The organism is Catenulispora sp. MAP12-49, assembly GCF_041262705.1.
GTDB lineage: Bacteria > Actinomycetota > Actinomycetes > Streptomycetales > Catenulisporaceae > Catenulispora.
The window spans coordinates 57,672-283,792 of the sequence record NZ_JBGCCP010000004.1; the positions used below are offsets into that span (position 1 = coordinate 57,672).

Below are 226,121 nucleotides of genomic sequence, written 5' to 3' on the forward strand. Positions count from 1 at the left end.
GTTGCTGCCCTGGCCGACGTGCTCCGCACCGCCGCCGCCCTGGAACCGGAGATCGACGAGCTCTGGCGCCAGGGCAACGACCAGCGCTACGCCGTCCAGCTCGCCGCCGCGCAAGCCCTGACCGCCAAGCCCGGCGCGCGCCCGGACGTCAGCGCCGACCAGGCTGCCGACGTGTTGTACGCGATGCTCAGCCCGGACCTGTATCTGCTGGTGGTGCGCGACCGGGGCTGGTCCACAGAGCGCTTCGTCGACTTGGCTCGAACCTCGCTTCGCGCACAGCTCGTCCTGCCCGACGTGTGATCGAGCGGCCGATCGACTGGCCGATCGAGCAGCCGGCCGGATTTGGCAACAGGAAACCGCGCCCTTCCGCAAGATCCTGGCTGAATTGCCGTTGCCCGCCCCCGCGGAACCCCGCTGTACTTGCCATGAGCAGGCCGTGGGCCGCTTATCAGTACAGGAATGCAGGGGGCCTCACCATGACCGAGATGACCAACGAGCCGCAGTTCGGGGCCGGGGAGGCCCCCGCGCAGTACCAGGCCGCCGCGCCACCGACGATCCCGCCGCCGCCGATCCTGCCGCCCCCGTACGTCCCGCCCCACAGCCTCGGCATGCTCCCGCCGCCCCCCGCGCCGCCGCCGACCGTGCCGCTACAGCCGGGCTCGCCGGACGGCCGGATCGCCTTCGCGCCGGCTCCTCCGGAACCGGCGCCGAAGGACTGGTGGCGCGCCGCGGCGGTCGCGCTGATGAACCTCAGCGGCCTGGCCCTCGGCTACGCCCTCATGCGGCGCTGGAAAGCAGCCGTCTGGAGCTGGATCGCCACCGCGCTGTTGCTGCTGATCGTCCTGCCCGCCACGGCGGGCGGCGTCCCGATCGCCATTACGGTCATCTACCTGGCGTTCCTCGCCACCATCGCCGTCCACGGCGGCGCACGTGCTCTGCGTACTCCGCTGACCTGGCCGCCGCGTTCGCAGCTCGCGTTCGGTCTGGCCGTCGTGCTTCTCGTGGTGCCGGTGGGCGGCACGGTGCTCTACGACAACGCCCACCAAGAGGCCATTCAGCAGATGCTGCTCAAGCGCCTGACCACGGCCGACGCCAGCCTCACCACCGCCGAGGCCGAGCCCATCGCCACCGGCGAGACGGACTTCGCGCCGGGGCTGGCCACGTACCGGGACCTCCTGGAGCACCACGGCACCTCGCGCGCCGGCAAGCTCGTGCCCGAACGCCTCACCGTGTTCTACCAGAACGTCAGCGCCCCCTACACCAATCGCGACTACTGCAACGCGATCGAGCCCCTGACGTACCTGCGCGGCCTCCCTTCGGGGACGTTCAGCACCCAGGAACTCGGGACGCTGGCGACCTTCCCCGATGACCCGCTGGCCACCTCGCTCCTGCAATGCGGCACAGGCGACTTCAGCGCCGGCGGCGCCACCCTGAGCAACGGCACCCAGAACCTCAACACGCTGCTGGCCACGTTCCCCAACTCCGCCCAGGCGGCCCAGGTCGAACCCGCCGTCGCCAAAGCCCTCGGCGTGGCCGCCGGCGGCATCACCGGGACCGACCCCTGCACCGCCACCGACAGCCTCACCCAGCTCGACACCCAGATCAAAGCCCTGACCAGCCCGGTCGCCGGCATCTCCACCGCGCTGCAGAAGGACGGCACCACGGGGCTCACCGACGTCGAATCCGGCAGCTACGACTGCGCCGTGTCCAAGTACAAGGGCGGCAACTTCACCGACGCCCAGTCGGCGTTCGACTCCTTCGTCACCGCCTACCCGAACGACCCCAACAAGGCCCTGGCCCAGAAGTACAGCATCGCCGCGCAGGTCGCCCAGGAAGACGCCGACGCCGGCAAGGTCACCCCCACCCTCACCGCCGGCGGAAGCGTCAGCATCACCGTCTCCAACGACAGCCCCGACCCGATGCAGATCCTCTACACCGGCCCGGCCACCGGCACCATCAACATCGCCGCCTGCTCCAGCTGCAAGACCTACGCCAGCGCCACCGACGGTCAGCAGAACGCCTGCAGCGACAGCAGCATCGACTACCCCAAGACCTCGTTCACGCTGCCGCCCGGCACGACGTACTTCCTCCAGAAGAGCACCGGCACGAACGTCCAGTCCTACTCCCACAACGAGAGCTACGACGCCGGCAGCGAATACGACGTCTGCGCCTACGAGACGAGCCTGTTCAGCCTTCCGCCCGGCACGATCTCGCCGATCGTCCCCATCGTCCCGGTGGTTCCCATCGTCCCCAAGACCTGAGCCTCACGGCTCGCCGCCGTCAGCCGGGCACCGTGTAGGTGTAGCGATCGGCCGTGGTGGTCGCGCTGGTGTCGACGTCGGTGGAGACCCGGACGTCGACGGTGAACGCCAGGTTCGGCCGGATCGCCGCCGCCGTGCTTCGCGCCGCCGTGCTTCCTGCTGACGTGCTTCCCGCCGCTGTCATGTACGAGCTCACCGGTGGTGTGATCGCGGTGATCTGCGTCGGGGAGTCCAGCGTGTACGACGCCGCCACGTCAGCTCCAGGCCGAGTTCCAGCGTGATCCCGCCCAGGGTGAAGTGCACGCCGCCGTCGCCCTCGGCCGCGACCCGCCGCTGCGCCTCGGCCACCTGCCTGCGCAGAAGCGTGATCGCGTCGGCCAGATCGAGCCAGTCCTCCCCGCCGCCGTCGCCCACGGACCCTCCCAAGATCGTCCCACCGGCCGCCCCGCGACCTGTCGCAGCATCCTGCTAAGGCGGGTCAGACGGCCCGCTTTATCCACGGGGCCAGCCACTGCTTCATCCACGACGGTGCGCGCATGTGGTCGTGGGCGCATTGCTCGGCCCACAGCGCGGCGTGCTCGGGGTCCAGGGTCAGGACGATGCCGTCGGCGGCCAGCAGGACGTCGGCGACGCGGATCGCGGTCGTGGTGTTCGAGGTCGCGAAGGTGCGGTACCGGATCAGGTCGATGACCAGGTGCACGGCGCGGTCCAGCGGATCGGGGTACTCCAGTTCCCAGGCGCGCGTCCGGGGCGACCACACCACGCCGTAGGCGACGGACAGCGCGACCGGCAGTATCGCGGGATCGCGCGGTATCCCGTCCCCGCCGCAGATCTGGTTCACACGGCAGATCTGCTCGGGCGTGAGCCGGAAGGTCACGGCGTCACGACCAGGTCGCCTCGGCCTCGGCGATCGCCTGGTACGCCTCGCCATTGCGCTCACCGGAGTCGGCCAGCAGGTCCTCGAACAGCGCGTCGGGCATCGGCTCGGCGCCCAGGAGCGGATCCGGGTCGGGCAGACGGCGCACAGCAGCTTCGGCCATGACGACCACGGTAGCGAAGCGGGGGGCGGCTGTCCCGGGATCGGGGGTGGATGTTTGGGAGGCGGTGCATCTCGACTCGCGTCGGCGGGCCGATGGTGTGGGTGGGTGGTCGGGTCTACTGCGATGGTCAAAGGCGACAGTGAAGGCGACAGTCAACCCGGAATTCACAAGTATTCCTCGCGGCGGCGCGCCCGCAATTATCCACTAGAGGAAACCCTTCAAGCCCCGCGCTCGGAAATCCCGCGAACCAGATTCGGGAATCCGTCCCGGCCGATAGGGTGTCAGCTCGGACTGCGGGCCCCGGGTCAAGCGTCGGGCCGGCACTGGGGGAGGGATTGTTCAATGCCTCATTCTCACATATTGATGGATGTCATCGGGGAGATGGTCATCGGGAAGCCGGCGACGGTCGAGCTGGCCGTGGTCTGTCTGCTCTCCGAGGGCCATCTGCTCATCGAGGACGTTCCGGGGACCGGGAAGACGACGTTGGCGCGGGCCATGGCCGCGGCGATCGACACCGAGTGGCGGCGCATCCAGTTCACGCCGGACCTGCTGCCGGCGGACATCACGGGGACGTCGGTGCTGGATCCCCGGACCGGGGAGTTCGAGTTCCGGCCCGGGCCGGTGTTCGCCGAGGTCGTCATCGCCGACGAGATCAACCGGGCCTCGCCCAAGACGCAGTCGGCGCTGCTGGAGGTCATGGAGGAGCGCCAGGTCACCGTCGACGGCACGACCCATCCGGCGCGCCGGCCGTTCCTGGTCGTGGCCACCCAGAACCCGGTGGACATGGAGGGCACCTACGCGCTGCCCGAGGCGCAGCTCGACAGGTTCCTGATGCGGCTGCGGCTCGGCCACCTGGAGGCCGAGGAGGAACTGGCCGTCATCCGCAGCCACCAGCAGGGCCACACCGTGCAGAACCTGCGGCCGGTGATGAACCGCGACTCGGTGCTGCGCGCGATCGGCGAGACCAGGCAGATCACCGTGGCCGAGACGCTGGCCCGGTACGTCGTCGACCTCGCGCGCGCCACGCGCGACCACCCCCACGTGCGGCACGGCGCCAGTACGCGCGCGACGCTGGCGCTGGTGCGCAGCGCACAGTCGCTGGCATACGTGCGGGGACGGCCGTACGCCACCTCCGACGACGTGCGCCTGCTCGCGGCCCCCGTGCTGGCGCACCGCCTGGTGCTCTCGCCGCAGGCCGAGCTCGACGGCGTGCAGGCCGAGGACGTCGTGCGCGACGTCCTCGCCCACGTCCGCACCCCGGACACGGCGGGCAGCATGCGATGACGGCGCAGGGCGAACTCCTGGGCGTCACCCCGTTCCACAAAGCCCTGACCGCGCGCGGCTGGCTGCTGCTCGCGGGATCCGCGGCCGTCGTGGGCGCCGCGCTGGCGCTCGGGTATCCCGAACTCGCGGGCGTGGGATCGGCCGGCGTCGCCGCGGTGCTGGTGGCGATGGTCACCGTCGCGCGCACCCCGGCGCTCGCGGTCGACCGGTACACGCACCCGCCGCAGGTCACCCGGGGCACGCCGGACGTCACGGCCCGGCTGGACGTGCACAACACCTCGCGCTGGTCCCTGCCCTCGGCGCGCACGCGGCTGATCGCGGGCGCGGCGAACCTGCCGGTCAAGCTCCCGGCCGTGGCCGGCGGCGCGACGGCCCGGGTCCAGTCCCCGACGCTGCCGACGGCCCGCCGCGGCGTCGTGCGGGTCGGTCCGCTGCTGGTGACCCGCGCGGACCCCTTCGGACTGGCCCGCCGGGTCCTGGACACCGGGACCTTCTCCGAGCTCTACGTCCGCCCCCGGCCGGTGCGGCTCCCCGACGTCGCCCGGAGCCTGGCGCGCTCGGTCGACGGCTCGCAGGCCGAGACGAAGATGGACGGGACGCTGGCCTTCCACCGGCTGCGCGAATACGTGCCCGGCGACGAGCGCCGGCACATCCACTGGCTGGCGACCGCGCATGCCGGCCGGGTGTTGGTGAAACAGCACGTGGACACTGCCCACGCGGCCGTGGCGGTGCTGGTCGACGTGGTCCCCGGCGGTCGGGAGGGCGCCTTCGGCGGGGCTTTCGAGGCGGCTTTCGAGGTGGCCGTCGACTGTGCGGCCAGCGCTGCGGTGTGCGCGACGGAGCGCGGCGATCCGCTGGTCCTGCTCGACACCTTCGGCCGATCGCTGCTGGACCAGGGTGTGCGGGGTGCGAGGGCCCGTCGGTCCGCGTCGACCGAAGGGGTGCTCAATGCCCTGACACGGGTCGTCGCCGAGCCGCCGGAAGCGCAGGAGGCGGCGTCTGTGGCGTCTATGGGATCGTCCACGGCGAACGGCAAGAAGAACGGCGCCGGGTCCGGGCGCGGTGGCGGCACCCTGGGCGTCGGCATCCGGTGCCTGGTCGAGAGCGGCCGGGGCAGCCTGGCGATCGTGGTGAGCACCCGGTCGCTGACACCGTGGGCGACCGATCTCAAGGCCCTGACCTCATCCTACGCCCGGGTCATCGCCGTGCACGCGACCGACGCGCCGGGTCCGGCGACGACCACCCGGATCGGACGGGTCCTGTGGACCGAGGTGCGCAGTGCCGATGAGCTGCCGGCGGCGCTGCACCGGGCGAGGGCTGCGGCATGAGCGCGACCTTCCAGCCGCAGCCGCAGCCGCAGCCGCAGCCGCAGGCGTCATGGCCATGGCCAGCGCCAGCGTCGCCGCCGCAGCAGCAAAAGCAACAGCAGCAACAACAGCAACAGCAGCAGCACCGGCCGTCCGAGCCCCTCCCGACGCCGACCCGCCGGGCCGCGACCGTCGCCGTCGGCGCCCTGCTGACCGGTGCGGCCCTGCTCCCGCTGGTCAAGGTCCTGAGTACCGCCCCGGCCCTGCGCCTGATCGCGCTGTCCGTCCCGGTTGCGACGGTCGTGGCGCTCGGAGCGCGGTGGCTGGTCGCGGGTCGGCAGAACCCTGATCGGCCGGGTCCGCTCGGCCCGCTCGCGGTGGCCGTCGGCTTGGTCGTGGGGGTCGTGGCCGGGGTCCTGCCGGGCATGGTTCTGGCCGCCCCGGACCCCTACGCCCCGTCGGGCTTCGGACCGCGGGTGGCCGGCGCGGTCGTGGACGGCGTGCCACGGTTGTTGTCGGTTCCGACGCCGGCGCCGGACAGCCGCGGCTTCACCGACCTGCCGCTGCTGGTCGGGGCCCTGCTCGCGGCGGTCGTGGCGCTGGCGGCCCGCAGTCGCAGGCCGGTCGGCGCGCTGGCGCCGGCCACGCTGGTCTTCGGCGGTCTGCTGACGCTCGGCGTCCACGGGCCCGGCTCGGCGGTGGTCTACGCGGCCTGCTACGCCGTCGCGGCTCTGGGCTATCTCGCCGCGACGGCGTCGAATGCCCTGCGCGACTGCGGTCTGGCCGTGTTCACGACCGTCGCCGTCGGCGCGGCCGCGTTCGTCGGCGTCACGGCGATCCCGCTGCACAGGGCCTTCGACCCCCGCAGCGTGCAGCAACTCCCGGTCCAGTCGCAGATCGCCGTCGACCCGCTCGCCGCGGTGTCGGGTGAGCTGCTGACCCCGGACCAGCCGGTCCTGACCGCGACGCTGTCCGGGGCGCTCCAGGCCCATCCCCGCAACTGGGTCTGGCTGGTCTACGACTCCTACGACGGCGCCGCCTGGCAGGCCTCGGCCGACGCCAGGCCGACCGGGATCGGCACCGTGCCGGTGACCGGGGACACCGGGGCGGCGGAGGTGACGCTGGCGTCGCCCGCCACGCTCTTGCCCCACCCCGGCAACGTGTCGTCGAACCAGCCCGGCACGGTCGAGTACGACGGCGGTCACGAGCTCCTGGCCTCCGCCGGGGCGCTCGGCACGTTCTCGGTCACCGCCTCGGTGGTGAATCCGGGGGCTGAGGCGCTCACCGGCGCCGCCATCCCGCCGGACGCGCCGGCGGCGCTGACGGCCGTCCCGTCCTGCCTGCCGCCGGAGCTGCGCAGCCTGGCCGACCAGGCACGGGAGCAGGCGAGCCTGCCCGACGAGGAGGCGGTCTGGCTGCAGGAGCATCTGGATTCGGCGCCCTACGTCTACGACAAGAAGGCCCCGCCGGGAGAGAGCTGCGGGAACATCAGCCGCTTTGTGCAGACCCACCGCGGCACCAGCGCGCAGTTCGCGACCGCGTTCGTGATGGCGGCACGGCAGCTGGGCCTGCCGGCCCGGATGGCCGTCGGCTACCTGCCCGGGCACACGGCCGGCGCCACCGACGTCGTCACCGACGGCGACGCCTACGCCTGGCCCCAGGTCATGTTCGCCGGGCTCGGCTGGGTCGACTTCGACCCGACGCCGCGTTCGGACCAGAGCGCCGCCGCGCCGCCCCGCGAGGAGCAGTCCGGCGTCTCGCAGGTCTCGCAGGCCGTCGACCAGGGCCACCGGACGAAGGACACGACGACGGCCACCGATCCGGTGAAGCCGCGCCACTCCGGCGTGTCCGTGATCCTGTTCGTAGTGCTCGGGGCGCTGGGGCTGCTGATCGGTATCGCGGCCTGGCCGGCGACGGTACGGATCAGGCTCCTGACGCGCCGGCGGCGCCTGCGCCGGGCCCCGGAAGCCGCGGCGCGGGTCGTCGGCGCATGGGACGAGCTCCTGCATCCGCTGGAGCGCGCCGGACTCACGGTGCGGGCGCGCAGCTCGCACGACGTCGCGGCGGCGGCCGTCGGTGTGGTGCCGGAGCCGGTACCGGTCCGGCGGCTGGCCGTGTTGGTGGAGCGGGCGTTGTACGACCAGGTGAGCATGGCCGACGCCGAGGTCGCGTGGCAGCTCAGCGACAGCGCGCGCAAGTCCGTGGCGACGACGATGAGCGCGCCGCAGCGGGTGCGGGACGCGTTCCGGGTACCGGCCGGTCGACGCTGACAGAGACAGAATAGACAGTGCGAACAGACAGACTGCGCCCCGGGGATGCTCCGGGGGCGCAGTCTGTTGTCGCTGTCTCTGGTGCTACTGCTGCTACTGCGAAGAAGCCTGACCGCCGCGGACGCACTCCGGTGTCGAATAAGCGGCGTGGCCGTCGAGGGAGTAGACGTAGCCGACCGCGACACAGTACGGCTTGGCCGGGTCGAGCCCGGTGAGCACCGCCGGGCTGCCGCCGGTCACCGGGGTCGGCGCGTGGCCGGAGCCCAGGGTGATGACCACCGGGAAGTGCTGCGGATTCCCTTCGGGATCGTGCCAGGACACCTTCAGCTCGGTACCCGAGGCGACGACGGTGACGCCGTCGGGCGGGATCGGTGTCGATGCGGCGGGGGAGCTGGGGGATGCCGTGGTGGCGGAGGCGGAGGCGGCCGCGGGTGACGACGGGGGAGTGGTCGCCGACGCGGGTTCGTTCGACACAGGCGCGTTCGAGGTGGCGGCCGCCGGCGCCGTGGTGCCGTTCTGGTCCTGGAGCACCGCATAGCCGCCGCCGAGGACACCGAGCATCAGCACGCTCCCGCCGGCGACCAACATCGGGCGCCGCCGACTCGAACCGGCCGGGGCGGGCGCTTCCGGCTCCGGCGGAGCCTCCCAGCGGATGACAGAGGTCTGCATCCCCTGGCCGTCCGACGGCCGCCCGACCCGGGGCCGGTCGGGATCGCGCGGATCGCCACCCGGGATCGGCACACCGATGTGAACCCCGTCCTGCGGCTTGGGAGGCGCGGGGACCGGCGCGCCGTAGTCGGTCATCCCGTGCACCGTCGCCCAGGGCAGTCCCGGGACGCCCGCTCGACCGGCGACCTCGCCTGCCGGTGGACCTTCGACCGGCGCGCGCGGCTGCGCCAGCAATTGTTCTGCCGGTGCCGGTGCTGGAGCCAGAGCAGGAGCTGGTTCCGGAGCTGGTTCCGGAGCAGGAGCTGGTGCCGCTGCTGGTGCTGGAACCGGTGCCAGAGCCGAGCGCAGCGGCTGTCGCGCTCCTGTCTGCCGGCCCGGACCGTCGTCCCACGGCGTCGCGGCCAGCCCGAGGCCGCGTTCCACCTCGGTGAGGGCCCGGGCGAACTCCTCGGCCGAGCCGGTCCGCTGAGTCGGTTCCCCGATCAGGGCACTGCGAAGACAGGCGTACAGCTGCTCCGGGATGTCCTGCCGGCGGTCGATGGCCGGCAGCGGGCCGTGGACCGCCCGCTCCCGCAGGACGTCGGGGCCGGCCGGCTCCCCCGGGAGATGGAAGGGCGGGCGGCCGGCGAGCGCCGCGTAGACCGTCGCGGCCAGCGACCAGACGTCGGCCGGGGTCCACCCGCCGCCGTTGCGGATGACCTCGGGGGCGGCGTAGACGGGGGTCATGGCGTAGCGGTGCGCCGCCGACGGGGTGTCGCGGTCGACGGCGATCCCGAAGTCGGACAGCAGCGGCTCGTCGTTGTAGTCGAGCAGGATGTTGGCCGGTTTCACGTCGCGGTGCAGGATGCCCTGGTCGTGGGCGAACTGCAGGGCCCCGGCGACGCGCACGCCGAGGCTGAGGGCGTCGCCGACGGGCAGCACGCCGCGCAGTTCGAGGCGCTGCTGGAGGCTGCCGTGGGCGTAGTACTTCATGAGGATGTAGGGGTAGCCGCGGTGGAAGCCGCCGTCGTACACGTCCGCCACGGACGTGTGCGTGGACAGCCGGCCGGCGGCCTCGCACTCGGCCTGGAAGGTCCGGCGCGTCTCGGCGTCGTCCATCCGGGTCATCAGGACCTTGACCGCCACGTCGCGGTTCATCGCGGTCTGGCGGGCCCGGTAGACCGCGGCGCTGCCGCCGACGCCGAGCGGGGTCAGGTCGGTGAGCCCCGGGATCTCCGGGGGCTCGTTCTCGTCGAGGCGGGCGGTTTTGCGCCGCGGCCGGGGCATGTCAGCAGCCTGGGAGGTTGGCGGTCGCGGAGTTCGGGTCCAGCATCCAGAAGTTCGACATGTAGCCGTTCGCGGGGCTGGAGACCCTGATCCAGATGGTCGACGAGGCATTGTTGGGGCCGGTGTCAGGCGGGTTCGCGTTCATCCAGCAGAGGGCTTGAACAGTCGTGCCCTGCTTTACGAGAACGACTTCGTTGTTGGCGTTCCAGCCCGGTGCGGACAACACATGGCTGTCGCCTCCGCAGTACTTGGGCGGATTCTTCGTCGGGCAGGTCCCGAAGATCGCGGTCGCGTCCGCCGTGATGGCCTTCGTCCCGGTCATCACCGTGGTCTGCCCGGTGGCCTGTCCGGCGGCGTTCTGGGCGTAGTAGTGCACGGTGTAGGTCTGGTTGTACGTCGACACGCCCACGCTGATCGTGCCGCAGGCCGTGGAGTGGCTGTTGATGGACGTCCCGTCGACCGTCACCCAGCAGTCGGTCGCCAGGCCGCCGCGTCCGACGTTCGCGCTCACCGAGAGCGTCAGGCCGCCGGCGCCGGCCGACACCCCGCTGACCGTCGGCGGTCCGGTGGTCGTCAGCGACGTGGTCCTGGTCGGACCGGTCGCCTGCGCGGCGTCGGTGACGCCGACGGTGAGCGTGTAGGAGGTGTTCGCGGTCAGGCCCGAGAGCGGAACCGTGACCGGCGAGCCGTCGGCGGCGGCGTCCACGCTGATCGGGCCGGTGGCGGCGAGGGACAGGGCCACGCGGTACTTCGAGGGCGCGCTGCCCTGCTGGCACGTCGCGTCGCAGGACACGGTGATGTGCGCCGAGGTGCCGTCGGTGGCGATCGATGCGACGGCGACCTTGGGCGCGGTCGGCGGCAGGTAGGGCGTGACCGGCGTGGTCGGCGCCGACTTGTCGCCCTCGGCGGCGCCGACGGTCCCGGTCGCGCTCACCTGGAACTGGACCGGGGTCCCCACGGCCAGGCCCTGCTGGGCGCCGAGGGTCACCGATGTGCCGGGGACGCCGCTCATCAGCGGGACCGTCGAGCCGGCGGCCCAGATGGTGTAGGCGGCCACGTGGTAGTTGTGGTCCGGCGCGGTCCAGGACAGGGCCACGGTGCCGTCCGGTGTGGGCGTGGCGGCGGTGACGCCGGTCGGCGCGTCGGGGACGTTGCCGGAGGGGGTCACGGGGTTGCTCGTGGCCGCGGGGCCGCGGCCGACGGCGTTCTGCGCCGCGATGGTGAACGTGTACTGGACGCCGTTGGTCAGGCCGGGGACCGTCGTGCCCAGTGCGGTGCCGGGCACGTCGAGCGTTCCGGTCGAGGCGTCGGAGCCGGTCCAGGCGAGGTGGTAGAGCGTCACGGCGCTGCCGTTCGGCGCCGCGGCCCGCCAGCCCAGGGAGGCCGAGGCGTTGCCGGCGGTCGCGGTGGGCGCTCCGGGAGCGCCGGGCGGCCCGGCCTTGTGCGGCGGCGGGCTGCTCGGTCGGCTACCGCCGGGCCGGTTCCCGGTCGGCGAGGTACCGGTCGGCCCGGGCGGCCCGGTCGGGTGTGACTCGGTCGGGGCGGGGGGCGCGGAGCTCGGCGCGGGCTTCGACACCGACGGCGCGGGCTTGGGATCCGGCAGGTACTTCGAGACCGGCACGACGGTGCCGTCGCCGTCGATGACGGCCGCCGAAGAGTCCTGACTGTCGTTCACGAACACCAGGCGGTCCTGGACGGTCAGCGTGTCCGGGTCCTGCACGCCCGGCACCCGCAACGGCGTCGGCAGCCGGCCCGAGGCCGGGTCGACCATGAGGACCTGGTGCGTGAGGCTGTCGATGATCACCACCGAGGAGCCGCGCATCACGGCCTGGACCGGCGCGATGGCCGAGGCCAGCGGGGTCGTGGTGACGGCGCCGGTCGCGGCGTCGACCGTGTCGACCGCGTCGGCGCCGACCACCGCGAGCAGCCCGTCCACGGTGTCCGAACCGGTGACCTGCACGGCCTTGTGGCCCGCCGGCAGGCTGGCGATCCGCACGGCGGCGGGCCCGGAGGCGACCCGCGAGACGGTCCCGAGGGTCAGGTCCACGGCCACCGGCGTGCGCCCGGCGATGACGACGGCCAGCTGGTCGGTCGGCTGCCCCACCCCGCTGACCACGGCGACGGCGCCCCCGGCCACGTGGATCACCGAACCGTTCGCCGGCACCGCCGCGTACAGGCTGCCGTCCGGCGCCACGACCGGCGAGGTGATCGAGGCACCGGCGTGCAACCGGGGCCCGATCGGCGCCAGCCCGGCCCCGGAGGGATCGAGCTGCTGGATGTCGCCGGAGGCCTGATCGACGGCGTAGAGCGTGTCCCGCCCGGCCGCGGCGGTCGTGACATGACCGCCGAACAGCGTGATGGTGCCGCTGGTGTGGAAGTCGTCATTGGCGACCTTGACCAGGCGGCCGCGGTCGTCGGTGACGACGGCGCCGTCCGGCGCGTCGACCACCTGCAACGGATGGCCGAGCCCTGATACGCCCACCTGGGCGCCGACCTGGCCGGAATAGCCGTCGACCAGCGAGACGCTGCCGTTCCCGTTGTTGGACAGCCACGCCTTGCCCTGCAACGTGTGGACGCTCTGCGCGCTCAGCCCGTGGCCGCCCAGGCCCAGAAGCCCGGCGACCAGAGTCGTCGCCACGCCCGCGCCCCAATATCCGCCGTGCCGTGGAAAACTCACGGTCTCCCCCCAAACGACAAAGCCTTGTTATCGCCGGAATGCGGGAAAGGGAAAATGAGGTGACGCTTTCCCGCGCCGATCCCTTAAGGGGTCCAGCCCGAACCCCGGGCGAAAAACCTAGCACGGGATGTGGGGGGTGGACGAGGTTATCGCAAAGTGCTGGGAAGTGAGATGGCCGGCCCGGGATGGGGGTTTCCTACGTTTCCTGAGAAGTGCGGGATATTCTCGGATCAGTCGAGCGGGTCAGGCCACTCATTGGCGGGCAGCAACTCGCGCAGCGTCGCCGTCAGCTGGCGTCCCAACACCACCTCGGTGTCGATGTTCGCCCAGTCGACCTGGCGGATGAACTCCCGGCAGCGGCCGCAGGGCGGCAGGACGTACCAGAGGCCGGCTTCGTCGCGCCAGACGGCGACGATGCGGGCGATGCGGTACTCGCGGGCCGTGACCATGGCGCCGATGGCGGCGTGCTCGGCGCAGAAGCCGGTGCCGGACCCGGTGTCGACGCACACGCCCACGTAGGTGTTGCCGGACTCGGTGAGCAAGGCGGCGCCGACGTCGCCGAGCAGGCGGTCGCCCACCTTGTGCGGATGCACGACGGCCTGGGCCGCGGCGATGAGTTCGTCGTTCGGCGATAACGTTGTCTGCCCGTCCTCTGACATCATTCTGTAACAATACAGAGGGTTGACCTGGCTCCGCAAAGCCTTAACGTGGCCTGTGAAGATAACGTTATCTCGCCTCCCTCGAAGGTTCACCACCAGTGCCCTGCCCAGTCCCGCAGGGCACTGCCACCCGAAAGGTCACCCCGCAGTGACAAGTCATCCACGCTCCCGCCGGCGTCTCGCCGGCTTGCTCGCCGCCGTGCTCACGGCTGCCGGTCTCGTCGCGATCCCGAGCGCGGCAACGGCCCAGGCGCATACCTCGGCCGCCGACCCGACCGCGGCGCAGGACCTCGGCACCGTCGCGCGCTTCCAGGGCGTCTGGAACTCCCCGCCCTCCTCCCTCACCACCGGCGAGACCGTCGACGCCCCGCTGCTGGGCAACGGCGACGTCGGTGTCGCGGTCGGCGGTTCGATCGACGATCAGACCTTTTACCTGGGTAAGAACGACTTCTTCTCCACCGCGACCAACGGCATCGAGCCGCTGGGCCGGATCGTGCTGGCGGTACCCGGGATGGCCGGGTCGAGCTACCACGTCGTCCAGAACATCGCGCAGGCCCAGATCGAGGGCACCTACACGCTCGGCGGGAGCTCGCTGGCGTCCACCAGCTGGATCTCGGCCCAGGACAACCTCTTCGTCACCACGCTTCGCCTGACCGGAACCAGCGCGCAGGCCGCGACCGTCACGCTGCAGGACGGCCAGGGCGGAATGCCGGCCGGTTCCAGCCACGGCGCCGTGCTCGACGCCGACGTCCAGGCCGGCACCACGCCGGCGCCCGGCAACCCGCGGGCGCGGGTCGCGACCACGGTCCTGGGTGGAGGTCGGGCCGGTATATCGGGCAACCAGATCAGCCTGACACTGAAGCCGGGCGTGACCTACACCCTGGCCGCGGCGATCCAGAGCAGCCACGACACCGCCGCCTATCAGGCCGCTGCCGACGCCATGGCCTCCCGGCTGACGCCCGGCTCGCTGGCGAAGACCCGCGCGGCCAGTCAGGCCTGGTGGCGGACGTACTGGTCGCAGTCGTTCGTCCAGATCCCCGACCAGGCGGTGGAGAAGAGCTGGTATGGCTCGCTCTACCTGCTCGGCTCCGTCTCCCGGGCCGGCAAGTACGCGCCGGGCCTGTGGGGGAACTGGATCACCGGCGAGATGAACTGGAACGGCGACTACCACGCCAACTACAACTACGAGGCGGCGTTCTACTCGGCGCTGTCCACGAACCACATCGCCCAGATGGGGTCCTACGACGCCCCCGTGCTGGCCTGGATGCCCAACGGCGAGGCCAAGGCGGCCGCGAACGGCTTCAAGGGCGTGCTCTACCCGGTGGGCATATCGCCCAACGGCACGAGCGCCGTGGACGACCTCTACAACCAGAAGTCCGACGCAGTGAACCTGGCCAGTGACATGGTCATGGAGTACGAGTACTCGCACAGCGCCGCCTACGCGCAGAAGGTCCTGCCCTACCTGGAGCAGGTCGGCCTGTTCTGGCAGAACTACCTCACCTGGGACCCGGCAACCGGGACCTACCAGATCGAGAACGACGCCCCGCAGGAGGGCGACGCCTATCCCCAGACCAACAGCGTCCTGTCCCTGGGGCTGGTCCACTTGCTGTTCCAGGGCCTGATCGACATGAGCCGGTCCCTGAAGGTGAACACCTCGCTCATCCCCGCCTGGCAGAACATCGACAGCAAGCTCGCTCCGCTGCCGACCATGTCCAGGAACGGACAGACCGTGTTCAGCGAGGCCTCGCAGGGCGCGGGCTGGGTCAGCGACGGCAACGACATCGCGATCCAGGCGGTCTACCCGGGCATGCAGGTGGGCCTGGACAGCTCGGCCGATCTGCTGCAGACCGCGCAGAACACCGTTACCCAGCTGAACAACTGGAACAGCGACAACTCCCCGGCGACGCTCTACGCCGCCGCGGCCATGGTCGGCTACAACCCCAGCACCCTGATGGACGAGCTGCACGACGAGGCGACGAACCAGTCGTACCCGAACATGTCCGTGCACCACTACGGCGGCGGCGTCGAGAACCTCAACGTCACCACCTCCGGGCTCGACGAGATGCTGCTCCAGTCGTTCCAGAAGGACGTCAAGGTCTTCCCGGACTGGCCGGCCGGGTCGAACGCGAAGTTCGGCGACCTGCTGGCCTACGGCGACTTCCTGGTCTCCAGCAGCATCAAGGACGATGCCGTCCAGTACCTCCAGACCACCAGCCAGGCAGGTGGGGACTTCACCTTCACCAACCCCTGGGCCGGGCACGCCATCGCCTACTACGCGGACGGCGTCTACCGGGGCACGCTGTCCGGAACCAAGATCACGCTGAACACCGCGGCCGGCGAGACGATCGACCTCGCCCCGGCCGGCACCGCGCTCGCCACGATCCGCACCGAGCTGGCGCAGCCGGCTCAGGGTTCGGCCACCGCTTCGTTCAGCACCGGTTTCGAGGCCGGACAGCCTCAGCCGACTTGGACCGACACCGTCGACACCGTGGACGCCAAGGGCGGTGGCGACGCCAACGTGACCGGCGTGTGCTGCGGCCTGGCCGGTCCGCAGGCGGCGGTGCGCACCGGTGAGCAGGCACACGGCGGTACCGCTGCGCTGATGTACTCCGGCTTCGCGAACGGCGGCTCGTACGACCACGCCTACCTGCAGGTGTACGCGTTCAACGGATCGCCGCTGACGGTGGGGAAGAACACGACCCTGAGCTACTGGATCTTCCCGCAGTCCAACGCGACCACGCCCTGGGTGGCCGCGGGCTCGGAGGACAGCTCGTGCGTCGCGGCGGACCTGATCTTCACCGACGGCAGCGACCTGAGGGACGCGGGTGCCACCGATCAGTCCGGCGACGGCATCCATCCGGCCGACCAGTGCGGCCACCTGACGCCCGACACCTGGAACCACGTCACGGTGAACCTCGGCACGGTCAAGGCGGGAGCGGCGGTCAACAAGATCCTGCTCGGCTACGACCAGCCGGGGGCGAGCGGCGGATATCGGGGGTACGTCGACGATCTCAGCATCGGCTGAGGCGGGTCGCGAACGAACGGCCCGGCAGCCTGGGCGACAGGGCTGCCGGGCTATCGGGCTATCGGGCTATCGGGCTATCGGGCTATCGGGCTGCCGGGGCCGGCAGGCTCATTCCGGTCCCGGCCGCGCGAAATCGACCTTCAACGCCTAGCGCTGGTCGATCTCGATCGGATCCGAATTGAAGCTGTACGGGCGGCTGCAGGAAAGAGTGCCGGTGGCGGTGCACGTGAGCCGGTCCCGGTCTGTGGTGATCGTCACCCGTCCGTCGTCGTTCGAGGTCCGGTAGACCGCCGAGGTCGGGATGCGGTCCAGCGCGACGTTGTAGTTCGGGCCGAGGAACGGGGGGTACGGGAAGAAGTCGCCGACGTCGCCGGACTGGGACACCCGGATCAGATCGCCCTGGATGAACCTCGTCTGGATCACGAACCGGTCGACGGGGGCCGGGAGGCCGACGCCGGGCGGCTCGGTGCCGTCCGTGCCGCCTCCGGTGCCGGAGCCGCCCCAGATGATCACACAGTGGTAGCAGTTGATCGTCACCGGGCCGGGGGCCGTGTCGGCGGACGCGGCCACCGGCCCGGCGGCGAGGGCGGCGGCGAGCGTCACGGAGAACGCTGCGCGCCTGAAGAATCGGGCCGTAGGGGTTCCTTCCTGGTGCCGGGCGGTTTCGGCCCGACGTCAAGAGCCGAGGCCCTGTGGGCGCCGGACCGTCACCCCGTGCGGTCGTGTCGCTGGTCCGAACGGCGCAGCGGCGGTACGCGAGGGCTCACTAAGGCCCCCGCACCGGCCCTCATCCCGCTGGTATCGGCAGTTCGCGGAAGGCGGCTACAGCCCGCCCTCCGACGGCGCGCGCCCTCCGCCGGTCACCGGCCAGGCGAGCAGGGGGTTCCGCAGCGACGCGGCATGCCTGGCGATCACGTCGGCGTCGGGCTCGGCGAGGGTCAGCAGGCCGTAGCGAAGCCTGACCGGCCCGTTCTGCACGTGCGGGAAGTTGGTGTCCCAGTAGTTGTTCGCGATCCAGCTCAGCAGCAGCGGGTCCCGGTCGCGGGGGACGGCGTCCGGCGGCGGGCCGAAGTGGAAGCCGCCGAACTGGAGCAGCGGGGCGTCGGGGGTGAGCAGTGCGACGGCGCTGCGGCCGTCCCACATAGCGGCCGAGGACTGCGCCGTCACCCAGCCGCGCGAGGCGCCGGGCAGTTGCTCCTCGTCGAGCAGGACACTCTGGCCGGCCGTGTCGAAGGCGGCGTGCCATCCCGGGTCCAGGGCCAGGGGGAGCGCGAGATAGATCCCGGTGGGGGAGGTGTCGCCGGCGAGGTCGACGGCGATGTCGATGTGGACGACCGGGTCGGTGGCGTCGAAGCCGATGCGCTGGATCAGGCTCCTGGTTCCCGGAGCGGCGAAGCGGCGGATGAGGGTCACCCGGCCCGGCCGTTCCTCGACCGAGCAGTCCACCACCCGCTCCGCGGGCGTGTGGCGCGGCGTCCACGCCTGCCAGCACGACTCGTCGAGCATCTCGCGGTCCAGGTTCCGCTGGTAGAACGCGCGCCGACCGCTCTCGACGAGCTCGTCGGGCTGTTCGCGGACGAACGACAGCAGGTCCATGCCGGGCCTCGGGCGCAGCACCTCGCGGCCCGTCGCGCGGTCGACCAGGGAGGTGATCCGGCCCGAGGCGGGGTCGTAGGTCAGGTGGTGGAACGGGGACTCGATGTGCCCGGTGGCCGCGACGCGGTCGACGGCGGTGGCGAAGTTGAGCTCGCGGGCCGCTTTCCCGTGCCGCACGACCGCATGCGTGGGCTGATGGGCGAAGACCGGCTCGGGCAGGTCTTCGAGCCCGACGACCCGCCAGCTGCGCGGCGCCAGATCGACCCTTCCGAAGCGGCGCCGCGCCTCGTCCGGCCCCGGCGTCCGCCACGGCCGGTGCTCGAACGCCATCCGGCTGGCCCGGTACGTCCGCTCGGTGGCGGGCGTCGTCGCGGTGAACCACGGCTCGGGCAGGTCGAGGTGCGCGGTGCGCGGGTGATCGGTGGGGTTGACCAGCAGCATGCCCCTGATTCCCTTGTCCGCGACCGGGTTCCCGGCCAGCCGTTCCAGGGAGTCCATCACCGCGAACGCCGCCAGCTCGTGCCCTTCGTGCGCACCGGCGAGCTTCATCGCCTCGATGGCCTGGGCCTGCGGATTGGCCGGATCGCTGTTCCAGTGGCTCCAGGTGTGCTCGTCGAACAGATCGACGCGTTCGGCCGCCTCGGCAAGCAGAACCGGGTCGGCGCCCAATGCCTCGGCGGCGGCGAGCAGCGGCTTGGACTGCTGGTTCACCGCGGTGGCGGCCGGGGAGCTGCCTACACCGAAGCTCCAGTAGTCGGTCCAGTCGCCGCGCAGCGTCGGGACGTCTTCGGCGGGGACGCGCGAAACTCGTTCTCTGAGATCGTCGAAGGTCGCGTAGCGGATGCGCGGCCCGTGCCCGCCTTCGTTCCACCGGCGTATCAGGTCCGGTAGGAACGGGTTCGGCGGTGCGTTGTCCCACATGACGGGGGAGCAGGTCGACGTCAGATACACGAACGGCAGCCGGTAACCGTCGCGAACGAGCCGATCCTGGAAGGCGGCCCAGCCCTGGGCCATCCGCTCCACCGAGTCGTCCCATGCGTTCAGGAGCTGGTCGAACATCGTGTAGTGGCTGCCGTTGAACACCCGCAGCGTCCGTCCCGACGGCGCCTCCCACGCGAACAGCCCGGGCCGGGGCGTCACCGGCGCGCCGAGGTGCCGGTTGACCGCCGTGACGAACAGGTCGACGCCGGCGTCCAGCAACTCGTCGGCGATCGGCCACGGTACGCCGTTCACGTCGTGCTGGCAGGCGACCCGCACGGGCCGCCCGACCGCGTCCTCCAACTCCCGCTTGCCGGCCAGCAGCCGGCGCAGGCCCGGCCGGTCGATCGTGGCGCTGACGTGCCAGCGCAGCGCGGACAGCCCGATCCGGCCCTGGTCGCACAGGTCCTTGAACCGGACGAGCTGATCGTCCGGCGCGTCGGCCAGCCAGCGGCGCACCGGCTCGGTGGCCTCGCACGTCCACTTCGGCCGGTGGTCCTCCGGCAGGTCGGCGGTCTGTTCCAGCCAGTCCATGGCCTGCGTGAGGTATTCGGACTGCAAGCGCCACAGGATCGGCTGGGAGTGCGTGTATCCGACGTCGAGGTGGCTGTGGTGCAGGACGAGGATCTCCTCGATGCCGGACTCGCTGCCGGGTACGGGGTCGGTCACTTGGTGGCTCCTGTGGTGAGACCGGCGATGAACTGCTTCTGCAGGGCGAGGTAGCCGGCGACGGGGATGATCGCGGCCAGGAACATCACGCCGAACAGCTGCGCGTAGTTGGTGGAGTACTGGCCCAGCGACAGATACAGGCCGGTGGTGATGGTCTGGCCCCGCAGCGGGCCGAGGATGAACTGCGGGTTCATGAAGTCGTTCCAGATCCACAGGGACAGGAAGATCGCGACGGTCGCGGTGGCCGGGCGCATCAGGGGCATGATGATCCGCCACCAGATCCGCAGCATCCCGGCGCCGTCCAGGGCGGCCGCCTCGACGATCTCGCCCGGGACGGCCCGCAGGAACCCGGAGTAGACGAACACCGCGAACGACAGGTACCCGCCGCCGACGTTGGACAGGATCAGGCCCGGATAGGTGTGGTCCAGGTGCAGGATCGTCAGGATCCTGATCGTGGGCAGGAGCACCACGGCCGGCGGGATCATCAGCCCGCCGGCGAACGCGGCCAGCACGACGCGGCGGAACACCGCCGAGCGCCGGGTCAGCCAGAAGCTGAACGCCGAGCCGAGCGGGACGACCAGCAGCACCGAGGCCAGGACCGTGACCGCCGAGTTGGTCAGCCCGATCTGGATGATCTTGTCGGAGCGGCCCAGCGCGTCGGTGATGTTGTGCAGCGTCGGCGGCGCGGGCGGCGCCGACGGGTTGCGCACGATCTGGGCCTGGGACTTGAAGGCATTGATGATCGTCAGGTACAGGGGGCTGACGAAGGCCAGCGTGAGCAGCCCGGCCGCGGTCAGGTGGCCCCGCGAGGCCCAGGCCCGGCGGCGGGCCGGCGCCGGGCGCCGCCCGGATGCCGGTCGCGGAGCCGGTGTGCCCGGCCCGCCGGTTCGCGGCGCGGGCGTGGACCCGGTCGCCAGACCGGATGTCGGCTGCGACGTCGGCTGTGACGTCGGCTGCGGTGCCGGCTTCGATGCCGGAGTCATGGCGGTCACAGGTCCACCTCTCGGCGTCGGAGCAGCCCGGTCACCGTCAGCGCGATGGCCGCCGACACCACCAGCAGCAGCATCGCCACCGCCGAGGCGTAGCCGAACCGGTCGTCGGTGAAGGCCAGGTTGATGATGTACAGCGCGGTGGACTGCGTGGAGTTCGCGGGGCCTCCGGAGGTCAGGGCCGCGATGATGTCGTACAGCTTCAGCGTCGTGATCAGCGAGATGGTCACGCTGATCGTGGTCCCCGGGGCGACCATCGGCAGGGTGATCCGCCGGAAGCGGGCCCAGCGGCCGGCACCGTCGACGGTGGCGGCCTGGTACAGCTCGACCGGCACCGACTGCAGGGCGGCCAGGTGCACGACCGTGGTGAACCCGGTCAGCACCCAGGCGGCGACCAGCCCGACCGAGAACATCGCCAGATGCGGGCTGCCCAGCCAGGTGACCGGTTTGCCGATGAGCCCGGCGCTGAGCAGCAGGTGGTTCAGGACGCCGTCCTGGGCCAGGATGTAGCGCCAGACGAAGCCGACGATGACGCCGGAGAGCACCTGCGGCAGGAAGGCGACGGTGCGCATCACCCGGTAGCTCAGCGAGGTCTTGTTCAGCAGCAGCGCGAACCCGATGCCGGCGGCGTTGGCCACGGCGGTCACCGCCAGGGCGGTGAGCAGGGTGAAGGTGAGGCTGGACTTCAGGGCGTCGTCGTGCAGCATGTCCGTGTAGTTGGACACCCCGACGAACCGCGCGTGCGCCAGCAGCGGGTTCTCGTCGGTCAGGCTCTTCCAGGCGCTCATGATCACCGGTGTGACGATGAACAGCGCGTACAGGGCGAGGGCCAGCACGGCGATCGCGCCCAGGGCGCTCTCGCCGCGCTGACGGCGTGCTCGGCCGGTCACGGAGCTCACTTGGTCGCCGTGTTCCAGGCGGAGTCGAGCTTGGCCATCTGGCCGGCGACGTCGTCGGAGGCGAACAGGGCCTGGCTGGCCGCGTAGTAGGCGTCGTTCAGGCCCGAGGGCATGGCGTCGTCGTTGGACGCCCACCCGATGGAGGACACCTTCGTGTTCTGGTTCGTCACGTAGGCGTAGGAGTCCTTGAACACCTGGGAGACGTTCACGTTGTAGTCGGCCAGGGTCTTGCCCTTGAGCATCGGGAACGCGCCGTCGCCCTCGATCAGGGCCTTGTAGTTGGCCGGGTCCAGCGACCAGGCCTCGGCGAAGGCGGTCGCCTTGTCCGGCGCCGGGGTCTTCGCGCTGATCGCCATCGAGCCGCCGACCGCGAACGGCACGACCAGCGAGCCGTCGTCGGTGGGCGTCATGAACGCGCCGAAGTCGTCGGCGTGGTCCTTCGGGACCGAGCCCAGGAACCAGCTGCCCATCATGTACATCGCGGCCTTGCCGGAGGTGAAGTTCGTGATCGAGTCGGCGTACTTCACCCCGAGCGCGCCGTCCTCGAAGTACCCGTTCTTCGCCATCGTCCGGTACTTGGCGACCGCGGTCTCGACGTTGGCGTCGGTGAACTTGACCTTGCCGGCGTAGCGCTCCTGCAGCCAGTTCGGGTCCTTGCCCAGCACGTCGGCCGACAGGATCCCGGTCAGCGGCATCGAGGCGGAGAACGGGTCGCCGCCGCCGAGCTCGATCGGGGTGATGCCGGCCTTCTTCAGCGCGGCGCAGTCGGCCATGAAGTCCGCCCAGGTCTTCGGCGGCTGGGAGAGCCCGGCCTTGGCGAACAGCGTCTTGTTGTAGAAGACCATCGGAATGATCTGCGAGTTCGTCGGCGGGATGTAGACCTTGCCCTTGTAGGCGTTGCCCATCGGCAGCAGGAAGTTGGCGTCCACCCAGCTCTGGTCGTACGGCTTGAGCAGCCCGGCCTGGACGAACGTCGAGGGCGTGATCGACTGCAGCAGGTCCGGGAACTGCCCGGAGGCCTGGAGCTGCTTGGCGTAGGCGTCCCGGTCGGTGCTCGGCGCGACCAGCTTCTTGATGGTCAGGCCCGGGACGGCTTTCTCGCCGTCTGCGATCGAGGTGTTCCAGAACGACGTGGTCAGGCTGGGGGTCTCGAACGTCAGGTAGGACAGCGTGGTCGAGCCGCCGCCCTTCGAGCCGCCCGAGCCGCCCGAGCCGCCCGAGCCGCCGGAGGAGGTCGCCGCCGAACACCCGGCGAGAAGGAGTCCCGCGGCCAGGCCCGCCGCGAGCAGCCGGGTCGATCTTGCCGGGGGAAGCTGGTGCCGCATGAGAGTCTCCAGGGGATGCCGGGGGATGCCAGAGGATGGATAGGCCGATCGAGGCGGCGGGCGTGTCTCGACGCCGGGCCGTCTTCGAGATAACGTTATCCGGGAGGATGGCCTCCGGCGCTGAGGCGTGTCAAGGGTTCGACCGGATATCGGCGCTGTTACATGATGGGCACGCACAGGATGAGGAGTCGCCGATGAGCCCTGCACGGGGCGGGAACGAGGCCGGGGGGCGGGCCAAGCGGCCGACCATGGTCGACGTCGCACGCGAGGCCGGAGTGGCCCTGCGCACGGTGTCGCGCGTGGTCAACGACGACCCGACGGTCGGGCCGGAGTACGTCGCCAAGGTCCAGGCGGCCATCGCCGCGCTGAACTTCCGCCCCGACGAGCGGGCCCGGCAGCTGCGCACCGGCGTCACCGGCACGATCGGCGCCGCGGTCCGCCGGATCGCCGAGGTCAACCCGGCCCTGGCGGCCATCGAGCAGACGGCGCGCGCCTCGCGCCTGACCCTGATGGCCTCCTCCACGGACTTCGACGCCTCCCGCGAGCGCGACATCCTGGTCTCCATGTGCCGCCAGCGCCTGGACGGCATCATCGTCGAGCCGTTCGCCGAGAACCACGCCTACCTGCAGCCCGAGATCGAGGCCGGGATGCCGATGGTGGCCATGGACCGGCCGATGAGCGGCGTGGCGGTGGACTGCGTCATGTCCGACAACGCCTCGGGCATCGGCATGGCCTTCCACCACCTGCACCGGCACGGGCACCGCCGCATCGCCTACATCGGCGACAGCGAGCAGGTCTTCTCCGGCCGCGAGCGCGCCGCGGCCTTCCGCGCCTCGCTGGTGGCGCACGGCCAGCCGGTGGCCGATCTGGTGCACCCCGGCGAGATCGCCGCCGACCGGGTCGCCGCGGCCCTGGACGCCGCCCTGGGCGGCCCGGATCCGGCGACCGCGCTGGTCACCGGCAACATGGACAGCACCATCGCGGTCCTGCGGCGGCTCGGTCCGCAGGCCGCCTCGCGGCTGGCGATCGTCGGGTTCGACGAGGTCCCGCTGTCCGACCTGCTGCAGCCGGCGCTCACCGTCATCGCGCAGGACACCGCCGACATCGGGCGCACCGCCGTGGAACTGCTGCGGGCCCGCATCGCCGATCCCTCGCGGCCGGTGCAGAACGTCGTGGTCCCGGTCTCGCTGACGGTGCGCGGCTCCGGTGAGGTTCCGGGCCCGGCTGTTTCGGCGTCGTAACCGCCCTTTGACAGCCCTCTTGACAGACCCCCGCGGTCGCTCCACTCTTTCGAGATAACGTTATACGGCGGCGCCCCGCAGACGCAGTCCCGCCGTGTCTTCCGCGCGGGCCGGAATCACGGCCCGGCGTCTCCCGTGAAGCGAGTGGTCGATTCATGAAACTCAGCCCGCGGTCCAGAAGGACCGTCGCCGCGGGGGCTGTCGCAGCCCTCGCGGGTACCATGCTCACCACCGTCTCGACCGGTCCGGCCCGGGCGGACGGCGTCACCGCCAACCAGGCCTGGCGCATCGCCCAGCAGTACACCGGCGTCTGGACGAGTCCTCCCACGAACCTGACCGGCGGCGAGACCGTCGACGCGCCGCTGCTGGGCAACGGCGACATCGGCGTGGCGATCGGCGGGTCGATCGCGGATCAGACGATGTACATCGGCAAGAACGACTTCTTCTCCGGCTCCAGCCACGCGATCAAGCCGCTGGGGCGGATCGTGGTCACCGCGGCCGGGTTGAGCGGCTCGTCCTACAACGTGGTGCAGGACATCGCGCACGCCGAGGTGCGCGGCACCTACACCCTGGGCGGCCAGACCCTGACCACCACGAGCTGGGTCGACGCGAACTCCGGTACCTACGTCACCTCCTTCGCGCTCAGCGGCGGCAGTGCGCAGAGCATCGGCATCAGTGTGCAGAACGGATCCGGCGGCACGCCGACCGTGAGCACCAGCGGCAACGACCTGGACGCCGACGTGGCCGCCGACACCGGGACCGGCAGCGACCCGCACGCCCGGATCGCCGCGCGCACGATCGGCCAGACCCAGTCGGTCTCCGGCAACACCATCACCCTGACCATGCAGCCGGGAACCACTTCCACGCTGGTCGCGGGCATCGTCTCCAGCATCGACAGCAGCTCCTGGCAGAACAGCGCCGACGCGTTGGTCAGCACCCTGACGCAGTCCGACGTCGACACCCACAAGGCCGCGCACCGCAGCTGGTGGCAGGGTTACTGGTCGCAGTCCTACGTCGAGATCCCCGACAAGGCCGTGGAGAAGAGCTGGTACGGCTCGCTGTACCTGCTGGCCTGCGTCTCCCGCTCCGGGAAATACGCCCCCGGGCTGTGGGGCAACTGGATCACCGGCGCGATGAACTGGAACGGCGACTACCACACCAACTACAACTACGAGGCGCCGTTCTACGCCGCCTTGTCCACCAACCACATCGCGCAGATGGACGCCTACGACCAGCCGGTCCTGGACTGGCAGTCCGCCGGCCAGGCCCTGGCCTCGCAGAACGGCTACACCGGGGTCCTCTACCCGGTCGGCCTGTCGCCGAAGGGCACGAGCGCCGACACGAACCTGCACAACCAGAAGTCCGACGCCGCCAACCTCGCCAGCGACATGGTGATGCGCTTCGAGTACACCGGCGACACGTCCTACGCCACCAAGGTCTACCCCTGGCTCAAGCAGGTCGGGCTGTTCTGGCAGAACTACCTGACGTGGGACGCCGCAAACAACCGGTACGTCATCACCAACGACGCGCCACACGAGGACCAGTCCTACCCGCAGACCAACAGCGGCCTGTCGCTCGGCCTGGTCCACCTGCTCTTCCAGGGCCTGGTCGACATGAGCACCGCGCTGAACCAGGATGCTTCCACCCGCGCCACGTGGCAGACCATCGAGTCCCACCTCAGCGCCCTGCCGACGATGGCGTTGAACGGCCAGACCATCCTGCGCGAGACCGAGGTCGGCAGCGACTTCGTCAACGACGGCAACGACATCGACGCCCAGGCGATCTACCCCGGCAGCCTCGTCGGCCTGGACAGCGACCCGACCTCGCAGCAGACCGCCCGCAACACCATCGGCGCGCTCACCAACGCCTGGGGCGGCGGCAACGCCCCGGCCACGTTCTACGCCGCGGCGGCTCGGGTCGGCTACGCCCCGAGCACGATCCTGGGCAACCTCGATGACGAGGCGACCACCCAGAGCTATCCGAACATGGCGATCCACCACAACGGCGGCGGGATCGAGAACATCAACGTCACCACCTCCGGACTGGACGAGATGCTGCTGCAGTCGTTCCAGGACGACATCAAGGTCTTCGCCGACTGGCCGGCGGCCACCAGCGCGAAGTTCGGCGACCTGCTCGCCTACGGCGACTTCCTGATCTCCGCCGGCAAGTCCGGCAACGCCGTCCAGTACATCCGGGCCGTGAGCCAGAACGGCGGCCCGCTGACCGTCAGCAACCCCTGGTCGGGCGGCGTCGAGGTGTACCGCGACGGCACTGACACCGGCGCGGTGTCCGGGGCGAAGCTCACCATCGCCACCTCCGCCGGCGACACGATCGACCTCGCCCCGGCCGGCACATCGCTGGCGACCATCCAGGCCGAGCTGACGCAGCCGTTGCAGACCGGCTCCAGCAGCTCGTTCTCCTCCGGCTTCGAATCGACCGACCCGGCTTTGACCTGGAGCGACACCGTCGACTCCAGCGGCGGCGGCAGCACCGGCGTCACCGGGATCTGCTGCGGCGTGTCCGGCCCGGAGGCCGGGATCCGTACCGGCGAGACGTCGCACACCGGAAGCGGTGCGCTGATGTACTCCGGGTCGGCGCAAGGCGGCAGCAACGACTACGCGTATCTGAAGTTCTACGACCTCGGCTCGGCTCCACTGGCCATCGGGACCGGCAAGACCCTGAGTTACTGGATCTACCCCCAAAGCAACGCCACCAGCAGCTGGGTGCCTGCCGGCTCGACCAACAGCAGCTGCGTCGCCGTCGACCTGGTCTTCACCGACGGCACCACGCTGCGCGACTCCGGCGCCGTGGACCAGAACGGCGACCGCGCTCACCCCGCCTACCAATGCGGTCACCTGACGCTCGACACGTGGAACCACGTCACCGTCAACCTGGCGGCGAACAACTCGAACAAACAGGTCAGCCGCATCCTGGTCGGCTACGACCATCCCGGCTCCACCGGCGGCTATCGCGGCTACATCGACGATCTGACCATCGGCTGACATGCGGATCGAATCAGGGCTCGAGGTGCCGATGCGTGACGGCACGGTCTTGCGCGCCGACGCCTACCGCCCGGTGGGCGCCGGGCCGTGGCCGGTCCTGCTCGCTCGGACGCCGTACGGCAAGCAGAACGAAGGGGTTCTGGAGCGCCTCGACCCATGGGGCGCTGCCCGACGCGGCTACTTGGTCGTCATCCAGGACTGCCGTGGCCGCTTCGCCTCCGACGGGGTGTGGGAGCCGTTGCTCCACGAAGGCGCCGACGGCTACGACACGATCGCGTGGGCCGCGAGCCTGCCGGATTCCACCGGCCGGGTCGGGATGTATGGGCCCAGCTACCTCGGCCACACGCAGCGGGCTGCGATGGCCACGTCGCCGCCCGGGTTGGCCGCCGCCGTCCCGGCGTTCACATGGTCGGACGTGGACGACGGGCTCCTGCGGCGCGGCGGCGCGTACGAGCTGGGGTTGGTGACGCGGTGGACGTTGAACCTCGGCTTCGATGTTCTGGCACGCCGGTACGCCGAAGACCAAGGAGAGTCGGAATCCGAGCTCGCGGTGCTGACCAGTGCGCTGGACGAGTTCGCGGCACGGACGGTGTGGGAGCTTCCTGCTGATGACATGCCCACTCTTCGGCGGCTCGGCCTGTCCATACCGAAGCCGTGCGCCGCAGCGCTTCAACGTACTGATGTGCCGACCCTGGCCGTCGGCGGCTGGTTCGACTGCTTCCTGCAAGGCACGCTCGACATGGAATCGTCGGCGCTGATCGTCGGCCCCTGGACGCACGACAACCAGACTCGGCATGTCGGCGAGGTCGATTTCGGACCCGCCGCCGACGCTGCGCCGTGGCCGGCCCGACGAGAACTCGACTTCCTCGACACGTTCCTCAAACCGGACCATAGCGAGCACGGCGATGGCTTTACTGCGCTGGTGTTCGTCATGGGAGTCGATGAGTGGCGCAGTTTTCCCTCCTGGCCGCCACAGAGTGCTGACACTGCCTGGTATCTGCATCCTGATTCCTGCTTAGCGCCATGCCCGGCACCGGAATCAGCGCCGGACACCTTCGACCACGACGCCGACGACCCCGTTCCCACCCTCGGAGGCGCACTCCTCATCGGGCCTGACTTCCCAGCCGGTCCCCATGACCAGGCGCGGATCGAGAAGCGTGACGACGTGCTCGTCTACACCAGCGAGACTCTCTACTCCCCGCTGGAGGTCATCGGCCGGGTCCGCGTCCACCTGTTCGCCGAGTCCACAGCGGCCGGCGCCGACTGGGTCGCAAGGCTCTGCGACGTCGATCCCGACGGCGTGTCCCGCAACGTCACCGACGGCGTCCTGCGGACCGCTCAGAGCGCCGACCAGCCGGAAGAGCACGTGATCGACCTGTGGTCCACGGCCCACGTGTTCCGGCCCGGCCACCGCATCCGGGTCCAGATCGCCTCCAGCTGTTTCCCCCGCTGGGATCGCCATCCCGCATCGTCTCGGGCCCGGCACACCGTGCACCACGACCCCGCGAAGCCTTCGCGGATCGTCCTTCCGATCGTCCTTCCCGTTGCATGAGCGCAGAAAGGCCAGCACCACCATGTCCTCAGCCAGAGGCTACGAAGCCGAGCCCTGTCATGTCATCACCGGGCGCGTCGAGGCCGGCTACCGGTCGGCCGTCGCCGGGCTCACGCCGGGAACCGTCCTGGCCGTCGACGGTCCGGCCGCCGTCGACTGGGAAGCCGTCGCGGCCGGGATCGGCCGGGCGCTGGCTGCCCGGCGGATCCCGGTCAAGCAGGTCGACATGCGTGAGCATCTGGCCGCGTGGCCCGAGATCCTCCGGCGCACCGCGTCCGCCGTACTGCACGACGACCCGGACTTCGCCCCGCTGTCCCAGGCCGGGCTGGTCGACTTCTTCGCCGCCGTCCCGGAGCCGGACTCCGCCGACGAGGCGGTGACCGTCGTGCTCGGGCCGGGAGCGGCGCTGGCCGCGCACGACGTGCTCTGGTACGCGGAACTGCCGAAACGCCATGCCGAGGCCGCGATCACCGGCGGGAGCGGCCGCAACCTGGGCCAGCCGGCGGGAACCGGGTCGGGGACGACGCGCCGCCTGTTCTACATCGACTGGCCGGTCTTGGACCGGCACCGTGACTCCGTCATCGGCGACGTCGACCTGTGGCTGGACACCCAGGACACCGAATCGCCGGCCTGGCTGGACGGCTCGGTCCTGCACACGGTCCTGGCCGAGCTGGCGGCGCGGCCGTTCCGGACCCGGCCGACCTTCAACACGACGTCCTGGGGCGGGCACTGGGGCCAGGAGCAGCTCGGCTTAAACCGCGACGCGCCGAACACCGCCCTGGGCTACGAGCTCATCGCGCCGGAGAGCGGGATCCTGGTCGGCGGTCCGGACGGTGCGCGGGTCGAGATCCCGTTGCAGGCACTCGTGGCCCGGCACCCCGAGCAGGTCCTCGGCACCGCCGGGCACGCGACGTTCGGCACCTCGTTCCCGATCCGGTTCGACTACCTGGACACGGTCGGCGGCGGCAACCTGTCCGTCCACTGCCACCCGCAGCCGGACTACATGAGCCGGGTGTTCGGCTGGCCCTACACCCAGCACGAGACCTACTACATGATGCTCGGCGGGCCCGACCGCAAGGTCTTCCTGGGCCTGCGCCAGGATGCCGACGTCGAGGCCTTCCAGCGTGACGCCGACCGCGCGGTGCACGACGGGGAGCCGTTCGACGTCGAGCGCTACGTCCAGACCTTCCCGGCCGAGCAGCACCAGCTGTTCCTGATCCCGGCGGGCACGCCGCACGGCAGCGGCGAGGGCAACGTGGTGCTGGAGATCAGCGCGACGCCGTACCTCTACAGCCTCCGGTTCTACGACTGGCTCCGGAAGGACGCCGCGGGTAACCCGCGGCCGGTCCATGTCGGGCACGCCTTCGAGAACCTCAACCGCCGACGGACCGGCGAGGCCGTCGCCCGCGATCTGGTCCAGCAGCCCCGGACTTCGCGCGCGGGGCAGGGGTGGAGCGAGGACGTCATCGGCCGGTTGCCGGAGATGTTCTTCGAGGTACGGCGGATCGAGGTGGGTTCCGGTGCGGTCGTCGAGGACTCGGCGAGCCCGGGATTCCACGTGCTCAACGTCGTCGAGGGCGAGGGGATCGCGGTGGAGACCGCCGGCGGACACCGGTACGAGCTCGCCTACGCCGAGACCCTGACCGTTCCCGCAGCGGCCGGTGACTACCGGGTGAGCGCGTTGGGCTCCGGTGCGGTCAGGTATGTCAAAGCCCTTGTTCCGTGAGCGGCGGCTACCCGACCGGTATGGCGGTCATGGACGTCGGCGGTACGCATGTCACAGCTGCGAAGGTCGACCTGGGGTCGCGTTCGGTCGTCGCCGGGCAGTCGTTCCGCGAGCCGCTGAACGCTGGCGGCAGTGCGGAGGAGATCCTCTCGGCGCTCATCCGCTGCGCCTCACGCTTGGCCACGGCGCCCGGAACGCACTGGGCCATCGCCGTACCCGGGCCGTTCGACTACGAAAGCGGCACAGCCCGGCATTCGGCGGTCGGCAAGTTCGACGCTCTGTACGGGGTCGATGTCCGTGCCGCGTTGTCGCCGCGGCTGCCGGGTTCCGCAGGCGTCACTTTCCACAATGACGCGCAGGCTTTTCTCGCCGGGGAATGGTGGGCCGGTGCGGCTCAGGGTCACGACCGCGCGGTCGGGGTCACGTTGGGGACCGGTGTCGGCTCGAGTTTCCTGATCGGCGGCCGAACTCTGTCCGACGGACCAGGGGTGCCGCCGGAGGGCCGGGTCGATCTGTTGCGCTACGCGGGCCTGCCGCTGGAGGAGACCGTTTCGCGGCGGGCGATCCTGCGGGCCTACGAACATGCGGCCGACGGGGATCCCGGCATCGACGTGCGGCAGATCGCCGAGCGTGCCCGCGGCGGCGACCGGGTCGCGGCAGAGGTCTTCAGCCATACGTTCCGCGCCCTGGGCATGGTCCTCGGACCGTGGATCGCCGCTTTCGAACCGACGATCCTCGTGGTCGGCGGTTCGATCGCAGCCTCCTGGGATCTGGTCTCCGGGCCGCTTCAAGAGGGTCTCGCCGAGACTGGATCTTGGGCGGCTTCGGCGGGCAAGCTGGAGCGCGCGCAGCACTTGGCCGACGCGCCTCTTCTCGGTGCCGCACACCTGGCGGCGGAAAGCAGGACGGCATCATGACCATCACGGTCGTCGAGGCGGCCGCGTGGCTGACCGACCTGGAAGTGGAGACCGTGCGGACCGATGCGGTCCAGGCGTTCCTGAAACACTTGGCCGGGTGCGCCGCAACCGCAGCCGCAACCGCAGGCGCGCTGAGCGGTGGCCGAGCGCACCGACCCCCGCGTCGCCCGCACGACCGAGGCCCTGACCGGCGCGATCGTCGAGCTCGCCGGGCAGCGTCCGGTCTCCCGCATCACCGTCGCCGAGCTGGCCGAGCACGCCGGGATCACGCGGGCGACCTTCTACAACCGCTACGCCGGCCCGCTGGATCTGCTCGTCCAGGTACTCGCCGCGGACCTGGAACGAGGCCACCGCCGCGAGGAGGAACTCCGGAACCGGGGCGGACACGCCGGCGCGCAGCTCCTGCGTCTGGCCACCGCCGAGGTCGTCGACCACGTCGAGCGCTTCGAGGCCGTATACCGCCAGGCCATGCGCGACCCAGCGGACCGCGGCGTGTACGAGGCCCTCGTCCGCCACTTCGCCGACTACGCGCTCGCGCACATCACGCGATCGGCGCACCCGGCCACCCCGCGGACGAACCACAAGGTCATCGCCTCGTTCCTGGCGCACGGGTTCGCCGGAGCCATCGAGGCCTGGCTCGCCGACGGCGCCGGGAGCAAGGAAGACCTCATCGACGCCGCGGTGGCGTGCGCTCCGGTGTGGTGGGGGTGAGACCTCATTCGCGATGAATCCGCGCGATCGCACAGCGTCCAGGCTGATCTGGAGTTGGCGCACCGGCTGGCGGACCGCGCCGACGCCATCGCCGCGCGCCATTTCCGGGCCGGCGGCATCGTGGGGCGGGCCAAGGCCGACGGCAGCCCGGTCACCGCGGTCGATCTCGACATCGAGCACACCGTCCGTGCCCTGATCAACGACGCCCGGCCCGGTGACGCGTTCCTCGGCGAGGAGTTCGGCGGCTTCGGGCAGGGCCGCCGCCGCTGGATCGTCGACGCCATCGACGGGACCGCGAGTTTCCTGGCCGGGGAACCGGAGTGGGGCACGCTGATCGGGTTGGCCGACGGTGATGATGTCGGGCTCGGCATGGTCACCGCCCCGGCGTGCGGCCAACGGTGGTGGGCTGTGCGTGAATCCGGGGCCTGGGCCGCCGCTCTGCCGCGTGCGCCGGCCGTACCACCCACGAGGCTCGCCGTCACCGCGGCGACCGAACTGCGCGACGCCACCATCGGCATCTGGCCCCCGCCTGCGCGCCTGACCCCGCGCGACCGGCGCCTGGCCGCCGGCCTGGCCGCCCGGGCCCGGGCCACCGTCCCCGCGGTGGACTGGCATGACACGACCTCATCGGCGGCCGTCCGCAAGCCGTCCACCGGATCCGGGACCTGCCACGGCGCGCTGCTCGTGGCCACCGGCCAGATCGATGCGTTCTTGCTGCTGGGCGCCGGCCCTTGGGACATCGCCGCGCTCATTCCGATCGTCGAGGAAGCCGGCGGCGCGTACAGCGATCTGTCAGGTCATCGGAGCGACGGTGCCCGGAGCGCGCTGTTTTCGGCCTTCGCGCTCCATCAGCGGATTCTGGACGTCATCGCTGTCGGCTCGGGGCGGGGTCCGGGCTGAACGGAACCGGGCCCTGCCGTTCGGGATTCGGCCAGTTCAGGATAATCTTCCGCGGTCATATCCACAGTGCGGCGGTGGGCGCCGTGCTCGACGAGGGTGGGGAAGGCCGTCAGTGGCCAGGAACAAAGACAAGAGTTCGGGCGGGTCCGGGGAGGGGTCGAGCCTGTCCGATGAGGAGTGGGCCGAGTTCGAGCGGTCGTTCACCAAGGACTCGACCAAGAGTGCGGCTTACAAGGAGCCGTCGGCGCGGCAGCGTGAGCTGACCGAGAAGTGGAAGAAGGATCAGCCGAAGGACACCGGTTGGCGCACTGATGGGGCGCGGGCAGACCTGAGTCCGAAGCCCGGTGGTGGCTCGGGCGGGTCCGGCGGTTCCGGCGCGTCCGGGGCCTCGACCGGCAGGCGCCGCCGGCCCTGGATCCGGAACCTGGCCTGGGCGCTGGTCGCGCTGGTGGTCACGGTCGTGGCCATCGGTGGGCCGAAGATGTTCTCCTCGTCGAAGAGCTCTGATGCCGCCACGTCGAGTACTCCGGGCAGCACCTCTCCCATCGGCAGCACGCCTCCGGCCGGGACCTCAAGCTCCAGCGGGTCCGCGCCGGCCAGCCCGACGTACACGAACCCCGACGACCGGTACTTCGACGGCTCCAAGTCGATGGACTGGCAGAACGGCGAGGCGGGCATCGTGGTGCCGGCCGCGGCCCGGATCGGCGACTATTCCGCGAAGGCGGTCGGCGACGCGTACGGCGCGTTGCGTCAGATGCTGATCACCGCGGACCTGGACCCGGCGGTGCTCGGCGGTGCCGAGCCGACCGCGGAGTTCAAGGTGCTGGATCCCAGCGAGGGCATCCAGAAGGACTACGAGAAGCGGATCGCCAAGCCGGGGCGCGACGGTGCCACCAACGACCCGAAGGCGTTCGCCACCCGCTTCAACCCGAAGACCACCGCGGTGCTGGGCAAGACGGTCAAGGTGCACGGCTCGATGTCCGCCGCCCTGGACAAGGACGGGAACCTGATCGTCACCGGCGACTACTCCTTCGTCTACGCGCTCGCCCCGGCCGGCAGCCAAGGGCAAGAGGTGGACCGCAGCCTGGTGCGTCGCGTGTGGAACCTGGAGGTCCAGCCGACGACCGCCGCGCGCGCCAGCGGCTACTGGCTCTCCGGATGGTGGTACGACATCGCCAACGACCGGTGCAACGTCGCCGACGGGTTCATCAACCCGTCGTTCGGCACGGACGGCGGAGTGAACACCGGCAAGACCGTCGACCCGTACGCGACCACGCCGCCGCCGTCGGCGCCGGACAGTGAGCCGTCGTCGTCGGCATCGGCATCGGCATCGTCATCCTCGTCGACCAACGAATGCGACGCGGTGAAGCCGGTCTGAGCGAGCAGTTCCGAGACAACAGGAAAACGCCGCGGCCCATCATCCCGACACCCCTGTCGGGATGATGGGCTAGGCTGGCCGCGTTCCCGACACACCTGTCGGGAACGCCGTCCAGCGCCGGGAGCTGCCCACCCATGTATCTAGCCCTCTGGTCCTGGGTCGCGGCCAGACGGCGGTCACGGTGTTGGACGACGTCGATTTGACGGTCGCGCCCGGCGAAGCGGTCGCGATCGTCGGACCGAGTGGCTCGGGCAAGTCCAGCCTGCTGGCCGTTTCGGGCGGCTTGCGGCTGCCGACGCGGGGCTCGGTCGCGATCGGCGGTCGGGACACGGCTGAGCTGTCCGGCGCCGGCCTTACCCGGCTGCGGCGTGAGCGGGTCGGCTATGTCTTCCAGCAGGCGAATCTGTTCGCCGCGTTGACGGTTCGCGAGCAGCTGTTGCTGCGTGGCCACATCGGCAGCCGGATCACCGCCGACGATCGAGCCCGGGCCGACGAGCTGCTGGCGGCGGTCGGTCTGGAGCACCGGGCCGGGCACCGGCCGCACGAGCTCTCCGGCGGGGAGCGGCAGCGGGCGGGGCTGGCCCGGGCGCTGCTGGCAAGGCCGGAGGTGCTGTTGGTCGACGAGCCGACGTCGGCGCTGGACCGGGCCGGGTCGGCGCGGATCGCGGAGCTGATCGCGGACCAGACGCGGCGTACGGGGTGTGCGACGCTGATCGTGACGCACGATCACGACATACTGGGGTACGCCGATCGTGTTCACGAGCTGCGCGACGGCCGGTTGGCCTGACCGGTTCGGCCGCCGAAGCCCGAAGCCCGAAGCCCGAAGCCCGAAGCACAAGGCCCGAAGCCCGACCGCCGCAGCCCACCGCCCGGAGACCGCCACATGCCCAAGATCGCCGCCGCGACCCTCGCCGAGCACCAGGAGGCCCAGCGCCGGGCGCTGGTCGGCGCGGCGATGGACACGCTGCTGGCCGACGGTGCCGCGGCGATCACCCCGGCCGCCGTGGGCCGCCGGGCGGGGCTGGCGCGCTCCAGCGTCTACCAGTACTTCCCGTCCACGGCGGCCCTGCTCGCGGCGGTGATCGAGGAGGCGTTCCCGGCGTGGGACGCCGCCCTCGAGGCCGCCCTGGCCGGGGTCGAGGTGCCGGCCGCGCGTCTGGCCGCCTACATCGACACCACCCTGCTGCTCACCGCGCAGGGGCGGCACCGTGCGGCCGGCGCGCTGCTGAACGCCGACCTCCCGCCCGAGGCCCGCCGGCGGCTGGCCGAGCTGCATCGCCGCACCACCGAACCGCTCGTCGCGGCGGTCCGCGATCTGGGCGTTCCCGAGCCCGAGCTCACCGCGCGCCTGCTCGGCGGGCTGCTCTCGGCCGCGATGGCCGCCGTCGAGTCCGGTGCGGATCCCCAGCAAACCGGGGCGCGGGTCAAGGCCCTGATCAGCGGCGAGTTGGCGGCGGGCGGGACGTTCTGAGGCGGGGCGTCAACGGGCCGGGCCGGAAAGCCGCTGGCGGACCGGGGGCGAGGATGCGAGGGTTCCCGCCATGGCGATCTTCCTGGTGACCGGCATCCAAGCGGCGGGCAAGTCAACCGTCGCGCAGGCGCTCGCCGAGCGGCTGGAGAAGTCCGTGCACGTGCGCGGCGACCTGTTCCGGCGGATGGTCGTCAACGGCCGGGTGGAGATGGGACCGGCCGATCCGCCGGCTGAGGCGCTTCGCCAGCTTCGCCTTCGCTACGCGCTCGCGGCCCAGGTCGCCGACGGATACGCCGACGCCGGTTTCACCGTGGTGCTGCAGGACGTCGTGCTCGGCGCGCACCTCGCCGACATGGTCGCGGCGATCCGTACCCGGCCGCTCCACGTCGTGGTCCTCGTGCCCGGGGCCGAGGTGGTGCGGCGGCGCGACCGGGCCCGCCGGGCGGCGCGGGGGAAGGTCGCCTACAAGCCCGGTGACGAGGGCGTGGACGATCTGGACGGGTACCTCCGTCGGGAGACGCCGCGCATCGGCCTGTGGCTGGACACCTCGGACCAGACGGTCGAGCAGAGCGTCGAGGAGATCCTTGCCCGGGCCCCGGGGGAAGCCGCGGTTTGAGGCGTCTCTAACGCCCCGCACCCGAGTGTGTGCGGACAGTATAGCGCGAATAAGTGCCCTGATCCATGTCTGATTCCGGACAATACCCCCTGACCTGCACCTGGTGGCAGGAACCCGTCACATCGGCGCGAATATAAGAATCCTGAGATAGGCTGTTCACTGCACCGGTTTGACGTGCGGCGCAGATCCTCACAGCGGAGGACCCCGCGCCCGACGGGCGAACATGGGGGATGAGGATGGTTGACGACTTCTTCCCGACCGACGACGCTCCGGTCCGGCACCTCGCCGCCGGAGTCCCGATCGGACCGAACAAACAGACCGGACCGACCGCACCGATCGCATCGGCCAGACCGATCGCACCGACCGGACCACCGCGGGTGCGCGCCAGGGTGAACGTCCCCCTGGAGGTCTCCCCGGGCGTGATCGCCGCCGGCGAGGTCATCACGTTCGACGGCCTCAGCGACGGCGGCGAGCACCTGATGGTCGTCTTCGGCGACGCTCTGTCCCAGCGAAGGCCCCTGGTCCGGCTCCATTCGGAGTGCCTGACCGGGGACGTGCTGGGGTCGCGGCGCTGCGACTGCGGGCCGCAGCTGCGCGAGGCGATGCTGCTCATGCAGGACAAGGGAGGCCTGCTGCTGTACCTGCGCCAGGAAGGGCGCGGGATCGGCCTGTACAACAAGATCGACGCCTACGTCCTCCAGGACACCGGCATGGACACCTTCGAGGCCAACCGCGCCCTGAACTTCGGCGACGACCAGCGCACCTATGCCGTGGCGGCGCAGATGCTCATCGCCCTGGAGCTGCGGGAGGTGGACGTGCTGTCGAACAATCCCGAGAAGGTCAGGCAGCTGCGGGCCGCCGGGGTGCGCGTCCACCGGCAGCGCCTCACCGAGGTCCACATCACCGAGGCCAACCGCCGCTATCTCACCGCCAAGGTCGAGTACGCCGGACACGCGATCAGCATCGACCGGGCAGGAGGGTGAAACGTGATCAGTCACAAGAGCCCCATCAGCGGCATCGCCGCGTATCAGGACAAGTACGTCGCCACCGCCGGCTATGACAACCAGGTGATCCTGTGGGATCAGGCCACTGAGCGGCCCGTGACCCGCGTCCTGCACGACCACCTGGCCAACCAGTGCGCGTTCAGCCCCGACGGCACCCTGCTGGTGACCTCCTCCAGCGACTACACCGCCCGGCTCTGGTCGGTCCCGGACCTGCGGCTGCGCGCGGTGCTCAACGACCAGACCGACGACGTCGAGATGTCGGCCTTCCACCCGAACCTGGAACTGGTCGCCACCGCCTCGCGGGACCACGGGCTGCGGGTCTACGACTTCGCCGGGAACCTGGTGCACCGGTGCGCCGGCCACACCGCGGACGTCATCTCCGTGGACTGGTCGCGTGACGGCAAGGAGGTCGTCACCTCCAGCGACGACGGGACCGTCAAGCGCTGGTCCTCGGCCACCGGCGAGCTCATCGAGGACATCGACCTCGGCGGCGTGGAGACCGACACCGTCGTGATCGGCCCCGACGGCACCATCTACGCCGGAAACGACGAGGGCCGGATCATCGCGATCAGCGGGCAGCGGCGCACGGTGGTCCCGGGCCACGACGCCGGGATCAAGCGCCTGGTGCTCGACGCCGACCGGAACCTGCTGGTCAGCCTGAGCTACGACCGGAAGCTGATCCTCTGGGACACCGCGGGCGACCAGCCGCGCCGCGTCGGGCAGTCCGACATCCCCGACGACGTCTGGCCCCGCTCCTGCGCGTTCGCCGCCGGATCCACCCTGGTCTTCGGGACGTTCGGGGCGACCTACCGGACCTACGACTACGAGAGGGACGCCTGGAAGGCCGGCGAGGTCCCGCCGACTCCCGGCGTCAACGCGGTCTGCGCCCACGACGGCAGCGTCCTGACCGTCGGCGACGCCGGCATCGTGCTGCGGGACGGCGTCGCGCAGGCGTCGATGGGCAGCCTGTGCAACTTCCTCACCCCGCTCAGCTCGCTGGTCGTCACCGGCGGCCAGCTCGGCCGGCTCATGGACGCCGGCACCGGACGGCTGCTGCACCAGCACCGCTCGCCGCTGAACTGCGGCGTCACCTTCTCGGCGGACGGCGTCGAGCACCTGCTTGTCGGCGCCTACACCGGCGAGGGCCTGGTGTTCCGGCTCGACCCGGACGGCGAGCTGCGGCACGTCGTGGACCTGCCGCTGCACGCGAACGCGGTCAAGGGCGTGGCCGTCTCCGGCGACCTGCTCTTCTCGGTGTGCGCCGACACCTCAGTGGCCTGGCACGACACCCGGACCCTGGAGCCGGTGCACCGGATCGAGGAGGCGCACGACCGGATCGCCAACGGCTGCGTCGGCCTGGGCCGCGGCCGGTTCGCCAGTGTCGGCCGCGACCTGCGGCTGCGCATCTGGGAGCCGGACTTCACCGCGGCCGTCGTGGCCACGGCGCACCCGAACTCGATCAAGTGCGTCACCGCCGACGACACCGGCCGCCTGGTGGCCACCGGTTCCTACCACGGACACGTCAAGGTGTACGACCGCCGGAGCGGGACCTGGACCGTCCAGGAGCGGCCGACGACCTCCGGCATCTCCTCCCTGGCCCACGACCCCGTCCGGCGGCTGTTCCTGGCCGGCTCCTACGACGGCGCGGTCTACGAGATCGCTGAGATCGCCGGGACCTCCGGGACCGCCGAGATCGCCGGGGAGGCGACGTGACGACCACTTCCCCACCGGCCCTGACGGTGAAGGACCCGAACAAGCTGGACGACCGCGCGGCCATGGGCCTTCCCGCCTCGCTCGTGGAGCGGCTGCCCCATGACCTCTTCTCCCAGCACCTGGACTTGTTCCAGCTCCCGGCCGAGCACCTCGCGATCGTGTGCGCGAGCCGGACGCAGGAGTTCGACCGGCGCTGCGCCGCCGGCTCGATCCTGGCCCTCGTCGGCGATCCGCGGATCCGCCCCGACGATCCCGAGCTGGTCGCCGTCCCGGCCGCCCGCGTGCCGATCGGCCTGCCGCCGGACGAGGTGCGAACGGTCGTGGACCGGTGGTCCGGCGTCGGGGTCGTGGACGCCTGGATCCAGAAGGAGTGCCCACGCCACGAGGTCCAGGTCGACGCCTTCCGGATCATGCGCTACCCGGTGACGAACCTGGAGTACCGGGCCTTCCTGCAGGACACCGGCCTGGACGTCCTGCCCACCTCGTGGGAACTCGGCTGCTACCCCGCACACCGTGCGAACCACCCGGTCTGGACGGTGCGGCCCGAGGACGCCGACGCCTACGCCGCGTGGCTCGCCGCGCGCACCGGCCGCCGCTTCCGGCTGCCCACCGAACCCGAGTGGGAGTATGCGGCGAGCGGCGGCGAGCCAGAGCACGAGTACCCGTGGGGCGCGCAGTTCCGGCCGGACTGTGCGAACACCGTCGAATCCGGTCCGCTGACGACCACTCCGGTCGGGATCTATCCGGCCGGCCGCAGCCCGTTCGGCGCGGACGACATGGCCGGCAACGTCGAAGAGTTCGTCGCCGACGACTACCGGCCCTACCCCGGCGGCGTGTCCGTCGCCGACGACCTGCTGGCCACGGCCGACGCCTACCGGGTGGCCCGCGGCGGCAGCTTCACCCGCTTCGGGGACCTGGCCCGCTGTACAAGACGCCACGGCTGGTTCGACCGGCGCATCTACGCCATCGGATTCCGCCTGGCCGAGGAGGTGGACTCGTGACCGCACAGACCGGCCCGGGGCTCGTCGACGAGTCCGCCCCGGCAGGGGACCAGCTCCAGCAACCGTTCTCCGCGGCCGACCCGGCCGCCGTCCTGGACTTCACCGAGGTCCACCGCCGCTACCCGGTGCTCGCGGACTTCCGGGCCCGGCTCGGCGCCACCCCGCTGAAGGAGGTGCCCTCCGTCGAGGGCGGCGCGCGGATCCTGGCCAAATGCGAGTGGGAGAACCCGATCGGCTCGATCAAGGACCGGATCGCCTACGCCCTGATGGCCGACGCGCTGCGGACCCACGGCGACGGCGACCCGCGGGACCTGCGCCTGGTCGCGTACTCCGGCGGCGACCTGGCCGAGGCCATGTCGTTCCTGGGGATGCGGACCGGGGTGCAGACCAGGTTCGTCCTCGGATCCTTCGTCCCGAAAAGCCTGATCGACACGCTGGAGGGCCGCGGCTCCCTGGTCGACCTCGTCCCCAAGGAACTGGGGTTCCTGCGGGTCATTCGGAGGTCGCAGCGGATAGCCGTCGAGGAGCCCGGCTGGACCCTGGTCTTCCAGCACAGCAACCCGGTCAACGTCGCGATGCACGAGCAGACCACCGGGGCCGAGATCCTCACCCAGCTCGGCGAGCGCAGACCGGATCTGTGGATCGCCTCCATCGGCAGCGGAGGCACCCTGGTCGGCGTGCTGCGGGCGTTGCGCAAGCGGTTCCCGGACGTCCGGGCCGTCGGCGTCACGCCGGAGGAGGCGCCGTACGGCAATCCCGAGGCACCCGGCGGCAAACCGACCTATGAAGGATCCGGCGGCCACGGCTTCGGGATCCGGCAGCCGTTCGTCAAAGCGCACGACGAGTGGATCCACGAGCAGCGCCACGTGCCGACCCGGCGCGCGCTCGATGCCATGGGAGAGTTCTTCGACGCCACCGGGATGCGCATCGGGAGTTCGGCCGCGGCCAATTGGCTGATCGCCAAGGACTACGCGGCGCGGATGCCGCCGTCGGCGGTCGTCGTCACCGTCTTCCCCTGCTCGGGCACGCCCGAGCAGTGGGTGGAGCTCGGCCGGTGAAGGCGCTGCGCAAGGCCGTGATGCAGGCGCGCGAATGCGTGGAGCGCATGCGCGAGGACGTGGCCGTGGTGGTCGAGCGCGACCCCTCGGTGCACACCACCGCCGAGGCGTTGCTGTCCCCGCACCTGGTGGCCCTGTGGACCTACCGCGTCGCGCACGAGGTCCACGGATCCGGGCGGCCGGTACTGGCGCGGGTGATCTCGGTGGTCGGCCGGGGACTGTCCGGCGGGATCGAGATCCATCCCGGCGCGCGGATCGGCCGCCGGCTGTTCATCGACCACGGCTGCGGCACGGTGATCGGGGAGACGTCCGTCATCGGGGACGACGTGACGCTCTACCACCAGGTGACCCTCGGCGCCCTGGGCTGGCGGCGGGACAACCGCCGGCCCCCGGGCGAGCGCCGGCATCCCGCGCTCGGCTCCGATGTCGTGGTCGGTGCCAACTCCGTGATCCTCGGCCCGGTCGACATCGGCGACGGCGTGCGGATCGGAGCGAAGGCGTACGTGGTCGACGACGTCCCGGCCGGCGCGCTGGTCTCCGCGGTCCGCAGCGAGATCGGGCAGCGAGCGGGGCACGTCGCGCGGGCCAACGGCCGGGCGACATCCTCCAGGGAGGGCACCGCATGACCGACACCACCGACAGCACCACCGACAGCACCGCCGCCGCCACCGCCACGCCGACCCTGCTGATCATGACGTCGCTCAAGATGCTGATCCGCCACCTCCGGCTGGTCACCTACGCGCGCGAGCTGGGGGTGGCCCCGGTGATGGTCGCCACCGACGGCGCGGACACCGGGCGTCTGCGAGCCCTGATGAAGGACAGCGGGCACCCGTTGTCCGATCTAGAAGACCTGCGGCTCGTCGCCGACGCCTCCGTGGAGTCGGTCCTGGCCGAGGTGGGTGAACTGGCCGGCCGCCGCTCCGTGCGAGGCGTGATCTCCTGCGGGGAGTACTTCGTCGAACCCGCGGCCGCGACCGCGCACCTGCTCGGCCTGCCCGGCTCCGGCTGGAGCGCCGCGACGATCAGCCGGAACAAGCTCTACCAGCGCCTCCTGTTGCCCGAGTTCGCACCGAGGTGGCGTGCGGTCGCGCCGGCCGCGCGTTCGGACATCGCCGGCGCGGACCTGGACTGGGGCGGTCCGCTGATCGTGAAGCCGACGTCCCGGATGAGCAGTTCCGGCGTGCGGGAGGTCGCCTCGGCGGCCGAACTGGCCGACCTGCCGGCTCTGCTCGCCGGCTATCCGGCCACTGAGACCCTGCTGATCGAGGAGCGCGTCGCCGGCCCGGAGTTCTCGGTGGAGGCGCTCGTCGCCGACGGCGAGGTGCTGTGGTCGGGGATCACGGCCAAGGAGACGAACGAGGGCGGCGGCCGGTTCGTCGAGACCGCTCACACCCTCCCGGCGCCCGGCCTGTCGCCGGAAGACGCTGCGGAGCTCGAACGGGTGAACACCGAAGTGCTGCGGCGACTGGGATTCCACAGCGGCGTAGCCCACGCCGAATTCCGGCTGTCGCCCCGCGGCGTGGTCCTGATGGAGGTGGCCCTGCGGATCCCCGGCGGGGGAATCAGCATCCTGTGGGGCCTGGCGACCGGCAGCTCCCTGGAAGAGCGCATCGTCGACATCGCGCTGGGCCGCCCGGTCGAGTACCCGCGGCCGATCCGGCGGGCCCGGCACGTCTTCGTCGAGCACCCGCCCGGCCGGCTGGTCGACGTCCTCAGCAAGGACGCGCCGGTCAGCTGGACGGTGCGCGACGCGCGCTGGCCGCTGCTGGAGCCCTCGCCGCCCGCTGCGCCCGCGCGCTGCCGAGCCGTCCTGGTCAGCAAGGTGCCCGGAGACGAACTCGCGGCCTTCGTCGACGGCGACGCGCGGGCGGTGTCTGTGATGGCCGACGCGCCGCTGGACGCGGACAGCACGGGCATCACGGGGATCACAGATATCGCGGACATCGCGGGGGAGGCCGACCGTGTCCGAGCTGGGATCGAGGTCGTGGTCGACTGAGCCGGCGGCGAACGTGGCGGTCATCTACCACTCGCGCAAGGGCACGCAGCACGCCCTGGCCCTGGCCGCCGCGGCCGGGGCCAGGGACGCGGGCGCGACCGTGCGCCTGCTGCGGATACCGGCCATCGACGCGGACTCCCAGGTCCTGTTCGACGACGACGGCCGGCGGCCTCCCGCGCCCACCCACGACGACCTGCTCTGGGCCGACGGGATCGTCTGGGGCACCCCGACCCACTACGGGAACGTCTCAGCCTCCTTCAAACGCTTCATCGACTCCACGAGCGACCTGTGGTCCCGGGGGCTGCTCGCCGACTGCGCGGTCACGGGCATGACCAGCTCGACCAGCCCCAACGGCGGCCAGGAGGCCACGTTGTCGGCGCTGTACCGCAGCATGTACCACTGGGGCGCGCTGGTGATGTCGGCCGATCCCGCCGCCCCCGGATGGCAGGCCACCGGAGCCAACCCCTTCGGCCTGTCCGTGTGCGCCAGCTACGGCAAGATCCTCGACGTCGAGGAGAACGCGGCGCACGAGACCGGCCGCCGCGTCGCCCGGCTCGCCGGTCGCGTCCGTGCACTGCGGGACCACCGGATACGCGGACAGACGATGAGAGGTCTGCGACAGGGCCGCACAACCCGGGTCGCCGTCCTGTTCCAAGACGGGGACGCGGCGCTGGCGCAGCTGGCCGAGGCGCTCGCCGCCGGGGTGCGGGACGCGGGCGGTGACGTGCGGATGCGGCGGATCCCCTGTCTGGCCGGCGGCGACGGGCCGGATCACGGTGCCACGGCCACGACCCCGGCCATACCGTTGGCCGATCCCCACGACGTGGCCTGGGCGGACGCCCTGGCCTGGGGCGCGCACCCGGCCGCCGGATCGGCGCCGCCGGAACTCATGCGCTTCCTGCAGGCGACCGAGGCAGCCCTGCCTGCGGAGAGGTATTCGAACAAGGCGGTAACGGCCTTCGGCACGACGCTCGACGTGCACGCCGGCGGCGAATCGATGCTGCTGTCCGTCTACACGGCGATGCACACCTGGTCGGCGCTGATCGTCGCCCCCGGCTACACCGATCCGGTGGTGACCGTCGCCGGCGGCAATCCCTACGGCACGCTCCACGTCGCGCGCGACGGACTCCGGAAGGACGACGTCCTGGCGGCGGCCCGGCACCAGGGCTTCCGGCTGGCGGCGGTGACCCAGCGGATCGGCCCGGCCGGTCCGCCCGACTGAACGGGGGACGAATGCGACTGTATCGGCCGAAGAGCTGGGACGAGGCGCTGGCCGTGCGCTCCGAGCACGCCGATGCCGTCCCGATCGCCGGCGGCACCGACGTGATGGTCGCCTTGAGCCGGGACCACTTCCACCCTCCCGCGCTGCTCGACCTCAGCCTGATCCCGGGGATCGCGGACTGGCAGGAGGACGGGGACCGGATACACCTCGGCTGCGGAACCACCTACACCGGCATCGGCGAGCGGCACGCGCTCCGGCTGCCGGGCCTGGCCATGGCCGCGCGCGAGGTCGGCTCCCGCCAGGTGCGCAACCGGGGCACGATCGGCGGAGCCCTGGGCACCGCCTCGCCGACCGGGGACCTGCATCCGATGATGCTGGCCGCCGACGCGGAGGTCGGACTGTGCTCGGTCCGTGGTGCCCGCTGGGTTCCGGCGTGGCAGTTCTATCTGGCCTCTGGTTCAGAGCGCACAGCCCTCGCGCGGGACGAGCTGATCGTCGGCGTGCGCGTTCCCAAGCCGACCGGACCGCAGCACTTCGTCAAGATCGGGCAGCGCCGGGGCGTGGTGAAGGCGGTGTGTTCCGTCGCCGTCGAGCTGGACGTCCGGCGCCGCCGGGCCCGGATCGGGATCGGGGCCGTCGGGGACATGCCGTGCCGGGCGTTCGTCGCGGAGGACTTCCTGGCCGCCGGACTGGACGAGCAGGCCTGGGACGCCGACGAGCCGCCGGCCGACGACCTCCTGCGGCGGTGCGGCGACCTGGCGGCCGGCGGCTTGGACGCCCGGACCGACTTCAGAGCCGGCGCCGCGTACCGCGCGCACGCGACCGCGGTGCTCGTACGACGGAGCCTGCGCAAAGTCTGGGACGACCGGCGAGGCGAGGAGGTCTCATGCGGATCAGCGTGACCGTGGACGGCAAGACGCACAGCGCCGAGGACGTCTGGGCCGGCGAGAGCCTGCTGCGCCTGCTGAGGGATCGCTGGGGCCTGACAGGCGTCAAGAACGCGTGCGAACAGGGGGAATGCGGATCCTGCTCGGTCCGGCTCGACGGCGTTCTGGTGAACGCCTGCCTGGTCCCGGCTGTGCAGGCCGACGACCGGGAGGTGAGCACAGTGGCCGGGCTCGGCGCGGTCGGAGACGGACCGGGCCTGCATCCGGTGCAGCGCGCGTTCCTCGAGGCCGGCGCCGTGCAGTGCGGCTTCTGCTCGCCGGGCATGGTGATGGCCGCCGACGACCTGCTGCGCCGGATCCCGGACCCGACCGAGGCCGAGGTCCGGGCCGAGATGGCCGGCAATCTGTGCCGCTGCACCGGTTATCAGGCGATCGTGGACGCGGTCCTCTCGGCGGCCGGCGGTGAACGCGCAGGCGAACGCGCAGGGGAGGGACGGCTTTCGTGAACGACGTCATCGGCGGCAGCCCGCGGCGTGCGGACGGCGCCGCGAAGATCTCAGGGGTCTTCGAATACTCCTCCGACCTGGTCGGCGACGGCATGGTGTGGGCCGCGACCCTGCGCAGTCCGCATGCCCACGCGCGGATCCTGGCCATCGACACCGAACCGGCCCGGAAGCTGCCCGGCGTGCGGGACGTGATCACCCACGAGGACATCCCCGGCCGGCGGCTCTACGGCCAGATGATGGTCGACCAGCCGGTGCTGGCCGGTGACGTGGTGCGCTATCACGGCGAGCCGGTCGCGGTCGTGGCGGCCGACGACCCGGAGACCGCGCGCCTGGCGGCCGAGCTGATCCGCGTCGAGTACGAGGTGCTCACGCCGGTCACCGATCCTGTCGCGGCCGCCGAACCGGATTCCCCCGAAGTGCACCCGGGCGGGAATGTGGTGGCCCGCAAGGTGATCCGCAGCGGCTCGGCGCAGTCTGGGGAGTTCCCGGCGGCCGCGGTCGTCGTGCGAGGCGAGTACACGGTCGGCATGCAGGACCACGTGTTCCTGGGGACCGAGTCGGGGCTGGCTATCCCCGACGGTGAGGGCGGCGTGCGGCTGCAGGTGGCTACGCAGTGGCCGCACGTGGACCAGGAACAGATCGCCGCCTCGCTCGCTCTGGACTCCGACCAGGTCGTGGTGAGCATGGCCGGGGTCGGCGGGGCGTTCGGCGGACGCGAGGACCTGTCGGTGCACATCCCGGCCTGTCTCATCGCCCTGCGTCTGGGGCGCCCGGTGAAGATGGTCTACTCCCGGACCGAGTCGTTCTTCGGCCACGTGCACCGCCATCCGGCGGTCCTGCGCTACGAGCACGGCGCCGATCCCGACGGCCGGCTGGTCTACGTCAAAGCCGAGATCTTCCTGGACGGCGGCGCCTACGCCTCCAGCTCGCCGGCCATCGCCGGGAACGCGGCCACGCACGCCGTCGGGCCCTACGCCGTGCCCCACGTGCACGCCGAGGCCGTGGCGGTCTACACGAACAACCCGCCGTGCGGCGCGATGCGGGGGTTCGGCACCGTCCAGCCGTGCTTCGGCTTCGAGAGCCAGATGGACCGGCTCGCCGAGGCGGTCGGCGTCGACCCGGTGGAGATCAGGCTTCGCAATGCCCTGAGCGAGGGCGGCAGCCTGCCGACCGGGCAGGTGCTGGACAGCGCCGCCCCGGTGGCCGAACTGCTGACCCGGCTGCGCGCGCTGCCGGTCCCGGAGCGGACCTCGCAGGATCCGGCGATCGTCCGGGGCGTGGGCTACGCGAGCTGCCTGAAGAACGCGATGTTCTCCGAGGGCTTCGACGACCACTCCACAGCCAACGTCCGGTTGCGCGTGGTCGGCGGAGCGCCGGTCGCGACGGTGACGAGCGCGGCGGCCGAGGTGGGGCAGGGCGTCCTCGGGGTGAAGCGCCAGATCGTCCGGACCGAGCTCGGGGTCGGCGACGTCGAGGTGGTCGGCGCGGACACGCGGTTCCCGTCCGCCGGGCCGGCGTCGGCGTCGCGGCAGACGTACATGGTCGGCGGCGCGGTCCGCGCGGCGTGCCTGGAGGTCCGCGAGGAGGTGTTCACGCTGGCCAGAGCGCGGCTTGGCGAGGCTCGTGCCGAGCACGGGGACCCGGCTGAGCACTGGGACCCGGCAGAGCACTGGGACCCGGCAGAGCACTGGGACCTGGCCGAGGACTCGGTCGTCGACGCGGCCGGCGAGCCGCTGATCGGCCTCGCGGAGTTGCTGGGGGAGAACGTCATCGACCGGACCAGCCGGTTCCACCACCGGACCACGGAGCCGCTGGATCCGGTCAACGGACAGGGCGATTCCGCGGTGACGTTCGGCTTCGCCGCGCACCGCGCGGTCGTGGACGTGGATGTGGAGTTGGGGCTGGTCCGGGTCGTCGAGCTGGCCATCGCCCAGGACGTCGGGCGGGCGGTCAACCCGCTGGCGCTGCGGGGCCAGCTGAGCGGCGGGACCGTGCAGGGGGTCGGGCTGGCCTTGATGGAGGAGCTCCAGGTGGCCGACGGGCAGGTGCTCAACGCGTCTCTGTCCGGATACCTGATCCCCACGATGGCCGATGTGCCGTCGGTGAACGTGGACCTTCTGGAACTGGCTGATCCGCATGCGCCCTATGGCGTCCGGGGGATTGGGGAGTTGCCGGCCATCTCCTCCACGGCGGCCGTGGCCGCAGCCGTGCGCGCGGCGACCGGGCGCCCGGTGAGCAGGGTGCCGATCCGGCCGGAGGACCTGGTGGATCTCAGCTGAAGGCGTCCCAGAGTTCGGAGTCCAGCGCCCGGTCGATGAGCGGAGAGGATGCGCTGAGTTTCGCCACGAAGCCCGCGTTGTGGGCCCGGATCTCGGCGTCCAGGCCGGTCAGGACGCTGCGCTCGCTGAGGTCCAGCAGCCACAGCGGGCGCAGTACCGCGCCCCGCGCGGCCTTGACCTCCTGGGAGGAGATGCCGGCGTGCAGCCACCGCACTCCAGGACGCTGAATGGGCAGGTAGTAGGCGAGGTTGAAGTACTCGCCGGCCCCGTCCAGTCGGTCGTAGTCGAAGCCGACCGCACGCAGGTAGACGGTGTCGTCCCGGCGGTAGAACAGGCAGAAGGCGACGGGCGGTTGTCCCTCCTTGGAACACAGCAGGACCCTGCCATGCTCGCCGGCGACCTCGCCCTGCGTGCGGAAGGACCGGATGAGCGCCTCGACGTCGGGGGAGCGGCCATAGCGCAGTTCGGTGCGGGCGAGCAGGCGTGCCACGTGCTCGTGGGCCTCACCCAGGCTCATTTCCTCGACCTGATAGCCGGCCTCCTCGAACCTGCGCATCTCCCGGCGGACGCTGTTGCGGCGTCCGGCCGAGAGCGTGCTCAGCCAGTCCTCGAAGCCGCCCTCCGGAATCGCGATCCAGGCGTCGGAGTTCAGGGCGACCGGGAGGGTGTCCACGCCGCAGGCGCGCAGCAGGAGCACGTCCTCGGTGGTCAGGTACATCGCGACCTGAGCAGGCGGGACGTCGGCGCGCGGAGCTGGCAGGGAACGCAAGGCCTTGAGGAGATACTCCGCGGCCACCTTGCGATCCGCGCCGGGGGTCGTCATCACGTGGCTGAGATAGCCGCGGCGCGCGCCGACGAGGATGCCCTCGGGCGCCGGGCTCGGCAGTCCCCGGGCGGTCAGGAGGTCCTGCCAGCGTGAGTTCGGATTCGGTTCGCGCTGGACCGAGGCGATCGGCAGCGCGGCCCGGCCGCCGCCGGGCAGGTCGACGTGCAGGCCGCCGGAGGTGCTTCCGGCGGGGAGTCCGCACAGGCGCAGCCACAGCGCGGTGGAGTAGAAGCGCTCGCCGGCGATCTCGTCCCAGACCGTGTCCGGCAGTCCGCCGAGGGCATCGGCGAAGTAGTCGGTCTGGCCACTGGTCATCGGGATGTCTCCTTCTCCGAGGCGGCTTCTGCTGGGGCTTCTGCTGGGGCTCCTTCTCCAGCTTCTTCCGCGGGTTCTTCCTCCGAGAGGGCGGCCGAGGGGGCGGCTTCCTCAGGCGGCTTGGGCCGCAGGGCTTCGGCGGGCAGGCTCCGTTCGAGCAGCAGCAGGGCGGGGATCGCGCAGGCCGTCAGGATCGCCAGCACGAGCCAGGGCAGGCCGGGGCTGACCACGAACAGCTGGGTGAAAAGGACCGGCGCGATGATCTTCGCGACCTGGTAGCCGTACTGGTAGACGGCCATGTAGCGGCCGCGCAGCTCGCTGACGCTGGCCGCGGCGGCCAGCGCGGTCGAGGTCGGCGACTGCATCATCTCCGCGACCGTGAACACCAGCATGCCGACGAGCAGGAACGGGATCAGGGCGGCGTGCGGGACATGCGGGGCGGCGGCCATGGCCAGGGACCACAGGACCCACAGGACACCGGCCGCCGCCAGCACTCTGGTGCGCCGGCGCGTCGCGACGGTCCTGGTGACCAGGGCCTGCGTGAGGACCAGCAGGGCGGTGTTGACGGTGAACAGGGTCCCGGCCAGCCAGCCGGGCCCGGCCAGGCCCTTGACCACGTAGACCGGCAGGGCGACGACCACGATCGTCAGGCACAGGGAGTAGGCGAGGTTGGTGGCGGTGAAGGCGAGGAACGGGCGGTCTCGCAGGACCGTGCGATAGCCGCCGTGCGCGGCCTTGGCGGGCTTGTCGGCCTTGTCGGCCTTCCCTGTCTTGCCTGCCTTCCCGGCCCGACCGGCGTTGTCGTCCGCGGTCCGGTCGTCGGTGACCATCGAGGCCAGCAGGATCGCCGCCACCCCGAAGCTCACGGCGTTGGCGATGATCGCGACCTGGTACAGCCAGTGCCGCCCCGACCCGACCACGAGACCGGCGAGCAGCGCGCCGGACCCGGTCCCCAGGCTCCGGGTCACCGAGATGCGGGCGTACCAGGCGTCGAGCTGCCGGCCGGCCGACGTCTCGGCGACGAAGGTGAAGACGGTGGTCCAGTACGACCGCTCTCCGATCCCGACCAGCAGGGCCGCGAAGAGCAGGGCGACGACGCCGTGGACGAACAGGTAACCGCAGAACCCCACGCCTTGCAGCACCTGCGCGGTCACGACGATGCGGCGCGCGCCGAACCGGTCGGCGCAGGCCCCGGCGAGCAGCGGTATCGGGAGCGTCAGGGCCGTCGCGGCGCTCAGCGCCAGCCCGACTTCCCGCAGGGGCAGCCCCACCACCAGAGTGAAGTAGAGCAGCGACAACGGCAGATACAGACCGCTGCCCAGCGCGTCGATGCCGAGCGCGACGAGCATCGCCGTCCGGGTCGGACGCCGCTCCCGGGTGACCGCGGCGTGTGGACCTTCCCCGCTCATAAGCTCCTCATCGGTCGGACCGGCGACTGGCGCCGGTCTACTATCAGAGCTTTTAGATAGTAGAACCCCTATATAGGCACCGTCAAATATATGCAGGTGATCGGCATGTCGCCGCGCGATAGGATGACCTGGTGCCCTCCTCCGACGACCCGTTGGCCATGCTGCGAGCGATCGCCCATCCGACGCGCCTGGGTATGCTGCGCCGGCTCGCGGCCACGCCCGAGACCTGCGCCTGCGACTTCACCGACCTGTTCGCCGTCCGCCAGCCGACCATCTCCCAGCATCTGAAGGTGCTGCGGGAGGCGGGCCTGGTCCGCACCCGGCGTGAGGGTACGAAGATCTGCTATTCGGTCCGGCCGGAAGCGATCGCGCGACTGGCGGAGGTCGTCTCCTCCCTCCAGCCGCCGGCGGACGCGCCGCTGCCCGCGCAGCACTCGGTGACGGTCGGCGTGTGATCCGGAATAAACGGCCGCGCCCCGTGTGCGGCAGAGCCCGATACTTCTCTGCCGTACACGGGGCGGTGGGTGGCTTTTCTTCCGGTCAGCGGCGGCGGCGGGCCGTCCACGTGGTGCCGACGCCGAGCAGGTGCAGGGCCAGGGCGACCAGGCCCAGGAGCATCAGGCTCGTGGGGTCGAACCAGATGTTGGTCGAGGTGCCGCTGCCATGGATGAAGTAGGCGATGCCGAACAGTACCGCCGCGATCAAACCCATTGTGGTGCCGCCTCTCGGTCAGTGGTTTTCAGGAGGCCCCCGCGTACCCAAGCGTCGGAGGTTCAACCGCTCGGATGTTCGTATTGCCGCGCCGGCGGTGGCTCGGCGGCGGCCAGGCGGTCCCGGTCGGAGAGGATTTCCAGCGTGCGGATCCGGCGTGCCTGTTCCCAGCGTGCGCGCTCCTGCTCGGCGAACTGCCGGAGCGCGGCGTGCTGCTCGGGGAGCAGATCCGGGGCCGTCGCGGCCTGCTCTTCGCTGTCGTCCAGCGTGGTCATCCAGGCCGTGCCGACGACCGTCTCGGCGGCCCAGACGACGTCGTGCTCTGATATCTGGTCGAGCACCCGCGAATACGTAGCCTGCCTCTTTCGGGACTTCCACGGCATCATGGCTGCTCCTGCTCGTCGTTCGGGAGGGCACCGGGTACCCAGCCGGACGGCGGCCTAACAAACGATCTTCGCCGCGCGGAAGTCCGGTCAGTCCCGGGCCTCGTCGCCGAACCAGTCCAGACACACCACGACCGCGTCGTCGTCGGCGTCGGCCGACCTGTGCTCCGACACCTCGCGCAGGATCGCGATGGGCACCTCGGCCGGCGGCAGCAGGGCCGAGTCGTTGATGCCCCGGTGCAGGGCCTTCTCGACGTAGGCCTCGCCCAGCGGCGAGCTGGCGGTGTGCACGCCGTCGCTGACGATCACCAGCCGGTCGCCGCGTCGCACCTGGAAGCTCTGCGGCTTGTAGGCCGTCTCCTCGAACATGCCCAGCGGCAGCTGGGGTTCGACGGTGACCTGCTCGATGGAGCGTCCGCGGCGCCGCCAGATCTGCGGCGAGCCGGCGTCCACGACCGTCACCTCGCCGGTGTCGTAGGCGAAGGACATCAGCAGGGCCGCGACATACAGGTCCCCGCGATGCTGCGCGAACACGGCCTGGTCGGCCAGCGCCGCCTGGTCGGCCAGGGTCAGGCCCGCGCGGCGGGCGTTGCGCAGGGCGTTCACGGCCAGGGACGTCAGCAGCGCCGCCGTGATGCCCTCTCCCATGCCGTTGACGACGGTGAGAATCAGGCTGGTGTCGTCGGCGGCCCAGTCGTAGCCGTCGCCGCGGATCGCGTAGGCCGGCTCCAGTTGGGCGCCCAGGGCGTATTCGCGGCGCCGGCTGGAGCGGCCGGGCAGCAGCTCCCACTGGGTCTCCGCGGCCAGGGTGAGCCGGGCGGCGCGGCGGGCCCGCTGGTAGCGGTCGGTGTCCCGGTCGGCGACGACGATCTCGTGTCCGAGCAGGCGGGCGACGGCCTCCAGCGCCTCCACCTCGGCGCTGCCGGCGTCGTCGGAGGGCAGGCGCGCGGTCAGGGTTCCGTGCCGGTCGCCGCGCACGGTCATCGGCACGGTCACGACGGTGGTGCCGTCGTCCGGCCGATGGACGAGCGGCTGCTGCCCGGCGAACACCCGGCCCTCAACGCTGTCCCGGACGGGCAGCGGGACCGAGTCCGGCGGGCCGGCGACCGGGATGAGCACCCGCAGTCCGTAGTCGACCAGGTGCACCTGCGCGTCGCTGACACCCATGGTGAGCAGGACGGCCCGCAGCGTCTCCGGCAGCGCCTCGGGGGCGGCCGAGTGCAGCGCCCGCTGCACTGCTGGGTAGTCGATCACTTCGGTTCCTGATTCTGTGTCGGTCGTCGGGCCGTCGTGGCGGGTCTCGTCGGGCGGGTGCGGGTGGTTGCCTCGGCTTCGCAGTGGCACAGTGGTGGGGTGCCCCAGGATCCGCCGCTGTTCGAGACGGTCGCTGGGACGGCGGCCGCCGTCGTGGAACTGCTGGACGCCTTGCAGGGGCGGGGCCTGGAGTCGCTGCCCGGGGGTCCGGTTCCACCCTCTCAGTTGCGGGCCCTGCGCGCCATCGAGCGCTCCGAGGGCATCAACCTGCGCGCCCTGGCGGATGTGCTGGGAACCCGGCCCCCGGCCGCCAGCCGGCTGTGCGACCGCATGGAGGCCGACGGCCTCATCCAGCGCACCCCGAGCAGCAACAGCCGCCGCGAGGTCGAACTGCGGCTGAGCCCGCGGACCCGCCGGGTGCTCGCCGACGTCCGCTCCGCCCGGCTGCGGGAGCTGCAGGAGGTCGTCCAGACGCTGCCGCCGGATTCGCTGGCGGGGCTGTCGATCCATCTTGACCTGCTGCGGGCGGCGATCGAGGAGCGCCTTCGGGCCCCGGGACCGGACGGCGATCACGAGAGCGGTGTGGCGTGACGGTGCGGCGGTACTGGCGATGGTCTTGACCGCGATGACGCCGCGCGGTGGCGGACGGCGGCGCTTCGGGGACCGGCGGAATGTTGCTACATGTAAACGATTGAATCTAGAGTCGACTCGGGCGGCACCCGCCGCCCGGGTCGACCGCGCCGCCGCAAGGCGGACCGCGTCCGTCCGACGCCGACCAGGGGTCCCCGTGCCCCCCGCACGCAGGATCGTGACATGAACAGTTTCCTCCATACCGTCACCGACCACGGTGACCACGCGCTCGTGACCCTTGCCGGCGATCTGGACTTCGCGGCCCACGCCGACCTGGAGGCCCAGGTCGTCGCGCTGGTCGGGGCCGGACGCCCGGTCGTCGTCGACTGCGCGGGGATCACGTTCATGGACTCCATGGGCCTGCGCGCCCTGGTCGCGGGTCTGCTCGCGGCCGAGGACGCGGGCCTGGGCTTCGCGTTGGCCGCGCCCTCGGCGCCGGTACTGCGCGTGCTGGAGCTGTCCGGCACCCTCGAGCGCTTCTCGGTGCGGGAGCCGGATCCGGAGCAGCTGTAGGGGGAGAGCGCGGTGCGCATCGTATCGGTGACGGACAGTCCTGACTCGCTCCTCGCGGCCGGCTCGGTGCAGGACCCCGGCGGCACCGCCTTCCTGGTGGAGGCGTCGAACCAGCTGATGTCCTCCCTCAACGTCGAGCGGTCCCTGGAGATCACGGCGACCCTGGCGGCCCGGCACCTGGCCGAGGTCGCCGTGGTCGTCGCGCCGCCGTCCCGGCGCCGCATCTCGATCACCCGCGCCACCCGGGGCGGCGCCGTCGAGCGTCAGGTGCTGCGGGTCGACCCGGCCGAGGTGCCCGGATTGTCCGAGGCGCTGCAGGGCTTCCCGCCGGTGCCCTCGCGCTGGATCGACCCGGCCACCGCCCCGGACTGGCTGGTGCCCCACGGCCTGGAGGAACCGGGTTCGCTGATCGTGACCCCGCTGCCGGGCAACGGGATCCCGGCCGGCGCGCTCATCCTGCTGCGCGGCCGGGGCCAGGAGCGGTTCACCGAAGCCGAGGAGGCGCTGGCCCGGGTGTTCGCCGCGCGCGCCGGCGCCGCGATCAGCGCGGCGCTGCTGTTCACGCGGCAGTCCGCGCTGGCGCGCACACTCGCCGAGGACCTCATGCCGCCGCGCCTGACCCGCATGCAGGGTGTGGAGCTGGCCGGCGGATACCGGCCGGCCGGCGACGAGCAGCGGCTCGGCGGCGACTTCTACGACGTCCACGGACCTGTGCCCGGCGATCCCAACGATCCCGGTGATCCCGGTGATCCCGGCGTCCTGGTGGTCTTCGGCGACGTCTGCGGCAACGGCGTGGCGGCCGCGATGCTCGCCGGGAAGATCCGGACCAGCATCGCCGCGCTGCGGACGGTGGAGAGCGATCACGAACGCATGCTGCAGCTGCTCAACCGCGCGCTGCTCAGCTCCCGGCACACCCGCTTCGCCACGCTGGTGCTGGCCTCGGCCCGGCGCGTCGCCGACGGCGTGGCGGTCCGGGTGACCTGCGGCGGCCACCCGCCGCCGCTGGTGGTGCGCAACGACGGGACCGTGGAGCGCACCACGACCCGCGGCACGCTCATCGGGGCGGTGGAACCGGTGCGGGCCACCAGCAGCGAGATCCTGCTGGCCCCGGGGGAGACCTGCCTGCTGTACTCCGACGGCATCACCGAGGCCGTCGGCGGTCTCACGGGGACCGAGTTCTACGGCTCCGACCGGCTCGAGCAGGCGCTGGCCGGCTGCGCGGGACTGCCCGCCGAGGCCGTCGTCGAGCGCGTCCAGATGCTGGCCGAACAGTGGCTGGCCTCGAACCGGCGCGACGACATGGCCGTCGTGGCCATCACCGCGCCCATGACGCCGATCACAGTTCCGGTTTCGAATGCCGCGGTCGGGGATATCCGGGCAGCCCGTAACGGTGATCACAGCTAAAAGTGGAGAGAACGCGAGTGGGTGAGTACTCCGACTGGTTCAGCGGAGCGGACACGGGCAGGGAGGCTGCCGACGGTGTTCCCACCGCTGTGAGCGCGCAAGCAGTCAGCGACTATTGGAACGCCCTGATGGTCCGAGACGAGTCGGCCGCGCTGGCCGCGGCCTGGACCGCCTTGGACCAGGGCGTCCCGCCGGAGAGCGTGGTGCTCGACCTGGTCGGCGCCGCGCAGTCCCGGGTGGGCGCCGAATGGGCCGCCAACCGGCTCGGCGTCGCCCAGGAACACGCCGCCACCGCACTCGGCGACCGCGTCCTGGCCGCCCTGGGCGGACATCCCGCCTATCGGCGCTCCGCCTCCGAGTCGCGCGGCCGGGTCACGGTGGCCTGCGTGGACGGCGAGTGGCACGCGATGCCGGCCCGGCTGCTGGCCGAGGTGCTCTCGCTCGGCGGCTGGCGGGTGGACTTCCTCGGCGCCCACGTCCCCGGCCCGCACCTGATCTCGCACCTTCACGAAAGCGGGCCGGACGTCGTGGCCCTGTCGGCGAGTCTGGCCCTGCGGCTGCCCGATGCGCACGCCGCGATCACCGCGTGCCAGGCGGCTTCCGTCCCGGTGCTGGCCGGCGGCGCGGCCTTCGGCCCGAACGGCGAGTACGCGCGTCTGCTCGGCGCGGACGCCTGGGCCCGCGACGCGCGTTCGGCGCTGGCCGTGCTCGACCGGCCGATGCCGCGCCCGCGTCCTCCGCATCAGGCCGTGGACGACCTCCCGCATCTGGCCGACCAGGAGTACACATACGTCGCGGCCAACCGGACGCGGATCGTCGCGGCGATCGTGGCGGCGCTTCAGGAACGCGTCCCGGCGATGCGCGAGTACAGCCCGCAGCAGATGCAGTACACGATCGAGGACATCGATCATGTCGTACGCTTTCTGGCCTGCGCGCTGTACGTCGACGACGCTTCCCTGTTCGCGGCGTTCATCGCCTGGACGCGGGCGATCCTCACCGACCGCGGCGTCCCGGCGCATGCCTTGACCAGCGCGCTGGATCTGCTCGGCACGCAGCTGCGGGACTTCCCCCGGGCTGTGAGGTTGAACTCGGCCGGGCACGCGGCGATGGAGGCACAGGCGGCATGACCGAGCTCGCGGTGGAACCGATTCTCGGCGACGACGGTTGCGGTGGCGACGGCGCGGTGCTGGGCTTGCGCGTGCGCGGAGTCCTCGACCAAGACAACGCCGAGGAATTCTTGGAAGCCTTTCGCGCGGCCCTGCCAAACCTGCGTGCCGCGGGCAGCGATATCCGCATCGACTGCGCGGACGTGCGCTCCTGCGACTATGCCGGGTTGTCGGCGCTGTTGATGGCGCGGCGCGAAGCGGCGGAGATCGGCGCGCAGCTGGTCCTGGAGCGGCAGAGCCCGCAGCTGGCGGCGCTGCTCTCGGTCGGCGGCGTCAGTGACCTGTTGTCGCAGGACCCTGACGACGAACGGCCCGAGGTGGCGGTGGCCTGGGCCGGCCCGGTCCCGGTGATCACCCTGTCCGGACAGGTCGACCTGGACAGCGTCGAAGACATCACCGCCGCGTTCGCCGAGGCCCGCGAGGGCGCGCGGGAGGGACGGATCGTCGTGGACCTGTCCCGCCTGGAGTTCGCGGACTCGACCACGCTCCACGTCCTGCTGCGCGCCCGGGCGTCGGGCGAGCTGGTGCTGGCCGGCCCGCTGCGTCCCCCGGTGCGCCTGCTGTTCCAGATCACGGACCTGCTCGAGGTGTTCCGCATCGCCGACGGCCTCGACGAGGCGATCGGCGCCCAGGACGTGGCCCCTTGACGAGCGAGCAAGAGCGCCAGACCCCGGAGCACGGCGCCCCCGAGGACAGCAGGCTGGTCATCACCTCCGACCAGGCCGACCTGGCCGGCGCGCGCCAGATCACGGCCGACCACCTGGGCGACTGCTGCGACTGGGTCGACCGCGACGCGGTCCTGCTCGTCGTCTCGGAGCTGCTCAGCAACGCGGTCCTCCACGGCGGCGGCTGGTGGCGGCTGCTCGTGACCGCCTCGCCGGGACAGCTGCGCATCGAGGTCGAGGACAAGGAAAGCCACGTCCCCACCATCCGGCACCTCGACATGAAGGGCACCCCCGGCGGCCTGGGCATGCACATCATCAGCAAACTGGTCACCAGCTACGAGGCGGCGGTACATCCCGCCGGCACCGGGAAGACCATCCGCGCCCTGTGGAGCAGGCCCGCGCTGCCCAGTTAGTGAGTTCTCGGCGGTCTCTCTAGCGCGGGTGCAGACGATGAAAGACGGACTCGGGGAACATGGCTTCGGCCAACGCCTCCCGGGAGTGGCCGAAGCGGGCGGGCAGCTTGTAGACGCTCAGTTCCACGCCCGCTTTGCGGGCCACGTCGGTGATCGCCGATTCGGTGAAGCCGCGGACGTCGAATGTCCCCAGGTGCCGTGAGCGGCTGTCGAGAAGCACCAGCAGCTCGATCGGCTGCGGTCCCGGCTTCAGCAGGGCGATGCCGGCGACGACGGGGGCGGCGGGCGGTGCTGTCGGGACGCCCTTGCCGCTGCCCATCGCCGGCGGAAGGAAATCGGACTCGACGCCGCCGGCGGAGACGGAGCGGCGGTGGCGGCGGCCCCGGCCGTCGAAGATGATCAGGGTCTCGCCGGTCCAGCGGATCTCTGAACAAGCACGCTGATACACGGTGTCCGCGCGCGCCGAGGCACGGTCGGGACTGGCCTTGCCCGGGGCGAGGTAGTCGATCCGGCGGGGATGGGCCGAGTCGTGTCGGAAGATCTCTGCCGAGCGGGCCGCTGCTTTCCGGTCGATCGCGACCTGCCGTCCGGATACCGGTTTGTCGCCGCCGGGTGGCCGCAGGGCCAGCTCGAGCAGAAAGCCGACGGGCAGGACGACCACCATCAGGACAACGCACGTGACGAAGCCCAGACCATGGCGTCCGATCGCGAGCAAGCAGCTGGTGAACGTCCCCAGGGCCAGACCGGCGCGGTTGAACTTGCGGAACCAGCGGTATGCACGGAGCTCGCCGGCCGGCGTCGCTCGACCCCACAAAGTCGCCTTGTCGCGGGTCATCGCCAGCACCGACTGAGTGCGCCTGTCCTGCGGCATGGCGGCAGCGTACGGGCCGGAACCGTTGCAGGACAACGGATTCCGGCCGGATCCGGTCGCGCGACCCGTTTCTCGCACATCAGTATGTCCGATCTCGTTTGCCTCCCCGGGTCAGGGGCATGCGGAGCCGACGCCGGCGGGCTGCGTCGAAATCCGCGTCGAAGTCCGCGCCGGCTGCTGAGGAAAGGGAACCGGGATGAGTACACGCGCCGTATCGCGGACCCGTCGGCCGGGTTCGTGGACCCGGCACCGGGGCTCGCCGTCCGCGGTGTCACACAACAAGGTCCTGGACGGCCTCGGCCGCGCCGGCTTCGTCGCCCGCGGCGTCGTCTACCTGCTGATCGGCTGGATCACGCTGCTGATCGCGCTGGACCACCGCTCCGGTGAGGCCGACCGTACCGGCGCCCTGGAGCTCATCGCCGGCAAGCCGTTCGGCTTCGTGGTGCTCTGGTTCCTGGTCGTCGGCTTCGCCGGGATGGCGGCGTGGCGCGCGATGCTGGCGGTGCGCCCGCATCGGGCCGACAAGGACAAAACAAGCTCCCGGCTGACCTCGGCGGGCAAGGCGGTGCTGTACATCGTCGCCGCGTACACCACGGCCCGGTTCGCGGCCACCGGCCACGCGGGCGGTTCCTCGAACCAGCAGTCCACCGACTTCACCACCGACCTGATGCGGCACAGCGGCGGCCGGTGGCTCGTCGGCGCGGTCGGTGCCGGGCTGGTGGTCGGCGGCCTGTTCATGATCAAGGGGGCGCTGCAGAAGAAGTTCGCGAAGGAACTGCGGACCGACTCGCTGTCCGGCCCCGCGCGGCGCAGGGTGCTGATCCTCGGCACCGTCGGCAAGACCGCGCGCGGCGCGATCGTCGTGGGCGCGGGCGGCTTCCTGATCGACGCGGCCGTCAGGTTCGATCCTTCGCGCGCCCGCGGTGTGGACGGCACCCTGCGGGCCCTCGCCGCCGCTCCGCTCGGCACGGTCGCGCTGATCGTGATGGCCCTGGGCCTGGCCGCGTTCGGTGCCTACTCCTTCTGCGAGGCACGGTGGCGGCGCTTGTGACGGCGGGCCGAGCGTCCGCCGGGAGGAGCCGGGTGAGCGTCGATCGCCGGTGCCGAACGCTGGCCCAGATCGCCGTGGTCTGTCTGCTCGCGACCGTGGCCGCGCTGGTGGTCACCGTCATCTTCTACCACGGCCTGATCATGGTCGCGGCGGTGCTGTCCACGGTGCTGCTGACCGGGGTCGGCGCGTGGTGGTTCATCGCGCGCCGCGGAGTCCTGAGATGGCTGGGAGCGGCGGTGGCGGCGGCCGCGCCGGCGGTGCTGATCGTGCTGTCCGCCGTGGCCGGCTTCTGGCTCGACGGCGTCGCGGTCGCGGTGCTGGGCGGCGCCGGGCTGCTGTGCGCGCGGGCGGCGGTGCGCGGGCTGGACCGGCCGCCGGAGTTCGCGCGGCCGCGCTACCGGCGTACCGCCCGGCCCCGCCGGCCGGTGCTGATCATGAACCCGGCCTCCGGGGGCGGCAAGGTCGGCGAGTTCGGTCTGGTGGACAAGGCCGAGGTCCTCGGCGCACGGGTGCTCCTGCTGGACCCCGACGCCGACCAGGACGTCGCCGCGATGGCGCGCCGGGCCGTGGCCGAGGGCGCGGACCTGCTCGGCGTGGCCGGCGGCGACGGGACGCAGGCGCTGGTGGCGGCGGTCGCGGCCGAGCACGGCCTGCCGTTCCTGGTGCTCTCCGCCGGCACCCGCAACCACTTCGCGATGGACCTGGGCCTGGACCGCGACGACCCGGCCGCGGGCCTGGACGCCCTGCGCGACGGGGTGGAGCTGCGCGTGGACCTCGGGAGCGTGGCGGGGCGGCCGTTCGTCAACACGGCGTCGTTCGGAGCCTATGCCGAGGTCGTCCAGAACCCGCGGTATCGGGACTCGAAGGCCGGAACGACGCTGGACAGCCTGCCCGACCTGCTCCCCGCCGACGAGGCGGCGATCACCGTGGACGCGGACGGCGACCGGCTGCCGCCGCCGCAGGTGCTGCTGGTCAGCAACAACCCTTATCTGGAGTCCGGCACGCTCGGCGGCGGGCGCCGTCCCCGCCTGGACCGCGGAGTCCTGGGCGTGGTGGCGGTCCGGGTGGAGGGCGCGCTCAGCGCGGCGCAGACGGCGCTGCTGGGGGCCGGGTCCGCGGCGGTGACCGTGCGCGACGCCCGCGAGGTGCGGGTCGACGGGGCCGGGACGACGATACCGGTCGCCGTGGACGGCGAGGCTCTGAACCTGGAGACGCCGGTGATCTGCACGATCCGCCCCGGTGCGCTGCGCGTCCGGGTGCCGCGCAACCGGCCCCGGACCGCACCGCACCGGCCGCTGCGGACCGAGTGGCGCACCGTGCTGGGCTTGGCGCTCGGCCGTTTCGGGACCGATCTGCATGCCGGGACCAACCCGCACACCGGCGGTGAGCAGTGAGCGCCCCGTCGTTGGTGCGCAGGCTCGGGGACCTCGACGCGCAGGCGTACGCCGCCGTGGCCCGCACGCCTACTTCCGACGCGGTCGACGTGGCGCTGCGCAAGCTCTCGCGGGCCGCGAACCATTCGAAGATCTCGTTCACCGTCGCCGCGGTGCTGGCCTGCCGGCCCGGAGCGCCGCGGCTGGCCGCCGCGACCGGGGTGGGCGCGGTCGCCGTCGCCTCGGTGACCGCGAACCTGCTCGCCAAGCGGCTGGCCCGCCGGCATCGTCCGGCGCGCGCCGAGCCGGGACTGTTTCCGAGGCGGTATGTCGGGATGCCGCGCTCGGCGTCGTTCCCGTCCGGACACACGGCCTCCGCGGTCGCGTTCGCCGTCGCCGTCGGGAAGGTGGTGCCGGCCGCGGCGGCCCCGTTGGGGGCGTTGGCGGCGGTCGTCGGATACTCGCGGGTCCACACCGGCGTGCACTATCCCGGTGACGTGGCCGGGGGAGCGGTGCTCGGTGTGGGCAGTGCCGCACTGGTACTCGTTGCGGGGCGGAGGATTCGGGAGGGGATGTGAGTGCTGATTCGGTGTCCGGCGCAGACCGGGCGAACGGTACGACCGTCGACGGAGCGGTGGTCACCCCGCCGCGCAACGTCCCGCACTGGACCGGGTGGCTGCTGCTCGCTCTGGGCGTGTTCACGCTGCCCTGGACGGCGAACCTGGCGATCGACCTGCCGGACAAGTCCGAGGCGGCGCACTACAACGCCTCATGGGTCGGATTCGACCTGCTGCTGTGCGCGCTGCTGATACGCACCGGCTGGTCGCTGCTCCGCCGCCGGGCCTACGTGGAGGTCACGGCGGCGATGACGGCGGTCATGCTGTTCATCGACGCCTGGTTCGACGTGCTGTCGGCGCCCACGGCGAAGGAGTTCGCGGTGGCCCTGGCCTTGGCCCTGTGCGTCGAGCTGCCCCTGGGATTCTTCTGCCTCTGGGTCTCGGTCCGGGCCGAGTATGAGCGCCGCCGCCGCGAGGAACTGATGAGCACCGTGGTCCAGCGCCTGCTGGAGCTCAACCGTCGAAGGCCCGCCCGGAGAAGGCGTCGGCTGCCCTAGCTGAACGGCCCGAGGACATCCGGGCTGAAAAGCATGCGGGCGTTGCCGACCAGTTCCTTCGCGGCGATCTCGTCCGGGGTGAGGAACAGCATCGCCTGCCCCTCGCCCAGGACGACGTCGTCCTGGCAGGCGTCGGTACGGCCGGTGAACACGTGGAAGCGGACCCCGGCACCGTCGACGTCGAGCTGTTCCACGACCCGGTCGAACTCGAGGACGGCGGTCAGCCCGGTCTCCTCAAGGAGTTCGCGGTGTGCGGCGGTCGCCGCGTCCTCGCCGGGTTCCAGCCGTCCGCCCGGAGGAGTCCACCGGTCCGGTTCCGGGTGCGCGTCGTGACCGCGATGTTGCATCAATACCCGGCCGGCCCGGTCGGTGAGAACGACGACCGCGACCTCGGTGAGGATCTCCATGCGGCCGACGCTAGACGAGACCTCGGACACGTTCGCCGGACACGTTCGGCTGCCACACGACCATCGCCGGCGATGTGACGCGCGTAACGCTCGGCACCACCGTTTGGTTCGCATCGCCTTGGGTACAGCGGCTCCTCGCCCACCGGGTGAACCGGCAGCGGCCCGCACAATCAGACACCGCCGGAGAGCAGACATGGATCCTGAGACACAGTCCGAGGGGACATCCCGCGTGGCCGAGGCCGACGCCGAATCGGTGCTGATCGTGGTCCCCGCCGACGCCGACTACCTGCCGGTCATCCGCTCGGCCAGCGCGCACGTGGCGACCCGGGCCGGGTGCACCCTTCCGGAGGTCGCCGACCTGCGCCTGGCCGTCGACGAGGCCTGTGGGCTGCTGCTGCGGCACACGGTGCGCGACGAGCGGGCCGGGCTGTCCGGGCTCGGCGACCTGTCGTGCCGCTTCGTCCTCGACGCTTCGGCGCTGCGCGTGGTCCTCAGCCGGGACGCGCGCAACGCCGCCCGGCCGCAGGACGACGAGTTCGGCTGGACCATCCTCAGCGCGCTGGTGGATGACATCCAGTGGCGGGTGGACGGTCCCACGGTGCACGTGGAGATCCTGAAGCGCCGCACGGCAGGAGAGTGACCGTGAACGCGCCCGCCAAGCAAGAGGACTATGCCCGGGAACGGGCCGCGGCCCGGGCCGCACTGGTCCGGCTGCGAAAGATGCCGCCCGATGATCCGGAGTACGGCAGCCTGCGCGAGTTCGTCATCGGCGAGTACATGTCCTATGCCCGGTACATAGCGGGCAAGTTCCGCCAGCGCGGCGAGGCCCAGTCGGACCTGGAGCAGGTGGCCTACCTCGGCCTGGTCAAGGCCGTCGACAACTTCGACCCCGACTACGGCGCCGCGTTCCTGACCTACGCCACGCCGATGATCGCCGGCGAGGTCCGGCGGCACTTCCGGGACACCACCTGGGACGTGCACGTCCCGCGCCGGGTGCAGGAGAACGCCCTGGCGGTGCGCGCCGCCGAGCGTGAGCTCTCCCAGCAGCTCGGCCACCCGCCGACGGCCGCCGACATCGCCGAGCGCCTGGAGCTCTCGGCCGACGAGGTGGCCGAGGCCTACGAGGCCAGCGCCGCGCACCACGCCGCCTCGCTGGACGTCCCGGTGTCCATGACGGACGGCGACGGCGCCAGCATGGGCGAACTGATGGGCGACGTCGACCCCGGCTTCGACCTGGTCGTCGACCGCGAGGCGCTCAAGCCGCTGCTGGCCGAGCTGAGCACCCGGGACAAGAAGATCCTGCTGATGAAGTTCTTCCGCAACATGTCCCAGGCCCAGATCGGCGCCGAACTCGGCGTCTCGCAGATGCAGGTGTCGCGGCTGCTGTCGCAGATCCTGGGACGGCTGCGGGAGAAGGTCGAGGCCGGATAGGCCGGATGGTTCGCGCGTCGCGACATGGCACATATGTTTGATCCGCCGCGAACCAGCCATACGGATCCGCACGTCGAGAGCCACTTCAGGAAGGAACGGAAAACGATGGGCATCATCGCCTGGATAGTGCTGGGACTGGTCGTCGGCCTGCTCGCCGAGAAGATCGTCAACGGTGGCGACTCGCACGGGCTCATCATCACGACCCTGATCGGGATCGCCGGCGCGGTCGTCGGCGGCTGGCTGGCGACCAAGCTGTTCCACGTCGACGACATCAAGGGCTTCTTCAACATCTCGACCTGGCTGACCGCCCTGGCCGGCGCGGTCGTGCTGCTGGTGGTCTACCACGCCCTGACCGGCCGGCGCGCTCGGCGGTAGGCAGCGGTGGCGACGGCGATCAGGGCCCGGCAGCCGGCTTCAGCAGGCTGACCGCCTCGGCGACCGTGGGCACGAAGGTGAGGATCTGATCCAGACCCGCGATGTGGAAGACCCGCGTCAGCCCGCTGTTCAGCCCGGCGACCACCAGCCCGCTGTTCTCCGCCTTGGCCCGCTGGTACGCGGCGACCAGGACGGTTATGCCGGTGGAGTCGCAGTAGGCAAGCTCGGTCAGGTCCACGACCGTCGGGGCGTCCGCGGTGCAGGGGACGCCGCGCAGGACCGTCCTCAGTTCCGGAGCCGTGTGGTGATCGAGCTCGCCGCTCACGGCCACCACGGCGGCTCCGGAGACGTCATCGTGGCGGAGAACGGTCAGAGTACTGTCGGTCACCTGTGCTCCTGGGCGGCTGAGGGGTACCTTTACACGTTCCCCAAGAATAGAAGGCCATGGCGCCGAGCGCTGTCGAGGAGCTTCGGTGGACGAAGGGTTTCCAGTGGTGCCTCACGATGACGGCTGGGCCGAGGTCTTCGCCGCCGACCCGAAAGTCGGCGCCGACCTGGCCCGCGTGGACTGGGCGGCGACGCCGCTGGGCCGGCCGGACGGCTGGCCGGTCAGCCTGCAGACGGCCGTGAGCATCCTGCTGGCCTCCAGGTTCCCCATGTGGATGGCCTGGGGCCCGGAGCTGACCTTCTTCTGCAACGACGCCTACCGGCGGGACACCCTGGGCCAGAAATACCCGTGGGCGCTGGGCAGGCCGTCCAGCCGGGTGTGGGAGGAGATCTGGGACGCCATCGGCCCCCGGATCCAGACGGTGCTAGCCACCGGCCAGGCGACCTGGGACGAGGCGCTGCTGCTGTTCCTGGAACGGTCCGGCTACCCCGAGGAGAGCTACCACACCTTCTCCTACAGCCCGCTGCGTGACGACGACGGCGCGATCGTGGGCATGCTCTGCGTGGTCAGCGAGGACACCGAGCGGGTCATCGGCGAGCGCCGGATGGCCACCCTGCGCGATCTCGGCTCGGACCTCAGCGTGGTGCGCACGGAGCGGGAGATGCTCGACTTCGCGGTCGCTCAGCTCGACCGCAATCCGTACGACCTGCCGTTCACGCTGACGTACCTGTTCCAGGAAGACGGCACGGCGCACCTGATCGCCGCCACCGGCATCGCCGACAGCCACCCGGCCGCCGCCGAACTGCTGGCCGCCGAACCGATCGACGCCGAACTGCCGACCTCCGAACCTCTGGCCGCCGAACCACTGGCCGCCGAACCTCTGACCGCCCAAGCGCCGACCGCCGGATCCGCCGCCATCTGGCCGGTGGCGGCGGCCGCCCGCGGCGAGTCGGTCGTGATGCCGCTGGACGGCCCGGCCTTCGCCGACCTGCCGACCGGCGCCGGGGAACTGCCGCCGCTCCAGGCGATGGTGGTGCCGCTGCGCCAGCAGGGCGGGCAGCCCTACGGGTTCCTGGCGGCGGCGCTGAACCGCTACCGCGTCCTGGACGAGGGCTACAGCGCCTTCGTGGAACTGGTCGCCGGCCACATGGCCACCGGCATCGGCAGCGCCCGCAGCTACCGCGACCAGCAGCGCCGCGCCGAGGAACTGGCCGAGCTGGACCGGGCCAAGACCACGTTCTTCTCCAACATCAGCCACGAGTTCCGCACGCCGCTCACCCTGATCATGGGCCCGGTCCAGGAGCTGCAGAGCAAGCTGGCCGACGCCGACCCGCAGATCCGCGAGGAGCTGGAAGTCGTCCGCCGCAACGGCATGCGCCTGGGCAAGCTGGTCAACACCCTGTTGGACTTCTCCCGCATCGAGGCGGGCCGGATGCGGGCCGTCTACGAACGCGTCGACCTCGCGGCCGTGACCCGGGAGCTGACCAGCGTCTTCCGCTCCGCGGTCGTCAAGGCCGGCCTGGACTTCGAGGTCGACTGCCCGACCCTGCCCGAGCCGGTCTACATCGACCGCGACATGTGGGAGAAGGTCGTCCTCAACCTTCTGAGCAACGCGCTGAAGTTCACCTTCGAGGGCTCGATCCGGGTGACGGTGCGCGCCGTCGACGGCCAGGCGCGGGTCGAGGTGGCCGACACCGGGATCGGCGTGGCCCCCGAGGAGATGCCCCGGCTGTTCGAGCGCTTCCACCGCATCGAGAGCGCACGCTCCCGGTCCACCGAGGGCAGCGGTATCGGGCTGGCGCTCGCCAAGGAGCTCATCGCCCTGCACGGCGGCTCCATCTCCGCGGCGTCGGTCGTGGGCCAGGGCACCAGCCTCACCGTCCGCCTGCCGTTCGGCTCGGCGCATCTGCCCGCCGACGCCGTCTTCTCCGAGCCGGGGGAGGACGCGGCGCGCGCCGGTGCCGATCCGTTCGTGCAGGAGGCGCTGCGCTGGTTGCCTGCCGACGGCGGCGAGCAGGCCGTGGAGACCGTGACCGAGCTGGGGCCGGCGCGGGCCTCGGAGTCCGGCCGGGTACTGATCGCCGACGACAACGCCGACATGCGTGAGTACCTCGCCCGGCTCCTGCACGGCGCGGGCTACGACGTCACCGTGGTCCCGGACGGCCGCGCGGCCCTGCGAGCCGTCGGCGGCGACCTGCCCGATCTGGTCATCAGCGACGTGATGATGCCGCACCTGGACGGCCTGGCCCTGGTCGCGGCGCTGCGCGGCGACCCGCGGACCGCCTCGATCCCGGTGCTGCTGCTGTCGGCCAGAGCCGGCCAGGAAGCGTCCATCGAAGGACTTCAGGCCGGTGCCGACGACTACCTGGTGAAACCGTTCGCGGCGGCCGAACTCCTGGCCCGGGTCCGGGCGAACATCGAACTGGCGCGGCTGCGCAGCCACCACATCCGGTGGCGCAACGTGCTGGTCGACTCGCTGCAGGAGGCGTTCTTCGTCGGCGAGCAGGACGGCACGGTCATCGAGGCGAACGCGGCCTTCGAGGGCATCCTCGGCTACGGTCCCGAAGGTCTGCCTTACCGACCGGCCCATCCATGGTGGCCGGACGCCGCCACCGAGCCGGAGGCCCACCGGCGTGCCGCCGAGGCCTTCACCGCGCTGCCCGGCCGGGACCGGGGCGCGCAGACCGTCGCCGTCACCCATCGCGACGGGCGCCGGCTGTGGATCAGCGTGGCCGGCAACCAGGTCCGCGATCCCGATTCGGACCGCACCGTGATCGTCGGGACCTTCCGCGACGTGACCGCCGACCACTACGCGGTCCAGCGGGAAAGCGCGCTGGCGGCTCTGGCCGGATGCCTGGCGCGAGCCACCAGCCTGCGCGAAGCGGTGGACGGCGCGCTGGAGGAACTCAAGAGTCTGTGGCATGCCCGCTGTGTCGTGGCCGCCGTCTTCGGACCCGGGGGTGAGTCAGGCGAGGAGCCCGCGCTCACCTCCACCGATGCTGTATTGGCCTGGCAGCATCTGCCCGCCGAGCGCCGCCGGGTGCTCACCGAGCTGCGCGATCAGCCCGCATTGACCACCGTCGCGGACGACAGCGGCGCCAGCGTCGCGCTGGAGCATCCGGAAGGCCCGCTGGTCCTGTGGATCGACCTGGGCGAGCAGCGGCCCTTCTCGGTCGAGGATCTGCTCCTGCTGTCCCTGCTGGGCAGCCACTTGGCTCAGGGGTTGGCGCGGGCGCACCAGATCGACCAGCAGCGCCAGACCGCCATAGCCCTGCAACGCGCGATCCTCGGCCCTTCTTTGCTTCCCGAGGGGTTCGCGGTCCGCTACGAGCCGGCCACCCGGCCGCTGGAGGTCGGCGGCGACTGGTACGACACCATCCCCTTGGCGGACGGGCGGATCGGCATCGTCGTCGGCGACTGTGTGGGACGCGGGCTCAGCGCCGCCAGCGTCATGGGCCAGCTGCGCAGCGCCTGCCGTGCGCTGCTCCTTCAGGAGGCGAGCCCGTCCCGGGTGCTGAAGGCCCTGGACGACTTCGCCGTGGGCGTGCCCGGAGCGGTGTGCACCACAGTGTTCTGCGGTGTGCTGGACCCCGGGACCGGCACCCTGACGTACTCCAGCGCCGGACATCCGCCCGGCATCCTGGTCCACGCCGACGGCAGCACCCACCTGCTGGAGCAGGGCCGTTCGCTGCCGCTGGCGGTCAAATCGGACCTGGCCCGGGCCGAAGGGGTCTGTGCCATCCCGGCGCGCTCCACACTGCTGCTGTACACCGACGGCCTGGTCGAGCGTCGCCGCCGCTCGATCAGCGCGGGCATCGACGCGGCCGGCGCGGTGGTCCGGGCCGGCCGCGACGCCGCCGTCGACGACCTCGCCACCGATCTCATGACCAGCCTGGCCCCGGCCGGCGGCTACGACGACGACGTCGCGCTGCTGCTGTACCGGCACCCGGCCCCGCTGCGGATCTCCTTCGCCGCCGAGTCCTCGCAGCTCGCGCCGGTCCGCAAGGCGCTGCGCGGCTGGCTCAGCCAGTGCGACCTGCCGCCGGGGACCGCGCAGAACATCCTGGTGGCCGTCGGCGAGGCCTGCGCCAACGCGGTCGAGCACGGCCACCGCGACGCGCTCGGAGACATGGTCTTCTTCCGCGCCGAGGCGCACGTCGACAGCCTGTACCTGACCATCGTCGACACCGGCAGCTGGAAGCCGCCGCAGGAACAGGGCAGCACCGACCGGGGCCGCGGTCTGAAGTTGATGCGTGCCCTGATGAACCATGTCGTCGTCACACCGGGACCTACCGGGACCACCGTTCGCATGCATATGAGGATCGACTCATGACCACACCTCTTGCTCTGACTTCCAGCCGGCGCCCGGACGGCGTGACCGTGTTGACGGCGGTCGGCGAGATCGACATGAGTAACACCGGGGTCCTGGCCACGGCCCTGGAACAGGAGTCCGGGACGGTCGTCGTGGACCTCACGGGGATCGAGTATCTGGACAGCGCGGGATTGAGTGTCCTGTTCACCCACGCCGACCGCATCGAGCTGATCGCCACCGAATTGCTGGAGCCGGTGCTGACCATCTCCGGGCTCGCCGATCTGGCTCCTGTGCACCGCGGGTGAGTGGGGGACTGCTCCTCGTCTGCTTCTCGACTACTCCGCCTCCGGCCAGTTGCGCAGCGCCACGTCCAACGCGTCCACCGTCCGAGCCCATGACTTCGCGACGGACCGCGCGTGGTGCTCGAAGCCGCCTGCCGCCTCCATCCGTACGAAGCCGTGCAGGGTGGCGTGCAGCATCCGCACGGCGTCGGTCTCGTCCGGTTCCCGCAGCGCGTAGCCGCGCAGCAGGGCCCGGGTGAGCTCCGAGTGCCGCCGGTTCACGCCGACGACCGCCGTCTCAGCCTCCAGCATCAGCCAGGACGCGGCGTAGCGGCCGGGATGCTTCCTGGCGTAGGTGCGGTAGGCGTCGGCGTACGCCCGCAGCGCCTCCTTGCCGGAGCGGCCGGCCAGTGCCTCGCCGGCCCGGTCGGCGAGCTCGGTCAGGGCCAGTGCGGCTACCCCGGAGCGGAGTTCCTGGGCGTTCTTGACGTGCGAGTACAGGCTCGCGTCCTTCACCCCGAAGCGCCGGGCCAGCGCGGAGACCGTCACCTTCTCGAACCCGACCTCGTCGGCCATGTCCGCGGCCGCGCGCACCAGGCGCTCCGCGGTCAGTCCCGCCCGTGCCATGCGCAGCCCTCCGCCGGTTGAGACCCCTTAACCAATTGCCTAGAGGCTCTAGGAAAGTTACGGTCCCCTCTATGAAACCACTCACCGAGCGCCAGATCCGGGGATCCTTCATCAACCTCTCGAAGGGCGAGTCCCAGCGCCTGAGCATGCCCCGGGACTTCGACGAACGCCCCTGGGACGACCTGGACTTCCTGGGCTGGCGCGAACCGGGCGCCCTGGACCGCGCCTACCTGGTCGCCGAGCGCGACGGCGGCCTGGTCGGCGTCGCCCTGCGCGTCGCGGGCTCGGGCACCTCGCGCGGCTTCACCGCGACCGGCATCTGCTCCCTGTGCCAGACCGCGCGCACCGGCGGCGACGTCGCGCTGATGACCGCACGGCGCACCGGCGAGGCCGGACGCCAGGGGAACTCGGTCGGCCAGCACATGTGCGTGGACCTGGCGTGCTCGCTGTTCCTGCGCGGCGCCAAGGTGGCCGCCACCGATCCGGACTACTACGAGACGCTGACGCTGGAGGACAAGATCGAGCGGATGAACGCCAGTATCGATGCCTTCCTGGCGCGCGTCAGGAAGTGACGCCGACGCTGATACCGACACCGACACCGACACCGGGCGCCGCTATGGCAGAGCGATCGGCGGACGCGGCTGCGTGCGCCGCTGGCCGGGCGGCAGCAACAGCACCTCCAACGCGGTCGCGCACGCCGCGGCCTGCTCGGCGAACCAGCCGAGCCGGGCGCTCGCCATCGCTTCGGGCGAGGAGCGCAGGGCCAGCGCGAAGCGTGCGCGGTTCTCGTGGTCCAGGACCGGGACGGCGACGGTGCGCACGCCCGCCGTGGACTCGCCTTCGTTGAGGGCGAAGCCCGCGGTGCGCACGCGCGCCAACTCGTCCCGCAGCTCCTGCGGATCGGTGATGGTGCGCTGGGTCAGCTGCTCCAGCGGCAGCGCGGCCAGGTCCGCGTCCTCGCCCCAGGCCAGCAGGACCTTGCCCAGCGCGGTGGAGTGCAGGGGGCGGCGCAGGGCCCGGGCGCCGTCGCGGTCCAGCGAGCCGCCGACCAGGATCACGGCGTGCTCCCCGACCCGGGCGGCCAGGTCCGCGGTCGCGCCGGTGCGGGTCGCCAGGTCGGCCAGTTCCGGTTCGGCGCGGTGCAGGCCGCGCCGGTGGTAGGCCAGGCGGCCGAGTTCGGCCAGCACCGGGCCGAGGCGGTAGCGGGACGTCGCGGGGTCCTGCTCCAGCAGCGCCTCGTTCGTCAGGACTTTCAGAAGGCGGTGCGCCGTCGACAGGGCCAGGCCGGTGCGCCGCGCCAGGTCGGACGCGGACAGGTCCTGCGGGCTGTCGGAGAAGCACTGCAGCAGCGCCAGCGTCCGGTGCACCGCCTGCGCGCCCTCGCGGGGCGGGGTCGGCGCGAAATCTCGGTCCATGCGCTGGAGTATTCCATAGTGTGGAAGCTCTGAGTGCTGTCAACGTCTCTGGCACCGAACTAATCCCGCAGTGTGGACGATTCTCGTGCGGCGATTGTCTTCGCTCGTCTCCTCCCGGATAGTGGAAGCCAGGCGCCCGGTCGGCGCCACACCGGGATGGGGAGCTGAGGGGAGGACCGCGATGTACGGATACGTAACCGGCCCTCTGCGTCCGCGGCCTGCCTGCCCGCCGGTCCGGCTCGTTCTGACCGTGCGACGCCATGTCGATCTGGTGCGCGTCTCCAGCGCGATCTGTCCGGTCTGATCTCATCGGCGGGCTCTGCGTCTGTCTCTGACAGGCTCTGCGTCTGTCTCTGACAGGCTCTGCGTCTGTCTTTGACAGGCTCTGTGCCACGCACCGATCTCTTCGTCACACCCGCGCTCCTGTCGCGTTTCTTCTTCTTCGCCTTCCGGCGCCGCCCTGCGTTCTTCAGTGCTGCGCCGGTGCGTCCACCGCGTCCACCTGTGAGGACACCGCCATGCCCGCATCCGCCACCTCGCTCGACACCCTGTGGTTCACCCGCTGCCCGGTCCCGACCGCCACCGGCATCGCCGCCGACCGGGGCTGGCTGGCCGCCGAATTCGCCGCCGACGGCCTGGTGGTCCGCTCGCTCCAGGACGCCGGCGGCGACGTACCGCGCGAGCGGCACTTCACCCACGCGCTGACCGGACTGTTCCGGGAGGGCGGGAACGTCCCGGCGCTGTGGGCGCGGGCGGCGGGGGAGCCGACGCGGCTGATCGGGCTGACCTGGATCGAGGAGCGGCAGGCGATCCTGGTGCGCGCCGAGGACCGTGGGCGCGTCGCCGAACCGGCCGATCTGGCCGGGCTCCGGATCGCGGTCCCGCGCCGCGAGATCGCGATCGACTTCTGGCGCGCGATGGCGCTGGCCGGGTTCCACGGCGCGCTGGCCGCCGCCGGGCTCGGCCTGGCCGATGTCACACCGGTGGAGGTCGTCGCGGCGCCGTCGGCGGGACAGTGGATCGCCGAGCTCGAAGCGCTGCGCGACGGCCGGGTCGACGCCGTGTACGTCAAGGGCGCGCTGGCGGTGGAGGCCGCGGCGGCGCACGGCGCGGTCATCGGCATCGACCTGGACACCTTCGAGGACCCGGCGGTGCGGGTCAACAACGGGACGCCGCGTCCCGTGACGGTGCACCAGGACCTGTTGGACCGGCATCCCGACCTGGTCGTGCGCTTCCTGCGGGTGCTGGTCGAGGCCGCCGACTGGGCCGGATCGCACCCGCGGGACCTGGCCCGGATCCTGGCCGCCGAGACCGGCGCCGGGCCCGAGGGCGTGGCCGGCGCCTATCGCGGCGCGGGGTCCTCCGACCTGCATCTGGACCTGTCCGACCACCGCCTGGAGCTGCTGGCGCGGCAGGAGCGCTTCCTGCGCGGCCAGGGCTTCCTGGCCGGCCCGGTGGACGTCGCGGCCTGGGCCGCGCCCGAGGCGCTGGCCGCCGCCCGGTCGCTGGCGGCAGCACGCTGATCCGCCTCCCGCGCCGCCTTTCCATTTCCCATCCTGACAAGGAACCCCTGATGAATGCTTCGATCCGCCGGATTTCCGCCGTCCTCACCGCGGCTCTCTTCGCCACTTCCGCAGCCGCCTGCTCCTCCTCGAAGTCCGCCTCCTCGCAGGATCCGCACACCGGCGCCGCCGCGCTCGCCGGCTCGGGCAGCGTCACGATCCGCATCCCGGACCCCGGCAACTCCGGCGCGCTCGCGCTGGGCAAGAAGGACGGCAGCCTGGCCGCCGCGCTGGCCAAGGTCGGCGCCAAGGTCGCCTGGACCGGCAGCGCCGGCGCCTTCGCCCCCGCGGCGCAGGAACTGGACGGGGACCAGTTGGACGTCGCCGAGGGCTCCATCACCTCCGCCGTCGCCGCGCTCGCCCAGAAACCCGGCTTCAAGCTGTTCGCCGCCGTCGCCCCGGACAAGGTCGGCGAGGGCATCCTGGTGAAGGACAACTCCGGCATCAACAGCGTCGCGGACCTGGCCGGCAAGAAGGTCGTGGTCTGGCACGGCGGCTCCAGCGAGTACCTGTTGCTCAAGGCCCTGGCACAGAACCACATCCCGGACTCCTCGGTCCAGCGGGTGTACCTGCAGCCGAACCAGAGCGCGGCGGTCCTGCACTCCGGCCAGGTCGACGCCTGGGCCACCTGGGCCACCTTCTCGATCTCCGAACGCGCCAACGCCGGCGAGCACTTCCTGGTCACCGGCGGCGACATCGGCTCGCAGAACTACGCGGTCTGGGCCGTGCGCAACGAGTTCGCGACCGCGTACCCCGCAGTGGTGAAGGCGCTCTATGACTACCTGCACGATGCCGAGACCAAGCAGGCGCAGAACCCTGAGGCCTACATCAACGTGTTCCACACCTCCGGCCCGGACGCCGTGTCCGGCAAGGAGAAGGACCTGACGATCGCCGACTACAAGGCAGGCAGCCCAACCTCCCCGATCACCGCAGCGGACCAGGCGAACTTCAAGGAGGTCGCCCAGTTCTTCGCCGACGAGAAGGTGACGCCCGGCGTGGTCGACCTCGCCCCGAACGTGCTCGACGTGACGACCCTGGCGGGGGGGTCGTGATGACGGCGCTGGATACCAAGGCCGGTGAACCGATCTCGCCTGCCGAGCCGATCGATTCAGCCGCACCCCTCGACCTCGTCACCCCGCACGTCCGCCGCACCCGCCGCCGCCCCCGCGGCCTGGCCTTCGTGCTGCGCGCGCTGGGTCCGCTGGTCATCCTGGCCGGCTGGTGGACCGCCTCGGCGACCGGTGTCCTGACCAAGGACCTGCTCGCCTCGCCGCCGGACGTGCTGCGGCAGGCGGTCGACCTGTGGCGCAGCGGCCAGTTGTCCCAGGCACTCACCGTCTCCCTGGCCCGCGCCGGGACGGGCTTGCTGCTGGGCGTCACGGCCGGGCTCGTGCTCGGTGTCGCGGCGGGCTTCTCGCGCGTCGGCGACGACCTGCTCGACTCGGCCATGCAGACCCTGCGGGCCCTGCCGTTCCTGTCCCTGGTGCCGCTGTTCATGGTGTGGTTCGGCATCGGCGAGGCCGCCCGGATCATCCTGATCGCGGTGGCCACGACCTTCCCGATGTACGTGTCGACCTCCGGTGCGGTGCGCAGTGCCGATCCCAAGCTGGTGGAGGCGGCACGCGCCTTCGGGCTGGGCCGGCTGGCCACGGTCCGGCGGATCGTGCTGCCCGGCGCGCTGCCCGCGATCCTGTCGGGCCTGCGGTTGTCCACCACGCTGAGCGTCATCGCCCTGATCGCCGCCGAGGAGATCAACTCCACCGCCGGCCTGGGCTACCTGATGGCGCAGGCGCAGGACTTCTCCCGGACCGACATCCTGACCGTCTGCATCCTCATCTACGGTCTGCTCGGCCTGGCCGCCGACGTCCTCATCAGGGCCCTGGAACGCGTCCTGATGCCCTGGCGCAACGCGGTGGGAGGCACCCGATGAGCACGGCTGTGCAGATCAAGGGCGTCCGGCGCGAGTTCGGCGGACGGACCGTGCTCGACGGCGTGGATCTGGAGATCCGGCGCGGGGAGTTCGTGGCGCTGCTCGGCGCCAGCGGTTCGGGCAAGACCACGCTGCTGCGGCTGCTGGCCGGGCTGGACCGGCCCGACGGCGGCGAGGTCCTGGTGCCCCGGCAGCGGACCGTGGTCTTCCAGGAGCCGCGCCTGATCCCGTCGCAGCGGGTGCTGGGCAACGTCGCGCTCGGCCTGCCGCGCGGGGCCGCCACCCGGGCCACCGCCCTGGCGGCGCTGGCCGAGGTGGGCCTGGCCGGCCACGCCCGCGCCTGGCCCGCGACCCTGTCCGGCGGGGAGGCCCAGCGCGTGGCGCTGGCCCGGGCCCTGGTGCGCGAACCCGGGCTGCTGCTGCTCGACGAGCCGTTCGCGGCGCTGGACGCGCTGACCCGCCTGAAGATGCAGGACCTGGTGGCCGACCTGGTCGCGCGGCACCGCCCGGCGGTGCTGCTGGTGACCCACGACGTCGAGGAGGCGATCCGGCTCGCGGACCGCGTCGTGGTGCTCGGCGGGGGAGGGCGGCTGGTCCTCGACGAGCCCGTCGGCCTGAGCCGGCCCCGTGACGACGCCGATCCGGCCTTCCCCGTGCTGCGTCGCCGGCTGCTCGCCGAACTCGGCGTGACGTCGGTCGGCACAAAGAGCGCCGCATGACAGTCCTCGACGACGCCCGGCAGCTGCACCCGGACCTGACCCGCCTGCGCCGGGATCTGCACGCGGACCCCGAGATCGGTCTGCACCTGCCGCGTACCCAGGAGAAAATCCTGGCCGCGCTTGACGGTCTCGGTCTGGAGGTCACACTTGGCGAAGCTCTGACCTCGGTCACCGCGGTGGTGCGCGCCTCAAAACCGGCGCCAACCTCCACACCGGCTGCTCCCATCCTGCTGCGGGCCGACCTCGACGCGCTCCCGCTGACCGAAGCCACCGGCCTGGACTTCGCCTCCCGAACCCCCGGCGCGGCCCATGCCTGCGGCCACGACCTGCACGCGGCGATGCTCGTCGGCGCGGCCAGGCTCCTTGCCGCCCGCCGCGACCGGCTGCCCGGGGACGTGATCCTGATGTTCCAGCCCGGCGAGGAAGGACACGACGGCGCGCGGTTGATGCTGGAGGAAGGGCTGCTCGACGCCGCCGGAACCCGGCCCGCGGCCGCCTACGCGCTGCACGCGTCATCCTCCTCTCCGCTCGGCCGCTTCGGTACCCGCTCCGGTCCGGCCCTGGCCGCGTCCGGAACCGTCGAGGTGGTGTTCCGCGGCAGCGGCGGGCACGGCGCCTGGCCGCACGCCGCCCGCGACCCGATCCCGGCCCTCGGCGCGGCGATCGGGGCGTTGCAGACCATGGTCACCCGGCGCTTCGACGCCCTGGAACCGGTGCTGGTCTCGGTCGGCCGGGTGTCGGCGGGCACCGCGCCGAACATCGTGCCGGACACCGCGTACCTGGCAGCCACCCTGCGGGCCTTCAGCGACGACGCCCACCGGCGCCTGGCCGCCGAGATCGAGCGCGTCGTCCACGGCATCGCCGCCGCGCACGGTGTCGAAGCCGAGGTCGTGCACAGCCAGGGCTACCCGGTGACGGTGAACGCCCCGGACGCCGCGGACTTCGTCGCCGACACCTGCGCCGAGGTGTTCGGCGCCGAACGCCACGCCGCCGCCGAACGGCCGGCGCTGGTCTCCGACGACATCGGACGCGTGCTGGCCGAGGTGCCCGGCGCGATGGTGTCGCTCGGCGCCCGTCCGCAGGACCTGGACGCCGAACGTGCCGCGCCCAACCACTCGCCGCTGGCCGTCTTCGACGACGCCGTCCTGGCCGACGGAGCCGCGCTGCTCGCCGAACTCGCGTTGCGATCGCCCCGCAAGAACTCTGAAGGAAGACCCCTGATATGAGCCGCATCCACATAGTGCTGCCTCCGGCGGCCGAGGCCCCGCCGCCGGTCACGCTCCCGGACTTCATCACCGACCTGCGCCCCGCCGCGTCCGATCCGTTCCTGGCTCTGGCCAAGGCCGCCGATCTCGCCGGGCTGGCCGGCGTCGTCGTGCCCTACGATCCCGAAGGTCCCGAACCCCTGGTCACCGCTGCGGGATTGCTGCGGGCGACTCGGCACATCACCGTCTTCGCCGGCATCCAGCCGTGGATCGCCACCCCGCAGTACGCGGCGAAACTGTCGGCCACGTTGCAACGCTTCTCCGGCGGACGCCTCGGCTGGTACCTGGACGACGACGCCGAATCCGCGGCGTTCGTCGAGACCGCGCGCGACTTCTGGCAGCGTCCCGACGGCCTGCCCGAAGTGCTGTCCGAGCACGCGTTTCCGCGTATCGCCTTCGCAGGGAACGAAGAGTCCTTCTTCGCCGTGAGCCACGACCCAGGCGAGGTCTACCGGATCGGTGAAGGGGAGCCGGCCCATGTCGGTTGACATCTATTGGCGCATCGCGATGGAGGGCGACCAGAAGTCGCTGTACGAGCCGGGCAGCACCCGGGGCGGATTCGCCCCGCATCTGTCCGGCGGGCTGGCTCCCGGCCGCAACCGCGACCACGGTGCGGACGACGGCTTCACCCACGCCGATTACATGGCCGAAGTGGTCCGAGCTTCGGAGGAATCAGGCTTCGTCGGCGGCCTGCTGCCCTCCTTCCCGCACACCGACGACCCCTGGGCCGCCGCCGCGACCCTGGCCGCCGAGTCGCGGAACTACCGGTTCATGGTCGCCTTCCAGCCCGGGTTCCTGCATCCGGTGCAGGCCGCACGGATGTCGGCGACGCTGCAGAAGGCCACCGGGGGACGCCTGGTCTACAACATCATCTCCGGCGGCGGCGGACCGGCGCAGCTGTGGTGGGGCGACACCACCGGGCACGACGACCGCTACGCGCGCACCTCGGAGTTCCTCGACGTCCTCAAGGGTGTGTGGACCGGCGACGGCCTGTTCCAGCACGACGGGCGCTTCTACCAGGTCACCGACGGCGGGCTGCCCCCGACGCTGGCCGGGCAGCCGTTCCCGGAGATCTTCTTCTCCGGCTCGTCCCCGGCGGCGATCGAGGCCGCCGGGCGTCATGCGGACTACTACCTGTCGTGGCTGGAGCCGTTCGAGGCGCTGGCCGCGAAGTTCGCGGCGGTGCGCGAGCGCAGTCCGAAGCCGCCGAAGTTCGCCGTCCGGATCGACATCCTGGCGCGCGAGACCGAGGAAGAGGCCTGGGACGTCATCCGGCGCGGCTGGGCCGGGCTGCCCGAGGAGGGTGCTGAGGGCTCGGCGGCCGAGCGCGAGGGCGGAGCGTCCGGGGACTCGGTCGGCTGGCGGCGCAGCCAGGACTTCACCGCCGGCGCCGACGGCTCCCACCGCGCGCTGGAAGTGGCGCCGAACGTCTGGGGCGGCTTCCACCGGCTGCGCCCGGGACCCGCCTTCGGCCTGGTCGGCGACTACCGCCAGGTCGCCGACCGGCTCAACGAACTGATCGCGCTCGGCGTGGACGCCTTCATCCTCGCCGGAGTCCCGCACCTGGAAGAGGCGCGCCGGGTAGGCCGCCACGTCCTGCCCCTGTTGAAAGGAAACCCGCAATGACCGTCCGCGTCGGCTACTTCCCGCAGAACAACTCGCTGTTCGTGCTGCGCCACCTCGGCATCCTGGAGCAGCGGCTCCCCGGCGTCGAGTGGGTCGACCTGCGCAGCCTGGAGCACGGCCCCCGCGTGGACCCGACCCGTGCACTGCCCTCGGCCCACGGCGACCACCTGTTCGACGGCGGCTACGACTTCATCGGCACCGGCTCCACCCCGCCGGTCACCGCGCAGGCCAAGGGGCACGACATCGTCTACGTCGCGGTCTCCGGCCCCCGCGTGGAGAACGGCCGCCTGGTCGTGCACGCCGACTCCGACATCGCCGACCCCGGGGGCCTGAAGGGCAGGCGCGTCGCCCTCGGCCACGGATCCTGGCAGACCACGCTGCTGCTCCTGGCGCTGGAGAAGGCGGGCCTGGGCTGGTCCGACATCACGCCGGTCGACGTCTACGGCGACGCCGCCGAGCGCTTCCTGGCCCGCGAGGTCGACGCCTGGGTCGGCTCCTACCCGTACCTGACGAAGGTCGAGGAGCAGACGCAGATCAGGGAACTGATCCCCACTGACGGCCTGTTCAGCCACCGCTCACTGTGGTTCACCAGCCGCGCCTTCGCGACCGACCGCCGCGACGACCTCGCCGCGATCATCGCGGCCCTCCAGGAGGCCGACGCCTGGACCGCCGCCCACCCGGCCGAGGCGGCGGAGTTCTTCGCCGCCGACGACGGCCGCCCGGCCGCCGAATGGGAGCACGCGCTGCGCACCCGCCCCTGGGGCCTGCTCCCGCTGGACGCCGATTTCGTCGCCGAGCAGCAGCACGCCGCGGACCTGTTCTTCGCCAACGGCCTGATCGAGCGGTCGGTGACGGTGGCCGACGCCGTGTCGGAGGAGATCGGGGAGATCGTGCGGGGGACGGCGGGCTGATGGATGCCCGCTGATTCCCGCTGATGCGCGGCGGGAGGGGATGGCATTGCAGAGCTCCATTCCCTCCCGCCTGCCCCGTTTGTGCGCTGACGACTTGGACACCAGGCACTCAGCCGAGCGTGTGGCGGCCGTCGTCGGGGCGACCGGGATCGATGGGGTGATGTGCCAATGCTGTGGTTCCTCATGCATGGGCGTCCGACGAGGGCGCAGAAGCGGCTGGCGGCCCTGGCCGAGCTGCACGCACGCGCATCGGTGCGCCAGGCCGAGGAGATCGTGGCCATCGCCTGGGCCGATCAACTGGTCTACGCGGTCCAGGCCCACCCGGGCAACCAGCAGCCGCTGGAGTACCAGCAGCTGCGCCTGATCCGGGCCGCCCGCAAGCGCGCGCGGGCCGCTGAGCGGGACCGCCGCAAGCTCCTGGAGCTCGGCGCGGACCCTTGCGACGCGGCGGAGATGCTGTCCTCGGTTCGCGATCGGCGGGCAGACGGTCCCTCCGACGTCGGCTGAGCCTGCCCGCGGGCAGGCTCAGCGCCCCACCCCGACACCCAGCAGCGCGCGCTTCTCGGCGATCAGAGCCCGCACACCCTCGAACGCCTCCGCCCCGCGCCGCACGGCCTCCGCCTCCAGCAGCCCCGCGATCACCAGTGGGCTGATCCCGGCCTTGACCAGCGCCGCGAGGGTCCGCCGCGCCGCCGGTATCTGCGCGTCGGCCATCGGCCGGGCATGGCCGCCGGCCAGGAAGGCGTCAGCCGTGTAAGGGCTCAGCAACGCGACGCTCCCGCGCGTGATCAGCGACTCCACGTACCGCGATTCCGGCTGCCGGGCGTCCGGCACAGTGAGCCCGGACCACAGACAGCGCTGCGGGGTGGCCCCGAGCGCGGCCAGCGGTTCCCAGGCCTCCCCGGTGAAGAACGCCAGGTACTCGGCGCGTATCAACGCCGCCGTGGCCACCCCGAAGGTGCCGGCCAGGTCGGGACGCCGGCCCATCGCGCGCAGCCGCAGGTCCGCCTTCTCGTCCAGCGCCGCGATCGGGACCGAGGCGACCGAGGTCACCGCGCCCGGATCGCCGCCGGCGGCCACCAGTCTGGCCAGGCCGCGCCGATAGGCGATCGCGGTCTGGCGGTAGCGCCCGGGGGAGTGGACGCCGGTGGCCATGACCGACAGCCCGCGCGCGGTGGCCTCCTGGATCGCGGTCAGCCCGCCGCCGGCGGCCGGGATGCCGATGAGCAGGTTCGGGCGGCCGATCGCCTCGGCCAGCCACTGCGCCTGGTCCACGGCCGCCGCCGCGTCGGCGGTGCGGCGCGGATCGATGTCCACCGCGACCCAGCCGTCCATCGGCTTGTCCGCGACCACCGTCTCCAGCAACAGGTCGCAGGCCTGCTGGGCGTCGGCGCGCACCAGCTGGCGGCGGACCCGCTCGCTGTCGTCCATGAGCGGCGACAGGGTCCTGATCTGGTCGTCGTAGGCGGTCGTGTGCGCCAGCGCGGCGGCCAGCGACGCCGGATCGGCGACCACGCCGGTGATCCCGCAGCGGATCAGGCGCCGCAGGCCGTGGCGGTCGTCGTGGATCCAGTCGCGGGACAGGTGGTGGATCCAGGGCGTCTGGCCGAGGGCGGCGAGCTGCTGAAGCGTGGTGCGCATCGGAAGCCCCCTCACCGGTCGGTGACGGCGCTCGACGGTGATCCTGGTCGTGCTGGGCAGGTGGTCGGTACGGAGTGCACGGCAGTGTTCGTCGTCATCGCTTCGGGCTCCAGCTTCTCGCGGGGCTGTGGCGTTGTCGCCGCGCTTCATGTCCCGATTGCCGAAGTTCATGCGTGCCGCGCGGCGGCGGGGCTCAGTCCCAAGTCCTGTTGACCCCCGGTTCCTCAAGCAGACTGGCCCGCACAGCCCGCCCGAGCCCCAGCGTCTCGCGCCGATTGAACAACGCGCCGAACGCGGCACCGGCCAGCAGCGGCGCCAGGGAGAACGCGCTTCGCCCGGCGCGCGCGGCCACCCTGCGCGACAGCTTGCGCTGGAGCCGGGAACCGGCCGTGAGGACGAGCCCGGCCGGCGCCAACACCGCACTGCGCCGTTCTCCCCACGCCACGGTGTACGCGGTCATCCGCCGCGGCGCCGGGCCCGGAACGGCCAGACCGTAGACCTCGTGCAACTCGGCGACGAGCTTGATCTCTATGGCCACCGCGGCCACGGTCTCGGCGGCGAGCTCCAGGGGGAACGCGGGCACGACCGGCAGCACGGCCCACGCCCCGACGGCCGCACCGGCCCCCGAGGAGGCGCGCGCCGCCGTGCTGATCAGCCGTTCGGCGACCTGGTCCGGCGACAGGTCCGGATAGTGCGCGCGCAGCGTCGCGCGGTCGCGGACCGGCAGCTTGCGGGCGCGGGCCAGGACCTGGTCCAGGAGCGCGTCCGCGGATATCCCGACCCGGCTGCGCAGGCTGCGGTCGTCGTTCCCTGACGTCTCGAGCGCCTTCGATTCCGCCACGCGGACCCCCCTCTTCCAGTGCTTGGCACTGTTACCCCGGATTGTCTGGACGACGCGATCACCTCAGTGCCCTCAGTGCGAGGGCGGTTCCTCGGCCGTCTCCACAGCGGCCGGGGAGTCGGGGAGTATCTGGTCGTGCAGGGTCGCCTTCGCCCGCGCCACGTCCCGCCGGGCGGAGTCCATCACCTCGGCGGTCTCCTCCGTCATCTCCTCAAGGTGTTCCTTAAGGTGTTCCTCGGACGGCGGAGGTGTCTTCGGGCGGTCGGTGCGCTCGGTGCGGTCGTCGCGGTCGTCGCGTTCGCTCGTCTCCGGTCGGGAATTCATCGCCGGCTCCCTTCGTGGTGGGCGGCCCCGGTCCCGCTCCTGGTGACCCCGATCCGGGGCGGCAAACCCGGTGGCCCCGGCGGACCCGATCGGGCAGGTCGGAGTGCCGGACGGCGGGTGTGATGTCAATCTCAGAATTGTCACCCGTTTGTGTCATCGGCCGGTGCGCTCGCCGGGTCGACGATATATACATGATCTGTGATAACTCAGCGCGCCGAGGATTCAGTCCCTGCTGACGGCGAGCCGCACCCCGCGCTTGGCGGCGGGACGGCCGGGTCCCGACGGTGACGCTCCCGGGCAGCAGTGAGGCCGGCCGGGCCGCCGTGGTCATCGTCGGAGGCCACGAGGGCGGCGCCACCGTGGAGGTGGAGCCGCTGGCCGAGCGCGGGCCGCTGTTCCGCTCGGCGTCGGCGCGCCAGCCGCTCGACGAGGTCGTGCGTCAGGCCCTTGACAGGACCGATCTGCCGGTGTGCGTGGTGCCGATGACGCTGGGCCGCGACCCGCAGCTGGTGGCCGACGCCGCCCGCACGCTGATGGTGGTGGCCGACGGCGCCGCCGCGGGCCGGGTGTTCCTGGCCGAGCCGTTCGGGACCGCGACCCTGCTGACCGGCTGGCTCCGGGTCGCGGTGGCCCAGGTCGCCGACCCGGTCCAGGCCAAGGACCTGGCGGTCGTGCTGACCGCCAAGGCCGCCAACAAGTTCGACGACGCCGAGCTCTTCCGGATCGCCCACCTGGTCCGGGTGCAGGCCGAGGTCCCGTGGGTGGAGGTCGCGCTGCGCGGCGGCGACCCGAGCCTGGCCGAGGTGCTGGAGCGCTGCGAGCAGCTCGGCGCGGCGCGCGTCGCGGTCATCCCCGCCGACTTCGGACCCGGCAGCGGCGTCCCCAGGCCCCGGGTCATCGACGGCGGGCCGCTGCTGAACCCCTCGATGATCTCCGGCATGCTGGCCACCCGCGTCGGCGAGGCGCTGGCCAAGCTCAGCCGGGGCGACGACGGGATCGCCGCCGGCCTGGACGCCGACCACGACCACGGACACGGCGGGACCGCCTGGCACGAGTCGGATTCCGACGCCTGACCGGCGCCGCTGGAACTTCGGAGCCTAAGAACCACAGAACTTCAGAACCTCAGCCGGTCAGCCCGCCGGACGCCGCAGCCGCTCCATCCGCGCGAACCGCTTGAGCCCGGCCAGCCGCTCCTTCCTCGCGTGCCGCGCCGCCGCGGCCCGGTCCAGCTCCTCCATCAGGCGCTGCGAGCGGTGCTCCAGGTCCATCTCGTCGAGCATCCGGTCGATCTCGGCCAGCAGCGACCCGTACAGCTGCCAGGCGTAAGGGTGCTGCTGGACGGCTCGCAGCAGCAGCTGCGCGACCGGCTCCCGGCGGTCCCAGGCGGCCGACAGCTCGGCGGCCAGCCGGTCCTCCGCCACCTCGGCGTTCTCACTGACCGGCGTCGTCACCAGCACCGCGTAGCTGACCAGGGCCGCGCCCACGTCGGCCAGCAGCTCCTGGAGCGCCTGCGCGGTGTCGGCGGGGAACAGCGGCTCGCCCTGCTCGCGCCGCTTGGCCAGGTCGGTCATCGACCGGGCCAGGACCCGCACCACGACCACGCAGATCTCCAGCGTGTCCAGCCCCGTGCGCAGCACGATGCGGGCCAGCAGGCCCTCGCTGATCCTGGGGTTCAGCCGCAGGCTGTCCTCGGCCTGGCGCAGCGCGGCGTCCACGTCGGTGACGGCCTGGTCGAGCCGGCGTGCCTCGTGCAGCCGGTCGGCGGCCTGGTGGACCGGGACCGGGTTGTCCAGCTCCTCGCCGATGCTCAGGAGCAGGTTCCGGGTACGGCGCGCCAGCCCGACGATCGACTCGGCGGCCGGATCGACCCAGACCGGCGGGGCGAGCAGCACGTTGAACAGCAGCCCGACCCCCGCGCCGATCAGCGTCTCCAGCACCCGGTCCCACGCCTGGGACGCCAGCTGCGTCACGCCCAGCACCAGCATCGCGCTGATCGCGACCTCGTTGACGAAGTCGCCGACCCGGATCATCTCGCCGACGGTGAGCGAGGCCAGGATGATCAGGCCCAGACTCCACCAGGACAGGCCCACCACGATGCTGAAGCCGACGGCGATCAGCACGCCGGCCACGACGGCGATCACCCGTTCGACCCCGGTGGTGAGCGTCGAGTACAGCGTCACCTGGACAACGAGCAGCGCCGTCAGCGGCGCGGTCAGCGGGGCCGAGGAAGAACTCAGCTGGAGCGCGACGGCGTAGGCGATGACCGCCGCCGCGGTGGCGCGCAGCGTCCACATGACCACCGGGTCGTGGCGGTATCGCGCCAAGGAAGCCACCCGGGCCGGGATCCGCGGCATCCGCTACAGCCTTCTCGTCCGCCGGTCCGGCTACGCGCTCGCCGCGGAAGCGGCACCGCTGCTCGTGCCCCGGGCCGAGATCGGCGGCGCGACGTTCTCCAGGGACTGGCGTTCGGCGTTCACCCCGAGGAACCAGCCGACGGCGCCGCCGATCATCATGATGACCGCGCCGATGACGTAGCCCCAGAACAGCGGCACGCGGTCCGGATGCGGGTTGTTCTGGCCGCCGATGAGGTGGCCGAACAAGAACGGTGCGACCACGCCGCCCGCGCCCTGGGAGATGGCGAAGAAGAAGGAGATCGCCTGGGCACGCAGCTCCAGCGGGAAGATCTCGCTGACCGTGAGGTAGGCCGAGGACGCGCCGGCCGAGGCGAAGAAGAACGTCACACACCAGAACGCCGTCTGCGTCGTGGCGTTCAGCACACCGGCGCGGAAGAAGAACGCTGACACCAGCAGCAGCACCCCGGAGAGCCCGTAGCTCAGCAGGATCATCTTGCGCCGCCCGACGCTGTCGAACAGTTTCCCCAGCAGGAGCGGTCCGGCCAGATTGCCCAGGGCGAACGGGAAGAAGTAGTAGCTCGTGTGAGCCTTCGACACGCCATAGAAATGCTGGAGCACCAAGGCGTAGGTGAAGAAGATCGCGTTGTAGAGGAAGGCCTGGGTGACCATCATCGAGAAGCCCAGGATGGACCGCCGCGGGTACTGCCCGAAGAACACCCTCGCCATCTGCGGGTAGCTGATGCTCTTCTCAGGGGTGATCTCCAGCGCCTGGCTGTCCGGCACCTCCTGCAGCCGCACCCCGTCGGCCTCCACGCGGGCCTCGATGTCGTCGACGACCTGTTCGGCCTCCTCTTGGCGGCCGTGGGTCATGAGCCAGCGCGGGCTCTCCGGGATGTGGCGTCGCAGGAAGATGATCGCGATGCCGATCGCCGGGCCGATCAGGAACCCGATCCGCCAGCCGATGTTCTGCGGGACCGCGTCGGAGAGCAGGAACAGGTTCGCGGCCGCGCCGAGTGCCGCGCCGCCCCAGTAGGTGCCGTTCACGGCGATGTCGACGCGCCCCCGGTAGTGGGAGGGGATCAGCTCGTCGATCGCGGAGTTGATGGCGGTGTATTCGCCGCCGATGCCGGTTCCGGCGATGAACCGCAGGATCAGCAGGGACCACAGGTCCCAGGAGAAGCCGGCCAGGCCGCTGGCGACCAGGTAGATGCCCAGGGTGATCATGAACAGCTTGCGGCGTCCCAGCCGGTCGGTGATCCGGCCGAAGACCAGCGCCCCGACTACTTCACCGGCCAGATAGACCGACCCGACCGCGCCGACTTCGGCGTTGGTCAGGCCCAGCGAGCTCTGGTAGCCGGCCTGGGAGACGATCTGGATCTCCAGGCCGTCCAGGATCCACGACACCCCGAGTCCGACGATGACAAGCCAGTGAAATCTGCTCCACGGCAGCCGGTCCATGCGCGCGGGAACCAGGCTGCGATGAACTGTTCCGGTCGGTTCTCCCGCGACAGTACTCATCACTTGACCTCTCGAATCGACCCGGCGGCGACGGCAATGACCGACAGATGCCCGGCTTATCCGAACCGAATCGGGAGGGTCACCCGTTTGTCACGCCGTGACGACGCGTGATCCAGTCCGTTTGAAGTTGCCGGTGCTGGGCACTCTGAACCCTTACCGCGACTGTGGCCATCCACTGGCCGTCGTGCCGCGGAAGAAGGGGATGCGTGAGACCTGTGAGCACTGGCGTGGTTCCATGCCCTGCCACCGCACCGAACGGCCGAACCGCCGACGACCGGACGCCCGCCTTCCGGGCGCTGGGGATGCGTGTCGCGCGGCGGATGCCGAGAATCGATTCCGGAGTCCGAAACCTGCTGAAGACCGACATCGGCCCGAGCCCTGCCGGCGGTGACCCGAGCCCTGCCGGCAGTGACTCGCCACCTCGCGGCATCTGCCGGGGGCCAGTAGCGATGGATGAGGCGATTGGCGCGTGGGAGTGAGTACGGTGCGCGGTGCGGAGTTCCTGGTGGTCGCCAACCGGCTGCCGGTCGATTTGGAGCGCCTGGAGGACGGGACCGAGCGGTGGCGTTCGAGCCCGGGCGGCCTGGTCAGCGCGCTGGAGCCGTTCCTGCGCAGCCGCAAGGGCGCCTGGGTCGGCTGGTCCGGGCAGCCCGATCTGGACGTGGAGCCGTTCGAGGACGAGGGCCTGTCGATGCACCCGGTGCGGCTGTCCGGCGCTGACATCCGGGACTACTACGAGGGCTTCTCCAACGCGACCTTGTGGCCGCTCTACCACGACGTCGTGGTCAAGCCGGTGTTCGAGCGCGCCTGGTGGGACCGGTACGTCGAGGTCAACCAGCGCTTCGCCGACGCCGCCGCGGCCGCCGCCGGCAAGGGCGCCACGGTGTGGGTGCAGGACTACCAGCTCCAGCTGGTCCCGGCGATGCTGCGCGAGCAGCGTCCGGACCTGCACATCGGCTTCTTCCTGCACATACCGTTTCCGCCGGTCGAGCTGTTCATGCAGCTGCCGTGGCGGACCGAGATCGTACGCGGGCTGCTGGGGGCCGACGTCGTCGGGTTCCAGATGCCCCTGGGTGCCCAGAACTTCCTGTGGCTGGCCCGGCGCCTGCTCGACCTGGAACCGTCCAGGGCGGCGGTGAAGGTCCGCAGCCGCCCCGGATCGGTGCCGTTCGAGGGCCGCCACGTCCGGGTCGGGGCCTTCCCCATCTCGATCGACGCGGCCTCCTTCGACGCGATGTCCCGGCAGCCCGCGATCATCAAACACGCCCAGCAGTTGCGCGCGGAGATGGGCGACCCGGAGCACCTGCTGCTGGGCATCGACCGGCTGGACTACACCAAGGGCATCGACGTGCGGCTGCGGGCCCTGCGCGAGCTGCTGGTCGCCAAGCGCGTGGACCCGGAGAGCGTGGCCATGGTCCAGCTGGCCACCCCGAGCCGCGAGCGCGTCGACCAGTACATCGCGATGCGCCGCAGCATCGAGGAGCAGGTCGGGCGGCTCAACGGCGAGTTCGGCCGGGTCGGCCGCCCGATCGTGCACTACCTGCACCAGCCGGTGGGCCGGGAGGAGCTCGTCGCGCTGTACGCCGCGGCCGACGTCATGGTCGTCACGCCGCTGCGCGACGGGATGAACCTGGTCTGCAAGGAGTACGTCGCCACCCGCCGCGGGCTCGACGGCGTGCTGGTGCTCTCCGAGTTCGCCGGGGCCGCGACCGAGCTGACCAGCGCCGTGCTCGTCAATCCGCACGACCTGGACGGCGTCGCCCGGGGCCTGGAGCGGGCGATGACGATGGACCCGATGGAGGAACGCTCCAGGATGCGGACGATGCACCGGCAGGTGATGACCCACGACGTGGACCGGTGGGCGCGATCGTTCCTCGACTTCCTGGATCCCGAGACGGCCGAGTTGGGCGAGCACACTGCCGACCACACCGGCGACCACGCCGCCGAGCACGCCGCCGAGCACGCCGCCGACCACGCCGCCGACCACGCCGGCGCGGAACCGGCCGCCTGATGGCCGCCGAGACGCTGTCCGCACCGCTGCGCCAGGCGGTCGCGGGCCTGGCCCGCACGCCCCGGCTGCTCGTGGTGTGCGACTACGACGGCACGCTCGCGCCGATCGTCGAGGACCCGGCCAAGGCGGTTCCGCGCCCGGAGGCGATGCGGGCCCTGCGATCGCTGGCCGAGCTGCCCGACACGAGCGTCGGGCTGATCTCCGGCCGGGCCCTGCGCGACCTGGCCGCGCTGTCCGGGCTGTCCGGTGCTTCGGGGTCGAACGGGCCGTCGGGGTCATCCGGGTCGTCCGGGTCATCACGGTCATCCGGGGCGTCGTCCGGGGTGCACCTGGTCGGCAGCCACGGAGCGGAGTTCGACGCCGGGTTCGCCGACGCGCTGGACGACCAGGCGCAGGCACTGCGTCGCAAGCTGGAGGCCGGCCTGGAGGAACTCGTCGGGCACGCGCCCGGCGTGTTCCTGGAGACGAAGCCGGCAAGCGTCGCGGTGCACGTGCGCCGCGCCGAGCCCGCGGTCGGGGAGTCCGTCCTGGAAGCGGTCCGCTCCGGCCCGGCGCGCTGGGCGGGCATCCACGTCACCGAGGGCAAGGCCGTGATCGAGCTCGCGGTCCTGGAGACCGACAAGGGCGCGGCCCTGGACATGCTGCGCCGTCAGGCCGACGCCACCGCGGCGCTGTTCGTCGGCGACGACGTCACGGACGAGAAGGCGTTCGCGCGCCTGGCCGGCCCGGACGTGGGCGTGAAGGTCGGCCCCGGCCGGAGCCTGGCCGAGTACTCCGTGCCGGACACCGCGGACGTCGCGGTGATGCTGGCCGATCTGCTGGCGCAGCGGCAGGCCCGGCCGGGACACGAGACCGTTTGACATGCACGAGACTGTTTGAAGAGCCTCAAGCAGGACATGCGACGGACCTGAATTGCACTGACGCTACCGGAGGTATTCGATGACGCAGGCGATCCGAAGAGCCGTGATTCCCGCGGCCGGCATCGGCTCCCGCCTCCTGCCCCTCACCAAGGCCATCCCCAAGGAGATGCTGCCGGTCGGCGACCGGCCGGTGATCGAGCACACCGTCCGCGAACTGGTCGCATCCGGCATCACCGACATCACGATCGTGGTGTCCGGCGGCAAGGATCTCATCCAACAGCACTTCCGCCCGAACCCCGCCCTGGTCGACCAGCTCCACGCCGAGAACAAGCACGCGTACGCCAAGGCCGTGCAGGACGTCGCGGAACTGGCGCGCGCCGGGCACATCACGTACCTGGACCAGCAGGGCCCGTACGGCAACGGCACCCCGGTCCTGAACGCCGCGCGCGGCACCGGCGACGAGCCGATGCTGGTGCTGTGGCCGGACGACGTGTTCGTGGCCAAGGTCCCCCGCGCCCAGCAGCTGATCGCCGCCTACGAGAAGACCGGCTGCCCGGTCCTGGCGCTGATGCCCATGAAGCGGGAGGACTCCGGGCGCTACGGCGTTCCCGAGGTCAAGGAAGACCTCGGCGACGGCCTGCTGCGCATCAGCAGGCTGCTGGAGAAGCCCGAGCCCGACATCGCACCGTCGGAGTACGCGGCCATCGGCGGGTACGTGGTCACACCGCCGATCGTGGAGGAGATCGAGGCCATCACCGAACGCTGGGCGCAACACCAGACCGGCGAGGTCTACCTCACCGACGCGATCAACGCCTATGCCGCCACCAGAGCCGTCTACGGACAGGTCATCGACGGACACTGGTACGACACGGGCAACCCGACGGACTACCTCGTCGCGCAGTTCGCCTCAGCGCTCGCGCACCCCGACTACGGGCCGGTGCTGCGCGAGATGGTGCGCGACCACGGGGGTTCGGAGCATGCGGGTTCTGAGCACGGGGCGGCTCAGCAGGGTTCGTAGGCCCTCCAGCTGTCAGCCGAAGCCGCGACAAAGGCGCTGCCTTGGTCGCGGCTTCGGCATGCTCGGTCATTCGTTCAGCAGGGTGATCATAAATGCTCGATTCCTGCGAAGTGTTGACAGAATCGCGCATCGGCAGTCAACTGACAGCGGATCGATCCGTCTTCACCCCTCGTCAAGGTCCGCATTCTCGCCACAAGCCCCGGCGGGTCGCATCGACAGTGCGACCCGCCGGTCCGAGGCGCGGCCCTGACCCCGCTGCTGACGAAAGGATCACCACCATGTCCAGAACCAGACTGGCGCGTGCCGGCGCCGCCGCACTGACCATCGTGACCATCGGGGCACTGACCCTGTGCGGCACCACCCCGGCCTGGGCCGACGTCGCCGGCGGCAACGTCCTGCTCAGCTGGTCCCTGCCGGGTGTGCCCTCCGGCGGGGTCGCGAACATCACGTTCCCGATGACGGTCAACGAGGCGACCCGCCACGCGGACGGCACCTACTTCGCCGCGCAGTTCAACTTCACCAACGCCCCGGACGTCGGCTACATGGGCCTGCAGCCGCGTCCCGATGCCAACGGCCAGGAACGCCTGCACGCGGCCTTCTCCAGCTTCAACGCCGGCACCACCTCCGACGACCCGCAGTGCTCGAACGGAGCCGACGGCGGGGCCGGCGTCAGCTGCGCGACCGAGTTCGACGCCGTGTACGGGGACGTGTACGACCTGACCGTCACCCAGACCGGCCCGGACACCTGGACCGGAACCGCGACCGACACCGCCACCGGGGCCGGCGCGCACATCGGCACCTACACGCTTCCCAGCGGCAGCGGCGGCCTGGCCGGATCCCAGGTCGGCTTCACCGAGGACTACCTCGGCGTGCCCAGCTGTGCCCAGTCACCGCGCATCGACGTGGTCTTCGGCGACCCCACTTCCACCGACGCCGGCGGCCTCACCGGCACCATGCAGGCGGACTACGAGTACAACGGGTGCCTCGGGCAGGCCGACTACCAGGCCGCCAACTCGAGCGACGGGGCCCACGTCACGCGCGGGTTCATCTCCTAGGCGAGGCCTGGGCGAATTCCGGGCGATCCCGGGCGGGCAGGCCTCTGCGCGCCACGAACGTGGCGACATTGCGCTGCACGCACTGCCGCATCAGCCCGCCATAGGGGCCGTCCTGGAGCTGGCGGCGCGGACGAGGGTCGGTGCGGCCTTAGCCGACGGCTTCCCCGCGGTCGTCGTCGGCTTCGAGGGCGGCGGCCGCCAGGACCGCCTGTAGCTGGGCAAGCAGGGGGCTGTGATTGTCGTGCGCCTGGGCGACCGCGACCCGCGTCGTGCGGCCGCCGGTGGCCAACGGCCGGAAGGCGACGCCTTCCAGGCGCAGCCGGGCGATGCTCTCCGGAGCGATCGACACGCCGACCCCGGCCTGCGCCAGCGCGCAGACGGTCAGCCATTCCACGGCTTCCTGAGCGACCTCGGGCACGAACCCGGCGTCGGTGCACAGTCCGACGATCTGATCGTGCAGCCCCGGGCCGACGCGCCGTGGGGGCAGGACGAATGACGAGCCCGCGAGCTGCGCGGCCTCGACGAACTCCTGCCGGGCCGAAGCCAAAGGATGCGCGGCGGGCAGCACCGCCACGAAGTGTTCCCGCAGCACCGTGTGGAACTCCAGCCCCGGCTCCTCCCCGGGTTCGCGGACGAGTCCGACGTCCAGACTCCCGTCCCGCAGCGCTGCCAGTTGCGGCGTGGTGGTCATCTCCTGGATGTGCAGTCGCACGGCGGGGAACTGATCGCGGAAACGCCGCAGCAGCGCCGGCAGCGCGGTGAGCGCCAGCGAAGCCGCGAACCCGATCCGCAGGGTCCCGGCACGGCCCTCGCCGACGGCCCGCGCGGCGCTCACGCCGTCGGCCAGCAGGGCCAGGGCGCCGCGGGCGGCCGGCAGCAGTTCCTCGCCGGCCGGCGTCAGGGCGACCTGCCCCGGCGCCCGGCTGAAGAGCGGATGCCCGACCCGGCGCTCCAGCCGCTGGATCTGCTGGCTCAGCGGCGGCTGCGCGATGCCCAGGCGCGCGGCGGCCCGCCCGAAGTGCAGCTCCTCGGCGAGGACCACGAAGGCGTGCAGCTGGGGGAGGGGCAGGTCGGGGCGGTCCATATCTCTAGAGATATCAGATGTGGCCAATCTTGGTATTGGACGTATCACCGCTGGCTGCATAGCTTTCCGTCATGACCGAAAGGCAGACGATTCTCAGCGGCTCGACCTTCGAGGAGCACATCGGATACGCCCGAGCCGTGGTCGACGGCCGCGACGTGCACGTCTCCGGCACGACAGGCTTCGACTACACCACGATGTCCATCTCGCCGGACGTGGTCGAGCAGGCCGGACAGTGCCTGCACAACATCGGCGCGGCCCTGGCCGAAGCCGGAGCCGGCTTCGCCGACGTGGTGCGCGTGCGCTACCTGCTGCCGGACCGCGAGGACTTCGAACCCTGCTGGCCCACCCTGCGCCGCTGCTTCGGACCGGTCCGCCCGGCCGCCACCATGATGGTCTGCGGGCTTGCCGATCCGCGGATGAAGATCGAGATCGAGGTCTATGCGCGCCTGCCGAGCGCTGGGTGTTAGGAAGCCCATAGCGTCACGAAGTCCAGTTCCGCGTAGCCGGTCCCCTTGCCGAGCACGACGTGGTTCACGCCCCCGTTCAGCGTCACCGGGACCGTGGTCAGCTTCTCGACCTGGTCCTGCGCGGCGGTGCCCAGCCAGGCGCCCGTCGGCTGGTACGTCGCCGAGCCCTGCGACTGCCCGTTGACGGTGAGCGTGGACACTGTGCCGGTCGCGTTCGAGTAGCCGGTGCTCAGCGTGTAGGTCCCGGCGACCGGGGCGTCGACGGCGACCAGCCGGCGGTTGTATGGGGGTAGGTCACAGAGCCCTGCGACTGTCCGTTGACGGTGAGCGTGTGGGTGGCTCCGGCCGTCCCGGTGCCGTTCGCGTAGCGCACGGTCATGGCGTAGATGCCGGTGCTCGGCGCGTTCACCGTGAAGCCCACGCTGCTGTCCGCGTTGTCGATGCCGCCGACGTAGGCGCCGTTGGAGGCCAGGACGCCGTCGGCGCCGGAGTGCACCGTGACGTCGTGCAGCGCCGCGTTCTCGGCCTCGTAGTCCGTCGGGTACGAGCCCGCGGGGCCGGCCGGGGAGATGACGATGCGGTAGCCGTCGTACCCTTGGTCGTGCAACGGCTACGGCGCCCAGCAGTGGACGGCGCTGCCCGATGGGAACCTGGTGAACCCGGAATCAGGGCGCTGCTTGGACGTGGACGCCTGGGCTACGGCCAACGGCAGCCCGGTGGAGATCTGGGATTGCGGCGCCAACCAGTCGAACCAGACCTGGCACTTCAGCTAGCGCGGGCCTGAAGCAGACCGGAAAAGGCAGGATACTGATACGCGCCTGAGAGCGTGTTGTCTTCCGAGCGGAAGACAACACGCTCTCAGCCGGAACCCTATGGTCCTCTTAGCGGATTACGGGGCCTACGGACGTCGTCCCCTGGCCACCGCTGATCACTATGCTAAAGCCGCTTCCGGTAATGCTGGCCCCGTGCGGGGCGGTAAATGTATGGCCGGGGCAGTAGTATGCGGTGTGCGCCGCAAGCGGTTGCTGTGCCGTGCCGTTGGTGAAGCCCAGGCAGAAGCCGTAAGCCGTATCCTCGATATTGTTTACATAGGAGGCTGACGTGGTGTTGATCTGCCGGGCTGAGCCGGAGGTGTTGTTGACGATCGTCACATCTTGATAAGAGGCTCCGTCGGATGCCAAGACTATGCACGTACGGCCATAGATTCCGACGGAGTCTATGGTGACGGTCCCCCCGCACGTCCAGTTACTGGGCTGACTCGTGTAGACGTGGTATGCCTGGTAATTCGGATTGGAACTGGCGCTGGCCGGCGTCGCCATGGCAACGCCGAGTGTGGTTATCGCGCCGCTGACGGCGAGGGCGAAGAAGCGCTTTTTGGTGGAGGCTCGCAATTGAATGGTCCCATCTGTGCGTTGGTGAATCGTGCGTTGGTAAATCGTTCAAGCGGCCGGCTTCATTCCTGATGATCTCGAATTTGCGGTAGGGCATCAATCGTGGAAACCGTCCAGTAACCTCCCGAAACCTTGTCGCGCGGCGATCTTGACTTTCGTGTGACAGAGTGCTGACATGGGGTGGACTGGAGTCAGTGCCGCTCGCCTGAGGAGCTCCTTACGCGAGCGGCGGTCCGCACCGCCGGCATCGTCGACGGTGCCCGCATACTCCCGGGGGACGACTCCGGATGACCCCGGTACACCCCGGGGCCGACCCGCCGCAGATCATTGACACCCGTAGGCCGATTCGAAAGCGGGGGCGCGGAGTCTAGCGTCGGCTCCATGAGACACCAACGCCGTATCAGCTCTGTGACAGTCCTGGCGCTCGCCACCCTCGTGACCGGGACCGGCGCCGGATTCGCCGCCACGGCCACACCGTCGGCCACACCGGTGGCCACGCACGCGTTCGACACCGCACCGGCCACGGCCACCGCGCCCACGAAGTCGTTCCAAGGCGCGCTCCCCGCGCCGACCGGCCCCTACGCCGCCGGCGAGGACGTCATCCACCTCACCGACTGGAACCGTCTCGATCCGTGGGTGCCCTCATCCGGCCCCCGCCAGCTGGCCGTCACGATGGTCTACCCGGCCGTCCCCGGGACCGGGACTCCGGCCCCTTATATGACCCTCGCCGAGGCGGCCGGACACATCCAGCAGGCGAAGATACCGGCGAGCTCCGGCATCACCCCGCAGAACGTTGCCGGCATCACCACTCACGCCTTCGACGATGCGTGGCCGCAGAGCGGCAAGTATCCGCTGGTGGTCCTCTCGCCCGGATTCGGGGACCCGCGCATGATGCTCACCTCGCTGGCGACCGAGCTGGCCAGTCACGGCTACGTCGTCGCGCTCGTCGGCGACACCCACGGGGACAGCGGCGAGACGCTCGCGGACGGCCAGACACCGCCGTGCGCGATCTGCGATGACCCGAACCTCGACATGGGCACGGTCACCGCCAGCCGCGCGCTGGACGTCTCCTTCGTGATCGACCGGTTGACGCATGGCAACAGCGCGTGGCCCCTGGCACACCTCATCGACAAGCACGAGATCGGCATGGCCGGACACTCCATCGGCGGAGCGGCGGCGGCCACCACGATGATCGCCGACCCGCGGGTACTGGCCGGGGTGGACATGGACGGAGCCTTCTACCCGGCTCCGGTGCCCGGCCAGATCAACCGGCCGTTCCTCATGCTGGGCAGGGCCGGCGTCCACTCGGCCGGCGGTGGCGACGCTACATGGGGGCAGACCTGGACCGCCCTCGGCGGCTCCAAGAAGTGGCTGGCGGTCACCGGCGCCGACCACCCCAGCTTCACCGACGTGGACCTGCTGGAGCAGGAGGCCGGTTACCCGACGCCGCCCCTGGACCCCGAACGTGGAATCGTGATCACCCGCGAGTACGTGACAGCGTTCTTCAACCAGACGCTGAAGGGGATCCACAGCCCGCTGCTGGACGGTCCCTCGCCGAACTATCCGGAAGTACTCTTCCAGCCCTAGTACAGCGCCGCGTTGATCCGGTGGTCGGGCATCCGAGCAGCCGATTCAAGATGGTGGATCCTCCTTCAAGGACTCGACACCGTGAACCACACCGTCTTCCCGTTGTTGGTCGGCCGCACGCCCCAATCCTCGGAGATCGCGTCGACCAGACTCAGCCCGCGCCCGGACTCGGCATCGGCGCCGGCGTTCAGGCATCGCGGCTTGCGGGTGCTGTGATCGGTGACCTCCACGGTCAGGTGGGCGCGGGTGCGCAGCAGGCGGAGCCTGATCGGGCCGTGGCCGTGGCGGACCGCGTTGGCCAGTACTTCGGACGCCAGCAGGACGGTGGCGTCGCAGGTGTCGGCGTCGTCGCAGTTCCAGGAGCGCAGGGTGGCCTCGACGTAGCGGCGGCCGGCCGGGACGGCGTCGGGGGCGGAGGGCAGGTCCACGGCGGCGGAGGCGGTCGGTGTGGGCGGGGTGCGGATCAGGACCAGGGTCACGTCGTCGCCGGGGTGGCCGACGTCGTCGAGCAGTTCGGCGACGACGGCCTCGGCGGTCTTGTCCAGGGGCAGGCCCTCGGCGGCGCAGTCGGCCAGGGTGCGGGTCAGGGCACTGATCTGGTGCTCGATGTCGCTGCGGGGCGTCTCGATCAGTCCGTCCGTGTACAGCGCCAGGACCGCGCCGGAGGGGATGGTGACCTGCGATTCGCGGTGGGTGATGTCGCCGACGCCCAGCGGCACGGAGACCGGTGCCGGGAGCCAGTAGCCGTCGGCGCCGTCGGGGGCGATGACCAGGACCGGCAGGTGCCCCGCCGAGGACAGCACCGTCTGGCCGGTGTCGGGGTCGATCACCAGGTAGCAGCAGGTCGCCATCTGGTCGGGCAGGTCGGCCACCACCGCGTCCAGGTACCCCAGCAGCTGCCCGGGCGGCATCCCGGTGCGGGCCAGGGCGTTGGCGGCCGAGCGCAGCTGGCCCATCACCGCGGCGGCGTCCAGGCCGCGGCCCATCACGTCGCCGATGAGGACCCCGGCCCGGCCGTCGGTCAGCGGGATCAGGTCGAACCAGTCCCCGCCGACGCCGGCGCCGACGGTGGCCGGCAGGTAGCAGCTGGCGGTCTCCAGGCCCGGGATCGGCGTCGGGGTGCCCATCAGGCTGCGCTGCAGGGTCAGGGCTATGTGTTGCTGCTGCTCGTACAGACTCCTGAGCTGCTCCTGGGTCCGCTTGATCTCCGAGACGTCCCGCACGATCGCCGACGCGCCGACGATCGTCCCCTCCGGCTCGCGCACCGGCCACAGCGTGGTGTCCACGTGCAGCATCCGGCCGTCCTTGGCCATCCGCATGGTCTCGAAGTGCTCGATCTTCTCGCCCTCGGACAGCCGTCGCAGCAGGTCGGAGATCTCCGGCTCGCGCCCGGGCGGGGCCAGGAGCGAGATGTGCCGGCCGATCACCTCGGCGGGGGAGTAGCCGTAGAGGCGCTCGGCGGCGTCGTTCCAGAACGTGATCCGGCCGTCCAGCGACTTGGTGATGATCGCGTCCTGGGAGGAGGAGGCGATGGCGGCCAGTTCGTGGACCTTCTTCTCGGCGGCTTTGCGGTCCGAGACGTCGCGGACGGCTGCGGAGTATAAGCGGCCGCCGTCGGCTTGCAGCGGCGACAACGAGATCTCGACCGGGAACTCGGTCCCGTCCTTGCGCAGCCCGTACAGATCCAGGCCGGCGCCCATCGGCCGCGGCTGCGGGCCCTCGGCGAAGCCCGAGCGGTGCGCGGTGTGCCGCTCGCGGAAGCGCTCGGGGACGAGCACCTCGACGGGGCGGCCCAGCAGTTCGGTGCGGTCATAGCCGAAGAGCTGCTCGGTCTGGGCGTTCACGAGCTGGATCGTCCCGGTCCCGTCGACGATCACCATGGCGTCCGGTGCCGACTCCAGCAATTCCCTGAATCGCTGCTCGGCAGCCTTGCGGTCCGAGACGTCGCGGACGGCTGCGGAGTACAGGCGGCCGCCGTCGGCTTGCAGCGGCGACAACGAGATCTCGACCGGGAACTCGGTCCCGTTCTTGCGCAAGCCGTACAGATCCAGGCCCGCGCCCATCGGCCGCGCCTGGGGACCTTCGGCGAAATCCGAGCGGTGCGCGGCGTGCCGTTCGCGGAAGCGATTGGGGACCAGCAGTTCCACCGGCTGCCCCAGCAGCTCGGTGCGGGCATAGCCGAAGAGCTGTTCGGTCTGGGCGTTGACCAGCTGGATCATCCCGGTCCCGTCGACGATGACCATCGCGTCCGGCGCGGACTCCAGCAGTTCCCTGAAACGCTTCTCGTCCCAGGCCCCGTGGTCGTGGGCGACGTCCGTGCTCGCACCGCAGGTACAACGACCACTGCGGTCCGAACGCGCATGAGGTAATCCGGACTCCGCGGAGACGGCGTTCATGGAACTCCTCAAAAAGCTGTACATCTCCTCACACGTTCGCGCGAACGCCGGAGGAGATGCAGCTGGTCGAAGTCTGGTGGCAGGCGGCGATGCGCCGCGTTCGCAACGCTACCGTGCTCGACCGGTTACGGTGCGCGTTCCGGGCAATCGCAGCGGACTGGGCCTTCGTGACAACTCCTAGGGGACATCCCTCGTTCTGCCGACCAATCCGGGGGCGCCGCAGCCGCGTATATACGAAGACGAGTTTTCGAACCTTGGTGTCGAGACGGAGGAGAGCATGGCCTTGGAGAACGGATCCGTACGCGCCGAACAGGTCACCGCCGGCATGGATCTGCTGTGCCGCGGCGCCTGGCGGCCGGTGCTGGCCGACGCCGATGTGGTGGCGGTCAGGAGTGGGAAGCGCGCGCGGATCGTCGTCGGCAGAGCCGGTACCGATGTCACCGACACCGTCGACCTGGTCGCGCACTCCATGGTCCGGGTCCGGCCCGGGCAGTCGTAGCCGGTAGCGAGCCCGTATCGTTGGTCAAGATCCTGACCCGCCGGGGTCCGGAAGGCCCACGGAAAGACCCACGGACTCAGGGGGCTGCCGCGATGAACGAAACCGCCCGTCCGCTCGGGGGACGGCTGCCGCTGGCCGACCCGGCGGCGCTCGCCCCCGCGCAGCGCGAGCTCTACGACCAGCTGATCAGCTCGTGGGTGGTGTTCACCGACAAGCTGGGCATCCAGTCGACGACCCAGGACGGTCGCCTGATCGGCCCCTTCAACGCGCTGCTGCTGCACCCCGAGGTGACGGCGAAGCTGTTGGAGTTCCAGGCCGCCGAGTCGGCGAACACCGGGCTGACGCCGACCGTGCGCGAAGTGGTGATCATCGTACTGGGGTCGGTCTACGGCGCGGACTACGAGCTGTACGCGCACGAGATCGTCGGGCGGGCCGTCGGGCTGGCGGACGACCAGGTCGCGGCGCTGGTCGGCGGGGACATCCCGGAGGACCTCGGCGAGCACGAGAAGCTCGCGGCACGGCTCACGCGCGCGGTGGCGACGCGTCATCACATCGACGAGGAGCTGTACCGGGCGGCGGAGTCGGCCTTCGGGGCGAAGGGCCTGTTCGACATCGCCGCGGTGATGGGCGTCTATCACACGGTGTGCACCATGCTCACGCTGTTCGAGGTGCCGGCGCCGTAGGCGTCAGGCCGCAGGAAGCGCTCCGGAAGCGCTGACGCACTTTCGCCGGAAGTGACGGAACTGGTCCCATGCCTTTCTCGGTCTGGGACGATGGCCGTCCCGATGAATCAGCCTTCTGATTCACTTTCCGCAATGTGCGTGAGGAGTAAACATGGACGTACGAACGTCCGCCTCCGTCCGGCATGAGCCGGAGGTGTTCGGCGACCCCAGGGCCGGCCACTCCTATCCGGCCCCGATGTTGTGGCCCAGGTCGAACACGCTGCGGGTGGGCGCGGCCGTGCTCATCGCGGTGGTGCTCGGCGTCGTCATCGTGCTCGCTGTGCGGCCGTGGGATTCGAGCTCCCCGTCCTATGACGACAACTACAACTACAACAACCCTTACGGGCAGGGCGCGGCCGTGCACGGGGGTCTGCGATGACCTCGCATCGGAACCTCTCCCAGAGCGCCGCGACCCGGCTGATGTGCGCCGGTACGTACTCCGACCCGGGTTTCAGGAAGCGGGTCATCGAGGAGTTCAGGACCTTCGCGCACCGGATCGCCCCGTCCTACGGCTACGACGCGGTGCCCGTGGTCGCCCACGCCCTCTCGGCCCAGCAGCTGCGCTCCATGCAGGTCGGGCTCACCGGCTGCGGCGGCGCCGTCATCGCGGTGCTGTGGATGGCCGGTCAGATCGACCTCATCGCCGCGCTGCTGTTCATGGCCTTCGTGGCGTGGACGCTCTCCTTCCTGCGGCGCCTGGTGGTCGTCGAGACCATGGCGACCCGGTTGCGGGCGGAGACGTTCACCGGCGCCTGTCCTCGGACCTCCGCCCTGACCCCGGACCTCGTCGACCGGGTGGCGCAGGAGCAGGCGGTCGACGGGGTGATCTACTACGGCGGCTACAAGCCGTTCGTCGGTGCCGGGGTGGACGTCAAGGAGTGGTCCAACGCCCAGGTGCTCATCCCCGCGCGGCACGATCCGCTGGCCTCCGTCATCGGGAACCGGAACGGCGACACCCTGCCCGGGCCGCGTGGGAACGGCTCGGAGTCCGGGCAGATCATCCCGTTCAAGGTCGAGGACATCACGTCGTTCGTGGAGAAGCGTCTGACCGCCGTGCTGCGTGAGGAGGCTGCCGAGGACCGCAAGGTGGAGGGTCTGACGATCGAGCGCCCGCAGTACCGGAAGGCCGTCGGCTACGGCACACCCCAGGGAGACGGATCGGTCAGTTTCGAGACGATCCACTGGCGCGAGAACTACGACGCCGCCCGTGAATACCTGTGCGTCCGTGTCGGCTCCTGGAACCAGGAACTGGTGACGTCCATGTTCGTGGGCTTCGATCTCAAGGGCGACACCCTCTACACCGAATTCCACACCTACGTCCTTCCGCCGATCAGAGCCGACTTCCACCTCGTCGATCAGTTGCCCCCGGTTCTGGGACCCGGCGTCGTGATGCGGGCCGCCTGGCACGCGCTCAAGGCGGTCGTCGCCGAGGCGTTCGCCCCGGTCGCGGCGCTGCTGCAGGCCGTCGGGCGCGGTCTTGAACGGCGGAAGTCGGGCGGCGCCGGTGAAGCCGCGTACAGCGAGCTCAACCTGTCGGCGTACACCGTGCCCGTCGCCGGCCGCGGCGCCGTGGTCAGCCTGCGCGAGCTGGCCGCCAGCCCGGTGTACCACCACTTCTTCCAGAAGCGGGACGCGGGCAAGTACACGAAGATCGTGGAGCGCTGCCTGCTGGAGGCCATCGAGTCCTTCCTGCGCGACCACAACGTCGACCTCGCCGACCACGCGGTGTTCCAGAACACGATCCTCGGCGACGTCATCGCCCACCACGGCAGCGGCCACATCAGCAGCCGGAACAGCGGAACGCAGACGCAGGGCGACCAGTCGCCCGTGAATGCCCGGGCCGGCAAGGGCGGGCCGTCATGAGCGAGCACGGCTCCGTCACCCACCACGGAACCGGGAACATCAGCGTCGGCAACTCCGGCACTCTGAGCCAGGGCGATCACTCACCGGTCAACGCGCCGCCGGGAGGCGCCGCCGCCCAAGGTCTCGCGCCGTCGCAGAGCCAGACCGGGGCAGCGGCCGCGAGCCCGGACAAGAGCCGTAACGTGTTCGTCGTACACGGCCGCGACATGCAGGTGGCGACCGCGATGTTCGATCTGCTCCGGGCCCTGGACCTGGTTCCGCTGGAGTGGGAGCAGCTGGTCGCCGCCACCGGCCATGCCGTCCCCTTCCTCGGAGACGTCGTTCACCGGGCCCCGAGGCAGGCGCAGGCCGCGCTGGTCCTGTTCACGCCGGACGACGTCGTCATGCTCCATCGCGACCTGCACGGACCGGGCGAAGCCCTCCACGAGACGCGCCGGACGTGCCAGCCCCGGCCGAACGTGCTGATCGAGCTCGGCATGGTCCTGGCGGTCTATCCGGAGCGGACCGTCCTGGTCGAGGTCGGCGGGATCCGGCCGATCGCCGACATCGCGGGCCGCAACTTCATCCATTTCGACGGCTCCCAGCACGCGGTGTGGAAGCTCGCGGACCGCTTGAAGGTGGCCGGCTGCGCGGTCGACGACAGGGCACTGCGGCAGTTGTCCGTCGAAGCGTTCCAGGGCTGGGACGCCTACGAACGGCACCCCTGAGCGCGGGGGGTGCAGGCCGGCGCAGCCGGGTTTCGGGCTGGTCCCGTCCTCGTCTTCTCAGGCTCGGGACGGCCCGGAACCCAGAGAGCCGAGGAACGCCTCGGCCTCCCGGAGATCGATCTGCCGGAAGACCTCCGGCCGGAGCACGATCCGCAGCTCGCGGCAGATGCGACGCTGGCGGGATCTGGTCACGAACGACAACAGGAGCAGCCGGAGCAGGCTCTCGGCATCGAGGAAGTCGATCCGGGAGAGCCCGTATCCGATCAGCGGCAACGCCAGCCGCTCGTGCTGGCCGTGGCGGTAGACGGCGTCCCACAGCCGCTCCAGGCTGAACCAGAGCTCCTCGACGCCGGACTCGGCGACGCAGTCGTTGCTGATCCGGCTGTAGGCGACGGCGAAGACCAGCCGAGGCCGCTCGCCCAGGACGGCGACGGTGCCGAGCTCGTAGCGACTCAGCTTTCCCACCGGCTTGTCCGCCCGGTCCTCGACGACCACCGGTCTGGCCTCCCGCAATCCCGTGTCCAGGTCCTTGTCCAGCAGCAGCACCTTGCCGTTGTACCGGCGCCGGAGCAGCTGGCCCTGCAAGCTGTCCGGGTTGACCACGGCGCCGCCGGCGACGCAGGTGTCGAAGGTGTCCGAGAAGCCGACGACCAGATGCCCCTCTTCCTCGAACAGGTCGCCCGGCACGATCGAGACGGACATGTCGGGCAGGGAAAAGGTTCGCCGCACCTGCTGTCTGGGCCACGAGCGGAATGTGCCGAACGCCAGACAGAACGCCAGCGAGACGATGGTGACGGGTCCGGGGTCGGAGAGCGCGCGCGGAAACAGCTGACCCACGAACTGGACCACGGCTGAGACGGCCCCGAACCCGATCAGCACACTGCCGAGGAAGTGGCGGGCTCCACGTCGGCGCGGCCTCACGGTGTCACCGAAAGACCGGAGTTCGTTCCTCCCGCCTTGGTATGCTTTCGGCGGCCACGACAGCTCGCGGAGGAGTGCGTATGACGCGCGTCCGGGTCAGCATCCTGGGTCCGGCGCGCCTCGAGGTGGACGGCGAGCCGGTCGCTCTGCCGCCGCTGACGACCAGGCTGCTGGTACGGCTCGTCGCCGCGGAGGGTGAGGCGGTGTCGGTGCCGCAGCTGCGCAAAGACGTGTGGCACACCGTCGACACCGGTACCCATGCCGAGATGCGGGGCCGCAACGAGGTCCAGAAGCGGATCTTCGCGCTCCGGCGGCACCTGGACGCCGCGGATCGCCTGCGTACCGAGCAGCTGCTCGTCGGACCTCGGCCCACCACCGCCTACCGGCTCGTGCTGGGTCCCGATGAGCTCGACGCCGCGGCCTTCACCCGGCTGACGAACGACGCGCTGCGCGCCACCGCCTCGGCGGCCGAAGGGCTGCTCGTCGACGCGGTCGAGCTGTGGCGGGAGCGCCCCCTGCCCGAAGCCGCCGACGCGGAGTACGCGCGGCTGCTCATCCGGCGCCTGGCCGGGACATATCAGGCCGCGCGCACCGAGTTGGTCCGCGTGCGCACCGCGCTGGGGCGCCCGGAACTGGCTCTCCCGCTCGCCGAGAAGCTGGCCGGGGAGGATCCGGACGACGCCCGCGCGGTGGCGGCGCTGGCGCGGGTACGGAGCCGGTTGCGCGACGACCGCAACGGCGACGTGATCGTCCGCCACGAGCTCCCGCACCTGCGCACCGCGGTGGCCGTCGTCGGCGGCGACCTGTTCGAGCAGCACGACGCGAACCTGGTGATCGGGTTCAGCGACACCTTCGACGTGACCGTCGACGACGACTTCGTCATCAGCCGCACGAGCCTGCAGGGCCAGCTTGCCGAGCGCCTGTTCGCCGGCTCGGTGCGGGACCTGGACCGCGCGCTCAGGCGCGGTCTGCGCACCGTGAAACCCGTCGGGGTCGAGAGCGTCCGCGACAAGCCCCGCGGCAAGCGCGTCCGCTATCCCCTCGGCACCGTCGTCGCGATCCCCCTGGACGGCCGCCGCATCTTCGCCACCGCGTACTCGTGTCTGGGCAACGATCTGGTGGCCCGGTCGGAGCCCGAAGACCTGCGCCAGAGCCTGGAGCGAGTGTGGGAGGCCGTGTCCCGCTACGGCATGCGCAAGCCGGTGGCCGTCCCGCTGGTGGGCTCGGGCCTGGCCCGCCTGGTCGGCCTGGACCGCGGCCAGCTCCTGGCCCTGATCGTCGAGTCCTTCGTCGAAGCCGGCCGCCGCCTCCCCGCGATGACGCCGGAACTGCGGATCGTCCTCCTGCCTGCGGAGCTGCGAAGAACAGATCTCAGCGAAGCCCAGCACCTGCTCTCGGGCCTGACCCAAGCCGCGGACCACGTACAGGACCGCCGCGACAGCCGTTAGCCCGCGCACCAGTCGTCCCGTTCCGTGATCCGCTCCCCTCCTGGCGTCGGATCCGACGCCACCGCGGAAAAGCGTTGCCACATCGCCCATAGGAGACCCCGCGGCGCTTCCGGCGCCAGTATCGAGGCTCTTCCTGCCCGATTCCGGCGCCGCGCGAGTCTTCCCACCAATCCGTGGATCCGCCGGCTCCGAATAGTTCGTGCGAAGGTGCAGCGGACGATCACGGTGAACAAGCCCATGCCTCAAGTGAGGCGCTCAAGCGCAGCGGCGCGAACCAGGATCCGACACTCGTGTGTCCAGCTGCCGGCAGCGTCCTTGCCGCACAACACATGGATGACTACCTCGTCTTCGTCGAACGGCATCCCGTCGACGCCCCGCTCGCGCAGTCAACCCTGCAGAATCGCCTTCGGCCGCATCGGTCCGGGACCGGTCTCGAAGACCCCGATGCTGATCGACTCGTCGCTCACGGCATCGATAATGCCCGACTGTGGTCGCTTCCCGCCGCCTAGACTTCCCGCATGAAGCCGCCAGTAGCTGCCCGCCGTGACCATGAACGCTCTCGCCACGGCGACGTCGTCAACGATCCCTACTTCTGGTTGATCGACCGGGAGGACGACGAGGTTCTGGCGTACCTCAAGGACGAGAACGCCTATACCCAGGCCGCGACCGCTGATCTTGCGGAGCTGCGGGAGACGATCTTCCAGGAGATCAAGTCCCGGACGAAGGAGACGGATCTGTCCGTCCCCACCCGCAAGGGCGATTGGTGGTATTACTCCCGCAGCGTCGAGGGTCTGCAGTATTCGATCCACTGCCGTGTCGCCGCCGACGGCCCGACCCCTCCGGCCCTTCCCGAGGACGGCTCCGCCTTGCCCGGCGAGCACGTCCTGCTCGACGGCAACGTGCTGGCCGAGGGCCACGACTTCTGCTCCCTCGGCGGATTCGAGATCTCTCCCGACGGCCGGCTCCTGGCGTACTCCTTCGACTTCTCCGGCGACGAGCGCTACACGCTGAAGGTGCGCGACCTGTCCACCGGCGCGGACCTGGCCGACGAGGTCGGCAACACCTACGTCTCGCTGGCCTGGTCCCGCGATGCCTCCACGCTCTTCTACACCACGATCAACGACTCCTCCCGGGTCTACCGCGTGCACCGGCACATCCTCGGGACGCCGGCGGAGCAGGATGTGATCATCCTCCAGGAGGACGACGAGCGCTTCTTCGTCGACGTCTCGCTCACCCGCAGCGAGCGGTTCCTGGAGATCAGCTGCCATTCGGAGATCACCAGCGAGGTGCGGCTTCTGGACGCCGACGACCCGGCCGGGTCCTTCCGGATCGTCACGCCGCGGCGCAACGGCGTCGAGTACTCGGTCGAGCACTGGGCCCACCCCGGCGATCCGGCGCGCGACCTGCTGCTCGTGCTGCACAACGCCGACGGCAAGGTGGACTTCGAGCTCGCCACGACGCCGGCCGCGGCCCTGGGCGAGCACGCGGCGTGGACCCCGTTCGTCGCGCACCAGCCCGGCGTCCGCCTGAGCTCGGTCGACGCCTTCGCCGGCCACCTGGTCCTCGCCTACCGCCGCGACGGGCTCACCGGGCTCGCCGTCCATCCGGTCGACGCCGCCACCGGGACGCCGGCGGCGCAGGGCACGCCGATCGAGTTCCCCGAGACGATCTACCGCGTCGGCCCGGACGATAACCCCGACTACGACACCACCCGCTACCGCCTGGGCTACACCTCGATGGTCACCCCGCCGAGCGTGTACGACTACGACGTCACGGCCGGCGAGCTCACCCTGCTCAAGCAGCGGCCCGTGCTCGGCGGCTACGACCCCGCCGACTATGTGCAGGAGCGCATCTGGGCGACGGCCGAGGACGGCGTGCGCGTCCCGGTGACGCTGGTGTACAAGAAGGGCGTCGCGGCCGACGGCTCGAATCCCTGCCTGCTGCACGGATACGGCTCCTACGAGATCTCCGCGGACCCCTACTTCGCCGTTCCGCGCCTGAGCCTGCTCGACCGCGGCTTCGTCTACGCCATCGCCCACATCCGCGGCGGCGGCGAGATGGGCCGCCAGTGGTACGAGGACGGCAAGTTCCTCCACAAGCGCAACACCTTCACCGACTTCATCGCCGCCGGGCGCCACCTGGTCGCCGAGGGCTGGACCAGCAAGGACCGCATCGTCGGGCGCGGCGCGAGCGCCGGCGGCCTGCTGATGGGCGCCGTGGCCAACCTCGCGCCGGACGACTTCCGCGCGATCGTCGCCGGGGTCCCGTTCGTGGACGCGCTGAACACGATCCTGGACCCGGACCTGCCGCTGACCGTCATGGAGTGGGAGGAGTGGGGCAACCCGGTGGCGGACCCGGAGATCTACGCCTACATGAAGGGCTACAGCCCCTACGAGAACATCGCGGCGGTGCAGTACCCCTCGATCCTGGCCATCACCAGCCTCAACGACACCCGCGTCGGCTTCCACGAGCCGGCCAAGTGGATCGCGCGGCTGCGGGCCGAGGCCGGCGGCGAGCAGGACTTCCTGCTGAAGACCGAGATGGAGGCCGGGCACGGCGGGCGCTCGGGGCGTTACAGCTCCTGGCAGGAGGAGGCTTTCAACCTCGCCTGGATCATCGCCAAGACGAAGGTGGAGGCGAACACGAGCGCGAAGGTGGCGGGGTCAGACCACTGATGATGTGCGGCGGCCGGCCAAGCCCCGGACGGGGCTTGGCCGGCCGGTGTCTCCGCGGCACTCACACAGCGCCGTCATCCGGAACGATGCCGGTCGGCGCCGGAGGGTATTCGTCAGCTGTCTCGGGCGCGGGAACCACAGGGGTCGAAGGCTCCGTGCCGTGGGACCGCTCCTTGACCTTCTTCGCCAACTCCGACGTGGCCTCCGTGACCTTGCCGGCCACGGCCTTGGACACTGTCTTGGTCGCGGTCTGTGCGCGTTCCTGCAGATTCTCCCGCAGGTCCACGACGGCGGGCTGCCGGCCGACCGCGTGCACCCTGAGCTTCATCCGCTCGTACTTCTCCCGGCCGGCCCTGGTGCCGGCGACGTAGCCCACGGCGGCGCCGGTGGCCAAGGTGAGTGCGCGCTTCATCTGTCCTCCTGTGTCGTTCGTGTCCACGGCGGCTTACAAGCCGGACCCGATCAGCAACTCGGCCCACCTGGTGTCGTCTCCGGCGGCGGCCGGCGGTTCGTGCCGCACGCGGCGGCCGATCAGTGCGAGCACGCCGGCGGCGGCGAACGCGCCGGCCATGGGGAAGGCGACCACGGGCCACAGCGGCCAGGCATTGGCCAGGGCCACGATCATCAGCATCCAGGCCAGGGCCAGTCCGGTCCGAGTCAGGACCAGAGCCGCCGCCGGCATCGCGTCGGCGGTCTTGGAACCCTTGGCGTTCGTCTGCATGACTGTCATGAGTCGCCCCCTTCCGGCCGGTGCCTCATGGCCGTTCTGCGACCGGCCAAACCCGGGCCGTGGACCCCGGGCTACGCAGCGGCCGCCGGCTGGTAGCGCAGGGCCTGCGTCGCGACCCGCACCCCGAGGTGGCGCGCGGTGGCCACGTCGGCGGCGTGGACGGCGTCAGGGCCCTGGTCGTTCCAGGTCTGGGCGCCCGCGCCGAGGTAGAACCCGAGCCGGTTGTGGTCGTGTTCGCTGCTGGTGGTGGTGTTCCAGCCGGGCATCAGGCCGAGGCTGACCCAGTGCATGCCGTGCTGTGCGGCGAGCAGGGCGAGGTATTGCAGCGTGTGCAGCTTGTCGCCGCTCATCGATCCGGAGTTGGTGAACCCGGAGGCGAGCTTGTCCAGCCAGCGCTGGGTCATCCAGCGCTTCGAGGTCGCCTCGGCGAAGGCGTGGAAGGCCCCGGAGGCCGATCCCATGTAGGTCGGCGTCCCGAAGACGATCGCGTCGCAGGCGTCCAGGGTCGCCCACTTCTCCTCGGTCATGTCGGCGACGTCGACCAGGTCGGCGCGCGCCTCGGGCACCGACTCGACGCCGTCGCGGACGGCCTTGGCGATCTCGAGGGTGTGTCCGTAGCCGGAGTAGTAGGCGATGGCGATGTGGACGGAGGGCATGTCAGGGCCTTTCGTTGTGCTGGGCTTGCTCATGACTCGCGGGAGTCCGCGGTCTCGGTCATGTCGGGGTAGCGGTCGCCGGCCACCTGCGCGGCGATCGGGTCCAGACGTGCGAGGTCGTCCTCGGCGAGGGTGATCTGGAGGGCGGCCAGGTTCTCCGCCAGCCGCGACGGCTTGCGGGTGCCGGGGATCGGCACCACGGTCAGGGACCACACGGCGGCCCGGTGATGCAGCCAGGCCAGGGCGACCTGGGCCATCGACGCGCCGCGGGCTTCGGCGATCTGGGCCACCGGCGCCAGCAGTTCGGCGTTGCGCCGGGCGTTCTCGCCGGTGAAGCGGGGGAACACCGAGCGGACGTCGTCGCTTCGCGGCCGGGCGGGCAGCGCGCCGGTCAGGAAGCCGCGGCCGAGCGGCGAGTACGGCACGATTCCGACGCCGAGCTCAGCGGCGGCCGGCACCAGGGTGCGCTCGATGCCGCGGGTGAACAGCGACCATTCCGACTGGACGGCGGCGATCGGGTGGACGGCGGCGGCTTCGCGCAGCTCGTCGCCGGTGACCTCGCTCAAGCCCAGATGGCGCACCTTGCCCTGCACCACCAAATCGGCCAGGGTCCCGACCGAGTCGGCCAGCGGCACCCTCGGGTCGCGGCGGTGCAGGGTGTAGAGGTCGATCACGTCGATCCCGAGCCGGGACAGGCTGCCGTCGACGGCCCGTCGGATGTGGCCGGGGTCGTTGCTGACGGACATCGACCCGTCCGGGCCGCGCACGCTGCCGACCTTGGTGGCGATGACGACCTGCTCGCGGTGGGCCCGCACGAACGGGGCGAGGAAGCGTTCGTTCTCGCCCCGGCCGTACATGTCGGCGGTGTCGAACATCGTCACGCCCCGTTCGAGGGCCGCTTCCAGCGTGGCGCGCGCCGCCGACTCGTCGACGTCGCCGTAGAACTCGCTCATCCCCATGCAGCCGAGGCCCTGGGCTCCCACCGTCGGGCCTCGGGTGCCGAGCCGGACCCGCTGCAACCTGCTGTCTAGCACGTTCGCTCCTTGCGTTGATGACATTGGTAACGCTAAAGCGATGACAGTGTCAGTGTCAACGTCAACAGTTCTGCGCTATCGTTGTCACATGAGAGCTGACGAGCGGCGCGGCGGGTCGGACGACCAGCGCGGGCAGATCCTGGGCGCGGCGGTGAAACTGCTCGCCGAGGCCGGGCCGTCCGGGCTGTCCACCCGGGCCGTCGCGGCGGCGGCCGGCGTCCAGACACCGGCGCTGTACCGGCTGTTCGCGGACAAGGACGGGCTGCTGGACGCCGTGGCGAGCCACGGCTTCGAGAGCTACCTCGCCGAGAAGCGCGCGTTCGAGCCCGGCGAGGACCCGGTCGAGGACCTGCGCCGGGGCTGGGACGTGCACGTCGAGTTCGGCCTGGCCAACCCCGCCATCTACACGCTGATGTACGGCGACGTGCGGCCCGGCCGCCAGCCCGCCGCGGCGGCGGAGAACCGAGCCATCCTGCGCGGCATGCTCGAACGCGCCAACCAGCAGGGCCTGCTGCGGGTGTCCGTCGAGGCGGCCACCGTGGCCATCGAGGCGTCCACGACGGGCGCGGTCCTGCTCCTGCTGGCCCAGCCCGAGGAAGCACGCCGCGCCGAGGTGATCCGCCCGCTGCGGGACATCGTGCTCGACGCCGTCACGGAGCCGCGGGCATCGCGCACGGCCGACCGGTCCCCGATCGCCGACCGCGCGCAGTCGCTGCTCGGGATCATCACCCCCGCCGGCGGCGTCGACCCCGTGACCGACGCGGGCTTCAGCGTCTCCGAGGCCGGCCTGCTGCGCGAATGGCTGGCGCGGCTGGACGAGTCAGGAAACTGAGGTGCCCGGTGCCACTGCCGGGTGCTTCTGCCCCTGAATGCGCTCGGTCCACATCAGGCATTGCCGCTCCAGGACCGGCGAGCCGACCAGCCGCGCCACGCGCCGCGCGTCCTCCACGTACAACGACGCGTCCTCGTAGCGGCCGAGCGCGAGGCAGGTGTCGGCGGCCAGCAGGTGGATCCGTGCGGCCAGTGTCGGGTGGTCGGTCGGATCCACCAGGGCGTGGGCTCGTGCGATGTGCGCCAGTGCGGGCTCTGCGTCCCCCAAGCGGGCCGAGAGCGTGGCCGCCATGCCTTCGGCCGTCGCTTCAAAACGCAGGTCTTCGGCGGAGCGGGCCGCTGCCATCGCCTCGCGTGCCAGCTCCAGCGCCGTGGCGAGGTCGCCGCCGTCGCGGTGGGCCTGGGCCAGGCGGGTCAGGGTGTCGGCCTCATTGCGGCGGTCGCCGATGTGGCGGTGCATCGCCAGGGCTTCGGTGAGGAGGGCTTTGGCGGCGGCCAGCCGCTGGTCGCGGGCGTCGTCGGGCTCGGCCGGGGCCATCAGGGTGCCGCGATCGATGTGGGCCGCGCCGAGGTTCGCCAGGCTCACCGCCTCGCCGGCCGCTCTCCCGCAGGTGCGGTGCAGGTGGAGGGCCTGTTCGAGTGCTGTCACCGCTTCCTGCGCGCGCCCCGCCGTCCACAACGCCATGCCGAGGTTGTTCAGCGCGACCGCCTGGCACTCGGTCCATCCGGCCTGTTCGGCCACCATCGCGGTGCGGCTGAAACGCCGGGACGCCGAATCGTGCCGTCCCTGCGAGAACTCCACCATCGCCGTGGACAGCTCCGCCGAGGCGAGGGCCCGGGGATCGTCGCCGAGACGGGCTGCGGCGCGCGCGGCGTGGGCCACCGCGGCCCAGTCGGCGGTCCCCGCGCGCATCATGAAGTACCCGGTCATCAGGTCCGCGATCTCCCAGGCGGGCTCGACGTGTCCCTGATTGACCAGGTGGGGGATCAGCGCGACGAGGTTGGCCCGCTCCGCGTCGATCCAGGCCAGCGCCGCGGTGGCATCGGCGAAGGCGGGCACGTCGTCGGCGGGCAGGCTGGTCCGGCCTCCGTGGGAGGGCAGGTGGAGCAGGTGCGGGTAGAGGACGTCCGCGACCGCTTCCAGGTGCGCCAGATGGTGTTCCGCCAGGCGCGCGGTGGCGTCGATGGCCTCGGCGCCGTCAGTGTTCTCAGGGCCCTCAGCACCCTCAGTTTCGCTGTCGGCCAGCTCGCCGTCGGCCAGCTCGGCGGCGAACAGCCGGATGAGATCGTGCATGGCGAACCGGTCCGCGCCGTGTTCCTGCAACAGGTGCCGGTCGGCCAGCCGGTTGAGGGCTTGCGCCGCGCGCGGGCGGCTGATCCCCGCGACCGCCGCCGCGGTCCCGACCGCCACGTCGAATCCGGGGACGGCGCCCAGCAGCCGGAACATCCGGGCCTCCGGCGGTGGCAGGGCGTCGACCGACAGGGCGAACGCGGCGCGCACGGCGCCCTCGGGATCATCGGCGCTCTCCAGGGCGTCGAGCCGGTCCCTCTTCATGGCGTCCGCGTATCCGGCCAGGCTCATCTGCGGCCGGGCGGCCAGGTTCGCCGCGGCGATACTCAAGGCCAACGGCAGCCGGGCGCACAGCTCGATCAGCTCCGCGGCCGCCTGGGGCTCCCGAGCCGTGCGGGGCGTGCCGACCATGCTCTCCAGCAGCGCCAGAGCCTCCGGCGAGGAGAGCGCGTCGAGCGAGATCACCCGTGCTCCGTCCCGCGCGACCAGCCCGGTCATCCGCTGCCGCGACGTGACGAGCACGACCGAACCGCCGGCGGGCAGCAGCGGACGGATCTGGTCGGCCCGCCCCGCGTTGTCCAGCAGGACCAGGACACGCTTTCCCGTCAGAAGGCTGCGATACAGGGCGGCCGCCTGGGCCACGTCCTCGGGCACCTGCGACGGCGGCACTCCGAGCGCGGTCAGGAAACCGGTCAGCGCGGCGTGCGGCCGGACCGATTCGGTGCCGCTGTGGCCCCGGAGGTCGACGTAGAGCTGCCCGTCGGGGAACAGGTCGAGCACGCGATGGGCCCACCGCAGCGCCAGCACCGTCTTGCCCAGCCCGCCCATCCCGGTCAGGACGATCAGGCCGGACCGGTATTCGGTTACGGCCGCGTCCAGCAGCTCCAGCTGCTCCCGCCGTCCGACGAACACGAACGGCTCGGCGGGCAGCTGGGCCGGGGTCGGGACGGCCAGGACCGGGCGTTCGGCCGGACCCGGCAACCGGTCACGCAGGATCCGCAGGTGCGCGGCCCGCAGCTCGGCACCCGGCGACACCCCGAGCTCGGTGTCCAGCAGAAGACGGACTTCCTCGAACAGGGCCAGGGCCGCGGCCTGCCGTCCGGTGCCCGCCAAGGCCAGCATCAAGCGCGCGGCCACGCCCTCGTGCAGCGGCTCGGCGCCGTGCGCGGCCCGCAGCGGCTCGGCCACCTGGGCATAGCGCCCCACCGAGAACGCCGCGTCCGACCAGTCCAGCACCAGGGAGGTCCGGCGTGCCTGCACCGCGACGACCGCCGGATGCCCGCTGAGCCGCACGTCGCCCTCCAGCACCCGGGCTCCGTGCCAGCACGCCCACGCCTCGCCGAACAACTGGCACGCCGAGGCCGCCGCGCCCCGCTCCCACGCGCGCCGCCCCTGCTCGGCCAGCCGGTCGAACACGGCCAGATCGAGCTGCTCGGGCTCAACGGTGAGCAGGTATCCGCCGGCCGCACTGCGCAGCAGCCGGCCCCGCTCGCCGACCCGCGATCCGGGTTCCAGGACGCGGCGTACGTGGGCGACGTAGGTGTGGACGAGTTCGCGGCAGGTCCGCGGAGGATCCTCGAGCCACAAGGCATCCACGAGCTCCGGCACGGTGACGACCTGCCCGTGCTGCACCACGAGCAGGCTCAGCACGGCCTGCTGCAAGGGCGAGCCCATTTCGACGACGGCATCGCCGCGCAGGATCGCGAACCGGCCCAGGACGCGAAACCGGATCCGGCCGGTCGGACCCGAGCCCGAGCTGGAGCCCGAGCTGGAACTAGAACGGGAGCTAGAACCGGAGCTAGAACGGGAGCTAGAACGGGAGCTAGAACCGGAGCCAGAACCGAAGCCAGAACCAGCACCCAGCCGTTGCCCGGCGGCATCCCCGGCCCCCAACCGAACACCGGCAGACCCGGCAGACCCGGCAGACCCGGCAGACCCGGCGGACCCGGCAGGCCCGGCAGTTCCGGCAAGCCGCTCGGCAAGCTCCTCGGTGCCCATGCCCAAAGCCCGCGCCAAGCGGTGGATCGACGCCGCCCTGGGCCTGGCCACCTGCCCGTCCTCGAGGTAGCGCAGCGCCCGCACACTCATCCCGGCGCGCCCGGCGAGCTCCTTCTGGCTGATGCCCGCCGCCTCGCGGGCACGCCGCAGCGGACTGTCGCCGTCCCGGACGCCGTATGCGTTGCTGACCATGGTGGTGATTTCGCCCCCTGGGGATCCCTGCCGTGGATCCCCGGGAGGATTGTCGCACCGTCGGAGGGCCTTGTAAGGCGCCTGTAATCGGACGGTAAGAGCTGCGGCGGCCGCGCGGTGGAATCCCACCGCGCGGCCGCCCCCCGTTCGTCAGTCCCCTGTCGTCAGCCCCCGCTCACCCCGCGGCGGAGATGTCCAGGACGTTCTGGCCCACCGGCACCCACGCGGTCCACAGCGCGCCGGCCTTCACCGAGGCCGCGCCGCCGCTGGTCAGGGCGAAGATCAGGGGGCCGTTGCCGGGATCGCTGCCGACCGCGATCGTGGCGGCCTGGGCGTGCTCGTCGGCCCAGTTCGTCGACAGGCCGCCCTCCTTGGCCAGGACCTCGCCGTCGGCGCGGATCACCGTGAGCAGCGGGCCGTCGAGCGAGTCGCTGGCGGCCGCGATCTGGGTCATGCCGCCGGCCTCGTCCACCCAGTTGGTCGACAGGCCGCCCTCCTTGGCCAGGACCTCGCCGTCGCCCCGGAGCACCATGAGCAGCGGGCCGTTCGCGGCGTCGCTGGCCGCCGCGACGCGGGTCATGCCGCCGGCCTCGCCGACCCAGGTGGTGGACAGGCCGCCCTCCTTGGCCCAGACGTTGCCGTTGGACTGCACGATCAGCAGCAGCGGACCGTGCACCGGGTCGCTGGCGACGGCGACCTGGGCGACGTCGCTGGCCTCGTCCACCCACCCGGCGGACAGGCTGCCCTCCTTCGCGTACAGCTCCCCGCCGAAGCCGATGTACGCCACCAGCGGGCCGTTGGTCGGGTCGCTCGCGGCCGCGACCTGGGTCGCCGGGCCCCCTTCGTCGACCCAGCCGGCACTCAGGCCGCCTTCCTTCGCCCACACCTCGGAGTTGCTGTCGGTGGTGACGAGCAGCGGCCCGTGCGTGGAGTCGCTGGCCACGGCCAGGTGCCCGGCGCCGGACTTCTCCAGGTTCCACTGCACGCCGCTCAGCGCGCCCTGGGAGGCGTACATGTTGGTGTCCGTGCTCCGTGCGCCGAGCACGATGTTCGGGTTCGAGAACACGGTGTCCGGCACGAACCCGGCGGTCCCCTCCGGCGTGCCGTTGCCGGTGGGCCCGTCGTAGCCGGTCTGCGCGGTGCAGAAGTAGGCCGGGTTGCAGCTGCCGTTGCTGCCGGCGGTGACGTCGTTGAGGTTGCCGAGGTGCGCGTACGGATACGACGCGGGGTTCCCGCCGGCGGTGATGGTGTTCGCCTGGGCGTAGACCGCGGCGATGATCGGCGAGGACTCGCTGGTGCCGCCGACCTGTGCCCAACCGCCCTCGCGGTAGCTGTCGAGGACGGCCACGCCGGTGTTCGGGTCGGCGTCCGCCGACACGTCGGCCACGGTGCGCCGGGAGCACCCGGTGTCCGACTGCCACGCGGGCTTGGCCTCATAGGCCGAGCAGCCCGAGCCGGTGCCGGACCAGGCGTTCTCGGTCCAGCCGCGCGAGTTGCCGCTGCTGTACAGGGACGTGCCGCCGACGGCGGTCACGTCGGGGGAGGCGGCCGGGTACATGACCCCGTAGCCGCTGTCCCCGGCCGAGGCGGTGATGACGGCGCCCGGGTGGTTGTAGTAGGCGGTGTCGAGCGCAGTCTCCCCGCTGAACTCGGGCCCGCCATAGCTGTTGGACACGTACTTGACGCCTTCGGCGACGGCCGAGTTCACGCCGACACCGAGGTCGTTGTAGCCGGCGGAGTTCGCCTCGACCAGCATGATGTGGCACTGCTGGCACAGCGCGGACACCATGTCCACGTCCAGCGCCTCCTCGGTGGCCCACCCGGCGTTGGTACCGGAGGCCGCCGAGGGCAGCGGGCCGGGGGCGCCGAGCTCGTTGACCTTGGTCACGCAGCCGGACAGCGTCGTGGTGTTGCACGCGGCCAGGCCGAACTGGGCGCGGTAGGCGGCGTCGTCGGCGACGATGTCGGGGTCGTCGTAGGCATCGACGATGGCCACTGTGACCTGCGGACCGCTCGCGTTCAGTCCGACGTGGTAGGCGCTTTGCAGGTCGGAGGGGAAGTAGCCGTAGCCGTAGGGCTCGTTGAACGGCGCCACCGCCGAGCGAGCCAGCGGTTTGAGATCGGTGCGGCGCTGCGCGAGGCAGGACGCGGTCCCGGGCTTGGGAGTGGCACAGACGTTCTGTACGGCGTGCTTGGCCGCGGCGTTGGCAGCCGTGGCGGTGGCGTCGCTGATGACTTTGGGTTTGGTGCCGGTCCCGGTGGCGGCATCGGCCGCCGGTGAGGCCGCGAGCCCCGTTGCGAGCACCACGGCTATCGCGGCCAGAGCGGCCGCGACCGTGTGGCGTTTCCTGGACAAAGTCCCTCCCTGTGTCGTGCGCGAAGGTTCCGCGCCTGGATCACGACAAAGGTAGGAAAGAGCGCCGGGCGGCAGGCTAGAGCCGATTACGTGTCCCGGCGACGCTGTGAGCTGGCCCTGAGCTGTCGACCCGCGAACAGGCGGCAGAAAGAGGCAAGACGCGGGCTCTTCGGGTGACCGTCGCCGGTGAGCAGTGTGAACTGGTTGATAGTGGGCAGATCGCCCCAATGGACACACCTGGCGTCGCCGCTCTGAACCGGGAGATCCACGCCGCCTACCTGGAGGAGCTCACCCCGGCCGAACGGTCGGCGCTGATGTCCTGGGCCGGGTTCTCCGCGACCTTCGCCGCGGTGCGGGCGATCACCTACAGCATCCGCAGCGGGAAGGGCCCGTTCCACAACGTCTCCGCCGGCAGTACCCACTTGCACCACTACCTGTGGGGGATCGCGATGGTCAGCGGGGTCGGCGCGGTCGCGGTGCACGGCACGGAGGAGAACCGCAGACATCCGGGCGTCGCGCTCGGCTACGGCACCGGGCTGGCGCTGATCGTGGACGAGTTCGCGCTGCTGCTGGACCTCAAGGACGTGTACTGGGCCAAGCAGGGGCGCCTGTCGGTGGACGTCGGCGTCGGGGGCATCGCGGTCGGTGGGACCGTCCTGGCCGCGCTGCCGATTCTGAAGCGGCTCGTCCAGAACCGTCCCTCCCGGGCTCGCAACCGCTGAGCGCGGCTACCGCAGCCGCACCACCAATGTCTCCAGGCCTCGATGCCGCGGATTGGCCTGCCACCGGGCCCGGCCCCGCTCTCCGCGCGCGCTCCGCAGCTTCGGGAAGCGTGCGAACAGCCGGGTCAGGGCGATCTCGGCCTGCACCACCGCCAGCTGCGCCCCGAGGCAGCGATGGATGCCGTGTCCGAAAGCGAGATGCCCGCCGGGTGGGCGCGTGATGTCGAAACGTTCCGGGTCCTCGAACACGGCCGGGTCGTGGTTCGCCGCCATCAGGGCCACGTGTACGAACTCCCCCGCGGGGATCTCGGTGCCGGCCAGGGTGACCGGTTCGGTGGTGTAGCGCAGGGATGCCAGTGCGGAGGAGCTCTCGAAGCGCAGCGTCTCCTGGACCGCGCCGTGGATCAGCGTCGGGTCGGCGCGGAGCTTGTCGAGCTGGTCCGGGTGGGCGAGCAGGGTGTGGACCGCGTTGGCGATGAGGTTGACAGTGGTCTGATGGCCGGCCACCACCAGCAGGAAGGCCATCGAGGTGATCTCGTCCACGGTCAGCCGGTCCCCGTCCTCCTCGGCCGCCAGCAGCGCCGACAGCAGGTCGTCGCCGGGGTGCTCACGTTTGTGGGCGACAAGGTTTTCGATGCGCACGCGGGTGTCCTCGGCGCTGGTCACCGAGACCTCGCCGTCGCCGTGGCCGCCGTCGACGGATTTGCCACGCACGGCGAACTGCGCGTGGTCGAACCCGGTGCCGCCGAAGAGCTCGAAGGCCACCGCGATGGGCAGCGGGAGGGCGAAGCGGCTGATGAGGTCGGCTTCCCGGGCGCCGGACAGGTCGTCCAGCAGAACGTCGACGAGCTCTGCGATGCGCGGCCGAAGCTCCTCGATGCGCCGAGCCGTATAAGCCTTCTGAACCAGCTTGCGCAGCCGCGTGTGCTCCGGCGGATCGGCGTTGAGCATGTGCGCGGTCAGCGCCTTGCCCGGGCCGCCCGAGGTCTCGCCGATGTACGCCGCGTAGCGCTCGGTCGCCGAATCCTTGGCCAGGCGCGGGTCGGCCAGGGCCGCCTTGGCGTCGGCGTGACCGGTGATCACCCAGCCCTGGAGCGGTAGCGGCCCGGGGAAGCGGATCGGCTGGGCGCCGCCGCGCCGGCGCCACTGCGCGTAATGCGCGTGTTGGTCACGGAAGAAGGCCTCGCCGACGTCTTCGAACCCGAACCCGTCGCCGTTCGTCACGCCCGGCGCCCTCGGACCAGCCGCACCTCGTCGACGCCGAGCAGGCCCAGCAGCGGCACCTTCGCCGAGTGCTGCCGGGGATCCACGACCAGCCCGTCGCGCCGGATCCGGTCCAGGAGCAGTTCGGCCAGCGGCATCACCATGTGCCGGCCCCAGCAGCGCTCCGAGACGTGTCCGAAGGGCAGGAAACCCGGCGCGGTGTCAGGGTCCAGACGGTCCCAGCGTTCGGGGCGGAAGGCGTCGGGATCGTCGAACAGCGCCGGATCGCGCTGCGAGAGCAGCGGCAGCACGAGGACGTCGTCCCGCTCGCCGATCCGCGCGTCGATCGCCGGGTATTCCGGGCTCGCCCGCCGCAATATGTTCCACGACGGCGGCAGCAATCGCAGCGACTCCATGATGACGTTCTTGTTACTGACTTCCGACGCGAATGGCGCGCCGAGCCACACCGCGTTCGCGACCAATGTCGAGACCGTGAAACACAATGGCGCGGCGGCCCGCCGATATATGCCCATCGCGTAACGCCGGTCCTGATATCCCTTGGCGTCGGCGAACAATCCGGCCAGTCCTGTGGCGCCGCGCCGCCCGCGCGGCAGCGCCGCCCCGACGGTGATCACCGACCAGGTGAGCTTCGGGGTGAGCTCCAGGTTGCGGCTCATCAGCATCCGGAGCCGCCGCGGGTCCCCGGCCAGGATCATGTCGCGCAGGTAGGTGTGCCCGGTGATCGGCCACGGGCCGGCCAGGTCTGCCTCCGGCGCCGGCCGGCCGAGCGCGGCCTTCACGTCGGCGCCGGTGACGTGCATGACCGCGGAGGCCTCGGGCCGGGCGATCGAGCGTCCGTGCAGCGGCTTGAACGTCGGCCGCTCCACCTCCGTGGCCCGGCGCGCGCCCAGGATCCGGTCGGCGATGCCGGGGTCGGCGACGCCGATGGTGTCGTGGTCGATGCGGAACAGGTCCTCGCCGGTCCGGTCCCGCAGCATCGCGGCCAGCCGCGGCGAGAACACCGTCGTGCGGGCGCCGGCGACGGTGTTCGAGGAGGTGGTCACGGCGGGGTCGCCTTTCTGCGCCAGAGGGAGAACAGGGCCAGAGGGGAAAACGGCGCGGTGAGGAAAAACGGCGCCCCCGGCCGGGGCCCGCGTATGGCGGGTCCGGCCGGGAACCGTTTGTCACCGGGCTCGGCTTAGTACCAGAAGTACCAAGCGCTGGCCTTCATGCTCTTCCGTGCGGCGACGGAATTGCGCAGAGCGAACAGGACCTTCATGGGTGTCCTCCCTCCGGTGGTGAATGCTGACGGATCGCGTCAACAGGTGTCAGCATTGCACTTTCCAGAGATTCGGCAATGCTTGTCGATCAACGTTGAGGATCAGTTGAGGATCACGCTTTTTTGGGGGAATTCACAGGGGCGGCAGGGTTTTGCGGGTTGTTCGAAGGGGAATTCGGCGCGGCCGCCGTACCCCTCGGCGGCGCGGATACGGCACTATCGACGCGTGCTCACCGCGAAAGGGGCCCGCCAGTGCTGAGCCGGCTGCGTCGTCGCTCGTCCGTCATCGCCATGGCGGCCACCGTGCTGGTGGTCGTCGTGGTGCTGGTCGCCGATGTCGTGATCAAGCATGTCGCCGAGCAGCGCATCGCCAAGGTGGCCACCTGCCGCCTGCAGGCCACCGGGTCGGTCGGGGCCCGGCTGCCCGGGACCTTCGCCGGGCTCGGCGCGGTGGTGGGCAGCGTAGGGGATGTGCACGTCTCGGCCGACGGCGTGGCGCGCGATGGCGTCGCGGCGCACGTCGACGCCGTGCTCCACGGAGTGACCGCCGGCGGTGCGACCAGCGGCGGCACGGCAGTGGCGACCGCCCCCTACAGCGCCATGCGGCAGCAGCTGGTGCAGATGTCAGGGCTGACCGATCCGGTGATGTCGGCCGACGGCGCCGGACTGGTCATCGTCGGCAGCCGCTCCGGGATCCCGGTCGTCGTGCACGCGTCGATCAGCACGAGTCCGGATGCGCTCACCGTCACGCCGACCACGGTCCGGGTCCTGGGACGGGACATCCCGGTGGCGTCGCTGACCTCGATACCGCTGATCAAGGACCTGGCGCGGCAGCTCGATCCGAAGGTGTTCGCACTGGCGGATCTGCCGGACGGCGCAGTCCTCACCGGCGCGCGGCCCGTCCAGTCCGGACTGAGCCTGGACTTCTCGATCCCGAAGCACGGCGCGAGCAAGGCCGAGACCGAGTGCCCCGCGGCGACCGGCTGATCGGTCCTTTCCCATCTCAGACGCCCCTGATCCGGTACCGTCCTTGCCCGTGACGAGTCTTCGAATCGGTGTCATGTACGACCGCGCTTGGGCCCCCGAAGGACTTCCCGAGTTCGCACGCGAAGCCGAGCGCCTGGGCGCCGATGAGCTGTGGGTCGTGGAGGACCTCGGATGGGGCGGCGGCATCTCGGCGTCGGCGGTCGCTTTGGCGGCGACCTCCCGGATGCGGGTCGGTCTGGGAATCGCCCCGGCCCCGCTGCGCAACCCCGCGCTGTTGGCCATGGAGGCGGCCTTCCTGGCGCGTGTGTACCCCGGCCGGTTCGTCGCGGGCATCGGCCACGGCGTCGGCGACTGGATGGCCTCGGTCGGGGCGGCCCCGGACTCACCGCTGAAGCTGCTGGCGGAGTCGACCGAAGCGGTGCGCGCATTGCTGCGGGGCGAGCAGGTCCAGACGCGGGGCAGCGAGGTCCGCATCGACGACCTGAAGCTCGTGCACCCGCCGGCGCAGGTCCCCCCGGTCGTGCTGGGCGTCGTACGGCCGCGCTCGCTCGAACTGGCCGGGCGCCTCGCGGACGGCACGGTGATCGCCGAAGGCCAAGGCCCCGCGGACCTGGAGGCGGCGCTCGCGCTGATCCGCAAGGGCGGAGCCACACAGGAGCACGAGCTCATCGTGTTCGCCTTCGCGGCCGTGGCCGACGATGCCGAGCAGGCCGCAGCGGCGCTGCATCCCGCGATCGAAGGCCAGGCTGCCTGGCTCGGCCGCACCCCGGAGGAACTGTTCACTGTCAGCGGCACCCCCGCGCAGGCCGCCGCCCGGATCGCAGAGCTCGAAGCGGCCGGGGCGACCAGCGTCGTGCTGCGGTTCAGCGGGGAGGAGCCCGCGCGGCAGCTGGGGGAGACGCTGGCTGCGGTCAGGGGCTGAGCGGCTACCCGGCGGCCAGTTTCCTCAGCTTGGCGTGCGAGAGCTGCTCCAGGCCGACGGTGATCGCCATCCGATCCGGCAGCTGGGCAAGCTGTCGAAAGGTGGCCGGCAGCGGAGGGCTGAGCAAGGACACGGCCTCCAGGGACGGCATGTCCATAAGGGGTGAGAGGTCGGGTACGTTGCCCTGGATCTCCAGCTTGCGAAGGCCGGTCAGCCGCTGAAGCGGTGCGAGTGAGGGGGGCATGTCGCCGCCGAGCCGGAGCTGTTCGATGTGCTGAAGCCTGTCCAGCAAGCGCTCGGTCAGCGCGGCCGGCATGTCGATGAGTGCTGCGCTCTTCAGATCCGCCACGGTATGAGGGCTTGCGACGAAGCTGCGGGCGATCTCATGGCCGTAGAGCTCGAGGGTGGTGAGCGAGGCGACCTCCGACAGGGCATCGAACACCGCGGCCGAGGTGCCGTCGTAGACGCGCACGGTTTCCAGGTGGGACAGCGTCGTCAGCGGGGTGAAGTCCCGGACGGCGGAGATGGTCGGCAGCCACAGGATGCGCAGTCCGGGGACCAGGGTGAGGAATTCCAAGTCCGTGAAGGACTCGCCCTGGGACAGGACGAGGTCGTCGAGACTGGTCAGCTCGGCCAGCGCGGCGAGGTTCGTGAAGGTGTCGGTCGACCAGATGATGAGGTTCCTCAGCGAGTCCCCGACGGCCGTGAGCGGGCTCAGATCCGAGATCCGGCCCTTGAACCACAGCCGCCGCACCGAGTCGACTCCGCGAAGCACCTCGGCGAGGTCGCCGGTGCCGATGAGCCCGATCGAATGGAAGACCAACCGGTCCGATGCGCTCTGCCAGGCCAGCAGTTCGTGCTGAGTGTCGACGAAGACGCCGGTCATCGACGGGTGAGTGCTGAGCCTGGACAGGACCCGCGTGCCGTATTCGACCGCGTCGAAGTACTGACATGCTCGGATGAGCTCCGCCGCCGGCTCGCGTGCCGGGTTCTCCCGCGCATAGCCCGCCAGCAGATCCAGTGCCTTCGGCCCGCCGACGAGTGCGACCGTGGAGACCGTCGCCACAGCCGACATCGGAGGCAGCCCGGCCAAGCTCGTCGGCATCAGCCGCAGCACCGGGATCCGGGCCGAGGCCAACGACCGGGCCTCGTCACGCCGGCGCGGCGGCAGCATCGCGGCCAGACGGCGCTCGACCTCCTCGAGCACCGGCGTGTCCAGCGGGCCGCACGTCTCCAGACACGACGCGGCCAGCAGCCGCAGCCGCCGCGCGTGCTTGCCCTCCTGCCGCGCCCGCTCCAGGATGCCGGTCAGCAGGTCGTGCAGCGTCGGGCGGTTGGCGTGGCCGGCGGCCATGACCACGATCTCGCGCCAGGAGTCCAGGTGCGCGTGGTCCACCAGCATGCCGACGTCGCCCTGCTCCGCGCACTCCCGCGCGGTCAGGTACTCCTGGAACGTGCGGTGCACGAAGTCGACGCGTCCCAGCACCGGCTCGCGGACGATGCCGCTGCGCTGGGTCAGGTGCTCCAGCACGTTCCCGGCGTCCTCCGTGACGTTCGGCAGGGATTTCAGCCGCTCGGCGAGGCGCGCGAGCGCGTCCTCCTTCCGCAGTTCACTGCGATTGTTCAGGGACAGCCGCCACGCCAGGTACTGCAACAGCTTCAGCTTGCCGGAGGAGTCGAGGTCGACCTGCGAGGTGATGCCCCGCTCGGCGTCGCGCCGCTCCAGCAGCAGGTTGATCGCCGCCTTGTACAGGTCCATCCGGTTGCGCGGGAGCGTCATGCGGCGGTCGAGGTTCAGCGCGCACAACATCGCGCACAGCAGCGGGCTGGTCGCGAGTCCCTGCAAGTGCTGGTTCGCATCGAGCTGCGCCAAGAGCCTGCGCTCGTACTCGGGCAGCTCCGCCTCGGTGCAGGGCATGTCGCCGGTTTCCCGTATCGCCGCGTGCCAGTGGCATAGGCCACGCTCACCTTGGTCTCGGGGCGGAAGCGGTGGGTGTCGACGCCGAACAGTTCGAGCATGTCCAGGGACTTGGCCAGGTACGACAGGTACTCGTACCGGAAGTCGCCGTCGTGCTGGTCGCCTTGCGGCGCCAGCAGCGAGCGCTGCGGCAGCCGTTCCAGCACCGCTTCCAGGGCCTGGCTCAGGGACGTCGTCCGCTCCAACAGCTCGGTGACGGCCCGGGGCTGGTAGCTCGCGTAGTGGGTGGCCAGCTGCGCGAAGACGGTGCAGCACTCGTCGAGCGTGCGTTCGTACAGCGCCGTCGCGTCGGCGCTGAGCCCGGCGGCGCGCTGCGCGTCGCGGGCGTGGTCCCTGACGGCCCTGGCCAGCCGCAACGGCTGTGCGTCGTTGGCGAACAGGAACTCGTCGGAGAGCTCGACCGACTCGAACGCCCGCAACGCCGCGTCGAAGGCCGCATCCCGTTCGCCCTCCGGAATCGAGGCCCACTCGCTCCCGAGCGCCTTCTCCAGCCGCTTGGCCACCGAGTCCCGGATGGCCTCCAGCTCGCGGTTCACGTGCCGCCGCTTGTAGTCGTCGGTGACCGTCAGATTGACCAGCTCGCTCAACGGCAGCGTGCGGTCCATCCGCTGATGCCGGTCGGCGACCAGGGCTTTGGCGGCTCGGTTCGCGACGACGTCGGCCAGATGCAGGATGGCTACCACGATCGACATCGTACTGAATCAGAAAACTGACGCCGCTGTCCCGCGATGCCCCACGGTCCTCGCCATGATCCCCGGCGGCGGCCGTCGCCACGCGGCCCCGGCGCACCCGAAGTAGGGTGGGAGTCGGTACAAGGGCTACCAGGGGCTAACCAAGGGCACAGTCCAGAAAGAGGTCCGGAAAAGCGCTATGAGCGAGGCACCCTCCGCACCCCGCACCGTGATCCTCACGGTCGACGACGACCCGGGTGTCTCCCGCGCCGTCGCCCGCGACCTGCGCCGCCGGTACGGCGGCGACTACCGCGTCGTGCGCGCCGAGTCGGGCGCCGCCGCGCTCGAGGCGCTGCAGGAGCTCAAACTGCGCGGGGACCTGGTGTCGCTGCTCATCGCCGATCACCGGATGCCGGAGATGAACGGCGTGGAGTTCCTGGGACGCGCCCTGGACGTCTTCCCGGCCGCGCGCAGCATCCTGCTGACCGCCTACGCCGACACCGACGCCGCCATCGACGCCATCAACATCGTCGACCTCGACCACTACCTGCTCAAGCCCTGGGACCCGCCGGAGACCAAGCTCTACCCGGTGGTCGACGCCCTGCTGGACGCCTGGCTGGCCGAGGACCACCGCGCGGTGCTGGAGACCCGGGTCGTCGGGCACCGCTGGTCGGCGCGCTCCACGCAGGTACGCGAGTTCCTGGCCCGCAACCAGGTCCCGTACCGCTGGTACGCCTCCGACGAGCCGGAGGGCCAGCGGCTGCTGGCCGCCGCCGGCCAGGACCCGGACGCGACCGGCCCGGACGCGGCCCGGCTGCCGCTGGTCGTCGCCCCCGACGGCGGCATCCTGCTGGAACCGGACGACCAGGAGCTGGCCGACCACGTGGGCCTGCGGACCACGCCGACCGGGGAGTTCTACGACCTCATCGTCGTCGGCGGCGGGCCCGCGGGCCTGAGCGCCTCGGTCTACGGCGCCTCCGAAGGGCTGCGGACCGTCCTGGTGGAGCGCCTGGCCACCGGCGGGCAGGCCGGCCAGAGCTCCCGGATCGAGAACTACCTCGGCTTCCCCGAGGGCGTCTCCGGCGCGCAGCTGACCGGCCGCGCCCGCCGCCAGGCGACCAAGTTCGGCGCCGAGATCCTCACCGCGCGCGAGGTCGCCGGGTTGGAGACCTGCGGGTCCTCGCGCCTGGTGCGCTTCGCCGACGGGTCGTCCATCGGCGCGCACACGGTCATCCTGGCGCTGGGCGTGGAGTACCGGCGGCTGGGGGCCCCGGGCGTGGAGGAGCTCACCGGCAAGGGCATCTCCTACGGCTCCTCGCTGTCCGAGGCGGTGAACTGCGAGGGCCGGGACGTCTTCATCGTCGGCGGCGCCAACTCGGCCGGGCAGGCCGCGGTGTACCTGTCGCGCTTCGCCAAGTCGGTGACGCTGGTGGTGCGCGCCGAGTCGCTGGAAGCCTCGATGTCGTACTACCTGATCCAGCAGATCGCGCAGATCCCCTCGATCACCGTGCGGACCCGGACCCAGGTCGTCGAGGCCCACGGCGAGGAGCACCTGGAGCGCCTGACGCTGCGGAACTCGGACGCCGGCACGACCGAGGACGTGGACGCGCAGTGGATGTTCGTGTTCATCGGCGCCGCCCCGACCACCGACTGGCTCGACGGCGTCGTGGACCGCGACCCGCGCGGGTTCGTGCTCACCGGCCCGGACCTGGTCGCCGGCGCCGAGGCGTCGGTCAAGGGCTGGACGCTGGAGCGCACGCCGTACCTGCTGGAGACGAACGTGCCGGGGGTGTTCGCGATCGGGGACGTCCGGTCGGAGTCCACCAAGCGCGTCGCCTCGGCCGTGGGAGAGGGAGCGATGGCGGTCATGCTCGTGCACCGGTACGTGGAGAAGCTGTGACGGCGCCGTGCAGCGTCGAGGAACTGCGCACCCTGTTCCTGTTCGAGAAGCTCACCGGGGAACAGCTGGACTGGCTGTGCGAGCACGGGACCGTCGAGGCCTTCGAACCCGGCCCGGTGTACGCCGAGGGCGACGCGGCGCAGTGGTTCTTTGTCCTGCTTGAGGGGACGGTCGTGCTCTCGCGGCGGGTCGGGGTCGACAACGTCGAGGTGAACCGGACCTCCCAGCGCGGCGTCTACACCGGCGCCTTCCAGGCCTACCTCGGCGACCGGGTCCCGCAGATCTACCGGAACTCGCTGTCGGTCCCCGTGCCGTCCCGGTTCTTCGTGGTGTCGGCCGAACTGTTCTCGACCGTGATGCACGAGTGGTTCCCGATGGCGGTGCACCTGCTGGAGGGCCTGTTCTTCGGCACCCAGATCCAGCAGCAGATAGTCGGCGGACGCGAGCGGCTGCTCGCGCTCGGGGCGTTGTCGGCCGGGCTGACCCACGAGCTGAACAACCCGGCCGGGGCCGCGCTGCGGGCCGCCTCGGCGCTGCGCGAGGACGTGGCCGGCGCGCGCTCGGACCTGGCCGCCATCGCCGCGCACGGTGATCGCGCCCCGGGCCTGGACACGCTGGTCACGCTGCTGAACTGCGCGACGGAGAAGGCACAGAAGGCCCAGGAGGCGCAGAAGGCGGCGCGGGCGAACGGCTCGGGCCTGAGCCCGCTGGCGATCTCCGACCGCGAGGACGCGATGGGGGACTGGCTCGACGACCGGGGCGTCCAGGACGGCTGGCAGCTGGCCTCCACGTTCGTCCAGGCCGGCCTGGAGGCCGAGGACCTGGAGCAGATCACCGGCACGGTCGAGGACAGCGTGCTGCCGGCGGTCCTGTCCTGGCTGAGCCGCACCCTGGAGACCGAGGGCCTGACCGCCGAGATCGAGGAGGCGACCAACCGGGTCTCCACGCTGGTCGGGGCGGCGAAGCAGTACTCGCAGCTGGACCGCGCCGCGCAGCAGGACGTCGACGTCCACGAGCTGCTGGACAGCACCGTGACGATGCTGGCCGGGAAGATCCCCGACGGGGTGCGGGTCGTGAAGGCGTACGGCACGGGCCTGCCCAAGGTCCCGGCCTATCCGGCCGAGCTGAACCAGGTCTGGACGAACCTCATCGACAACGCCGTCGCGGCGATGGACGAGGCCGGGACGCTGACCATCAGCACCGTCCTGGACCGGGACGCCCTGGTCGTCGAGTTCCGCGACACCGGTCCCGGCGTCCCGGACGAGATCAAGGAGCGGATCTTCGAGCCCTTCTTCACGACGAAGCCCGTCGGGAAGGGGACCGGTCTGGGTCTGGACATCTCCTGGCGGATCGTCGCCGGCCGGCACCATGGCGATCTGAGTGTCGAGTCGGTGCCGGGGGACACCCGGTTCCGGGTGCGGTTGCCGCTGACGTGGAACGGTGCCGGCGCGGCGGAGTCGGAGTAGGGCGCGCCCTCAGCCACTGCGAGCTGAGGGCGCGACCGATCCGCCTGCTACTTGGGCGCCATCACCGTCAGGCCCGGTCCCACCTGAGGGTTCTGCGGCGCGAGCACGTACGTCCCGGCGGCCGTCTGGGCCAGCGTCCCGGAGTCGGGATCGACATTGTCCGCGAGCACATACTGTTGGCTCGGCTTGCCGGTGGCCGGGTCCAGCTTCTCGATCGGGCAGGGGTTGCCCAGGCCGTGCAGGTCGATCACGACCAGCGGCGAGGAGTCCGGCGCGAGGCCGGTCAGCCAGACGTCGGTCAGCGCCATGCTCTCGAACGTGGCCTGATACGACCACAGCTTCGCGCCGGTGGTGAGGCTGTACGCGGTGACGCCCTCGCCGCCCTGCGCGCTCTTGGCGTCGGCGTACAGCGTGGTGCCGGCCACCACGGCGTTGGGGTGCGGCGTGGTGAGCGTGGTGCCGGCCTGGTTGTCGTCGGCCGGGATGCTCGCGGTCTGCTTGCCGCCCTGGTCGAAGGCCAGGAACTCGGCGCCGTCCTTCAGGTCCGAGCCGACCAGGGTGCTCTTCGAGGACGCGGCCAGGATCACCACCGGGTTCGTCGAGATCACCGCGCGCATTCTGTAGTCGGGCGCGGTCGGGGTCTGCCACAGGTGCTTGCCGGTGGCGGCGTCGACGGCCACGTAGTTGCCCACGCCGGTCTTGCCGCCGCCCTCGCAGTGCTCCTGCACGATGACCACGCTGCCCATCCCGCCGGTGTTCTGCGGGGAGCAGCCCTTGGCGGTCGAGGTGTAGGACCAGATGGTGGTGCCGGTGGTCGCGTCCACCCCGGCCACCGCGTTGCTGTCGCTGGCGACCACCACGACCGAGCCGTCGACGAACGTGCTGCCGGTCGCGGCGTCGGCCACACTGTTCGACGAGTGCAGGACCCACAGCTGCTTGCCGGTGTCGGCATCGACGCCGATCACGGCGTCGCAGCTGAAGTTCCCGTCCTTGCTGTAGAAGATCGCGCCGACCCCACTGGGAGACAATGTAGGCGACGCCGAGCACGGCACGAGCCCGGCCTCCGGCGGGGCGATGCTGAACAGCTTCTTGCCGGTGGCCGGGTCGTAGCCGGCAGCCCCGCTGCTGCCGACGCGGACGACGTCATGAGCGGTCTGCCACAGGCCGACCAGGTTGTCGTGGGTGTCCGAGGTGCTCCAGACCTGCTTCAGCGTGGCGGTCGGCATGTTGCCGCCGCCGGAGCCGCTGTCGTCCTTCTTCGACACCTTCTGGAACACCAGGTACCCGGCGCCGGCCACCACCAGGACCACGACGAGAACGCCGCTGATGACCCACGCGGCCTTCCCCTTCTTCTTCGGAGGCGTCGGATACGGGTTCTGCGGTAACGGATTCCCGTACTGGGCCGGCGGCGCGTAGCCCTGGCCCTGATAGTTCCCGTAGTTCCCTTGGCCCGGGTAGCCCGCCTGCCCTGATAGTTCGGCGGGTATCCCTGCGGTGGAGCGGTGGTTCCCTGCGCCGGCCAACTGGCCGGCCCCTCGTGGCCGGGTCCCGTTGTCATCCTGTCGTCACCTCACGTACCGGTTGTGTGCTGATACGGCCATCTGCCGATCATGCGACCGGCAGTGTACCGAGCGTCGGCGCATCAGCCCGCGCGCATCCCCCACGGGGAGCCGTACTCCACCAGCAGGTCCAGGAACGGCCGCGGCGCGAAGGCCTCAGGGCCCAGCACCCCGGTCCCGCTCCACACGCCCGTCGCCAGCAGCTCCAGCGCCACCACCGGGTTGATCGCGGTCTGCCAGACCACGGCCTGCGAGCCGTACTCGCGCATCGACCACTCGTTGTCGACCACGTGGTACAGGTACACCTCGCGGCGCGCGCCGTCCTTCGTGCCGGTCACCCAAGTCCCGGCGCAGGTCTTGCCGCGCATGAGTTCGCCCAGGGTGGCCGGGTCCGGGAGCGCGGCGGCGACCACGTCGCGCGGGGACACCGCCGCCGGGCCCCGGTCGCTGGCCACCGTGACCGGCTCGGTGCGGTCCAGGCCCAGCTCGTGCAGGGTCTTCAGCTTGCTGATGAAGTCGTCGCCGAGTCCGTACTTGAACGTCACGCGCTTCGCCTCGACCCAGCGCGGGACCAGCAGGACCTCCTCGTGCTCGACGTTCACGCACTCCACCGGGCCGATGCCCTCCGGGAAGTCGAACACCTCCGGCTCGCTGAACGGGGCGGTGGTGAACCAGCCGCGGTCGCGCTCGTAGACCACCGGCGGGTTCAGGCACTCCTCGATCGTGGTCCAGATGCTGAAGGACGGGGCGAAGTCGTAGCCCTCGACCGTCAGGTTCGCGCCGTCGCGGATGCCGATCTCGTCGATCTCGTCGAACAGCTCGTCGGCGGCGTAGCGGGCGAAGACGTCCGACAGTCCCGGCTCGACACCCATCCCGACCAGGGCCAGCAGGCCGGCCTTCTCCCACTCCGGGGCGCGGGCGAACTGCGCGTCGCCGAGCTTCTCGCCGCACTCCTGGTAGGGCCGCTCGGGGTGCGGGTGGGACAGCGACATCGCCATGTCCAGGTAGCCGGCGCCGGCGGCCAGCGCGGCGTCGAACAGCGGCAGCACGAAGCGCGGGTCGGTGGCGTTCAGCAGCACGTCGCAGCGGTGCTCGGCGAGCAGGGCCAGGACGGCGTCGCGGTCGGAGGCGTCGACCCGGGCCGCGCCGAAGCGGGCGTCGCCGCCGAGCGCGGCCACCGCCGCCTCGGCGCGCGCCGGGTCGTAGTCGGCGACCACGAAGTGCTCGAAGAAGGAACGGCGGGCGGCGATACGGGTCACGGCGGTACCCACGCCGCCGGCACCCACGAGGAGGATTCGCATACGGAGAGCGAACCGCCCCGGTGTTCTTAACGTCAATGGTGTTGGCATAAGCGCGCTAAGCTGCCGCCATGCCCTCGAAACCGGTGACCCCCGAGACCGCCCGCCGCCGGCGCCGCCCCACCAAGGCCGGGACGGTCCTGACCCACGACCTGATCGTCGCCACCGCCTTGCGCATGCTGGCCGAGCACGGCGCCGAGGGCCTGTCCGCACGGCGCCTCGGCCTGGCGCTCGGCGCCGACCCCAGCGCCGTCTACCGCTACTTCGCCGGCATGGACGACCTGGTCCTGGCCATCGCCGACGAGCTGATCCACCAGGCGCTCACCGACTGGGAGCCGACCGGCCGCTGGCAGGCCGACCTGCGGGCTCTGGGGACCGGCATCCACCGCGCGTACCTCACCCACCCGCAGGCCGCGCAGCTCACCGCGAACCGGGTGTCCGGCCGCACCCACGAGATCGCCGCCGACGAGACCATCCTCGGCATCCTGCACACCGCCGGCTTCCACGGCCCGGCCGCCGCCCGGATCTACCACGCCTTCATCGACCAGACCCTGGCCTTCGCAGCCCTCGACGCGGCCTCCCTCGCCCTCCCGGAGGCGGCCCGCGAAGCCGACGAGCGACAGTGGCAGGCCACGTACGCACGCCTGCCGGCCACGACGCACCCGCACATCGCGGCCGCCGCGCCGTCGCTGGTGGCGCGGATGAACGACAGCGCCTATCCGGCGGCGCTCGACCTGCTGTTGGCGGGGGCCGCGGGCGAACTCGAGGGCTGATATGCCGATCGACCCCTCACGGTCGACACCGCACTGAACTACGCAAAGGGTTCGCCCGCTGTACGGCCGGCCAGAGACCATACAGCTGTGCCCCACAGCGTGAGGGCACAGCCGACGCCGACCACGGTGAGGACCACCGGATGTGCGGCACCGAGCACCCACACAACGACGCCCGCGAGCCCGACGGCCACCAGCAGCATTCCCGGCACCCGCATCGATGGCCGCTCGAAGAGCGTGGCCAGCGGCATGAAATGCCCGCCGACGATGACTGCCACGAGCGGCGCGATCAACGCGGGAACGCCGAGGACGCCACACGCGCCCGCCGCGGCCGCGATCAGCAGCCACTGGACGGCATTGACCACGACGAACCGCCGCCGCCACACGGCAGGCAGCCGCCGCCCGGCAGACCGGTCGCTCAACCTCCGCCCGACAACAAGCAGCGCCACCGTGATGACGGCACCAAGCGACGTCGCCACCTCGACCGCCGCGCCACCCAGATGGGTCGTTCCCGCCAGCCACCAGCCATAGCCGAAGAACGCGTAGAACCCCACCCCGTCTCGCAGCATGCTGCGATGCTAAGGCCTCCACCAGCGGTTTGCGAGGCCGGACCTCCGGCGGCACTCCTGGAGACGTCGGGAGGACCGGCGTTCGCGGGCCTTCTCAGTGCTCGAGCATGCTAACCAACCCGATGGTGAAGAAAGATAAGCCGATTCGGATATTGGATTGATCGGAAACCGGTGGCGGGACTGAATAGAGGGCATGTCGCTGCCAACCCCCGCGTTGTCCACTGATCGCCTCCTCCTGCGTCCCTTCGAAGACGCGGATGCTAACGACCTCTTCGCACTCCACAGCAACGCCTATGTCCTGCGCTACTGGGACTCCCCGCCGTGGACCGAACCCGCGCGCGCCGAGAAGTTCATCGCGATGTGCCGGCGGATGGAACAGGAGGGCGTCGGGGCGCGGCTGGCTGTGGAGCGGGTCTCCGATGGGGCGTTCATCGGCTGGTGCACCCTGCAGAGCTGGAATCCCGACTATCGCAGCGCCGCGCTGGGTTACTGCTTCGAGGCTGCGGCGTGGGGCCAGGGCTACGCGACCGAGGCCGCGCGGGCCGTGCTGCGGTGGGCGTTCGACACGCTGGACCTGAACCGCGTCCAGGCCGAGGCCGACACGCGGAACGTGGGGTCCGCCCGCGTGCTGGAAAAGCTCGGCTTCGTGCGGGAAGGGACGCTGCGGGAGGACTGCGTCGTCGACGGCGTCGTCTCCGACTCGTGGGTCTACGGGCTGCTCAGGCGGGAGTGGCGGCCGTAACCTTCGCGAGTGCGCTTTGGGCCTCCTCCAGTCTGCGGGCTGTCATGAACAGCTGGTGCAGGCCCGCGTGCCAGCCCTCGGTTCCGGCTGAGGGGCGCGTGGCGCGCTTGTATGTGGCTCTGGGTTTGGCGTTGCCCAGCTGGCTAGCCGCTTCCCAGAGCTCGAACAGGCCCGCCGGAGCGGACGCCCGGTCCCGGCGGTACGGCGCGCACGCCCTCCCCAGCCGTACGAAGCTGCCGCGCAGCAGCTCGTGGGGTGACTTGGGCGACTTGGCGGTGCCGGTGCCGGTGCCGGTGCCGCCGGGGGACTCGGACAGCGGCGGATCGAGGTATCGGGCAGACTCGGCCATGATCCGAGCTGAGACGATGTCCACTTCCGCATACAGATTGTCAATATCCTGCGAAGTGGGGTTGGCCGAGCCGTACGCGGCGCGGCAGGCGGCCTCGACGTCGGCGGCCGAGGCCTGCTCGAACGTCCAGCTTCCGCCGTCCCAGCTGCCGCCCAGCTCCGCCGCGGCCTGCGCGAGGGGCCGGTGGTCGCACGGAGCCACCGAGACGCGCGGGTGGACCCGGCCCGGCTCCTCGGTCACGAATATGACGACATCGATCATGGACTGCCTACTTCAGGCTCGACCCGCTGACCGCGGGCTTGCCGGCCCCCAGGAAGAAGATGCCGGGGTAGCCGGCGGTGGAGAACTTGTCGTTGACGTTGGCATCCAGCACCGAATCGCGGATCGTCAGGGTGCCGGTGCGGTTGTTGCTGACGTAGAACACCGCGCCGCCGCCCTCGTTGGCGTCGTTGTGCTCGATGCGGGTGCCGGCGATCGTGACGGTGTAGTCGTCGCCGTCGGTGTAGATCGCCCCGCCGCTGCCGCCGCCCGGCGTGCCGGCCTGGGCGGGGTTGGCGCCGGTGCCGATGGCCTTGTTGTAGGACATGACGCAGTCGATGACGTCCCAGGACACGCCGATGCTGCTCAGCGCGCCGCCGTTGGAGCACACTCCGCCCTGGCCCGCGCTGCCGCCGAAGGTGCTGTCGACGACGTAGACCGGCAGGTTCTGGTACTGCTGCAGCGCCCGCACCGCCGCGCCGCCGAGGTCGGGCCCGGTGGAGTCGCAGCGGTTGCCGGTGAAGCGGGCGTTGACGATCGCCAGCCTGCCGCCGCTGGCGAACACCGCGCCGCCCCCGCCGCCGGAGGCCTGCTGCCCGGTCGAGTTGCCGTCGGCGAAGGTGATGTTCTGTAGCGTCAGCTGCGGCTGGGACTGGTTCTGGCAGTGCGACGTGATCCAGGTCTGGGCCTTGTCGCAGGTGTTCATGTACAGGATCCGGCGCGTGCCGCCGCCGCTGAGCGTGACCCGGCCGCCGCCGTCGAGCACGACGCGCGCGGAGGTGTTGACCACCTTGGCGGTGGCGGCCATCGTGATCACGACCGGCGCCGCGCCGCACGAGAAGGTGATCACCCCGCCCTTGGCGACGGCCGCGACCACGGCCGCCGAGGTGCAGCCGGCCGCCGTGCCGTCGCCGACGACGGTGGTGGGGTGCGAGGTGTCGACCGGCTGGCCCGCCGCCGGGATCGGGGCGTGGCCGTCGGGGTTGCCGAAGGATGCCGGCGGCGGCGCGGCGGCCGTGCTTGTCGAAGGTGAGGGCGACGACGCCGCCGAGGAGGACGGATGCGTCGGAGTAGCGCTGGTCCCGCTCATGCTCGCCGCTGAAGCAGAAGTCGCCGAACTCGCCGCCGGCTTGCCCAGCGCGGAGGCGGACGTCGACGTGGCGGAACTACAGGCCGCCGCGGCACTCACCGACAGGGCGACGGCGATGACCGCGAACGACGTTCGAACGAGTGGTCGCTTGGAAGGCACCCGCAGAGACTAGCCCCTGGGCGTCGTCGATCAGGGCGCTTTGACCGAGGCGAAACCCGGCGCGCAGACGTCAGTGCCCCTGCTCGTCCGGCAACGCCCACCGCCACACACACGTCCGGATCCCCTTGCCGTTCTCGGCCAGGTACGGCACCTCCCGCGCCGCGCTGCCGTCCTGCAGGGCGCTGTCATAGACCAGGCAGGCCTGGCGCGCCAGCACGACGGCGTCGCCGGAGACGGTGACCATCTCCGGGCAGCCGGTGCCCCTGTCATGGGTCGGCGCGGGAAGTCCGTCGGGCCAGAACTGGGTCGCGGAGGACGTGCTGAGCGGGCATTCGTAGGCGAGGCGGACGGCGGTGGCGACATAGTTCGTCTGGGACTGGGAGGCCTTCGACGTCTTGAGCGCTTCCAGGGCGTTGTAGGCGGCGACGACCGGCGCCGGGTACGCGCCGCCGGACAGGCGGCGGGAAAGGGCGTTGGCCCGCACCGTCTGGTAGCCGCCGCCGGTGGTCTGCACGCCCAGGACGGTGTCGCCGACGTCCGGCATCGCCGGGCCGCCGACGGGGGTGAGGACGGCGGGCTGGCCCGCCAGATCCTTCCGCAGCCCGGACAGCAGCGTCTGCAGGTCCGCCTGCGGCAGCTGGAACCAGAAATCGGAGCCGACCAGGACGCTGCCGCCGGCGTAGACCGCGATCTCCGGAGGCTGATAGCCCAGCGAGCCGAAGGGGCTGTTGCCGCCGACGGAGCTCAGCTCGGCGACCCGGGCACCGCGGATGGACACCGGCGGGATCGAAGCCACGATCAGCGGCGGCGACATGACGCCGCCGCCGTCGGAGGGCGGCGTCGATGTCAGTGTCGATGTCGATGTCAGTGCCAGTGTCGGCGACAGGGGCGCGGTGATGCTCGGCGAAGGAGGACCGGAGGGCGTCCCGCCGCCGGCGGCCGAAGGCTTCGCCGGCGTCGTGGAGCACGCCGCTGCCAGGCAGGCGACCGCCGCCAGGCCCAGCGCAGCCCGAATCCTCGACCCCATGCCGATCCCCGTCCCTCGCGGCCTGTCTCAGGGTACGAGTTCCCCGGACCGCGCTCCCCAGGATGCATTGGACACTCTCCCAACACAAGGCGATGCCCAGGTGAAACCAGATGAATAGAGCGTGCGCCCCGCACCAACCTTCTCCGTCAGCGTTTCCGCAGGCCCCAAGCGGTTAACCGACCGACTGTGACTGGCAACAGCGTCCTGCTCGCGCTCGTGGTGGCCACAGCGCTGGGCTTCGACTTCACCAACGGTTTCCATGACACCGGCAACGCGATGGCCACCTCCATCGCCACCGGCGCGCTCCCGCCCCGGGTCGCCGTCGCCGTGTCCAGCGTGCTGAATCTCGTCGGCGCGTTCTTGTCCTTCAGCGTCGCGGCGACCATCGCCAGCGGGCTGGTCCAGACGCATCTGGTGACGCTTCCGATGGTGTTCGCCGGGCTGGCCGGGGGCATCCTGTGGAACCTCGCCACCTGGTACCTGGGGCTGCCCTCCAGTTCCTCGCACGCGCTGATCGGCGGGGTCGTCGGGGCGAGTCTGGCCGCCGCCGGCGGGCACGCCGTGCAGTGGCACGGCATCACCTCCAAGGTGATCCTGCCCGCCGTGCTGTCGCCGGTGATCGCCGGGATGGTGGCGGCCGTGGGGACGTTCCTGGTCTACCGGATCACCCGCAAGGTGCCGGACGGGCTGCGCGGCCGGGGCTTCCGGCTCGGGCAGATCGGCTCGGCGTCGATGGTCTCCCTGGCGCACGGCACCAACGACGCGCAGAAGACCATGGGCATCATCACCCTGGCGCTGATCGCCAACGGCTCGCTCGGCGCGCACGCCAAGGCCCCGGTGTGGGTCATCGTCTCCTGCGCCCTGGCGATCAGCCTGGGCACCTACGTCGGCGGCTGGCGCGTGATCAGGACGCTGGGCAAGGGTCTGGTGGAGATCGAGTCGCCGCAGGGCATGGCCGCCGAGTCGGCCTCCGCCGCGGTGATCCTGCTCTCCAGCAGCTTCGGCTACTCGCTGTCCACCACGCACGTGGCCACCGGCTCGATCCTGGGCTCCGGCGTCGGCAAGACCGGCGCGGAGGTGCGCTGGTCGGTCGCGGGCCGGATGGCGTTCGCCTGGGTGCTGACGCTGCCGGCCGCCGGCCTGGTCGGCGCCGTGGCCTACGCGACGTCCCACAGCATCGGCGGGACCGCCGGCACCTCCACCATCTTCGTGGTGCTCGCCGCCTGCGTGACCGGGATCTACCTGGCCTCGCGCCGCACCGCGGTGACGGCGTCGAACGTCAACAGCCAGTGGTCCGGGTCGGTGACGCCGGGGCGTCCGGTCCCGGCCGGCGCGGCCGCGTGAGCGCGCGGCGACATGACGGCGTGACGACCGAAGGGAACCGGTGACCGTGAACTCCTGGATCAATCTCAACGCCCTGTGGAAGATCGTCGTGATCGGCCTGCTCGCCGGTGCCGGTCTGCCCGCGCTGTTCGCCGTCGGACTACGGGCGCTCGCACCGCGCGCCGGCGAGCAGGCCGGCTCGGGGACCGCCGCCGAGACGACGGGTGACCTGCGCGGCAAGCTGGCCGCGGGGCTCTGCTTCGTCGGCGTGCTCGCCGCCATGGCCTGGGGCGTCTACAGCATCGTCCACAACAGCTGACCGGCTCGGCCGGCCGCGCTGCGCGAGCAGCCCGCCGAGGCCGACCAGGCACGCCAGGAGCGCCGACATCCCGGCGAATCCGAGGACTGCCACGGAGGCGGCGCAGGCGATCGCCGCGACAACGCGCAGCCGGCCGGTCAGCACCCGCGTCGCCGAGGCCATGGAGGCGACGTAGACGACCAGGAACAGGGACGTCGTCAGGGTGATCATCCGGGTCGCGTCGACGAGACCGAAGGCCTCGGCGGTCAGCTCGACGCCGCCGGCCAGGGCGATCCAGGCGAAGAAGCCGCGGGTGCCGGCGGCCGGTGCGTTATCAGGGGTCTGCTGCGACTGCGACTGCGACTGCGACCGCGGTGGCTGCTGCTCGCTGCGAAGGTGCGCCAACAACGCGGCCGCTCCGGTCATGTAGGCGTTCACCGCCGCCAGCGTCAGCAGCACCGCCGCGCCGGCGGCGACAGCCGGTCCCACAGACCCGATGGCGACCCGCAGCAGGTCCGCCGCCGGCACGGTTCCGGCGGCGCCGGCTCCCAGGACCGCGACCACCGCCGCGGCCAGCGCCAGGTACACGACCGTCGTGACGGCGAAGGCGATCGCGGTGATGCGGGGCAGGGAGCGCGCGGGGTCGGCGAGCCGCCGGGTCAGCGGGGCGGCCGCCTCCCAGCCGACGAAGGACAGCATGAGCACCGATGCCGCCGAGCCGATCGCCGTCCAGCCGTGCGGGGCGAAGGGCGTCCAGTGCGAGGCCCGCGAGTGCGGCAGCGAACCGGCGACGGCGACGACGACCACGGTGAGCAGCAGACCGACCAGGACCATCTGCACGGCGGTCCCGGCGCGGGCCCCCGCGGTGGTCAGGGCCGTGACCGCGGCCAGCAGCAGGGCGGCGGCCAGGCAGGTGGCGCCGCGTCCGCCGCCGGTCAGCGCGGTGACGTAGCCGGCGCCGATCAGGCAGACCACCGGAGCGCCGAGCACCACGGCGATCAGGAAGCACCAGCCCACGGCGCGTCCGGCACGGCGGCCCAGGCCCGCGGCGGTGTAGGCGATGACGCCGCCGCCGTCGGGGAAGCGGGTGCCCAGGGCGGTGAAGACGAGGGCGAACAGACCCGAGACCGCGAGCAGGCCGGCCCAGGCCAGGACCGAGGCCGGGCCGGCGATCTTGGCGGCCAGGCCCGGGAGCATCAGCAGGCCGGGGCCGAACAGGGCGCCGACGTAGAGGGCGACGCCGCGGGGGACCGACAGGGGGCGGGCGGCGGCTGACTCAGTGGTGCCGCCAGTGCCGCCAGTGCCGCCGGCAGCGGCGTGCGGCCTCTTCGCCCTGGTCACCTCGAGAATCGTCATGCTTAGAGCGTGCCAGGAAAGGCGCGGCACGCGATGGCAAAGTTTGCCGGTGATGGCGGCCGTGGTGCAATCTTCTGTCAGGAAACCAGGACCGAGGAGAATTCCATGCCGGAAGTCATTCTGGACTCGACTGATCGAGCCATCCTGGCCCGTCTGCAGCGCGACGGCCGCATCGCCAACGTGGATCTGGCCGAGCAGATCTCCTTGTCGCCGTCCTCGTGCCTGCGCCGCACCAAGGCTCTGGAGACGCAGGGCGTCATCGCCGGCTACCGGGCCGAGCTGGACCGGGAGGCCCTCGGCCTGGGCCTGACGGTCTTCATCGAACTCAAGGCCGCCCGCCACTCCCGCGAGGTCTCCCGCCAGGTGGAGGCCGCACTCACCGCGATCCCGGCGGTCGTCGCCTGCCACCTGGTCTCCGGCGACGCCGACTTCCTCGTCGAGGCGGTCGTCCCGAGCCTGGCGGTCTATGAGGAGGTGCTCCTGGACCACATCCTGGCCATCGAGGGCGTGAACTCGGTGCGCAGCACCTTCGCGCTGCGCACCGTCCTGAGCCGAGGCCCGCTGCCGCTGGGCAGTCGCAGACCATAGCGGCCCGCGCGCAGAACCCTTCCAATACTGTTCGCCGCAAATGCCCGGCCCATTAACAGGGTTCTGTCATCATGACGGCCATGACCGATCCGGCTGCACAGGATTGCTGTGGCCTCACCCGTCGCGACCTCGTCCGGCTCGCCGCCGCCGGGGCCGGGGCGGGTCTGGTCCTCCCGGGCCTGGTGCCCGCTCCGGCCGCCGCCGCGGCCGCTCAGGGACTGTTCCCGCAGGACCTGGAAATGGTGACGGTCACCGACACCGGCTTCGTGCTGACCTGGTACACCGTCGCCGCGCCGACGCCGGCGATCCCGTACCAGCCCGGCCAGGAGCCGGCGCCGGTGGCCTGCGACGGCCTCGTGCGCTACGGCACGCACCCGGACCGCCTGGACCGGGTCGCGGTGCAGCGGCACGGGGACACCGCCTACCACCAGGTGGAAGTCGACGGCCTGCGGCCCGGGACGACGTACTACTACCAGGCCCTGTCCGGCGGGGTGCCGGCCACGGCGCGGATGCTGCCGCAGCTGACGTTCCCGGCCGGCGGCATCGTCATCCCGCCCGACCCCACCAACAGCCAGCTGCTGGCGATCCTGGCGCAGCTGCTGTCCTCCGGGATCGTGCTGTCCGCCGCCCCGGGGCAGGTCACGACCCTGGTTCCGCCGCGCGGCCGGCAATTGTTCTCGCTGGCGCTGGCCAACGACCTGCACGTCGGGGAGACCGTGAGCGGTTTGGCCACGGCGAGCTTCCCGCCCGGGTTCAGCCAGGCGCCGGGGCTGCCGCCGTATCCGGAGGTGATGGCCGAGTCGATGATCGCCGACGCCGGCCGGCGCGGCGCCGACGTGCTGCTCGTGGCTGGCGACCTCAGCTCCGCCGCGCTGCCGGCCGAGCTGGCCGGCTCCAAGCAGCTGCTGGACCGGTTCGGGCGCCTGACCCTGGACGGCCGGCTGGACGCGGGCCGCCGCTACGTCGTGGCCCGCGGCAACCACGACCAACCGAAGACCGGCGCCGGATATCAGAGCTGCCCGACGGTCGGCGACACCGGATACAACGACTGCGTCCCGACCGTCTACGACCTGCCCCAGGGCCGCCTCACCAGCACGCACCTGGCCGGCCTGCGGATCATCGGCCTGGACACCACGACCCTGAACACCCCCGGCGGCGCGCTCGACGACGCGCAGTTCGCGCGGCTGGCCGACCTCCTGGCCGACGACCCGCACCGCCCCACGCTGGTGTTCGGCCACCACCCGGTGACCGACGCCTCGGCGCTGTCCACGATCGCCGGCCCGTCCTTCGACCTGGACCGCTCCGACGCGGCCCGGCTGGAGGCGCTCTACGCCAGGACTCCGGGGGTGTTCCTGCACCACGCCGGACACACGCACCGCAACCTGCGCACCACCTCGCCGGCGGCGCCCGGCGTCGACTTCCTGGAAGTCGCCGCGACCAAGGAGTACCCGGGGGGATTCGCACTGCTGAAGGTGTACGAGGGCGGATACATGACGAACTTCTACAAGTCCTCCAGTGCCCTGGCCCGGCAATGGAGCCAGACCACCAGCGGCGAGTACCTGGGCCTGTACCCGGCCTACACGCTCGGCTCGGCCACCGACCGGAACCATGTCGCGCACCGCGACTTCACCGACGGGAGAGGCCCGATCGCGTAGGGCGCGCGGCACGGGGGAACCGCAACCCCACAGCGCTCGAACCCGGGCCCCTCCCGCCTTCCCAGTGGACTCCGCCGACAGCCCGAACTCCAGGGCCGAACGGCCCCCATGTGCCGGGGCGGCCGGGACCTTCGCCCCTGGCCGCGCGGCGGCGGCGCGGCCAGGCTGGGTAACGGGCGAATCGTGCGTTTCGCGCCGGGACGGAGGACGTCATGACCGCTCCCGCTCCCACTCCCACTCCCACTCCCGCTCCCACTCCCACTCTCGCTCTTGCCCCTGTGGTTGTCGGCCTGGACGAGACGGACCACAGTCCCCACGCGCTGGAGTTCGCGGGGCGCGAGGCCGCGCTGCGGTGCGCACCGCTATGGCTCGCGCACACCTACCACCGGGCCCCGCCGGCTGCCGTCGACACGGCGGGTGCGGAGATACCGGTCCAGACAGTGCTCGACCAGGAGATCGAGCCGCTGGCCGAGGCCGTGACACAGATGCGCGCCGACCACCCGGACACCCCGATCCGCACCTACGCGCTTCCCGGCTCACCCGCACCGGCACTCGTGGCCCTGGCCCAAGGCGCGTCGCTGCTGGTGCTCGGCCATGACCGGGGCGGCCTCGCCGGGATGCTGCTCGGCTCGGTCGCGCTGCGGACCATGGCCCACGCGCCCTGCCCGGTGGCCGTCGCACGGGGCGCCCGGCGTGGGATGAACCGGGTGCTGGCCGGCGTCGACATCAGCGATGCCGCCGGCGGCCGGGCCCAGTTGGGCTTCGCCTTCGACGAGGCGGTCAGGCGCGCCGCGGACCTGCTGGTCCTGCCCGCGTGGGAGGACCAAAGCGCCTTCCATCCCGATCCCACCGCTGACTACACCCTTGAGCACCTCGCGGCGCTCGCCGACGACTACCGCGAGCGTCTGGACGCGGTGCTGGAGCCGTGGCGGCGCGCGCATCCCGAGGTCGCCGTCGAGGTCCTGGTGGAGGACGGCTCGGTCGCCCGGAGCCTGGTCGAGGCCAGCGGCTACGCCGACCTGCTGGTCGTGGGCGCGCATCCCTACCCGGGCGGTGAGGGGATGCGACTGGGCGGGCTGGCCTACGCGCTGCTGCAACACGCGCGCTGCCCGGTCGTCATGGTGCCCGAGCCCGTGAGCCCATGGTCGCCGCCGATCACGGCCGGCACCACGGCCGAAAGACCCGGCCGCCGATGACGAACGGCCCTCGCCGAACGCCGCCGCCGGGCGGTTGACTGGACCTGGTCCATCAACCCCGGGAGGCGATCATGAACACCTCCGCCGACGCCCGGTCGCAGCGTGAGGAGCCGCCGCGGGCCACGCAGCACGGCACGGTCCGGACCATTCCCGTAGGCCATGGAAAGGTCCAGATCCGCAAGTCGTCTAGCCGCAAGCTGCGGGATCTGCCGGAGCTGGATCTGCGAACGCCCTCGGGGCGGATGCTGCCCTTCTGAATGATCGCCCAGGGCGCCTCCACGATGTGGCCACGGATGGCAGTTCGTTGCTTGTGGCACGCTTCTCGCCGTGACCGCGACCGTGGACGAGTGTGTCGAGACCGCCCGGGAGTATCTCCCCGTCGAGGTGGTCGAGCAGTGGGTGGAGCAATGGAAAGGGTTGCTGCGCCGCGGCTATCGGCTGCGTCCGCTCGGGCCGGGCGAGGAAACGGCCGTCGTGTGCCGGCTCGGCGGCAACCCGCGAATGCCGGAAGACCAGCCGTGGCCGCAGTGGCCGGGCCACGGCCCGCTGACGTTCATCGCCGCCCTCGACTGCGCCGCCTTGCCGCCCGGTGAGACCGATCTGGTCCTGCCGGATGCCGGCACGCTGCTGTTCTTCTTCTTCGACGGCCAGCTCGACGACGGCTACGAAGTGGTCACCGCCGCCGACGAGTCCTCGCAGTCCGGCGCCCGGCTGATCTATGTGCCCCAGGGCGTCCCCGTCGTGGAACGCACGGCGCCCGTGGTCGAGGGCGTGAACCAGATCCGACCCCGCACCGAGCAGGCGCTGACCGCGGATCAAGTCATCACCGCACCGGCGTATGACGCATCGGGCGGCTATCCCGATGATGCGAGCTTCTTCACCGACCTCGCGCTCGATCTGGGCGGCCCCGGCCCGCACCACCTGCTCGGCGGATGGGCCCTGCCGATCCAGGACGCGGTGGAGCTCGAAGTCGCGCGGTACGACCACGCGCAGGCCCGCGAGTGGCTGCTCCTGGCGCAGATCGATACCGACGAGCGTGCCGGGATGGTGTGGGGCGACGGCGGCGCCCGCTACTGGTTGATCAGGCGGCAGGACCTGATCGATCGGCGATTCGACCGCGCCCGGTTCACGTCGCAGAGCTGATCACGCTTTCTCGCGTGACGTAAGAGTGTGAAAACGTCAACGCCCAGACATCACGCGCTTTACCATCTCTTGGTTTCCCGCCGCGGGCTCATCGGCCACTCTCCTCTATAAGCCTGCTGCGATGGACCCCCACCCATCGCGACATCCTCCCTCATCCCTTGCCCACGCATGCTTTCACCGCGGTCCGCCCGGAGCCGGGCGGTCCGCCGACCCCACGTGAAAGGACCCTCATGGCAATATCCGGATCCCGCGCCGGCCTGGCCTGGCTGGCCGCGGGTGCCTCGGTGCTGCTCGCCACGGCCCTGGCCGGCCCGGCCCAGGCCGCCACCGGTTCGTCGTCCCCGGCGAACTTCCCGCACTACAACCACGCTCGGCACTCCGACCAGATCTGGGGCGGGTACGCCGACACCGGTGCCCGGTACACCTCGATCAGCGGGTCGTGGACGGTGCCGTCGCTGAACTGCTCCTCGACGCCCAACAGCTCGGTCTCGCCGTGGATCGGCATCGACGGCTGGAGTTCGGACACGGTCGAGCAGATCGGGTTCGACCAGGACTGCGAGAACGGCGTGGCCGGCTACTACCCGTGGGTGGAGATGTACCCCGCGGACTCCATCTACTTCACCGAGACCATCAACGCCGGCGACCACATCACCGCCTCGGTGTCGGTCAGCGGCACGTCCTGGACCCTGACCGAGAAGGACACCACGCGCGGCTGGTCGAAGACCTACCACGAGTCCGGGAACGACGACCTGTCCTCGGCCGAGGCGATCGTGGAGGACCTGGGCGACGGCATCCAGCCGGTGGCCAACTTCGGCTCGATCACCTTCACCGGCCTCACCGCCAACGGCCAGCCGCTGGCCAGTGCCGGCACGCCCAACTCGACCAACGTCGAGCGCGGCAACACGCTGCTGACGAAGAACTCCTCGCTGTCCGGCGGAACGTTCAAGCTCAGCTGGGCCCACTCCTGATCCGCTGACCGACACCCCCACCAGGCCGACACCCCTCCGGCCGCCCCGCCCGGGCCGCCGCCGCCATGCCATCACGGCGGCGGCCCGGGCCACTCCCACCGGATCCCGAACACGCACGGATCCAGATCCACCCCCATCGCGCACACCCGGTCGCCCTCGTCGAGCGTCAGCACCCGCTCGGTCCTGGCGCTCTCGTCCTCCCGCGGCGCCGTGAACTGCACACAGCGCACTGGCAGCGCCGGCCTGGTGAACTCGACGTCGATCACGTACTCGCGCACCGGCAGCCGCAGCCGCCGGCTGGTGTCGCGATCGCGCGGGAACGGCGGCGTGAACTCCACGACGTACTCCATGAGCAGCAGCTCGCCACGCTGCAACGGATGCGGCAATGCAGCTCGGCGATGGTCAGCCCGGCCTCGGGCCTGGACCGGACGGCCCCGAGCGTGCAGCCGCGCAGCGGACGGATCACCGACGCGGGCCCGTCGTCGGCGTGGTCGATCACGATCGAGGACCGCACATCGTTGGTGGCGGCCCGCACCAGAGCCCGGCAGTAGAGCTCGCGCAGCCGTCCGTCCGGGCCGACCTCGAGCCGCTCGTACTGCGACAGCCGGATCAACAGATCGTCGGAGCTCGTGTCGAACTCGCTCAGCAGCCCGGCGATCGGATCCCAGTCCCGGTACACCTCCGCCAGATCAGGCGCCCCGGTGTACACACTGCGCCCCCGAGCCCTGCGCGGACCGACCAAAGCCGCCAACGAGCCCGCCGGCACCCCGAGGATCTGCTCCAGCCGCCCCAGCGCGGCCAACGACGCCGCCCGCTCCGGCTGACGCCGCCCCGACTGCCAGCTGCTGAGCGTGGCCAGACTGATCGGCGTCCCCTGCCCCCGCAGCCGATACTGGATCCGGTCCAAGCTCAGCCCGCTGCCGGCGATCGCGGCCCGCAGCGCGGCCGGGAACGGGCCGGAGGCCAGCAGCCGCGCCAGTTCGGCGGGCGCTTCCGGTATGTCAGACACGCGAGGTCTTTCCGTCCTGCCGGGCATGCGAAACCCGCCGGGGCTATCATCCAGGGCTATCATCAAAGAGTTCTGAGTTATGCGAACCTCCCAGAGGGACAGCACCGATGACCAGATCTCGACGCACCCGCGCCGCCCTCGCCACGGCATTCCTCGCGGCCGCGATCGGCGGCGGCGTCGTCAGCCCGGCGATCGCGAACGCGGCTTCGGCACCGCACGCAAGCCGGGTCACCGCGATCGTCAGCCCGCAGGGCATCGAGGGTACCGGCAAGAGCGGAACCGTCGTCCCCGACGGCATCCAGGGCACGGGTAAATAAGGACGCTGTCAGGACTGGTCTCGGCGCCGCAGCAGCCAGACCGCGATCCACAGGGGCAGAGCGCTCACGAGTCCGAGAGAAACGATCGGTACCCACCATCCGTCCGCCGTCCGGACGTCATAGACCTGCGAGAAGTCCGAGCTGTCGTGGGCGACCGTCAGAACGGTACCGACCTTCGGCTTCCCGTCCACGTCTTCTGTCCAGATCCGACTCGTGCGGCCGTCGCCGCCGGGCCGCCCGGGTTCGGCGACGTCGAGCAGATACCGGTTCCCATCGACCTGCACGACCACCGCCTGGCTCCGAACCCCGTGCGCCGCGTCATGCTCGAGCCAGGATCCGAGGGCGCCGGCGGCCGCCAGCCCCAGGGCCACCAGAAGAAAGAACCCTCCGGACACCCGCCTGGCCCACCGCAGCGGTGTCCGCTCGGGGACGGTGAAGTCGTCCACGGGTTGCTCCGCTTCCATCTGCATGCTGCGAGGATAGGGTGTACCGCCATGGCCACGTTGAGTGAGGACGAAGTCCAGGTTGTGGTGCAACTCGTCGAGCGTTGCCTGACGCACGAAAGGACGACCTGGGCCCAGGTGATGCGCCATGCCCGCCTGCTCACGCCGGGCACCGTCGTGCGCAGCCGGACCACGCGGCCCGCGATGTCGCGGACTTACGCGTATCAGCATGCGCTCGCGTCCGGCCTGCTGTACGCCGAGGGCGTCGCCCACCACCGCGGCTTCGCCCACGAGCGGATGGGGTGGTGCGTCGACGCCGACACCGGCGTCGTCGTGGAGCCCACGTTCCTTGAGCCCGGGGCCGCGTACTTCGGCGTCGTGTTGCGGCCGGAGTTCATGCTGCGCGCCGTCGAGGCGCATCGCTACGACGACGGCGAGGATGGCTTCCGCGGTGTCTACCACATGTTCTGCATGGAACCCGATCCGGCCGTGGACATGGTGCACGATCTGGGCCGCGACATCCCGGCCTCGGTGCGGGACTGGGCCCTGAGCGCGGACCTCCAGCCGCGACCCGGCTCCGCCGGACTGCCGGCCTGGCTCTGGGAGGAGTTGCGGCGACAGGACAGCGAAAAGACGGCGACAGGACAGCGGCGGGACGACGGCGGACAAAGCTCAGAACCCTGATATAGGCTGATTCGCGAATGCTCCGTCCGCGGCGTTCGCGCCCGGGCGGGCGGGGCGCGCCGGGTCGCCCGCGCACCGGAGAGGGTCCTGCCATGCTCCCCACGGCCGTCTGCCCGAGAATCCTCGTCGTCGGCGCCGGACTGGCGGGTACCGCCACGGCGATCCGGCTGCTGTGCTTCGCCCGCGGACCGCTGGAGGTCGTCCTGCTCGAGCGGCGGGCCGACTACCGCTACGCCGGCGTCGCCTACCACCGCGACGGCAATCCGTGGGACCACGTGTTCAACATCCAGGCGGGCCGGATGTCCGCGTTCCGGGAGGACGTGCTCGACTTCGTCGTCTGGGCGAACGCCGAGGCCGACCGGAGCGGGTGGCCGGCGCCGTGGGACGACTACGAGTTCGCCGAGCACAGTCCCGCGCCGCGCCGGATCTTCCAGGACTACCTGGCCGAGCGGCTGGCGCAGGCCGTGCGCGAGGCGCGGCCGGGGGTCGTGCTGGTGGAGGCCGACGGCGAAGCCCTCGATCTGGACGTGCGGGCCGACGGGGTCGAGGTGGTCGTGAGCGGTTTTGCCGTGCGCGGACAGCACTCCGGTGGCGGGACCGAGATCCTGCCGGCCGACGAGGTGATCCTCGCGACCGGCCTGGAGCTGCGCGAGCCGGCCTTCGCCGCCGGCGTGCTCGGCCACCCCTCCTTCGTGCGCGATCCGTACTCCGCAGCGGGCGTCGCCACGCTCGAGGCCCTCGCGCCGGAGGCGACAGTGGCGATCGTCGGATCCGTGCTGAGCGCCTATGACTCGGCCGCCCTGCTGCTTCGCCGGGGCCACACCGGGACCATCCACCTGATCTCCGGCAGCGGGACCGTCTTCCGTGCCTACCCCGACGACCACGAGCACGACGTGATCCACCTGCCGTGCCCGCGCACGCTGCTGGAGCCGTACCGCGGCCGGCAGGAGTTCCTCGCGCGCCTGCGGGCCGAGTGGGACGCGGCCTGCGCCGTGGTCGCCCGGGACCACCCGGGGATCGACGCCGCCGTGGTCGCCGAGCGGGTGGCCAAGGCGTGGGAGCCGTACTGCCCCGAGGCGATCGCGCAGATCCCCACCGCCGAACTGCGCGGCATGCTCGACGAGTACGGCACGGCGGTCTCCGCGCTGCGCGTGTGCGCCGTGAAGTACACGATGTCCGTCATCGAACACGCGATGCGGCCCCCGGACGGCCGGTTGCGGCTGGTCGTCGGCCGGGTCAAGGCGATCACGCCGACCGCCTCGGGACGTCTGGCCGCCACGGTCACCTCGGCGCGATCGCAGACCTCGCACATCATCGAAGCCGACCTGGTGGTGTCCAACTTCGCCAGGGAACCGGACTACGACCGCGTCCGGCAGCCGCTGTGGCGGAACCTGCTGGCCAAGGGCCTCGCGGTCCCGCACCGGCGCACCGGCCGCGGCGTGGAGGTGGACCGGCACGGCACGCTGCTCGGCGGCGACGGCGAGCCGATCGGCCCGGTCCTGACCGTCGGCGTGCCGCGCGAGGGGGACGAGATCGTGCGCAACGGCCGCACCGGCGCGTTCGCCTTCAACCTGGCCGCCATCAAGAACCAGTCGATCGCGGTGGCCGCGCACGCGCTGGCGCTGCTGGATTTCGACAACCCGGCAGAATCGGGCAATATCCGACAAGCGGAACGGCCCGGATTCGAGGAGGCTGTAGTACTGGAGGTGAATCGGTTGGCGACACGGGCACGCGGCGAGCGGGAACTGCTCGACGCACGGCTGGACGCCAGCATCCGCTCCCTCGGCGGCCCGCACGCCGCCGCGGCGGACGCCTCCCGGCATGAGCGCCTGGTCAGGGCGGCGGTGAACCGGGCCGCCGTGGAACGGCTCACCGACGTCTCCGTGACCCCCCGGCAGCTGCGCCGACGGCTGGGCCTGGCAGGCATCGAACATCCGGAGGGCTGAATGAGTGGGCGGCGTATCCAGGGATCGCTCCTGTCCGGCGGCGGGCAGAACGTCGTACAAGGGCTCTGCAACCGCACGGACAGACCGGTCGAGGGATCCATCCTCGTCGCCCCGAGACTGGAGGCAGGCCTCTACGACGCGATCGTCTCCGCACGCGCGGTCGTGTGCAGCTCGGGAGGCCGCACCGGCCACATGCAGTCCATCTGCCGCGGCCGCGGAATCCCCGTGCTCAGGATCGACGACGCGGACCTCTCCCGGCTCGACGGCGAGGTCACGCTGCACCTGCAGAGCGAATCGATAGTGATCGGGAGCGGGACGGGCACCCGGATACCCGTGGCGCGTGCCGAGCGCGCGTTGCTGGACGAGCTCGGTTCGGTCTGCGCGGTCATCGCCGACCTCCAGGACATCGAGACCGTGAACGACTGCGGGCCCGACGCCGAGCGAGTCGAGTCCTTCTTCATCCGCGAGGAGTTCCTGTGCCTGGCCGCGGGTCTGCGTCCGCTCGACGCCCTGCACGGCGGACCGTCCCAAGCCGCCGCCTACGGACAAGCCCTGGCCGGCCGCCTGTGCGACTTCGCCGCCGCCCTGCTGCCCGGCCAGCGGATCGTGTTGCGGCTGCTCGACCTGCGCTCCGACCACGCGGCCCACGTGACCACCGCCCCGGTCGCGGCCGAGCCGAACCCTGAGATGGGCCTGCACGGCGCGCGCTGGCTCCTCGGCTCGAACGCCTACCGTGACGCGCTGCACGCCGCACTCCGTGTTCTGCGCGAGCGTCTCGGCGACGCCGCGGACCGGGTGCACCTGTCCGTCCCGTTCCTCACCGACGAGCACGAATACCGCCAGCTCCGAAGCCACCTCCGGATCCCGGCGGAGGTGCCGGTGGCCGCGTTCATCGAGACGCCGGCGGCGGTCCACGCGGCCCGCGCGATCTGCGCCGCGGGCGCCAGCGAGCTGTTCGTCGGGACGAAGGACCTGGTGCAGTTCTACCTGGCCGCCGACCGGAACAACCACCTGGTGGCCGAGTCCTACCAGACCCGGCACCCGGCGGTCCTGGCCGGCGTGCGCGCCGTCGTGGCCGCGGCCCGCGCCACCGGAACCCCGGTGCGGGTGTTCTCCCTGTACGCGGACCTCGCCCACTACCTGCGGCAGCTGCCGCCCCCGGACGGCTACATGATGTGCACCGCCGAGCTCCAGCAGGCTTTCGCCGCAGCCTGACAAGACCTAGCAATCCGAACCGGCCCCCGGCACCGAATCCCCCGCGTACAGCATTCGGCCCAGCGCGACGGAGCGGGAGATCTCGCGATGACCACCAAGTCCACCATCCCTGCGGGACACCGGCCCTTACCAGGGACACAAGCGCCGGGCGAAGGTATCGCCGCCGAGTTGGCGCGCGTTGTCGGCGACATTTGTGGGATCCCGCTGCCGGTGCGGCTGCGGGCCTGGGACGACAGCCTGGCCGGACCCCGCACTGCCCCTGGCGCGCAAGGCCCGACGGCAGCCCGGGTCCCGGGTCGATCTGGCCGATATCCACTGCACGCTGGCCCACGTCCACGGGATCCTCGGCGATCGTGCGGCGGCGAACGAGTCTGTTGAGCGTGCCCGTGCTCTGGCCCCGCGCTACGTCCGCCCCGACCACGTGGCCCGGCGGCTGGACAGCACGAGCTCGCAGCGTAGTGTCCTGCGAAGATGAGGGTGAGCACTTCAGGGGGAGGACGCCGGTGTTCGCGCTGTTGGTCTCGATCTACGTGCCTGTTCTGGCCGTGTTGTGGGGCTTGGCCTTTCTCGCAATGCGCTGGCTTCGCACCGGCCGTCCCGCTCCGCGCTGGACACGGCGCCGGATCCGCGGCCGCGCCGACGCCTACGGCCTGGCCGCGAACGCGGGCGTGTGCGCCGCGATGTTCTTCATCATGCCGGGCTCACCGTGGATGAACTGGTTCAAGAGCACCGGTATGGCGCGTAATCCGGTCATCTTCTTCGGGCCGCTGGTGCTGTTCCCGTCCGTTCTGCTCGCGCTGGCCGCTGTCTTCGACCGGGCCGGTCGGCGCCGGACCGGAACGACTCCGGATTGAGGTCCTCCGCACGGCAACCATTCAGGCGGGTCGCGTCGTTGTCCGTCCGTGGAGCCATGGGAGACTGTTCATCGCATCGAGGCCGACGGCTGCGGCATTCACGTGACCGTGCAGCGCGGCGCGGTGCGGCAGGATGGAAGCGAGCGGCGCGCGCTGATCTGCCTGCACGGCGGCCCGGGGGTGGAGGGCTCGGGTCAGCGCCTGATCTTCTCGGAGCTGACCGACGTCGTCGACGTGGTCGTCCCGGACCAGCGCGGACACGGCCTGAGCGACCTGAGCACCCCGGACCTGTGGAACCTGGACAGGTGGGCCGACGACGTCGCCGCCGTCATCGACGAGCTGGGCCTGGTCCGTCCCGTGGTGTTCGGCATCTCCTTCGGCGGCTGGGTGGCCCTCCACCACGCCTTCCGGCATCCGCGGCAGGCCGCGGGCCTCATCATCTCCTCGACGACGCCCCGGCTGCCCACGATCGAGCAGGTGGCGCGCCGCATGGGCGCGCTGGGCGGAGAGGCCGCGGAGCAGGCATGGCTGAGCGTCCACGCCGAGGCGAGCGAGCAGGCGGTGGCCCGGATGCAGGAGGCGTGCATGCCGCTGATGGCGCTGCGGCCGCCGAGTCCCGCGCTGGCCGCCGTGCGCGCGACGCAGCGGCTCACTCCGCAGGTCAACGAGCACTTCACCCCGCAGTTCCAGTTGCTGGACCTGACTGACGAACTGCGTACCGTCGTGGTTCCGACGCTGCTGATGGTCGGGGAGCACGATCCGCTGCTGACCGAGGAGGTGATCGCCGCCGCCGGCGAGGCGCTTCCGGACGGTGGGCGGCTGGTGGTCGTGCCGGATGCGGCTCACGATCTGTTCGCCGACGCCCCAGAGGCGTTGGTCGGTGAGGTGCGGCGGTTCCTCGACGAAGAGGCACCTCAGTAGAACGTATCTGCGCATTCCTTTTCCGATGCGGTCCAAATAGATCAACAAACGCCATTACCCCCATAACCCTGTGTCAAGGTGTTCTAGGCGGGCAACCAGAGCTCTAGCGGGCAATTGGAGCTCTAGGGTCAGGCCCCGGCCCCGACACCCGACGAAGGAACGGTGATGGTGTGAACACAGGCGAAGTCGTGGTCGTCGGCGCGGGTGTCGCCGGGTTGGTGTGCGCCGCGGATCTGGTGGCGCGGGGCTTCGGGGTCACCGTCCTGGAGGCCTCCGACCAGCCCGGCGGACGCATGCGCTCCGATCGCAAGGACGGCTTCGTCCTCGACCGCGGGTTCCAGGTCCTCAATCCCGCCTACCCGCAGGTCGGCAAGCGGGTGGTGCTGGATTCGCTGGACTTGCACCCCTTCTACCCGGGCATGCTGCTGCACGGCACGAAGCGCCGCGTGCGCATCGCCAATCCGACGGCGGACCGGGGCATCGTCAAGGACCTGTGGCACGCCGGCCTTCCCGGATCGGTCCGCGACATGGCCGCGCTGTCGGCGATGAGCGTGAAGGACGGCGCGCTGCCGGTGCAGCGGCTGAAGGACCAGCGCGACGAATCCGCCTACGCCAGCCTGCGCGGTGCCGGACTGTCGCCGGACTTCATCGATCGGGTGCTCAGGCCCTTCTTCGCAGGGGTCTTCCTCGAACCGGACCTGGCGACCTCCAGCCGCATGCTGCACCTGGTGTGGCGCAGCATGCTGCGCGGGCGTCCCTCGCTGCCGGCGAAGGGGATCGGCGCGGTGCCCGCGCAACTCGCCGAGCAGCTGCCGCCGGAGTGCCTGCGGCTGGAGAGCCCGGTCTCGGCGGTGAGCGGCGACGGCGTGGTCCTGGCCGACGGCCGCGAGCACGGCGCGGCGGCGGTGGTCGTGGCGACCGGCGCGCGCCAGGCCGCGAAGCTGGCCGAGACCGGCCCGACGCCGGAGATGCGGACGGTCACCACCTACTACCACGTCGCCGAGCGGACGCCGCTGAGGGAGCCGGCGATCATCGTCGACGAGCGGATGCGGATCCTGAACACGGTCGTGCTCAGCGACGTCTGCCCGGACTACAGCCCCGATGGCCGGGCCCTGATCGCGACCTCGGTCCTGGGCTCGCCCGCCGACCACGCGCAGCTGTCGCTGCCCGACGTGCTCGGCGAGATCTACCGCGTCGACGCCCGCGCCTGGGAGGCGCTCGCGACGTACCACGTGCCCGACGCACTGCCGGCGATGCTGCCGCCGTGGCCGCTGAGCAGGACGACCCGGGCGGGTCAGGGGCGGTACGTGTGCGGCGATCATCGGGCCACGGGGTCGGTGCAGGGGGCGATGGCGTCGGGGGCTCGGGCGGCTCGTGAGGTGGCGGCGGATCTGCGGGGTCGTTAGGGCGGGGTTGCGCTACAGCTAGCTACAGCCGGAGTCCGTAGCCGCAACGGGAGCCGCAGCCGGAGTCCGTCCTACGACCGGTGTCGGGTGCTGCTGTCCCAGGGGAGATCAGCCGAGGCCGCGTTCTCACTCGGCGTGACGCGCCGCCTGGGCCGCGGGTCGAGTTCCGGTCCTGATCCCCGCGCCTGCTCCCGGCCCTGTCCCTGCCGCGGTCCCTGCCCCTCCCCGGATACCGATTCCGATACCGCCGATTCCGCGTGCTCGCGTGCGATCCGGGCGATGTTGCGTGCCATGCCCCGGTAGATCACCGAGTGGAAGGGCCGCATCGACCACCAGTACAGGTGCCCGAACAAGCCCCGGGGCAGGAACACGGCGCGTTGCGTATAGCGCGTACGGCCGTCGTCGGCGGGGACCACCAGCACCTCCAGCCAGCCGAGCCCCGGCATCTTCATCTCGGCGCGCAGCCGCAGCAGCCGGCCCCGGTCGATGGCCTCGACCCGCCAGAAGTCCAGCGTGTCGCCGAGCCGCAGGGTCCTGGGATCGCGGCGTCCCCGGCCCAGCCCGACGCCGCCGCTGAGCCGGTCGAGCCAGCCGCGCGCGGCCCAGGCCAGCGGGAAGGAGTACCAGCCGGTCTCCCCGCCGATGCCCTCCACCGCGCGCCACACCTCCTCCGGCGGCGCCGACAGAAAGAAGGACCGGGCATCCTCGTACACGGTGCCGCCGGTCCAGCCCGGGTCCGTCGGCAGCGGCTCGCTCGGGGCGCCGGGCAGCGAGGCCGAGGCCCAGCGGGTGGCCACGTCGGAGTTCCGGATCCGGGTCCGGGCCAGGCGCACCGCCTCGTCGAAGTCGATCAGCCCCTGCGGCGGATCGGGCACCAGCGCCGTGATCCCGCGGTCCCGGCACACCACCTCGTGCCGCAGCGACTCCACCAGCGGCCGCGCGATCGAGGCCGGCACCGGCGTCACCGCGCCGACCCACAGGCTCGACAGGCGCGTGGTCAGCAAAGGCACCGGCACGATCAGCCGGCGCGGCAACCCCGCCACCCGCGCGTACCGCTGCATCATCTCCCGATAGGTCAGCACCTCCGGCCCGCCGATGTCGAACACCCCGCCGGCGCCGACCGCCTCGTCCGACGCGTTCCCGACCCCCACGAGGTACCGCAGCACATCGCGCACCGCGATCGGCTGCACCCGAACCCGCACCCACCGCGGCGTGACCATCACCGGCAGCCGCTCGGTGAGGTAGCGCACCATCTCGAACGAGGCCGACCCCGACCCGATGATCACGGCCGCCCGCAGCTCCACCGTCGGCACGCCGCTTTCCCGCAGAATCTCCCCGACCCGCATCCGCGACCGCAGATGCTGCGACAACTCCCCGACCGGCACATCATCGGGCACCAGGCCGCCGAGATACACGATCCGCGAAACCCCGGCCCTGCGCGCCGCCGCACTGAAAGCACGCGCCGAATCGGCCTCGATCTCCTCAAACCCGGCCCCGGTGTCCAGCGAGTGGATCAGGTAGTAAGCGACCGTGACACCCTCGAACGCCTTGTCGAGATCCCCGGGCCGCATGACATCCGCGCGAACAGCCTCCACCGACGGGAACCAAGGATGGTCGCGCAGCCGCCCCGGATCACGCGCCATGCACCGCACAGCGAACCCGGCCCGCAGCAGCTCGGGAACCAGGCGCCCGCCGATGTAGCCGGTGGCGCCGGAGACCAGTGCGAGATCCGCCATGTCTTCATGATCGATCCAGGGCGGGGGCGGCGCCAGGCAGCAGGACGATCTTGCCGAGCGGATGCTCCTGCTCCAGCTGCGCGAAGGCCTGCCTGACCTCTGCCAACGGATACGTTCCGCTGATCGGGACCTCGATCCGGCCGGTCGCGGCCAACTCCGCCAATTCGGTGAGCACGGCCTGCGAGGTGCCCTGGGCGTTGCCGTCGGAGCGGGTGCCGAGCGCTGCGGCGGCGGCGTAATCCAGGGTATTGATCCGCGTGGGCGGGACGCCGAGCGTGAGCGCCGCGCGCGGGTAGTCGCCGCCGTGGAAGTCGAGGAAGGCCTGAACTCGGCTGCCGTCGGTCTCGACCGCCTGGCGCAGGCGTTCGGCGACGTCGCTGCCGCTGCCGTAGTCGACGAGTGTCGCGCCCTGGGATTCCAGCCAGTCCCGGTGCCGAGGGGAGGCGACGGCGAACACATTCGCCCTGCGCAGCCGCAGCAGCTGGACGGCCAGGCTCCCGACCCCGCCGGTGGCGCCGGCGACCACGACCGTCTCACCGGCCTGCGGGTCGACGGCCGCGACGGCGGCCCACGCGGTGGTGCCCGCGACGTAGAGCGCGCCAGCGCTGGTCCAGGGCAGCGCGTCGGGCTTGCGGACCAGCTGGTCGGCCGGGACGGTGACGTACTCGGCGTGGCTGGAGCGTTCCTCGGACCAGCCCAGGACCGGGTCGCCGACCGTCCATTCGGTGACCGCCGGTCCCGCCTCGGCGACCGTGCCGGCCAGATCGCTGCCCTGGCCGGAGGGGAACGTGGCGGGGAACCGCTCGTGCAGGGCGCCGCTGCGGATCTTGGCCTCGCCGGGGTTGATCCCGGCGGCGTGGACCTGGACGAGGACGTCGTGCGGGCCGAGCGGGCGCGGTTCGGCGTCTTCGAGATCGAGGACGTCGATGTCTCCGTAGTGGTGGAAACGCACGGCTTTCATCAGGCAATGCCTCCGTTCGCGTAGAGCACCTGGCCGTTGATCCAGCGGCCGCCGTCCCCGGCCAGGAAGGCGACGGACTCGGCGATGTCGTCGGGCGTGCCGAGGCGCTCCAGCGGCGCGGCCGAGGCGATGCGCGCGATCAGCTCCTCGCTCTTTCCGATCCGGCATCCCAGCGGGTGCCCGCTCCAGGCGGTCCGGGCGAGGTGCCCCGCGTCTGTACCTGTCATCTGTCTCGGCATCCACCATCCGCCACGTGCATCTATTTGACATCCTCGGCGACGAACTGCTGGTCCGCACCCCGCAGGGCTACCGGCTCACGCCGCGCGCCGAGCGGGTGCAGCGCCGACTTCGCGCGGTCCTGCCGCGCCTGGAAAGCATGTTCGCCCCGGAGGAGTTCGACCCGGCCGAGGCCGCCGAGTCCTTCCGCATCGCGGGCACCGACTACTCCCGGGTCCTGGCCGCCGGCGAGGAGATCACGCTTCAGGACTACCTGGACGCCGCACGCGTCATCGTCGACACCACCGGCGAGTGCCAGACCGCCATCGAGCGCCGCCTGGAAGACCTCGGCGCGCGCCGCCAGGCCGGCCTGACGGTGCCCTGCCACTCCCTGGCGGCGCTCTCCGTCCTGGGAACGCGCCTGATCCTCATGCCTTCATCGGTCTTGGCCAAGGTGGCGACCCTGCCGCCGGCACTCACACGAAGCAGATAGTCCCGATATGCCGCAGGAAAAACGACTCCCAGTTCCTGCTCCGCCTCTGACACTTCTTCCTCGGTCAAAGGCGGAGGTATCGCAACGCTCTTCATGGCCGGAGCATATCCAGACGACCCGAGTCCCCCTCACACATGCCGACTCCGCACCATGGCCTGAATGATCCGCAGCGCATGGTCGTTCCCCCGCCACACCAGCGAGCCGCTGCCTGAGGCCTCGAAGTCGCCGCCGAAGCCGGTCAGGACGGTCAGGGCTTCGCCGTTGGTGATGGACAGGCTGAATTCGTGGGCTATGGAGATGTCGGTTCGGGTGTCGGCGACGGTGTCGACGAGTTGCTGTTCGGGGCGGCTCAGGGGGATGGATCTGGAGGAGACGCCGACGATGTCGGAGTAGTGGTACTCGCGCATCTCGTCCAGGACCAGGTCGCCGGTGGCGAAGTTCACCACGCAGCGGTAGGTGCTGATCAGTTTGTCGGTGAGCATCAGGATCAGGACCGTGTAGTGGTCGGCGCGCAGGTTGCCGTCGGCGCCCCAGCGGACGGCGGTGCGGGGGGCGTGGTGCTCGGCGGCGCGGGCCACGCCGACGACGGCCAGGGCTGGGACCATCAGGTCGCCGCCGTCGGGGTGCAGGCGGGTGTTGATGCGCAGTTTGCGGGCCGCCTTGCGCTTGATGTACTCGACGTCGCCTTCCAGCCACTCGTCCATCTGCTTGTCGCCCGGCTTGGGTTCGGCCAGGGCGTAGGCGGCCTTGTAGGTCTTGAACGCCTGGTACTGCGTGAAGCCCCAGCGGCCCAGGCCCCCGCCGGCGATCAGGCCCAGCAGGATGTAGCCGCCGCCGGCCGCGAAGCAGACGATCACCGCCAGCGCCGCCGCGATGAAGATGGCCTGGTGGACCTCGTTGACGCGCGGGGGAGTGCGGATGAAGTACTTGCGGACCGCCGTCGGCCGCTTCGGGTCGATGTTGTCCCGCAGGTCCGCGGCGTCCTCCTGCGACGCGGCGAAGCCGAACTGCCGCGCCATCTGGTTGAGCTGCTTCCATGTCGCCCCCTCGGCCTGCGCCAGGTGCTCCATCAGGAAGCCGAGGTCGTCACGATCGAGGAAACGCAGGTTCAGCCTCAGTTCCTCGGGCTGCGGATCCTGCGCGGGCATCCCCTGCGCGATGTACCAGTCGTCCTTCACCACCGCCCACACGGCGTCGGCCTGCGCGGCGACCGGCTTGCCGGCGCCGAGCTTGCGGGCCTGGTCCAGGTGCGAGTCGATGCGCCGGATGACCTCCGGCGGGTGGTAGCTCGGCGCCGAGCCGTTCAGCAGGGCCAGGGCGGTGTAGACGTGGGCCCGGGCCGTCTTGTCCTGCACGTCTTCGGGCTGGATGTCCGTGTTCTGACTCTCGGCCATCGCGCTGGAGACGTCGGCGGCGGTGCTCAGGAAGTCCTCGAAACGCTGCACCGCCTTGGGATAGAGGTGGTTCTTGAACGCCTCCAACCCGTTGCGATAGTCGTCGGCCATCTTCTGCTGTTGCTGCAGATAGATGTTCTGGGTCCCGCTCTCGGAGGCGAAGATGTTCTCGCCGACGTTGAACTGCCGGTGTGTCTCCTGCTGCTCGCTCACGATGGTTCCTTTCCGCCGAAGTAGAAGTTCTGGACGCCGCCCTGCGAGGCGTGGACATTGGTGCCGATGTTGGTCTGGGAGAAGGTGGCGCCGGTGGCGATCCCGGGCTCGGGCTTGGGCGAGGGATCTGGATCTGGATCTGGATCTGGATTGGACTGCTTGTGCGTGGGGTCGGGCTCGGGCTCGGGCTCGGGACCGGGATCAGAGTCGCGCGCGGGATCTTCTCTGGCGCCGAACCCGGCCCCGGTGCCAAAGGAACCTCGAGCACCGGCGCCGCGTATCGACCGCCCGGCGGGAAACACCAGCGCTGACCCCTCCAGCAGCCGATCGTCGCCGCGCAGCATCAGCTCGTAGAGCTCCGTCAGAGCCCTGTGACTCTCCGTCGCGATCGTCGTGTCCAGATGCCGGCGCACCCGGTGATACACGTTCTGCGCGTCGTCCTTGCGCCCCGCGCGGTAGAACGCGTGCATCCCCAGCCACGCCAGCCACTCATCGCCCGGCCGCTCCCGAAGCCGCGCCTCCAGCCGCGGGATGGCCGTGCCCAGATCCCCGAGCCTGATCGCGGCCTCGTTGAACGCGATCTCGGCGGCGTGCCGCTCCTCCTGCAACAGGTACCGGTACCCGTCGATCCACTGCCCGTCCAGGCCGGCCAGCGGCTCGCCGCGGAACAGCCCCAGCGCCGCCTCCAACAGCCCGGCCCGTTCGGCGTCCCCGAGCTCCGGCGAGCGCGCGGCGCGCGCCAGCAGCGCGTGGAACCGCTGGAGGTCGACCGTGGCCTCGGCCGTTCCGAGCCGGTAGCCGCCGCTCTCGCTGGGCAGCACGCTCCGCAGCCCAGCGTTCTCCAGCCGCCGCCGCAGCCGCCGGGCGATGTGATGGAAGTTCTCCACCGCGTCCTCCGGCTCGGGCGGATCCCAGATCGCCCTGATCAGCGCCGAGCGCCCGACCGGGTTCGGGTGCTCGGACAGCACCGCGGCCAGCAGGCGCTTCTCCTGGGCCGGGCCGATCGGGACGGGGCTGCCGCCGATCCGGATCTCCGGGACGCCGAGGAACAGGAACTCGGCGTGCGGTTCGGCCGGGATGCGGGTTATCTCACCCACGGGTTCTCCTTCGTCGTGAACGGTTTTCGCGGCCTACGAGCCTGCGGCCCGCGGCGTCCCGCATCGGCCCGCCACGGACCCGGTCGCCGGCCCGTGGGACGACCGGCGGACGGCCCGTGGGACGTCCGGTGGCGCGGCCGAATCTGGATCCCGAGCGGCGGCGAAGGGTCCGCCCCAGTCCCGGGAGGACGTGGCAGAAATGACCGAGCAGCAGGCCATCGGCGGCACGCGGTACCGCAAGAGCAGCTACTCCGGAGCGAACAACAACAACTGCGTGGAGGTCGCGATCGAGGTGGCGGCCACGCTGAGCGTGTGCGTCCGCGACACCAAGGACGCGGCCCGGACCACGCTTCGCTTCACCGCCGCGGAGTGGGAGGCGTTCATCGCGGGGGTGAAGGACGGCGAGTTCGATCTCGCCTGATATCAGGGTGCTGGAACAAGCCGGAGCGGGCGTCCAGTGCGGGGCGCCGGCTCCGGCACCGGTCATGCCGGTCGGGTTCGCGGCAACGGCTCACCTCCGTTTCCCTTGCTGGACTTCTTGGACTTCCCGGACGTGCCGGCCGAGTCCGCCGAGCCCGCCAGGAACGCGCGCGAGTCCCCCACACCCAATGCCCTGGCCCGCGCGTGTTCGAAGGCGGCCCGGTAGCGGCCGACCTCCTCGGCCGTCTCCGTGAAGTACTCCCGGTCGAGCAGTTCGAGCTGGACCACGTCCGGCTCGCCGCCGCGCGGGGAGAAGATGTGGAATCCGTGCCCTGATGCCCGCGAGGGGCCTGCTGGGAAGGGCAGGATCCCGATCCGGATCCCCGGCGCCGCGGACAGCCGCAGCAGCCGCTCGTACTGCTCGCGCATCACGGCCGCGTCCCCCACCGGTCGGCGCAGCGCGGCCTCGTCCAGGACCACGTCCACCAGCGGCGCCTCCGGCCGGTCCAGGATCCGCTGCCGCAGGATCCTGAGATCGACCCGCCGCCGCACCGCCTCCGGTCGCTGGTCGGTGACCGTGGTCATCAGCTCCCAGGCGTACCGCTCGGTCTGCACCAGACCGGGGACGAGGTTCGGCTGGTGGACCCGGATCACCCGGGCCTCGTCCTCCAGGATCAGCTGACGCTCGAAGGAGGGGTCCACCAGATCGCCGTAGGGGAGCCACCAGGTGCCCGAGCCGGCCTGTCGCACCAGGTCCAGCACCTCTTCGCGCCGCTGGTCGGCGATCCCGTAGAAATCCAGGAGCGCCCGCGCCTCGGCCGTGCGCAACGCGGCCTGGCCGTTCTCCACCCGGTCGGCCATCTCCACCGGCCAGTCGAGATGGCCCGCGGCCTCCTCGAGCGTCCGGCAGGCCCGCCGGCGCAGCCGGGCCAGCGCCGCGCCGAGCTGACGCCTGCCGGCTATGGCCGGCGCGTCCTCCGTGGCCATGCGTCCCTCCCGTTCCCCACCGGGTAGCGCGGGCCCGCGCCGACGACCGGCGGTGAGCCCCAGGGCGCCCATGATGCAGGTTGCTGAGCGGAATTTGCAATCAGAGAAGCCCCGTCAGGAACGGCGCCATCAAGACGCCACGTGCGAGCAGAGCAGCGCCACGGATCCGCCACGGCAGGGTCATTTCCCCTTGCATTCCTGGGGGTTTCACCGGCCAGGATCAGGCGTCCGGGCGCGCGCGAGACTCAAATCTGCAAATTGCTGTCTGCAAGCAGCATTTGGTATGGTGATGTTCGACTATTGAGAAGGTGGGTGGACTCGGAGCCATGGCAGGCGGCAGAAGCCCGGTGATGAGACGGCGGCGGCTGGCAGCCGAGCTGCAGCGGCTCCGGCTCGCCTCGGGGCGCACCCTGGAAGAGGTGGCCGCCTATCTGGAGTGCTCGCCGGCGAAGGTCAGCCGGATCGAGAACGGCCAGGTCGCCGTCCGGATCCAGGACGCGCGCGAGCTTCTGGAGCTCTACCGGGTCGACGGGGACCGGCGCGAGGACCTGCTGCAGATGGTCCGGCAGGCCCGGGGCCGCGGTTGGTGGTCGGACCACGCCGACGTCCTGGAACCCGGGGCGGAGACGTTGCTCAGCCTGGAGGACGAGGCGGCAGGGGTCTTCATCTACGAGACGAACCTCGTGACCGCGCTGCTGCAGACGCCGCGGTACGCCTTCGAGCTGTTCTCGTCCTGGACCGATGTCCCGCTGGACCGGATCCGCCGCCAGGTCGAGGTGACCGAGGAACGCCAGCGAGTGCTGGAGCGCGCGAACGCCCCGGAGTTGAGCGTGGTGCTGGACGAGTCCTGTCTGCACCGCGTCCTGGGCGGCGCGGAGGTCATGCGCGAGCAGTACCAGCGGCTGGTCTCCGTGGCCGGCCGGCCCGGGGTCGATCTGCGGATCCTGCCCTTCGCCGCCGGTCCGCACCAGGCGATGGGGTTCGGGTTCCACATCTTCCAGTTCACCGGCGACGACCCGGCGATCGTCCACATCGAGCGGCTCTACGCCGCCGACTTCCTGGAGGGCGCCGAGGAGGTCGGGCGGTATCAGGCGGCTTTCCACCAGGCGCGGGAGCGAGCCCTGTCGCCGGAGCGTTCTTTGGCGCTCCTGGAAGGGCTCGCCGCCGGGGTGGACGCCGAGCCCGCCTAGAAGGGCATGTGGGCTCAGACCGGCACGTGCGCTCCCATGATCACGCACCGGTCGGCCGGCAGCCCGAAGTAGTCCACCGGGCTGGCCGCGTTGTGCGCGATGGTCAGGAACAGCCGCTTGCGCCAGGACCGCATCCCCTTCGCGCCGGTCCGCACGATCGCGATCCGGGACAGGAAGTAGGACACCTCGTCCGGGTCGATCCCGGCGATCTCGCCGGCGTCGGGGTGCGCGACGGCCTGGCGCAGGATGCGCGGCACGTCCGGCTCGTCCTGGAAGCCCAGGCGCGCGGTGAGGTGCAGGATGCCGTCGTCGCTGTGGCCGAGGTCGTCGAAGACCAGGCGCTCGGCGGCCGGGATGTGCGGGACCTTCTCCACCATCATCGACAAGATGACGACGGTCTTGTGCAGCGTGTGGTTGTGCTCGACGTTGGCGCGCAGGGCCAGCGGCGTGGTCTCGATGTTGGCGTTGAGGAACACCGCCACGCCGTCCACGCGGTGGATCGGCGGCTGCAGCGCGTCCACCTCGTCCACGAAGGGCCGCAGCGGCCCCTCCAGGGCCGTGCGGTTCGGCGTGACGATCGTCCGGCCCCGCCGCCAGGTGCTCAGCACGGTGAAGACGAAGGTCGCGACCAGCAGCGGCAGCCAGCCGCCGTGCACCACCTTGGTGAGGTTGGCGGCGAAGAACGCGGTCTCGCTGGTCAGGAAGACCACGGCGCCCACGGCGATCTTCCAGGACGCGACGCCCTTCAGGACGCGGGCCACGGCCAGGAACAGGATCGTGTTGAGCATGAAGGTCGCGGTCACGGCCACGCCGTAGGCCGAGGCCAGCGAGGCCGAGGAGCCGAAGCCGACCACCAGGACGGTGACCGAGCAGCACAGGAACCAGTTCACGACCGGCACGTACACCTGGCCGATCTCGTGCTCGGAGGTGTGCCGGATCGTCATGTGCGGCAGGAAGCCCAGCTGCATCGCCTGCCGGGTCACGCTGAACGCGCCGGAGATGACGGCCTGCGAGGCGATGACGGTGGCGATGGTCGCCAGGATCACCATCGGGAACTGCGCCCAGCTCGGCATCAGCAGGAAGAAGGGGTTGGAGACGGTGTCCGGCCGGCGCAGGATCAGCGAGCCCTGACCCAGGTAGTTCAGCGTCAGCGCGGGGAAGACGAGGTAGAACCAGGCCCGGTGGATGGGCTTGCGCCCGAAGTGGCCCATGTCGGCGTACAGCGCCTCGGCGCCGGTCACCGCCAGCACCACCGAGGCCAGCGCGATGAACGCCACCACCCCGTGGTGCACCATGAACTGCGCGCCGTAGCTGGGAGACAGGGCCTTGATGATACTCGGATGCGCCGCGATCTCCCCGGCCCCGGCCACCCCGATGATCAGGAACCACACCGTCATCACCGGCCCGAACAACCCGCCGACCAGCGCCGTCCCGAACTTCTGGATCGCGAACAGCCCGATGACGATGACCACGGTCAGCGGCACGACGTAGTCCTTCAGCCCCGGTGCCGAGACCTTGAGCCCCTCCACCGCCGACAGCACGGAGATCGCCGGCGTGATCATCCCGTCCCCGTAGAACAGCGACGCCCCGAGTATGCCGAATGCGACCAGCAGTACCTTCGCCCTGGCCGACCGGAAGTCCAGCTTCTGGATCAGTGCGGTCAGGGCCATGATCCCGCCCTCGCCGTCGTTGTCGGTCCGCAGGATGAAGCTCACGTACTTGATCGACACGATGAGCGTGATCGCCCAGAAGATCAGCGACACCACCCCGTAGACCTGGTCCGCCGAGGTCCCCACAGCCTTGTTGTCAGCGGTGAACACGGTCTGCATCGCGTAGAGCGGACTGGTCCCGATGTCCCCGAACACGACCCCGAGCGCGCCGAGCATGAGCGCGGCCGCGCCGGCCTTGCCGGCGGTGCGGTGTCCGGCGGCCTGATCGGCTTCCGTGGCGGTGGGCGAGGCGTTCCCCGTGGCGTCAACGATCACGAGTCAGTGATCCTGACAGGTGTGCGGGGTGTGAGCAAGGGGAGGTCAACTATGTGGGACTCGTTGGTGAGGAAGGACACGGAGGGTGTGAGTTTTCCTCACGGGGCGACGGTGAAGACGACGTGTTTCGATGCGGTGAGCGCGTACGCTCCCGTCGGTGATGAAGCGCTCCGCCCGCCGCCGCACCCAGGCCGCCGCCGAAGCCCTGCTGCCCGGGCTGCCCGGCGAGAACCTGGGCCTGCCGGCCCGGGACGTGAGCCGGCTGGCGCAGGCCGTCCTGGCGCGGGCGGGGGCGGCGTTGAGTCCGGCCGAACAGGATGAGCTGTCCCAGGCCGTCGCGGCCAGCGCCGACCGATTCCTGAGCCACCTGTCCCGGCGATCGACCGCCGAGCTGTGGGACAGCTTCGCAGTCCCCTGGGACTACGCCGACCTGCTGGCTCGCGTCCGGTCCGGCCGATACGCCGCCGCGCTGATGGACGACGCGCTGTGGGCGCTCGACCAGACCGTCGCGATGTTCAGCTCGGCGCCACCCCGCTCGGCCGCCGCGGCGCGGAAAGCAGCGCGGGTCCAGGTGTCCGCGCGCGAGAGTGTCCGGTTGTCCGGGGAAACTCCCTAGGCCGCGTCGGCCTGGACCCGCCTCGCTTCGCCTACGGCTGCTCACTCCAGTTCTCGCTGCTGCTCCCGTTGCACGTGTAGATCTCAGTGTCCGCATAGTTCGCCGTCGAGGCCCCGTACACGCTCAAGCACTTGCCCGACTGTGCGCCGACGATCGTCCCCGAGGCGTTCACCACTGAGCAGCCGCATAGCCGCGAAGATGTCGCAGAGCAGCCGCTTACCGCGGCGTGGCGCGCGCCGCCAGCAGCGCGATGTCGTCCTCGACCGCCGCCGGGGCGACCAGGCGCAGCGCGTCGTCGAGCAGGTCCTCCAGCCCGCCGCCGGCCGGGAGCGGCAACGAGGCCAGCCGGGCCAGCGAGACGTCGATGTCCTCGCCGCGCCGCTCCACCAGGCCGTCGGTGTAGATCAGCAGCACCTGGTCCGGCCGCAGGTCGACGATCACCTGCTCGTATCCGCCCACGCCGGTCCCCAGCGGCGGCCCGGTCGGCAGCCCGACCAGCTCGGTGGGACGGTCGGCGGCGAACAGCGCCGGCGGCAGGTGCCCGGCGTTCGCGAACGTCCAGCGCCCCCGGTTCGGGTCGGCGACGCCGAGCAGGCAGGTCGCCGGACGGGCCGTGTCGTCCTTGGAGATCAGGTTGTCCAGATGCCGCAGGATCCCGTGCGGCGGCAGGTCCATGCCGCCGGCGTCGCGGATCGCCGAGCGGTAGATGCTCATGTCGACCGCGGCCTCGACCCCGTGTCCCATGACGTCGCCCATGACCAGCAGCGTCCGGCCGAACGGCAGCCGCACGATCTCGTACCAGTCGCCGCCGACCAGCGCGCGGTTGCCGGAGGGCAGATAGCGCGCGGCGACCTCCAGGTTGGAGTGCGGACGGCCCGGTTCGACCAGCAGCGCACGCTGCAGCTCCAGGGTCACGCTCTGGGAGTCGGCGTACTGCCGGGCGTTCTCGACGCTGACCGCCGCCCGGTCGGCGAGATCCCGGATCAGGACCGCGTCGTCGTCGCTGAACCCCTCGCGGCCGCGCCCGCGCGCCAGCGTCATCACCCCGACCAGCCGTCCGCGCGCGCTCAGCGGCACGGCCAGGACCGAGTCGACGCCGGCCATCCGGTAGGCAGCCAGGATCTCCGGGCTCGCAGCCTGGTCCTCCAGCTCCGCATCGGACAGCCGGTTGGCCATGACCAGCCAGCCCGCGGCCAGACTGCGCGCGACGGCGGAGTCGGCACCGGGCCGCACCGAGGCGCCGGGCATGGCCAGCGTGCCGAGCCGGCGGCGCAGTTCCGGCGCGCAGGCCAGTGCGGCCCGGCGCATGCGCGGAGCCTCTGGCGCACCGCCCTTGCCGCGGTCGCCGACCTCGTACGGCAGTACCTCGACGATGGTCAGGTCCGCCATCGCCGGCACCGTGAGCTCGGCCAGCTCGATACAGGTGATGTCCACGTCGAGCGTGGTGCCGATGCGTTCAGCCGCCGCGCCCTGCATCGCCAGCCGGCGGCGCGCCTGGTCCAGCCGCCGCTGGTCCGGCGTCGCGGGCCCGGTCACGGCGGCCACCACCCCGGCGATCCGGCCGTCGACCTCCAGCCGCCGGTAGCGGACGTGCCAGCCGGTCCCGGTGGCGGTGACGAGCCCGGCCTCGGCGGTGGCACTGGCACCGGCGTTATTGGCGCCGTCAGAACCGTCGCGCGCACCGTCGTGCGCACCGTCCCGCGGGTTCCCCTCGAGCAGGACGCGCCTGATGGCCGGCAGGTCGGCGGCGAACGGCGTCGCGGCGGCCGGCCGGTTCAGGATCTGGGCCGCGTCCAGGCCGGTCGCGGAGAGGAAGGCCGCATTGGTGTACACCCAGCGCAGTTCGGCGTTGAGCAGACCCATCCCGATCGGGGCCTCGGCCAGGATGCCGACCAGCAGCTCGGTGCTCAGCGAGGCGACGGTGCCGCGGGCAGCGTCGGCGTGCGCGTCTCGTGCCTCGTTCCGCGAGTGCCCGTCGTCCATGTCCATCTATCGGGATCATCACCTGATCGGTTGCTTAATCGTAGGTGATTGTTCGACCCGAGGCGATGGTGCGGATGAATTCGCAGGTCAAGCAGTTGCGATATCCCGGCCGGGCATCGGTTCGGCCAGATCAGCCCAGTTGCCGCAGGGCGAGCTTCGTGGCGTCGGCGATCAGGGCGTCGGCGGAGGTCGCGTCCTTGCCGTCGCGGTCGGAGAGCACCGCGATCACGATCGGCGCGCGGTGCGGCGGCCACAGGACGGCGATGTCGTTGCGCGTGCCGTAGTCGCCGTTGCCGGTCTTGTCGCCGACCGTCCAGCCGGCCGGGACGCCGGCCCGGATGTAGGGGCCGCCGGTGGTGTTCGCGGTGAGCCAGGAGGTCAACAGCGTGCGCCGCTGCGGGGTGAGGGTGTCGCCGAGCACGTATGCGCGCAGGTCCTCGGCGAGCGCGCGCGGGGTGCTGGTGTCGCGCACGTCGCCGGGCACGGCGGAGTTGACGGTCGGCTCGGTGCGGTCGGCGCTGGTGGTCGGGTCGTTCAGGGCCCGCAGCGCGGACTGCAGGCCCGCCGGGCCGCCGAGCTGGTTGAACATCAGGTTCAGCGCGGTGTTGTCGCTGACCTCGATCGCGGCGGTCATCACCGCCGTGAGCGTCATGCCGCCGTTCACGTGCTGCCCGGTGACCGGGGAGTAGTCGACGAGGTCGGAGACGCTGTAGGTGATGGTCTGGGCCAGCTGCGCGTCGCTGTCACGGTGCAGGATCTCGGCGGCGGCCAGGGCTTTGACCGTCGAGCAGAACGCGAACCGGTTGTCTGCTTGGAACGCGACCGAGCGGCCGGAACCGGTGTCCAGGGCGTAGAGGCCCAGTTGTGCGTGATAGCGGGATTCGAGGTCTGCGAAGGCCGCCGAATCGCTGCCGGAGCTCGACGGAGCGGTCGTCGCGGACGCGGACGCGGATGCGGTCGCCGCCGCCGGTGCCGATGTGGCCGTGCTGCTGCTCGTCGGTGTCGCTGCCGCAGCGTGCGAAGCCGTGGAACACCCGCCGAGCGCCGCGGCCGCCACGCCGAACGAGGCCGCGATCGGGACCGTGCGGGCAAGGATCCGCTCCGTGAATGTGCTCATGCACGCCACCCTGGCCGGGAATGATCCATCCGGTCAAAGACCCGGATGCCATGTTCCATGCTGTTCCGGCATACGATCTGATCCCGTGGACCTCGTCAGCGCCTGCCGCATCTTCACCAGCGTGGCCGAGCGTGGCAGCTTCACCCTCGGCGCCGCCGCCGAGGGCATCCCGCAGTCCGTCGCCAGCCGCCGCGTGGCCGCGTTGGAGAAACACTTCCGGCAGCCGCTGTTCGACCGCACGGCGCGCCGGGCCGTGCTCACCGTCTTCGGCCAGGACATGCTGGCGCCGGCGAAACGGCTCGTGCAGTACGCCGAAGCGCTCGAACACCACGCCGCCGAGGCCAAGCTGCGGCCGCTGACCCTGGCCGTGCCGGAGACCTGCGGTGTGCGGGACCTGGCGTTGCTGGACGCCGCGGCGCGGGAGGTGGACGTGGCCCTGGACATCCGGTGTGCGGGCCCGGAGCAGCGCGCGGCCTGGATGCGGGACAAGGCGGTGCGCGCCGCTGTGCAGGCGGTGCCGCCGACGGAGGCGGTCTGGGTCGTCCCGCTCGGGCTCGCGCGGCCGCCGGCGCCGGGTCGGCACGAGGGTTCGCCAGGTTCGCAGGGTTCTGTTTCGCCACCGCCACCGCCATGGCCGTCGCCGTCGCCGCCTCGGCCGATGCGGCTGGAATCGCTGCGGCCGTCGCGGACCGAACCGGCGTTGCGCCGCGTCTGGATCCAGCCCGAGGACGACGTCCCCTACGTGCGCGACGTGCTCCAGCGCGCCGGGCACCGTGCGGCGTTGCTGCCGGCACAGATCTCGGTCGCGGCCTCGCTGGTCACGGCGGTCGGAGCCGCTTTGCGCACCGACGATTTCGTGCTCGCCTCCGCCGGCCAGGCTCATGAACTCGGCCTGCTCTGGCGGCCGATCGCCGAGGCGCCGGTCGCGCGGGGTTACAGCGTCGTCTCGGACATCGGCGAGGATGCCTTGCTGGTCCAGACGCTTCTCGGCGCCCTGTTGGCGCGGGCGTTGGGGGCCGCCGATGCGTGACAGAAGTCTGATCGCGGATTGCCGCGAGAGGTTGGCGGAAGCCGGCTTGTCAGGGTCCTTCCTTGTGCGGAATCTGGACACCGGCCAGGAGATCGCCGTCGATGCCGACGTCATCTACCCGATCGCCTCGGTGGTCAAGGTGCCGTTGGCGATCGCCGTGCTGGAAGCGATCCGGGGCGGACGGCTCGACGGCGCGCGGATGCTCGAGCTCGTCCCGGATCCCGGCAAGCCGCCCCCGCCGATCGGCGTCGGCCGCTTCCTGCACCCGGCCCGCGTCGCGATCGAGGATCTGATCTACCTCGCCATCGCGATCAGCGACAACGCCGCCGCCGACGCGCTGTTCGGGCTGGTGCCGCCGAGCGAGGTGGACCGTACCCTGGCCGAGGCCGGGATCGGCGGCATCGCGGTGCGGCATCCGATGCGCGACCTGCTCGGCGTCTTCGGCGGCGAACCCGGGCTGGCGCACACGCTGGCGATGGGCGCGCGCACTCCCGGCGGCGGCCATCCCCTCGCGCATCTGGACCTCACCCGCGCCAACACCGGTACCGCGCGGGCGCTCGCCGACCTGTTGCAGGAGTTGTGGCGCCCGACCGCGATCCATCCGCGGGTCGCCGCTCGGGTGAGAGCCCTGATGAGCGATGGGATCCTTCAGCGCCGTCTCGGGCCCGACTTCATCTCGGACGCCACCTCGTGGGCCTCCAAGTCCGGGACCCTGCTGAACCTGCGGCACGACGCGGGCGTCGTCGAGCACGAAGACGGCCAGACGTACGCGGTCGTCGCGATGACCGAATCGACAGTGCCGGCGGTGGCGCAGCCCGCGGTGGACGCGCTCATCGGCCGGATCGCCCGCGCGCTGCACGACCACCTGCGCGACCCCTAGGAGAGGCAGAGGATCCCGATGTCAGTCCGCTACCAGCTGGTGATCGACTGCGCCGACCCCGACCGGCAGGCCCGTTTCTGGGCCGCGGCCCTGCGCTACGTGCTCGCCCCTGCGCCGGCCGGCTTCGCCACGTGGAACGACTACTACCGCGACCTCGGCCTGCCGGAGGACGAGCTGCCCGAGGGCGCCGACCGGATCAGCGACCCGGCCGGCGAGGGCCCGGCGATCTGGTTCAACGCGGTCGCCGAGGCGAAGGCGGTGAAGAACCGGATGCACATCGACATCCATGCCGGCGGCGAGCGATCGGATCCGTTCGAGGAGCGCAAGCGGCGGGTGGATGCCGAGGCGCGGCGGCTGGTGGGCCTGGGCGCGACGCAGACGGTGGTCATGCAGCAGGACGGGCTCGACCACTACGCGGTCGGGATGAAGGACCCCGAGGGCAACGAGTTCGACATCAACTGATGGTCGCGGCCCCCAACTCCCGCGCCGCGGCGGCCAGCGTCTCGCGGAAGTCGGTCGAGTACGACCGCCGCGTCCACTGCGCCAGCCGCGTGCGCCGAGGCAGCACGGCGTGCATGTCGCCCAGCATGCGGTCGATGTTCCCCAGCGAGCGGGGCAGGACCACCGTGCCGCTCGCGTACTTGCCGCGCATGCGTGCCTTGCGCGCCGCGAGGTCCGCGCGGACCTGGGCCTGGCGCGCCGGGAGCGGGGGCAGGGTCAGGGAGCCTGCCAGGAGGGCTGCTGTCCAGGTCGCCCCGACCTCGGCGCTCAGGGAGCTGACCAGCGAGGTGTTGTAGCCGGCGAAGGTCAGGTTCGGGATGTGGTGGGGCAGGACGTTGCGGAACAGTTCGAAGTCGCCGTCCGGGTTCTGCGCGGTGAGCGTCTGGTCCAGGAACGGCACGCTCTGCTCGAAGCCGGTGGCGGCGACGATCAGGTCGGCGGGCAGCTCCGTGCCGTCGTCCAGCACGGCCTGCGGGCCGTCCTGGCCGCGTAACTCGGCGATGGAACGGTCGCGGCGTATGGCGATCGCCCCGGAGCGCACCGCGTCGAAGAAGCCGTCGGTGGCAAGGCTCGCACTGCTGGAGGCGATGTCCTCGAAGCGGCCGGGCGGGATCAGGCCCAGGGCGGCCAGGCCCTGCTGCTTGACCGTCGCCCGGCTCAGGACGCCGAACACCGGGCCGAAGCGCCGCGGGTTGGCGAACAGCACCTCGCCGAGGCGGGTGATCGCCACGTCCTCGAAGTGCTTGCCCAGCAGGATCTTGGGGCCCTTCCACAGCAGCCGGCGCGGCACCATCGTGACCGACTCCGCGACCGTGGCCAGCGCCATCGCGGTGTCGCAGGCCGACTTGCCGTAGCCGACGACCACCACGTGCCGGCCGCGTCCGTCGTCCAGGCCGAGCCGCTGCGACGGGGCCTTGACCACGCCGCCGGCATCGGCGTGCGCCGCCCGCCCCGGCCACTCGGGCACCATCGGGCGGGAGAACACGCCGTTCGCGATCACCAGATGCGCCGCCTCGACGTGCTCCCCGGAGTCCAGGGACACGTCCCAACCGGCGGCGGTGGGCTTGGCCAGCGCGACCCCGGTCCCCAGCCGCAGGTTCGCGCCGAAGCCGAAGCGGTCGACATAGCCGCGCAGATAGGAGTGCCACTGCGCCGCACTCGGGTAGTCCGGCCACGAATCGGGCGCGGGATGGTCGGAGAACTCGTAGGTCATCCGGGTGTTCTGTGTGGTCAGGCCAGGGTAGTGCCGCGTGGGACTCCACACGCCGCCCACCTCCGGCTCGCAGTCGAACGTGGCGACCTCGTGCCCCACTGCCGTGAGCACCTTGGTCGCGGCCAGCCCGGCGATTCCCGCTCCGATGACGGCGATCTGCATGCGCAAAGTGTCACAGAAGGCTGATCCGCTGGATAGATGTCGGGAGGTGCCGCCCGGGGAGGTACCCCTGAGCAGCGCAAAGCCGACCGCGCAGGCCTTACCGCACGGCTGGACCCGGGTTTAGCATGGAAAGGACTGTAGGCATTAGGACGAGAACAGCGCATGGCGCAGTCACACGGTCTGTCCTGCGCGGATCGGTCGGCGCGATGTCTGTCGGTGAGCATGACCAGAGCCAGGATCAGAGGCAGGACCAGAGCCAGGACCAGAGGCAGGACCAGAGCCAGGACCAGAGCCAGGACCAGAGCCAGGACGAGCCCCCCGACCTGGACCAGGACCAGGACCAGCTCGACCGCATCTGCCTGCACAACCTCCTGTCCAGCTCCGCCGACACCATCTACTTCAAGGACCGCCGGTCCCGCTTCATCCGCGTCAGCCGCAGCCAGGCCGACCTCACCGGGGCCGCCGATCCGGCCGAGATGATCGGCAGGACCGACTTCGACTACTTCACCGAGCAGCACGCCCGGGTCGCGCAGCGGGACGAGGAGGAGATCATCCGGACCGGGGTGCCGATGTTCGACATCCGCGAGGCGATCACGCTGCCGCACGGCTCCGAGCACGTCTTCAGCTGTAGCAAGCAGCCGTTGCGGGACTTCGACGGGATGATCATCGGCACCTTCGGCATCTCCCGTGACATCACCGCGCGCACCACCACCGAGGCGCAGCTGCGGGCCAAGACCGCCGAGCTGGACCGGATCGGCACCGAGTTGCGGGCTCTGATCGAGTCCAGTCCCGATCCGATGTGCCGCTTCGACCGGCAGCTGCGCTACACCTACGCCAACCCCGCGGCGCTGCGGGCGGCCGGTGTGCCGGAGAACGAGCTGGTCGGGCGCACCAACCGGGAGGCCGGGCACCCCCTGGAGTTCGTGCAGGAGTGGGAGCAGACGCTGCGGCGGGTGCTGCGTACCGGCGTCGGCGACGAGGTGGAGCACGACCTCGTCCTGGGCGGCACGCGCCGCTTCTTCCACACCCGCCTGGTGCCCGAGCGGGATGCCAGTGGGGCCGTGGTGAGCGTCCTGACCGTCAGCCACGATCTGACCGACCGCAAGCGCATCGAGGACGCCCTGGCCGACCAGGCCGTGACCGACCCGCTGACCCGCCTGCCCAACCGCACGCTGCTCGTCGACCGCATCGAGGCGGCCCTGGCCCGGATGCGCGCCGACGCCGACCGCCTGGCCGTGCTGTTCCTGGACCTGGACCGCTTCAAGGTGGTCAACGACAGCCTCGGCCACGCCGCCGGCGACGCGCTGCTCGTGGCCACCGCCGCCCGCCTGCGCAGCGCGGTGAGCGGCGAGGGCGACCTGGTCGCCCGCTTCGGCGGCGACGAGTTCGTGATCCTGTGCGAGCACGTCCAGGGCCGCAAGGACGCCGCGGCGGTGGCCCGGCGGGTGTCCCGGGCCCTGGCCGCCCCCTTCGACAGCGACGGCCAGCCGATCCACATCAGCGCCAGCATCGGGATCACCGTGACCTCCGACCCGATGACGACGGCCGACGCGCTGCTGCGGGACGCCGACGCGGCCATGTTCCGGGTCAAGGCGCGCAACCACGGATCGGGCAGCTATGTCTTCTTCGACGACAGCGTCCGCGAGGAAGCGGTCTCCCGGCTGTGGCTGGAGAGCGAACTGCGCCGCGCCATCGACAAGCAGGAGTTCCGCCTCGTCTACGAACCCGTGTACGACCTGCGCAACCGGCGGATCACCGGCATGGAGGCGCTGATCCGCTGGCAGCACCCCGAGCGCGGCCTGTTGCCCCCGTCCACCTTCATCGCCATCGCAGAGGACTGTGACCTCATCGTGCCCATCGGCCGCTGGGTCCTGCACGAGGCGTGCGGGCAGATGGCGGTCTGGAACGCGCGCCGCGGTCCCGGCCGGCCGCCGCTGACCATGGCCGTGAACCTGTCCCCGCGCCAGCTCAACGACGAAGGGCTGGTCGCCGAGGTCGCCGGCGCGCTGAACCGCAGCGGGCTCAAGCCGGAGCAGCTGTGGCTGGAGGTCACCGAGACCGCCGTGCACGAGGCGCCGCGGTTCGCCCAGGCGGTGCTGTCCCAGGTCTCCGACCTCGGCGTGCGCATCGCGCTCGACGACTTCGGCACCGGCTACTCCTCGCTGGGCCACCTGCGGCGCATCCCCGCCGACGCGCTGAAGATCGACCGCGCCTTCGTCAACGGGCTGGAGCACGAGGGCGGCGACTCGGCGATCGTCACCGCGGTCATCACCATGGCCCACGCCCTCGGCATGATCACGGTCGGCGAGGGCATCGAGAGCGACGCGCAGTACGACGCCCTGCGCGCGCTCGGCTGCGACCAGGGCCAGGGCTACCTGTTCGCCGAGCCGGTCTTCGCCGGGGCGTTCGAGGCGCTGCACCTATGATCGCGGAATGCGCTTCGCCTTCTTCGACCTCGACGACACGCTGGTGGACGCGAAGGCCGCGCTGCGCGCCTGGTCCGTGGACTTCGCCGCCGAGTACGTCACGGGCGTCATGGGCATCCCGGGCAACCCGGGCAGCCCAGATGCCGCCGCCGACGTGTACGAGCGCGTCGCTGCCGCCTCGAACTGGCGGGACTTCGTCGCCGACGCGCGCGGACGGTACGGCATAACGGCGTCGGACGGGCAGCTCATGGAACACGTCGCCGCGGTGTTCCCGGGCAAATTCGTGCTGGAGCAGCAGGTGCGAAGCGGGTTGGCGGACCTGCGCGGGGACGGCTGGCGGCTCGGCGTGGTCACGAACGGTTCCACGCTGGTCCAGCAGGCCAAGGTGGACAGCGTGGGCCTGCGCCCGCACGTCGACGCCGTCGTCGACTCCGAGGCCGCCGGCCACCGCAAGCCGGACCGGCGCATCTTCGAGATCGCGGCCGGCGAACTCGGGGTGGAGCTCGGGCCGCGCGGCTGGATGGTCGGCGACCGGCTGGACAAGGACATCGCCGGGGGAGCGGCCGCCGGGCTGCGGACCATCTGGATCTCCCAGGGCGAGCCGCTGCCCGCGGGGTTCGCGGCGCCGACGCACATCGTCGCGACGATCACGGAGGCTTTCGCGATCGTGCGGGCCTCGGAAGCCTAGTCGGTGTAGGGCCCTAGTCGGTGTAGCCGGCGGGAGCCTCGATGTCCTCGGTCGTGTGCACCGCGGCGGTCAGCAGGGCCCGCAGCCCCTCAGCCGCGGTCGCGGCCGGAAGCGAGTCCAGCGCCGGGACGTGGACGAACCCGCCGCGGATCTCGGGGAGCTCGGTGGCGATGAGGTGCATGAGGCCGTAGAACACGTGGTTGCAGACGAACGTGCCGGCTGTGTAGGACAACGACGCGGGCACTCCCGCTTCCTGAACCGCGGCCGTGCAAGCCTTCACCGGCAGCGAGGAGAAGTAGGCCGTCGGCCCGTCGGCGACCACCGGGGTGCCGTGCCGGGAAACCCCGGCGTTGTCGGGGATACGGGCCTCGTCGAGGTTGATCGCGACGCGCTCGAGCGTGATGTCCGTCCGCCCGCCGGCCTGCCCGACACAGACCACCAGCTCCGGCCCGGTCTCCCGGATCACGTCCGCCAGCTGCTCCGGCGCGCGCCCGAAGACGCAGTCCAGCTGCATCACGCTCAGCTCGACGCCGTCCGGCGGCTGCTGCCCGACCAGCCGGACCGCTTCCCAGGACGCGTTGACCTCGTCGCCGCCGAAGGGCTCGAAACCGGTGAGCAGGACACGGGACACGGGGTTCTCCACTTTCTGGTCGGCAAAGATTTCTGATCGGCAGAGATTTCTGATCGGCAAGGATTTCTGGTTGGCAGAGATCAGTCGGCGGCGGTCTCCAGCACCCCGACCAGCGTCCGCAGCTGCTCGACGTCCAGCGGGGCCATCGGACCGGGATCGGCGGTGAGCGCCCGCCAGAACGTCTCGCGCAGCCGCAGCCCCTCGGGCGTCAGGACCAGGGCCTTGACGCGCCGGTCGCCGGCATCGGGGCGGCGCTCGACGGCACCGCGCCGCTCCAGGCGGTCCACCAGGCTGCTCAGGTTGGAGGTGTCGTAGTCCAGGCTGACCGCCAGCGCGCGCATCGGCTGCGGGCGGCTGGGCTCCAGCAGGAGCAGGACCTTGATCTGCGCGTTGGACAGGCCGACGGCCGCGGCGTGCCGGGTCCAGTGCTGCCGCAGGCGCTCGGCGAGGCCGAGCAGGGCGAGGTCGGCCGCGAGGACTAAGCGCTGGTGCTCGGTCTCCGGTTCGGGCAGTTCGGCGGGCAGGTGCATCGGGGCCACTGTAGCGCGAGTGGGGGTTCTCTATAGTGGTGGTGTATCACTATTTTTCCTGCGGGCCAATTCCGGTCAAACCATCCCGAGAGATCCGATGACGGCGCAAGATCCGGTGATCGAGGAGTCCGCGCGAACGGCGGCATGGTCGGCGGCCGCCTGGCCGGTCTGCCGATCCTGCTGCTGACCACGCGGCGAGCGTCAAGGTACTGACCGGCGAGGAGCGCGAGGCGGCCTATCAGCGCTTCGCCGCCATGGCCCCGCAAGTCGAGCTCTATCAGGCCAGGACGACGCGCCGTTTTCCGGTGATCGCGCTGGAGCCCGCCCTGGTGGCGCCGGGTTGTTAGCACGGTGTTAGGCCCCTTAGAGGCGCGCTTGGAAGGCTGGACGGCAGGTGGCACATCGGCGGCCAACCGTCGGCTCCGACATCTGTGAGGGGGAACGATGTCCACGACCAAGCCAGGCCCGGCCAGCGGTGCGATCAGCGCCTGGGACACCGGGTGGGGGAACTGATCATGTGCCGGCCGTCGCGGCCGTGGGGGCCGCGGCGGCCGCGGCCGTTCAGCACGCTCCCGTCCAGCCGGTCGCCGACGCATCACGGCGATCTGACCGGCGGAAATGCTCTTCCGGGGCGGACCTCTCCGCCCCGCTCGGACGCCCTCTCATGGGCCGCCGGACCCCGCGCCACTGGGCGCCGGGGCCCCGGTCGTGCTACCCCTGGATCATGAGGAGCGGACGGTCGCGGGCGCCCGGCGGCGTCGGGATCGGCCCTCGGCGGCATCGAGAGCATGAGGAAGCATCATGAGTACCCTGACAGACCGCCTCGACGGCCTGCTCTTCTTCCCGGTCACCCCGTTCAGCGCGGATCGGGGCCGCGTCGACCTCGACGCGTTCGCCGCCCACCTGGAGAGCCGGCTGGCGCTGCTGGACCCGGAGCGTCCCGGGCTCTCGGCGGTGTTCGCGGCGTGCGGGACCGGGGAGTTCTCGGCCCTGGAGCTGCGCGAGTATGCCGATGTGCTGCGGGTCGCGGTGCAGGTCACGGCGGGGCGGGTGCCGGTGTTCGGGGGCGTCGGGTACGGCTCGGCGCTCGCCGCGTCCTTCACCGCCGGCGCCGAGCAGGCCGGGGTCGACGGCCTGCTGGTGCTGCCGCCCTACCTGGTGGCCGGCAGCCAGCAGGGGCTGCTGGACCACTACCGGACCATCGCCGCCCGCACCGATCTGGACCTCATCGTCTACCAGCGCGACAACGTCACCTTCGCCCCGGAGACCGTCGCGGACCTGGCCGAGGTGCCGAACATCATCGGCTTCAAGGACGGCAAGGGCGACCTGGACCTCATGCAGCGCATCGTCTCGGCGGTCCGCATGCGGCACGGCGCCGACCGCCTGCTGTTCCTCAACGGCCTGCCCACCGCTGAGCTCACGCAGCTCGCCTACCGCGGGATCGGCGTCCCGCTGTACTCCTCGGCGGTGTTCTGCTTCGCCCCGGACATCGCGCTGGCGTTCTACCACGCCCTGCGCGACGGCGACGGGGCGCTCGCCGACGCGCTGATCGACCGCTTCTACAAGCCGCTGGTCGAGCTGCGGAACAAGGGTGTCGGCTACGCGGTGTCGCTGGTGAAGAGCGCCGTACGGCTGGACGGCCTGGACGCCGGGCCGGTGCGCGCGCCGCTGACCGAGCCGGAGCCGGACCACCTGGCGCAGCTGGAGAAGCTGATCGCCGACGGCCGCGCGGTGCTGGCCGAGCACAAGGTGGGAGGTACGGCGTGAGCACCGGGCCGGGGCCGATCGTCACCGGCGTCGACATCACCCCGGTGGCGATCGCCGACCCGCCGCTGCTGAACGCCTCCGGCGTCCACGAGCCGTTCCAGCTCCGCTCGATCATCCAGGTCCGCACCGACGCCGGCATCACCGGCGTCTCCGAGGCCTACGGCGACGACACCACGCTCGCCCAGCTGCGCCAGGCCGCCGCGACGCTGCCCGGCCTGGACGTCTTCCACCTCAACGAGCTCACCCGCCGCGTGGCCGGGGCCCTGGCCTCGGCGTCGGCCTCCTCGCCGACCGAGCTGATCGGCGCCGCCAGCGCGGACAAGACAGTCGCGCAGGCGGTCTCGGCGTTCGAGGTTGCGTGCTTCGACATCCAGGGCAAGGCGACCGGCCGCCGCGTCGTGGACCTGCTCGGCGGCCCGGTCCGCGACCGGGTCGACTTCAGCGCCTACCTGTTCTACAAGTGGGCCGAGCACCCGGGCGACTTCCCCGCTGACGACTGGGGCGAGGCGCTGGATCCGGACGGGATCGTGGCGCAGGCCCGCCGCATGGTGGAGCGGTACGGATTCAAGTCGCTGAAGCTCAAGGGTGGTGTCTTCGCGCCCGAGGAGGAAGTCGCGGCCGTCAAGGCTCTGCGACGCGAATTCCCCGATCGCCCGGTGCGCTTGGACCCGAACGCGAACTGGTCGGTGGAGACCAGCCATCGCGTTGCGGCGGCGCTGGAGGGCGAACTGGAGTACCTGGAGGACCCCACTGCCGGGATCCCCGGCATGGCCGAGGTCGCGGCCAAGACCTCCCTGCCGCTGGCGACCAACATGTGCGTCACCGGGTTCGCCGAGATCCCCGAGGCGGTGCGCCTCGGCGCGGTCCAGGTGATCCTGTCCGACCACCACTTCTGGGGCGGCTTCCGGGCCACGCAGAACCTGGCGGCGATGTGCCAGACCTTCGGCCTCGGGCTGTCGATGCACTCGAACACGCATCTGGGGATCAGCCTCGCGGCGATGACGCACCTGGCCGCCGCCACGCCGAACCTGACCTACGCGCTGGACACGCACTCGCCGTGGAAGACCGAGGAGGTCATCGCCGGCGGCCCGCTGCGGTTCGCCGACGGCGCGCTGGCCGTCCCCGACGGCCCCGGGCTCGGCGTCGAGATCGACCCCGACGCCCTGGCCCGGTTGCACGAGCAGTATCTGACCTGCGGATTCCGCAAGCGCGACGACGCGACGTGGATGCGCCGCGTGCAGCCGGAGTTCAGCGGGAAGCGGCCGAGGTTCTGATGGCCGCGGGGACCTTCGATGCCGGGATCTACGTGTACCCCTGGGACGTGGTCGGGGACCCGGCGGCGGCCGAGCGGGTGGCGGGCCTGGGAGTGGGATATGCCACTGTCGCAGCGTTCTACCACGCCACCCGCGCGCTGACTCCCCGGCATCCGGGGCACCGGGTGGTCGTCGCCGAACGCAGCGCCGCGTATCTGCCGGTCGGACCGGCGTGGTCGCACCTGCTGCCGGAGCCGAGTTTCGCAGCGTCCTTCCATGCCACACCCCGGCCCCGGGTGAGCCTGGCCAACACCGGGGTCGACATGGCGACGCTGCCGACCGGGACCACCGGCGTCGTGGTCAACTGCTGGAACGGCAGCGCGGCGCCGGTCGAAGCCTCGGTCGAAGCCATGGGCGAGGTGGTGCCTGGCAGGGGGCACGGCGTGCAGGTATACGCCGGGCTGCTCGGGATCCGCGGCATGGGCGGCGACCCCGAAGGGCTGGCGCGGGTCATCGCCGATGTCCGAGCGGCCGGAGCCGCGGGCGTCCGGATCTACCACGCCGGATTCGCCGGCGCCGACGACCTGACCGCGATCGGGAAGGCACTGGCAGATGCCTGAGGACCTGGGCCGGATGCTCATCACCGGCGCCGCCGGGGGAGTGGGGACCTTCCTGCGCACCGGACTGGCCGAGCTCGGATGGCGGCTGCGGTGCCTGGACCTGCGCGTGCCGGACGATCCCGGCCCCGGCGACGTCGAGTGGGTGGTCGGCGACATCACCGACCCGGCGACCATCGAGGCGGCGATGGCCGACGTCGACGTGGTGATCCACCTGGCGGCGATTCCCGTCGAGGACCGCTTCGAGGCGATCCTGCACGCCAACATCGACGGCACGTATCAGGCCTTTGATGCAGCTGTGCGCGCGGGGGTACCGCGATTCCTCTACGCCAGCAGCAATCACGCCGTCGGGTACTACGAACGAGCGGACTTCCGTGATCGGCGCATCGGCATGGACGCGCGGCCCCGGCCCGACACGTTCTACGGCGTTTCGAAGGTCTTCGGCGAGACGCTCGGCTCCTTCTACCACGACCGCCACGGGCTTCGGGTGGCCTGCGTGCGGATCGGCGCCTGCTACACCCGGCCCCGCACCCGCCGGATGCTCGACACCTGGCTGAGTCCGGGCGACGCGGTGCGGCTGTTCCATGCGCTGGCCACGGCGCCGGATCTGGGCTACGAGATCGTCTATGGCGTCTCGGCGAACCGCACGGCGTGGGGGAACCCGGAGCCCGCGCGGCGGCTCGGCTTTGAAGCGCAGGACGACTCCTCGGTCTACGCCGACCGGTTCGCCGACGAGCCGATCGACCCCGACGATCCCGAAGTGCGTTACCTGGGCGGCGATTTCACCATCGCGACTCCCGGGGCGCGCTGAGCGTTCTCCATTTATCAGGACCCGAAAATCAAGACTCGATGACTCAATAATCAAGACTCGATGATCAGGACTCGGCCATAGCCCGTAGCAGTTCCGCGGCGCGCGCCAGGACGGCCCGGTCCTCCTGACTGAGCGCGCTCAGCTGCTCGTCGAGCCACGCGGTGCGGTGGGCGTGTGTGGCGCCGGCGATGGTGTCGCCCTCGGGGGTCGTGAGGAACAGGACCTTGCGGCCGTCGTGCGGGTCGGGGGTGCGGACCGCGTAGCCGCCGGAGGTGAGCCGGTTCACGGTCTGGCTCATCGAGGCCGCGGAGACGCGGGCGCGCTCGCTGAGCTCGGTGAGCGTCGCCGGGCCGTGCTTGTGCAGGTGGGTCAGCACGTCCATCGCCGCGTCGCCGAGGGCTCCCTCCGGGCGCATCCCGCGGAAACGGCGGTACAGGCCGCCGACCGCCGCTCGCAGTTGGACGCTGAGCTCGGTCTCCGTAGCGGAGGCTTTCCGGCCCTCGCTTGCTTCCTTGTCCATGGCTCTTTAATATACCTAAAGAAGTTGGATCGAGTAAGGAGCCGAAGCCGTGCCCGCAAACCCCCTCGGTGTCGCACTGCGCAACCGGCGTGCCGGCCAGCACACCCTCGTCTGGGCCCGCGCCGACCTGCAGGCCGCGGAGAACTTCGTCCTGACCAGCCCCGCCTTCGAGCACGGGGAGCCGATCCCGGCGGCGCATCGCGGCCGGCTGTTCGGCGCGAACGTCTCCCCGGCGTTGGAGTGGACGCAGCCGCCGGCCGGCGCCGTCGAACTCGCGCTCGTCGTGCAGGATCCGGACGTCCCCTTCGGCAAGCCGGCCGTCCACGCGCTGGCCCTGGGCATCGACCCGGCGCGCGACGGCCTGCCGGAGAACGCCCTCGCCAACCCGAGTCCGATCGCGGGCCTGCGGCACGGCAAGGGCCCGCTCGGCCGCCGTGGCTACGCCGGGCCGATGCCGATCCGCTCGCACGGGCCGCATGCGTACGTGTTCCAGCTTTTCGCCCTCGATCAGGCCACGACGCTGCCGGCTGGGTTCGCGCTCAAGGACGCGCTCGCGGTTGTCGCAGGCAATGTCATCGGGCGGGCTCGGCTTGATGGGACCTACGAGGCCCGGTAGGTTCCGCGCGTCACAGCATCACAGCGTCACAGCGCGACGGCCGCCCGCGCTTCAACGCCGGCATCGGCCCTATCGGTGACCCTGTAGGCCAGACCTGAGGTCTCCCAGGCCGCCTCGATCATGCGGAACACCTCGTCCACCGCCGCTTCGGGGTCGTCCGCTTCGCGTGCCACGGAGAAGGCGTCGATCACGAACCTCGCGATCGCTTGGCAGGCCGTCGTGGTCTGCGTGTTCTGCGTGCTCTGTAGGAGGCCCCGGTCGGCGGCGATGGCTGTCGCCAGTGAGCGGGCATGCCGCAGCCGCATCGCGTCCTCGTACTGCTTCAGCGCCGGCGATTCCTCGATCATCTGCCACAACGGGGCGGCGCCGTCGGCCGTGCAGTGCCGCACCATCGCGTGGATCTCGTGGCGGAGCGCCGGGATGAGCGGCGCGTCCGGCTCGCGGTCGGTGACCGCCTTCACCAGGCGCTGCTCGAAGTCCTCGTCCTGCTCGAAGACCAGGGCCTCCTTCGAGCTGAAGTGCGCGAACAGCGTGGTCACGGCCACGTCCGCCTCCGCCGCGACCTCGCGGATGCCCACCGCGTCGTAGCCGCGTTCGGCGAACAGGCGCAGGGCGGTGTCGGCGATCTTCTGGCGGGTGGCGGCCTTCTTGCGCTCGCGGCGTCCCGGCTGCTCGGTCATGGCGTAACACTAGCAGGTTCGAAATCACAACGGTTTCGAAACGCTAACCGTTAGTGCTACGGTCTGCGGCATGAAGAAGATGAACTTCGCCGAGTTCGGCGGTCCCGACGTCCTGCACCTCATCGACACCGAGGAGCCCCACGCCGGCCCCGGCCAGGTGCGCATCGCGGTCCGGGCCGCCGGCGTGAACCCCGTCGACTGGAGGATCCGCGAGGGCCAGAAGCTGAGCGCGCACCCGCTGCGGCTGCCCTCCGGCGTCGGCCTGGACGCGTCAGGGGTGGTGGACGAGATCGGAGAGGGCGTCGCGGGGTTCGCCATCGGCGACCGCGTGTTCGGCGAGGGCGTGGACACCTACGCGGAGTTCGCAGTCCTCACGGCCTGGGCCCACATACCCGACGGCCTGTCGTACGAGGAAGCGGCCGGCTACCCCTCAGTGGTCGAGACCGCGCTGCGCATCATCGGCCAAGTAGGCGTCCAGCCCGGCCAGACCCTGCTGGTCAGCGGCGCCGCCGGCGGCGTGGGATCCGCCGTGCTCCAGGTGGCCCGCGACCGCGGCATCACCGTCATCGGCACGGCCGGCGCGGCGAACCAGGACTATCTCCGCACCCTCGGCGCCCTGCCCACCACCTACGGCCCCGGCTGGGTCGAGCGCGTGCGCGCCCTCGGCAAGGTCGACGCGGCACTCGACCTCGCGGGCTCCGGCGTCATCGGCGAACTCGTGGAGCTGACGGGGGACGCGAACAAGGTCGTCTCGATCGCCGACCTGAGCGCGCCGGACTTCGGCGTCCGCTTCTCGGGCGCGGCCGGCAGCGTCACGGAGGCACTCACCGAGGCCGCATCCCTGATAGCGCAAGGGAAACTGCACATCCCGGTCGACAAGTCCTACCCGCTGGCCGAGGCCGCGAAGGCGCACATCGACAGTCAGGCGGGCCACACGCGCGGGCGGCGGGTGATCCTTATCTAGGCCGAACCCTTCGCCTTCTGTCGTGCGTAATACGCGCGCGCTGATCGCGACGCTGCCGGCCGGCGTGCTGGCCGACCGGATGGACCGGCGCCGGGTGCTCACTGCCGGCAACTGGCTGCGCGCCGCCGGGTTCGCGCTGCTCGCCGTGACCCTGGCCAACGGTTGGCATCACGTCGCGCTGCTCTATGCGGCGGTGTTCCTCGCGGGCTGCGCCGAGACGATGGTCGACAACGCCGCGCTGACCATCCCGCCCCGCCTCGCTCCTCGCGCAGCGTTCCGCTGGCGCTGACGGCATGTTCTTGGCCGCCGTCGCCAGTTCGCTGAACCAGGTCGTGGTCAGCACCCTGCGACAGGCGGCGGTGCCCGACGAACTGCTGGGCCGGGTCACCGCTGCCTATCGGCTGTTCGTGCTCGGCGTCGTGCCGCTCGGCGCCCTCACCGGCGGGCTGCTCGGCAGCACGCTGGGGATCCGGACCCCTTTCATCGCCTCGGCGATCGGGCTGGTGGCCGCGGCGTTCCTGCTTGCCTCCCGGGTGACCACCCAGGCGCTGCGGGACACCGAGACCGCCGCCATGGATGCGGAGTCGCTGCCGACGGTCCAGGCGCTCTAACCCTTAGGCGACTACGAACCCAGTTTCGCCAGGAGGAGCTTCGCGAGTGCCTGCTCGGCGCTCTTCTCCTTGCCGGCGTTGGTCGCGTCCGTCTCGCTCCGGTCGACGGTCACGGTCAGATCGTAGTACGCGCCGCCGACCGTGAACTGGAGCTCGGGGTTCCGGCCGTCGGGCTGCATCGCGAGCATCCGGGCCTGGTCGCCGATGCCGCTGACCGGGGTGACGGTGCCGTTCGCGGGGTCCGGCGTGAACTGGAAGCCGGCTGCCTGGATCGCTCTGAAGTCGGCGTTGGAGGCCTGCGTGCCCCAGGAGCAGCCCCAGACCGGGGTGCCGTCGTCCGCCGGGTCCTCGTGCGAGTCGTTGTACGGTCCGGGCGTGCCCACCGCGTCGGCCACCTGGTCGGAGCTCAGCATCGTGCACGCGTCGCTCGGTCGCGTGGGAGCGGCGGCGCTGGTTGTGGCGGCGGCCGCGCTGCTGGTCGACGTGCCGGCGCCGGTATCCGCTGATGTGGTGGCCGCGGTATCGGGCGTGCTCGACGCCGCGCCGGCGGCCGTGCTGGTGGGAGCCGCCGCGCTTTGCGCCGTCGAACTCGCCGCGGAGGAGCACCCCGCCAAACCCAGAACCAGTGCGGCGGTGATCACGTGGTACGCCCTCAGCCTGTTGTTCATGGCGGACAGTCCACCAGCACGCGTCCGCGATTTACCACGGTAAAACTACTGACATCGGTACGGACGTTTGAGCCGGGTGCGGCCGGTGCGTCGTGAGCGCTCCGGCCGCGAGCGGACCGGTCAGCAGCACGCCGTCGACGGGGCCGCGGGCACCTCGAGCAGCGCGGACACCTCGAGCAGTTCAGTGCCCTGCGTCTTCGGGGCGCAGCAGCCGTCGCCGGTGTCGCAGCCGTCGGCGGCGTCGGTCCGGCCTTCGAGCTCGGGGCGGGAGTCGGCCAGGACGGTGTAGACCTCCCAGCGCTCGGCGCCCGGGCCGGTGACCCAGACCTTGTCCTGCACGGCGTAGCAACAGGTGGTCTGCTCCTCGAGGTCGGTCGGGAGTCCTTCGCCGGACAGGCGTGCGGTCGCGGCGGCGACCTGGGCCGTGTCCTCGACCTCGACGCCGAGGTGGTCCAGGCGGGTCGGGGTGTCGCTGTCGCCCTCCAGCAGGACGAGCTTGAGCGGCGGCTCGGCGATGGCGAAGTTGGCGTAGCCGGGGCGGCGCTTGGCCGGGGTGGTGCCGAAGAGCTTGCTGTAGAAGGCGATCGAGCCTTCCAGGTCGGCGACGCGCAGGGCGAGTTGGACGCGGGACATGGAGACCTCCGCTTGAATAGATGGATGTCTATGCAGGACCCACCTTGCCTCTTGAATAGATGGGTGTCAACATAGACGCATGTCGAAGAAGGAGCTGCCGGTCCTCCAGCCGGCCGGGGCCCCGGCGTGCTGCACGCCGCTGGCGCGCGAGCCGCTGGGCGAGGCCGACGCCGCCGACCTGGCGAAGGTGTTCAAGGCGCTGGCCGATCCGGTGCGGCTGCGGCTGTTCTCGCTGATCGCCTCGTTCGACGGCGGGCAGGCGTGCGTGTGCGACCTGACCGGAGAGTTCGACGTGTCGCAGCCGACGATCTCGCATCACCTGAAGGTGCTGCGGGACGCCGGACTGGTCGACTCCGAGCGGCGCGGGACCTGGGTCTACTACTGGGTGCTGCCCGGTGCGCTGGCCCAACTGTCGGGGCTGCTGGCGCCGGCCGAGGCCTCGGTGTGAGCCGTCTGCTTGCCCGCAAGGCGCTGGCCGAGTTCCTGGGCACGGGCCTGTTGGCCGCGCTGGTCGTCGGCTCCGGGATCATGGCGCAGCGCTTGTCCACGCAGGACACGGGCCTTGAACTGTTGGAGAACTCCACCGCGACGGCGCTGGGTCTGGCGGCGCTGATCCTGATGTTCGCGCCGGTCTCCGGTGCGCACTTCAACCCGGTGGTGACGCTAGCCGACTTCGCGCTGGGTCGTCGCTCGCGGATCGGCGCTGGTACCGGCACGGATATCAGTACAGATGCCGCGAGTACCGATACCAGTACCGGTACCGACGCGCGCACCGTCGCGGTGTTCGTCCCGGCGCAGATCGCGGGCGGGATCGGCGGGGCGGTGCTGGCGAACGCGATGTTCGCCCTGCCCGCCGCCACCGCGTCCACGCACGCTCGGACCGGCGCGCACCTCTGGCTCGGCGAGGTGGTCGCCACCGCCGGGCTGATCCTCCTGATCTTCTCGCTGACCCGGACCGGTCGCGGGCCGCTGGTCCCGGCGGCGGTCGGCGCCTATATCGGCGCCGCGTACTGGTTCACCAGCTCGACCAGCTTCGCCAACCCGGCGGTGACCATCGCGCGGGCGTTCACCGACAGCTTCGCCGGGATCGCGCCCGGCTCGGTGGCCGGGTTCGTCGGTGCTCAGCTGGTCGGTGCGGCTGTCGGCGTGGGCCTGGTCGTCGTCCTTTACCCCGTCGTCCTGTACCCCGCGCCGTCCTCCGTTGTGCCCGATGCCGCCGCTGATCCGGGCATCGAGGCTGATCCGGGCATCGAGCACGTCGCCGCTGCCCGCCTTTGACCCCCGAGTCCTGAGAGGGATCCCAGATCATGTCCGACAAGCCCAGCGTCCTGTTCGTCTGCGTCCACAACGCCGGACGCTCCCAGATGGCCGCCGGATTCCTCACCCACCTGGCCGGCGACCGCGTCACCGTGCGCTCGGCCGGGTCCGCGCCCGCCGAGTCGGTGAACCCGGCCGTCGTCGCGGCGATGGCCGAGGTCGGGATCGACCTGTCGGCGGAGATCCCGAAGGTCCTCACCGACGAGGCGGCGCTGGCCTCCGACATCATCATCACCATGGGCTGCGGCGACGCCTGCCCGCTGTTCCCCGGCAAGCGCTACCTGGACTGGCAGCTGCCGGATCCGGCCGGGCAGGGTGTGGACGCGGTCCGGCCGATCCGGGACGACATCGAAGCCCGGATCAAAGATCTGATCGGCGAGCTGCTGCCTGTCTGATCCGGGTTCGCGGCACGCACTAGGATCGCGCCGTGGTGGGCTCGACGCGCGATGACCTGATCGAACTGTCGCAGTACTCCTGGCAGCGTCTGTGGGACCGGATGGCCGGGCTCACCGACGAGGAGTACTTCTGGGAGCCGGTGGCCGACTTCTCGACACTGGCCTGGCGGCTCAGCCATATCGCCGACTTTCTGCGCGAGGAGCGCAACGGTCCGTGGCTGGGCCGGCCGGTGCCGGAGGTGCCCGCGCGCGGCGGCGATCCCAGCTCGGCGGCGCAGGCGTTGGCGGCGTTGCAGGTCTCGTACGACGCTTGGCGCGAGGTACTGGACGGCACCACGGAGCAGTCGCTGGCCGCGCCGATCGGCGAGCCCGCGGGGCCGTACGGGACGGCGTCGCGGCGATCGTTCGTGCTGCACGTGCTCGACGAGCTCATCCACCACGGCGCCGAGGCCGCGTTGCTGCGCGATCTGTATCGCGCCTCACGCGGCGGCGGGGTGCGCTAGCGGTGTTCGGCGTGCTCGGGGTGCTCGGGGTGCGTATCCGGGTGTTGGTATAGGGTTCCGGGGTGAGTTCGACGGGGCCGGGGCCCGGCAGGCGGAGCGTGCTCTCGGCGCTGGTCGCGGGCGGGGCGCTGCCGGCGCTCGCCGCGTGTTCGGGAGGCGGGAAGCACAAGCACGGCGCGAGTGCGCAGGCGGGCCAGGCGGCCCAGGCGGCTGCCGCGCAGCCTGCCGAGAACGGCGGAGGCGGCATGGACGTCCTGATGATCATCCGGCACGCCGAGAAGCCCACCGGTTCCGGCGCCCCCTACGGCCTCACCGCCGACGGAACGCAGGACGCGCACTCGCTCACCATCCAGGGCTGGACGCGCGCCGGAGCCCTGGCCGGCCTGTTCGACCCGCGCGATGCCACCGGCGCCCCCGCCGCCCTGCGCACTGGCCTGACCAGGCCCACGACCGTGGCCGCGTCCTCGGCGGGCACCGGCGGCAGCAACAGCAAGCGGCCCTCGGAGACCGTGACGCCGGCGGCTGCCGCGCTCGGCGTCACGCTCCAGACACCGTACTCGGTGGGGCAGGAGGCACAGCTGGCCGCGTGGCTCACCGGCCCCTCCGGCCCGCCCGGGCCGACGCTGGTGGCCTGGGAGCACTCGCACATCCCGGACATCATCGCCCACCTGGGCCAGGTGACGCCGAAGCCGCCGAGTTCCTGGCCGGGGGACCGCTTCGACATCGTGTACGTGTTCACGCGCGCCTCGGGCGGCGGCTGGACGTTCACGCAGGTGCCGCAGTCGCTGCTGGCCGGGGATTCGCCCACAGCGATCAGCTAGTCGCTCGGCCGACAGCGGCCCGACGATGGAGGCATGAGCCTTGAGACGCTGTCGGCGCCGATCGCGCAACCCGTAGTTAAGAACGGAAGAGGGGCAGGCAGGGGTCATCTGGATTCCGGATGCCAATCAGGCTGCTTGATGGCGTGCTGCCCTGGGTGAACAGCGATCGCGCCGTCACCATCAACGACATCACGGCAGAGTACGGTCCCGCCTCGATCACGTTCGGCGATCCGGACCCGCGAGACCCGAAGACCCTCGGCTACGCCACGCAGGACACCGAGGCGCCGTTCCTGGTCTTCCATTTCGAAGCCGCCGAACCGACGGCCGACGCTTCCAGCGTGGAGGCCGCCACCCTGCTTGCCGTTCGCACCGACTTCAAATTCGCGTTCACGGCGCGTGGCAGGGAGCTGGCGCGCAAGTCCGTGTCTGACCGCCGAGAAGGTGATAGCAGACGGGCCGCCTGACCTGCGCGCTATCGCTTAGCCTGACGTGCCGCGCGGCTCTGGGTCTCATGTCAAGGTGATAGCACGAAACGATCACAGGTTCGTCAGCCGGTTCGAGTATCGTCGGCGGCGTGATCGATGCGAGGGACAGCGACTGGCTTCCGCCCGGCAACGTAGCCGACCGGCACCAGACGTGGAGGTTCATACGCTCGTTCGTTGCGGCCTTCAGCAAGCCGCTGGCTGACGGCGATGGTGTGGACCCCGCCGTCCTCGACGACGCTGCGGTTCGTCTGGGTCATGAGCTGCCGACCGCCTTGCGTGAGGGTTACTTGCTGTTCGGCCGCCGGCGGGATCTGACGAGGTCGCAGGACACCCTGCTGTCGCCAGAGCATCTGAGGGTCGATCCCAGTGGGTCTGTGCTGGTGTTCCGGATTGAGAACCAGTCCTGCGCCTCCTGGGGCGTTCTGCTGGCCGAGCTCGATCTCGACGATCCACCAGTGGTGATGGAGGCCGGGAAGGGTTGGGTGCCCTTTTCCGAGCGGCTGTCATTGGCGATGGCCGAGATTGTGCTCATGGAGTCGATGTTGTCCGACTATGAGGAAAACACCACCGACAACCGCGAGCTCGACGAAACCGCGCTGAGCTTGCTGGAGGCCGAGTTCGGCCGACTCGATCTTCCAGATCTGCCCTTCTGGGCAGGCGCCGACGACTCCGTGATCCGCTGGTTCCATGGTCCTGACGTGCTGTTGCGTGATGACGGCGGGGCATGGTTGTGGGTGCATGGCCGCAACCCCAGGGCCGTTGCCGCCGTGCGGGAGAGGCTGCCCGGGGACTGGCAGATGGTTCCTGACGACGATGACGAGTAGAAACGTTGATCTCAACGCAGCGGCCAACGATGGCAGGCGAATGCTCAGGCGGACTGCCGAACTGGCAGATGTCGTCGAGTTCCTGGAGGAGGTGCGACTCCGGCCGGGCATGTGGGTGCGCGGCGGATCACTCGAGCATCTGGAGTCGATGCTTGTCGGATACCGGGTCGCACTCGACGTCCACGGCATCGCCGAGGAGTTCGACTTCTGGCCGGGCGGACGTTTCACCGAATGGCTGTGCGCGAAGCTCGGGCGACACAGTTCTCTGTCCTGGTCGGCGCAGATCGAGCGCGAGGCGGCAGCGGCAGGTCTGAATCCGATGGACGTCTTCTTCAACTTCCTCGACGAGTATCTGGACGATCGACGCAAGTCCGGCAGCCGCGACTAGCTGTGTCATCTCATGAGGTTGTGGTATCGCAGCAGACGGGATCGCGATCACGCACCAGGGAAAGCTCAGCCGGGTGACCGCGGTGTCCGCGTCGCAGGCGGGCCCCGCAGCCTGGACATGCATCAATGAGCAGACACAGGTGAGCTGGGCGTACCGCCGCCCAGCTCACCTTCCACACAACCGCCAGACGCCACCGGACTTGGCCAGGCACCTCGGGCAGGCCCTGGTGCCGTAGAAGTCGGCCCATTCCCGTCGCGCCGCCGCCTCGAACGCCGCCACGTCCTCGAAGACCGAGCCGTCCAGGCGCAACGCGGTTCCGTCGTAGGCGACCAGGTGTGCCATACGGATCTCGGATTGTGTGAGCCCGCTTGCCGCCTCCACCGCTTCACCCGTCACGGCGTCGATGACGACCCCGTACCCGACTCGGTCTCGAAACGCGGCCGGCCGCACCGGCAGACCCAGAAGTTCCACCATGACCCCGGGTGGGCAGCCGTTGAGCCTCGCCATCCGGTCCAACCAGGATCCGAAGGACTCGCCGGCCTCCAGGGCATCCACGAGGACGAGCCGGCGCGGCAGGCGCCGCGTACCGGGACCGAGACCGCTGCTATCAGGTACGGGCGCTGCTATCACATGCGCTCTCACTTAGGGTGCGTGGCTATCACCTTCAAGCGCGCCAGACAGTCTGTCAGCGCGTGATCGCAGGCCGGGCCCTTGCGCACCGTCCTGCATACCCGGTATGTATATCCCCATGACGCAACACCATACCGAGTATGCACGGGTCCCGTGACATGTCCGTCCTGCACGCGCTGTTCGCCGCGGGCGACTGGCGGCACCTGCTCAAGTGGTTCGCTCGGCCGGTTACGCAGGGGGGTCGGCCGCGTAGTGGGGTCGCGATGGGGGTGGCCCTTGCCGTCATGGGGGTGGGGGCGGTGGTCAGGCCCGTGCGGTGGGGGCGAGTTCTTGGGCGAAGAAGGCCACTGCTTGCTCAACGAGTTGCTGCGGGTTTGGGTGTCCGTCGAAGACGTGGTCGGCGCCTTCGACGGATTTGAGGGTCGAGCGTGCGCCGGCTGCGAGGAGGGCCTCGTGGAGGAGTTCGGCGTGGCGGATCGGGACTTTGCTGTCGGCGTCGCCGTGGACGATGAGGAATGGCGGGGCGTCGGCGCGGACGTGGGTCAGCGGGCTGGCTTGTGCGGCGGCGGCCTCGAGCGCCGCGGCGGCTTCGAGCGCGGCGTCGGTGTCGGCGTCGCTGTCGGTCTCGCCGGTGCTTCCCAGCAGGCCCGAGATCGCGCTGAAATGCCGCAGCGCCACCAGATCCGTCGGTGAGCAGAACGTCGCGGCGGCCGCGAGCGGCTGGTCGACCGCGCCGTCGGCGTCCTTGTCCGCGGGGGTGAGTGCCGCGAGGGCTCCGAGGGTTCCGCCTGAGGACTCGCCCCAGACGCCGACGCGGGTGGCGTCCAGGCCCCAGGTCGCGGCATTGGCCCGCAGGTACCTGATCGCGGCGCGGACGTCGTGCAGTTGGGCCGGGTACTTCGCCTCGCCGGACAGGCGGTAGTCGATGGTCGCGGCGGCGATGCCGGCGGCGGCCAGGGTGTCGAACACCGCGTTGGGGGCGAGGTTGGACGGCAGGTAGCGGCGGTCGCCGGACCAGAAGGCGCCGCCGTGCATCCAGACCACGAGGGGGACGGGGGACTGCGCGCTGGCCGCGGCCGGCAGGTGGAGGTCCAGCAGGAGCGGGCGGAAGCCCTGGATCTCGGCGTATGTCAGGCCGGTGGGCGTGATCTTTCCGGGGGTGCTCATGCGGGATCGCGACCTCGCCTGTGATCGAAGGAGGTCTGAGGGTATCGGGTTCTTGCTTTGTGGGCGCAGGATTTTTCGGCCGGGGGTTCAGTACCCGGCAGGCTCAGCGCTCCCGGAAGCCCTCCAGGAAGCGCCGGAACACGCCGCCGTCCCGGGGCAGCGCCGGCTGCGGCGGCGGGGGCTGGGCGCGGCGGGTGGCGATGGGCTGGTCGTAGTCGGTGCGCAGGAGCGCGTCGATGGTCTGCTGCTCGTCGAAGTCCTCGGAGCCCTCGATGGTCGGCACGAAGCCGACCAGCATCCCGTCCTTCATCACCTGGGCTTCCAGCCCCGCGGTGTCGTCGGTGTCCCACTCGGCCTGCCGCCCGCCCGGGAGCATCACGCGGATCCCGAACTGGTAGACGCTGACCTTGGCGACGTGCGCGTCGACGCCGCGTTCGCGCAGGGCGTCGACCACGCGGCGCGCTCGATTCTCGTCCATGCTGATCAGGGTAACCGCCTGACCTCGGTCTGGGCATCGATGTTCGACGGCGGTGATCGCGCGCGGCGCCGGCACTGGCCAGGACCGGGCGGGCCACAGTGCTCCTCCGGCCCGCCCGGCCTGGTCGTGACCGCTCTCGCGCGGCGTCCGGCGAAGGTCAGGCGACGCGGTCCAGGTAGCCGTTGTTGATCAGCCACATCACGTTCACGGTCGCGGGCGCGCCGGGGATGAGGCTCGCGTCCAACTGGTACTGCCGGCCGAGGCCGGGCTGGGCGAACCACGGCGCGACCGGGCCGGCGTCCACCGTGAAGTCCTTCAGGACCCGGTAGTCGTGGTAGTTGCAGGTCGCGGGCGGAGTGCTGTCGAGGCTCTGCGGCGGGATCGACCGCTCGGAATAGAGCGACCCCGCCGGGGCCAGGAAGCTGCCGTACTCGCTGCCGTAGCGGTCGATCTGCTGCCCGGGCCGCAGCCGCTCCTGCCATTCCACGGGCTGGCCGTTCGGGCCGATCACGTAGCCGTTGTCCGGCGGGTAGATCCAGCCGCCGGAACCGCCGTTGGCGGCCGGGTTGTAGTACTGCGCGAGGAACGCGGCGGGGGACAGGCCCCCGGTGCGGCGGTAGCCGGTGAGCTCGATGCCGACGACGCCGAGGACCGGCAGTTGTGCCGGCCCCAGACGCGGGTCGCCGTCGAAGAACGCGGCGGAGCACTCGCTGAGATCGGCGGGCTGGTTGTGCGTACTCGCCGTCGCAGCCGTGGTGCCTGCGTCTGTGGTCGTGACCGTGGTGCGCGCGGCCGGCGCGCTCGTCACCGCGGCGGTGGCGGGCGCCGCCATCGCCAGGAGAACCGTGACCGACGCGGCAGCGAAGATCCGACTCGACTTCATGCACACTCCTTGGAATCCGGGCGCGCCCTCGCGCGCCTCACGCCACCCGGCGGCCCCGGACGCGCACGGCGTCCTCGCTACCCGGAGTGATCAAAAGGTAATGCGCGTCCAGGCCGGGAACGGGCAAGGACACGGCAAGACACGAAAAGATACGGCAAAACACGGCAGGACCCTGATGTCTTCTTGTCGTCTCATCACCCTGCGTCGAGTCGCTGGCTCCGCAGGCGGGCGTGCGCCTGTAGCGTTTGCGGCGTGGATCGTTTCAACGGGTTGGAAATCCCTGAATCGCCGGCCGAAGCGCTCGACCCCGCGCAGCTCGCGCTGATCGTCTACGACATGCAGGTCGGCGTGCTGCGGCAGATCGAGGACGGCGAGCGGGTGCTGGCGAACGTTCAGCGGCTCCTGGACGCGGCCCGCAGCCGGGGGATCCGGACGATCTTCCTCCGGCACTACTTCATGCCGACCGCGCTGGCCGGCGTCTTCCAACTCCGGCAGGCCAAGCTCTGGCAGCGCAAGGACGCCGCCGCCGACACCCGCCCGCTGATCCCGCACGGCTCGCCCGGGTTCCAGCTCGCCGAGGGCCTGGACCCGCGCCCGGACGAGGCGGTCATCGACAAGATCACGATGTCCGCCTTCGAGGGCACGCCGCTGGACATCGTGCTGCGCGACTGCGGCGTGCGCAGCTACCTGATCGCCGGCGTCGCGATGGAGGTCGGCATCGAGCCGACCGTGCGGCACTCCGCCGACCTCGGCTACATCCCGATCGTCGTGCGCGACGCGTGCGGCGCCGGAAACAAGGAGGCTGCCGAGCGGTCGATCGCCTCCATGGAGTTCACCGGCGATGCGATCCTGACCGACACCGACGAGGTCTGCGCCATCCTCGACAACGCCCCCTGATCAGCTCCGCTCAGCGCGGTTCCGCTCAGCTCAGCGCAGATCAGCTCCGCGGCTTGCCCTCGACCCCCGGCTGCATCCAGTCGAAAGTCCGCTCCACCGCGCGCCGCCAGTTCGCGTACTCGCTCTCGCGCCGTCCGGCGTCCATCGCCGGGTTCCACAAGGCCGCGCGGTGCCAGTTGCGGCGCAGGCCCTCCAGGTCCGGCCAGTAGCCGACCGCCAGGCCCGCGGCGTAGGCGGCGCCCAGGGACACCGTCTCGGCGACCATCGGGCGGACCACCGGGGCGTCCAGGACGTCGGCGACGAACTGCATCAGCAGGTTGTCGGCGGTCATGCCGCCGTCCACCTTCAGGGTGGTCAGCTCCAGGCCGGAGTCGGCGTTCATCGCGTCCACCACCTCGCGGGTCTGCCAGCCGGTGGCCTCCAGGACCGCACGCGCCAGGTGGCCCTTGGTGATGTACGAGGTCAGCCCGACGATCACGCCTCGGGCCTCGCTGCGCCAGTGCGGGGCGAACAGGCCGGAGAAGGCCGGGACGATGTAACAGCCGCCGTTGTCCTCGACGGTGCGGGCCAGGGTCTCGATCTCCGGGGCGGTGGTGATCAGGCCGAGGCTGTCGCGGAACCACTGCACCAGCGAGCCGGTGACCGCGATGGAGCCCTCCAGGGCGTAGACGGCCGGTTCGGTGCCGATGCGGTAGCCGACGGTGGTGAGCAGGCCGTGGGTGGAGCGGACCGGGGTGTCGCCGGTGTTCAGCAGCAGGAAGCTGCCGGTGCCGTAGGTGCACTTGGCCTCGCCGCGGGCGAAGCAGGTCTGGCCGAACAGCGCCGCCTGCTGGTCGCCGAGCGCGGCCGCTATCCGGACGCCCGGCAGGGCGCGCGCGGCCGTGCCGTAGACCTCGGCCGAGGAGCGGATCTCCGGCAGCATCGCCGCCGGGACGCCGAAGAAGTCCAGCAGGTCCTGGTCCCACTGCAGGGTCTTGACGTTCATCAGCTGGGTGCGGCTGGCGTTGGTGACGTCGGTGACGTGCACGCCGCCGTCGACCCCGCCGGTCAGGTTCCAGATCAGCCAGCTCTCCATCGTGCCGAACAGGATCTCGCCGCGTTCGGCCCGCTCGCGCAGGCGCGGGGTGTGGTCGAGCATCCAGCGGATGCGGGGCGCCGAGAAGTACGTGGCCAGCGGCAGCCCCGAGCGCTCCATGACGATCGCGGCGTCCGGGCGCCGGGCGTACTCGGCGACCAACTCGTCGGTGCGGGTGTCCTGCCAGACGATCGCGCGGCCCAGCGCGTGGCCGGTGGCGCGGTCCCACAGGACCGTGGTCTCGCGCTGGTTGGCGATGCCGATCGCCGCCACCTGCCCGGCGGCCACGCCGACCTTGGCCAGGGCCTCGGGGGCCAGGTGCTCCAGGTTGCGCCAGATCTCCCCGGCGTCGTGCTCGACCCAGCCGGGCTTGGGGAAGTACTGCTTGTGCTCGCGTTGGGACACCGAGACCAGGCGGCCGCCGCGGTCGAACAGGATGCAGCGCGTGGATGTCGTGCCCTGGTCGATCGACATCACGAAGTGCGCGACCATGGTGCAGCCTTTCGGTGAGGGGGAGTTCAGGCTGTGGGCGGGGAGTGGTGGCGCAGATGGCGCAGACGGCGCAGATGACCGCGCCGGGCCGCGCCGGGGACTACCAGCGTCCGGCGCCCAGATCCCGCGAGATCATCTGGGCCGCGTTCTGCACGGCCTCGGCCAGCGCCGGATCGGGTTTGCCGGTCGAGGGACACAGCCGGTCCACCGCCCCGGTGATGCTGATCGCGCCGACCACCAGCCCGCCGTAGCCGCGGATCGGCGCGGCGATCGAGGCCTGGCCGAGCGTGGACTCCTCGATCTCGGCGGCGTAGCCGTGTTCGCGCACCTTCGTCAGCTCCCGGCGCAGCGCCGCCGTTGTGACCAGCGTGCGCCGGGTGAGCGGTGCCAGCTCCGTCTCGCGCAGCTCCGCGGCGGCCTGGGTGTCGTAGGCCAAAAGGACCTTGCCCAGCGCACTGGCGTGCAACGGCAGTAGCGCGCCCACGTCCAGGCTCTGCAGGGAGTCGTCCGGCCGGAAGACGTGGTGCACGATCAGCACCTTGCCGTCCAGCAGCGTGCCGATCCACACCGCCTCGCCGCTGCGCGAGGCCAGCGCGTCGGCCCAGTTGATGGCCCGGGAGCGCAGCTCGTTCACGTCCAGGTAGCTGGTGCCCAGGTGCAGCAGGGTGGCGCCGAGCTGGTACTTGCCGCTGGACTTGTCCTGCTCGACGAAGCCCACGCCCTGCAGCGTGCGCAGGATGCCGTGCGTCGTTCCCTTCGCCAGGCCCAGGGAGGCGGCTATCTCCCCGACGCCGAGCCGCCCGGAACCGCGCGCCAGCAGGCGCAGGATCGCTGCCGCGCGTTCGATGGACTGCACGGGTCCCGGCATGGCGGTGATGATAGCCCTTCGTGCGGTGGTCGACGTCGTCGAACGCCGTACCCGGCGGCGGGCACGGCGCGGACGCGCCCGGCGGCGCATGCGCAGCCCCCCGGCCGGCCTGACCGGCCTGAACGGGGGACTGCAGGAAGATTACCGCCATGTCGCGCGACGGTACCCCAGGTCGAGGATCCTGACCAGAGTTCGACAATGTCGACCGCCATCCGTTGACGGGAGGTTTCCGTGAACGCACGCTGTGCGGAATCCCATGGTGAGCCGCGACACGCTCCCCGCGGGACATCAGGCGCCCCGGACGGCCGGGGCGTCCCACCCGGTCAGGAGGAGACATGGCGAATCGCTTGGCGGATCGCGTTCGGGCCAAAGGGCTCGTGGGAGAGATGGCCGCGGAGTTCGCGGGCACGTTCATCCTTCTGCTGTTCGGCCTCGGCGTAGTGGCACAGGTGGTCGCCGGCGGTATCGGCAACCACGACAGCATCGCCTGGGCCTGGGGTTTCGGCGTCCTGCTGGGCGTCTACGTGGCGGCCAAGATCACCGGTGCGCACCTGAACCCCGCGGTCACCGTCGCGCTGGCAGCCTTCGGCGGCTTCTCGTGGCGCAAGGTCGCCCCGTACGCCTTGGCGCAGACCCTCGGCGCGTTCGTCGCGGCCTTGATCGTGCGCTGGAACTACACCGAGGTCATCGCGAAGTTCGACCCGGGCCACACCCTCAAGAGCCAGGGCATCTTCTCGACGCTGCCCGGCAACGGCTCGCTGCCGGTGCACATGTGGGGCGGCTTCCGCGACCAGATCATCGGCACCGCGATCCTGCTGTTCTGCATCCTGGCGATCACCGACCTGCGCAACACCTCCCCGGGGGCCAACCTGGCGCCGGTCGTGGTGGGCCTGCTGGTGGTGGCCATCGGCATGGCCTTCGGCACCGACGCCGGCTACGCCATCAACCCGGCGCGCGACTTCGGCCCGCGCCTGGCGGAGTTCTTCACCGGCTACGGCACGGCCTTCCGAGACCAATACGGCGATCTGTACTTCTGGGTGCCCATCGTCGCCCCGATCATCGGCGGCCTGATCGGCGCCGGGCTCTACAAGCTCCTGATCGGCACCTTCCTGTCGGACGAGGCGACCCCGGACGACCCGGCCGCCGTGCCGATCGACCCGGCGGTCCCCGCCCAGCAGCCGGCCGCGTAGCCGGACCCGCGCACCAAAGTTCCAACCAGTTCTAGATTTCTGCGGATCGCGAGAGAGGCACCCCTTCATGGCTGACTACGTCGGCGCGGTCGACCAGGGCACCACCAGCACCCGTTTCATGATCTTCGATCACGGCGGCAACGAGGTGGCCCGGCACCAGTTGGAGCACGAGCAGATCCTGCCGCGGGCCGGCTGGGTCGAGCACAACCCCACCGAGGTCTGGGAGCGGACCCGGGCGGTCATCGAGACCGCGATGAACAACGCGCACCTGCACGCCTCGGACCTGGCGGCCCTGGGCATCACCAACCAGCGCGAGACCTCCGTGGTGTGGAACCGCCACACCGGACGCCCGTACTACAACGCGATCGTCTGGCAGGACACCCGGACCGACCGCATCGCCGCCGCCCTGGACGCCGACGAGCGCGGGCAGGTCATCCGCCGCAAGGCCGGCCTGCCCCCGGCGACCTACTTCGCCGGCGGCAAGATCCAGTGGCTGCTGGAGAACGTCGAGGGCCTGCGGGCCGACGCCGAGGCCGGGGACGCGATCTTCGGCACCATGGACACCTGGCTGATCTGGAACCTCACCGGCGGTGTGGACGGCGGGGTGCACGTCACCGACGTCACCAACGCCAGCCGCACGATGCTGATGGACCTGGAGACCCTGGACTGGGACGACGAACTCCTCGGGTTCTTCAACGTCCCGCGCGCCATGCTCCCGGCCATCCGGCCCTCCTCGGACCCGGCCGGCTACGGCAAGACCCGCGCCGACGGCCCGCTGCGCGGCGAGGTCCCGATCACCGGCGACCTCGGCGACCAGCAGGCCGCCACCGTCGGCCAGGTCTGCTTCACCCCGGGCTCGGCGAAGAACACCTACGGCACCGGCAACTTCCTGCTGCTGAACACCGGCAAGGAGATCGTCCGCTCCGAGAACGGGCTGCTGACCACGGTCGCCTACAAGTTCGGCGACGAGGACGCGATCTACGCCCTGGAGGGCTCCATCGCGGTGACCGGCTCGGCGGTGCAGTGGCTGCGCGACCAGCTCGGCATCATCTCCGGCGCCGCGCAGAGCGAGTCGCTGGCCCGGCAGGTCGAGGACAACGGCGGCGTGTACTTCGTGCCGGCCTTCTCCGGCCTGTTCGCGCCGTACTGGCGCTCGGACGCCCGCGGGGCCATCGTCGGCCTGTCCCGCTACAACACCAACGCCCACCTGGCCCGCGCCACCCTGGAGTCGATCGCCTACCAGACGCGCGACGTCGTGGAGGCGATGGAGCAGGACTCCGGCGTGAAGCTGGACGTGCTGCGCGTGGACGGCGGCGTCACCGCCAACGAGCTGGCCATGGAGATCCAGGCCGACGTGCTCGGCGTGCCGGTGTCCAAGCCGGTCGTGGCCGAGACCACGGCCCTGGGCGCGGCCTACGCCGCGGGCCTGGCCGTCGGCTTCTGGCGCACCACCGACGAGCTGGTCAGCAACTGGAACGAGGACAAGCGCTGGCAGCCGCGGGCCGACGAGGCCGCGCGCGCCAAGGGCTACCGCAACTGGAAGAAGGCCGTGGACCGGACGCTGAACTGGGTCGAGTTCGAGGACTGATCGATCGACCGCGGCGGGCCTTCGGGCCCGCCCCCGTCCCGTCCACCCGTAGTACAAACGGAGGAAACACCGTGCAATCCACACCCCTGGGCGCCCAGTACCGCCTCGGCGCCCTCCAGCAGATGGCCGAGGAGGAGTTCGACGTCCTGGTCATCGGCGGCGGCGTGGTCGGGGCCGGGGCCGCGCTCGACGCCGCCACCCGCGGGCTGTCCGTCGCCCTGGTCGAGGCCCGCGACTGGGCCGCCGGGACGTCGAGCCGCTCCAGCAAGCTGATCCACGGCGGTCTGCGCTACCTGGAGCAGCGCGACTTCGGTCTGGTGCGCGAGGCACTGACCGAGCGCGGCCTGCTCCTGAACCGGATCGCGCCGCACCTGGTGCGTCCGGTCCCCTTCCTGCTGCCCCTGCGGCACCGGATCTGGGAGCGCTTTTATATAGGTGCAGGCGTCATGCTCTACGACACCATGGGCGGTGCCCGCGCCCTGCCGCGCCACCGGCACCTGACCAAGACGGCGGCGCTGCGGCGCGCGCCGGGGATGCGGTCGGACTCGCTGGTCGGCGCGATCCAGTACTACGACGCGCAGGTCGACGACGCGCGGTTCGTGATGGCGCTGGCGCGTACCGCGGCGCAGTACGGGGCGCGCGTGGCGACGCGCACGCGCGTGACCGGCCTGCTGCGCGAGGGCGGCCGGGTCACCGGCGCCGTGGTCGAGGACCTCGAGGGCGGCGGCCGGATCGAGGTCAAGGCCCGGCAGGTGGTGGCGGCGACCGGGGTGTGGACGGACGACATCCACGAGCTGGCGCAGCTGCGGGCGTCGATCTCGGTGCGGGCGTCCAAGGGCGTGCACCTGGTGGTCCCGCGCGACCGCATCGATCTGCGGACCGGGCTGATCTCCCGGACCGAGAAGAGCGTGCTGTTCATCATCCCGTGGGGCCGGCACTGGCTGGTCGGCACCACCGACACCGACTGGGATCTGGACCGCGAGCACCCGGCGGCCAGCCGTGCCGACATCGAGTACCTGCTCGAGCACGCCAACGCGGTGCTCAGCAAGCCGCTGACCGAGGAGGACATCGAGGGGGTGTACGTGGGCCTGCGTCCGCTGCTGTCCGGCACCGCGGACAACACCACGAAGCTGTCCCGGGAGCACATCGTCGCCTCGCCGGCGCCCGGCCTGACGGTGGTGGCCGGCGGCAAGTACACCACCTACCGGGTGATGGCCAAGGACGTCGTCGACGCGGCGGTCGAGGACCTGGACACCACCGACGGCGCGAAGATCCCGGACTCGGTCACCGACAAGGTCCCGGTCCTGGGCGCGGAGGGCTTCGCGGCCCGGTGGAACGAGCGCGGCCGGATCGCGCGCCGGACCGGTCTGCACCAGGTGCGCGTGGAGCACCTGCTGCGCAGGTACGGGTCCTGCGTCGAGGAGCTGCTGGAGCTGATCGCCGCCGACGCCTCGCTGGCCGAGACGATCGCCGGGGCCGACGACTACCTGCGGGTGGAGGCGGTCTACGCGGCCTCGCACGAGGGCGCGCTGCACCTGGAGGATGTGCTGACGCGGCGCACCCGCATCTCGATCGAGTCCTGGGACCGCGGCGTCTCGGCCGCACCGGAGGTGGCGGCGCTGATGGCGCCGGTGCTGGGGTGGAGCGAGGCGACGGTGCGCGAGGAGGTGGAGCGCTATCTGGCCCGGGTCGAGGCCGAGCGGGCTTCGCAGGCCCGGGGCGATGACACGGAGGCCGATGCGGTGCGGCGGGCCGCGCCGGATCTGTTCGACGTCGCGCACGGCGCTCACGGGGGAGTCGCCGGCGGCGGGGCCGGAGCCGGTGCCGGAGCCGGTGCCGGAGATGCGGCGGTGGACGCGCAGGCGTGCGCGGCCGCGCCGGAGAATCGGCGCTGATCCTGCGGGTTTTGCGGGTCTGCGCTGATGGGGTGGGGCGGGCGATGCCCTAGGCGGGCAGGCGGCCATTGGGCCGCCTGAACCGGGTGTCGCTCGCCCTGCCCTTGTTTTCTCGGGGCTATCCGGCCCGCTGCCAAGCGACGCGCTCGTGCCAGCCGTGCCAGAAGTCCTGCCGCGAGGCGCGCAGCCACTGGTAGCAGCCGGTGGCCCAGAGCCAGCCGTTCTCGCCGACCTGGGCCCAGCGGTCGTCCGGCGCGGCGTGCGCCAGGACCGCCCAGGCGCCGCCGGCGATGGCGAGCGCGGCCACCAGTGCTTTGCGCGGCCCCGGCAGCGCGCAGGCGGCCATGACCGTCGCGAAGACCACCAGCCACGCGAGCGCGTGCCAGCCGGCGCCCTGCACCGGCCGGCTCGACTCTGCCAGGCTCGACTCGGTCCGGAACGACACGGCCAGCGGGAACGCCGCGGCGACCAGGCGCAACCGCATCAGCCGCAGCTGCGCGAACGGAGCCTTCACCGAGAACCCGCGCCGCACGCAGATCGCGGTCAGCACCGCGACGAGCAACTGGCCGTAGCAGAACAGGAACACGGCGGTGGCGTCCTTGGCCGCGCCCTCCTTCGGCCCCGCCGAGGCCAGCCCGCCGGGTAGCAGCGCCCACACGGTGAGCGCGGAGACCCACAGCCAGGTGGGGATCCACTCGACGCCGCCCCAGTACGTCAGGCCTATGACGATCAGCGGCGCCAACGGAATCAGGATGCTGAACCACCCCGCCCCGGTCAGCGCCGCGCCGGCGGTCGGGACCGCGGCGGCCAGCGACCACAGGGCGACGATCACCCAGAACGTGGTGCGCGGCCAGCGCTCGCGCAGCTCGTCCATGAGCTTCTCGAGGCCGTCGAAGAAGGCGTCCAGCCACATTGATGTATCCCCCGCTCACCGTTCGCGATGGGGAGGTTACCAGGGCCCTTATTCGTGCGACATGCGATTTCGGTGGCGGCGGCTGTGGGCTACCGAAGCCCCGCGCGCTCCTCGATCAGCCGGGTGGCGGCCTCGTCCAGCGCCATCCGCATCAACGCCAGCACCGAGTCCAGCGCCAGCGGGCGCAGCCGGTCCAGGCCGCCGATGATGTCCGGCCAGCGGTCGGCGGGGTAGCCGGCGGCCTCGAAGGGGGCCCAGATCTGGTCCACGTACAGCTGCACGAAGGACTTCGCCACGGCCTGGACGTGCGTGCGCGCCTCGGCCGCGGCCTTCAGGGCGCTGTCCGGCGGGATGCCCAGGGCCATCAGGTCGGCACCGATGCGGGTCAGCTGGGGGGAGCGCTCCTCGTAGCGGCCGTTGCCCAGGGGGCGCAGCAGGCCCAGGTCCACGGCCGAGTTCAGCAGGGCCGTGCTGCGGTCGGGGTCGGACTTCGCGCTGCTCTGGTCGCCGTCCTGATTGCTGTCCCGATTGCTGTCCTGGTCACTGTTCTGGTCCAGGCCGGGGAACAGGGTGTGGATGTCCTCCAGGCGGACCACGCGCTTGTCGCCGTCGTCGAAGGCCTGGTGGACGGCGGCGGCGAAGGAGGCGAACTCGGCGCCGCCGCCGAGCATGCGGCGGATCGACTCCAGGGTGAAGCCCTCGGCCTGCAGGCGCTTGATCTGCTCCAGGCGCGCCAGGTGTTCGGGCCCGTAGTAGCCGACGCGGCCGCGCACGGTCGGGGCCGGCAGCAGGCCGCGGGACTGGTGCTCGCGGATGTTGCGGACCGTCATCCCGGACAGGCGCGCGAGGTCGTCGACGCGGTATTCCTCGTCGTTCACCCCGTGTGCCTCCCGATGGTCTGTGCCTCCTGATGGTCCGCGATGTGATCGAGGATAACCGACTGGCGGGTTCCGAGCGGCGCCGGTTGCGGACCCGGCCGATAGTGGAGGGGCACGCGACCGGCCGGTGGAAGGAGCCCCCGATGGCCTGCGGAACACGTACCGACCTGGGCCTGCTGGCCCTGCGGCTGGGCACCGGCGGCGTCCTGATCGCGCACGGCACCCAGAAGCTGTTCGGCTGGTTCGGCGGCCGCGGCCTGAAGGGCGCCGCCGCCGGCATGCACGCGATGGGCTTCCGCCCCGGCCTGCCGAACGCCCTCATGGCCGGCCTCGGCGAAGCCGGCGGCGGCGCACTGCTGGCCCTGGGCGCCGCGACCCCGGCCGGCGGCGCGGCGGCGATCGGCGCGATGGCGGCCGCGGTGGAGGTGCACCGGCCGAAGGGCTTCTTCAACAGCACCGGGGGCTACGAGTACCCGGCGTTCCTCGGGCTGGCGGCGGCCGGGCTGGCGGTGACGGGTCCGGGGCGGTACTCGGTCGACCACGCCACCGGCAACCGGCTGAACTCCCCCGGGATACTGGTCGGCGCGTTCGCGCTCAGCGCGGCGGCGGCCGCGGAGGTGCTGCGACGGCGGACGAGGGTGGTGGCGGCGCAGGCGGCGGCCGAGCAGGAGAAGGCGGAGGCGGAGGCAGCGGTGGCGGAGCTGCCGTGAGCTGGTGAGGGGCAGGCAGGCGCCGGCCGCGAGCCGAGCGGTCGCTGCCACGAGCCGGCCGCCGTCGACTGCCCACCCCACCGGCGCGGCGCCTACTTGCGCCTACTTCTGTCGAAGCCCGTCCATCAGCAGGTCCATCAGCCGCCCCGCCTGCTCCCGCTGCTCCGGCGGCGTGCACACCGAGAACACCCCGACCAGTGCCACCACCACGTCCTCGGCGGCGACGTCCGCGCGCAGCGTCCCGGCGGCGGCGCCCGCGTCGAGCAGGCGGCGTACCGCCCGTGACAGCTCCTCGCGGGCCTGGGAGCGGGTGACGGTGCCGTCGGCGATCAGCGCGCGCAGGGCGTCGGCCATCTCGCGCTTGGTGGCGATGTAGTCGGCGAAGCGGTCCATCCAGGCGCGCAGGGCGCGCTCCGGGGGTAGTTCGGCCAGCAGTTCGTCGGCGGCTTCGCACAGGCGTCCGCGCTCGGCCAGGTAGACCGCCTCGACCAGGGCCTCGCGGGTGGGGAAGTGGCGATAGAGGGTGCCGATGCCGACGTCGGCCTCCTTGGCGACCGCCTCCAGGGAGACCTTGCCGTCGCCGGCGGTGAAGGCGCGTTGGGCGACCTCGATGAGGCGCTGGCGGTTGCGCTGCGCGTCCGCGCGGGCCGGGGCTGGTCGCGCTGATCCGGTGGCCATAAAGCGGAGGCTCCTCCGTTTCTGCTATCGTGAGGCGTACCGGAGGGTCCTCCGGTTGTTCCCCCACTATCTCACCTCACAGACGGGAACGGGACATGAGCAGCATCGACAAGGCCGACAAGGCCGACAAGGCCGGCAACACGGCCCCCGGCGGCACCGCCACCCTGGCCGGACACCCGGTCGCGCGCATCGGCTACGGCGCGATGCAGCTGGCCGAGCACCGTCCGGGGCGTCCGGCCCTCAGCCCCGACGCGGCCGTGGCCCTGCTGCGCACGGCGGTCGACAGCGGCATCAACCACCTGGACACCGCCGAGTTCTACGGGACCGCCGCCGCCAACGCCAACGACCTCATCCGCGCCGCGCTGCACCCCTATCCCGACCACCTCGTGCTGGTGACCAAGGTCGGCGCCGAGCGCGACGCCACCGGAGCGCTGGTGCCGGCGCAGCGTCCCGAGCAGCTGCGGGCCAGTGTCGAGGCGAACCTGGCGCGGCTGGGCACCGAGCGCCTCGGCGTGGTCAACCTGCGCCGTCTGGATCACGCGCCCGGGATCGTCGCCGAGGGCGAGCAGGTCGTCGACCTGGACAGCCAGCTCGCCGCATTCATCGCCTTGCGGGACGAGGGCAAGATCGACGGCATCGGGCTCAGCGCGGTGGACGCCGACCAGCTCCGGCACGCGCTGCCCGCCGGGATCGTGTGCGTGCAGAACTCGCACAGCCCGGTCGACCGCGCCAGCGAATCAGTGCTCGACGTGTGCCGGGAGCACGACATCGCGTGGGTGCCGTTCTTCCCGCTGGGCTCGGCGTTCCCGCAGTTCCCGAAGGTGGTCGACCAGCCGGCGGTGCGCGCCGCGGCCGAGGCGCTGGGCGTCACCCCGGTCCAGGTCGGCCTGGCCTGGCACCTCGCGCACTACGCTTACACGCTGCTGATCGCCGGCACGACCGATCCCGCGCACCTGGCCGAGAACATCGCCGCCGGAGCGGTACGGCTGGACGCCCAGACCCGCGCGGCGATCGACGCGATCGCGGTGCCGGCCGCCACCTGAGCCCGGACCGGCCGCCGAGATCGGCATCTTCATCGCGAATCGACCCCCGACTTCCACTTCGATACAACGTTCTGTAATGCTGTTCGCCCGACGACCACGGCATGCTGCCATCGGACTTGGGGGAGACGCGGGTGGACTGGCTGCTGGCCATGGGATACGGCGCGATCGGCGGCGCGGTGGTCGAGGCGGTGGTGAGCTCCGACCGGGTCCTGGCCTGGAACGCCGCGCGCCATCAGGCGCTGGCGCGGCGGGGCGCGACGCCGGGGCCCGCGCTGACGGCGTACGTCGATCCGCTCTCGGACGTGGCGGCGGGGCTGACCCGGGTCCTGCTCGGCGCGGTCGCCGGACTGCTGTTCCACTCGCAGGTGACCGGCGCGTACGCGGCGATCGCCGTCGGCTGCTCGGCGCCGACGGTGCTGCGGCAGCTGGGATCGGCGCGGCTCGGTGCGGGGTTCGAGATTCAGGCCGGGCTGGCGCTGAGCGGCGGACCTGAGCAGGGGGCTGCGACGAGTGCCGCCCCGTACGCCAGCGGGTCGGCAGCTGGACCCGAGCCGGCATCGGAACCCGAGGCTGAGCCGGCGGCTGAAGACGCGGCCGTGCCGCCGAACACGTCGCCGAGCACGTCACCGGAGACGCCGACGAAGACGCCCACTGTCCCGCAGCCGCCGAACACGCCGACTGTCCCGCAGCCGGCGATCGCCGAGGAGCAGGCGTGAGCCGCGGTCCGATCGGGCGTCGCTACTGGTCGTCGCTGACCGGCCTGGGCTCCGGCCCCGCTCCGGAGCGGGACTGGCGCGGCCAGACGTTCTGGCGACGCTACGTCGCCTCCTTCTTCGTGCTGCCGCAGCCGTCGGCGGGGTCCGAAACAGGTGCCGAAGTTGCCGATGCCGATACCGATACCGAAGCCGGCACCGTCTCCGTGCCCCAGCACATCCGGTCGCCGAAGCTCGTGCGCTATCAGGCGGCGGTCCTGGTCGGGGCGGTCGCTCTCGTGGTGGTCGTTGTCTCGGTGACGCAGGGGGGCGGGCAGCCCAGCAATGGATCGAACCCGTCCGGCCCGACCTCGTCCAGCACCGCCTCAGTCCCGCCCACCACCGCGACCGGCCCCACGAAGGCGCCGACCACCATCCCGTCGAAGCCCGGCCCGTGGCAGGGAACCGTGCGCGTCACCATGAACGGCGAGCACGTCACCGCCGGTCCGATTCCGGGCGCGGGCTTGGTGTTCGGCCTTCAGGTGGGAGCTCAGGGAACGCTTGTGGGCCCCGGCAACCTCGCGGCGTGGACCGCGGACAAGAGCCCGACAGCCGCAGGCTGCGTAGCTCTGCTTCAGGGACACGCGGTGTATCAGGCGGCTGTCAAGGTCGGGGACCAGCTCTGCGTCGCCGCTCTGAACGGACGCACCGCCCTGGCCAAGGTCAGCGCCGAGGACCAGGACGCCAGCAACGGTCAGTACATCGACCTGGACGTCCTGGCCTACGCGGCGGCCTCTTAAGGCCCTGCTTAAGGCGCTGCTTCAAGCCTCGCGCCCGGTTCCTTAGCTCGCGCCGACCGGGTGCGTGATCTTCGTGGTGTCGACGAACAGCGCCCCGAACGCCGTCGCCAGCGCGGTCAGCGCCGCGGCGGCGTTCACGTGGTGCTCGCCGTTGATCGCCAGCGCCAGGGCGGACACCACGATCGCCACGGCCCCGATCGCGACGGCGGCCTCCCACAGCAGGTCGCTCTTCTGCCCGAGCGAGGCCGCGGCGCTGTCCTGCGCGGCCTCGACGGTCTTCGTGACCTGCGAGGTCTCCTGCGATGTCACCTGCGAGGTCTGCTGCGAGGCCGCCTGCGAGCCGCCGGCCGGCTGCCCGGCGCCGCCGCCGGACCCCTCCAGCGTCTTCATCAGCGGATTGATGATCCCGCCCAGGAACCCCGACCCGATGACGCCGGCGAACTGGCCCACGTCCGGCAGGTTCAAGCTCGCCCCGCGCCAGGACACCACGGCGAGCGCCGCCGCGACGACGGCGAACCCGACGAGCTGCGCGGCGCGCGCGATCGTGGCGTTCGATATGGAGGGGGCGGCCATCATCACCTTCTCAGGGTCGGTACATGCGGGAGGGCAGCACCAGGATGGACCCCGCGACCTCCGCCGCACAATAGGGATGGTCCCGCCATCGCCGCAGGTACGCGGTCCGCGGGAAGCATCCGTGCCCGAGACTGGTTGTGATCGCCAACACGACCCAGGAGGATCCGAAATGGCGATGCGAGCAGTGTGGAACGGCCAGGTGCTGGCCGAGAGCGACGACACCGTCGTGGTGGAGGGCAACCACTACTTCCCGACGGGGGCGCTGAACAGCGAGTTCTTCTCCACCAGCGAAACCCACACCGTCTGCCCGTGGAAGGGCCTGGCCAGCTACTACACCGTCACCGTCGCGGGCGAGGCCAACGCCGACGCCGCGTGGTACTACCCCGAGCCCAAGGCCGAGGCCGAGCACGTCCGCGACCGGGTCGCGTTCTGGCGGGGGGTGAAGGTGGAGGCGGTCTGAGGCGCCTCCCGCTTAAGCCATCTGGACGTCCTCGACGATCTCGAACCGGTTGCCGTCCGGGTCCTTGAACTCGTACATCGGCGGCACGCCCGGCCACCGGAGCAGCTCCCCGACCTCGATGCCGCGCCCCCGCATGGCGGTGTGCTCGGCTTCGGCGTCGGGGACCATGAAGCGGATGCCGGTGTCCTGGCCGACGGTGCCGCCGGCGACCAGGGCGACCGACACCCGGGCGCCGGGGGCGGCGACTGTGACCCAGCGGAAGCCTTGGTTTGCGCGCAGGTCCAGGCGCTTTTCGAAGCCGAGGGTGTCGGTGAAGAATTCCAGGGCCTTGTCCTGGTCGGTGACCGGGATGCCCACGGCGCCGATGTCGGTGATGGTGGTCTCGTACATGGCAGTCTCCTGATTCTCAGTTCTTGTCGGTGCCGTACATCAATGATCCCGGCGTGGTGAGCGTCTCGCCGGTCTCCAGCCAGGTCTTCAGGCCGGACAGGATCATCGGCCAGCCGCCGTAGATCTCGGCGGGGGCGTCCGGGGGCAGTTGGTCGTGGACGACTGTCAGCCGGCACGAGTCGCCGACCGGCTCGATCTCCCAGGTCACCCTGGTCGTCCCGGCTGCCTCGGCCTGCGGGCCCCACAGTGCCCGCATGCTCTGCACCAGGCGGCGTGGCGGGTCGACCTCCAGGTTCTCGCCCTCGATGACCGCTCTGTCGCCCGCCGGGTGGCGGAGTTCGTACGGCGAGCCCTGGTTCCAGTCGGACTCCACCGCCAGGCCGAAGTGGTACTTCGCCCGGATGTCCGGGTCGGTGATGGCCTCCCACAGGCGCTCGGGCGTGGTGCGGATGTAGATCTCGAAGACGCGCTCCATCTGTTCCTCCAGCTCACGCTTCAGGTCCACCAGGCCGGCCGCCCACTGCTCGGTGTACTTGCCGACCCAGCGGTCGTGGACCTGGCGGATCGGGACCGGGTTGAGGAAGTGCAGCTTCTCCCGGCCTCGGCGGCGGGTGACGACCAGGCCCGCCTCCTCCAGGATCCGCAGGTGCTTGGCCACGGCGATGCGCGTCATGTCGTGCCGCGCGGTCAGCGCCGCCAGGGTCTGGCCGTCGTCGGCGAACAGCTCGTCCAGCAGCGCCCGGCGCGTCGGGTCGGCCAGGGCCTTGAACACGGGGTCCATGCCTCCACAATAGGAAACCATTTGGTTTCCTGTCAACGGCGCGCGGCGCGCGGCGGGCGCGGGCAGCACACTGCCCGGCCGCGAGTTCACGGCCGGGCAGTGAAAAGGCAGCTTCGAGCAGGCGGTTCAGCCGCGCGGCAGTACCTCCGACAGCACCGCCGGCAGGCCGGTCCAGTCCGTCGACACCACGGTGGCGTGCTTGCTCGCCAGCAGTGCGACTCGGGCTTGGGCGTCGGACTGGCTCGGGGCGGTGTCGCTGAGGGTCGGGGCGACGTTTTGGGCGTCGGTCATGATCAAGAGGTAGTGGTTGCTGTAGTACCAGGAGGTGTCGACGGTGGTGACGAAGGTGTTGGCGTCACCGTCGAAGACCACGAACCACGGCCGGATCGAGGTGTCCGAGTACTGGCTGCGCGGGTCGCCGGTCTGGGCTCCCAGGACGCAGGGGAAGACGGCGGCCTGGGACACGTTGCCGGAGGCCGCCAGGTTCTTCAGGTACGTGCCGTACTCGACGTCCGTGTGCAGGGTGTCGAAGGGGTTGGCCAGCTCCACGGTGCCGGGGATGACGTAGAGGATGACCTTGCCGGCCAGGGCCGAGCGGGAGGGCCAGGCGTCGGCCTTCGCGGCCGCGTCCAGGTTCGGGTAGGTGCCGTTGAGCAGGTTGGCCGGGCGGTAGACCAGGCTGCCGAGGTGGGCGTTGATCAGGGCGTCCAGCTGCGACGGGCCCAGGCCGTAGTCGGCCTCGAAGCCCTGCTTCATCTCCAGCTTGATGTACAGCGGGCCGGTGGTGGTGTGCGAGGCCAGCCAGTACTTGACGTCGTCCAGGCAGGAGCCGAGGTCCTTGTTGGCCGAGCCGGTGTAGATGTCGGCGGGCTTGGAGGCGTCGACGCAGTTGTTGTTGTTCCCCAGCGGGTTGCTGTGGCTGACCTTCCACTCGTTCGTGAAGATGTCGGTCCAGGTGTCCAGCTCGATCATCGAGGTCCCGGCGTCCAGCGCGTTGGCCAGGTGCGGGAACTCGGCCCCGTCGTCGTACGTGTTGTGCAGGCCGACCACGGTGCTGTGGGACAGCGGGGCCGAACCGGTGTCCGCGGCCGCCGGCGCGATGGTGGCGGCCAGGGCGAGCACGGCGGCGCCGAGCGTCGCGGCGCCGGCCGTGAACCGACGGAGCCAGGGTGCTGTCATGGGTGGGTACCTCCTGGTGGCGATCGCCGGAGCGTGGGGTTTGCTCCGCGGTGGAGGTTAGCCGCGATATCAGGAGGAAGACAGAGCCCTCAGATGAACCGTGTGTGACCGGTTGGATCACTGTGCGTCCGGTGGTTGAAGTTTCACAGAACTCTGATACCAAGGCCCTGCCGCCGGAGCGCGAGAATTTCGTGATCATGCGCTTCGGGGACCGCGATCATGGGGCGGTCCGGCGCCGTCCGTGATGCGCGCCAGGCGACGAAAGGGTGGGCGATGACGAGCGAGGTCCGGTCCGGGCAGGCGCCGAACGATGACGACTACCCCGCGGTGGACCTGCGGATGGACGTGCCGCACTCGGCGCGTGTCTACGACTACCTGATCGGCGGCAAGACCAACTTCGAGGCCGACCGGATCGCCGCGAAGGCCTCGGTGGAGGCCTGGCCGGCGCTGCCCGTCTCGATGCGGACCACCCGCGACTTCATGCAGCGCGCGGTGCGCCACCTCACCGAGCAGTACGGCGTCCGGCAGTTCCTGGACATCGGCACCGGCATCCCCACCTCGCCGAACGTTCACGAGATCGCCCAGGCAATCGCCCCGGACACGCGCGTGGCCTACGTCGACAACGACCCGATCGTGCTGACCCACGCCAGGGCTCTGATGTCCAGCACCGCCGAGGGTCGCACCTGCTATGTCGACGCCGACTTCCGCGACCCCGAATCGATCATCGACAACCCCCGGCTGCGCGACGTCCTGGACTTCTCCCAGCCGGTGGCGCTGTCGCTGATCGCGATCGTGCACTTCGTGCTGGACTCCGACGACCCGCAGGGCAGAGTGCGCCGCTTCATGGACGCGCTGGCCCCCGGCAGCTTCCTGGCGCTGACGGTGTTCACCGGCGACACCGACCCGGTCGGCGTGGGCGGCGTGAGCCGGGAGTACAACGCCCGCGGGATCCCGCTGCAGGTGCGCGACAAGGGCGAGACCGAGGCTTTCTTCGAGGGCTTCGAGCTGCTCGACCCCGGCGTCGCGCTGGTGCACCACTGGCGGCCGGACGCCGACGCGGCGCCGATTCGGGACCAGGACATCGCGATGTACGCGGGCGTCGCGATCAAGCGTTAATCAAGTGCAGCCGGGCGCGCGCAGCGGTAGCCTGCGCGCGTCGGAACACCAAGCCGACGGAACACAGCCCACGGAACGGATGGAGACGGACATGGCCGCCACGGGACGCCCCGGACCCTTGTTCGCCGAATCCGCCCGGAGGGCATCCCTTGCTGTTCCGTTTGTTGGAGAACTCTGCTGACCCCTTCCGCCCCGACGACCGCGGCCACGCCCCCGGCACCCCGCCCGCGACGGTCCGGCGGTTCCTGACCCGCGAGTTCCGGCCGCTGCGCGCGGTCGTCCTGCTCGCGCTGGCCACGACGATCGCCGCCGCCGCGATCGAGGTCTGGCTCATCGGGTACGCCGGCCGCCTGGTCGATCTGCTCGCCACGGCCGATCGCGACCGGTTCTGGGCCGAGCACGGCCGCGGGCTGATCCTGGCCGCGGTGCTGGTCCTGATCGTCCGGCCGCTGCTGCACGTCTGCGGCGAGGGCCTGGACGACATCGCCTTCCGCGTCAACGCCCAGTCGCTGGCCCGCTGGCGGCTGCACCGCTACGTCTCGCGCCAGTCGGTGGGCTGGTTCCGCGACGAGCTCGCCGGCCGGATCGCCACCTGGGTCCGCGACGGCGGCACGGCCGCGGCCACCGCCTCCTACGCCGTCATCCACACGCTGGTCGCGGTGGTGGTCTACATCGCCGGGTCGGTGTGGCTGGTCGCGGCGATCGACCCGCGGCTGGTGGTCCCGCTGGCGGCCTGGATCGTGCTGTACTCGGCGCTGCTGGTGTGGCTCGTCCCGCGCTACCGGGCCGCCCACGAGCGCATGCAGGAGACCGAGTCCGAGCTCACCGGGCTGCTCGTCGACACCTACGCCAACGCCGACATCCTCGCGCTGTTCCCGGACCGCGGGGCCGGCGACCGGCGGGTCTTCGCCGCCGCGCGCCGCGCGTATCTGGGCGTGCAGCGCGTCGAGGTGACCATCAACGCCAGCATGACGGCGCTCGGCGGCGGGCTGCTCGTGGGCCTGATCGGCTACGGCATCGTGCTCTGGCACGCCGGCGCGGCGCCGATCGGGCTGGTGGCGGCGGCCGCGGCGCTGAGCCTGCGCATCACGTCGATGGGGGAGTGGCTGCTCGACGCGCTCTCGGACATGTTCGGCGCGCTCGGGCAGCTGGACCGGTCGCTGCGCACCGTCGCGCAGCCGCTGGCCGTCGAGGACTCCCCGACGGCGGTCATCCTCCCGCCGGCCAAGGGGCGCATCCGGTTCCAGGACGTCAGCCACCACTACGGACGCGGCGCGGGCGGCCTGGACCGCCTCAGCCTGGACGTCGCCGCCGGCGAACGCGTCGGTCTGGTCGGCCGCTCCGGGGCGGGCAAGTCGACGGTCGTCAGCCTGCTGCTGCGCTTCTACGAGGCCGAGTCCGGCACGATCCGGATCGACGACCACCGCGTCACCGACGTCACCCAGGACAGCCTGCGCCGCCAGTTCGCCGTCGTGGCGCAGGAGGCGACGCTGCTGCACCGCTCGGTGCGTGAGAACATCGCCGGCGGCATCGCCTCCGACGACGAGGCGGTCGAGGCGGCGGCCCGCCGCGCGGCCGCCGACGAGTTCATCAGGACCCTGCGGGACGCGCAGGGCCGCCGGGGCTATGACGCACTGGTCGGCGAGCGCGGCATCCGGCTGTCCGGAGGCCAGCGCCAGCGCGTCGCCCTGGCCCGGGCCCTGCACCGGGACGCGCCGATCCTGGTCCTGGACGAGGCCACCTCGGCGCTCGACTCCGAGGTCGAGGCGGCCATCCAGGAGACCCTCGAGGAGGTGATGGAGGGCCGGACCGTCATCGCGATCGCGCACCGGCTGTCGACGATCGCGCGCATGGACCGGATCGTGGTGCTCGACGAAGGCCGGATCGCCGAGCAGGGCACGCACGAGGCGCTGCTCGCGCGCGATGGCCTGTATGCCGCGCTGTGGTCGCGGCAGTCCGGCGGGTTCCTGTAAGGCGCGCTCAGGCCTCGAACCGCGGTGCTGCCTCGTTCAGCACCGCGGCCGTGGGCGTGACCGCCCACGCCGCGGCCAGCTCCTCGGTCAGCGTCTTCATCAGGGCCTCGACATTCTCGGCCGCTGATTCGTGCAGCGCCTCGGCGACGATGAGGACCCGGGAGGTCTCCGGCCGGACGGCCGACAGTCCGCTCTGCCGGTTGGTCCAGCGGCGCGCGTGCGACCGGCCGGCGGCGTCGGCGAAGATCACCTCGCCGGGCTCCGGGTTCTCGGTCGTGCCGCTGAAGGTGTGGTACGACTTGTCGCCGCGGGCGTGCCGGACCTCCAGGTCCCCGGAGATCCGGCCCAGGTCCAGGGCGGCGACCGGGATGGCGAAGGCCACCGAGACCGCGTTGCACAGGTCGATCAGGGGATGGATGCGGGGCAGCTCGCCCTCCTTGCGCAGGCGGCGCAGCAGGGCCTCGGAGGCGCAGCGGTACTGCGTGGGCTTCAGGCCCATCGCTGAGAACGCCTGGCGCCAGGCCTTGATCTCGGGCAGATCCGATTCGGTGCCGCCGGCCAGGCGGGTGTTCGCGATCGCCGTGAAGCGGGCGACCTGCTCGGTGACGTCGGGGGCAGCGGTGATGCCGGAGGTGGTGATCGCCGCGGCGGCCAGGCCGGGGAACTCGGACCGGATGGCGTCGGCGTGCTGGAAGTACATGGGCACAGCTTTACCGGACTGGTCATCGCGGCGAACAGGACCAATCCGGTTCGCGAAGTGTGGACCAACCCCCGCTTGAGGGTCTGGCCTGTTCAGCCGCGATCGTTGAGAATGCTTCAGGTTTGCCCACCCCACAGGCATCCACAGCACGGCATGCACAGCACGGCATCCACAGCACCGCATCCCACCGCACCCACCACTAGGAGGCCCCATCGTGGCGCCCGTTTCCCGCCGCACCTTCCTCGGCTCCGCCGCCGCCCTCGGCGCGACCCTCGGCCTGGAGGCCCTCCCCGGTTCGATGTCTCAGGCCTCTGCCACCGGCACGGGGACGATCCGCGACGTCAAGCACGTCGTGGTGCTGATGCAGGAGAACCGCAGCTTCGACCACTACTTCGGGAGCCTGTCGGGGGTGCGCGGGTTCGCCGACCGCGCGACGGTGCAGCTCGCCGGCGGCTACTCGGTGTTCAACCAGCCGAACGGCTCCGGGCGGCAGTACCCGTGGCAGCTGTCGGACACCAACACCTGGTGGTTCGGGACCAGCAAGGAAGACCTCGCGCAGTGCGACGGGTCGCTGGACCACAGCTGGTCCACGCAGCATTCGGCGTGGAACACCGGCAAGATGGACAACTGGATCTCGGCCAAGGGCTCCAACCGGACCATGGGCTTCCTCAACCGGTCGGACATCCCCTTCCACTACGCCCTCGCTGACGCGTACACCGTCTGCGACGCCTACCACTGCTCGATCCTGTCGGCGACCGGCCCGAACCGCACCTACCTGTGGTCCGGCGAGATCGACCCGAACGGCACGGCCGGCGGGCCGGCGTACGACGGCGGCTCGGAGTCGAACCTGAGCTGGCAGACCTACGCCGAGACGCTGCAGAACGCCGGGGTGTCCTGGCGGGTGTACCAGAACGCGAGCGACAACTTCGGCGACAACGCGCTGGCCTACTTCAAGCAGTTCACGGGCGCCTCCACCTCCAGCCCGCTCTACCAGCGCGGCATGTCCTCGGTGCCCTCCACCGGCTCGACCCCGGACGACATCGCCGCGGCGATCAAGGCCGACGTGCTCGGCGGCACGCTGCCGCAGGTGTCGTGGGTGGTGGCCAGCCAGGCGTTCTCCGAGCACCCCGACGCGCCGCCGAACGACGGCGCGCACTTCGTGAACCTGATCATCCAGGCCCTGGCCGCGGACCCCGCGACCTTCAACAGCACCGCGCTGTTCCTCAACTATGACGAGAACGACGGCTTCTTCGACCACGTCCCGCCGCCGGTCGCGCCGTCCGGCACCGCGAACGAGAGCACGCAGGGCGCCCCGATCGGGCTGGGCTTCCGCGTCCCGATGGTCGTGGTCTCCCCGTGGACCCGCGGCGGCTGGGTCGACTCCCAGGTCTACGACCACACCTCGGTGATCCGCTTCCTGGAGACCTGGACCGCGGCCCTGGGCACCCCGGCGAACTGCCCGAACATCAGCGCCTGGCGCCGCCAGGTCTGCGGCGACCTCACCGGCGCCTTCGACTTCGCCAACCCGGTCAGCGGCCTGCCGAGCCTGCCGGCCACCAGCACGGTGATCGGGCAGTCGTTCTGCAACGCGCAGACCAACCCGGCCCCGGCGAACAACGCGCTGCCGGCGCAGGAGAGCGGCACCCGGCCGGCGCGGGCGCTGCCCTACCAGCCGAACGCGTGGGTGGACCACCTCGAGTACGACGCCAACGGGCAGATCCTGATCTGGCTGGAGATGGCGAACCAGGGCGCGCAGGCCACCGCCGCCGCGCACTTCTCGGCGTACGCGAACGCCTACCGCACCGGCGGGCCCTGGCAGTACACGGTCAACGCCTACAGCAACGGCACCGACGGCAGCGTCAAGGACTTCTTCAACATCGGGACCAACTACGGCAACGGCCAGTACGACCTGACCGTCGTCGGCCCGAACCGCTTCCTGCGGCGCTTCGCCGGCAACGCCAACGGCAGCGGCGCGACCGCCGAGGCCAGCACGTACTACGCGCCGGCGCCGAACACCGGGCAGCAGGCGGTGTGGTTCTCGATGAAGAACACCGGGACCAGTACGGTGACGTTCACCATCACCTCGACCAACTACCGGACCGACGGTCCGTGGACGTACCAGGTGGCGGCCGGGGCGACGGTCACCGACTACTTCAACGCGGTCGCGTACAACCACGGCTGGTACGACTTCACGGTCACGGTGAGCTCGGACTCGGCGTGGAGCCGCCGGGCGACCGGGCACATCGAGACCGGGGCGGTGAGCATCACCGGCTGAGCATCACCGGATAAGCACACAAGCGGGCGCCCGGACCCCTGTGGGTCCGGGCGCTTCCGTGCGCCTTCGTGCTCTTATGCCGATGGCGTGTACGTGAACTGGTCAGCCGTGCCGGTCGCGCTCGTGCCGACGTCGGTCGTGACCGTGACGTCGACCGTGCCGGCCGGCCCCGGCGGCGTGACGGCGGTGATCTGCGAATCGGAGTCCAGGGTGTACGGCACCGCCACGCCGCCGACGTCGACGCGGAACGTGCCGGTGAAGCGCTCGCCGGTGATCGTCACGGTGGTGCCGCCGGCGGTCGGGCCCGAGGGCGGGCTGACTGAGGTCGCGATCGGCACCGGCGAGAAGAACGTGAACTGGTCCGCGGGGACGGTCGCGCTGGTGCCGGCGGTGTTGGTGACCGTCACATCGACGGTGCCGTTGGTCTGCGCCCTGGTCACCGCCGTCACCTGGGTGTCGGAGTCGATGGTGAACGAGGAGGCCGCGGTCCCGCCGAAGTACACCCCCGTGGTCGTGGACATGTGGGTCCCGGTGATGACGACCGACGTGCCGCCGCTGGACACGCCGCTGGTCGGTGTCATCGAGGTGAAGGTCGGTATCGCCAGGTAGGTGTACTGGTCGGCCTGCCCGGCGGCGCTGGTGCCGTTGTCGTTCGTGACGGTGACGTCGACCGTGCGCGCGGTCTGCGGCGGGACGACGGCGGTGATCTGGGAGTCGGAGTCGACGGTGTAGGAGGTCGCCGGGACCCCGCCGAAGCTGACGCCGGCGGCCCCGCCGCCGAGGAACGGGCCGCCGGTGATGACGACTTTGTTGCCGCCGGCCTCGGCGCCCTTGGCGGGGCTGATCGAGGCGATCGTGGGGATGACCGGTGCCCGGACGAAGGTGACTGCGCCTTGCAGCTCGGTGAAATCGGCCGGGTCGGTGATGGTGGCGGTGACGTTCCCGGTGCGGACGTCGATCACCTGTATTCCGGTGTACGTGACGTAGTACAGCGTGTCAGGGTCGGGCCCGAAGCTCATCACGTCGGGCGAGCCGGTTTCCGGGCCGCCACATGGGCTGGGCACGGTTCTGGCGATCGTCCTCGCGGCCAGATCCACTTCGGTCAGGCCACCGTCGCCGCAGTAGTAGGCATCGGTCCCGTCCGGGTCGAGAACCCCACTCCCAAGACCTTCGTTCAGCGGGATCGAGGCGATGGTGCGGCTGACGGTGTCGATCGCGGCCAGCGAAGGGGTGGTAGTGCGGGTGCTCGGGTCGAAGATTTCCTGGGGGACGAAGGCCGTGGACCCGTCCGGGCCGAGGATCAGCCCGTTGGAAACGTAGTTGTCCGCGATCGTGGCGGTGACCGTCTCGGTCGCGGTGTCGATCGCCAGGACACCGGCGTAGTCGGGCGGCGGCGACAGGAAGAACGTCGCATAGACGGTGGAGCCGTCGGGGGAGAAGGTGAGGCCGCTGAGGTATTTCTCGCCGACGTTGAAGGTCTTGATCTCCTGATCGGTGGCGGTGTCGATCACGGAGATGGCGCCGTTGTCGCAGGAGACCCACAGCCGGCTGCCGTCCGGGCTGATGGCTGCCTCCGTGGGATCCGTGCCGCAGACCCCGATGGTGTGCGTGACCGTGTTGGTGGCCGCGTCGATCACGGCGACCTGTCCGTCTTCGCGGAACTCGCCGTTGGTGACGACGTAGGCGGTGCGCTTGTCCGGGCTCGCCACGAGGGCGACCGGGCTGGTCGGCATGGGGATCGAGCCGACGACCGTGTTGGTCGCCACGTCGATGACGTGTACCTGGCCCGGGTGGAAGCCGTCTTCGTGGTCCACCACATAGGCCAGGTCCACGGCGGTCGCGGCGGGGGCGGCGTGCGCCGGCACCGCCGCCACGGTGCCGGCGACCACTCCCGCGGCGACCAGCGCGATCGCGGTCGCTGTCGACGCCGATCGACGCCAGGCGTGTCTGAGTCTGGGCAGCACTTTGAGATTCCCCTCCCGAAGTCGGGCGCCGCTCCCGGCGCTCCGTACCCGAGATATTCCACCCGGTATGGCAGGGTTCGGGAAGGAGCTCGCGCGCCAAGTTCATCAGAGTTCGAAGATTCTTGTGATCTTCGCAGGAGGAGTCATGCACCGCACCACATCAGGGCTCGCCGCCGCCGGGACGGCGGTCGTGCTGTCCGTCGCGCTGGGGGCCGCCGCGAAGGCCGCCCCCATTTCCAGTCCCACTCCCAGCCCTGGCCCCGGGTACCAGCACCACCACTTCAGTGCCGCCGTGAGCCGGGTCGGGGCCGCCACGACGCTCCCGGAGCGGGTCAAGCGCGTCGAACAGGCGCTGCAGTCGACGTCCCCGCAGCTCCAGCGGGCCTACGACGTCGCGCCGCTGTACGCGAACCACATCGACGGCACCGGCCTGACGATCGCCACGCTGGTGGCGTTCGGCGACAAGAACGCCAAGGGCTACCTCGACCAGTACGACGCCGACAACGGCCTGCCGGCGGCGAACCTGCAGACCATCGCGCCGGTCGGCGCGGTCCCCGGGTGCGGCGACCCGGGCGTCGACACCGGCGACTGCCGGGGCTGGGGCGGCGAGACCGACCTCGACATCGCGATGATCCACACCCTCGCCCCCGGCGCGAAGATCCTGATCATCGCCACGCCGGTGAGCGAGACCGAGGGCGTCACCGGGTTCCCGGAGATGATGTCCGCGATCGACTACACGGTGTCCCACCACCTCGCCGACGTCATCTCGATGAGCATGGGCACCCCCGAGGACGACTTCGCGAGCTCGGCGCAGCTGCACGGCCTGGACAGCCACTTCCAGAACGCCACCGACCACGGGGTGACGGTCCTGGCCTCCTCCGGCGACGACGGCGCCGACGGTATGAAGCTGGACGGCACCACGCCGTGGGGCAAGCGCGTGGTGTCCTTCCCCGCCGACGAGTCCTCCGTCACCGCGGTCGGCGGCACGGTCCTGTCGCTGAACGACACCGGCAGCCGCACCGCGCCGGACACCCTGTGGCGCGAATCCGGCGGCGGCGTCTCGCACGAGTTCGGGGTCCCGGCCTGGCAGCGGAACACCGCCGGCGCGACCGGCGCCGCGGGCCGCGCGCTGCCGGACATCACGATGGAGGGCACCTCGGGCACGTCGGAGTCCTCGCCGCTGATGGCCGCGCTCGTCGGGCTGGCCGACCAGTCCGCGGGCCGCGACCTGGGGCTGATCAACCCGGCGCTGTACGCGCTCGGGCCGAACGGGAAGCGGTCGGGGATCGTGGACGTGACCAGCGGGTGCAACTCGACGGCGGCCGTCACGGGATTCTGCGCCGGCGCCGGGTACGACATCGCCTCGGGCTGGGGCACGATCGACGCCGCGAGGTTCGTACCGGCGCTCGTCGCCGCCTCAACGCCTGGCGGCAGCACGCGGATCGACGTCGGGGCGCAGGGGCCCGGACACATCAGCGTGACGGCGAAGCAGCAGTGAGCTGATCTGCGCGGGTGGGACACCGCATCAGGGCGCCCCGGAGCTGCGGTTTCGGGGCGCTCGGCCGTTCCGGCGCCGGGGTGCGCACGGCCCCGGCCGTCACCGGGCCGTGACAGCTCGGCACCGGCCCGACCGGCCATCTGGCACAATTCCTCCTGTGATCCAGGCCGGTGCGCAGACGACGCGCGATCTCCGTCGCCGCAGTCGTGCCACCTTGCTCTCGTGCATCTATCTCGGGCGGGCGACGAGCCGGCCGGAGCTGGCGCGGCTGGCCGGGATGAGCTCGGCGGCGGTCAGCAACGTCGTCTCCGACCTCATCGCCGACGGCCTGGTCGCCGAGGCCGGGTCGGTGGACTCCAACGGCGGGCGGCCGCGGACGGTGCTCGCGGCGCAGCCCGGGTTCGGGTACGCCGTCGGCGTGGACATCGGCGAGACCCACATCCATGTGGTGCTGTTCGACTGGACGCTGTCCACCCTGGCCACCTCCACGCACGAGATCCGGGTCGGACGCCTGGACCCGGACGTCGTGGTGCGCCTGGTGGTCTCCGGAGTGCGCTCGCTGCTGGACAGCACCGGCGTCCCGCACGAGCGGCTGCTCGGCATCGGCATCGGGGTCCCCGGCGCGGTGCAGGAGGGCGAGCGGGGCGTGGTGCACGCGCCGACGCTCGGCTGGTCCGGGGTGCCGCTCGGCGACGCCCTGCGCGCCGAGCTCGACGCCCCGATCCTCATCGACAACTGCGCACGCACGCTCGGCCAGGCCGAGGCCTGGCGCGGCGCCGGACGCGACGCGCGGCGCGCGGTCGTCGCGCTGTGGGGCGTCGGCGTCGGCGCCGCGATCGCCGAGGGCTCCTCGCTGGCCGAGGCCGGCTCCAGCTCCACCAGCGAGTGGGGGCACGCGGTGATCGAGGCCCGCGGCCGGGCCTGCCGCTGCGGCTCGCACGGGTGCCTGGAGGCCTACGTCGGCGCCACCGCGATCCTGGACGCCTACCTGGAGCATCCCGCCGGCCGCCCCTTCGCCCAGGACGGCACCGAGGCCAGGATGGCCGAGCTCGCGGCGCGCGCCGCGGCCGGCGACGACGAGGCCGCCACCGCGACGCTCGACGAGGTCGCCGAGTACCTGGGCATCGGCGTCGGCAACCTCATCAACATGATCAACCCCGACCAGGTCATCCTCGCCGGCTGGGTCGGCGAGCAGCTGGGCCCGCAACTGCTGCCCGCGATCCGCGCCGCCGCCGAACGGCACGCGCTGCCCTACCTGTTCGACCAGACGTGCATCGGCGTCGGCGAACTCGGCCCCGGCGCGGTCGCGCTGGGAGCGGCCACGCTGCCGGTGGCGCGGCTGCTGGCGGCCGGCGGGCACGTCGCGGGCTGACGCGGCACCAGCCGGGAACTTAGCTGGGAACGCAGCTTTCGACGACGTGGCGGCCCATCGCGAAGGGTGCAGCCTGCTGACGCTCTTGCGATAGCTCTGGTCGCGCGACCCGTCGCGTTTTCCGGCACCCCCGAACCGCGCCACCAGCGGATCCCGTAAACCGTGCGCGAAGCCGTAAAAAGCTTCCAAAACCAACGCTCTCTTGATCCCCGGCGGCCATTGTCAGTCGTCGATCACTTCCCTTACGTTGTAGACAAAGTGAACTGCACCGTACCAGGGAGGCCCCATGCCAGCCAGTTCCGCCGTCGGTTCCCCCGTTCCCCGATCCGCCCTCGTCGTTCGCGGGGGCTGGGAGGGCCATGCTCCGGTGGCGACCACCGAGTTGTTCATCCCGTCGTTGCAGGCCGCCGGGTTCGCGGTCGAGGTCGCCGACAGTCTGGATGTGTACTGCGACAGCGAGCGGTTGGCGTGTACCGACTTGGTCGTCCAGTGCTGGTCGGAGGGGGAGCGGGCTGAGGAGTTGACCAAGGAGCAGGCCGCCGGGCTGGTCGGGGCGGTCGCGGCCGGGACGGGGTTCGCCGGGTGGCACGGCGGGGTGCTGGCGGCGTTTCGGAATCCGGACTATCTGCGCATGGTCGGCGGTCTGTTTCTGTTCCATCCGCCGGAGTTCCTCACCTACCGGGTCCGGGTCGAGGCCGAGCACGCCGGGCATCCGATCGTTGCCGGCCTGGGGGATTTCGACGTGCATAGCGAGCAGTACTGGATGCTCACCGATGACCGGAACACCGTGCTGGCCACCACTGTCGTGGAGCCGGAGGACGGTGGTCAGGGCGAGGCGCCGGTCTCGATGCCCGTGGTGTGGACCAGGCGGTGGGGGGCCGGGAAGGTCTTCGTCTCGGCGGTCGGGCATCGGGTCGAGGACCTGCGCGAACCGGCTGTCAGAACCCTGACGGAGCGTGGTCTGGTCTGGGCTGCGCGGGGGAGCGGGACTGTTACGGGGGCGTTGACAGCCTCTCCCGACCCCCTTATCTTTCATCGTTAATTAAGTCCGGACGGCAGCACAGCCCCGGCGGCGACACAGAGGTCAGGATCCTTGATGAGTTCTGTCAGCACGGAAGCGGTGGAGTACACCGCCGAGGTCTTCATCGACGGCCGCTTCGAGGCCCCCGCCTCGCCGTGGCGTCCAGTCCTGGACAAGGCGGCCGGCACCGCGTTCGCCCGGTACGGCGACGCCTCCGCCGAGCAGGTCGACCGCGCGGTGGCCGCCGCGCGGCGGGCGCAGCCGGCGTGGGCCGCCACCGACGCCAACACCCGCTGCGAGATCCTGCGCGCCTTCGCCGCGCAGCTCCAGCAGCGGCACGACGAGCTGATCGCCGTGATCGTCCGCGAGACCGGCGGCACCGCGGAGAAGGCCGAGGAGGAGCTCGGGCAGGCGGTCACCCAGTTGCTGAACTCCGCGACGCAGCTCACCGAGAACGCCGGGGCGATTCTGCCGCCGTACAAGCCGGGCAAGATGTCGCTGTCCCGGGCGGTGCCGCTGGGCGTCATCGGCCTGATCGTGCCGTGGAACTACCCGATGAGCCTGGCGATGCGCGCGCTGGCGCCGGGGCTGGCCTACGGCAACGCCGTGGTCCTCAAGCCCGCCGAGCTCACCCCGATCGCCGGCGGCCAGGTGCTCGCCGAGGCGGCGCGCGCCGCCGGGGTGCCGGACGGCCTGCTGGCCGTGCTGCCCGGCGACGGTCCGGTCACCGGCGCCGCGCTGTCGCGGCACCCGGGTCTGGACCTGATCCACTTCACCGGGTCCTACGAGGTGGGCGCGGCCATCACCGAGCTCGGGGCGCGCAGCGGCACGCCGGTGATCACCGAGCTCGGCGGGGACAACGCCTTCGTCGTGCTCGACGACGCCGACGTCGAGCAGGCCGCGAGCTGCGCGGTCTGGACGGCGCTGTGGTATCAGGGCCAGACCTGCATCAGCGCCGGCCGGCACATCGTGCAGCGCCCGATCGCCGAAGCCTTCACCGAGGCGGTCGTGGAGCGGGTCCGCAAGCTGCGCGTCGGCGACCCGCTGCGCGAGGAGGTGGACCTGGGCCCGGTGATCAGCGCCGGGCAGCTGGCCCGCTTCCACGAACGGCTGGTGCTGCCCTCGGTCGCGGCCGGCGCGCGGGTCGCCGTCGGGGCCGAGTACGACGGCCTGTTCTACCGGCCGACCGTCCTGACCGGCGTCACGCCGGACATGCCGATCTTCCAGGAGGAGACGTTCGGTCCGGTCATGCCGGTCACCGTCGTCGATTCCGAGGCGGAAGCGCTGGAGCTCGCCAACCGCCACCGGACGCTGATGAACTCCGTGTTCTCCGGCGACCCGCTGCGCGGCTACGCGTTCGCCGAGCGGATGCACAGCAACGAGGTACACGTCAACGACGGCTACGCCCGTCACGGCGGAGAGGGTCAGCTCGCCGGGTTCACCCGGCGGCAGTGGATCGGTCTGCAGACCACGCCGGTGTCCTACCCGGCCTGGGCCAATCTCTAAAGGAGGCAATAGATTGCGTACCACCCTCATAAGAGCCACCACAGCCCTGACGGCGCTCGCCGCCGTCGCGGTCATGGCCGGATGCGGTTCCTCGACGTCCGCCAAGAGCGGCACCGGCAGCGCCGCGGGCGGCTCCCACGGCAAGGTGACGCTGTCCTTCGTCAACTGGGACGGCGGCATGCAGACCGCGGTGGACCAGTGGAACAAGGCGAACCCCGACATCCAGGTGCAGCTGACCAAGCCGTCGGGCACCGGCTACACCCTGTACAACAAGCTGATCACCAACAACGCCGCCGGCACCAACCCGGACGTCACCGAGGTCGAGTACCAGGCGCTCCCGGCGCTGATCGCCAACAAGGTCATCGTCCCGATCGACCAGTACATCGGCGACATCTCCGCGGACTTCGACAAGTCCTCGCTGGCGCAGGTGCAGTTCGAGGGCAAGACCTACGGCGTCCCGCAGAACGTCTGCCCGATGGTCTTCTTCTACCGCAAGGACGTCTTCGACTCCCTGGGTCTGAAGCCCCCGACCACTTGGGACGAGTACGCGGCCGACGCCGCGACCATCCACGCCAAGAACCCCAAGCAGTACATCGGCAACTTCTCGGCCGTGGACTCCGGCTGGTTCGCCGGGCTCGCGCAGCAGGCCGGCGCCAACTGGTGGACCACCACCGGCACCACCTGGAACGTCGCCATCGACGACGCCCCCACGCAGAAGGTCGCGAACTACTGGAGCGGCCTGATCGACAAGGGCCTGGTCTCCCCGGAACCGAACTGGTCCCCGCAGTGGAGCACCGACATGAACGACGGCACGATCATCGGCTGGGTGAGCGCGCAGTGGGCGCCGAACCAGTTCCCCTCGGTGGCCAAGGACACCTCCGGCAAGTGGGTGGCCGCGGCGCTGCCGGCCTGGAGCGCCGGCGACCCGACGGTGGGCATCTGGGGCGGTGAGACCGAGGCCGTGACCTCCAACTCCAAGCACCCGGCCGAGGCCGCGAAGTTCGTGAAGTGGCTCAACTCTTCACAGGACGGCGTCAAGACCCTGATCCAGCAGGTCGACGTGTTCCCGGCGTCGCTGGCCAACCAGGACCAGGACGCGCTGAAGACCCCGCCGCCGTTCATGTCCGACCAGTCGGACTACAACACCCTGATAGCGCAGCAGGCCAAGAACGTGCGCACGTTCCAGGTCTGGGGCCCGAACGCGAACGTCACCTTCGACGCGTACTCCAACGACTTCGCCGCCGCGCTGCAGAACAAGACGCCGCTGTCCGCGGCGCTGACACAGATGCAGCAGGCGACCGTCGACGACCTGAAGAAGCGCGGCTTCTCGGTGACGGGCTGAGGAAGGGCGAGGCATCCCAGATGAAGGTTCGCCGCCGGCGTCACACGCTGCTTCCACAGGCCCTGCTCCTGCCGGCCGTGGTGTTGTTCCTGCTGTTCACCGTCGCCCCGGGCGGCTATGCGATCTACCTGAGCTTCATGAAGCAGAAGGCCGGCGGCGGCCTGTTCGGGACGGACAACCCGACGACCGTCTTCGCCGGGCTGGAGAACTACACAGCGGCCTTCAGCGACGGGGAGTTCTGGCACAGCATCGGCCGGATGCTGCTGGTCGCGGTCATCGGTGTGCCGGCGACCATCGGCTTCTCGACGCTGTTCGCGCTGTGCCTGGACGCCAAACGGGCCCGGCTCGTCGGGTTCTCGCGACTGGCGATCTTCCTGCCATACGCGGTGCCCGGCGTGGTCGCCACCTTGCTGTGGGGCTTCATGTACCTGCCGGCGACCAGTCCGATCGGCGGGAACACCGTGAACTACTTCGGTTCGCACACGGTGTTCTTCTCCGTGGCCAACGTGGCGGTGTGGGGCGTGTTGGGCTTCAACATGGTCGTCATCTACACCTCTTTGCGCGGCCTGCCGCGCGAGCTGTTCCAGGCCGCCGAGCTGGACGGGGCCAGCGAGCTGCAGATCGCGCTGCGCATCAAGCTGCCGATGCTGGCCCCGACGCTGACGCTGGTGACCGTCTTCTCGCTGATCGGCGCTCTGCAGCTGTTCAACGAGCCGACCACGCTCAAGCCGGTCACCAACGCGATCAGCTCCACGTGGGTGCCCCTGATGCGCGTCTACACCGACGCCTTCGTCGACAACGACATCTACCGCGGGGCGGCCGCCTCGTTCCTGCTCATCGTGCTGACGGTCGCCGCCACCGTGGCCGCCAACACGGTGCTCCGTCTGATAGCGCGTAGGAGTGAACGATGAAGGCGCGCACCAACTGGATCCCGACCATCATCCTGCTGATCGGCGCGGTGTACTGCGTGCTGCCGGTGGTGTGGATCGTGATCGCGTCCACGAAGACCAACAGCGAGCTGTTCTCCACCGCGCCGTTCGCGCCGTCCTTCCACGGCGGCTTCTTCTCCAACCTGCGCGCGCTGTTCGCCTACGACCACGGCATCTTCGCGCGCTGGGCGGTCAACTCGGTGATCTACGCCGTCGGCGGCGCGACGCTGTCCACGATCGTGTGCGGCTGCGCCGGCTACGCCCTGGGCAAGTACCGTTTCCACGGCAGTGTCTGGCTGTTCCGGCTGATCGTTGCCGCGGTCCTGCTCCCGCAGATCATGCTGGCCATCCCGCAGTTCCTGCTGTTGGCCAAGTTCGGGCTCACCAACAACTACGCGGCGGTGATCCTGCCGCAGCTGGTCAGTCCGTTCGCCATCTACCTGTGCAAGGTCTACGCCGAGGCCTCCGTCAGCGACGAGGTGCTGGAAGCGGCCCGGTGCGACGGGGCCTCGGAGTGGCGGATGTTCGCCTCCATCGGCTCGCGGCTGATGATGCCGGCGCTGGTGACGGTGTTCCTGTTGCAGTTCATCGGGATCTGGAACAACTTCCTGCTGCCGTTCGTGATGCTCAACCGGGACCAGCTCTTCCCGCTGACCGAGGGGCTGTACGGGCTGCTCATCATCACCGGCGGCCAGGCCGCGCAGTACACGATCGTCATCGTCGGGGTGTTGGTGTCGATCGTTCCGCTGGCGGCGGTGTTCCTGTTGTTGCAACGGTATTGGCGGGTCGATCTGGTTTCCGGAGGAGTCAAGGCATGACGGTCGATCTTCCCCGCCTGGGCTTCGGCGCGGCCGCGATCGCGAACGACGGGGTCGGCCTCGGGCAGGCCCTGGACTGTGTGGACGCCGCGTGGGAGAGCGGGATGCGCTACTTCGACACGGCGCCGATGTACGGATCCGGACACTCCGAACGTCTGCTCGGCCTGGCCCTTCGGGGCCGGCCGCGCACGGAGTACGTGCTGAGCACCAAGGTCGGGCGCCTGGTCCGGCCCACCCACCCCGACACCGCACAGACCGGCGCTCCCTGGATCTACGACTTCAGCCCGGACGGCGTGCTCACCTCGCTGGAGGAGAGCCTGCTGCGCCTGGGCGTCGACAGCGTGGACCTGGTCTACATCCACGACCCCGACGACCACTGGCGCGAAGCCCTGGAAGGCGCCTGGCCGACGGTGGCCCGGCTGCGCGACGAGGGAGTGGTCCGCGCGGTCGGGGTCGGGATGGTGCAGGCGCCGATGCTGGCGCGTTTCATCCGGGAGACCGACATCGACCTGGTGCTGGCGGCCGGCGTCTATACCCTGCTGGACACCCAGGCCATCGACGATCTGCTCCCCGAGGCGCAGCGGCGCGGCATCGGTGTCGTGGCGGCCCAGTCGTTGCACGGCGGGCTCATCGACGGCGTCGCGAACCCGATGTTCCGTTACCGGCCGGTCGACGAACAGACGCGCGCGAAGACGGCGCTTATCGCAAAGGTTTGTCATGAGTTCGGGATGCCGACGGCGGCCGTGGCCTTGCAGTTCCCGTACGGGCATCCGGCGGTGCGCTGCGGTCTGACCGGCCCCGCCTCGCGTGCGCAGTTGGCGCA

The 226,121-nt window shown here is 71.1% G+C and carries 218 protein-coding genes and 4 pseudogenes (2 of these 222 cut by a window edge); 137 read left to right on the plus strand and 85 right to left on the minus strand.

The window, feature by feature from the left end:
* Together ABIA35_RS10305 and ABIA35_RS10310 are read left to right on the plus strand one after the other, a co-directional pair.
* Positions 1-300, plus strand: the 3' end of a protein-coding gene (locus tag ABIA35_RS10305) for a TetR/AcrR family transcriptional regulator (RefSeq protein WP_370357661.1). The gene continues 333 nt to the left of window position 1, outside the view; only the last 300 of its 633 coding nucleotides appear in the window; the start codon falls outside the window, past its left edge; it ends in the stop codon at positions 298-300.
* Between the two features lie 176 nt (positions 301-476).
* Positions 477-2,261, plus strand: a complete 1,785-nt coding sequence (locus tag ABIA35_RS10310) for a hypothetical protein (protein WP_370357662.1) — start codon at positions 477-479, stop codon at positions 2,259-2,261.
* Positions 2,262-2,280: 19 nt separating this feature from the next.
* Here ABIA35_RS10310 and ABIA35_RS10315 read toward each other — a convergent pair whose 3' ends face one another.
* The 4 genes from ABIA35_RS10315 to ABIA35_RS10330 form a co-directional block, all read right to left on the minus strand.
* On the minus strand, positions 2,281-2,445 hold the full coding sequence (locus ABIA35_RS10315; RefSeq protein ID WP_370357663.1) for a hypothetical protein: 165 nt from the start codon (positions 2,443-2,445) through the stop codon (positions 2,281-2,283).
* A gap of 8 nt (positions 2,446-2,453) precedes the next feature.
* The gene (locus ABIA35_RS10320) at positions 2,454-2,675 is read right to left on the minus strand and encodes a trypco2 family protein (RefSeq protein WP_370357664.1); all 222 of its coding nucleotides are present in this window, start codon (positions 2,673-2,675) and stop codon (positions 2,454-2,456) included.
* Between the two features lie 64 nt (positions 2,676-2,739).
* On the minus strand, positions 2,740-3,138 hold the full coding sequence (locus tag ABIA35_RS10325) for a hypothetical protein (protein WP_370357665.1): 399 nt from the start codon (positions 3,136-3,138) through the stop codon (positions 2,740-2,742).
* A gap of 4 nt (positions 3,139-3,142) precedes the next feature.
* Positions 3,143-3,301 carry a hypothetical protein gene (locus ABIA35_RS10330; RefSeq protein ID WP_370334120.1) on the minus strand — a complete coding sequence of 53 codons (159 nt, stop codon included), beginning with the start codon at positions 3,299-3,301 and terminating at the stop codon, positions 3,143-3,145.
* Positions 3,302-3,664: 363 nt separating this feature from the next.
* Between ABIA35_RS10330 and ABIA35_RS10335 the strand changes: the two genes are divergently transcribed.
* Genes ABIA35_RS10335 through ABIA35_RS10345 form a run of 3 tightly spaced genes read left to right on the plus strand, consistent with a single transcriptional unit; the run spans position 3,665 to position 8,162 of the window.
* Complete coding sequence (locus ABIA35_RS10335) at positions 3,665-4,585, plus strand: AAA family ATPase (RefSeq protein ID WP_370334121.1); 921 nt, start codon at positions 3,665-3,667, stop codon at positions 4,583-4,585.
* Entirely contained in the window at positions 4,582-5,913 is a 1,332-nt protein-coding gene (locus ABIA35_RS10340; RefSeq protein ID WP_370357666.1) for a DUF58 domain-containing protein, read from the plus strand. Before ABIA35_RS10335 ends, ABIA35_RS10340 begins: the two co-directional genes overlap by 4 nt.
* Positions 5,910-8,162 (plus strand): transglutaminase family protein, encoded by a 2,253-nt coding sequence (locus ABIA35_RS10345; RefSeq protein ID WP_370357667.1) that lies wholly within the window; start codon positions 5,910-5,912, stop codon positions 8,160-8,162. The genes ABIA35_RS10340 and ABIA35_RS10345 overlap by 4 nt, the downstream gene beginning before the upstream one ends.
* Positions 8,163-8,255: 93 nt before the next feature.
* Here ABIA35_RS10345 and ABIA35_RS10350 read toward each other — a convergent pair whose 3' ends face one another.
* The 3 genes from ABIA35_RS10350 to ABIA35_RS10360 form a co-directional block, all read right to left on the minus strand.
* Entirely contained in the window at positions 8,256-10,097 is a 1,842-nt protein-coding gene (locus ABIA35_RS10350; protein WP_370357668.1) for a serine/threonine-protein kinase, read from the minus strand.
* A gap of 1 nt (position 10,098) precedes the next feature.
* Positions 10,099-12,735 (minus strand): fibronectin type III domain-containing protein, encoded by a 2,637-nt coding sequence (locus tag ABIA35_RS10355; RefSeq protein WP_370357669.1) that lies wholly within the window; start codon positions 12,733-12,735, stop codon positions 10,099-10,101.
* A gap of 269 nt (positions 12,736-13,004) precedes the next feature.
* A complete protein-coding gene (locus ABIA35_RS10360; protein ID WP_370357670.1) occupies positions 13,005-13,436 on the minus strand; it encodes a cytidine deaminase in 432 nt (143 codons plus the stop codon).
* Between the two features lie 145 nt (positions 13,437-13,581).
* Here ABIA35_RS10360 and ABIA35_RS10365 point away from each other — a divergent pair, with 145 nt between their 5' ends.
* The gene (locus ABIA35_RS10365; RefSeq protein WP_370357671.1) at positions 13,582-16,458 is read left to right on the plus strand and encodes a hypothetical protein; all 2,877 of its coding nucleotides are present in this window, start codon (positions 13,582-13,584) and stop codon (positions 16,456-16,458) included.
* Between the two features lie 147 nt (positions 16,459-16,605).
* Here ABIA35_RS10365 and ABIA35_RS10370 read toward each other — a convergent pair whose 3' ends face one another.
* The 5 genes from ABIA35_RS10370 to ABIA35_RS10390 all read right to left on the minus strand — a co-directional run bounded on the left by ABIA35_RS10370 (position 16,606) and on the right by ABIA35_RS10390 (position 22,914).
* Positions 16,606-17,061: a hypothetical protein gene (locus tag ABIA35_RS10370; protein ID WP_370357672.1), complete on the minus strand. Its 456-nt coding sequence runs from the start codon at positions 17,059-17,061 to the stop codon at positions 16,606-16,608.
* A 219-nt stretch (positions 17,062-17,280) separates the two neighbouring features.
* Entirely contained in the window at positions 17,281-19,701 is a 2,421-nt protein-coding gene (locus tag ABIA35_RS10375) for a glycoside hydrolase (RefSeq protein WP_370357673.1), read from the minus strand.
* A complete protein-coding gene (locus ABIA35_RS10380; protein ID WP_370335165.1) occupies positions 19,698-20,684 on the minus strand; it encodes an ABC transporter permease subunit in 987 nt (328 codons plus the stop codon). The genes ABIA35_RS10375 and ABIA35_RS10380 overlap by 4 nt, the downstream gene beginning before the upstream one ends.
* 5 nt (positions 20,685-20,689) lie before the next feature.
* A complete protein-coding gene (locus ABIA35_RS10385; protein WP_370334130.1) occupies positions 20,690-21,589 on the minus strand; it encodes a carbohydrate ABC transporter permease in 900 nt (299 codons plus the stop codon).
* The gene (locus tag ABIA35_RS10390) at positions 21,586-22,914 is read right to left on the minus strand and encodes an ABC transporter substrate-binding protein (RefSeq protein WP_370357674.1); all 1,329 of its coding nucleotides are present in this window, start codon (positions 22,912-22,914) and stop codon (positions 21,586-21,588) included. Before ABIA35_RS10390 ends, ABIA35_RS10385 begins: the two co-directional genes overlap by 4 nt.
* Positions 22,915-23,108: 194 nt before the next feature.
* Here ABIA35_RS10390 and ABIA35_RS10395 point away from each other — a divergent pair, with 194 nt between their 5' ends.
* From ABIA35_RS10395 to ABIA35_RS10495, 21 genes are all read left to right on the plus strand, one after another.
* Positions 23,109-24,155 carry a LacI family DNA-binding transcriptional regulator gene (locus ABIA35_RS10395; RefSeq protein ID WP_370334132.1) on the plus strand — a complete coding sequence of 349 codons (1,047 nt, stop codon included), beginning with the start codon at positions 23,109-23,111 and terminating at the stop codon, positions 24,153-24,155.
* A gap of 221 nt (positions 24,156-24,376) precedes the next feature.
* Positions 24,377-27,157 (plus strand): hypothetical protein, encoded by a 2,781-nt coding sequence (locus ABIA35_RS10400; protein WP_370357675.1) that lies wholly within the window; start codon positions 24,377-24,379, stop codon positions 27,155-27,157.
* A gap of 1 nt (position 27,158) precedes the next feature.
* On the plus strand, positions 27,159-28,709 hold the full coding sequence (locus ABIA35_RS10405; RefSeq protein WP_370357676.1) for a CocE/NonD family hydrolase: 1,551 nt from the start codon (positions 27,159-27,161) through the stop codon (positions 28,707-28,709).
* A 22-nt stretch (positions 28,710-28,731) separates the two neighbouring features.
* Positions 28,732-30,435: a class I mannose-6-phosphate isomerase gene (locus tag ABIA35_RS10410; protein WP_370357677.1), complete on the plus strand. Its 1,704-nt coding sequence runs from the start codon at positions 28,732-28,734 to the stop codon at positions 30,433-30,435.
* Positions 30,436-30,455: 20 nt separating this feature from the next.
* Positions 30,456-31,352 (plus strand): ROK family protein, encoded by an 897-nt coding sequence (locus ABIA35_RS10415; protein ID WP_370357678.1) that lies wholly within the window; start codon positions 30,456-30,458, stop codon positions 31,350-31,352.
* A gap of 138 nt (positions 31,353-31,490) precedes the next feature.
* Positions 31,491-32,063, plus strand: coding sequence for a TetR/AcrR family transcriptional regulator (locus ABIA35_RS10420; protein ID WP_370357679.1), 573 nt, complete (start codon positions 31,491-31,493; stop codon positions 32,061-32,063).
* A gap of 54 nt (positions 32,064-32,117) precedes the next feature.
* Complete coding sequence (locus tag ABIA35_RS10425) at positions 32,118-32,963, plus strand: inositol monophosphatase (RefSeq protein ID WP_370357680.1); 846 nt, start codon at positions 32,118-32,120, stop codon at positions 32,961-32,963.
* 112 nt (positions 32,964-33,075) lie between these two features.
* Positions 33,076-34,341 carry a hypothetical protein gene (locus ABIA35_RS10430; RefSeq protein ID WP_370357681.1) on the plus strand — a complete coding sequence of 422 codons (1,266 nt, stop codon included), beginning with the start codon at positions 33,076-33,078 and terminating at the stop codon, positions 34,339-34,341.
* 124 nt (positions 34,342-34,465) lie between these two features.
* On the plus strand, positions 34,466-35,128 hold the full coding sequence (locus tag ABIA35_RS10435; RefSeq protein ID WP_370357963.1) for an ABC transporter ATP-binding protein: 663 nt from the start codon (positions 34,466-34,468) through the stop codon (positions 35,126-35,128).
* Between the two features lie 96 nt (positions 35,129-35,224).
* Positions 35,225-35,812, plus strand: coding sequence for a TetR/AcrR family transcriptional regulator (locus ABIA35_RS10440; RefSeq protein ID WP_370357682.1), 588 nt, complete (start codon positions 35,225-35,227; stop codon positions 35,810-35,812).
* A gap of 70 nt (positions 35,813-35,882) precedes the next feature.
* Complete coding sequence (locus ABIA35_RS10445) at positions 35,883-36,428, plus strand: AAA family ATPase (RefSeq protein ID WP_370334142.1); 546 nt, start codon at positions 35,883-35,885, stop codon at positions 36,426-36,428.
* A 389-nt stretch (positions 36,429-36,817) separates the two neighbouring features.
* On the plus strand, positions 36,818-37,411 hold the full coding sequence (gene ribA / locus ABIA35_RS10450; RefSeq protein ID WP_370357965.1) for a GTP cyclohydrolase II RibA: 594 nt from the start codon (positions 36,818-36,820) through the stop codon (positions 37,409-37,411).
* Between the two features lie 3 nt (positions 37,412-37,414).
* A complete protein-coding gene (locus ABIA35_RS10455) occupies positions 37,415-39,145 on the plus strand; it encodes a WD40 repeat domain-containing protein (RefSeq protein ID WP_370357683.1) in 1,731 nt (576 codons plus the stop codon).
* A 62-nt stretch (positions 39,146-39,207) separates the two neighbouring features.
* Positions 39,208-40,146 (plus strand): formylglycine-generating enzyme family protein, encoded by a 939-nt coding sequence (locus ABIA35_RS10460; RefSeq protein ID WP_370357966.1) that lies wholly within the window; start codon positions 39,208-39,210, stop codon positions 40,144-40,146.
* A complete protein-coding gene (locus ABIA35_RS10465; RefSeq protein WP_370357684.1) occupies positions 40,143-41,204 on the plus strand; it encodes a pyridoxal-phosphate dependent enzyme in 1,062 nt (353 codons plus the stop codon). Before ABIA35_RS10460 ends, ABIA35_RS10465 begins: the two co-directional genes overlap by 4 nt.
* Positions 41,201-41,830, plus strand: a complete 630-nt coding sequence (gene epsC / locus ABIA35_RS10470) for a serine O-acetyltransferase EpsC (RefSeq protein ID WP_370357685.1) — start codon at positions 41,201-41,203, stop codon at positions 41,828-41,830. Before ABIA35_RS10465 ends, epsC begins: the two co-directional genes overlap by 4 nt.
* Positions 41,827-43,200 (plus strand): acetyl-CoA carboxylase biotin carboxylase subunit family protein, encoded by a 1,374-nt coding sequence (locus tag ABIA35_RS10475; protein WP_370357686.1) that lies wholly within the window; start codon positions 41,827-41,829, stop codon positions 43,198-43,200. The genes epsC and ABIA35_RS10475 overlap by 4 nt, the downstream gene beginning before the upstream one ends.
* Positions 43,166-44,422: an NAD(P)H-dependent oxidoreductase gene (locus ABIA35_RS10480; protein ID WP_370357687.1), complete on the plus strand. Its 1,257-nt coding sequence runs from the start codon at positions 43,166-43,168 to the stop codon at positions 44,420-44,422. The genes ABIA35_RS10475 and ABIA35_RS10480 overlap by 35 nt, the downstream gene beginning before the upstream one ends.
* An 11-nt stretch (positions 44,423-44,433) precedes the next feature.
* Entirely contained in the window at positions 44,434-45,324 is an 891-nt protein-coding gene (locus ABIA35_RS10485; protein ID WP_370357688.1) for a xanthine dehydrogenase family protein subunit M, read from the plus strand.
* The gene (locus ABIA35_RS10490; protein ID WP_370357689.1) at positions 45,309-45,815 is read left to right on the plus strand and encodes a (2Fe-2S)-binding protein; all 507 of its coding nucleotides are present in this window, start codon (positions 45,309-45,311) and stop codon (positions 45,813-45,815) included. Before ABIA35_RS10485 ends, ABIA35_RS10490 begins: the two co-directional genes overlap by 16 nt.
* Positions 45,812-48,094, plus strand: a complete 2,283-nt coding sequence (locus tag ABIA35_RS10495) for a xanthine dehydrogenase family protein molybdopterin-binding subunit (RefSeq protein ID WP_370357690.1) — start codon at positions 45,812-45,814, stop codon at positions 48,092-48,094. The genes ABIA35_RS10490 and ABIA35_RS10495 overlap by 4 nt, the downstream gene beginning before the upstream one ends.
* Here ABIA35_RS10495 and ABIA35_RS10500 read toward each other — a convergent pair.
* Positions 48,087-49,235, minus strand: coding sequence for a GNAT family N-acetyltransferase (locus ABIA35_RS10500; protein WP_370357691.1), 1,149 nt, complete (start codon positions 49,233-49,235; stop codon positions 48,087-48,089). The genes ABIA35_RS10495 and ABIA35_RS10500 overlap by 8 nt on opposite strands.
* Positions 49,232-50,644 carry an MFS transporter gene (locus ABIA35_RS10505; protein WP_370357692.1) on the minus strand — a complete coding sequence of 471 codons (1,413 nt, stop codon included), beginning with the start codon at positions 50,642-50,644 and terminating at the stop codon, positions 49,232-49,234. The genes ABIA35_RS10500 and ABIA35_RS10505 overlap by 4 nt, the downstream gene beginning before the upstream one ends.
* Before the next feature lie 158 nt (positions 50,645-50,802).
* On the opposite strand from ABIA35_RS10505, the gene ABIA35_RS10510 reads away from it, so the two are divergent.
* Entirely contained in the window at positions 50,803-51,099 is a 297-nt protein-coding gene (locus ABIA35_RS10510; RefSeq protein ID WP_370335173.1) for an ArsR/SmtB family transcription factor, read from the plus strand.
* An 85-nt stretch (positions 51,100-51,184) separates the two neighbouring features.
* Here the strand turns inward: ABIA35_RS10510 and ABIA35_RS10515 are convergent, their stop codons facing one another.
* The 3 genes from ABIA35_RS10515 to ABIA35_RS10525 form a co-directional block, all read right to left on the minus strand.
* Positions 51,185-51,355, minus strand: coding sequence for a hypothetical protein (locus tag ABIA35_RS10515; protein WP_370334154.1), 171 nt, complete (start codon positions 51,353-51,355; stop codon positions 51,185-51,187).
* Positions 51,356-51,417: 62 nt separating this feature from the next.
* The gene (locus ABIA35_RS10520) at positions 51,418-51,696 is read right to left on the minus strand and encodes a hypothetical protein (protein ID WP_370334155.1); all 279 of its coding nucleotides are present in this window, start codon (positions 51,694-51,696) and stop codon (positions 51,418-51,420) included.
* A gap of 132 nt (positions 51,697-51,828) precedes the next feature.
* The gene (locus ABIA35_RS10525; protein WP_370357693.1) at positions 51,829-52,992 is read right to left on the minus strand and encodes a PP2C family protein-serine/threonine phosphatase; all 1,164 of its coding nucleotides are present in this window, start codon (positions 52,990-52,992) and stop codon (positions 51,829-51,831) included.
* 99 nt (positions 52,993-53,091) lie between these two features.
* Between ABIA35_RS10525 and ABIA35_RS10530 the strand changes: the two genes are divergently transcribed.
* The 6 genes from ABIA35_RS10530 to ABIA35_RS10555 all read left to right on the plus strand — a co-directional run bounded on the left by ABIA35_RS10530 (position 53,092) and on the right by ABIA35_RS10555 (position 57,783).
* The gene (locus tag ABIA35_RS10530; protein ID WP_370334157.1) at positions 53,092-53,583 is read left to right on the plus strand and encodes a MarR family winged helix-turn-helix transcriptional regulator; all 492 of its coding nucleotides are present in this window, start codon (positions 53,092-53,094) and stop codon (positions 53,581-53,583) included.
* 222 nt (positions 53,584-53,805) lie between these two features.
* Positions 53,806-54,135, plus strand: coding sequence for an STAS domain-containing protein (locus tag ABIA35_RS10535; protein ID WP_370334158.1), 330 nt, complete (start codon positions 53,806-53,808; stop codon positions 54,133-54,135).
* 12 nt (positions 54,136-54,147) lie between these two features.
* Complete coding sequence (locus tag ABIA35_RS10540; protein ID WP_370357694.1) at positions 54,148-55,539, plus strand: PP2C family protein-serine/threonine phosphatase; 1,392 nt, start codon at positions 54,148-54,150, stop codon at positions 55,537-55,539.
* Positions 55,540-55,667: 128 nt separating this feature from the next.
* Positions 55,668-56,666, plus strand: coding sequence for a B12-binding domain-containing protein (locus ABIA35_RS10545; RefSeq protein WP_370357967.1), 999 nt, complete (start codon positions 55,668-55,670; stop codon positions 56,664-56,666).
* Positions 56,663-57,352: an STAS domain-containing protein gene (locus ABIA35_RS10550; protein ID WP_370357695.1), complete on the plus strand. Its 690-nt coding sequence runs from the start codon at positions 56,663-56,665 to the stop codon at positions 57,350-57,352. The genes ABIA35_RS10545 and ABIA35_RS10550 overlap by 4 nt, the downstream gene beginning before the upstream one ends.
* Positions 57,349-57,783, plus strand: a complete 435-nt coding sequence (locus ABIA35_RS10555) for an ATP-binding protein (RefSeq protein WP_370357696.1) — start codon at positions 57,349-57,351, stop codon at positions 57,781-57,783. Before ABIA35_RS10550 ends, ABIA35_RS10555 begins: the two co-directional genes overlap by 4 nt.
* Positions 57,784-57,802: 19 nt before the next feature.
* Here the strand turns inward: ABIA35_RS10555 and ABIA35_RS10560 are convergent, their stop codons facing one another.
* The gene (locus ABIA35_RS10560; protein ID WP_370334162.1) at positions 57,803-58,654 is read right to left on the minus strand and encodes a hypothetical protein; all 852 of its coding nucleotides are present in this window, start codon (positions 58,652-58,654) and stop codon (positions 57,803-57,805) included.
* A gap of 196 nt (positions 58,655-58,850) precedes the next feature.
* On the opposite strand from ABIA35_RS10560, the gene ABIA35_RS10565 reads away from it, so the two are divergent.
* The 4 genes from ABIA35_RS10565 to ABIA35_RS10580 are packed head-to-tail and all read left to right on the plus strand — an operon-like array spanning position 58,851 to position 62,192.
* On the plus strand, positions 58,851-59,705 hold the full coding sequence (locus ABIA35_RS10565; protein WP_370357697.1) for a DUF1206 domain-containing protein: 855 nt from the start codon (positions 58,851-58,853) through the stop codon (positions 59,703-59,705).
* Between the two features lie 32 nt (positions 59,706-59,737).
* A complete protein-coding gene (locus tag ABIA35_RS10570; RefSeq protein WP_370357698.1) occupies positions 59,738-61,099 on the plus strand; it encodes a diacylglycerol kinase family protein in 1,362 nt (453 codons plus the stop codon).
* Positions 61,096-61,656 (plus strand): phosphatase PAP2 family protein, encoded by a 561-nt coding sequence (locus ABIA35_RS10575; protein ID WP_370357699.1) that lies wholly within the window; start codon positions 61,096-61,098, stop codon positions 61,654-61,656. Before ABIA35_RS10570 ends, ABIA35_RS10575 begins: the two co-directional genes overlap by 4 nt.
* Complete coding sequence (locus ABIA35_RS10580) at positions 61,653-62,192, plus strand: hypothetical protein (RefSeq protein ID WP_370334166.1); 540 nt, start codon at positions 61,653-61,655, stop codon at positions 62,190-62,192. The genes ABIA35_RS10575 and ABIA35_RS10580 overlap by 4 nt, the downstream gene beginning before the upstream one ends.
* Here the strand turns inward: ABIA35_RS10580 and ABIA35_RS10585 are convergent.
* Entirely contained in the window at positions 62,189-62,599 is a 411-nt protein-coding gene (locus tag ABIA35_RS10585; protein WP_370334167.1) for an NUDIX domain-containing protein, read from the minus strand. The two genes, ABIA35_RS10580 and ABIA35_RS10585, sit on opposite strands and share 4 nt — an antisense overlap.
* A 193-nt stretch (positions 62,600-62,792) precedes the next feature.
* Between ABIA35_RS10585 and ABIA35_RS10590 the strand changes: the two genes are divergently transcribed.
* The 3 genes from ABIA35_RS10590 (at position 62,793) to ABIA35_RS10600 (ending at position 64,405) form a co-directional block, all read left to right on the plus strand.
* On the plus strand, positions 62,793-63,239 hold the full coding sequence (locus tag ABIA35_RS10590; RefSeq protein ID WP_370334168.1) for an ATP-binding protein: 447 nt from the start codon (positions 62,793-62,795) through the stop codon (positions 63,237-63,239).
* 2 nt (positions 63,240-63,241) lie between these two features.
* Positions 63,242-64,030, plus strand: a complete 789-nt coding sequence (locus ABIA35_RS10595) for a SigB/SigF/SigG family RNA polymerase sigma factor (RefSeq protein ID WP_370334169.1) — start codon at positions 63,242-63,244, stop codon at positions 64,028-64,030.
* A gap of 105 nt (positions 64,031-64,135) precedes the next feature.
* Positions 64,136-64,405, plus strand: a complete 270-nt coding sequence (locus tag ABIA35_RS10600; RefSeq protein WP_370334170.1) for a GlsB/YeaQ/YmgE family stress response membrane protein — start codon at positions 64,136-64,138, stop codon at positions 64,403-64,405.
* 19 nt (positions 64,406-64,424) lie between these two features.
* Here the strand turns inward: ABIA35_RS10600 and ABIA35_RS10605 are convergent, their stop codons facing one another.
* Positions 64,425-64,793, minus strand: coding sequence for an STAS domain-containing protein (locus ABIA35_RS10605; protein ID WP_370357700.1), 369 nt, complete (start codon positions 64,791-64,793; stop codon positions 64,425-64,427).
* Between the two features lie 106 nt (positions 64,794-64,899).
* Between ABIA35_RS10605 and ABIA35_RS10610 the strand changes: the two genes are divergently transcribed.
* Both ABIA35_RS10610 and ABIA35_RS10615 read left to right on the plus strand, forming a co-directional pair.
* Positions 64,900-69,126 carry a SpoIIE family protein phosphatase gene (locus ABIA35_RS10610; RefSeq protein ID WP_370357701.1) on the plus strand — a complete coding sequence of 1,409 codons (4,227 nt, stop codon included), beginning with the start codon at positions 64,900-64,902 and terminating at the stop codon, positions 69,124-69,126.
* Positions 69,123-69,410, plus strand: coding sequence for an STAS domain-containing protein (locus ABIA35_RS10615; RefSeq protein ID WP_370334173.1), 288 nt, complete (start codon positions 69,123-69,125; stop codon positions 69,408-69,410). The genes ABIA35_RS10610 and ABIA35_RS10615 overlap by 4 nt, the downstream gene beginning before the upstream one ends.
* 30 nt (positions 69,411-69,440) lie before the next feature.
* Here ABIA35_RS10615 and ABIA35_RS10620 read toward each other — a convergent pair whose 3' ends face one another.
* Positions 69,441-70,013 carry a TetR/AcrR family transcriptional regulator gene (locus ABIA35_RS10620; RefSeq protein WP_370334174.1) on the minus strand — a complete coding sequence of 191 codons (573 nt, stop codon included), beginning with the start codon at positions 70,011-70,013 and terminating at the stop codon, positions 69,441-69,443.
* 71 nt (positions 70,014-70,084) lie between these two features.
* Here ABIA35_RS10620 and ABIA35_RS10625 point away from each other — a divergent pair, with 71 nt between their 5' ends.
* Positions 70,085-70,585, plus strand: a complete 501-nt coding sequence (locus tag ABIA35_RS10625; RefSeq protein WP_370334175.1) for an FBP domain-containing protein — start codon at positions 70,085-70,087, stop codon at positions 70,583-70,585.
* 42 nt (positions 70,586-70,627) lie between these two features.
* Here ABIA35_RS10625 and ABIA35_RS10630 read toward each other — a convergent pair whose 3' ends face one another.
* Entirely contained in the window at positions 70,628-71,428 is an 801-nt protein-coding gene (locus tag ABIA35_RS10630; RefSeq protein WP_370357702.1) for an IclR family transcriptional regulator, read from the minus strand.
* A 181-nt stretch (positions 71,429-71,609) separates the two neighbouring features.
* Between ABIA35_RS10630 and ABIA35_RS10635 the strand changes: the two genes are divergently transcribed.
* The 10 genes from ABIA35_RS10635 (at position 71,610) to ABIA35_RS10680 (ending at position 79,948) form a co-directional block, all read left to right on the plus strand.
* Entirely contained in the window at positions 71,610-71,732 is a 123-nt protein-coding gene (locus ABIA35_RS10635) for a putative leader peptide (RefSeq protein ID WP_370357703.1), read from the plus strand.
* A 214-nt stretch (positions 71,733-71,946) separates the two neighbouring features.
* Positions 71,947-72,951 carry an ABC transporter substrate-binding protein gene (locus ABIA35_RS10640; protein ID WP_370357704.1) on the plus strand — a complete coding sequence of 335 codons (1,005 nt, stop codon included), beginning with the start codon at positions 71,947-71,949 and terminating at the stop codon, positions 72,949-72,951.
* A gap of 50 nt (positions 72,952-73,001) precedes the next feature.
* On the plus strand, positions 73,002-74,042 hold the full coding sequence (locus tag ABIA35_RS10645; protein ID WP_370357705.1) for an NrtA/SsuA/CpmA family ABC transporter substrate-binding protein: 1,041 nt from the start codon (positions 73,002-73,004) through the stop codon (positions 74,040-74,042).
* Positions 74,042-74,920 (plus strand): ABC transporter permease, encoded by an 879-nt coding sequence (locus ABIA35_RS10650; protein WP_370357706.1) that lies wholly within the window; start codon positions 74,042-74,044, stop codon positions 74,918-74,920. Before ABIA35_RS10645 ends, ABIA35_RS10650 begins: the two co-directional genes overlap by 1 nt.
* Positions 74,917-75,639, plus strand: coding sequence for an ABC transporter ATP-binding protein (locus ABIA35_RS10655; protein ID WP_370357707.1), 723 nt, complete (start codon positions 74,917-74,919; stop codon positions 75,637-75,639). Before ABIA35_RS10650 ends, ABIA35_RS10655 begins: the two co-directional genes overlap by 4 nt.
* The gene (locus ABIA35_RS10660) at positions 75,636-76,865 is read left to right on the plus strand and encodes a M20 family metallopeptidase (protein ID WP_370357708.1); all 1,230 of its coding nucleotides are present in this window, start codon (positions 75,636-75,638) and stop codon (positions 76,863-76,865) included. The genes ABIA35_RS10655 and ABIA35_RS10660 overlap by 4 nt, the downstream gene beginning before the upstream one ends.
* A complete protein-coding gene (locus ABIA35_RS10665; RefSeq protein WP_370357709.1) occupies positions 76,862-77,392 on the plus strand; it encodes an LLM class flavin-dependent oxidoreductase in 531 nt (176 codons plus the stop codon). The genes ABIA35_RS10660 and ABIA35_RS10665 overlap by 4 nt, the downstream gene beginning before the upstream one ends.
* Complete coding sequence (locus ABIA35_RS10670) at positions 77,382-78,530, plus strand: LLM class flavin-dependent oxidoreductase (protein WP_370357710.1); 1,149 nt, start codon at positions 77,382-77,384, stop codon at positions 78,528-78,530. Before ABIA35_RS10665 ends, ABIA35_RS10670 begins: the two co-directional genes overlap by 11 nt.
* Entirely contained in the window at positions 78,527-79,441 is a 915-nt protein-coding gene (locus tag ABIA35_RS10675) for an ABC transporter substrate-binding protein (protein WP_370334187.1), read from the plus strand. The genes ABIA35_RS10670 and ABIA35_RS10675 overlap by 4 nt, the downstream gene beginning before the upstream one ends.
* 168 nt (positions 79,442-79,609) lie before the next feature.
* On the plus strand, positions 79,610-79,948 hold the full coding sequence (locus tag ABIA35_RS10680) for a hypothetical protein (RefSeq protein ID WP_370334188.1): 339 nt from the start codon (positions 79,610-79,612) through the stop codon (positions 79,946-79,948).
* Positions 79,949-79,966: 18 nt separating this feature from the next.
* Here the strand turns inward: ABIA35_RS10680 and ABIA35_RS10685 are convergent, their stop codons facing one another.
* The 3 genes from ABIA35_RS10685 to ABIA35_RS10695 form a co-directional block, all read right to left on the minus strand.
* Positions 79,967-81,082 carry a transaldolase family protein gene (locus tag ABIA35_RS10685; protein ID WP_370357711.1) on the minus strand — a complete coding sequence of 372 codons (1,116 nt, stop codon included), beginning with the start codon at positions 81,080-81,082 and terminating at the stop codon, positions 79,967-79,969.
* A 193-nt stretch (positions 81,083-81,275) separates the two neighbouring features.
* Positions 81,276-81,923 carry a hypothetical protein gene (locus ABIA35_RS10690; protein WP_370334190.1) on the minus strand — a complete coding sequence of 216 codons (648 nt, stop codon included), beginning with the start codon at positions 81,921-81,923 and terminating at the stop codon, positions 81,276-81,278.
* A gap of 72 nt (positions 81,924-81,995) precedes the next feature.
* On the minus strand, positions 81,996-82,247 hold the full coding sequence (locus tag ABIA35_RS10695; RefSeq protein WP_370357712.1) for a hypothetical protein: 252 nt from the start codon (positions 82,245-82,247) through the stop codon (positions 81,996-81,998).
* 284 nt (positions 82,248-82,531) lie between these two features.
* Between ABIA35_RS10695 and ABIA35_RS10700 the strand changes: the two genes are divergently transcribed.
* Positions 82,532-83,320: a sirohydrochlorin chelatase gene (locus ABIA35_RS10700; RefSeq protein ID WP_370357713.1), complete on the plus strand. Its 789-nt coding sequence runs from the start codon at positions 82,532-82,534 to the stop codon at positions 83,318-83,320.
* A 57-nt stretch (positions 83,321-83,377) separates the two neighbouring features.
* On the opposite strand, the gene ABIA35_RS10705 is transcribed toward ABIA35_RS10700, so the two are convergent.
* Both ABIA35_RS10705 and ABIA35_RS10710 read right to left on the minus strand, forming a co-directional pair.
* The gene (locus tag ABIA35_RS10705) at positions 83,378-84,601 is read right to left on the minus strand and encodes an aromatic acid exporter family protein (protein WP_370357714.1); all 1,224 of its coding nucleotides are present in this window, start codon (positions 84,599-84,601) and stop codon (positions 83,378-83,380) included.
* Positions 84,602-84,631: 30 nt separating this feature from the next.
* On the minus strand, positions 84,632-86,119 hold the full coding sequence (locus ABIA35_RS10710) for an MFS transporter (RefSeq protein ID WP_370334194.1): 1,488 nt from the start codon (positions 86,117-86,119) through the stop codon (positions 84,632-84,634).
* Positions 86,120-86,588: 469 nt separating this feature from the next.
* Between ABIA35_RS10710 and ABIA35_RS10715 the strand changes: the two genes are divergently transcribed.
* The 4 genes and pseudogenes from ABIA35_RS10715 to ABIA35_RS10730 all read left to right on the plus strand — a co-directional run bounded on the left by ABIA35_RS10715 (position 86,589) and on the right by ABIA35_RS10730 (position 91,063).
* Positions 86,589-88,130 (plus strand): trehalose-6-phosphate synthase, encoded by a 1,542-nt coding sequence (locus ABIA35_RS10715; RefSeq protein ID WP_370357715.1) that lies wholly within the window; start codon positions 86,589-86,591, stop codon positions 88,128-88,130.
* Positions 88,130-88,963: pseudogene (otsB, locus tag ABIA35_RS10720) on the plus strand (trehalose-phosphatase); the annotation flags it as partial. The gene ABIA35_RS10715 and the pseudogene otsB, both read left to right, overlap by 1 nt.
* Before the next feature lie 106 nt (positions 88,964-89,069).
* Complete coding sequence (locus ABIA35_RS10725) at positions 89,070-90,008, plus strand: UTP--glucose-1-phosphate uridylyltransferase (RefSeq protein ID WP_370334197.1); 939 nt, start codon at positions 89,070-89,072, stop codon at positions 90,006-90,008.
* 278 nt (positions 90,009-90,286) lie between these two features.
* On the plus strand, positions 90,287-91,063 hold the full coding sequence (locus tag ABIA35_RS10730) for a hypothetical protein (protein WP_370357716.1): 777 nt from the start codon (positions 90,287-90,289) through the stop codon (positions 91,061-91,063).
* Between the two features lie 148 nt (positions 91,064-91,211).
* Here ABIA35_RS10730 and ABIA35_RS10735 read toward each other — a convergent pair whose 3' ends face one another.
* Positions 91,212-92,147, minus strand: a complete 936-nt coding sequence (locus ABIA35_RS10735; protein ID WP_370357717.1) for a LysR family transcriptional regulator — start codon at positions 92,145-92,147, stop codon at positions 91,212-91,214.
* A gap of 71 nt (positions 92,148-92,218) precedes the next feature.
* On the opposite strand from ABIA35_RS10735, the gene ABIA35_RS10740 reads away from it, so the two are divergent.
* Entirely contained in the window at positions 92,219-92,614 is a 396-nt protein-coding gene (locus ABIA35_RS10740) for a RidA family protein (RefSeq protein WP_370334200.1), read from the plus strand.
* Here ABIA35_RS10740 and ABIA35_RS10745 read toward each other — a convergent pair.
* A complete protein-coding gene (locus ABIA35_RS10745; protein WP_370357718.1) occupies positions 92,611-92,814 on the minus strand; it encodes a hypothetical protein in 204 nt (67 codons plus the stop codon). The genes ABIA35_RS10740 and ABIA35_RS10745 overlap by 4 nt on opposite strands.
* A gap of 29 nt (positions 92,815-92,843) precedes the next feature.
* Entirely contained in the window at positions 92,844-93,221 is a 378-nt protein-coding gene (locus tag ABIA35_RS10750; protein ID WP_370357719.1) for a CBM35 domain-containing protein, read from the minus strand.
* Positions 93,222-93,243: 22 nt separating this feature from the next.
* Between ABIA35_RS10750 and ABIA35_RS10755 the strand changes: the two are divergent.
* A pseudogene (locus ABIA35_RS10755) lies at positions 93,244-93,387 on the plus strand (ricin-type beta-trefoil lectin domain protein); the annotation flags it as partial.
* A 108-nt stretch (positions 93,388-93,495) separates the two neighbouring features.
* Here ABIA35_RS10755 and ABIA35_RS10760 read toward each other — a convergent pair.
* The gene (locus ABIA35_RS10760; protein ID WP_370357720.1) at positions 93,496-93,765 is read right to left on the minus strand and encodes a hypothetical protein; all 270 of its coding nucleotides are present in this window, start codon (positions 93,763-93,765) and stop codon (positions 93,496-93,498) included.
* A 621-nt stretch (positions 93,766-94,386) separates the two neighbouring features.
* Here ABIA35_RS10760 and ABIA35_RS10765 point away from each other — a divergent pair.
* Positions 94,387-95,592: an alpha/beta hydrolase family protein gene (locus ABIA35_RS10765; RefSeq protein ID WP_370357721.1), complete on the plus strand. Its 1,206-nt coding sequence runs from the start codon at positions 94,387-94,389 to the stop codon at positions 95,590-95,592.
* A 65-nt stretch (positions 95,593-95,657) separates the two neighbouring features.
* Here ABIA35_RS10765 and ABIA35_RS10770 read toward each other — a convergent pair whose 3' ends face one another.
* Positions 95,658-97,988: a PAS domain S-box protein gene (locus ABIA35_RS10770; protein ID WP_370334204.1), complete on the minus strand. Its 2,331-nt coding sequence runs from the start codon at positions 97,986-97,988 to the stop codon at positions 95,658-95,660.
* 277 nt (positions 97,989-98,265) lie between these two features.
* Here ABIA35_RS10770 and ABIA35_RS10775 point away from each other — a divergent pair, with 277 nt between their 5' ends.
* From ABIA35_RS10775 to ABIA35_RS10795, 5 genes are all read left to right on the plus strand, one after another.
* Complete coding sequence (locus ABIA35_RS10775) at positions 98,266-98,487, plus strand: hypothetical protein (protein WP_370334205.1); 222 nt, start codon at positions 98,266-98,268, stop codon at positions 98,485-98,487.
* Positions 98,488-98,579: 92 nt separating this feature from the next.
* Positions 98,580-99,170 carry a carboxymuconolactone decarboxylase family protein gene (locus tag ABIA35_RS10780; RefSeq protein ID WP_370357722.1) on the plus strand — a complete coding sequence of 197 codons (591 nt, stop codon included), beginning with the start codon at positions 98,580-98,582 and terminating at the stop codon, positions 99,168-99,170.
* A 151-nt stretch (positions 99,171-99,321) separates the two neighbouring features.
* Positions 99,322-99,588, plus strand: coding sequence for a hypothetical protein (locus ABIA35_RS10785; protein WP_370334207.1), 267 nt, complete (start codon positions 99,322-99,324; stop codon positions 99,586-99,588).
* Positions 99,585-101,072 carry a hypothetical protein gene (locus ABIA35_RS10790; RefSeq protein WP_370334208.1) on the plus strand — a complete coding sequence of 496 codons (1,488 nt, stop codon included), beginning with the start codon at positions 99,585-99,587 and terminating at the stop codon, positions 101,070-101,072. Before ABIA35_RS10785 ends, ABIA35_RS10790 begins: the two co-directional genes overlap by 4 nt.
* Positions 101,069-101,779 carry a TIR domain-containing protein gene (locus ABIA35_RS10795; RefSeq protein WP_370334209.1) on the plus strand — a complete coding sequence of 237 codons (711 nt, stop codon included), beginning with the start codon at positions 101,069-101,071 and terminating at the stop codon, positions 101,777-101,779. Before ABIA35_RS10790 ends, ABIA35_RS10795 begins: the two co-directional genes overlap by 4 nt.
* A gap of 57 nt (positions 101,780-101,836) precedes the next feature.
* On the opposite strand, the gene ABIA35_RS10800 is transcribed toward ABIA35_RS10795, so the two are convergent.
* A complete protein-coding gene (locus tag ABIA35_RS10800) occupies positions 101,837-102,481 on the minus strand; it encodes a macro domain-containing protein (RefSeq protein ID WP_370357723.1) in 645 nt (214 codons plus the stop codon).
* A gap of 299 nt (positions 102,482-102,780) precedes the next feature.
* Between ABIA35_RS10800 and ABIA35_RS10805 the strand changes: the two genes are divergently transcribed.
* Complete coding sequence (locus tag ABIA35_RS10805) at positions 102,781-104,148, plus strand: macro domain-containing protein (protein ID WP_370357724.1); 1,368 nt, start codon at positions 102,781-102,783, stop codon at positions 104,146-104,148.
* Between the two features lie 518 nt (positions 104,149-104,666).
* On the plus strand, positions 104,667-106,823 hold the full coding sequence (locus ABIA35_RS10810; RefSeq protein WP_370357725.1) for a S9 family peptidase: 2,157 nt from the start codon (positions 104,667-104,669) through the stop codon (positions 106,821-106,823).
* 61 nt (positions 106,824-106,884) lie between these two features.
* Here the strand turns inward: ABIA35_RS10810 and ABIA35_RS10815 are convergent, their stop codons facing one another.
* From ABIA35_RS10815 to ABIA35_RS10830, 4 genes are all read right to left on the minus strand, one after another.
* Positions 106,885-107,235 carry a hypothetical protein gene (locus tag ABIA35_RS10815; RefSeq protein WP_370357726.1) on the minus strand — a complete coding sequence of 117 codons (351 nt, stop codon included), beginning with the start codon at positions 107,233-107,235 and terminating at the stop codon, positions 106,885-106,887.
* 33 nt (positions 107,236-107,268) lie between these two features.
* Positions 107,269-107,553 carry a hypothetical protein gene (locus ABIA35_RS10820; protein ID WP_370334214.1) on the minus strand — a complete coding sequence of 95 codons (285 nt, stop codon included), beginning with the start codon at positions 107,551-107,553 and terminating at the stop codon, positions 107,269-107,271.
* 71 nt (positions 107,554-107,624) lie between these two features.
* On the minus strand, positions 107,625-108,209 hold the full coding sequence (locus ABIA35_RS10825; protein WP_370357727.1) for a flavodoxin family protein: 585 nt from the start codon (positions 108,207-108,209) through the stop codon (positions 107,625-107,627).
* Between the two features lie 29 nt (positions 108,210-108,238).
* Positions 108,239-109,243, minus strand: a complete 1,005-nt coding sequence (locus ABIA35_RS10830) for an aldo/keto reductase (RefSeq protein WP_370357728.1) — start codon at positions 109,241-109,243, stop codon at positions 108,239-108,241.
* Between the two features lie 88 nt (positions 109,244-109,331).
* Here ABIA35_RS10830 and ABIA35_RS10835 point away from each other — a divergent pair, with 88 nt between their 5' ends.
* Positions 109,332-110,075 carry a TetR/AcrR family transcriptional regulator gene (locus ABIA35_RS10835; RefSeq protein ID WP_370334217.1) on the plus strand — a complete coding sequence of 248 codons (744 nt, stop codon included), beginning with the start codon at positions 109,332-109,334 and terminating at the stop codon, positions 110,073-110,075.
* On the opposite strand, the gene ABIA35_RS10840 is transcribed toward ABIA35_RS10835, so the two are convergent.
* Positions 110,064-113,555: a BTAD domain-containing putative transcriptional regulator gene (locus tag ABIA35_RS10840; protein ID WP_370357729.1), complete on the minus strand. Its 3,492-nt coding sequence runs from the start codon at positions 113,553-113,555 to the stop codon at positions 110,064-110,066. The genes ABIA35_RS10835 and ABIA35_RS10840 overlap by 12 nt on opposite strands.
* 175 nt (positions 113,556-113,730) lie before the next feature.
* Positions 113,731-115,911 carry a hypothetical protein gene (locus ABIA35_RS10845; RefSeq protein WP_370357730.1) on the minus strand — a complete coding sequence of 727 codons (2,181 nt, stop codon included), beginning with the start codon at positions 115,909-115,911 and terminating at the stop codon, positions 113,731-113,733.
* Between the two features lie 227 nt (positions 115,912-116,138).
* On the opposite strand from ABIA35_RS10845, the gene ABIA35_RS10850 reads away from it, so the two are divergent.
* Positions 116,139-116,633: a hypothetical protein gene (locus tag ABIA35_RS10850; RefSeq protein WP_370357731.1), complete on the plus strand. Its 495-nt coding sequence runs from the start codon at positions 116,139-116,141 to the stop codon at positions 116,631-116,633.
* 6 nt (positions 116,634-116,639) lie between these two features.
* Here ABIA35_RS10850 and ABIA35_RS10855 read toward each other — a convergent pair whose 3' ends face one another.
* The 3 genes from ABIA35_RS10855 to ABIA35_RS10865 form a co-directional block, all read right to left on the minus strand.
* Complete coding sequence (locus tag ABIA35_RS10855) at positions 116,640-117,857, minus strand: cytochrome P450 (RefSeq protein WP_370357732.1); 1,218 nt, start codon at positions 117,855-117,857, stop codon at positions 116,640-116,642.
* Positions 117,854-118,834 carry a cytochrome P450 gene (locus ABIA35_RS10860; protein WP_370335177.1) on the minus strand — a complete coding sequence of 327 codons (981 nt, stop codon included), beginning with the start codon at positions 118,832-118,834 and terminating at the stop codon, positions 117,854-117,856. The genes ABIA35_RS10855 and ABIA35_RS10860 overlap by 4 nt, the downstream gene beginning before the upstream one ends.
* 200 nt (positions 118,835-119,034) lie before the next feature.
* Positions 119,035-119,115 carry a tryptorubin family RiPP precursor gene (locus ABIA35_RS10865; protein WP_370335179.1) on the minus strand — a complete coding sequence of 27 codons (81 nt, stop codon included), beginning with the start codon at positions 119,113-119,115 and terminating at the stop codon, positions 119,035-119,037.
* Positions 119,116-119,367: 252 nt separating this feature from the next.
* Here ABIA35_RS10865 and ABIA35_RS10870 point away from each other — a divergent pair, with 252 nt between their 5' ends.
* Both ABIA35_RS10870 and ABIA35_RS10875 read left to right on the plus strand, forming a co-directional pair.
* On the plus strand, positions 119,368-120,102 hold the full coding sequence (locus ABIA35_RS10870) for a hypothetical protein (protein WP_370357733.1): 735 nt from the start codon (positions 119,368-119,370) through the stop codon (positions 120,100-120,102).
* A 49-nt stretch (positions 120,103-120,151) separates the two neighbouring features.
* Positions 120,152-121,024, plus strand: coding sequence for an LLM class flavin-dependent oxidoreductase (locus ABIA35_RS10875; RefSeq protein ID WP_370357734.1), 873 nt, complete (start codon positions 120,152-120,154; stop codon positions 121,022-121,024).
* A gap of 4 nt (positions 121,025-121,028) precedes the next feature.
* On the opposite strand, the gene ABIA35_RS10880 is transcribed toward ABIA35_RS10875, so the two are convergent.
* Positions 121,029-122,942 (minus strand): NACHT domain-containing NTPase, encoded by a 1,914-nt coding sequence (locus ABIA35_RS10880; protein WP_370357735.1) that lies wholly within the window; start codon positions 122,940-122,942, stop codon positions 121,029-121,031.
* Positions 122,943-123,872: 930 nt separating this feature from the next.
* On the opposite strand from ABIA35_RS10880, the gene ABIA35_RS10885 reads away from it, so the two are divergent.
* Positions 123,873-125,573 carry an FAD-dependent oxidoreductase gene (locus ABIA35_RS10885; protein ID WP_370357736.1) on the plus strand — a complete coding sequence of 567 codons (1,701 nt, stop codon included), beginning with the start codon at positions 123,873-123,875 and terminating at the stop codon, positions 125,571-125,573.
* A complete protein-coding gene (locus tag ABIA35_RS10890; RefSeq protein ID WP_370357737.1) occupies positions 125,570-127,039 on the plus strand; it encodes an ATP-binding protein in 1,470 nt (489 codons plus the stop codon). The genes ABIA35_RS10885 and ABIA35_RS10890 overlap by 4 nt, the downstream gene beginning before the upstream one ends.
* A 47-nt stretch (positions 127,040-127,086) precedes the next feature.
* Here the strand turns inward: ABIA35_RS10890 and ABIA35_RS10895 are convergent, their stop codons facing one another.
* The gene (locus tag ABIA35_RS10895; RefSeq protein ID WP_370357738.1) at positions 127,087-128,562 is read right to left on the minus strand and encodes a PQQ-binding-like beta-propeller repeat protein; all 1,476 of its coding nucleotides are present in this window, start codon (positions 128,560-128,562) and stop codon (positions 127,087-127,089) included.
* Between the two features lie 119 nt (positions 128,563-128,681).
* The gene (locus tag ABIA35_RS10900; protein ID WP_370357739.1) at positions 128,682-129,899 is read right to left on the minus strand and encodes a saccharopine dehydrogenase family protein; all 1,218 of its coding nucleotides are present in this window, start codon (positions 129,897-129,899) and stop codon (positions 128,682-128,684) included.
* 68 nt (positions 129,900-129,967) lie between these two features.
* On the opposite strand from ABIA35_RS10900, the gene ABIA35_RS10905 reads away from it, so the two are divergent.
* A complete protein-coding gene (locus ABIA35_RS10905) occupies positions 129,968-130,669 on the plus strand; it encodes a TetR/AcrR family transcriptional regulator (protein WP_370357740.1) in 702 nt (233 codons plus the stop codon).
* A 38-nt stretch (positions 130,670-130,707) separates the two neighbouring features.
* Here the strand turns inward: ABIA35_RS10905 and ABIA35_RS10910 are convergent, their stop codons facing one another.
* Positions 130,708-131,235 (minus strand): hypothetical protein, encoded by a 528-nt coding sequence (locus ABIA35_RS10910; RefSeq protein ID WP_370334232.1) that lies wholly within the window; start codon positions 131,233-131,235, stop codon positions 130,708-130,710.
* A gap of 193 nt (positions 131,236-131,428) precedes the next feature.
* Here ABIA35_RS10910 and ABIA35_RS10915 point away from each other — a divergent pair, with 193 nt between their 5' ends.
* Entirely contained in the window at positions 131,429-131,977 is a 549-nt protein-coding gene (locus tag ABIA35_RS10915; protein WP_370334233.1) for a GNAT family N-acetyltransferase, read from the plus strand.
* Here ABIA35_RS10915 and ABIA35_RS10920 read toward each other — a convergent pair.
* The 3 genes from ABIA35_RS10920 to ABIA35_RS10930 form a co-directional block, all read right to left on the minus strand.
* Positions 131,955-132,587: a hypothetical protein gene (locus ABIA35_RS10920; protein WP_370357741.1), complete on the minus strand. Its 633-nt coding sequence runs from the start codon at positions 132,585-132,587 to the stop codon at positions 131,955-131,957. The two genes, ABIA35_RS10915 and ABIA35_RS10920, sit on opposite strands and share 23 nt — an antisense overlap.
* 7 nt (positions 132,588-132,594) lie before the next feature.
* Complete coding sequence (locus tag ABIA35_RS10925) at positions 132,595-133,833, minus strand: hypothetical protein (protein ID WP_370357742.1); 1,239 nt, start codon at positions 133,831-133,833, stop codon at positions 132,595-132,597.
* A gap of 70 nt (positions 133,834-133,903) precedes the next feature.
* Positions 133,904-134,860 (minus strand): hypothetical protein, encoded by a 957-nt coding sequence (locus ABIA35_RS10930; protein WP_370357743.1) that lies wholly within the window; start codon positions 134,858-134,860, stop codon positions 133,904-133,906.
* A gap of 186 nt (positions 134,861-135,046) precedes the next feature.
* Between ABIA35_RS10930 and ABIA35_RS10935 the strand changes: the two genes are divergently transcribed.
* Entirely contained in the window at positions 135,047-136,204 is a 1,158-nt protein-coding gene (locus ABIA35_RS10935; protein WP_370357744.1) for an anion permease, read from the plus strand.
* 139 nt (positions 136,205-136,343) lie between these two features.
* On the opposite strand, the gene ABIA35_RS10940 is transcribed toward ABIA35_RS10935, so the two are convergent.
* Entirely contained in the window at positions 136,344-137,837 is a 1,494-nt protein-coding gene (locus tag ABIA35_RS10940; RefSeq protein WP_370357745.1) for an APC family permease, read from the minus strand.
* A gap of 105 nt (positions 137,838-137,942) precedes the next feature.
* Here ABIA35_RS10940 and ABIA35_RS10945 point away from each other — a divergent pair, with 105 nt between their 5' ends.
* The 6 genes from ABIA35_RS10945 (at position 137,943) to ABIA35_RS10970 (ending at position 143,387) form a co-directional block, all read left to right on the plus strand.
* On the plus strand, positions 137,943-138,425 hold the full coding sequence (locus ABIA35_RS10945; protein WP_370334239.1) for an Lrp/AsnC family transcriptional regulator: 483 nt from the start codon (positions 137,943-137,945) through the stop codon (positions 138,423-138,425).
* Between the two features lie 80 nt (positions 138,426-138,505).
* Positions 138,506-140,080 carry a metallophosphoesterase gene (locus ABIA35_RS10950; RefSeq protein WP_370357746.1) on the plus strand — a complete coding sequence of 525 codons (1,575 nt, stop codon included), beginning with the start codon at positions 138,506-138,508 and terminating at the stop codon, positions 140,078-140,080.
* A 212-nt stretch (positions 140,081-140,292) separates the two neighbouring features.
* Positions 140,293-141,276, plus strand: a complete 984-nt coding sequence (locus ABIA35_RS10955; RefSeq protein WP_370357747.1) for a universal stress protein — start codon at positions 140,293-140,295, stop codon at positions 141,274-141,276.
* Between the two features lie 71 nt (positions 141,277-141,347).
* Positions 141,348-141,533 carry a hypothetical protein gene (locus tag ABIA35_RS10960; RefSeq protein WP_370357748.1) on the plus strand — a complete coding sequence of 62 codons (186 nt, stop codon included), beginning with the start codon at positions 141,348-141,350 and terminating at the stop codon, positions 141,531-141,533.
* A gap of 70 nt (positions 141,534-141,603) precedes the next feature.
* The gene (locus ABIA35_RS10965; RefSeq protein WP_370357749.1) at positions 141,604-142,419 is read left to right on the plus strand and encodes a YwqG family protein; all 816 of its coding nucleotides are present in this window, start codon (positions 141,604-141,606) and stop codon (positions 142,417-142,419) included.
* A 230-nt stretch (positions 142,420-142,649) separates the two neighbouring features.
* Complete coding sequence (locus ABIA35_RS10970; protein ID WP_370334244.1) at positions 142,650-143,387, plus strand: G1 family glutamic endopeptidase; 738 nt, start codon at positions 142,650-142,652, stop codon at positions 143,385-143,387.
* Positions 143,388-143,458: 71 nt separating this feature from the next.
* Here the strand turns inward: ABIA35_RS10970 and ABIA35_RS10975 are convergent, their stop codons facing one another.
* A complete protein-coding gene (locus tag ABIA35_RS10975) occupies positions 143,459-143,725 on the minus strand; it encodes a hypothetical protein (protein WP_370357750.1) in 267 nt (88 codons plus the stop codon).
* Positions 143,650-144,396 carry a hypothetical protein gene (locus tag ABIA35_RS10980; RefSeq protein WP_370357751.1) on the minus strand — a complete coding sequence of 249 codons (747 nt, stop codon included), beginning with the start codon at positions 144,394-144,396 and terminating at the stop codon, positions 143,650-143,652. The genes ABIA35_RS10975 and ABIA35_RS10980 overlap by 76 nt, the downstream gene beginning before the upstream one ends.
* A 107-nt stretch (positions 144,397-144,503) precedes the next feature.
* On the opposite strand from ABIA35_RS10980, the gene ABIA35_RS10985 reads away from it, so the two are divergent.
* Entirely contained in the window at positions 144,504-144,713 is a 210-nt protein-coding gene (locus ABIA35_RS10985) for a hypothetical protein (RefSeq protein ID WP_370357752.1), read from the plus strand.
* Between the two features lie 8 nt (positions 144,714-144,721).
* Here the strand turns inward: ABIA35_RS10985 and ABIA35_RS10990 are convergent, their stop codons facing one another.
* Positions 144,722-145,183, minus strand: a complete 462-nt coding sequence (locus ABIA35_RS10990; protein WP_370357753.1) for a hypothetical protein — start codon at positions 145,181-145,183, stop codon at positions 144,722-144,724.
* Positions 145,184-145,207: 24 nt separating this feature from the next.
* Between ABIA35_RS10990 and ABIA35_RS10995 the strand changes: the two genes are divergently transcribed.
* The 6 genes from ABIA35_RS10995 (at position 145,208) to ABIA35_RS11020 (ending at position 152,182) form a co-directional block, all read left to right on the plus strand.
* Positions 145,208-145,840: a hypothetical protein gene (locus ABIA35_RS10995; RefSeq protein WP_370357754.1), complete on the plus strand. Its 633-nt coding sequence runs from the start codon at positions 145,208-145,210 to the stop codon at positions 145,838-145,840.
* Positions 145,841-145,932: 92 nt separating this feature from the next.
* Entirely contained in the window at positions 145,933-147,786 is a 1,854-nt protein-coding gene (locus tag ABIA35_RS11000) for an FAD/NAD(P)-binding protein (RefSeq protein WP_370357755.1), read from the plus strand.
* Complete coding sequence (locus ABIA35_RS11005) at positions 147,787-149,001, plus strand: putative PEP-binding protein (RefSeq protein ID WP_370357756.1); 1,215 nt, start codon at positions 147,787-147,789, stop codon at positions 148,999-149,001.
* 503 nt (positions 149,002-149,504) lie between these two features.
* A complete protein-coding gene (locus ABIA35_RS11010) occupies positions 149,505-149,855 on the plus strand; it encodes a hypothetical protein (RefSeq protein WP_370357757.1) in 351 nt (116 codons plus the stop codon).
* Between the two features lie 102 nt (positions 149,856-149,957).
* Positions 149,958-150,776, plus strand: coding sequence for an alpha/beta fold hydrolase (locus ABIA35_RS11015; protein ID WP_370334252.1), 819 nt, complete (start codon positions 149,958-149,960; stop codon positions 150,774-150,776).
* A gap of 170 nt (positions 150,777-150,946) precedes the next feature.
* Positions 150,947-152,182, plus strand: coding sequence for an NAD(P)/FAD-dependent oxidoreductase (locus tag ABIA35_RS11020; protein ID WP_370357758.1), 1,236 nt, complete (start codon positions 150,947-150,949; stop codon positions 152,180-152,182).
* A gap of 71 nt (positions 152,183-152,253) precedes the next feature.
* Here ABIA35_RS11020 and ABIA35_RS11025 read toward each other — a convergent pair whose 3' ends face one another.
* From ABIA35_RS11025 to ABIA35_RS11035, 3 genes and pseudogenes are all read right to left on the minus strand, one after another.
* A complete protein-coding gene (locus tag ABIA35_RS11025) occupies positions 152,254-153,918 on the minus strand; it encodes an SDR family oxidoreductase (RefSeq protein ID WP_370357759.1) in 1,665 nt (554 codons plus the stop codon).
* A 4-nt stretch (positions 153,919-153,922) separates the two neighbouring features.
* Positions 153,923-154,879 carry an NADP-dependent oxidoreductase gene (locus ABIA35_RS11030; RefSeq protein ID WP_370357760.1) on the minus strand — a complete coding sequence of 319 codons (957 nt, stop codon included), beginning with the start codon at positions 154,877-154,879 and terminating at the stop codon, positions 153,923-153,925.
* Positions 154,879-155,037: pseudogene (locus ABIA35_RS11035) on the minus strand (SDR family oxidoreductase); the annotation flags it as partial. The gene ABIA35_RS11030 and the pseudogene ABIA35_RS11035, both read right to left, overlap by 1 nt.
* Before the next feature lie 95 nt (positions 155,038-155,132).
* Here ABIA35_RS11035 and ABIA35_RS11040 point away from each other — a divergent pair.
* Entirely contained in the window at positions 155,133-155,588 is a 456-nt protein-coding gene (locus ABIA35_RS11040; protein ID WP_370357978.1) for a hypothetical protein, read from the plus strand.
* A gap of 14 nt (positions 155,589-155,602) precedes the next feature.
* Here ABIA35_RS11040 and ABIA35_RS11045 read toward each other — a convergent pair.
* From ABIA35_RS11045 to ABIA35_RS11055, 3 genes and pseudogenes are all read right to left on the minus strand, one after another.
* Positions 155,603-155,683: pseudogene (locus ABIA35_RS11045) on the minus strand (hypothetical protein); the annotation flags it as partial.
* Between the two features lie 33 nt (positions 155,684-155,716).
* Entirely contained in the window at positions 155,717-157,195 is a 1,479-nt protein-coding gene (locus ABIA35_RS11050; protein WP_370334257.1) for a hypothetical protein, read from the minus strand.
* Positions 157,192-158,292, minus strand: coding sequence for a BTAD domain-containing putative transcriptional regulator (locus ABIA35_RS11055; protein WP_370357762.1), 1,101 nt, complete (start codon positions 158,290-158,292; stop codon positions 157,192-157,194). The genes ABIA35_RS11050 and ABIA35_RS11055 overlap by 4 nt, the downstream gene beginning before the upstream one ends.
* A 199-nt stretch (positions 158,293-158,491) precedes the next feature.
* Here ABIA35_RS11055 and ABIA35_RS11060 point away from each other — a divergent pair, with 199 nt between their 5' ends.
* Positions 158,492-158,713 carry a DUF397 domain-containing protein gene (locus ABIA35_RS11060; RefSeq protein WP_370334259.1) on the plus strand — a complete coding sequence of 74 codons (222 nt, stop codon included), beginning with the start codon at positions 158,492-158,494 and terminating at the stop codon, positions 158,711-158,713.
* A 62-nt stretch (positions 158,714-158,775) separates the two neighbouring features.
* On the opposite strand, the gene ABIA35_RS11065 is transcribed toward ABIA35_RS11060, so the two are convergent.
* Positions 158,776-159,699 (minus strand): DUF5753 domain-containing protein, encoded by a 924-nt coding sequence (locus ABIA35_RS11065; protein WP_370357763.1) that lies wholly within the window; start codon positions 159,697-159,699, stop codon positions 158,776-158,778.
* 326 nt (positions 159,700-160,025) lie between these two features.
* On the opposite strand from ABIA35_RS11065, the gene ABIA35_RS11070 reads away from it, so the two are divergent.
* Positions 160,026-160,889 (plus strand): helix-turn-helix domain-containing protein, encoded by an 864-nt coding sequence (locus ABIA35_RS11070; RefSeq protein WP_370357764.1) that lies wholly within the window; start codon positions 160,026-160,028, stop codon positions 160,887-160,889.
* Positions 160,890-160,903: 14 nt separating this feature from the next.
* Here the strand turns inward: ABIA35_RS11070 and ABIA35_RS11075 are convergent, their stop codons facing one another.
* Positions 160,904-162,874 carry a potassium transporter Kup gene (locus tag ABIA35_RS11075; protein ID WP_370334262.1) on the minus strand — a complete coding sequence of 657 codons (1,971 nt, stop codon included), beginning with the start codon at positions 162,872-162,874 and terminating at the stop codon, positions 160,904-160,906.
* A gap of 157 nt (positions 162,875-163,031) precedes the next feature.
* On the opposite strand from ABIA35_RS11075, the gene ABIA35_RS11080 reads away from it, so the two are divergent.
* A complete protein-coding gene (locus ABIA35_RS11080) occupies positions 163,032-163,490 on the plus strand; it encodes a hypothetical protein (RefSeq protein ID WP_370357765.1) in 459 nt (152 codons plus the stop codon).
* A gap of 216 nt (positions 163,491-163,706) precedes the next feature.
* Here the strand turns inward: ABIA35_RS11080 and ABIA35_RS11085 are convergent, their stop codons facing one another.
* Together ABIA35_RS11085 and bla are read right to left on the minus strand one after the other, a co-directional pair.
* On the minus strand, positions 163,707-165,479 hold the full coding sequence (locus ABIA35_RS11085) for a PP2C family protein-serine/threonine phosphatase (protein WP_370357766.1): 1,773 nt from the start codon (positions 165,477-165,479) through the stop codon (positions 163,707-163,709).
* 124 nt (positions 165,480-165,603) lie between these two features.
* The gene (bla, locus tag ABIA35_RS11090) at positions 165,604-166,590 is read right to left on the minus strand and encodes a class A beta-lactamase (protein ID WP_370357767.1); all 987 of its coding nucleotides are present in this window, start codon (positions 166,588-166,590) and stop codon (positions 165,604-165,606) included.
* Between the two features lie 85 nt (positions 166,591-166,675).
* Here bla and ABIA35_RS11095 point away from each other — a divergent pair, with 85 nt between their 5' ends.
* From ABIA35_RS11095 to ABIA35_RS11105, 3 genes are all read left to right on the plus strand, one after another.
* Complete coding sequence (locus ABIA35_RS11095) at positions 166,676-167,620, plus strand: LysR family transcriptional regulator (protein WP_370357768.1); 945 nt, start codon at positions 166,676-166,678, stop codon at positions 167,618-167,620.
* Positions 167,621-167,684: 64 nt separating this feature from the next.
* Entirely contained in the window at positions 167,685-168,500 is an 816-nt protein-coding gene (locus ABIA35_RS11100; RefSeq protein WP_370357769.1) for a serine hydrolase, read from the plus strand.
* An 18-nt stretch (positions 168,501-168,518) separates the two neighbouring features.
* On the plus strand, positions 168,519-168,962 hold the full coding sequence (locus tag ABIA35_RS11105; RefSeq protein WP_370357770.1) for a VOC family protein: 444 nt from the start codon (positions 168,519-168,521) through the stop codon (positions 168,960-168,962).
* Here ABIA35_RS11105 and ABIA35_RS11110 read toward each other — a convergent pair.
* Positions 168,955-170,376 carry a flavin-containing monooxygenase gene (locus ABIA35_RS11110; protein ID WP_370334269.1) on the minus strand — a complete coding sequence of 474 codons (1,422 nt, stop codon included), beginning with the start codon at positions 170,374-170,376 and terminating at the stop codon, positions 168,955-168,957. The two genes, ABIA35_RS11105 and ABIA35_RS11110, sit on opposite strands and share 8 nt — an antisense overlap.
* Before the next feature lie 206 nt (positions 170,377-170,582).
* On the opposite strand from ABIA35_RS11110, the gene ABIA35_RS11115 reads away from it, so the two are divergent.
* Positions 170,583-172,802, plus strand: a complete 2,220-nt coding sequence (locus ABIA35_RS11115) for a putative bifunctional diguanylate cyclase/phosphodiesterase (protein ID WP_370357771.1) — start codon at positions 170,583-170,585, stop codon at positions 172,800-172,802.
* Positions 172,803-172,809: 7 nt separating this feature from the next.
* Entirely contained in the window at positions 172,810-173,490 is a 681-nt protein-coding gene (locus ABIA35_RS11120) for an HAD family hydrolase (protein WP_370357772.1), read from the plus strand.
* A 13-nt stretch (positions 173,491-173,503) separates the two neighbouring features.
* Here ABIA35_RS11120 and pcp read toward each other — a convergent pair whose 3' ends face one another.
* Positions 173,504-174,121 carry a pyroglutamyl-peptidase I gene (pcp, locus tag ABIA35_RS11125; RefSeq protein WP_370334272.1) on the minus strand — a complete coding sequence of 206 codons (618 nt, stop codon included), beginning with the start codon at positions 174,119-174,121 and terminating at the stop codon, positions 173,504-173,506.
* 80 nt (positions 174,122-174,201) lie between these two features.
* Positions 174,202-174,651, minus strand: coding sequence for a MarR family winged helix-turn-helix transcriptional regulator (locus ABIA35_RS11130; protein WP_370357773.1), 450 nt, complete (start codon positions 174,649-174,651; stop codon positions 174,202-174,204).
* Positions 174,652-175,452: 801 nt separating this feature from the next.
* Between ABIA35_RS11130 and ABIA35_RS11135 the strand changes: the two genes are divergently transcribed.
* Genes ABIA35_RS11135 through ABIA35_RS11150 form a run of 4 tightly spaced genes read left to right on the plus strand, consistent with a single transcriptional unit; the run spans position 175,453 to position 179,099 of the window.
* Positions 175,453-176,418: a 5-dehydro-4-deoxyglucarate dehydratase gene (locus ABIA35_RS11135; protein ID WP_370357774.1), complete on the plus strand. Its 966-nt coding sequence runs from the start codon at positions 175,453-175,455 to the stop codon at positions 176,416-176,418.
* Entirely contained in the window at positions 176,415-177,692 is a 1,278-nt protein-coding gene (locus ABIA35_RS11140) for a glucarate dehydratase family protein (RefSeq protein WP_370334274.1), read from the plus strand. Before ABIA35_RS11135 ends, ABIA35_RS11140 begins: the two co-directional genes overlap by 4 nt.
* A complete protein-coding gene (locus ABIA35_RS11145; protein WP_370357775.1) occupies positions 177,692-178,291 on the plus strand; it encodes a hypothetical protein in 600 nt (199 codons plus the stop codon). The genes ABIA35_RS11140 and ABIA35_RS11145 overlap by 1 nt, the downstream gene beginning before the upstream one ends.
* Positions 178,284-179,099, plus strand: a complete 816-nt coding sequence (locus tag ABIA35_RS11150; RefSeq protein WP_370334276.1) for an NAD-dependent epimerase/dehydratase family protein — start codon at positions 178,284-178,286, stop codon at positions 179,097-179,099. The genes ABIA35_RS11145 and ABIA35_RS11150 overlap by 8 nt, the downstream gene beginning before the upstream one ends.
* A 64-nt stretch (positions 179,100-179,163) precedes the next feature.
* On the opposite strand, the gene ABIA35_RS11155 is transcribed toward ABIA35_RS11150, so the two are convergent.
* Positions 179,164-179,619, minus strand: coding sequence for a MarR family winged helix-turn-helix transcriptional regulator (locus tag ABIA35_RS11155; protein WP_370357776.1), 456 nt, complete (start codon positions 179,617-179,619; stop codon positions 179,164-179,166).
* 49 nt (positions 179,620-179,668) lie between these two features.
* Between ABIA35_RS11155 and ABIA35_RS11160 the strand changes: the two genes are divergently transcribed.
* Entirely contained in the window at positions 179,669-180,235 is a 567-nt protein-coding gene (locus ABIA35_RS11160) for a YbhB/YbcL family Raf kinase inhibitor-like protein (protein ID WP_370357777.1), read from the plus strand.
* 26 nt (positions 180,236-180,261) lie between these two features.
* Here the strand turns inward: ABIA35_RS11160 and ABIA35_RS11165 are convergent, their stop codons facing one another.
* Complete coding sequence (locus tag ABIA35_RS11165; protein WP_370357778.1) at positions 180,262-180,915, minus strand: TetR/AcrR family transcriptional regulator; 654 nt, start codon at positions 180,913-180,915, stop codon at positions 180,262-180,264.
* A 70-nt stretch (positions 180,916-180,985) separates the two neighbouring features.
* On the opposite strand from ABIA35_RS11165, the gene ABIA35_RS11170 reads away from it, so the two are divergent.
* Genes ABIA35_RS11170 through ABIA35_RS11180 form a run of 3 tightly spaced genes read left to right on the plus strand, consistent with a single transcriptional unit; the run spans position 180,986 to position 182,490 of the window.
* Positions 180,986-181,879 carry an NADP-dependent oxidoreductase gene (locus ABIA35_RS11170; protein WP_370357779.1) on the plus strand — a complete coding sequence of 298 codons (894 nt, stop codon included), beginning with the start codon at positions 180,986-180,988 and terminating at the stop codon, positions 181,877-181,879.
* A gap of 22 nt (positions 181,880-181,901) precedes the next feature.
* Complete coding sequence (locus tag ABIA35_RS11175; RefSeq protein WP_370357780.1) at positions 181,902-182,168, plus strand: MFS transporter; 267 nt, start codon at positions 181,902-181,904, stop codon at positions 182,166-182,168.
* A 4-nt stretch (positions 182,169-182,172) separates the two neighbouring features.
* Positions 182,173-182,490, plus strand: a complete 318-nt coding sequence (locus tag ABIA35_RS11180) for a hypothetical protein (protein WP_370357781.1) — start codon at positions 182,173-182,175, stop codon at positions 182,488-182,490.
* A gap of 11 nt (positions 182,491-182,501) precedes the next feature.
* Here ABIA35_RS11180 and ABIA35_RS11185 read toward each other — a convergent pair whose 3' ends face one another.
* Positions 182,502-182,873, minus strand: coding sequence for a hypothetical protein (locus ABIA35_RS11185; protein ID WP_370357782.1), 372 nt, complete (start codon positions 182,871-182,873; stop codon positions 182,502-182,504).
* On the opposite strand from ABIA35_RS11185, the gene ABIA35_RS11190 reads away from it, so the two are divergent.
* Positions 182,866-183,201 carry a hypothetical protein gene (locus tag ABIA35_RS11190; protein ID WP_370357783.1) on the plus strand — a complete coding sequence of 112 codons (336 nt, stop codon included), beginning with the start codon at positions 182,866-182,868 and terminating at the stop codon, positions 183,199-183,201. The genes ABIA35_RS11185 and ABIA35_RS11190 overlap by 8 nt on opposite strands.
* Positions 183,202-183,278: 77 nt before the next feature.
* Here ABIA35_RS11190 and ABIA35_RS11195 read toward each other — a convergent pair whose 3' ends face one another.
* On the minus strand, positions 183,279-183,791 hold the full coding sequence (locus ABIA35_RS11195) for an ArsI/CadI family heavy metal resistance metalloenzyme (protein WP_370357784.1): 513 nt from the start codon (positions 183,789-183,791) through the stop codon (positions 183,279-183,281).
* Between the two features lie 79 nt (positions 183,792-183,870).
* Between ABIA35_RS11195 and ABIA35_RS11200 the strand changes: the two genes are divergently transcribed.
* From ABIA35_RS11200 to ABIA35_RS11235, 8 genes are all read left to right on the plus strand, one after another.
* Positions 183,871-184,239, plus strand: coding sequence for a metalloregulator ArsR/SmtB family transcription factor (locus tag ABIA35_RS11200; RefSeq protein WP_370334286.1), 369 nt, complete (start codon positions 183,871-183,873; stop codon positions 184,237-184,239).
* The gene (locus tag ABIA35_RS11205) at positions 184,236-185,069 is read left to right on the plus strand and encodes an aquaporin (protein ID WP_370357785.1); all 834 of its coding nucleotides are present in this window, start codon (positions 184,236-184,238) and stop codon (positions 185,067-185,069) included. The genes ABIA35_RS11200 and ABIA35_RS11205 overlap by 4 nt, the downstream gene beginning before the upstream one ends.
* 29 nt (positions 185,070-185,098) lie before the next feature.
* Positions 185,099-185,503, plus strand: a complete 405-nt coding sequence (locus ABIA35_RS11210; protein WP_370334288.1) for an arsenate reductase ArsC — start codon at positions 185,099-185,101, stop codon at positions 185,501-185,503.
* 32 nt (positions 185,504-185,535) lie between these two features.
* Positions 185,536-186,006: a DinB family protein gene (locus tag ABIA35_RS11215; RefSeq protein WP_370357786.1), complete on the plus strand. Its 471-nt coding sequence runs from the start codon at positions 185,536-185,538 to the stop codon at positions 186,004-186,006.
* Positions 186,007-186,068: 62 nt separating this feature from the next.
* Positions 186,069-186,827, plus strand: a complete 759-nt coding sequence (locus ABIA35_RS11220) for a hypothetical protein (protein WP_370334290.1) — start codon at positions 186,069-186,071, stop codon at positions 186,825-186,827.
* Between the two features lie 119 nt (positions 186,828-186,946).
* On the plus strand, positions 186,947-187,291 hold the full coding sequence (locus ABIA35_RS11225) for a hypothetical protein (RefSeq protein WP_370334291.1): 345 nt from the start codon (positions 186,947-186,949) through the stop codon (positions 187,289-187,291).
* 110 nt (positions 187,292-187,401) lie between these two features.
* A complete protein-coding gene (locus tag ABIA35_RS11230) occupies positions 187,402-188,136 on the plus strand; it encodes a hypothetical protein (protein WP_370334292.1) in 735 nt (244 codons plus the stop codon).
* Positions 188,137-188,176: 40 nt separating this feature from the next.
* Complete coding sequence (locus tag ABIA35_RS11235; RefSeq protein WP_370334293.1) at positions 188,177-188,524, plus strand: hypothetical protein; 348 nt, start codon at positions 188,177-188,179, stop codon at positions 188,522-188,524.
* Between the two features lie 165 nt (positions 188,525-188,689).
* Here ABIA35_RS11235 and ABIA35_RS11240 read toward each other — a convergent pair whose 3' ends face one another.
* The 4 genes from ABIA35_RS11240 to ABIA35_RS11255 form a co-directional block, all read right to left on the minus strand.
* The gene (locus tag ABIA35_RS11240) at positions 188,690-189,166 is read right to left on the minus strand and encodes a TniQ family protein (protein ID WP_370357787.1); all 477 of its coding nucleotides are present in this window, start codon (positions 189,164-189,166) and stop codon (positions 188,690-188,692) included.
* Between the two features lie 291 nt (positions 189,167-189,457).
* Positions 189,458-190,321, minus strand: coding sequence for an alpha/beta hydrolase fold domain-containing protein (locus tag ABIA35_RS11245; RefSeq protein WP_370357788.1), 864 nt, complete (start codon positions 190,319-190,321; stop codon positions 189,458-189,460).
* Positions 190,322-190,424: 103 nt separating this feature from the next.
* Positions 190,425-190,799: a hypothetical protein gene (locus tag ABIA35_RS11250; protein WP_370357789.1), complete on the minus strand. Its 375-nt coding sequence runs from the start codon at positions 190,797-190,799 to the stop codon at positions 190,425-190,427.
* Positions 190,800-190,956: 157 nt separating this feature from the next.
* On the minus strand, positions 190,957-191,682 hold the full coding sequence (locus ABIA35_RS11255; RefSeq protein WP_370357790.1) for a TNT domain-containing protein: 726 nt from the start codon (positions 191,680-191,682) through the stop codon (positions 190,957-190,959).
* 252 nt (positions 191,683-191,934) lie between these two features.
* Here ABIA35_RS11255 and ABIA35_RS11260 point away from each other — a divergent pair, with 252 nt between their 5' ends.
* Positions 191,935-192,579: a cysteine hydrolase family protein gene (locus ABIA35_RS11260; RefSeq protein WP_370357791.1), complete on the plus strand. Its 645-nt coding sequence runs from the start codon at positions 191,935-191,937 to the stop codon at positions 192,577-192,579.
* Between the two features lie 40 nt (positions 192,580-192,619).
* Here ABIA35_RS11260 and glpK (ABIA35_RS11265) read toward each other — a convergent pair whose 3' ends face one another.
* Both glpK (ABIA35_RS11265) and ABIA35_RS11270 read right to left on the minus strand, forming a co-directional pair.
* The gene (gene glpK / locus ABIA35_RS11265) at positions 192,620-194,146 is read right to left on the minus strand and encodes a glycerol kinase GlpK (RefSeq protein WP_370334300.1); all 1,527 of its coding nucleotides are present in this window, start codon (positions 194,144-194,146) and stop codon (positions 192,620-192,622) included.
* Positions 194,147-194,246: 100 nt separating this feature from the next.
* On the minus strand, positions 194,247-195,014 hold the full coding sequence (locus ABIA35_RS11270; RefSeq protein ID WP_370334302.1) for an IclR family transcriptional regulator: 768 nt from the start codon (positions 195,012-195,014) through the stop codon (positions 194,247-194,249).
* Positions 195,015-195,349: 335 nt separating this feature from the next.
* Here ABIA35_RS11270 and ABIA35_RS11275 point away from each other — a divergent pair, with 335 nt between their 5' ends.
* The 3 genes from ABIA35_RS11275 (at position 195,350) to ABIA35_RS11285 (ending at position 199,687) form a co-directional block, all read left to right on the plus strand.
* Positions 195,350-196,204, plus strand: coding sequence for an MIP/aquaporin family protein (locus ABIA35_RS11275; RefSeq protein ID WP_370334303.1), 855 nt, complete (start codon positions 195,350-195,352; stop codon positions 196,202-196,204).
* Positions 196,205-196,271: 67 nt separating this feature from the next.
* Positions 196,272-197,792, plus strand: a complete 1,521-nt coding sequence (gene glpK / locus ABIA35_RS11280; RefSeq protein ID WP_370357792.1) for a glycerol kinase GlpK — start codon at positions 196,272-196,274, stop codon at positions 197,790-197,792.
* A gap of 71 nt (positions 197,793-197,863) precedes the next feature.
* A complete protein-coding gene (locus ABIA35_RS11285; RefSeq protein WP_370357793.1) occupies positions 197,864-199,687 on the plus strand; it encodes a glycerol-3-phosphate dehydrogenase/oxidase in 1,824 nt (607 codons plus the stop codon).
* 118 nt (positions 199,688-199,805) lie between these two features.
* Here ABIA35_RS11285 and ABIA35_RS11290 read toward each other — a convergent pair whose 3' ends face one another.
* Positions 199,806-200,600 carry a hypothetical protein gene (locus tag ABIA35_RS11290; protein WP_370357794.1) on the minus strand — a complete coding sequence of 265 codons (795 nt, stop codon included), beginning with the start codon at positions 200,598-200,600 and terminating at the stop codon, positions 199,806-199,808.
* Between the two features lie 89 nt (positions 200,601-200,689).
* Positions 200,690-201,478 carry a MerR family transcriptional regulator gene (locus ABIA35_RS11295; protein ID WP_370357795.1) on the minus strand — a complete coding sequence of 263 codons (789 nt, stop codon included), beginning with the start codon at positions 201,476-201,478 and terminating at the stop codon, positions 200,690-200,692.
* 143 nt (positions 201,479-201,621) lie between these two features.
* On the opposite strand from ABIA35_RS11295, the gene ABIA35_RS11300 reads away from it, so the two are divergent.
* Positions 201,622-202,188, plus strand: a complete 567-nt coding sequence (locus tag ABIA35_RS11300) for a DoxX family protein (RefSeq protein WP_370357796.1) — start codon at positions 201,622-201,624, stop codon at positions 202,186-202,188.
* A gap of 102 nt (positions 202,189-202,290) precedes the next feature.
* Here ABIA35_RS11300 and ABIA35_RS11305 read toward each other — a convergent pair whose 3' ends face one another.
* Complete coding sequence (locus ABIA35_RS11305) at positions 202,291-202,866, minus strand: TetR/AcrR family transcriptional regulator (protein ID WP_370357797.1); 576 nt, start codon at positions 202,864-202,866, stop codon at positions 202,291-202,293.
* A gap of 95 nt (positions 202,867-202,961) precedes the next feature.
* Here ABIA35_RS11305 and ABIA35_RS11310 point away from each other — a divergent pair, with 95 nt between their 5' ends.
* The 3 genes from ABIA35_RS11310 (at position 202,962) to ABIA35_RS11320 (ending at position 205,401) form a co-directional block, all read left to right on the plus strand.
* Positions 202,962-203,909 carry an aldo/keto reductase gene (locus ABIA35_RS11310; RefSeq protein ID WP_370357798.1) on the plus strand — a complete coding sequence of 316 codons (948 nt, stop codon included), beginning with the start codon at positions 202,962-202,964 and terminating at the stop codon, positions 203,907-203,909.
* Between the two features lie 101 nt (positions 203,910-204,010).
* The gene (locus ABIA35_RS11315; RefSeq protein ID WP_370357799.1) at positions 204,011-204,625 is read left to right on the plus strand and encodes a hypothetical protein; all 615 of its coding nucleotides are present in this window, start codon (positions 204,011-204,013) and stop codon (positions 204,623-204,625) included.
* Complete coding sequence (locus ABIA35_RS11320) at positions 204,622-205,401, plus strand: hypothetical protein (RefSeq protein ID WP_370357801.1); 780 nt, start codon at positions 204,622-204,624, stop codon at positions 205,399-205,401. Before ABIA35_RS11315 ends, ABIA35_RS11320 begins: the two co-directional genes overlap by 4 nt.
* A 42-nt stretch (positions 205,402-205,443) precedes the next feature.
* Here the strand turns inward: ABIA35_RS11320 and ABIA35_RS11325 are convergent, their stop codons facing one another.
* Positions 205,444-205,980 (minus strand): hypothetical protein, encoded by a 537-nt coding sequence (locus ABIA35_RS11325; RefSeq protein ID WP_370357802.1) that lies wholly within the window; start codon positions 205,978-205,980, stop codon positions 205,444-205,446.
* Positions 205,981-206,149: 169 nt separating this feature from the next.
* Between ABIA35_RS11325 and ABIA35_RS11330 the strand changes: the two genes are divergently transcribed.
* The gene (locus ABIA35_RS11330; protein WP_370357968.1) at positions 206,150-206,434 is read left to right on the plus strand and encodes a DUF427 domain-containing protein; all 285 of its coding nucleotides are present in this window, start codon (positions 206,150-206,152) and stop codon (positions 206,432-206,434) included.
* Between the two features lie 12 nt (positions 206,435-206,446).
* On the opposite strand, the gene ABIA35_RS11335 is transcribed toward ABIA35_RS11330, so the two are convergent.
* The 3 genes from ABIA35_RS11335 to ABIA35_RS11345 all read right to left on the minus strand — a co-directional run bounded on the left by ABIA35_RS11335 (position 206,447) and on the right by ABIA35_RS11345 (position 208,784).
* On the minus strand, positions 206,447-206,824 hold the full coding sequence (locus ABIA35_RS11335; RefSeq protein WP_370334316.1) for a VOC family protein: 378 nt from the start codon (positions 206,822-206,824) through the stop codon (positions 206,447-206,449).
* A 16-nt stretch (positions 206,825-206,840) separates the two neighbouring features.
* A complete protein-coding gene (locus tag ABIA35_RS11340) occupies positions 206,841-207,605 on the minus strand; it encodes an ArsR/SmtB family transcription factor (RefSeq protein ID WP_370357803.1) in 765 nt (254 codons plus the stop codon).
* A gap of 126 nt (positions 207,606-207,731) precedes the next feature.
* Entirely contained in the window at positions 207,732-208,784 is a 1,053-nt protein-coding gene (locus ABIA35_RS11345; protein WP_370357804.1) for a phosphatidylinositol-specific phospholipase C domain-containing protein, read from the minus strand.
* Positions 208,785-209,057: 273 nt separating this feature from the next.
* On the opposite strand from ABIA35_RS11345, the gene ABIA35_RS11350 reads away from it, so the two are divergent.
* On the plus strand, positions 209,058-209,900 hold the full coding sequence (locus ABIA35_RS11350) for an SAM-dependent methyltransferase (protein ID WP_370334319.1): 843 nt from the start codon (positions 209,058-209,060) through the stop codon (positions 209,898-209,900).
* Positions 209,901-210,052: 152 nt separating this feature from the next.
* Positions 210,053-211,873: an ABC transporter ATP-binding protein gene (locus tag ABIA35_RS11355; RefSeq protein WP_370357969.1), complete on the plus strand. Its 1,821-nt coding sequence runs from the start codon at positions 210,053-210,055 to the stop codon at positions 211,871-211,873.
* Positions 211,874-211,880: 7 nt separating this feature from the next.
* On the opposite strand, the gene ABIA35_RS11360 is transcribed toward ABIA35_RS11355, so the two are convergent.
* The gene (locus ABIA35_RS11360) at positions 211,881-212,573 is read right to left on the minus strand and encodes a B3/4 domain-containing protein (RefSeq protein ID WP_370357805.1); all 693 of its coding nucleotides are present in this window, start codon (positions 212,571-212,573) and stop codon (positions 211,881-211,883) included.
* 214 nt (positions 212,574-212,787) lie between these two features.
* Here ABIA35_RS11360 and ABIA35_RS11365 point away from each other — a divergent pair, with 214 nt between their 5' ends.
* Complete coding sequence (locus ABIA35_RS11365; RefSeq protein WP_370334321.1) at positions 212,788-214,848, plus strand: phosphocholine-specific phospholipase C; 2,061 nt, start codon at positions 212,788-212,790, stop codon at positions 214,846-214,848.
* 74 nt (positions 214,849-214,922) lie between these two features.
* Here ABIA35_RS11365 and ABIA35_RS11370 read toward each other — a convergent pair whose 3' ends face one another.
* Positions 214,923-216,812, minus strand: coding sequence for an IPT/TIG domain-containing protein (locus ABIA35_RS11370; protein ID WP_370357806.1), 1,890 nt, complete (start codon positions 216,810-216,812; stop codon positions 214,923-214,925).
* 145 nt (positions 216,813-216,957) lie between these two features.
* On the opposite strand from ABIA35_RS11370, the gene ABIA35_RS11375 reads away from it, so the two are divergent.
* The 8 genes from ABIA35_RS11375 to ABIA35_RS11410 all read left to right on the plus strand — a co-directional run.
* The gene (locus ABIA35_RS11375) at positions 216,958-218,310 is read left to right on the plus strand and encodes a S8 family serine peptidase (RefSeq protein WP_370357807.1); all 1,353 of its coding nucleotides are present in this window, start codon (positions 216,958-216,960) and stop codon (positions 218,308-218,310) included.
* A 157-nt stretch (positions 218,311-218,467) separates the two neighbouring features.
* Positions 218,468-219,682: an ROK family protein gene (locus tag ABIA35_RS11380; protein ID WP_370357808.1), complete on the plus strand. Its 1,215-nt coding sequence runs from the start codon at positions 218,468-218,470 to the stop codon at positions 219,680-219,682.
* Positions 219,683-219,968: 286 nt separating this feature from the next.
* Entirely contained in the window at positions 219,969-220,724 is a 756-nt protein-coding gene (locus ABIA35_RS11385) for a ThuA domain-containing protein (RefSeq protein WP_370334325.1), read from the plus strand.
* A gap of 54 nt (positions 220,725-220,778) precedes the next feature.
* A complete protein-coding gene (locus ABIA35_RS11390) occupies positions 220,779-222,209 on the plus strand; it encodes an aldehyde dehydrogenase family protein (protein ID WP_370334326.1) in 1,431 nt (476 codons plus the stop codon).
* 13 nt (positions 222,210-222,222) lie between these two features.
* Positions 222,223-223,551: an ABC transporter substrate-binding protein gene (locus ABIA35_RS11395; protein ID WP_370334328.1), complete on the plus strand. Its 1,329-nt coding sequence runs from the start codon at positions 222,223-222,225 to the stop codon at positions 223,549-223,551.
* 20 nt (positions 223,552-223,571) lie between these two features.
* Positions 223,572-224,462: a carbohydrate ABC transporter permease gene (locus ABIA35_RS11400; RefSeq protein ID WP_370334329.1), complete on the plus strand. Its 891-nt coding sequence runs from the start codon at positions 223,572-223,574 to the stop codon at positions 224,460-224,462.
* The gene (locus tag ABIA35_RS11405) at positions 224,459-225,298 is read left to right on the plus strand and encodes a carbohydrate ABC transporter permease (protein ID WP_370357809.1); all 840 of its coding nucleotides are present in this window, start codon (positions 224,459-224,461) and stop codon (positions 225,296-225,298) included. The genes ABIA35_RS11400 and ABIA35_RS11405 overlap by 4 nt, the downstream gene beginning before the upstream one ends.
* Positions 225,295-226,121 carry the 5' portion of an aldo/keto reductase gene (locus ABIA35_RS11410; protein WP_370334331.1) on the plus strand. The gene runs 115 nt beyond the window's last position, so 827 of the gene's 942 nt are visible here — the first part of the coding sequence; the start codon lies at positions 225,295-225,297; its stop codon lies beyond the right edge, outside the window. The genes ABIA35_RS11405 and ABIA35_RS11410 overlap by 4 nt, the downstream gene beginning before the upstream one ends.

Bases quoted from the DNA above. Each gene is read 5' to 3' on its own strand.
- ABIA35_RS10310 (WP_370357662.1), top strand. From the start codon at position 477: ATGACCGAGATGACCAACGAGCCGCAGTTCGGGGCCGGGGAGGCCCCC.
- ABIA35_RS10315 (WP_370357663.1), bottom strand. From the start codon at position 2,445: ATGACAGCGGCGGGAAGCACGTCAGCAGGAAGCACGGCGGCGCGAAGC.
- ABIA35_RS10330 (WP_370334120.1), bottom strand. From the start codon at position 3,301: ATGGCCGAAGCTGCTGTGCGCCGTCTGCCCGACCCGGATCCGCTCCTG.
- ABIA35_RS10335 (WP_370334121.1), top strand. From the start codon at position 3,665: ATGGATGTCATCGGGGAGATGGTCATCGGGAAGCCGGCGACGGTCGAG.
- ABIA35_RS10340 (WP_370357666.1), top strand. From the start codon at position 4,582: ATGACGGCGCAGGGCGAACTCCTGGGCGTCACCCCGTTCCACAAAGCC.
- ABIA35_RS10345 (WP_370357667.1), top strand. From the start codon at position 5,910: ATGAGCGCGACCTTCCAGCCGCAGCCGCAGCCGCAGCCGCAGCCGCAG.
- ABIA35_RS10350 (WP_370357668.1), bottom strand. From the start codon at position 10,097: ATGCCCCGGCCGCGGCGCAAAACCGCCCGCCTCGACGAGAACGAGCCC.
- ABIA35_RS10360 (WP_370357670.1), bottom strand. From the start codon at position 13,436: ATGATGTCAGAGGACGGGCAGACAACGTTATCGCCGAACGACGAACTC.
- ABIA35_RS10380 (WP_370335165.1), bottom strand. From the start codon at position 20,684: ATGACTCCGGCATCGAAGCCGGCACCGCAGCCGACGTCACAGCCGACG.
- ABIA35_RS10390 (WP_370357674.1), bottom strand. From the start codon at position 22,914: ATGCGGCACCAGCTTCCCCCGGCAAGATCGACCCGGCTGCTCGCGGCG.
- ABIA35_RS10395 (WP_370334132.1), top strand. From the start codon at position 23,109: ATGAGCCCTGCACGGGGCGGGAACGAGGCCGGGGGGCGGGCCAAGCGG.
- ABIA35_RS10400 (WP_370357675.1), top strand. From the start codon at position 24,377: ATGCTCACCACCGTCTCGACCGGTCCGGCCCGGGCGGACGGCGTCACC.
- ABIA35_RS10405 (WP_370357676.1), top strand. From the start codon at position 27,159: ATGCGGATCGAATCAGGGCTCGAGGTGCCGATGCGTGACGGCACGGTC.
- ABIA35_RS10410 (WP_370357677.1), top strand. From the start codon at position 28,732: ATGTCCTCAGCCAGAGGCTACGAAGCCGAGCCCTGTCATGTCATCACC.
- ABIA35_RS10415 (WP_370357678.1), top strand. From the start codon at position 30,456: ATGGCGGTCATGGACGTCGGCGGTACGCATGTCACAGCTGCGAAGGTC.
- ABIA35_RS10440 (WP_370357682.1), top strand. From the start codon at position 35,225: ATGCCCAAGATCGCCGCCGCGACCCTCGCCGAGCACCAGGAGGCCCAG.
- ABIA35_RS10445 (WP_370334142.1), top strand. From the start codon at position 35,883: ATGGCGATCTTCCTGGTGACCGGCATCCAAGCGGCGGGCAAGTCAACC.
- ABIA35_RS10460 (WP_370357966.1), top strand. From the start codon at position 39,208: ATGGGCCTTCCCGCCTCGCTCGTGGAGCGGCTGCCCCATGACCTCTTC.
- ABIA35_RS10475 (WP_370357686.1), top strand. From the start codon at position 41,827: ATGACCGACACCACCGACAGCACCACCGACAGCACCGCCGCCGCCACC.
- ABIA35_RS10485 (WP_370357688.1), top strand. From the start codon at position 44,434: ATGCGACTGTATCGGCCGAAGAGCTGGGACGAGGCGCTGGCCGTGCGC.
- ABIA35_RS10490 (WP_370357689.1), top strand. From the start codon at position 45,309: ATGCGGATCAGCGTGACCGTGGACGGCAAGACGCACAGCGCCGAGGAC.
- ABIA35_RS10500 (WP_370357691.1), bottom strand. From the start codon at position 49,235: ATGACCAGTGGCCAGACCGACTACTTCGCCGATGCCCTCGGCGGACTG.
- ABIA35_RS10505 (WP_370357692.1), bottom strand. From the start codon at position 50,644: ATGAGCGGGGAAGGTCCACACGCCGCGGTCACCCGGGAGCGGCGTCCG.
- ABIA35_RS10510 (WP_370335173.1), top strand. From the start codon at position 50,803: ATGCTGCGAGCGATCGCCCATCCGACGCGCCTGGGTATGCTGCGCCGG.
- ABIA35_RS10515 (WP_370334154.1), bottom strand. From the start codon at position 51,355: ATGGGTTTGATCGCGGCGGTACTGTTCGGCATCGCCTACTTCATCCAT.
- ABIA35_RS10535 (WP_370334158.1), top strand. From the start codon at position 53,806: ATGAACAGTTTCCTCCATACCGTCACCGACCACGGTGACCACGCGCTC.
- ABIA35_RS10545 (WP_370357967.1), top strand. From the start codon at position 55,668: ATGGTCCGAGACGAGTCGGCCGCGCTGGCCGCGGCCTGGACCGCCTTG.
- ABIA35_RS10550 (WP_370357695.1), top strand. From the start codon at position 56,663: ATGACCGAGCTCGCGGTGGAACCGATTCTCGGCGACGACGGTTGCGGT.
- ABIA35_RS10560 (WP_370334162.1), bottom strand. From the start codon at position 58,654: ATGCCGCAGGACAGGCGCACTCAGTCGGTGCTGGCGATGACCCGCGAC.
- ABIA35_RS10565 (WP_370357697.1), top strand. From the start codon at position 58,851: ATGAGTACACGCGCCGTATCGCGGACCCGTCGGCCGGGTTCGTGGACC.
- ABIA35_RS10585 (WP_370334167.1), bottom strand. From the start codon at position 62,599: ATGGAGATCCTCACCGAGGTCGCGGTCGTCGTTCTCACCGACCGGGCC.
- ABIA35_RS10590 (WP_370334168.1), top strand. From the start codon at position 62,793: ATGGATCCTGAGACACAGTCCGAGGGGACATCCCGCGTGGCCGAGGCC.
- ABIA35_RS10600 (WP_370334170.1), top strand. From the start codon at position 64,136: ATGGGCATCATCGCCTGGATAGTGCTGGGACTGGTCGTCGGCCTGCTC.
- ABIA35_RS10615 (WP_370334173.1), top strand. From the start codon at position 69,123: ATGACCACACCTCTTGCTCTGACTTCCAGCCGGCGCCCGGACGGCGTG.
- ABIA35_RS10620 (WP_370334174.1), bottom strand. From the start codon at position 70,013: ATGGCACGGGCGGGACTGACCGCGGAGCGCCTGGTGCGCGCGGCCGCG.
- ABIA35_RS10625 (WP_370334175.1), top strand. From the start codon at position 70,085: ATGAAACCACTCACCGAGCGCCAGATCCGGGGATCCTTCATCAACCTC.
- ABIA35_RS10630 (WP_370357702.1), bottom strand. From the start codon at position 71,428: ATGGACCGAGATTTCGCGCCGACCCCGCCCCGCGAGGGCGCGCAGGCG.
- ABIA35_RS10635 (WP_370357703.1), top strand. From the start codon at position 71,610: ATGTACGGATACGTAACCGGCCCTCTGCGTCCGCGGCCTGCCTGCCCG.
- ABIA35_RS10640 (WP_370357704.1), top strand. From the start codon at position 71,947: ATGCCCGCATCCGCCACCTCGCTCGACACCCTGTGGTTCACCCGCTGC.
- ABIA35_RS10645 (WP_370357705.1), top strand. From the start codon at position 73,002: ATGAATGCTTCGATCCGCCGGATTTCCGCCGTCCTCACCGCGGCTCTC.
- ABIA35_RS10650 (WP_370357706.1), top strand. From the start codon at position 74,042: ATGACGGCGCTGGATACCAAGGCCGGTGAACCGATCTCGCCTGCCGAG.
- ABIA35_RS10655 (WP_370357707.1), top strand. From the start codon at position 74,917: ATGAGCACGGCTGTGCAGATCAAGGGCGTCCGGCGCGAGTTCGGCGGA.
- ABIA35_RS10660 (WP_370357708.1), top strand. From the start codon at position 75,636: ATGACAGTCCTCGACGACGCCCGGCAGCTGCACCCGGACCTGACCCGC.
- ABIA35_RS10665 (WP_370357709.1), top strand. From the start codon at position 76,862: ATGAGCCGCATCCACATAGTGCTGCCTCCGGCGGCCGAGGCCCCGCCG.
- ABIA35_RS10670 (WP_370357710.1), top strand. From the start codon at position 77,382: ATGTCGGTTGACATCTATTGGCGCATCGCGATGGAGGGCGACCAGAAG.
- ABIA35_RS10675 (WP_370334187.1), top strand. From the start codon at position 78,527: ATGACCGTCCGCGTCGGCTACTTCCCGCAGAACAACTCGCTGTTCGTG.
- ABIA35_RS10680 (WP_370334188.1), top strand. From the start codon at position 79,610: ATGCTGTGGTTCCTCATGCATGGGCGTCCGACGAGGGCGCAGAAGCGG.
- ABIA35_RS10685 (WP_370357711.1), bottom strand. From the start codon at position 81,082: ATGCGCACCACGCTTCAGCAGCTCGCCGCCCTCGGCCAGACGCCCTGG.
- ABIA35_RS10695 (WP_370357712.1), bottom strand. From the start codon at position 82,247: ATGAATTCCCGACCGGAGACGAGCGAACGCGACGACCGCGACGACCGC.
- ABIA35_RS10705 (WP_370357714.1), bottom strand. From the start codon at position 84,601: ATGCCGCGGATCCCGGCCCGGGTGGCTTCCTTGGCGCGATACCGCCAC.
- ABIA35_RS10710 (WP_370334194.1), bottom strand. From the start codon at position 86,119: ATGAGTACTGTCGCGGGAGAACCGACCGGAACAGTTCATCGCAGCCTG.
- ABIA35_RS10725 (WP_370334197.1), top strand. From the start codon at position 89,070: ATGACGCAGGCGATCCGAAGAGCCGTGATTCCCGCGGCCGGCATCGGC.
- ABIA35_RS10730 (WP_370357716.1), top strand. From the start codon at position 90,287: ATGTCCAGAACCAGACTGGCGCGTGCCGGCGCCGCCGCACTGACCATC.
- ABIA35_RS10735 (WP_370357717.1), bottom strand. From the start codon at position 92,147: ATGGACCGCCCCGACCTGCCCCTCCCCCAGCTGCACGCCTTCGTGGTC.
- ABIA35_RS10740 (WP_370334200.1), top strand. From the start codon at position 92,219: ATGACCGAAAGGCAGACGATTCTCAGCGGCTCGACCTTCGAGGAGCAC.
- ABIA35_RS10765 (WP_370357721.1), top strand. From the start codon at position 94,387: ATGAGACACCAACGCCGTATCAGCTCTGTGACAGTCCTGGCGCTCGCC.
- ABIA35_RS10770 (WP_370334204.1), bottom strand. From the start codon at position 97,988: ATGAACGCCGTCTCCGCGGAGTCCGGATTACCTCATGCGCGTTCGGAC.
- ABIA35_RS10775 (WP_370334205.1), top strand. From the start codon at position 98,266: ATGGCCTTGGAGAACGGATCCGTACGCGCCGAACAGGTCACCGCCGGC.
- ABIA35_RS10780 (WP_370357722.1), top strand. From the start codon at position 98,580: ATGAACGAAACCGCCCGTCCGCTCGGGGGACGGCTGCCGCTGGCCGAC.
- ABIA35_RS10785 (WP_370334207.1), top strand. From the start codon at position 99,322: ATGGACGTACGAACGTCCGCCTCCGTCCGGCATGAGCCGGAGGTGTTC.
- ABIA35_RS10790 (WP_370334208.1), top strand. From the start codon at position 99,585: ATGACCTCGCATCGGAACCTCTCCCAGAGCGCCGCGACCCGGCTGATG.
- ABIA35_RS10795 (WP_370334209.1), top strand. From the start codon at position 101,069: ATGAGCGAGCACGGCTCCGTCACCCACCACGGAACCGGGAACATCAGC.
- ABIA35_RS10800 (WP_370357723.1), bottom strand. From the start codon at position 102,481: ATGTCCGTCTCGATCGTGCCGGGCGACCTGTTCGAGGAAGAGGGGCAT.
- ABIA35_RS10805 (WP_370357724.1), top strand. From the start codon at position 102,781: ATGACGCGCGTCCGGGTCAGCATCCTGGGTCCGGCGCGCCTCGAGGTG.
- ABIA35_RS10810 (WP_370357725.1), top strand. From the start codon at position 104,667: ATGAAGCCGCCAGTAGCTGCCCGCCGTGACCATGAACGCTCTCGCCAC.
- ABIA35_RS10815 (WP_370357726.1), bottom strand. From the start codon at position 107,235: ATGAAGCGCGCACTCACCTTGGCCACCGGCGCCGCCGTGGGCTACGTC.
- ABIA35_RS10820 (WP_370334214.1), bottom strand. From the start codon at position 107,553: ATGACAGTCATGCAGACGAACGCCAAGGGTTCCAAGACCGCCGACGCG.
- ABIA35_RS10825 (WP_370357727.1), bottom strand. From the start codon at position 108,209: ATGCCCTCCGTCCACATCGCCATCGCCTACTACTCCGGCTACGGACAC.
- ABIA35_RS10835 (WP_370334217.1), top strand. From the start codon at position 109,332: ATGAGAGCTGACGAGCGGCGCGGCGGGTCGGACGACCAGCGCGGGCAG.
- ABIA35_RS10840 (WP_370357729.1), bottom strand. From the start codon at position 113,555: ATGGTCAGCAACGCATACGGCGTCCGGGACGGCGACAGTCCGCTGCGG.
- ABIA35_RS10850 (WP_370357731.1), top strand. From the start codon at position 116,139: ATGGACACACCTGGCGTCGCCGCTCTGAACCGGGAGATCCACGCCGCC.
- ABIA35_RS10860 (WP_370335177.1), bottom strand. From the start codon at position 118,834: ATGCTGCGGGACCGGACCGGCGAGGACCTGTTCCGCATCGACCACGAC.
- ABIA35_RS10865 (WP_370335179.1), bottom strand. From the start codon at position 119,115: ATGAAGGTCCTGTTCGCTCTGCGCAATTCCGTCGCCGCACGGAAGAGC.
- ABIA35_RS10880 (WP_370357735.1), bottom strand. From the start codon at position 122,942: ATGCCCTGCACCGAGGCGGAGCTGCCCGAGTACGAGCGCAGGCTCTTG.
- ABIA35_RS10885 (WP_370357736.1), top strand. From the start codon at position 123,873: ATGAGCGAGGCACCCTCCGCACCCCGCACCGTGATCCTCACGGTCGAC.
- ABIA35_RS10900 (WP_370357739.1), bottom strand. From the start codon at position 129,899: ATGCGAATCCTCCTCGTGGGTGCCGGCGGCGTGGGTACCGCCGTGACC.
- ABIA35_RS10905 (WP_370357740.1), top strand. From the start codon at position 129,968: ATGCCCTCGAAACCGGTGACCCCCGAGACCGCCCGCCGCCGGCGCCGC.
- ABIA35_RS10910 (WP_370334232.1), bottom strand. From the start codon at position 131,235: ATGCTGCGAGACGGGGTGGGGTTCTACGCGTTCTTCGGCTATGGCTGG.
- ABIA35_RS10915 (WP_370334233.1), top strand. From the start codon at position 131,429: ATGTCGCTGCCAACCCCCGCGTTGTCCACTGATCGCCTCCTCCTGCGT.
- ABIA35_RS10920 (WP_370357741.1), bottom strand. From the start codon at position 132,587: ATGATCGATGTCGTCATATTCGTGACCGAGGAGCCGGGCCGGGTCCAC.
- ABIA35_RS10930 (WP_370357743.1), bottom strand. From the start codon at position 134,860: ATGGGGTCGAGGATTCGGGCTGCGCTGGGCCTGGCGGCGGTCGCCTGC.
- ABIA35_RS10940 (WP_370357745.1), bottom strand. From the start codon at position 137,837: ATGACGATTCTCGAGGTGACCAGGGCGAAGAGGCCGCACGCCGCTGCC.
- ABIA35_RS10945 (WP_370334239.1), top strand. From the start codon at position 137,943: ATGCCGGAAGTCATTCTGGACTCGACTGATCGAGCCATCCTGGCCCGT.
- ABIA35_RS10950 (WP_370357746.1), top strand. From the start codon at position 138,506: ATGACCGATCCGGCTGCACAGGATTGCTGTGGCCTCACCCGTCGCGAC.
- ABIA35_RS10955 (WP_370357747.1), top strand. From the start codon at position 140,293: ATGACCGCTCCCGCTCCCACTCCCACTCCCACTCCCGCTCCCACTCCC.
- ABIA35_RS10960 (WP_370357748.1), top strand. From the start codon at position 141,348: ATGAACACCTCCGCCGACGCCCGGTCGCAGCGTGAGGAGCCGCCGCGG.
- ABIA35_RS10970 (WP_370334244.1), top strand. From the start codon at position 142,650: ATGGCAATATCCGGATCCCGCGCCGGCCTGGCCTGGCTGGCCGCGGGT.
- ABIA35_RS10985 (WP_370357752.1), top strand. From the start codon at position 144,504: ATGACCAGATCTCGACGCACCCGCGCCGCCCTCGCCACGGCATTCCTC.
- ABIA35_RS10990 (WP_370357753.1), bottom strand. From the start codon at position 145,183: ATGCAGATGGAAGCGGAGCAACCCGTGGACGACTTCACCGTCCCCGAG.
- ABIA35_RS10995 (WP_370357754.1), top strand. From the start codon at position 145,208: ATGGCCACGTTGAGTGAGGACGAAGTCCAGGTTGTGGTGCAACTCGTC.
- ABIA35_RS11000 (WP_370357755.1), top strand. From the start codon at position 145,933: ATGCTCCCCACGGCCGTCTGCCCGAGAATCCTCGTCGTCGGCGCCGGA.
- ABIA35_RS11005 (WP_370357756.1), top strand. From the start codon at position 147,787: ATGAGTGGGCGGCGTATCCAGGGATCGCTCCTGTCCGGCGGCGGGCAG.
- ABIA35_RS11025 (WP_370357759.1), bottom strand. From the start codon at position 153,918: ATGGCGGATCTCGCACTGGTCTCCGGCGCCACCGGCTACATCGGCGGG.
- ABIA35_RS11030 (WP_370357760.1), bottom strand. From the start codon at position 154,879: ATGAAAGCCGTGCGTTTCCACCACTACGGAGACATCGACGTCCTCGAT.
- ABIA35_RS11060 (WP_370334259.1), top strand. From the start codon at position 158,492: ATGACCGAGCAGCAGGCCATCGGCGGCACGCGGTACCGCAAGAGCAGC.
- ABIA35_RS11065 (WP_370357763.1), bottom strand. From the start codon at position 159,699: ATGGCCACGGAGGACGCGCCGGCCATAGCCGGCAGGCGTCAGCTCGGC.
- ABIA35_RS11070 (WP_370357764.1), top strand. From the start codon at position 160,026: ATGGCAGGCGGCAGAAGCCCGGTGATGAGACGGCGGCGGCTGGCAGCC.
- ABIA35_RS11085 (WP_370357766.1), bottom strand. From the start codon at position 165,479: ATGGACATGGACGACGGGCACTCGCGGAACGAGGCACGAGACGCGCAC.
- bla (WP_370357767.1), bottom strand. From the start codon at position 166,590: ATGAGCACATTCACGGAGCGGATCCTTGCCCGCACGGTCCCGATCGCG.
- ABIA35_RS11105 (WP_370357770.1), top strand. From the start codon at position 168,519: ATGTCAGTCCGCTACCAGCTGGTGATCGACTGCGCCGACCCCGACCGG.
- ABIA35_RS11110 (WP_370334269.1), bottom strand. From the start codon at position 170,376: ATGCAGATCGCCGTCATCGGAGCGGGAATCGCCGGGCTGGCCGCGACC.
- ABIA35_RS11115 (WP_370357771.1), top strand. From the start codon at position 170,583: ATGTCTGTCGGTGAGCATGACCAGAGCCAGGATCAGAGGCAGGACCAG.
- ABIA35_RS11120 (WP_370357772.1), top strand. From the start codon at position 172,810: ATGCGCTTCGCCTTCTTCGACCTCGACGACACGCTGGTGGACGCGAAG.
- ABIA35_RS11130 (WP_370357773.1), bottom strand. From the start codon at position 174,651: ATGCACCTGCCCGCCGAACTGCCCGAACCGGAGACCGAGCACCAGCGC.
- ABIA35_RS11135 (WP_370357774.1), top strand. From the start codon at position 175,453: ATGAGTACCCTGACAGACCGCCTCGACGGCCTGCTCTTCTTCCCGGTC.
- ABIA35_RS11145 (WP_370357775.1), top strand. From the start codon at position 177,692: ATGGCCGCGGGGACCTTCGATGCCGGGATCTACGTGTACCCCTGGGAC.
- ABIA35_RS11150 (WP_370334276.1), top strand. From the start codon at position 178,284: ATGCCTGAGGACCTGGGCCGGATGCTCATCACCGGCGCCGCCGGGGGA.
- ABIA35_RS11155 (WP_370357776.1), bottom strand. From the start codon at position 179,619: ATGGACAAGGAAGCAAGCGAGGGCCGGAAAGCCTCCGCTACGGAGACC.
- ABIA35_RS11165 (WP_370357778.1), bottom strand. From the start codon at position 180,915: ATGACCGAGCAGCCGGGACGCCGCGAGCGCAAGAAGGCCGCCACCCGC.
- ABIA35_RS11170 (WP_370357779.1), top strand. From the start codon at position 180,986: ATGAAGAAGATGAACTTCGCCGAGTTCGGCGGTCCCGACGTCCTGCAC.
- ABIA35_RS11180 (WP_370357781.1), top strand. From the start codon at position 182,173: ATGTTCTTGGCCGCCGTCGCCAGTTCGCTGAACCAGGTCGTGGTCAGC.
- ABIA35_RS11195 (WP_370357784.1), bottom strand. From the start codon at position 183,791: ATGTCCCGCGTCCAACTCGCCCTGCGCGTCGCCGACCTGGAAGGCTCG.
- ABIA35_RS11200 (WP_370334286.1), top strand. From the start codon at position 183,871: ATGTCGAAGAAGGAGCTGCCGGTCCTCCAGCCGGCCGGGGCCCCGGCG.
- ABIA35_RS11210 (WP_370334288.1), top strand. From the start codon at position 185,099: ATGTCCGACAAGCCCAGCGTCCTGTTCGTCTGCGTCCACAACGCCGGA.
- ABIA35_RS11225 (WP_370334291.1), top strand. From the start codon at position 186,947: ATGCCAATCAGGCTGCTTGATGGCGTGCTGCCCTGGGTGAACAGCGAT.
- ABIA35_RS11235 (WP_370334293.1), top strand. From the start codon at position 188,177: ATGCTCAGGCGGACTGCCGAACTGGCAGATGTCGTCGAGTTCCTGGAG.
- ABIA35_RS11245 (WP_370357788.1), bottom strand. From the start codon at position 190,321: ATGAGCACCCCCGGAAAGATCACGCCCACCGGCCTGACATACGCCGAG.
- ABIA35_RS11250 (WP_370357789.1), bottom strand. From the start codon at position 190,799: ATGGACGAGAATCGAGCGCGCCGCGTGGTCGACGCCCTGCGCGAACGC.
- ABIA35_RS11255 (WP_370357790.1), bottom strand. From the start codon at position 191,682: ATGAAGTCGAGTCGGATCTTCGCTGCCGCGTCGGTCACGGTTCTCCTG.
- glpK (WP_370334300.1), bottom strand. From the start codon at position 194,146: ATGGTCGCGCACTTCGTGATGTCGATCGACCAGGGCACGACATCCACG.
- ABIA35_RS11270 (WP_370334302.1), bottom strand. From the start codon at position 195,014: ATGCCGGGACCCGTGCAGTCCATCGAACGCGCGGCAGCGATCCTGCGC.
- ABIA35_RS11275 (WP_370334303.1), top strand. From the start codon at position 195,350: ATGGCGAATCGCTTGGCGGATCGCGTTCGGGCCAAAGGGCTCGTGGGA.
- glpK (WP_370357792.1), top strand. From the start codon at position 196,272: ATGGCTGACTACGTCGGCGCGGTCGACCAGGGCACCACCAGCACCCGT.
- ABIA35_RS11290 (WP_370357794.1), bottom strand. From the start codon at position 200,600: ATGTGGCTGGACGCCTTCTTCGACGGCCTCGAGAAGCTCATGGACGAG.
- ABIA35_RS11300 (WP_370357796.1), top strand. From the start codon at position 201,622: ATGGCCTGCGGAACACGTACCGACCTGGGCCTGCTGGCCCTGCGGCTG.
- ABIA35_RS11305 (WP_370357797.1), bottom strand. From the start codon at position 202,866: ATGGCCACCGGATCAGCGCGACCAGCCCCGGCCCGCGCGGACGCGCAG.
- ABIA35_RS11310 (WP_370357798.1), top strand. From the start codon at position 202,962: ATGAGCAGCATCGACAAGGCCGACAAGGCCGACAAGGCCGGCAACACG.
- ABIA35_RS11315 (WP_370357799.1), top strand. From the start codon at position 204,011: ATGCTGCCATCGGACTTGGGGGAGACGCGGGTGGACTGGCTGCTGGCC.
- ABIA35_RS11330 (WP_370357968.1), top strand. From the start codon at position 206,150: ATGCGAGCAGTGTGGAACGGCCAGGTGCTGGCCGAGAGCGACGACACC.
- ABIA35_RS11335 (WP_370334316.1), bottom strand. From the start codon at position 206,824: ATGTACGAGACCACCATCACCGACATCGGCGCCGTGGGCATCCCGGTC.
- ABIA35_RS11340 (WP_370357803.1), bottom strand. From the start codon at position 207,605: ATGGACCCCGTGTTCAAGGCCCTGGCCGACCCGACGCGCCGGGCGCTG.
- ABIA35_RS11345 (WP_370357804.1), bottom strand. From the start codon at position 208,784: ATGACAGCACCCTGGCTCCGTCGGTTCACGGCCGGCGCCGCGACGCTC.
- ABIA35_RS11350 (WP_370334319.1), top strand. From the start codon at position 209,058: ATGACGAGCGAGGTCCGGTCCGGGCAGGCGCCGAACGATGACGACTAC.
- ABIA35_RS11360 (WP_370357805.1), bottom strand. From the start codon at position 212,573: ATGTACTTCCAGCACGCCGACGCCATCCGGTCCGAGTTCCCCGGCCTG.
- ABIA35_RS11375 (WP_370357807.1), top strand. From the start codon at position 216,958: ATGCACCGCACCACATCAGGGCTCGCCGCCGCCGGGACGGCGGTCGTG.
- ABIA35_RS11385 (WP_370334325.1), top strand. From the start codon at position 219,969: ATGCCAGCCAGTTCCGCCGTCGGTTCCCCCGTTCCCCGATCCGCCCTC.
- ABIA35_RS11390 (WP_370334326.1), top strand. From the start codon at position 220,779: ATGAGTTCTGTCAGCACGGAAGCGGTGGAGTACACCGCCGAGGTCTTC.
- ABIA35_RS11400 (WP_370334329.1), top strand. From the start codon at position 223,572: ATGAAGGTTCGCCGCCGGCGTCACACGCTGCTTCCACAGGCCCTGCTC.
- ABIA35_RS11405 (WP_370357809.1), top strand. From the start codon at position 224,459: ATGAAGGCGCGCACCAACTGGATCCCGACCATCATCCTGCTGATCGGC.